Source organism: Streptomyces sp. NPDC028308 (assembly GCF_055565855.1).
Genome location: NZ_JBVHTO010000005.1, coordinates 165,349 through 396,034, shown reverse-complemented (window position 1 = coordinate 396,034; position 230,686 = coordinate 165,349). Strand labels below are relative to the sequence as shown.

The 230,686-nt window shown below is 73.0% G+C and carries 158 protein-coding genes and 1 pseudogene (2 of these 159 running past the window's edge); 73 read left to right on the top strand and 86 right to left on the bottom strand.

The window, feature by feature from the left end; all coding sequences use genetic code 11:
• On the top strand, positions 1–603 hold the 3' portion of the coding sequence (locus ACZ4VA_RS14115; RefSeq protein ID WP_468081404.1) for an NADH:flavin oxidoreductase/NADH oxidase. It extends 405 nt beyond the left edge of the window; 603 of the gene's 1,008 nt are visible here — the last part of the coding sequence; its start codon lies off the left edge, out of view; it ends in the stop codon at positions 601–603.
• Between the two features lie 526 nt (positions 604–1,129).
• Entirely contained in the window at positions 1,130–3,181 is a 2,052-nt protein-coding gene (locus ACZ4VA_RS14110) for a HEAT repeat domain-containing protein (protein WP_468081402.1), read from the top strand.
• A gap of 54 nt (positions 3,182–3,235) precedes the next feature.
• Here ACZ4VA_RS14110 and ACZ4VA_RS14105 read toward each other — a convergent pair whose 3' ends face one another.
• Complete coding sequence (locus tag ACZ4VA_RS14105; RefSeq protein ID WP_356165874.1) at positions 3,236–3,817, bottom strand: Rv1733c family protein; 582 nt, start codon at positions 3,815–3,817, stop codon at positions 3,236–3,238.
• A 285-nt stretch (positions 3,818–4,102) separates the two neighbouring features.
• Here ACZ4VA_RS14105 and ACZ4VA_RS14100 point away from each other — a divergent pair, with 285 nt between their 5' ends.
• The 4 genes from ACZ4VA_RS14100 (at position 4,103) to ACZ4VA_RS14085 (ending at position 8,422) form a co-directional block, all read left to right on the top strand.
• Complete coding sequence (locus ACZ4VA_RS14100) at positions 4,103–5,188, top strand: WD40/YVTN/BNR-like repeat-containing protein (protein WP_389389426.1); 1,086 nt, start codon at positions 4,103–4,105, stop codon at positions 5,186–5,188.
• 462 nt (positions 5,189–5,650) lie between these two features.
• On the top strand, positions 5,651–6,328 hold the full coding sequence (locus tag ACZ4VA_RS14095) for a uracil-DNA glycosylase (protein ID WP_356165877.1): 678 nt from the start codon (positions 5,651–5,653) through the stop codon (positions 6,326–6,328).
• A gap of 53 nt (positions 6,329–6,381) precedes the next feature.
• The gene (locus tag ACZ4VA_RS14090) at positions 6,382–7,320 is read left to right on the top strand and encodes an N-acetylglucosamine kinase (RefSeq protein ID WP_355790874.1); all 939 of its coding nucleotides are present in this window, start codon (positions 6,382–6,384) and stop codon (positions 7,318–7,320) included.
• Between the two features lie 178 nt (positions 7,321–7,498).
• Positions 7,499–8,422, top strand: coding sequence for a sirohydrochlorin chelatase (locus ACZ4VA_RS14085; protein WP_356165880.1), 924 nt, complete (start codon positions 7,499–7,501; stop codon positions 8,420–8,422).
• Between the two features lie 137 nt (positions 8,423–8,559).
• Here ACZ4VA_RS14085 and ACZ4VA_RS14080 read toward each other — a convergent pair whose 3' ends face one another.
• A complete protein-coding gene (locus ACZ4VA_RS14080; RefSeq protein ID WP_356238507.1) occupies positions 8,560–9,600 on the bottom strand; it encodes a lactonase family protein in 1,041 nt (346 codons plus the stop codon).
• 1,696 nt (positions 9,601–11,296) lie between these two features.
• Complete coding sequence (locus tag ACZ4VA_RS14075) at positions 11,297–12,784, bottom strand: FUSC family protein (protein ID WP_356238778.1); 1,488 nt, start codon at positions 12,782–12,784, stop codon at positions 11,297–11,299.
• Between the two features lie 242 nt (positions 12,785–13,026).
• On the opposite strand from ACZ4VA_RS14075, the gene ACZ4VA_RS14070 reads away from it, so the two are divergent.
• From ACZ4VA_RS14070 to ACZ4VA_RS14060, 3 genes are all read left to right on the top strand, one after another.
• Complete coding sequence (locus tag ACZ4VA_RS14070) at positions 13,027–13,503, top strand: Lrp/AsnC family transcriptional regulator (RefSeq protein WP_355794237.1); 477 nt, start codon at positions 13,027–13,029, stop codon at positions 13,501–13,503.
• A gap of 145 nt (positions 13,504–13,648) precedes the next feature.
• The gene (locus tag ACZ4VA_RS14065) at positions 13,649–14,353 is read left to right on the top strand and encodes an HAD family hydrolase (protein WP_468081398.1); all 705 of its coding nucleotides are present in this window, start codon (positions 13,649–13,651) and stop codon (positions 14,351–14,353) included.
• Between the two features lie 458 nt (positions 14,354–14,811).
• Positions 14,812–15,294 (top strand): STAS domain-containing protein, encoded by a 483-nt coding sequence (locus ACZ4VA_RS14060; RefSeq protein ID WP_355794577.1) that lies wholly within the window; start codon positions 14,812–14,814, stop codon positions 15,292–15,294.
• Between the two features lie 38 nt (positions 15,295–15,332).
• On the opposite strand, the gene ACZ4VA_RS14055 is transcribed toward ACZ4VA_RS14060, so the two are convergent.
• Entirely contained in the window at positions 15,333–15,965 is a 633-nt protein-coding gene (locus ACZ4VA_RS14055) for a GNAT family N-acetyltransferase (protein WP_468081395.1), read from the bottom strand.
• 87 nt (positions 15,966–16,052) lie between these two features.
• Entirely contained in the window at positions 16,053–16,715 is a 663-nt protein-coding gene (locus tag ACZ4VA_RS14050) for a TetR/AcrR family transcriptional regulator (RefSeq protein WP_389389176.1), read from the bottom strand.
• A gap of 74 nt (positions 16,716–16,789) precedes the next feature.
• On the opposite strand from ACZ4VA_RS14050, the gene ACZ4VA_RS14045 reads away from it, so the two are divergent.
• Positions 16,790–19,936, top strand: a complete 3,147-nt coding sequence (locus ACZ4VA_RS14045; RefSeq protein ID WP_468081392.1) for an acetyl-CoA carboxylase family protein — start codon at positions 16,790–16,792, stop codon at positions 19,934–19,936.
• A 400-nt stretch (positions 19,937–20,336) separates the two neighbouring features.
• Positions 20,337–21,359: an alcohol dehydrogenase catalytic domain-containing protein gene (locus ACZ4VA_RS14040; protein WP_468081390.1), complete on the top strand. Its 1,023-nt coding sequence runs from the start codon at positions 20,337–20,339 to the stop codon at positions 21,357–21,359.
• Positions 21,360–21,528: 169 nt separating this feature from the next.
• Here the strand turns inward: ACZ4VA_RS14040 and ACZ4VA_RS14035 are convergent.
• Together ACZ4VA_RS14035 and ACZ4VA_RS14030 are read right to left on the bottom strand one after the other, a co-directional pair.
• A pseudogene (locus ACZ4VA_RS14035) lies at positions 21,529–21,708 on the bottom strand (helix-turn-helix domain-containing protein); the annotation flags it as partial.
• 49 nt (positions 21,709–21,757) lie between these two features.
• Complete coding sequence (locus tag ACZ4VA_RS14030; protein ID WP_468081388.1) at positions 21,758–22,534, bottom strand: LysR substrate-binding domain-containing protein; 777 nt, start codon at positions 22,532–22,534, stop codon at positions 21,758–21,760.
• Positions 22,535–22,592: 58 nt separating this feature from the next.
• Here ACZ4VA_RS14030 and ACZ4VA_RS14025 point away from each other — a divergent pair, with 58 nt between their 5' ends.
• The gene (locus tag ACZ4VA_RS14025; protein ID WP_355784980.1) at positions 22,593–22,997 is read left to right on the top strand and encodes a DUF5997 family protein; all 405 of its coding nucleotides are present in this window, start codon (positions 22,593–22,595) and stop codon (positions 22,995–22,997) included.
• 36 nt (positions 22,998–23,033) lie between these two features.
• On the opposite strand, the gene ACZ4VA_RS14020 is transcribed toward ACZ4VA_RS14025, so the two are convergent.
• Entirely contained in the window at positions 23,034–23,228 is a 195-nt protein-coding gene (locus ACZ4VA_RS14020; protein WP_355784965.1) for a dihydrofolate reductase family protein, read from the bottom strand.
• Between the two features lie 186 nt (positions 23,229–23,414).
• Here ACZ4VA_RS14020 and ACZ4VA_RS14015 point away from each other — a divergent pair, with 186 nt between their 5' ends.
• Positions 23,415–23,858: a DUF6281 family protein gene (locus ACZ4VA_RS14015; RefSeq protein ID WP_468081386.1), complete on the top strand. Its 444-nt coding sequence runs from the start codon at positions 23,415–23,417 to the stop codon at positions 23,856–23,858.
• On the opposite strand, the gene ACZ4VA_RS14010 is transcribed toward ACZ4VA_RS14015, so the two are convergent.
• The 4 genes from ACZ4VA_RS14010 to ACZ4VA_RS13995 form a co-directional block, all read right to left on the bottom strand.
• Positions 23,833–24,669, bottom strand: a complete 837-nt coding sequence (locus ACZ4VA_RS14010) for a carbohydrate ABC transporter permease (RefSeq protein ID WP_355784971.1) — start codon at positions 24,667–24,669, stop codon at positions 23,833–23,835. The two genes, ACZ4VA_RS14015 and ACZ4VA_RS14010, sit on opposite strands and share 26 nt — an antisense overlap.
• Positions 24,666–25,664, bottom strand: coding sequence for a carbohydrate ABC transporter permease (locus tag ACZ4VA_RS14005; RefSeq protein WP_355784973.1), 999 nt, complete (start codon positions 25,662–25,664; stop codon positions 24,666–24,668). Before ACZ4VA_RS14005 ends, ACZ4VA_RS14010 begins: the two co-directional genes overlap by 4 nt.
• 2 nt (positions 25,665–25,666) lie before the next feature.
• On the bottom strand, positions 25,667–26,968 hold the full coding sequence (locus ACZ4VA_RS14000) for an ABC transporter substrate-binding protein (RefSeq protein ID WP_356238520.1): 1,302 nt from the start codon (positions 26,966–26,968) through the stop codon (positions 25,667–25,669).
• Between the two features lie 73 nt (positions 26,969–27,041).
• Complete coding sequence (locus ACZ4VA_RS13995; RefSeq protein WP_388904720.1) at positions 27,042–28,283, bottom strand: aminotransferase class V-fold PLP-dependent enzyme; 1,242 nt, start codon at positions 28,281–28,283, stop codon at positions 27,042–27,044.
• Positions 28,284–28,536: 253 nt separating this feature from the next.
• Here ACZ4VA_RS13995 and ACZ4VA_RS13990 point away from each other — a divergent pair, with 253 nt between their 5' ends.
• Complete coding sequence (locus ACZ4VA_RS13990; RefSeq protein WP_355794222.1) at positions 28,537–29,250, top strand: FadR/GntR family transcriptional regulator; 714 nt, start codon at positions 28,537–28,539, stop codon at positions 29,248–29,250.
• A 197-nt stretch (positions 29,251–29,447) separates the two neighbouring features.
• Positions 29,448–29,909 carry a hypothetical protein gene (locus ACZ4VA_RS13985; RefSeq protein ID WP_355794223.1) on the top strand — a complete coding sequence of 154 codons (462 nt, stop codon included), beginning with the start codon at positions 29,448–29,450 and terminating at the stop codon, positions 29,907–29,909.
• A gap of 283 nt (positions 29,910–30,192) precedes the next feature.
• On the opposite strand, the gene ACZ4VA_RS13980 is transcribed toward ACZ4VA_RS13985, so the two are convergent.
• On the bottom strand, positions 30,193–31,218 hold the full coding sequence (locus ACZ4VA_RS13980; protein ID WP_468081381.1) for an alcohol dehydrogenase: 1,026 nt from the start codon (positions 31,216–31,218) through the stop codon (positions 30,193–30,195).
• A 295-nt stretch (positions 31,219–31,513) separates the two neighbouring features.
• On the opposite strand from ACZ4VA_RS13980, the gene wrbA reads away from it, so the two are divergent.
• Entirely contained in the window at positions 31,514–32,125 is a 612-nt protein-coding gene (gene wrbA, locus ACZ4VA_RS13975) for an NAD(P)H:quinone oxidoreductase (RefSeq protein ID WP_356165919.1), read from the top strand.
• Positions 32,126–32,335: 210 nt separating this feature from the next.
• Here wrbA and ACZ4VA_RS13970 read toward each other — a convergent pair whose 3' ends face one another.
• Positions 32,336–32,956: a TetR family transcriptional regulator gene (locus tag ACZ4VA_RS13970; protein ID WP_468081379.1), complete on the bottom strand. Its 621-nt coding sequence runs from the start codon at positions 32,954–32,956 to the stop codon at positions 32,336–32,338.
• A gap of 154 nt (positions 32,957–33,110) precedes the next feature.
• Between ACZ4VA_RS13970 and ACZ4VA_RS13965 the strand changes: the two genes are divergently transcribed.
• Together ACZ4VA_RS13965 and ACZ4VA_RS13960 are read left to right on the top strand one after the other, a co-directional pair.
• Positions 33,111–33,404, top strand: coding sequence for an ArsR/SmtB family transcription factor (locus tag ACZ4VA_RS13965; RefSeq protein WP_355794915.1), 294 nt, complete (start codon positions 33,111–33,113; stop codon positions 33,402–33,404).
• The gene (locus ACZ4VA_RS13960; protein ID WP_356164410.1) at positions 33,401–33,787 is read left to right on the top strand and encodes a VOC family protein; all 387 of its coding nucleotides are present in this window, start codon (positions 33,401–33,403) and stop codon (positions 33,785–33,787) included. Before ACZ4VA_RS13965 ends, ACZ4VA_RS13960 begins: the two co-directional genes overlap by 4 nt.
• 35 nt (positions 33,788–33,822) lie before the next feature.
• On the opposite strand, the gene ACZ4VA_RS13955 is transcribed toward ACZ4VA_RS13960, so the two are convergent.
• Both ACZ4VA_RS13955 and ACZ4VA_RS13950 read right to left on the bottom strand, forming a co-directional pair.
• Positions 33,823–34,452 carry a GOLPH3/VPS74 family protein gene (locus ACZ4VA_RS13955; protein ID WP_468081376.1) on the bottom strand — a complete coding sequence of 210 codons (630 nt, stop codon included), beginning with the start codon at positions 34,450–34,452 and terminating at the stop codon, positions 33,823–33,825.
• Between the two features lie 150 nt (positions 34,453–34,602).
• Complete coding sequence (locus tag ACZ4VA_RS13950; RefSeq protein WP_468081374.1) at positions 34,603–34,905, bottom strand: muconolactone Delta-isomerase family protein; 303 nt, start codon at positions 34,903–34,905, stop codon at positions 34,603–34,605.
• Between the two features lie 148 nt (positions 34,906–35,053).
• Here ACZ4VA_RS13950 and ACZ4VA_RS13945 point away from each other — a divergent pair, with 148 nt between their 5' ends.
• The gene (locus tag ACZ4VA_RS13945; RefSeq protein ID WP_355793144.1) at positions 35,054–35,767 is read left to right on the top strand and encodes an SDR family NAD(P)-dependent oxidoreductase; all 714 of its coding nucleotides are present in this window, start codon (positions 35,054–35,056) and stop codon (positions 35,765–35,767) included.
• Between the two features lie 5 nt (positions 35,768–35,772).
• On the opposite strand, the gene ACZ4VA_RS13940 is transcribed toward ACZ4VA_RS13945, so the two are convergent.
• The 8 genes from ACZ4VA_RS13940 to ACZ4VA_RS13905 all read right to left on the bottom strand — a co-directional run bounded on the left by ACZ4VA_RS13940 (position 35,773) and on the right by ACZ4VA_RS13905 (position 81,582).
• Entirely contained in the window at positions 35,773–36,285 is a 513-nt protein-coding gene (locus tag ACZ4VA_RS13940; protein WP_356164416.1) for a GNAT family N-acetyltransferase, read from the bottom strand.
• Between the two features lie 238 nt (positions 36,286–36,523).
• On the bottom strand, positions 36,524–36,727 hold the full coding sequence (locus ACZ4VA_RS13935; protein WP_356164418.1) for an MbtH family protein: 204 nt from the start codon (positions 36,725–36,727) through the stop codon (positions 36,524–36,526).
• Between the two features lie 156 nt (positions 36,728–36,883).
• Positions 36,884–56,881 carry a non-ribosomal peptide synthase/polyketide synthase gene (locus tag ACZ4VA_RS13930; RefSeq protein ID WP_468081371.1) on the bottom strand — a complete coding sequence of 6,666 codons (19,998 nt, stop codon included), beginning with the start codon at positions 56,879–56,881 and terminating at the stop codon, positions 36,884–36,886.
• A gap of 14 nt (positions 56,882–56,895) precedes the next feature.
• Complete coding sequence (locus ACZ4VA_RS13925) at positions 56,896–75,606, bottom strand: non-ribosomal peptide synthetase (RefSeq protein ID WP_468081369.1); 18,711 nt, start codon at positions 75,604–75,606, stop codon at positions 56,896–56,898.
• Positions 75,607–75,744: 138 nt separating this feature from the next.
• A complete protein-coding gene (locus tag ACZ4VA_RS13920) occupies positions 75,745–77,094 on the bottom strand; it encodes a serine hydrolase domain-containing protein (protein ID WP_356164424.1) in 1,350 nt (449 codons plus the stop codon).
• Between the two features lie 92 nt (positions 77,095–77,186).
• A complete protein-coding gene (locus tag ACZ4VA_RS13915; protein ID WP_355793391.1) occupies positions 77,187–78,395 on the bottom strand; it encodes a cytochrome P450 in 1,209 nt (402 codons plus the stop codon).
• 1,160 nt (positions 78,396–79,555) lie between these two features.
• The gene (locus tag ACZ4VA_RS13910) at positions 79,556–80,341 is read right to left on the bottom strand and encodes a thioesterase II family protein (RefSeq protein ID WP_468081366.1); all 786 of its coding nucleotides are present in this window, start codon (positions 80,339–80,341) and stop codon (positions 79,556–79,558) included.
• Between the two features lie 257 nt (positions 80,342–80,598).
• On the bottom strand, positions 80,599–81,582 hold the full coding sequence (locus ACZ4VA_RS13905) for a LacI family DNA-binding transcriptional regulator (protein WP_355786317.1): 984 nt from the start codon (positions 81,580–81,582) through the stop codon (positions 80,599–80,601).
• 283 nt (positions 81,583–81,865) lie between these two features.
• On the opposite strand from ACZ4VA_RS13905, the gene ACZ4VA_RS13900 reads away from it, so the two are divergent.
• From ACZ4VA_RS13900 to ACZ4VA_RS13870, 7 genes are all read left to right on the top strand, one after another.
• Positions 81,866–82,792, top strand: a complete 927-nt coding sequence (locus ACZ4VA_RS13900) for a carbohydrate ABC transporter permease (protein WP_356164428.1) — start codon at positions 81,866–81,868, stop codon at positions 82,790–82,792.
• 5 nt (positions 82,793–82,797) lie between these two features.
• On the top strand, positions 82,798–83,751 hold the full coding sequence (locus tag ACZ4VA_RS13895) for a carbohydrate ABC transporter permease (protein ID WP_355789520.1): 954 nt from the start codon (positions 82,798–82,800) through the stop codon (positions 83,749–83,751).
• A gap of 83 nt (positions 83,752–83,834) precedes the next feature.
• Positions 83,835–85,175, top strand: coding sequence for an ABC transporter substrate-binding protein (locus ACZ4VA_RS13890; protein WP_356164430.1), 1,341 nt, complete (start codon positions 83,835–83,837; stop codon positions 85,173–85,175).
• A 98-nt stretch (positions 85,176–85,273) separates the two neighbouring features.
• Positions 85,274–87,334: a beta-galactosidase gene (locus ACZ4VA_RS13885; RefSeq protein ID WP_356238548.1), complete on the top strand. Its 2,061-nt coding sequence runs from the start codon at positions 85,274–85,276 to the stop codon at positions 87,332–87,334.
• A 103-nt stretch (positions 87,335–87,437) separates the two neighbouring features.
• The gene (locus ACZ4VA_RS13880; RefSeq protein ID WP_468081362.1) at positions 87,438–89,498 is read left to right on the top strand and encodes an RICIN domain-containing protein; all 2,061 of its coding nucleotides are present in this window, start codon (positions 87,438–87,440) and stop codon (positions 89,496–89,498) included.
• Between the two features lie 140 nt (positions 89,499–89,638).
• Positions 89,639–90,379, top strand: coding sequence for a class I SAM-dependent DNA methyltransferase (locus tag ACZ4VA_RS13875; protein ID WP_468081360.1), 741 nt, complete (start codon positions 89,639–89,641; stop codon positions 90,377–90,379).
• A 441-nt stretch (positions 90,380–90,820) separates the two neighbouring features.
• Entirely contained in the window at positions 90,821–91,762 is a 942-nt protein-coding gene (locus ACZ4VA_RS13870) for a glycosyl hydrolase (RefSeq protein WP_389389160.1), read from the top strand.
• Positions 91,763–91,923: 161 nt separating this feature from the next.
• Here the strand turns inward: ACZ4VA_RS13870 and ACZ4VA_RS13865 are convergent, their stop codons facing one another.
• Positions 91,924–92,346: a secondary thiamine-phosphate synthase enzyme YjbQ gene (locus ACZ4VA_RS13865; RefSeq protein WP_355779414.1), complete on the bottom strand. Its 423-nt coding sequence runs from the start codon at positions 92,344–92,346 to the stop codon at positions 91,924–91,926.
• Positions 92,347–92,450: 104 nt separating this feature from the next.
• Here ACZ4VA_RS13865 and ACZ4VA_RS13860 point away from each other — a divergent pair, with 104 nt between their 5' ends.
• From ACZ4VA_RS13860 to ACZ4VA_RS13835, 6 genes are all read left to right on the top strand, one after another.
• A complete protein-coding gene (locus tag ACZ4VA_RS13860; RefSeq protein WP_362127536.1) occupies positions 92,451–92,552 on the top strand; it encodes a putative leader peptide in 102 nt (33 codons plus the stop codon).
• A gap of 152 nt (positions 92,553–92,704) precedes the next feature.
• Positions 92,705–93,595 carry an ABC transporter permease gene (locus ACZ4VA_RS13855; RefSeq protein WP_468081356.1) on the top strand — a complete coding sequence of 297 codons (891 nt, stop codon included), beginning with the start codon at positions 92,705–92,707 and terminating at the stop codon, positions 93,593–93,595.
• Positions 93,568–94,329 (top strand): ABC transporter ATP-binding protein, encoded by a 762-nt coding sequence (locus ACZ4VA_RS13850; protein WP_468081354.1) that lies wholly within the window; start codon positions 93,568–93,570, stop codon positions 94,327–94,329. Before ACZ4VA_RS13855 ends, ACZ4VA_RS13850 begins: the two co-directional genes overlap by 28 nt.
• Before the next feature lie 74 nt (positions 94,330–94,403).
• Complete coding sequence (locus tag ACZ4VA_RS13845) at positions 94,404–95,435, top strand: ABC transporter substrate-binding protein (RefSeq protein ID WP_468081352.1); 1,032 nt, start codon at positions 94,404–94,406, stop codon at positions 95,433–95,435.
• Between the two features lie 2 nt (positions 95,436–95,437).
• Entirely contained in the window at positions 95,438–96,592 is a 1,155-nt protein-coding gene (locus ACZ4VA_RS13840) for an LLM class flavin-dependent oxidoreductase (protein WP_468081350.1), read from the top strand.
• A gap of 47 nt (positions 96,593–96,639) precedes the next feature.
• On the top strand, positions 96,640–97,728 hold the full coding sequence (locus ACZ4VA_RS13835; RefSeq protein ID WP_355779427.1) for an NAD(P)-binding domain-containing protein: 1,089 nt from the start codon (positions 96,640–96,642) through the stop codon (positions 97,726–97,728).
• A 47-nt stretch (positions 97,729–97,775) separates the two neighbouring features.
• On the opposite strand, the gene mltG is transcribed toward ACZ4VA_RS13835, so the two are convergent.
• Positions 97,776–98,612, bottom strand: coding sequence for an endolytic transglycosylase MltG (gene mltG / locus ACZ4VA_RS13830; RefSeq protein WP_355779430.1), 837 nt, complete (start codon positions 98,610–98,612; stop codon positions 97,776–97,778).
• 43 nt (positions 98,613–98,655) lie between these two features.
• The gene (locus ACZ4VA_RS13825) at positions 98,656–100,455 is read right to left on the bottom strand and encodes an ABC transporter ATP-binding protein (protein WP_356164443.1); all 1,800 of its coding nucleotides are present in this window, start codon (positions 100,453–100,455) and stop codon (positions 98,656–98,658) included.
• Between the two features lie 94 nt (positions 100,456–100,549).
• Here ACZ4VA_RS13825 and ACZ4VA_RS13820 point away from each other — a divergent pair, with 94 nt between their 5' ends.
• Positions 100,550–101,005, top strand: a complete 456-nt coding sequence (locus tag ACZ4VA_RS13820) for a MarR family winged helix-turn-helix transcriptional regulator (protein ID WP_356164445.1) — start codon at positions 100,550–100,552, stop codon at positions 101,003–101,005.
• A 222-nt stretch (positions 101,006–101,227) separates the two neighbouring features.
• On the opposite strand, the gene ACZ4VA_RS13815 is transcribed toward ACZ4VA_RS13820, so the two are convergent.
• Entirely contained in the window at positions 101,228–102,922 is a 1,695-nt protein-coding gene (locus tag ACZ4VA_RS13815; protein WP_468081346.1) for a peptide-N4-asparagine amidase, read from the bottom strand.
• Between the two features lie 109 nt (positions 102,923–103,031).
• The gene (locus ACZ4VA_RS13810; RefSeq protein ID WP_468081494.1) at positions 103,032–103,757 is read right to left on the bottom strand and encodes a hypothetical protein; all 726 of its coding nucleotides are present in this window, start codon (positions 103,755–103,757) and stop codon (positions 103,032–103,034) included.
• A 336-nt stretch (positions 103,758–104,093) separates the two neighbouring features.
• Here ACZ4VA_RS13810 and ACZ4VA_RS13805 point away from each other — a divergent pair, with 336 nt between their 5' ends.
• From ACZ4VA_RS13805 to ACZ4VA_RS13790, 4 genes are all read left to right on the top strand, one after another.
• On the top strand, positions 104,094–105,944 hold the full coding sequence (locus tag ACZ4VA_RS13805) for an ABC transporter transmembrane domain-containing protein (RefSeq protein WP_468081344.1): 1,851 nt from the start codon (positions 104,094–104,096) through the stop codon (positions 105,942–105,944).
• Positions 105,941–107,722 (top strand): ABC transporter ATP-binding protein, encoded by a 1,782-nt coding sequence (locus ACZ4VA_RS13800; RefSeq protein ID WP_468081342.1) that lies wholly within the window; start codon positions 105,941–105,943, stop codon positions 107,720–107,722. The genes ACZ4VA_RS13805 and ACZ4VA_RS13800 overlap by 4 nt, the downstream gene beginning before the upstream one ends.
• Positions 107,723–108,058: 336 nt before the next feature.
• Positions 108,059–108,529 carry a DUF5709 domain-containing protein gene (locus ACZ4VA_RS13795; protein ID WP_355792930.1) on the top strand — a complete coding sequence of 157 codons (471 nt, stop codon included), beginning with the start codon at positions 108,059–108,061 and terminating at the stop codon, positions 108,527–108,529.
• 42 nt (positions 108,530–108,571) lie between these two features.
• Positions 108,572–108,841 carry a type B 50S ribosomal protein L31 gene (locus tag ACZ4VA_RS13790; protein WP_355792928.1) on the top strand — a complete coding sequence of 90 codons (270 nt, stop codon included), beginning with the start codon at positions 108,572–108,574 and terminating at the stop codon, positions 108,839–108,841.
• A gap of 608 nt (positions 108,842–109,449) precedes the next feature.
• Here ACZ4VA_RS13790 and ACZ4VA_RS13785 read toward each other — a convergent pair.
• Complete coding sequence (locus tag ACZ4VA_RS13785; protein ID WP_356164456.1) at positions 109,450–110,244, bottom strand: metal-dependent hydrolase; 795 nt, start codon at positions 110,242–110,244, stop codon at positions 109,450–109,452.
• Between the two features lie 145 nt (positions 110,245–110,389).
• Here ACZ4VA_RS13785 and ACZ4VA_RS13780 point away from each other — a divergent pair, with 145 nt between their 5' ends.
• Together ACZ4VA_RS13780 and ACZ4VA_RS13775 are read left to right on the top strand one after the other, a co-directional pair.
• Positions 110,390–112,903, top strand: coding sequence for a DEAD/DEAH box helicase (locus ACZ4VA_RS13780; RefSeq protein WP_355779739.1), 2,514 nt, complete (start codon positions 110,390–110,392; stop codon positions 112,901–112,903).
• A gap of 19 nt (positions 112,904–112,922) precedes the next feature.
• Positions 112,923–113,789 carry an acyl-CoA thioesterase gene (locus ACZ4VA_RS13775; protein WP_468081338.1) on the top strand — a complete coding sequence of 289 codons (867 nt, stop codon included), beginning with the start codon at positions 112,923–112,925 and terminating at the stop codon, positions 113,787–113,789.
• A 79-nt stretch (positions 113,790–113,868) separates the two neighbouring features.
• Here ACZ4VA_RS13775 and ACZ4VA_RS13770 read toward each other — a convergent pair whose 3' ends face one another.
• The 7 genes from ACZ4VA_RS13770 to ACZ4VA_RS13740 form a co-directional block, all read right to left on the bottom strand.
• Positions 113,869–114,828, bottom strand: a complete 960-nt coding sequence (locus ACZ4VA_RS13770; RefSeq protein WP_356164458.1) for a DUF6397 family protein — start codon at positions 114,826–114,828, stop codon at positions 113,869–113,871.
• 123 nt (positions 114,829–114,951) lie between these two features.
• Entirely contained in the window at positions 114,952–115,365 is a 414-nt protein-coding gene (locus tag ACZ4VA_RS13765) for a roadblock/LC7 domain-containing protein (RefSeq protein ID WP_356164460.1), read from the bottom strand.
• Positions 115,366–115,475: 110 nt separating this feature from the next.
• Positions 115,476–116,081 carry a GTP-binding protein gene (locus ACZ4VA_RS13760; RefSeq protein ID WP_355779749.1) on the bottom strand — a complete coding sequence of 202 codons (606 nt, stop codon included), beginning with the start codon at positions 116,079–116,081 and terminating at the stop codon, positions 115,476–115,478.
• 196 nt (positions 116,082–116,277) lie between these two features.
• Positions 116,278–116,688 carry a DUF742 domain-containing protein gene (locus ACZ4VA_RS13755; RefSeq protein ID WP_355779751.1) on the bottom strand — a complete coding sequence of 137 codons (411 nt, stop codon included), beginning with the start codon at positions 116,686–116,688 and terminating at the stop codon, positions 116,278–116,280.
• Between the two features lie 18 nt (positions 116,689–116,706).
• Positions 116,707–117,144: a roadblock/LC7 domain-containing protein gene (locus ACZ4VA_RS13750; protein ID WP_356164463.1), complete on the bottom strand. Its 438-nt coding sequence runs from the start codon at positions 117,142–117,144 to the stop codon at positions 116,707–116,709.
• Entirely contained in the window at positions 117,141–119,672 is a 2,532-nt protein-coding gene (locus tag ACZ4VA_RS13745) for a sensor histidine kinase (protein WP_356164652.1), read from the bottom strand. Before ACZ4VA_RS13745 ends, ACZ4VA_RS13750 begins: the two co-directional genes overlap by 4 nt.
• 66 nt (positions 119,673–119,738) lie before the next feature.
• Entirely contained in the window at positions 119,739–120,512 is a 774-nt protein-coding gene (locus ACZ4VA_RS13740; RefSeq protein ID WP_356164465.1) for an MHYT domain-containing protein, read from the bottom strand.
• A 152-nt stretch (positions 120,513–120,664) separates the two neighbouring features.
• Between ACZ4VA_RS13740 and ACZ4VA_RS13735 the strand changes: the two genes are divergently transcribed.
• Positions 120,665–121,264 (top strand): class I SAM-dependent methyltransferase, encoded by a 600-nt coding sequence (locus ACZ4VA_RS13735; protein ID WP_356164467.1) that lies wholly within the window; start codon positions 120,665–120,667, stop codon positions 121,262–121,264.
• Positions 121,265–121,267: 3 nt separating this feature from the next.
• On the opposite strand, the gene ACZ4VA_RS13730 is transcribed toward ACZ4VA_RS13735, so the two are convergent.
• Positions 121,268–122,155 (bottom strand): oxygenase MpaB family protein, encoded by an 888-nt coding sequence (locus tag ACZ4VA_RS13730; protein WP_468081333.1) that lies wholly within the window; start codon positions 122,153–122,155, stop codon positions 121,268–121,270.
• A 148-nt stretch (positions 122,156–122,303) separates the two neighbouring features.
• On the opposite strand from ACZ4VA_RS13730, the gene ACZ4VA_RS13725 reads away from it, so the two are divergent.
• The 3 genes from ACZ4VA_RS13725 (at position 122,304) to ACZ4VA_RS13715 (ending at position 125,435) form a co-directional block, all read left to right on the top strand.
• Positions 122,304–122,609: a hypothetical protein gene (locus ACZ4VA_RS13725; RefSeq protein ID WP_388904787.1), complete on the top strand. Its 306-nt coding sequence runs from the start codon at positions 122,304–122,306 to the stop codon at positions 122,607–122,609.
• Positions 122,610–122,742: 133 nt separating this feature from the next.
• Positions 122,743–123,597 carry a hypothetical protein gene (locus ACZ4VA_RS13720; protein ID WP_468081331.1) on the top strand — a complete coding sequence of 285 codons (855 nt, stop codon included), beginning with the start codon at positions 122,743–122,745 and terminating at the stop codon, positions 123,595–123,597.
• Positions 123,598–124,046: 449 nt separating this feature from the next.
• Positions 124,047–125,435, top strand: a complete 1,389-nt coding sequence (locus ACZ4VA_RS13715) for a tannase/feruloyl esterase family alpha/beta hydrolase (protein WP_468081329.1) — start codon at positions 124,047–124,049, stop codon at positions 125,433–125,435.
• A gap of 4 nt (positions 125,436–125,439) precedes the next feature.
• Here the strand turns inward: ACZ4VA_RS13715 and ACZ4VA_RS13710 are convergent, their stop codons facing one another.
• Together ACZ4VA_RS13710 and ACZ4VA_RS13705 are read right to left on the bottom strand one after the other, a co-directional pair.
• The gene (locus ACZ4VA_RS13710) at positions 125,440–125,637 is read right to left on the bottom strand and encodes a hypothetical protein (protein ID WP_355782941.1); all 198 of its coding nucleotides are present in this window, start codon (positions 125,635–125,637) and stop codon (positions 125,440–125,442) included.
• Between the two features lie 132 nt (positions 125,638–125,769).
• Positions 125,770–126,825 (bottom strand): acyl-CoA desaturase, encoded by a 1,056-nt coding sequence (locus ACZ4VA_RS13705; RefSeq protein WP_468081327.1) that lies wholly within the window; start codon positions 126,823–126,825, stop codon positions 125,770–125,772.
• Between the two features lie 146 nt (positions 126,826–126,971).
• Between ACZ4VA_RS13705 and ACZ4VA_RS13700 the strand changes: the two genes are divergently transcribed.
• The 3 genes from ACZ4VA_RS13700 (at position 126,972) to ACZ4VA_RS13690 (ending at position 132,754) form a co-directional block, all read left to right on the top strand.
• Complete coding sequence (locus tag ACZ4VA_RS13700; protein ID WP_468081325.1) at positions 126,972–129,926, top strand: DEAD/DEAH box helicase; 2,955 nt, start codon at positions 126,972–126,974, stop codon at positions 129,924–129,926.
• Positions 129,923–131,185, top strand: a complete 1,263-nt coding sequence (locus ACZ4VA_RS13695) for an SWIM zinc finger family protein (RefSeq protein WP_388904756.1) — start codon at positions 129,923–129,925, stop codon at positions 131,183–131,185. The genes ACZ4VA_RS13700 and ACZ4VA_RS13695 overlap by 4 nt, the downstream gene beginning before the upstream one ends.
• Before the next feature lie 225 nt (positions 131,186–131,410).
• Complete coding sequence (locus ACZ4VA_RS13690) at positions 131,411–132,754, top strand: esterase-like activity of phytase family protein (RefSeq protein ID WP_468081322.1); 1,344 nt, start codon at positions 131,411–131,413, stop codon at positions 132,752–132,754.
• A gap of 148 nt (positions 132,755–132,902) precedes the next feature.
• Here ACZ4VA_RS13690 and ACZ4VA_RS13685 read toward each other — a convergent pair whose 3' ends face one another.
• Together ACZ4VA_RS13685 and xylA are read right to left on the bottom strand one after the other, a co-directional pair.
• Positions 132,903–133,532, bottom strand: coding sequence for a septum formation family protein (locus tag ACZ4VA_RS13685; protein WP_389389145.1), 630 nt, complete (start codon positions 133,530–133,532; stop codon positions 132,903–132,905).
• Between the two features lie 426 nt (positions 133,533–133,958).
• A complete protein-coding gene (gene xylA / locus ACZ4VA_RS13680) occupies positions 133,959–135,125 on the bottom strand; it encodes a xylose isomerase (RefSeq protein ID WP_355795027.1) in 1,167 nt (388 codons plus the stop codon).
• A 170-nt stretch (positions 135,126–135,295) separates the two neighbouring features.
• Between xylA and xylB the strand changes: the two genes are divergently transcribed.
• The 7 genes from xylB (at position 135,296) to exaC (ending at position 143,599) form a co-directional block, all read left to right on the top strand.
• A complete protein-coding gene (gene xylB, locus ACZ4VA_RS13675; protein ID WP_468081320.1) occupies positions 135,296–136,741 on the top strand; it encodes a xylulokinase in 1,446 nt (481 codons plus the stop codon).
• A 61-nt stretch (positions 136,742–136,802) separates the two neighbouring features.
• Complete coding sequence (locus tag ACZ4VA_RS13670) at positions 136,803–138,008, top strand: ROK family protein (RefSeq protein ID WP_468081318.1); 1,206 nt, start codon at positions 136,803–136,805, stop codon at positions 138,006–138,008.
• A 541-nt stretch (positions 138,009–138,549) separates the two neighbouring features.
• Positions 138,550–138,780, top strand: coding sequence for a hypothetical protein (locus tag ACZ4VA_RS13665; RefSeq protein ID WP_355787731.1), 231 nt, complete (start codon positions 138,550–138,552; stop codon positions 138,778–138,780).
• Positions 138,777–139,790, top strand: a complete 1,014-nt coding sequence (locus ACZ4VA_RS13660; RefSeq protein WP_356164487.1) for an acetamidase/formamidase family protein — start codon at positions 138,777–138,779, stop codon at positions 139,788–139,790. The genes ACZ4VA_RS13665 and ACZ4VA_RS13660 overlap by 4 nt, the downstream gene beginning before the upstream one ends.
• A 199-nt stretch (positions 139,791–139,989) precedes the next feature.
• Complete coding sequence (locus ACZ4VA_RS13655; RefSeq protein WP_468081315.1) at positions 139,990–140,589, top strand: N-acetylmuramoyl-L-alanine amidase; 600 nt, start codon at positions 139,990–139,992, stop codon at positions 140,587–140,589.
• Positions 140,590–140,720: 131 nt separating this feature from the next.
• Positions 140,721–142,019, top strand: a complete 1,299-nt coding sequence (locus ACZ4VA_RS13650) for a GAF domain-containing protein (protein WP_468081313.1) — start codon at positions 140,721–140,723, stop codon at positions 142,017–142,019.
• 56 nt (positions 142,020–142,075) lie between these two features.
• Positions 142,076–143,599, top strand: coding sequence for an acetaldehyde dehydrogenase ExaC (exaC, locus tag ACZ4VA_RS13645; protein ID WP_468081310.1), 1,524 nt, complete (start codon positions 142,076–142,078; stop codon positions 143,597–143,599).
• A gap of 108 nt (positions 143,600–143,707) precedes the next feature.
• Here the strand turns inward: exaC and ACZ4VA_RS13640 are convergent, their stop codons facing one another.
• The 4 genes from ACZ4VA_RS13640 to ACZ4VA_RS13625 form a co-directional block, all read right to left on the bottom strand.
• On the bottom strand, positions 143,708–143,917 hold the full coding sequence (locus tag ACZ4VA_RS13640; RefSeq protein WP_355790486.1) for a DUF6243 family protein: 210 nt from the start codon (positions 143,915–143,917) through the stop codon (positions 143,708–143,710).
• 611 nt (positions 143,918–144,528) lie between these two features.
• Complete coding sequence (locus ACZ4VA_RS13635; RefSeq protein ID WP_356238607.1) at positions 144,529–145,248, bottom strand: DUF4839 domain-containing protein; 720 nt, start codon at positions 145,246–145,248, stop codon at positions 144,529–144,531.
• 292 nt (positions 145,249–145,540) lie between these two features.
• Entirely contained in the window at positions 145,541–146,677 is a 1,137-nt protein-coding gene (locus ACZ4VA_RS13630) for an epoxide hydrolase family protein (RefSeq protein WP_356238610.1), read from the bottom strand.
• A gap of 133 nt (positions 146,678–146,810) precedes the next feature.
• Positions 146,811–147,419: a TetR/AcrR family transcriptional regulator gene (locus ACZ4VA_RS13625; RefSeq protein WP_356164499.1), complete on the bottom strand. Its 609-nt coding sequence runs from the start codon at positions 147,417–147,419 to the stop codon at positions 146,811–146,813.
• Positions 147,420–147,553: 134 nt separating this feature from the next.
• Between ACZ4VA_RS13625 and ACZ4VA_RS13620 the strand changes: the two genes are divergently transcribed.
• The gene (locus tag ACZ4VA_RS13620) at positions 147,554–147,934 is read left to right on the top strand and encodes a VOC family protein (RefSeq protein WP_356164501.1); all 381 of its coding nucleotides are present in this window, start codon (positions 147,554–147,556) and stop codon (positions 147,932–147,934) included.
• A 93-nt stretch (positions 147,935–148,027) separates the two neighbouring features.
• On the opposite strand, the gene ACZ4VA_RS13615 is transcribed toward ACZ4VA_RS13620, so the two are convergent.
• On the bottom strand, positions 148,028–149,230 hold the full coding sequence (locus ACZ4VA_RS13615) for an FAD-dependent oxidoreductase (RefSeq protein ID WP_356164503.1): 1,203 nt from the start codon (positions 149,228–149,230) through the stop codon (positions 148,028–148,030).
• Between the two features lie 458 nt (positions 149,231–149,688).
• On the opposite strand from ACZ4VA_RS13615, the gene ACZ4VA_RS13610 reads away from it, so the two are divergent.
• Entirely contained in the window at positions 149,689–150,198 is a 510-nt protein-coding gene (locus tag ACZ4VA_RS13610) for a helix-turn-helix domain-containing protein (protein WP_355795451.1), read from the top strand.
• Between the two features lie 212 nt (positions 150,199–150,410).
• Here ACZ4VA_RS13610 and ACZ4VA_RS13605 read toward each other — a convergent pair whose 3' ends face one another.
• The 4 genes from ACZ4VA_RS13605 to ACZ4VA_RS13590 form a co-directional block, all read right to left on the bottom strand.
• On the bottom strand, positions 150,411–151,136 hold the full coding sequence (locus ACZ4VA_RS13605; protein ID WP_356164505.1) for a tryptophan 2,3-dioxygenase family protein: 726 nt from the start codon (positions 151,134–151,136) through the stop codon (positions 150,411–150,413).
• Positions 151,136–152,377 carry a pyridoxal phosphate-dependent aminotransferase gene (locus ACZ4VA_RS13600; protein WP_355791240.1) on the bottom strand — a complete coding sequence of 414 codons (1,242 nt, stop codon included), beginning with the start codon at positions 152,375–152,377 and terminating at the stop codon, positions 151,136–151,138. The genes ACZ4VA_RS13605 and ACZ4VA_RS13600 overlap by 1 nt, the downstream gene beginning before the upstream one ends.
• Before the next feature lie 73 nt (positions 152,378–152,450).
• On the bottom strand, positions 152,451–153,209 hold the full coding sequence (locus ACZ4VA_RS13595) for an SDR family NAD(P)-dependent oxidoreductase (RefSeq protein WP_355791243.1): 759 nt from the start codon (positions 153,207–153,209) through the stop codon (positions 152,451–152,453).
• Positions 153,202–153,993, bottom strand: coding sequence for a thioesterase II family protein (locus ACZ4VA_RS13590; protein ID WP_468081304.1), 792 nt, complete (start codon positions 153,991–153,993; stop codon positions 153,202–153,204). The genes ACZ4VA_RS13595 and ACZ4VA_RS13590 overlap by 8 nt, the downstream gene beginning before the upstream one ends.
• Before the next feature lie 174 nt (positions 153,994–154,167).
• Between ACZ4VA_RS13590 and ACZ4VA_RS13585 the strand changes: the two genes are divergently transcribed.
• On the top strand, positions 154,168–155,409 hold the full coding sequence (locus ACZ4VA_RS13585) for a cytochrome P450 (protein WP_356238621.1): 1,242 nt from the start codon (positions 154,168–154,170) through the stop codon (positions 155,407–155,409).
• Positions 155,410–155,484: 75 nt separating this feature from the next.
• Here ACZ4VA_RS13585 and ACZ4VA_RS13580 read toward each other — a convergent pair whose 3' ends face one another.
• A complete protein-coding gene (locus ACZ4VA_RS13580; protein ID WP_468081301.1) occupies positions 155,485–157,497 on the bottom strand; it encodes an amino acid adenylation domain-containing protein in 2,013 nt (670 codons plus the stop codon).
• Positions 157,498–157,690: 193 nt separating this feature from the next.
• Between ACZ4VA_RS13580 and ACZ4VA_RS13575 the strand changes: the two genes are divergently transcribed.
• From ACZ4VA_RS13575 to ACZ4VA_RS13545, 7 genes are read left to right on the top strand one after another with little or no spacing between them, the layout of a single operon-like run.
• Entirely contained in the window at positions 157,691–158,995 is a 1,305-nt protein-coding gene (locus tag ACZ4VA_RS13575) for a condensation domain-containing protein (RefSeq protein WP_388904763.1), read from the top strand.
• Complete coding sequence (locus ACZ4VA_RS13570; RefSeq protein WP_468081299.1) at positions 158,985–165,596, top strand: amino acid adenylation domain-containing protein; 6,612 nt, start codon at positions 158,985–158,987, stop codon at positions 165,594–165,596. Before ACZ4VA_RS13575 ends, ACZ4VA_RS13570 begins: the two co-directional genes overlap by 11 nt.
• Positions 165,593–170,998 carry an amino acid adenylation domain-containing protein gene (locus tag ACZ4VA_RS13565; RefSeq protein WP_468081297.1) on the top strand — a complete coding sequence of 1,802 codons (5,406 nt, stop codon included), beginning with the start codon at positions 165,593–165,595 and terminating at the stop codon, positions 170,996–170,998. Before ACZ4VA_RS13570 ends, ACZ4VA_RS13565 begins: the two co-directional genes overlap by 4 nt.
• Entirely contained in the window at positions 170,995–172,134 is a 1,140-nt protein-coding gene (locus ACZ4VA_RS13560; protein WP_356164518.1) for a saccharopine dehydrogenase NADP-binding domain-containing protein, read from the top strand. Before ACZ4VA_RS13565 ends, ACZ4VA_RS13560 begins: the two co-directional genes overlap by 4 nt.
• Complete coding sequence (locus ACZ4VA_RS13555; RefSeq protein ID WP_468081294.1) at positions 172,131–173,207, top strand: Gfo/Idh/MocA family oxidoreductase; 1,077 nt, start codon at positions 172,131–172,133, stop codon at positions 173,205–173,207. Before ACZ4VA_RS13560 ends, ACZ4VA_RS13555 begins: the two co-directional genes overlap by 4 nt.
• Complete coding sequence (locus ACZ4VA_RS13550) at positions 173,204–173,980, top strand: thioesterase II family protein (protein ID WP_355789440.1); 777 nt, start codon at positions 173,204–173,206, stop codon at positions 173,978–173,980. The genes ACZ4VA_RS13555 and ACZ4VA_RS13550 overlap by 4 nt, the downstream gene beginning before the upstream one ends.
• The gene (locus tag ACZ4VA_RS13545; protein ID WP_356164524.1) at positions 173,977–174,615 is read left to right on the top strand and encodes an O-methyltransferase; all 639 of its coding nucleotides are present in this window, start codon (positions 173,977–173,979) and stop codon (positions 174,613–174,615) included. The genes ACZ4VA_RS13550 and ACZ4VA_RS13545 overlap by 4 nt, the downstream gene beginning before the upstream one ends.
• Before the next feature lie 113 nt (positions 174,616–174,728).
• Here the strand turns inward: ACZ4VA_RS13545 and ACZ4VA_RS13540 are convergent, their stop codons facing one another.
• A complete protein-coding gene (locus ACZ4VA_RS13540; protein ID WP_355793403.1) occupies positions 174,729–176,108 on the bottom strand; it encodes an FAD-binding oxidoreductase in 1,380 nt (459 codons plus the stop codon).
• 182 nt (positions 176,109–176,290) lie between these two features.
• Between ACZ4VA_RS13540 and ACZ4VA_RS13535 the strand changes: the two genes are divergently transcribed.
• Positions 176,291–176,623: a VOC family protein gene (locus ACZ4VA_RS13535; protein WP_355793407.1), complete on the top strand. Its 333-nt coding sequence runs from the start codon at positions 176,291–176,293 to the stop codon at positions 176,621–176,623.
• 5 nt (positions 176,624–176,628) lie between these two features.
• Positions 176,629–177,822: a class I SAM-dependent methyltransferase gene (locus ACZ4VA_RS13530; protein WP_468081290.1), complete on the top strand. Its 1,194-nt coding sequence runs from the start codon at positions 176,629–176,631 to the stop codon at positions 177,820–177,822.
• Between the two features lie 72 nt (positions 177,823–177,894).
• On the opposite strand, the gene ACZ4VA_RS13525 is transcribed toward ACZ4VA_RS13530, so the two are convergent.
• From ACZ4VA_RS13525 to ACZ4VA_RS13495, 7 genes are read right to left on the bottom strand one after another with little or no spacing between them, the layout of a single operon-like run.
• Positions 177,895–178,764, bottom strand: a complete 870-nt coding sequence (locus tag ACZ4VA_RS13525; protein WP_356164530.1) for an alpha/beta fold hydrolase — start codon at positions 178,762–178,764, stop codon at positions 177,895–177,897.
• A 21-nt stretch (positions 178,765–178,785) separates the two neighbouring features.
• Positions 178,786–180,150, bottom strand: a complete 1,365-nt coding sequence (locus tag ACZ4VA_RS13520; RefSeq protein WP_356164532.1) for an FAD-dependent oxidoreductase — start codon at positions 180,148–180,150, stop codon at positions 178,786–178,788.
• A 2-nt stretch (positions 180,151–180,152) separates the two neighbouring features.
• Complete coding sequence (locus tag ACZ4VA_RS13515) at positions 180,153–180,983, bottom strand: ABC transporter permease (protein WP_355793508.1); 831 nt, start codon at positions 180,981–180,983, stop codon at positions 180,153–180,155.
• A complete protein-coding gene (locus ACZ4VA_RS13510) occupies positions 180,980–181,795 on the bottom strand; it encodes an ABC transporter permease (RefSeq protein WP_356238646.1) in 816 nt (271 codons plus the stop codon). The genes ACZ4VA_RS13515 and ACZ4VA_RS13510 overlap by 4 nt, the downstream gene beginning before the upstream one ends.
• Entirely contained in the window at positions 181,792–182,730 is a 939-nt protein-coding gene (locus ACZ4VA_RS13505; RefSeq protein ID WP_468081286.1) for an ATP-binding cassette domain-containing protein, read from the bottom strand. Before ACZ4VA_RS13505 ends, ACZ4VA_RS13510 begins: the two co-directional genes overlap by 4 nt.
• Positions 182,731–182,771: 41 nt before the next feature.
• Complete coding sequence (locus ACZ4VA_RS13500) at positions 182,772–183,041, bottom strand: acyl carrier protein (RefSeq protein ID WP_355793514.1); 270 nt, start codon at positions 183,039–183,041, stop codon at positions 182,772–182,774.
• A gap of 24 nt (positions 183,042–183,065) precedes the next feature.
• The gene (locus ACZ4VA_RS13495; RefSeq protein ID WP_389389121.1) at positions 183,066–184,772 is read right to left on the bottom strand and encodes an AMP-binding protein; all 1,707 of its coding nucleotides are present in this window, start codon (positions 184,770–184,772) and stop codon (positions 183,066–183,068) included.
• Between the two features lie 150 nt (positions 184,773–184,922).
• Here ACZ4VA_RS13495 and ACZ4VA_RS13490 point away from each other — a divergent pair, with 150 nt between their 5' ends.
• Together ACZ4VA_RS13490 and ACZ4VA_RS13485 are read left to right on the top strand one after the other, a co-directional pair.
• Positions 184,923–186,530, top strand: a complete 1,608-nt coding sequence (locus tag ACZ4VA_RS13490) for a (2,3-dihydroxybenzoyl)adenylate synthase (protein WP_356238654.1) — start codon at positions 184,923–184,925, stop codon at positions 186,528–186,530.
• Positions 186,527–187,282, top strand: coding sequence for a 4'-phosphopantetheinyl transferase family protein (locus ACZ4VA_RS13485; RefSeq protein ID WP_356164543.1), 756 nt, complete (start codon positions 186,527–186,529; stop codon positions 187,280–187,282). The genes ACZ4VA_RS13490 and ACZ4VA_RS13485 overlap by 4 nt, the downstream gene beginning before the upstream one ends.
• On the opposite strand, the gene ACZ4VA_RS13480 is transcribed toward ACZ4VA_RS13485, so the two are convergent.
• Complete coding sequence (locus ACZ4VA_RS13480) at positions 187,237–188,451, bottom strand: cytochrome P450 (RefSeq protein WP_355782076.1); 1,215 nt, start codon at positions 188,449–188,451, stop codon at positions 187,237–187,239. The genes ACZ4VA_RS13485 and ACZ4VA_RS13480 overlap by 46 nt on opposite strands.
• A gap of 200 nt (positions 188,452–188,651) precedes the next feature.
• On the opposite strand from ACZ4VA_RS13480, the gene ACZ4VA_RS13475 reads away from it, so the two are divergent.
• Positions 188,652–189,869, top strand: a complete 1,218-nt coding sequence (locus ACZ4VA_RS13475) for a cytochrome P450 (RefSeq protein WP_388904767.1) — start codon at positions 188,652–188,654, stop codon at positions 189,867–189,869.
• Positions 189,870–189,881: 12 nt separating this feature from the next.
• Here the strand turns inward: ACZ4VA_RS13475 and ACZ4VA_RS13470 are convergent, their stop codons facing one another.
• Positions 189,882–192,302 (bottom strand): AfsR/SARP family transcriptional regulator, encoded by a 2,421-nt coding sequence (locus ACZ4VA_RS13470; RefSeq protein ID WP_468081283.1) that lies wholly within the window; start codon positions 192,300–192,302, stop codon positions 189,882–189,884.
• A 617-nt stretch (positions 192,303–192,919) separates the two neighbouring features.
• Between ACZ4VA_RS13470 and ACZ4VA_RS13465 the strand changes: the two genes are divergently transcribed.
• Complete coding sequence (locus tag ACZ4VA_RS13465; RefSeq protein ID WP_356238660.1) at positions 192,920–193,630, top strand: phosphatase PAP2 family protein; 711 nt, start codon at positions 192,920–192,922, stop codon at positions 193,628–193,630.
• An 83-nt stretch (positions 193,631–193,713) separates the two neighbouring features.
• Here the strand turns inward: ACZ4VA_RS13465 and ACZ4VA_RS13460 are convergent, their stop codons facing one another.
• The 24 genes from ACZ4VA_RS13460 to pflB all read right to left on the bottom strand — a co-directional run bounded on the left by ACZ4VA_RS13460 (position 193,714) and on the right by pflB (position 226,197).
• Positions 193,714–195,018 carry a glutamate-1-semialdehyde 2,1-aminomutase gene (locus tag ACZ4VA_RS13460; RefSeq protein ID WP_468081491.1) on the bottom strand — a complete coding sequence of 435 codons (1,305 nt, stop codon included), beginning with the start codon at positions 195,016–195,018 and terminating at the stop codon, positions 193,714–193,716.
• A 79-nt stretch (positions 195,019–195,097) separates the two neighbouring features.
• Positions 195,098–195,649, bottom strand: a complete 552-nt coding sequence (locus ACZ4VA_RS13455; RefSeq protein WP_355793901.1) for a dTDP-4-dehydrorhamnose 3,5-epimerase family protein — start codon at positions 195,647–195,649, stop codon at positions 195,098–195,100.
• Positions 195,646–196,878 (bottom strand): polysaccharide pyruvyl transferase family protein, encoded by a 1,233-nt coding sequence (locus ACZ4VA_RS13450; RefSeq protein WP_389389117.1) that lies wholly within the window; start codon positions 196,876–196,878, stop codon positions 195,646–195,648. Before ACZ4VA_RS13450 ends, ACZ4VA_RS13455 begins: the two co-directional genes overlap by 4 nt.
• Entirely contained in the window at positions 196,875–197,822 is a 948-nt protein-coding gene (locus tag ACZ4VA_RS13445) for a glycosyltransferase family 2 protein (RefSeq protein ID WP_356164553.1), read from the bottom strand. The genes ACZ4VA_RS13450 and ACZ4VA_RS13445 overlap by 4 nt, the downstream gene beginning before the upstream one ends.
• Positions 197,819–199,126 carry an MATE family efflux transporter gene (locus ACZ4VA_RS13440; protein WP_356164555.1) on the bottom strand — a complete coding sequence of 436 codons (1,308 nt, stop codon included), beginning with the start codon at positions 199,124–199,126 and terminating at the stop codon, positions 197,819–197,821. Before ACZ4VA_RS13440 ends, ACZ4VA_RS13445 begins: the two co-directional genes overlap by 4 nt.
• The gene (locus ACZ4VA_RS13435; RefSeq protein ID WP_468081279.1) at positions 199,123–200,397 is read right to left on the bottom strand and encodes a DUF4910 domain-containing protein; all 1,275 of its coding nucleotides are present in this window, start codon (positions 200,395–200,397) and stop codon (positions 199,123–199,125) included. Before ACZ4VA_RS13435 ends, ACZ4VA_RS13440 begins: the two co-directional genes overlap by 4 nt.
• Entirely contained in the window at positions 200,394–201,419 is a 1,026-nt protein-coding gene (locus tag ACZ4VA_RS13430; protein ID WP_355783273.1) for an NAD-dependent epimerase/dehydratase family protein, read from the bottom strand. Before ACZ4VA_RS13430 ends, ACZ4VA_RS13435 begins: the two co-directional genes overlap by 4 nt.
• Positions 201,420–201,422: 3 nt before the next feature.
• Positions 201,423–202,070: a PIG-L deacetylase family protein gene (locus tag ACZ4VA_RS13425; protein ID WP_355783276.1), complete on the bottom strand. Its 648-nt coding sequence runs from the start codon at positions 202,068–202,070 to the stop codon at positions 201,423–201,425.
• A complete protein-coding gene (locus ACZ4VA_RS13420) occupies positions 202,067–202,876 on the bottom strand; it encodes a glycosyltransferase family protein (protein ID WP_355783279.1) in 810 nt (269 codons plus the stop codon). Before ACZ4VA_RS13420 ends, ACZ4VA_RS13425 begins: the two co-directional genes overlap by 4 nt.
• Complete coding sequence (locus tag ACZ4VA_RS13415; RefSeq protein WP_468081275.1) at positions 202,873–204,108, bottom strand: methyltransferase domain-containing protein; 1,236 nt, start codon at positions 204,106–204,108, stop codon at positions 202,873–202,875. Before ACZ4VA_RS13415 ends, ACZ4VA_RS13420 begins: the two co-directional genes overlap by 4 nt.
• Entirely contained in the window at positions 204,105–205,346 is a 1,242-nt protein-coding gene (locus tag ACZ4VA_RS13410; protein WP_468081273.1) for a glycosyltransferase family 4 protein, read from the bottom strand. The genes ACZ4VA_RS13415 and ACZ4VA_RS13410 overlap by 4 nt, the downstream gene beginning before the upstream one ends.
• Positions 205,347–205,348: 2 nt before the next feature.
• Positions 205,349–206,641, bottom strand: a complete 1,293-nt coding sequence (locus tag ACZ4VA_RS13405; RefSeq protein ID WP_356238673.1) for an O-antigen ligase domain-containing protein — start codon at positions 206,639–206,641, stop codon at positions 205,349–205,351.
• 1 nt (position 206,642) lies between these two features.
• Positions 206,643–208,178 (bottom strand): right-handed parallel beta-helix repeat-containing protein, encoded by a 1,536-nt coding sequence (locus ACZ4VA_RS13400; protein WP_468081270.1) that lies wholly within the window; start codon positions 208,176–208,178, stop codon positions 206,643–206,645.
• Between the two features lie 8 nt (positions 208,179–208,186).
• Complete coding sequence (locus tag ACZ4VA_RS13395) at positions 208,187–210,145, bottom strand: heparinase II/III family protein (protein WP_468081268.1); 1,959 nt, start codon at positions 210,143–210,145, stop codon at positions 208,187–208,189.
• Positions 210,142–212,325 carry a bi-domain-containing oxidoreductase gene (locus ACZ4VA_RS13390; RefSeq protein WP_468081266.1) on the bottom strand — a complete coding sequence of 728 codons (2,184 nt, stop codon included), beginning with the start codon at positions 212,323–212,325 and terminating at the stop codon, positions 210,142–210,144. The genes ACZ4VA_RS13395 and ACZ4VA_RS13390 overlap by 4 nt, the downstream gene beginning before the upstream one ends.
• A 29-nt stretch (positions 212,326–212,354) precedes the next feature.
• Complete coding sequence (gene asnB / locus ACZ4VA_RS13385) at positions 212,355–214,289, bottom strand: asparagine synthase (glutamine-hydrolyzing) (protein WP_388904772.1); 1,935 nt, start codon at positions 214,287–214,289, stop codon at positions 212,355–212,357.
• A gap of 3 nt (positions 214,290–214,292) precedes the next feature.
• A complete protein-coding gene (locus ACZ4VA_RS13380; RefSeq protein WP_356164570.1) occupies positions 214,293–215,813 on the bottom strand; it encodes a Wzz/FepE/Etk N-terminal domain-containing protein in 1,521 nt (506 codons plus the stop codon).
• On the bottom strand, positions 215,810–217,174 hold the full coding sequence (locus tag ACZ4VA_RS13375; RefSeq protein WP_468081263.1) for a Wzz/FepE/Etk N-terminal domain-containing protein: 1,365 nt from the start codon (positions 217,172–217,174) through the stop codon (positions 215,810–215,812). The genes ACZ4VA_RS13380 and ACZ4VA_RS13375 overlap by 4 nt, the downstream gene beginning before the upstream one ends.
• Positions 217,171–218,430: a glycosyltransferase family 4 protein gene (locus ACZ4VA_RS13370; RefSeq protein WP_356164574.1), complete on the bottom strand. Its 1,260-nt coding sequence runs from the start codon at positions 218,428–218,430 to the stop codon at positions 217,171–217,173. Before ACZ4VA_RS13370 ends, ACZ4VA_RS13375 begins: the two co-directional genes overlap by 4 nt.
• On the bottom strand, positions 218,420–219,736 hold the full coding sequence (locus ACZ4VA_RS13365; RefSeq protein ID WP_355786888.1) for a nucleotide sugar dehydrogenase: 1,317 nt from the start codon (positions 219,734–219,736) through the stop codon (positions 218,420–218,422). Before ACZ4VA_RS13365 ends, ACZ4VA_RS13370 begins: the two co-directional genes overlap by 11 nt.
• Before the next feature lie 73 nt (positions 219,737–219,809).
• Positions 219,810–221,288 (bottom strand): sugar transferase, encoded by a 1,479-nt coding sequence (locus tag ACZ4VA_RS13360; protein WP_355786886.1) that lies wholly within the window; start codon positions 221,286–221,288, stop codon positions 219,810–219,812.
• Positions 221,289–222,311: 1,023 nt separating this feature from the next.
• A complete protein-coding gene (locus ACZ4VA_RS13355) occupies positions 222,312–223,004 on the bottom strand; it encodes a response regulator transcription factor (RefSeq protein WP_355786883.1) in 693 nt (230 codons plus the stop codon).
• A gap of 188 nt (positions 223,005–223,192) precedes the next feature.
• Positions 223,193–223,933 carry a pyruvate formate-lyase-activating protein gene (gene pflA, locus ACZ4VA_RS13350; protein ID WP_356164659.1) on the bottom strand — a complete coding sequence of 247 codons (741 nt, stop codon included), beginning with the start codon at positions 223,931–223,933 and terminating at the stop codon, positions 223,193–223,195.
• Between the two features lie 5 nt (positions 223,934–223,938).
• The gene (gene pflB, locus ACZ4VA_RS13345; protein WP_468081259.1) at positions 223,939–226,197 is read right to left on the bottom strand and encodes a formate C-acetyltransferase; all 2,259 of its coding nucleotides are present in this window, start codon (positions 226,195–226,197) and stop codon (positions 223,939–223,941) included.
• A 286-nt stretch (positions 226,198–226,483) separates the two neighbouring features.
• On the opposite strand from pflB, the gene ppdK reads away from it, so the two are divergent.
• From ppdK to ACZ4VA_RS13325, 4 genes are all read left to right on the top strand, one after another.
• Entirely contained in the window at positions 226,484–229,180 is a 2,697-nt protein-coding gene (ppdK, locus tag ACZ4VA_RS13340) for a pyruvate, phosphate dikinase (RefSeq protein WP_468081257.1), read from the top strand.
• Positions 229,181–229,272: 92 nt separating this feature from the next.
• Positions 229,273–229,770, top strand: coding sequence for a winged helix-turn-helix transcriptional regulator (locus tag ACZ4VA_RS13335; protein WP_452920040.1), 498 nt, complete (start codon positions 229,273–229,275; stop codon positions 229,768–229,770).
• A 116-nt stretch (positions 229,771–229,886) separates the two neighbouring features.
• Positions 229,887–230,420 carry an SRPBCC family protein gene (locus ACZ4VA_RS13330; protein WP_355790345.1) on the top strand — a complete coding sequence of 178 codons (534 nt, stop codon included), beginning with the start codon at positions 229,887–229,889 and terminating at the stop codon, positions 230,418–230,420.
• A protein-coding gene (locus ACZ4VA_RS13325) for an LLM class flavin-dependent oxidoreductase (RefSeq protein ID WP_355790342.1) crosses the window boundary here: on the top strand, positions 230,420–230,686 show its beginning. 795 nt of this gene lie beyond the right edge of the window; only the first 267 of its 1,062 coding nucleotides appear in the window; it begins with the start codon at positions 230,420–230,422; the stop codon falls past the right edge of the window. The genes ACZ4VA_RS13330 and ACZ4VA_RS13325 overlap by 1 nt, the downstream gene beginning before the upstream one ends.

The following is a 230,686-nucleotide window of genomic DNA, read 5'->3' as shown; positions in this document are numbered from 1 at the left end:
CCGAGCGCGCTCGCCTTCGACGAGCGGCACCCCGTACCCACCGAGCTGACCGTCGACGAGATCCACGGCGCCCACGGCTACCTGATCAACGAGTTCCTCTCCCCGCACTCCAACCACCGCACCGACGCCTACGGCGGCTCGTACGAGAACCGCACCCGGTTCGCCCTGGAGGTCGTGGACGCCGTGCGGGAGGTGTGGCCGGACGACAAGCCGCTGTTCTTCCGCATCTCCGCCACCGACTGGCTCGATGACGGCGGTTGGACCGCGGACGACACCGTCCGCTTCGCCACGCAGCTCCACGAGCACGGCGTGGACCTCCTCGACGTGTCGACGGGCGGCAACGCCTCCGGAGTCCGCATTCCGGTCGGTCCCGGCTACCAGGTGCCCTTCGCCGCCCGCGTGAAGGCCGAGACGCCGATGCCCGTCGCGGCCGTGGGTCTGATCACGGACGTCGAGCAGGCCGAGAAGATCCTCGCCAACGAGGAGGCCGACGCCGTGCTGCTGGGCCGGGAGCTGCTGCGCAACCCGTCCTTCGCCCGGCTCGCGGCCCGCGAACTCGGCGCCGAGGTTCACGTGCCCGACCAGTACCACCGCTCCGTCTGACGGACCGACGCGGCGGGTGACCTCGGACCGCCGAGGTCACCCGCCGCGTCCGTGCCGCCGGTCCCGACGGCGCCCCGGCCCCGCACCCGCCCCACGGGTGTGCGCTCGTGCGTGTATCGGCCAACATCACGCCGTCCTGTGCGGCTCCTTTCGCGTGCCCGGTCGTCACCGCGCCGTGAACCCCCCTCGCCCCCAGACGGCACCTCGTCCGGCAGGCGTGCGACCTCCCGCATAGGCGCCTCACCAGCACGTTCACCCTTCGCCACCGACCTGCGACACCCTCGTGCAGCGGCTTGGCGGCCTCCTTCCCCGCCGTGGCGACGGGGTCGTGAAGCCGTCCTCGGTGTGTCTGCCTCGTGTCCACCGCCTGCCGCGACGCGCGTCGGGGTGCCGGGCGGGCCGCGGGGCGCCGCGCGACGACGGCTCGATCCCGATGCACCGGCCAACCGACTCGGCTTCCCGGACGTGACTGTCAGTGCTGTGGTGCACACTCTCGATCAATCGCCGACCGTCCGGGAGGGACGCCGTGTTCAGGGGGATCGACGAGGTCGACTGGGCCTCGATGGACCATGCGTACGGAAGCGCCGAGGACGTACCCGCACTGCTGCGCGGGCTGGCCTCCCCGCAGCCCGAGGAGCGCGAGAGGTCGCTCGACGGGATGTACGGGGCGGTGCACCACCAGGGCGACGTGTACGACTCGACGCTCGCCTGCATCCCCTTCCTCTTCGCGCTGATCGCCTCCGAGGACGTCCCGGACCGGGGCGGGCTCGTCGAGCTGCTGGCCAGCATCGGCGGCGGAACCGTGGATCCGCAGGACGGCGACGAGGAGTACGCCGCCTCCGACGACAACTGCGCGATGGCCCGCGCGGCTGTCAGGTCGGGCGCGGCCGTGTTCGCCTCGCTCGTCACGGACCGGGACCCGGAGGTGCGGCGGGCGGCGCCGACGGCCCTGGTCCGCTTCCTCGGCGAACCGGCGCGCGTACTCGACCTGTTGCGCGAGCGCCTCGCCGAGGAGACGGACGACCGGGTCCGCCTGGCGCTGGCCGAGGGGCTGGGGTTGTTCGCCCGGCTGTATCCCGCCTCCGCCTCCCCCGCCGTGGACTGCCTCGTGCGCATCGGTGCGGCGGCCGGCGAACCGGGGCTGCGACTCGCCGCACTCGGCCAGCTGGCGAGCTGCGCGCCCGAGCACCTGCCCGCCGATCTGGTGCCCACGGTCGTCGAGTTGCTGCGGGAGAGGTCGCGGCAGCTCCGAGCGCCGGACGAGCCCGAGCGGCCCGAGACGGACACACTCATCGGCCACCTCCGGCGGCTGCGTCCGGCCGACGAGGAGGGCTCCCAGCTCCTGCGGACGCTGCACACCGCGCTCGGCGGGCGCGTCGGGGACCGGATCGCCCTGCTGGAAGGCCAGTTGACGAGCCCGGACGCCACCGACCGGTGCAACGCCGTATGGATGTCCGCCGTGCTGTTCCGCGAATGGCGGGCGTCCTTCGACGAACCGGTCACCCTCATCGGGGAACAACTTCGCGCGGACGACGAGCGGTTGCGCGACGCCGCGGTGTCCGTCCTGGAGGACCTCTTCACCCTGGCCGTCCCGGCCGCCGACGACCTCGCGGAGCTCGCCGCGGCCCGTCCCGAATCCCGGGTGCGGCACTGGGAGCGGGGCGCGCCCTCCCTCGGCGGACCTCTCAAAGCCCTGGCCAGGACGGGCGATGCACGGGCCGTCCCCCTCCTGGCCGAGGTGCTGGAACTGCCCGAGGTACCCAAGGACATCGGATACGTGATCCCGTACGCGGGGCCGGCCGTCACCGCCCTGGCCCCCCTGTTGCGGGCCCGGCTCGCCGACGTTCCCGTCGACTCCCCCGAGACGTACGATCGCGCGGCGCCGCTGCTCACGGCGCTGGCCGCCCTCGGAGACGGCGCCGCCGCACCGGACGTACTGCGGCTGGTGCACCTGGCACCGGGCGGCCTGCGCAACAGGGACCCGCTCCTGGCAGGTGCCGCCCACGCTCTGGGCGAGCTCGGGAACCCGGACGCGATACCGGCGCTGCGTACGCTGCTGCACACCGACTGCGCGGTGACCGCGGCGGCGTCCCTCTGGTCGCTGGAGCGGGACCCCGATGCCGTACTCCCGGTGCTGACAGGGGAGTTGACCAGTGAGCGGGCCCACAGACGACGGGCGGCGGCCGAGGCGCTGGGCCGCCTGGGCAGGCCGGCCCGCTCCGCCTCGTCCGCCCTGCTTCGCATGCTCGGTTCCGACGACGTGTGGGAGCGGACGACCGCGGCCTGCGCGCTGTGGCGGGTCACCGGAGACGCGGAGGCAGTCCTCCCGGTGTTCCGCGCGGCATGGCTGGAGAACGCGTACACACGCGGCACCATCGCGAGCTGCCTCGCCGAACTGGGCTCGGCCGGAGCGCCCTTGCACGACCTCCCGCACGCCGAACTCACCAACCCGCGACGGCACAGGGCACGCTCCGGGGGCTTCGGCAGCCACGACATCCTGGAGGACGAACAGCTGCTGCGGGCCTGTCGGGAGGCGGTGGAAGACGGACGACAGGGGGCGCGCCAGGACGGCGCTTGAGGCTGCCGGTGGGCACGGACTCGCCGGGGAGGGTCCCGGCCGGGGCCGTCGTGCTCAGCTCGTCTTGCGGCCCCACAGCGGCCCGAAGCGTGCCCACTCCTCGTCCCACTGGGCCATCCGGCGCCGCTCCAGCCGGCCCCGGACCAGCTGCCCGGAGGCGAACGGCACCGCCGCCGCGCCCACCCCGGCCAGGGTGCCGACCAGGGACGCGCGCAGCCGCGCCTGCGCCGCGGAGACGGGCTGGGCGACCAGGCGGCCACCCCGGTCGATCCACACCGTGACGGGGGTGCCCGCCGCGCTGCCGGACTCGACCCGAGCCTGCCCGGCGTGCGCCGAGCCGTTCGCCCTCCAGCGGACGTCCGCCCACACCCGGTCGGCGCCGGAGGAGCTCGCGGCGGTCTTGATCCGCGGCGCGTCCTCGGTGACCGTCGCCGTGACGGGCCGCCACTCCACGCGCTCGCGGGCGAGGCCGTTCTCGACGGACCGCGCCACGGCCAGCCCCGTGAACACCCCGCACAGCACCGTGACGACCGAGGCGACGAGCAGGATCCAGGCCTCCAGCGTGTCACTGGGCCGGCGCAGCGGGTTGCGCCGCCAGCGCCACAACCACACCTTCGGACCACGGAATGCCGTCATCGGGGCATCCTCCTCATGGAGTCAGGGACATGACGGACCGCCGTCCCATACGGGTGCCGTCTCGTCGATGCTCATACAGATGCTCCAACTCCCGGACCTCATGCCTGCCTCCGCCCCTGTATCGCGGACACGTCGGCCCGAGCGGACCGGCGGGCGTCTCCACGAGTGCCTCGCGCCCCTCGACACCACGTTCCGACCTGCGGTGATGCCCGTCCAGAGGTGACTGTCAGTGCCGGGGTGCAGACTGACCGGTGCTGGGACAACGACGTCGCGGAGGTGGTCGGCATGGCCGACGTACTGCTCACGGTAGGTACACGGAAGGGTCTCTTCGTCGGACGCCGCCGGGGCGGCGTCTGGGAGTTCGACGAGAGTCCCTACTTCAACGCACAGGCCGTCTACTCGGTCGCCATCGACACCCGCGGGCCGACGCCCAGGCTGCTGGCCGGAGGGGACAGCGCGCACTGGGGCCCGTCCGTCTTCCACTCCGACGACCTCGGCCGCTCGTGGACCGAGCCCGCCCAGCCTGCCGTCAAGTTCCCCAAGGACACCGGGGCTTCGCTGGAGCGGGTCTGGCAGCTGCACCCCGCGGCCGCCGAGCCGGACGTGGTCTACGCGGGCACGGAACCGGCCGCGCTGTACCGCTCCGAGGACCGGGGGGAGACCTTCGAGCTCGTACGTCCGCTGTGGGAGCACCCGACCCGATCGAAGTGGGTGCCGGGAGGCGGCGGTGAAGGACTGCACACCATCCTCACGGACGCGCGCGACCCGCAGGCCGTGACGGTCGCCGTCTCCACGGCGGGGGTGTTCCGCACGACCGACGGCCGCGCGAGCTGGGAGCCGTCCAACTCCGGTGTCTCGGCGGTGTTCCTGCCGGATCCGAACCCGGAGTTCGGCCAGTGCGTGCACAAGGTGGCGCGGGACGCGGCGAACCCCGACCGGTTGTACCTGCAGAACCACTGGGGTGTTTACAGAAGCGACGACGCGGGATCGCACTGGACGGACATCGGCGCGGGGCTGCCGTCGACGTTCGGGTTCGCGGTGGCCGCCCATCCGCACCGCGGGGACACGGCGTACGTCTTCCCGATCAACGCCGACGCGGACCGGGTCCCGGCGGACCGGCGCTGCCGGGTCTTCCGCACGGCGGACGCGGGCAAGAACTGGGAGCCCCTGGTGGCCGGCCTCCCCGACGGGGACCACTACGGCACGGTACTGCGCGACGCCCTGTGCACCGACGACGCGGACCCGGCGGGTGTGTACTTCGGCAATCGCAACGGCGAGGTGTTCGCCTCCTCCGACGACGGCGACAGCTGGCAGCAGTTGGCGGCGCATCTGCCGGACGTGCTGTGTGTCCGGGCGGCGGTGGTGGACTGAGCTGCCGCCGGCCCGCCCTCCCGGACGGTGCCCGCGGCTGTGCATCCCGTCCGGCGGTGTACCGGTGCGCCGGGATGGTCGGCACGCGGGCGCGGAGAGGCGGGGGGGGACGTGGGCGTGGGCGCGGAGAGACGGGAGGGGCGGGACGTGGACGGGGTCGCGGAGGGATGTGCGGGCCGGGACGTGGGCGGCGGTCACGGAAGGCGGGACGGTCAGGACCTGGGCAGGGGGCACGGAGAGACGGGGGAAGGCCGGGATGTGGGCGGGGGGCGCGGCGGGGCGGCCGGGATGCGGGCGGGGTCATGAAAGGCGCGTGGGCGGACCGGTTCCGCGCGCTCGTCGTGCGGTCTCGCGACCCGTCTCGCCGTCCGGCGGTCGGCTTCGGTCGTCTCCGGTCGTCCTGCGGCCGTCCCACGGTGACCGGTTGATCGCCGCCGCCTGTACGGCAGTAGGGTGACGCCCGTGGCACCACGACCGTTGCATGAAATCGTCGAAGCGGGCTGGGCGAAGGCCCTGGAACCCGTCGCCGGGCGGATCGCCGAGATGGGTGACTTCCTGCGCGCGGAGATCGCCTCGGGACGCACCTACCTCCCGGCGGGACCGAACGTCCTGCGCGCCTTCCAGCAGCCCTTCGACGAGGTCCGCGTCCTCATCGTCGGGCAGGACCCCTATCCCACTCCGGGACACGCGGTGGGGCTGTCCTTCTCGGTCGCGCCGGAGGTACGGCCGCTGCCCGGCAGTCTGATCAACATCTTCCGTGAACTCACCACCGACCTCGGGGTCCCGCAGCCGTCGAACGGCGACCTCACGCCCTGGACGCAGCAGGGAGTCCTGCTCCTCAACAGGGCGCTCACCACGGCGCCCCGGAGTCCCGCGGCCCACCGGGGCAAGGGCTGGGAGGAGGTCACCGAACAGGCGATACGCGCGCTGACGGCCCGTGGACGGCCGCTGGTGTCGATCCTGTGGGGCCGGGACGCCCGCAATCTGCGTCCGCTCCTAGGGGACCTCCCCTCGATCGAGTCCGCGCATCCCTCCCCCATGTCCGCGGACCGCGGCTTCTTCGGCTCGCGCCCCTTCAGCCGCGCCAACGACCTCCTGAGCCGGCAGGGCGCGCAGCCCGTGGACTGGCGACTGCCGTGAGCCGCCCCGGCCCCGTGTCCGGAGTGCTGGCCGTGGATTCGGGCGGCTCCGGGATGCGGGCCGTGCTCGGTGCCCCGGCCGACGCCGGCACCGGCTTGCCGGGACCGCTGACGTCCGCGGAACCGGTGCGCACCGGCCCGCGAGGCATCGACGCGGATCACCTGCTGGAGCAACTGCTGCCGATGGCGCGGCGGCTGATGGCGGACTCCGGCGTCGCGGAGCTGGGGGCGGTCGCCCTCGGCGCGGCGGGGTTCGCCACCCTGGGGGACGATCTGCGGGCCCGGCTGCCGTCCGCCCTGGAACGTGAACTGGGCGTGCGGCGCGTGGTGTTGGCGGCCGACGCCGTCACCGCGTACACGGGAGCGCTCGGCCGACGGCCGGGCGCGGTGATCGCCGCCGGCACGGGCATGATCGCCGTCGGGACGGACCTGAAGAGCTGGCGCCGGGCGGACGGCTGGGGTCATCTGCTGGGCGACTGCGGGGGCGGAGCCTGGATCGGGCGGGCCGGACTGGAGGCCGCGCTGCGAGCCTTCGACGGTCGGCGCGGAGGTTCGGCGACGCTGCTGGCACGCGTCGAGGAACGGTTCGGGCCGGTGCCGGAGCTGCCGGGCAGGCTGTACTCGCGAACCGACCGGCCCGCGGTGCTGGCCTCCTTCGCTCCCGAGGTGGCGTCGGCCGCGGGCGCCGATCCGGTGGCGGCGGAGATCCTGCGGGCGGCGGCCCGGCACATGGCCGAGTCCGCGGCCGCGGTCTGCCCGGAGACGGAGGAGGCGCAAGTCGCGCTCACCGGCGGCCTGTTCAAGATGGGGGACCCGCTCCTCGTACCGCTGCGGGAGGAGCTGGCGGCGCAACTGCCGCACGCCCGCCCGGTACCGGCCGCGGGGGACCCCCTGCACGGCGCCATGATCATCGCGATCGACCTCGTCCGCGGCGACCTCGCGCTCGCGCCGGACGAGCGTCTGCTGCACGTGGTGTCCGAGACGGCCGGTTGACGCTCTTCGCCCGATGTGCGAGGTCTGGATTCCGTGGTGGTTGTGGCGGCCTCGTCAAGACGGGCCGTAGTGATCATTTCTGATCTGTACGTAACTCATGCGACAAAAGCGGACGGATACCGCTCACCTGCACCCTCCCCGAACAGGGGAGCCCAGGAAGCCAGTAACATGCGGCGCCATGAGCTCCCCCACTGGGCCCGCGTCCGGCCTGCCAGTACGAATGCCGCGACCCCGCCAGCCCGGGCGGCACCGCCGCCCGGAACCGCTGGCGGCTCCCGAGGGCGCGCCCGCGCTCGTCCTCGCGCTGCCGGGCACTCCCAGTGCCGCCACGCGCAGCCTCGCCGAGGAGGTCGTGAGCATCGCCCGCTCCGAGCTCCCCGGCCTCGACGCCCGGATCGGGTACCTGGACGGCGACGACGCCGAGTTCCCCACCCTGCAGTCCGTTCTCGGCCGTGCCGCCGAGGAGCGCACGGCCCGATTCGAGCAGGCGCGCGCCGCCGGGGCGGACGTGGCCGAGCCCGACGGCCCGGTGGCCGTCGTGGTGCCGCTGCTCGCGGGCCCCGACAACGCGCTGCTGCGCCGCATCCGCCAGGCCGTCATGGAGAGCCGCGTCGCGGCCGACCTGACCGACGTGCTCGGCCCGCACCCGCTGCTCGCCGAGGCGCTGCACGTGCGCCTGTCCGAGGCTGGTCTGGCGCGCGCCGACCGTGCCCGGCTGTTCACCGTGGCGACCGCGGCGGACGGCATCATCCTCGCGTCGGTGGGCGGCGAGGAGGCCGTGCAGGCGGCCGGGATCACCGGCATGCTGCTGGCCGCCCGTCTCGCGGTGCCGGTCATGGCCGCGGCGCTCGACGAGGAGGGCTCCATCGCGGCGATCGCCGAGCAGCTGCGCTCCTCCGGTTCCCAGCAGCTGGCGCTCGCGCCGTACCTGATCGGCCCCGAGCTGGACCCGGGGCTGCTCGACGCGGCCGCCAAGGAGGCGGGCTGCTCCGCCGCCGAGGCGCTCGGCCCGTACCCGGCGATCGGCAAGCTCGCCCTGGCCAAGTACACGACTGCGCTGGGCATCGCCCCGCAGCAGTCGCAGGGCGCGCCGGCCCGCTAGAGCTGTCCGGCCGGTCCAGCGGACTCGCGCGACCGCCGGCAGGAATCACCCGCACATCGGACGCCGAAAGGGCCCGTTTCCACGAAACGGGCCCTTCGCCGTGCGCCGGGCCGGGCGGCCGACCGGGAGAGGGCGGGTCAGCCGAACACCACGCAGGACGCCGCGGGCGCCTCGATCGAGCCGCTCTTGCGGAGCATCCCGGTGGCGGGGTCGACCGCGAACCAGGTCACGTCCCCGGAGCGCTCGTTGGCGACGTACAGGAAGCGCCCCGAGGGGTGCAGGGCGATCGCCCGCGGCCAGGTGCCGCCGCACGGCACCGTGGCGACCAGGCGCAGTTCCTCCCCGTCGAGCGCGAGCACGGAGAGGACGTTTTCGCCCCGGGTGGCGATCCAGACGAACCGCCCGTCGGGCGAGACGGCGATGCCGGACGGGAACGCGTCGCCGTCCGGGGAGCTGGGCAGCACGGAGGTCTCGCCGAAGGGCCGCAGCGTGCCCTCGGCGGCGTCCCAGCGGCAGACGGTGACGGTGGGCGCGAGTTCGTTCACGACGTAGGCGTGCTCGCCGCGCGGGTGGAAGGCCAGGTGGCGGGGTCCGGAGCCGGGCCGAAGCGCCGTCTCGCGGTGCAGGGCGAGGGTTCCGCCGTCCAGCGCGCACACCCGCACCGAGTCCGTGCCGAGGTCCACGCTCACGGCCCAGCGGCCGCTGGGGTCGGGCTGCACCTGGTGGGCGTGCGGTCCCTGCTGGCGCGGGGTGTGGGGGCCGGAGCCGGTGTGCGTGAACACGCCGGAGGGGGCGTCGGCGAGCCTCCCGTCGGCGCGGACGGGTACGGCGGTGACGCTGCCCGAACCGTAGTTGGCGGTCAGGACGTGGCCGTCGAGGAGACTGAGGTAGGTGGGTCCGCTGCCGCCGACCGGCACGGGCGGCCCGGTGAGTTCGGGCTTGTCGCCCGTCACGCGGAAGGCGGCCACCGCGCCGTCGGAGGTCTCGCTGACGGTGTAGAGCGTGCCGCCGTCGGGTGACAGGGCGAGGTACGACGGATCGGGTACGCCGTCCACGGCGCTCAGAACCGTCAGCGTGCCGCTCTGTTCGTCCATGGCCGCGGTGAGGACACCGTGGCCACCCGCCGCCGTGAACGACCCGATGAACGCCCGTGGTTGCCGCCTGACGCCGTCTGTCACTGCCGTCCCCTCTCGCCTTCTGCGCTGTCCGGGGCGACGGTAGCAGCAGGGGTCCATCGGTCTAGACCAAGCTGGGGCCAGCCGTCCGAGGCCCCCTGCGACGACGGCCGGAAGCGCCTGCGCTCGGCCGCCGGGCCGCCGGGTGGTCCGGCCGCAAGGGGGATCCCGCACGCGGGGGCCGGCGGAGCGACCGCGCGTCCGGCGGAGAGGCCGACGGCGACTGAGGTCGGGCGGGCGAGAGGCCGGCGGAGCGACTGCGCGTACGGCGAGCGCGACCGACCGCCGCTCCCGGGGCACCGGCCCCGCTCCGTGACCCGTGCGCCGGTCGCCGGTCGCCGGTCGCCGGTCGCCGGTCAGGGCGTACGCCGCCGGAGCCGACCGAGCCGCCGGCCGAGGAATCACCCGGTGGGTGAGCAGCGACGGGGATCGCGCGGGCGAGGGTGGCGGCGACCGCGCGTCCGGCGACCGCGCCCGACCGGCCGTTCCCGGCACCCGTGTCACCTGCCCCCGGCCCCCGGCCCCCGGCCCCCGGCCCAGCGAGCCCTACGCCGTACGCCGGTCCCCGTCCACCGCCTGGGGCGTCCGGCGACGGAGAGGACCAAGCGTCCCGCCGAGGGGGCCCGGCTGGGTCAGCGGCGACAGGGATTTCGCGTGCGCGGGTTGGCGGAGCGACCGTGCGTCCGGCCGAAGGGCCGCCGGGTAGCTACGGGAATCGCGCGGGCGAGCGCTGGCGGCGGCGACCGCGCCCGACCGCCGTTCCCGGCAGCCGTGTCACCGGCCCCCGCCCAGCGAGCCGTACGCCGTACGCCGGTCCTCGTCCACCGCCAGGGGCGTCCGCCGACGGAGACGACCAGGCGTCCCGCCGAGGGGCCCCGGCTGGGTCAGCGGTGGGGATCCCGCGCGCGAGGGTTGGCTGAGCGACCGCGTGTCCGGCCGAAGGGCCGCCGGGTAGCTCCGTGGCTACGGGGATCGCGCGGGCGAGGGTCGGCGGAGCAGCCGCGCGTCCGGCCAGCGCCACCGACCGACGTTCCCGAGGCACCAGCCCCGCCCCGTGAGCCGTACGCCGGTCGCCGTACACGGTTAGGGCGAATGCCGACGGAGGCAACCGCACGTCCAGCCGAGGGGCCCCGGCTGGGTCAGCGGCGGGGGTCCCGCGCGCACGGGCCGACGGGGGCGACCAGGCGTCCGGCGACTGTGACTGCAACCGACCGTCGTACCCGAGGCACCCGGGCCACTAGCCACGCCCCACGAGCCGAACGCCAGTCCCCGTCCACGGTCAGGGCGTACGCCGACCGAGGCGCCACGCGTCCGGCCGAGGGGCCGCACGACAAGGTCGGCGGCGACGGAGATCCCGCTGCGAGCGCCGGCGGCGGCGACCGAGCGTCCGGCGACTGCGACCGACCGCCGTTCCCGGCGCCCCTGGCACCGGTCCCCCGCCCCCCCCCGAGCTGAACGTCGGTCGCCGATCGCCGTCCACGGCCAGGGCGTACGGCGGCCGGAGGTGTTCGTACGGCTGTGTCCGCCGGCTCGCGCCTCGCCGTGCCTGCGGCCTCGGCGGGTCGCGGAACGGCCGGAGGTGTCAGGACCGCCGTGCCGCCGGTCGCGCGCCCCCGCCTCGGCGGGCCGCGGAACGGCCGGAGGTGTCAGGACGGCCGTGCCGCCGGTCGCGCGCCCCGGCGGGCCGTCGAGCGGCCTCTCAGGCGCCGAGGAGCCGCGAACCCCGCAGCGGTCCCGCCAGGGCCGCGAGCGCCCGCTCCAGGCCGTGCAGGTGGGCCAGGGCCTGCTCGGCGCCCGGGTGGTGGCCCGGCGCTGCCGGATGGACCGGCACGGCGCCCTCGGGCACGGCGCCGACCAGTGTCGCCATCGCCGCCTCGACGCGCCCGCAGGCGGCGCTCAGGCGCGCGTCGTGCGAGGCGTCCGGGTCGGCGGCGACGGCGGCGAGCCCCCGCGCCTCGCGGGCGCAGTCGTCGAGCAGCGCGAGGATCTCGCGGGCCCGCGCCTTCCGCACCCGCAGCGGATTGAGCGGATGGACCAGCGGCGCGAGGGCCGCCCGCACCCGCCCCAGGAGGGCTTCGAGCTCCGCGACCCGGGGCGCGGGGTCCGCGGCGGCGTCACCGGCCAGCCGTCGCGCCGCCGTCGCGGTGCAGGCGTGCACCGCGTGCAGGGCGCGTTCCACCCAGCGGTCGGTGACCGCGTGCGTGGTGATCGGCAGGATCAGCGCGACGGCGAGCGCGGCGCCGAGGGCCCCGACACCGGTCTCGGCGAACCGCAGGGCCAGCAGTCCCGGGTGCAGGACACCGAGGAGCCCGTACAGCAGGCCGGCCATGACGGTGACGAAGAACATCATCCAGCTGTACGAGGGCGCCGCCGTGTAGAAGATGCCGAAGACGCAGACGGCCACGAGTGCCGCGGTGGGCGCCGGGGCGCCGTCCAGGGGGACGGCGATCAGCAGCCCGGCGCCGATGCCGGTGACCGTGCCGACGACGCGCCGGAAGCCGCGCACCAGGGTCTCGCCGCGCGACGCCGTGTTCACGAAGATCCACCAGGCGGTGCCGACGGCCCAGTACCAGCGCTCGTGCGAGAGGACCGGTCCGGCGGCGACGGCGAAGGCGCAGGCGGCGGTCGCCTGGAAGGCCTGGCGGGTGGCCGGGCGGTCGAGGCCCCGCCCGTCCAGCGGTGCGGGCGCGGGAGGCGGCGGGGTGCGCCGTTCGATGCACCACGCGCCGAAGCGGACCGCCGAGGAGGCGGCCAGGGACAGCGCGACGGCGGCGTACAGCTGCGGCAGCTGGCCGGGCAGGGCGTGCAGGAACTGCGTGGTGAAGAACATCATGAACGCGAAGATCCCGAGCGCGTGGCCGCGCGGTCCCCAGCGGCGGGCGTACACGCCGCAGAAGACCACCGCGAGCCAGGTCGCGTCGCGCAGCGCGGGCACCCCGTGCAGCGCCGTCGCGACCGCCAGGACGGGGAAGCCGACGACGGGCAGCAGGGCGGTGGTGACCGCCTGGCCGCGCACCGTCGCGTCTCCCACGGTGAACAGCGCGAGGAGTGCCGCGAGCCCGCCCGTGATCGAGGCCGGCAGCGACAGTCCCGCCAGTTCCGACACGGTCACGGCGAGGCCGATGCCGAGCACCGCCCGCAGCGAGACCCGCAGCCGGAACAGTCCCGGATCCGGAGCCCTGAACATCTTCTTCACGTGCGGCAGCCGCCCCCACTTCTCGTCGACACAGCCGTCGGGGATTCCCCTCGGGACATGGGAATGGCGCCGCGGGCACGGATCCGGCTTCATTGCCTGTCCTGCGCTGCGCGGCGCCATCGATAGGCCCTAGGAAAGCATCAGGACGGCATTGGCTCAACCGGCTCACCGTTCACAGGGCCATTGGTACAGTCGGCAGGGATCACCCGTGACACCAGGAAGGCCAACGGACCATGGCCGTGGACGAACTCGACACCCGCATCCTGCGGCTGCTCCTCGAACAGCCGCGCACCAGCGTGCGGGAGTACGCGCGCATCCTGGGCGTCGCCCGTGGCACGCTCCAGGCCCGCCTCGACCGGCTGGAGCGCGACGGGGTGATCACCGGCACGGCCCCCGCGCTGTCCCCCGCCGCGCTCGGCCACCCCGTGCTCGCCTTCGTGCACGTCGAGGTGACGCAGGGCAATCTCGACGACGTGGGGGACGCCCTGGCCGCCGTCCCGGAGATCGTCGAGGCGTTCTCGATCACGGGCGGCGGTGATCTGCTGACCCGGGTGGTGGCGCGGGACAACGCGCACCTGGAGGACGTCATCCAGTCCCTGATCAGCCTGCCGGGCGTCGTCCGGACGCGTACCGAGGTGGTGCTGCGCGAGCGCGTCCCCCACCGGTTGCTGCCGCTGGTCGAGTCGATGGGCCGGGCGGCGAGGAGCTGACCCCGCGAGCCGGGCGCCCGCCCGCTCTTCCGGCCTCGGCGCACGGCTCCGCGCTCCCGGCTCCGCCGCACGGTCCCGCGCTCCCGGCTCCACGCACACGCCCCGGCCGCGCCACGACAAGAACGCTCTTGGCATCCTGGAGGCCATGAGCACTCTCGCCGGCACCGCGGTCGTCTTCGACCTCGACGGAACGCTCGTGGACAGCGAGCCCAACTACTTCGAGGCGGGCCGGCGGACGCTCGCCGGACACGGCGTCACGGACTTCACCTGGGCGGACCACGAGCGGTACGTCGGGATCAGTACCCGGGAGACACTGCGGATCTGGAAGGAGCGCTACGCCCTCGAAGCCCCCCTCGACGTCCTGCTCGCGGACAAGAACGGCCGCTATCTGGAGCTGGCTCGCGCCGCCACGCACGTGTATCCCGAGATGCGGAGGTTCGTGGAACTGCTCGCCCACGACGGCGTCCCGATGGCCGTGGCGTCGGGTTCCTCGCCGGAGGCCATCGAGGCGATCCTCGCGGGCACGGGCCTGGACCAGTGGCTGACCACCGTCGTCTCGGCCGAGGAGGTGGCACACGGCAAGCCCGCCCCCGACATCTTCCTGGAGGCGGCCCGCCGGCTGGGGGTGGCCCCCGCCGACTGCGTGGTCCTGGAGGACGCGGCCCCCGGCGCCGCCGCCGCGCACGCGGCGGGCATGCGCTGCGTCGCCGTCCCCTACCTCGCCGCCCAGGCCGACGACCCGGCGTTCGCGACCGCCGCGCTGCTGCTGCGCGGCGGCCAGGCCGAGTTCACCGCGCGAGCGGCCCACGACTGGCTCCTCCGCTCCGCCCGTTCGTCCCGAACTCCCTGATCGTGCCCTACTCCTGACGGTCCGACAAAAAGGGCTGCCAGACTCTCCGATGGCCCGCGAACCCCCCTGGACCGCGGCCGGAATCGGCGATCCTGTCCGGTTCGCGTGCACACCGCGCTAAGGTCCACATCCAGGCCGTGTGACAGGCACCGGCCTGTGCGGGACCGTGCGACGTAGGGGACTTGGCAGCGCGCGGGACGCACGCGGGCCCGGTGCGGCGACGGTGCGCGCGAGGGGTCGAGGGCGGACGGGAACCGCCCGAGGGGCCCTGGCATCCGGAATGCGGGGCACACGCACCCGTACGGGTGACGCTCGGGCGGCATCCGGACCGCGGGGCGGCCCAGCGTGGGAGGCCTGAGGAGAAGCGTCCGGGCCGCCCGCCGGACCCGGACGAGCACGGACGTGCAGGGGAGCTCTGGTAGTAGTGGCTCACCGCACGAGGGCTGGATGGAGGTGCGATGTCCACACAGACCCACCGTCTGACCATCACCGAGATCACCAGTTGCGACGACTGCGCGGTCCTGCGGGTCAGCGGCGAACTCGACCAGAGTTGTGAGGGGCTCTTCCTGGGCACGCTCGGCGCCAGCGTGGACGCGGGGCACCGGCATCTGGTGCTGGACGTGACCGCGCTCGTCTTCTGCGACTCGCGGGGGCTGAACAGCCTGCTGGCCGTCCGCTGGCTGCTGGAGCGCAGGCAGGGCAAACTCCTGCTGGCCGGAGCGGGGCGCCGGCTGTCCGAACTGCTGGCGCAGACCGGCAGTTCGGACCTGCTGCCCAACCGGCTGACGGTCGGTCAGGCCCTGCTGGAGTTGCCCGCGGAGCACCGGCCCGTCTGGCCGCCGGCGCCTCCCAGGCCGGAGGACCACGCCGTGCACGGCCGCGCCGAGGCCCCGCACCTCCCTCCGTCACGGCAGCGGCCTCCGGACAGCGGCGGTGAGTGACGGCCCACGGGGACGACCGGGGCACCGGTAGCGGGCGCTCACAGCCGGTCGAGTCGTCCCGTCGTACGCCCGAGGTAGGTGACCGGGCCGGGGTCCGGCACGTCGATCTCGTGGAAGCCCAGCCGGTCGTAGAAGGCCCTGGCCCGCGTGTTGGCCGTGACCATCACCAGGTGGACGGCCGGCACCCCCTTCTCCCCCAGGGCCGCCAGCAGCGTCCTCATCAGCTCACGCCCGTGGCCGCGGCCCTGCCATGCGGGGAGCAGGTCGATGTGCAGGTGGGCCGGATACGCGGCCACCTCGGGGACGACCATCCGCTCGGGGTCGTGCAGCAGCGCGACGATCGCCTCGTCCGCGTTCGCGGGCTGTCCGGACGGCCGCGGATAGCGATCTGCGACCCGGGGCAGCCACTTCGCGCGGAAGACCTCGGCGAAACGGGCGGTGTCCGCGGCGCCGACGACATAGCCCACCGCCTGCCCCCGCCCGTCGTCCAGCACGAAGGCCAGCTCCGGCTCCAGCTTGACGTACGGGAGGGCGAAGGTGGTGGGGAAGATCCCGGGATCCTCGTAATGGGGCCTGCTGTCACCGCCGTTGTGGGCGGTGAGCACGCAGATGTCCTCGACGGCCGCCCGGTCCTGCGGGCGGTACGGACGTACGACGGGAGTTGAAGTCACCCCAGCATCCTGCAGAGTTGGGAGCGCTCCCACAACCGCCTTTCACCGACGTCCTTCCCGGCGGAGACTCCGGGCCCGGTCAGGGGCTCAAGTGCCCTGTCCGGCATGGTCCTTCACGGCTGGAACCACTCCGAGCAGGTGCAGGTACATGGCCGTGACGTCGCGGACCGCGTCGTCGTGGGCGCCGGGGTCCGCCGCGGTCAGGCGGGCGAACTCGACGCACATGCCGCCGACCGCGCGGGCGACGGAGAGCGGTTCGGCGACCGGCGCGGCCCTGCCCTCGGCGGCCACACGGCGGATGTAGCGGGCGTGGCGGTGCACCGGCCGCTCGCAGATCTCCTGCCACAACTCGCGCACCCCCGGGTCGGTGCGGGCCTGCTGCGCCAGCAGTCCGAGCAGGGGCAGATGGCGGGCGTAGGCGGCGATGAAGGCGGCGACGGACGCCTCGGCGACGGCGCGCAGGTCGTCGGTGCCGACGTCCGGCACGTCCTGTGCGGCGAGGAAGGCGTCCCGGACCCGTGCCGCGAGGACGCGGAAGATCTCCTCCTTGGACGCGAAGTACACGTAGAAGCCGGCGCGCGAGACCTCGGCCTCGGCGGTGATGTCGCCCACCGTGGCGGCGCCGTGGCCGAGCCGCGCGAAGACGGTCTCGGCGGCGTCCAGGAGCCTGCCGCGGGCCGGGGCGTCGCTGCGGTCACGGGCGGTGCGGGTCGCCCAGGTCCGCCGCCCAGCCTGTTCGTCGCCTGTCACGCCGCGAGCATATTGACGTTGACGTCAATGTCAATGAGCATGGCCGCGCCGACCACGGTTTCCCGGAGGGGCTCATGGGTTCTGCCGCCGTACTCGTCGCCAACCGCGGGGAGATCGCCGTACGTGTCCTGCGCGCCGCCGCCGAGGCGGGGCTGCGCACCGTCGCGGTGTACGCCCCGGACGACGACCTGCACGTCCGCCACGCCGACGAGGCGGTGCCGCTCGGCGGGTCCGGCTACCTGGACGCGGACGCCGTGCTGGCCGCGGCGCGGGGCTGCGACTTCCTGCACCCGGGGTACGGATTCCTCAGCGAGGACGCCGAGTTCGCGGCCCGGTGCCTGGCGAGCGGAGTCCGTTTCGTCGGCCCCTCCCCCGAGGTGCTGGCGCTCTTCGGCGACAAGGCCCGCGCACGCGCGCTCGCCCTGGAGCAGGGGGTGCCGGTGCTGGAGGGGACCCGCGGCGGCACGAGCCTGGAGGAGGCGCGGGAGTTCCTCGCGGGCGGCCCGGTCATGGTGAAGGCGGTGGGCGGGGGCGGCGGCCGCGGGATGCGGGTGGTGCGCTCACCCGGAGAGCTGGCAGAGGCGTGGGAGCGCTGCCGTTCGGAGGCCCAACAGGGTGTTGGCAGGGCCGAGTTGTACGTGGAGCGGCTGCTGGAGGGTGCCCGGCACATCGAGGTGCAGGTCGTCGGCGACACGGCCGGCGCCGTCACCCATCTGTGGGACCGGGACTGCAGCGCCCAGCGCCGCCACCAGAAGCTGATCGAGATCGCGCCGGCTCCCGGACTGCCGCCGCGGGTGCGCGACGCGCTGCTGTCCTGCGCCCTGCGGATGGCCCGGGCGACCGGCTACACCGGACTGGGTACCTTCGAATTCCTGGTCCGCGGTGAGGAGTTCCGCTTCATCGAGGCCAACCCCCGTCTCCAGGTGGAGCACACGGTCACCGAGGAGGTGACCGGGGTCGACCTGGTCGCCGTCCAGCTGCGCCTGGCCGCGGGCGAGACGCTGGAGGCGCTCGGGCTGGCGGGAGAGCCCCGGGCACCGCGCGGCCACGCCGTGCAGGCGCGGGTGAACGCCGAGGTGACGACGGCGGACGGCACCGTACGGCCGTCGGCGGGCCGGCTCGCGCGCTTCGACGTGCCGACCGGGCCCGGGGTCCGGGTCGACACCGCCGCGCGGGCCGGCGCCGAAGTGGGGGTCCGCTACGACTCGTTGCTGGCCAAGGTGATCGTGTCGTCGCCGCACGGGGTCGCCGCCGCCTGCGAGCGGGCCCGGCGGGCGCTGGACGAGTTCACGGTCGAGGGCGTGCGGACGGGGATCCCGCTGCTGCGCGCGGTCCTGGACCGGCCGGAGTTCTGGGCGCACACCGGCTTCGTCGAGCAGCACCTGGCCGAGCTGGCCCCTGAGGACGCCGCCCCGGCATCCGTCGAGGGGACCGCCGTCGCCCCCATGAGCGGCACGGTCGTGGCCGTCGACGTGTCCCCGGGCGACCGGGTCGCGGCGGGCGGGCAACTGGTCGTGCTGGAGGCCATGAAGATGGAGCACGTCGTCCGGGCGACGGCCCCCGGGGTCGTCCGTGCCGTGCACGCGCGCGTCGGCGACACGGTGCGGGAAGGGCGGCCCCTGGTCGAGCTGGACGAGGCGAGCGACGCGTCCGCCGGGGCCGGGGCGGTAGAGGCGGTCGACCTGGACGCCGTACGGGCCGATCTGGCCGAGGCGCGCGGCCGCCACGCCTTCGGACTGGACGAGCACCGGCCGGACGCCGTCGCCAGGCGCCGGGCGCTCGGGCGCCGTACCGCCCGCGAGAACATCGAGGACCTCTGCGACACGGGCAGCTTCACGGAGTTCGGCGCCCTGGCGATCGCCGCGCAGCGCGGGCGGCGCTCGCTGGACGACCTGATCCGCTCCACTCCGGCCGACGGCATGGTCACCGGCACCGGGCGGGTCGACGGAGCGCCCTGCGTGGTGATGTCGTACGACTACACGGTCCTCGCGGGCACCCAGGGGCACCAGAACCACCGCAAGACCGACCGCATGCTGGGCATCGCGCAGGAGCGGCGGCTGCCCGTGGTGCTGTTCGCCGAGGGCGGGGGTGGCCGGCCCGGTGACACGGACACCACCGCCGTCGCCGGCCTGAACGTCACGACGTTCCACCGGATGGGCCGCCTCAGCGGCACGGTCCCGCTGGTCGGCATCGCCTCGGGGCGGTGCTTCGCGGGCAACGCGGCCCTGCTCGGCTGCTGCGACGTCGTGATCGCCACGCCGGAGGCCACCATCGGCATGGGCGGTCCCGCGATGATCGAGGGCGGCGGCCTCGGGGTCTACCGGCCCGAGGAGGTCGGACCGCTGTCGGTCCAGGAGCCCAACGGGGTCGTCGACATCGCCGTGTCCGACGAGGCGGAGGCGGTCCGCGTGGCTCGCCGCTACCTCGGGTACTTCCAGGGCGCGACGGAGGACTGGGAGGCGCCGGACCGCAGGCTGCTGCGCCATGTCGTGCCGGAGAACCGCCGACGCGCCTACGACGTGCGGGCGGCCGTGACGGCGCTCGCGGACACCGGTTCGGTGCTGGAGCTGCGGCCGGCCTTCGGCGTGGGCGTACTGACCTCGCTCGTCCGGATCGAGGGCCGTCCCGTGGGACTCCTCGCGAGCAACCCGGCCCATCTGGGCGGCGCCGTCGACCGGGACGCGGCGGACAAGGCCGCCCGCTTCCTCCAGCTCTGCGACGCGTTCGGCCTCCCGGTCGTCTCGCTCTGCGACACCCCCGGTTTCATGGTCGGCCCGGACGCCGAACGGACCGCGACGGTACGGCATTTCGCGCGCCTCTTCGTGACGGGCGCGAACCTGCGCGTGCCGCTCGTCTGCCTCGTCCTGCGCAAGGCGTACGGGCTCGGCGCGATGGCCATGATGGGCGGTTCCACCCGCGCCCCGCTGGCCACCGCCGCCTGGCCGAGCGGCGAGTTCGGGGGCATGGGCCTGGAGGGCGCGGTCCGGCTCGGCTACCGCAAGGAACTGGAGGCGATCGAGGACCCCGAGGAGCGCGCCCGCGCCTTCGAGGCACGCGTCGCCGAACTCTACGAGCACGGCAAGGCGGTCAACGCGGCCGCCGCGCTGGAGATCGACGCGGTGATCGACCCGGCGGACTCCCGGGAGTGGATCCTCGCGGCCCTCGACGGCCACGAGCAGGCCCGCCCCGGGGAGGGCCGGGGTTTCGTCGACACGTGGTGAGGCCGCCGGCGGGGAGGCGGAGCCGCGTAGGTGCGGTGAGGCCGCCGGGAGTCCTCCGGTGACGAGCTGACCGGAGTCGGAGTGCCGCTGACGAGCAGCGAAGCAGGCGCCAAGTAGACGGCGCACGCACTCGTCGGCACGCCTGCCGCCGTGGCCTGGGTTGCGAAAGGCGAGGCGTGGAGATCGTCACCTGGTGACCATCAGGTGACCGCTGCCCGCCGGGCGATTTGTCGGATCCCAGGGAACGATGGGAGAGCGTCACCACGAGCGCCCAGCCGCCGACATCGCGCGGAGCATCCGAATCGCAACGGCGCAGGGCCGCAACTGACTGATCACTTCCGCCCGGAGTCCCAGCTCCGCCCTCACATCCCCGGCGGACGAACAGAGCAAGGAGCTCGGCATGAGCCGATCAACAGCAGCCGGCGGCGCCGCACAGGCGACGATGCGGGCCGTCGTCGTCACCCGGCCCGGCGGCCTGGACGCACTCCGGATCGAGGATGTGCCGGTCCCCGTCCGCAACCCCGGCTGGGTGCGGATCAAGGTGAAGGCGTTCGGCGTCAACGAGTCCGAAGTCACCACCCGCAAGGGAGAGTCGGACGCGGAGGTCACCTACCCGCGCGTTCCCGGCATCGAGGGCGTCGGCGTGGTCGACGAGGCAGACGAGGACAGCGGGCTGCGGCCGGGGCAGCAGGTGGCGACGATGATGGGCGGCATGGGGCGCTCCTACGACGGCGCGTACGCCCAGTACGTCACCGTCCCGGCGGCGCAGGTCATCCCGTTCGAGACCACCCTGCCGTGGGACGTGGTCGGCGCACTGCCCGAGATGTTCCAGACCGCCTACGGATCCCTGACCCGCGGGCTGGGCCTCAAGGCCGGGCAGACGCTGCTGATCCGCGGCGGCACCTCCACGGTCGGGCTGAGCGCGGCCACGATCGCGAAGGACCTCGGAGCGACCGTGCTGTCCACCACCCGCAGTCCCGGCCGGGCCGGGGAACTGCGGGCGGCGGGCGTCGACCATCCCCTCGTCGACGACGGCACCCTCGCCGGCCAGGTGCGCGAGCTGATGCCGGACGGCGTGGACGCCGCACTGGAACTGGTGGGCTGCTCGGTCCTCGCGGACACCCTGCGCACCGTCCGCATACACGGCACGGTCTGCTTCACCGGAGCCTTGGCGGGCCAGTGGTCCATCCCCGACTTCACCCCGTTCATGATCCCGGGCGGGGTGCGCCTCACCTCCTACGGCGGTGAGGCCGCCGACCTCCCGGCCGACGTCCTCGCACACCAGCTCCAGGCCATCGCCGCAGGACGCCTCAAGGTCCCGGTCGCGAAGGTCTACCACGGCCTGGAACAGGTCCGGGACGCCCAGGCCGACCTCGAGTCCGGCACCACGCCGGGCAAGCACCTCGTCGTCCTGGACGACTGAGACCTGGGCGACTGCGATCCGGTCGTGTGAGGCGACAAGCGGCAAGGTCGCCGCACACATCGACTCGATCTCCAGGAACCCGCACATCGTCCGCGACGAGTACCTCAACACCTACGTCCGCGACGAGGGCGGCGACGATCGGCAACCGCACCGCCTCCGCCGCGTTTCGTCACGCGCCGCTCCTCGCCTCGCGGGCGGCGAAGGCGGCCGGGGTGAGCCCGGTGCGATCGCGGAAGAAGCGGCCGAAGTTCGCGGGGTCGCTGAAGCCGAGGTGAGCGGCCACGGCCCGGGCATCCCATCCGGCGCTGTCCAGCAGGCGCCTGGCTTCGAGCAGGGGGCGTTCGTGGACCCACGCCCAGCGCTCGTGCCGTCGACGGCACGGGCGCCCGACCCGTCGGCTACGAGCGGCGGCGGGGTTTCCCGCGCTTCGCGCCCTTGCCCGCGCCGCCGGATCCGCTCCGGGGATTCTTGCCGCCCTGCTTGCCGGGTGCGGGCTTGCGGCGGGCGTCGCCCTTCGGGGGCTGCTTCCGCTTGGACTGGGCCGGCGCCGCGGCCGGGGCCGTGGGACGCCCGCGGGAGCTGTTGACCGTCCGCCCGCGGACGATGCCGATGAAGTCCTCCACCTGGTCGGTGGTCCGCTCCTCCGGCCAGGACAGCGCGACGCGTGACTCGGGGGCGTCCGAGACCGGCCGGTAGGTGAGGTCCTTGCGGTGGTGCAGGCGGGCGAGGGACTGCGGGACGACGACGACCCCCACGCCCGCCGCGACCAGCTCCACGGCGTCCGCGGTCGAGGCGGGACGCTCGATCGCGGGCCGCCCCGGCAGCTTCTGCCAGTCCAGGACGTCGTCCAGGGGGTGCAGCACGAGCTCGTCGGCGAGGTCCTCCACGGACACCTCGTCGACCGCCGTCACGACGTGGTCCCTCGGGACCACGACGACCGTCGTCTCGGCGTAGAGGGGGATCGCGCTCAGGTCCGTACCGTCGACCGGGAGCCGGACGAGGCCGGCGTCCGCGCCGCCGTCGCGCAACAGGCCGCTCGCCTCCGCGGCGGGCACCGCGACGAGGGTGAGCGGGACGTCCGGCAGGCGCTCGTTCCAGATCCGCACCCACTTGGCGGGTGTCACTCCCGGGACATACGCGAGCCGGAACGAGGGGGATGCTTCCGAGCCTGTCACCTGGCCAGGCTACCGGGCGTGGTCAGAGGTGGCGCACATGCTCGATACCCTTGACACCATGACGTCGCAGCAGACCACCCAGACCATGAAGCCCGCCACGGCGGCGAAGAAGCTGGGTGTGTACCTCCAGGCCACGCCCGCCGAGTTCCAGGAGGGTGTCGTCTCGCGCACCGAGCTGAGCGCGCTGCAGACCGACCCGCCCGAGTGGCTGCAGGAGCTGCGCCGCAACGGCCCGCACCCCCGCCCGGTGGTCGCGGCGAAGCTCGGCATCTCGATCGCGGGGCTCGCGCGCGGCGGGGTCACCGAGGCGCTCACCACCGAGCAGATCGAGGCGCTCAAGGACGAGAACCCGTCCTGGCTCCGGCGGGAGCGCGCCACCCAGGCCGAGGTCCGCAAGGAGACCGTGCGTCTGAAGGAGAAGAAGGCGGAGCGGGCGAACGAGTCCGGCGACACCCGCTCCTGACCCCCTCCCCCGTCCCTGCCGTACGGAGGGACGGAGTCACCTCCCCCGGCGCGGGAGCCTCGGGTCAGCGCCTGACCGGTGCGGGACGACGGCCAGGTGCAGTTCGTCGATCAGACCGACCCGCAGGTACCGCTGCACCGTGGCCGCTCCCCCGCCGGCACGTACGTCCCTGCTGCCCGCCGCCTCGAACGCCCGCTTCAGCACCCTGTCGACGGGCTCGTCAGTGACCACTCTCACCCCTGCGTCGAACGAGGGCACACCGGATCGACACCCGCCACGGGAGTCCTCCGGCCGAACGAAGACGGCACCCTCTCCGTCGTAGTGGTGAAGGCCCGGGACGGGGGCGCGGCAAGGCCCGGCCCCGGCCTTCGGCATTCACCCGAGCGGGAGCCGAGGGGCTGCCGGAGGAGGTCTCCGATGAGAACGGTGCTGCACGCGAGCCGGTGCGGAGGCGTGTGGGCGGCGGTCGCGGCGGCCGTCGCTGCGTCCGCCGTGGCCTGCACGGACGTCGGTGCTGGTGGCGGTGAGGCCGCGTCGTCCTGCGCCTTCGTGGTCGAGTACGAGGGCCGGACGTACCAGGACGTGGCCGACATCCCGTTCACGGTCGGGGACGCGCTCGGTGAGGCGGTCGTGCCGGCGTGCGACGACACCCCGAGCGACGGGGACGACGGCGTGCCGAGGTCCGCGACGACCGCCTACGCCGTGGCGGAACTGGACCCCGCCATCGCCGTCGCCGTGGGAGACGCACCCGGCGACGTCCGCCTCGTCGCCGTCCACCGGGACGGTGAACTCCCTTCCTCGGTGGGGGAATTGATCGGCGGCCCCGGCACCTCGCCTATCCCTTCACCGCGCCCGAGGTGAGTCCCTGGACGATGTGCCGGCTGGCGAAGGCGAACAGGAGCATCGTCGGCAGGATGGTGAGGACCGCCGCCGCCGACATCGAGCCCCAGTCGATGTTGAAGCTGGAGATGAACCCGTTCAGGGCCGTGGGGACCGTCTTGTTGCTGTCGCTGTTCATCAGCGTCACCGACAGGAACAGCTCGTTCCAGCAGTTCACGAAGTTGAAGATGAAGGCGGCCACGATCCCGGGCCGCATCACCGGCAGCAGCACCCGGAACAGCGCTCCGAACCGGGAGAGGCCGTCGATCATGGCGGCCTCCTCCAGGGCGTCCGGGATGTTCTCGAAGAAGCCGCGGAGCATCACCGTGCAGAACGGGATGCAGACGGCGATGTAGACCAGGATCAGCCCGAGCCGGTTGTCGACCATGTTCAGGTCGGTCATCAGCAGGTACAGCGGTCCCAGCGCGATGAAGGTGGGGATCATCTGCGTGACCAGGGCCGCCATCAGCAGCGCGGACTTGGTGCGGAACTCGAAGCGGGCCAGGACGTACGCCGACAGCATCGAGATCGCGGTGGCGACCGCGCCCGCGACGGTCGCGACGACGAGGCTGTTGGTGAGGTAGACGCCGAAGTCGGCCTTGTCGAACAGCCCTCGGTAGTTCTCCAGCGAGAAGTGCTCGGGCCAGTAGGAGATGGGGAAGGCGAAGATGTCGCCGGGTGCCTTGAGCGAGGTGACGGTGATCCAGTAGAGCGGGAAGACGGTGAAGACCACCCACAGGCCCAGAAAGGTGAACTTGGCGGCCCGTCCGGCCGTGGACTCCTTGCCGATCACGGCTTCACCTCTCGCTTCTCACGGGTGGCCAGGAGGAAGAAGACGGCGAACACCAGCAGCGTCGCGACCACGATCAGGCCGAGCGCGGAGGCCTTGCCGTAGTCGCCCTGCTGCGTGATCTTGATCATCCAGGTGGTCACGATGTGCGTCTCGTTGTTGGGTCCGCCGCCGGTCATCCCGAAGATCAGGTCCGGGAAGTTGAAGATCCAGATGACCCTCAGCAGCACGGTCAGCGCGAGCGTGACCCGGATGTACGGGATGGTGATCTGGAACAGCGTCCGCACCTTGCCCGCGCCGTCGAGCGCCGAGGCCTCGTACAGCTCGTCGGGGATGGACTGCAGCGCGGCCAGGATCATGATCGTGAAGAACGTGACCCCGTACCAGACGTTGGCGACCACGACGGCGAACATCGCCGTCTGCGGGTCGGCCAGCCAGGCGACCGGCTCGTCGATCAGCCCCGCCTTCTGCAGCAGGTCGTTGACCACCCCGAACTCGCTGTTGAACAGCCAGCGGAACAGGATCCCGATGAGGAAGCCGGAGATCGCCCACGGGAAGAACACCAGTGCCTGGTAGAGGCCGCGGAAGGGGAACTTGCGGCGCAGCCACAGGGCGAGGGCGAAGCCGATCACCAGTTGCGGCACGATCGACCCGAAGACCCACACGGCGGTGTTGCCGAGGACGGTGCCCCAGGCGGGGTCGGCGAAGACGTCGTGGAAGTTCTCCAGACCCACCCAGGAGGTGTCGGTGAGGTCCGACAGGTTCCAGTGGCGGAAGGCCATCTGGCTGCCGGCCACCATCGGGTAGTACGTGAAGACCGCCACGAAGACCGCGGCCGGGGCCATGAAGGCGGCGATGAGCAGTCCCCGGCGGGACGTGAACTCCGGCTTGCGGCGGCCCCGTGCGGCACCGCGGGCGGGCGGGGCGCCCCCGTCACCGGAGGGGCCCGCCGTCTTCGTCACTTTCGTCGTACTCGTCGCTCCGGACGCGGTCGGCATGGCTACTTCTCCTGCTGCCGCTTCTCGGTCCAGTACGCGTCCCAGCCGGCCAGCAGTTCCTTCGGCGTCGTCTTGCCGAGGACGAGCTTCTGGATGTCGGCGTCCGCCTTCTGCTGCCACTCGGTCCACCACGCGACGCCGCGCGGCTGGCTGACGTTGAGGTACTTCTCCGGGTGCTCCGTCATCGTGACGTAGCTGGACCAGGGGCCGGTCTTGTAGAACGTGTCCTCGGTGGCCGACTTGAGGATCGGCACCAGGCTGTTCTTCTTGGTGAAGGCCGTCGACGCCTTGCCCTCGGACAGGAACTCGACGAGCTTGAGCGCCTGGGACTTGTGCTTGCTGCCGCTCGCGACGCCCCAGCCGGCGGTGGCGAGGGGCTGTACGGTCTTGCCGCTGGGGCCCGCGACCAGCGGGGCGGTGTCCCACTGGTCCGCGGAGATCGCCTTGGACTCCGAGACGGTGGCGATCACCTCGGGGTCCTGGAGCAGGAAGGCCGTGGAGCCGTTGGAGAAGCCCTCCACCATCTCCGGGTAGCCCCAGGAGACGGACGACTTCGGCGAGGCCCGCTTGAAGAGCTCGAGGTAGGTCTCCATGGCGTCGAGGGCCTCGGGCGCGGAGAAGATCGTGCTGCCGTCCTTCAGCTTGAAGCCGTCGGAGGGGTCGATCCTGTCGGCGACGTACGCCTCGATGGCGGCGGTGGCGTTGCTGTTGGCGTTGGCTCCTCCGCGGAAGGCGTACCCGTAGCGGCGCTTGGCGGGGTCGTGCACGGCCGAGGCCTGCTTGAGCAGTTCCTCCCAGGTGGCCGGCGGTGCCGAGAACCCGGCGTCCTTGATCAGGTCGGTGCGGTAGAAGAGGCTCAGCCCGTAGAAGCCGTAGGGGACGAAGTACGTCTTGCCCTTGGTGTCCTGGGACGCCTTGACGGCGTTCTCGGTCATGGCGTCCCAGCCCTTCCAGCCGGTCAGTCCCTTCTTCATGTCGTACAGCCAGCCGTTGTTCGACCACGGGCCCACCGTGATGTCCCGCACCTCAAGGGTGTCGACACCGCTGCCGGACTGGAGCATCTGCTGGATCTTCTGGTCGGCCTGCTCGGTGGGCGGCGAGATCAGGTTGACCTTGATCTTGGGGTTCTGCTTCTCGAAGTCCGCTATGAGGTCCTTCAGCAGGCTCGTGCGCGCGGGGTTCGTCAGGCTCTCGACCATGTTGAGGGTCACCGTGCCGCTGTCGCCGCCGCCCATGGCGGAACAGCCGGTCAGGACCATCGTGGCGGCCGTGCCGAGGGCCAGGACTGCCGTCCTTCTCTTCATCGTGCCGACCTCTTCCTTGGATCTGCCGCACTCACGGCGGCTTCGGGGGACGGGGGTTGTCGGTGGCGCGGTGTCACGGGGTGTCGGAACGGGCCCGTGCGGCGCGGGCCCACTCGCCGAGGACGGGGACACAGGTCTCGGCGAAGTACTCGTAGTCGGCGGGGGTGTTGTAGACGTGCGCGGACAGCCGCAGGTAGCCGACGCCGTCGAAGCTGGTGAAGGCCGTCTCCACGCCCAGCTCGTCGGCGGCCCGGTCGCGCAGGGCGTCGGCCTCGACGCGGCTCGCGGCCAGACCGGCCGGCAGGCGCACCAGGCGCATGCCGGGGACGGGCATGCCGACGTCGACCGTGCCGGGCTCCCCGGTCAGTTCGGCGAGGGCGCCGCCGATGACGTGCTCCGCGTAGCCGGCGAGGTCCTCCATGTACCGCCGGGCGGTGTCCCAGCCCCAGGTGCGCTCGACGAAGTCCAGCGCGGCCGGCGCCGCGAGATAGCCGGTGGCGTCGACCGTCCCCTGCTGGTCGAAGCGGTCGGGGTACGGATCGGCGGCGGCCCACGAGTCGATCAGCGGGTACAGCCGCTCGCGCAGCTCGCCGCGGGCCACCAGTGCGGCGGTCCCTCGCGGCGCGCAACCCCACTTGTGCAGGTTGCCGACCCAGAAATCGCAGGTCAGGCCGTCGAGAGGGGCGGCGATGAGGCCGGGTGCGTGGGCCGCGTCCACGAGCGTCGGGATGCCGAGCCGCCGGGCGTGGGCGCCGACGCGTTCGACCGGCATGCGGCGGGCGGTCGCCGAGGTGATCTGGTCGAGGACGACGAGTCCGGTGGCGTCGCTCAGCTCCGCCGCCACGGCCTCGTACGCCTCCTCCTCGCCGGCGCCCAGTGGCACCCGCGCGGTGCGGACCCGTCCGCCCCAGCGGCGCGCCAGCCGCTGCGCCCCCATGGTCACGGCCCCGTAGCCGTGGTCGGTGACGACGATCTCCCCGCCGGGGCGGTCCGGGAGGCCGGCGTAGACGACGCTGACCCCGGCGCTCGCGTTGGGGACCAGGGCGAGGTCGTCCGCGTCGACCCGCAGGAAGCGGGCGAGTTCGACCCGGGTGTCGGCGATCCGCTGCGGCAGCGCCGGGAACCAGACCACCGGGGACCGGTCCATCTCCGCGCGCAGCTCGTTCTGCAGTTCCTGTGCCACCAGCGGGACCGCCCCGAACGAGCCGTGGTTCAGGTGCTTCATGGCCGGGTCGAGCGACCACGCCCGGTCGGCGGGCCGGCCGTCCGCCAGCAGCAGGGGGCGCGGGGCGGTGGTGACCTCGGTCTCGCTCACATGACTCCTCGTCCGCCAGGACCCGAAGGCCGCACGGCACACGGGAGCGCCGCGCAAGACATCGGACCGTCACCTGGACACGTATGATGACTCGGCATCCTGCACGGCATTTTCCGGCCATGCAAGGGTCCTGCAGAAGAAGTCATCAGATGAGTCGCCGTCGATACACCCAGGACATCTGATGACTCGGGAGGACTCGCTAGAGTGCACCGAGGGCTCGGCGGTGCCGCCGGCCCGTCAGGGGAGGAGTCGGATGTCCGCAGTCGACAGGGCGTTCCACGGGCTACGGCACATGATCGCGACGGGCCGTCTGGTCGCGGGTGAGCGCATCCCGCCCGAGGCCGACCTCTGCGAGGAACTGGGCGTCTCCCGCGGCTCGTTGCGCGAGGCCGTACGGATGCTCGCGGCCCTCGGCGTGATCGAGCCACGGCACGGCTCCGGCACCTACGTCTCCCCGCTCCGCCCCGAGGACGTCATCGGCAGCCTCTCGCTGACCCTCGAACTCCTGCCGCTGTCGGGCCTGTTGGAGGTGTACGAGATCCGGCGGGTCCTGGAGGCGCACGTCGCCGCGAAGGCGGCCGCGCGCCGCACGCCCGAGACGGTGCGGACGCTGTTCTCGCTCATCGACGCGATGGAGGCCACCGACGACCCCACCGAGGCCTCGGAGCTCGACCACCGCTTCCACGCCGAGATCGCCCGGGCCGCGGGCAATCCCGCGCTCGCCTCCCTGCTCTCGGTCTTCCGTGCCCGCTCCCGCAAGTACCAGGTCTTCACCCTCCCCGAGGGCCCCGAGCTGCGGCGCAAGAGCGATGAGGACCACCGCGTCATGGCCACCACGATCGCCGACCGGGACCCGGGCGCGGCGGCCGGCGCCGCGGAGGCACACGTCGCCCAGACGGAGCGGTGGCTGCGCGCCTTCATGCCGCCGCTCGAGGAGCAGGACCGGTCCGAGGACCCGCCCGCCTGACCCCTTTCCGGCCACCGGGACGGAACGCGTTGGGCCGTGCGAGTGGTGCATCTCCGGGCAGGGCCGTAGCGTCGGAATCGAAGATTCCGCCCGGCACGGAGACGCGCTCGGCGGGGTCCCGGCCCCGGTGAGCTCGGCGGGGCGACGGGCGAGGACGCGCGGCCGGTGGGCCCCGCGACGAGGTGCCGGGAGCGGACATGGCCAAGAACGTATTCAGGGCGGCGGTCATGTTCGGCGCCGCGGCGGCGCTGGCGACGGCCACGGCAGCCGCCTCACCCGCGGCGGCACCCCGGTCCGCGGACACCGCCGGACAGCGGGTGAGCAGGACGGTCCTCGTGGACTGCTTCGAGCGGTCGCAGGTCCGCCCGGCCGATTTCATCCTGGCCTGCGGCGACGGGAACAGTCGGCTGACCTCGCTGCACTGGACGCGGTGGGACGCGAAGCGCGCGGTGGCCACGGGCTTCAACGTGGTGAACGACTGCAAGCCGTACTGCGCCGCGGGCACCTTCCGCTCGTACGCCGTCACCGTGCGGCTCGACCACCCCCAGACATGGAAGAAGCAGCCCCAGCTCTCCCACTACACCCGGATGAGCCTGACGTACACCGACGGCAGGCCGGACGGATACGCCCGGACGGTGCACCAGCCGCTCTGGAACTGACCGGTCCACGCCTCACCCACGCTTGGACCCGCCACGTCACCCTCCGGGAGGGTGACGTGGCGTCGTCGCGCGTTCCGGATACCGAGCGGATCCGTCCGCCGGCGACGACAGCCACCGACCACGCCCGACCAACCGACCGACCGGCCGCAGACGACAGCGATCCGTGAGGAGCGCGCGCGTCCCCGCCTGGGCCACGCACGCCGACCGCGCTCCCGCCAACGTGAGACGGACCGCGCGTACCGACGCGCGGCCCGTCTCACGTTCCAGTGCCGGGGGGTGTCCGTCAGCCGTAGGTGAGCACCATCCGGAAGCGGGCACCGCCGGAGAGCATCTTCTGGTACGCCTCGTCGGCCTGGTCGAGCGGCACGGTCTCGATCACCGGCCGGATCCCGTGCAGGGCGCTGAACTCCATGGTGTCCTGCACGTCCTGCGCGGTCCCCGAGGGATGCCCGCGGACGACACGGCCGCTCAGGAGCAGCTGGAGCGGGCTGATCGCCAGGGGCTCGGGGCTGGCACCGATGGCCACCAGCTCGCCACGGGGCGCCAGCCCGTCCACCGTCGCCGCGATGGCGTCGGAGCTGCCCGCGGTGGCCAGGACGGCCTTGGCGCCGCCGAGCGCCTGCAGGGCGTCCGCGACGGGAGTGCCCTCCGTGCTGTCGATGTAGTGGTGGGCCCCCAACTGCCGGGCGAAGTCGCCCTTGTCGGCGCCCCGGGCGATCGCCACGGTCTCGAAGCCCATGGCGACGGCGTACTGCACGCCCAGGTGACCGAGGCCGCCGATGCCGAGCACGGCGACCAGATCGCCCGGCTCGGCCGCACTGCGCCGCAGGCCGTTGTACGTGGTCACGCCCGCGCAGGCCATCGGGCCGGCGTCGCTCGCCGTCAGCGCCTCGGGGATGCGGGCCAGCGCGTCGATCGGCGCGACCATCATCTCGCCGAAGCCGCCGTCGTAGGCCCACCCGGGGATCTTGAGGTTCTCGCACACGATGAAGTCGCCCTGGCGGCAGGGCTTGCAGTAACCGCAGCTGCCGCCGAACCAGCCCACCGTCACCCGGTCGCCGACCTTCCAGCCCTTGTCCTGCGCCCCCTCCCCCAGCTCGTCGATGTGCCCGGCGATCTCGTGTCCGGGGACGAGCGGGAAGCGGACGCCGGGCATGCCGGCCGACACGAAGAAGGCGTCGCTGTGGCAGATCCCGCAGGCCTCCACGGCGACGCGCACGTGCCCGGGGCCCGGCTGCGGAAGTTCCCGCTCGACGATCTCGAACGTGCCGTTGGCGACGGGCACCTGGGCGACTCGATAGGTACTCATGCTGTCTCTCCGGAACAGGTGTGAGGGCCCCTAGACCAGCAGACCAGCTCCACGCCGATCGTGCGCGCCGGGCAGGCACGGGCCCGGGGACGGTCATCCCCCCTCGTCCCGGCCGGTCACTCCCCTGGCGGGTGACCGAGCACGGCGAAGCGAGGTCGCCCCGGGTGTTCCGGACGTCACATCAGAGACCTTTGACAAGAGGCGACCGCCCACCTACCTTCTAGATAGTCGACCGGTCACCTAGTACTGGATCGCTTCCACCGTCACCCACCACACGGAATCGGAGATCGCCACCATGGCCACTCCCGTCAACCTCGCGATCGTCTACTACTCCTCCACCGGCACCATCACCGAGATCGCCAAGGAGCTGCGTGACGCCGCCCTCAAGGCCGGTGCCGAGGTCCGCCTGGTGAAGGCCGCCGAGCTGGCCCCCGCGGAGGCGATCCAGTCGAACCCGGCCTGGGCCGCCAATCACGAGGCCACCGCGGGCATTCCCGTCGCGACCCCCGAGGACATCGAGTGGGCCGACGCCGTCCTGTTCGGCTCCGCGACCCGGTTCGGCAACCTCTCCGCCCAGCTCAAGCAGTTCATCGACACCCTCGGCGGCCTGTGGGCGCAGGGCAAGCTGGCCGACAAGGTCTACAGCGGCTTCACCTCCTCCGCGACCGCGCACGCCGGCCAGGAGACCACGCTGCAGGCGCTCTACACCTCGGTGCACCACTTCGGCGGGATCGTGGTCGCGCCCGGTTTCACGGACCCGGTCAAGTTCGCGGACGGCAACCCCTACGGCACCTCGCACGTCGACGCCCAGGGGACCAACCCGGTCGACGACACCACCCGCGCCGCGGCGCGTCACCAGGCCGAGCGCGTGGTGAAGATCGCCTCGCGCCTCAAGGCAGCGGCCTGACCTCACCGGAGCACCGGCGCGGTCGGGCGGAGGACGCCCGGACAGCAGGAAGAGGCGTTCCCGGCTTCGCCCCGTCCGGACCCGCACATCGGCACAGCACGGCGAAGCGGCCGTCACCGACCAGGTGACGGCCGCTTCGCCGTGCTGTGCGCGGACCGTCGTACGTCCGCCGTACTCACCGGGTGGCGAGCGCGGCGGGCGTCGCCCCCTTCAGCCGGTCGCCCCGGCCAGTTCCGGGTCGCGGGCTCCGAGGATGGCGAGGCAGTTGCGCCACAGGACCGTGAGGCGCTGGGTGTCGTTGTACAGCTTGGCGAAGAGGACCTGCCCCTCCAGCTGGGCGACGACGGACCTGGCGGCCTCGCGGGTGTCGTCGACGGTGACCTCGCCCCGGGAGACGGCCTCCGTCACGACCTCCTCCACCATGTCGACCTGCGCGTCGAAGATCTCCTGCAGGCGGGCGCGGATGGAATCGGTCTGGTTGCTCATCTCCAGGGTGAGGTTCCCGAACATGCACCCCGAGACCGTGCCACAGCTCTGCTGGCCCGCGCGCTGGCCGGCCTCGGTCTCCTCGAACAGCCGGCGCAGCCGCTGGAGCGGGTCGGCGTCGCCCCGCAGGACGCGCTCCCAGTCTCCGCGCTGGACGGCCCAGTGCTCGTCCAGGACGGCGAGCGCGAGAGCTTCCTTGGACTCGAAGAAGTAGTAGAAACTGCCCTTGGGCACGCCGGCGGCCTTGCAGATCTCCGCGGTGCCCAGAGCCGAGTAGCCCCGCTGCTCGATGAGCGACTGGGCTGCGGTGAGGATCTTCTCCCTGGCATTGCTGGTACGTCCCATGCCACCAGTATACGACCGATCGACTATACGCGAGTGGACCAGTCACCTACGGATCCGGACCCACCGGCCTCGGATCCGGCCGCATGGATGCGGGCTCATGCCTGTCGAGCCGCCGCCTTGATAGGCAAGCGGTCACTTGCCTATCGTCTCGGTCATGGCGGAGGATGTCTTCAAGGCCCTGGCCGACCCCACGCGTCGGCGCATCCTCGACGAGCTGGTGGAGCGGGACGGCCAGACACTGTTCGAGATCTGCACCCGGCTGCTCACCAAGCACGGTCTGGGGCTGTCCCGCCAGGCGGTCAGTCAGCACCTGGCCGTACTGGAGGCGGCGGACCTGGTCCGGTCCCGGCGCCAGGGCCGCTACAAGTTCCACGACCTGAACACCGAACCCCTGGAGCTCATCGTGACGCGATGGCTCAGGCCCGAGGCACCGGAGAGCACCCCATGAGGATTCACCTGTCCAGCGTCTTCGTCGACGACCAGGACAAGGCCCTGCGCTTCTACACGGAGGTGCTGGGCTTCATCAAGAAGACCGAGGTCCCGCTGGGCGACGACCGGTGGCTCACGGTGGTGTCGCCGGAGGACCCGGACGGTACGGAACTGCTCCTGGAGCCCTCGGGCCACCCCGCGGTGGGGCCGTACAAGGACGCGCTGGTGCAGGACGGGATCCCGGCCACCTCGTTCGCGGTGGACGACGTGCACGCGGAGTTCGCGCGGCTGCGCGGGCTCGGGGTGCGCTTCACCCAGGAGCCGCTGGAGATGGGGCCGGTCACCACCGCGGTGCTCGACGACACCTGCGGCAACCTGATCCAGATCGTGCACAGCAAGTAGGGGCGGGCGCCCGCACCGGGACGAGCGCGGCGGCGTCAGACGCCGCCGCGCCAGACGTTGTCGAAGGCCGCGTCCTCGATCGCCCGGCGCTGCCGGACCGCCTCCAGCTCCATCACCGCGTCGTTGACGGCGGCCAGGACCGTCGCCACGCCGTCGTCGGTGATGTCCAAGGTGTCCTCCTCGGACTCGTCCCAGGGTTCGCCGTCCATTCCGGCGGCTTCCGCGAGGGCGACCAGGACGGGTTCACGGGCCGCCCAACGGGCTTCGGCGCGGGTGCGCGCGGGCGACTCGGCGAGCACCGCGGGGCCCGCGCTCGGGCGGAGCGACGCCAGGCGGCGGTGCGGCCGGGTGAGCTGCCCCTCGGCCTCGAAGGCGGCCTCGTAGGCGGCGGCGAGGCCGCGACCCCTGCGCCACAACCAGTCCTCCACCGACTCGTACGGCTCCTGGCGGACCAGCGACGACGCGGCCTCCCGAAGCAGGGGATCGTCGCCCGCGACGGGTTGCTCCCCCGGCAGGACGCGGACGCCGTCCAGGCCGACGGCTCCCCTGCGCAGGAGATCGAGGAGTTCGGCCCCGGCGAGCGTCAGCGACAGCCCGCCCTGGTCCACGGCGCGACCCGGCCCCATGTCCATCGCGACGATCAACAGGTCCCGTGGTGTGGTCATCTCGGCATCCCCTCAGAGGTAGCACCCACCGTACGACGCCGAGGTGGCGCGCCGCCTGTCGTACGACCGGGGCCGGGCTGGCCGGTGCCTCCCGTCCGCCCGGCTCGTCGCGGCGGCGCCGGGGCCGCGACGAGCCGGGCGGGCCCGGGGTCATGCGGCCGCGTCGGCCTTGCCCGGGTCGTTCGGGTGGGAGCCGAGCGCGGTGACAGTGGCCCGCATCCAGGGGCGCAGCGGCAGCGTGCCGAGCACCTCGCGGTGGAGTTCGGCCTCGTCCTCGGCCCGCCACACGCCGATGCTGCGCAGTTCGCCGACGGGCCGCCACAGGCGCACCAGGTGCCCGCCGGCCGCCAGCTCCCGGGCCCGGACCGCCTCGGCGGCGCGACGCCGGTCCACCTCGGCGGGGTCGGTTCCTTCGGGGACGGTGGTGACCAGCTCGACCAGGAACTCACGCATGGTCCTTCTCCTTCGGTGAGGTGTCCCGCCGGCGAGGCGGAACGGTGTGGGACGACTCTCGTTGACAATAGTAGACCGGTCGCTTAGTTTTACATGACCGGTCGGCTAGCGATCGGTGGAAGCACCAACCCGACAGGAGAGAACCGTCATGAGCGCTCAGGGTCAGAAGGTCGCCGTCGTCACCGGAGCCTCGCAGGGCATCGGAGCCGGTCTGGTCGCCGCCTACCGCAAGCTCGGGTACGGCGTCGTCGCCACGTCGCGCACCATCGCCGAGTCGCAGGACGCGGACATCGTGACCGTGCAGGGCGACATCGCCGATCCGGCGACCGCCGAACGCGTCATCGCCGCGGGTCTGGAGCGGTTCGGCCGGATCGACACCCTGGTCAACAACGCCGGCATCTTCGTCGCCAAGCCGTTCACCGAGTACACCCAGGACGACTACGACGCGGTCCTCGGGGTGAACGTCGCCGGCTTCTTCCGGATCACCCAGCTCGCGATCGAGGACATGCTGAAGCACGGCGGCGGCCACGTCGTGCAGATCAGCACGAGCCTGGTCGAGCACCCCAACTCCGCCGTGCCGTCCGTGCTGGCCTCACTGACCAAGGGCGGACTCCAGGCGGCCACCAAGGCGCTGGCGATCGAGTACGCGGGCCGCGGCATCCGCAGCAACGCCGTCGCCCTCGGCACGATCAAGACCCCGATGCACCCCGAGGAGACCCACGAGGTTCTCGCCTCGCTGCACCCGGTCGGGCGCATGGGCGAGGTAGGCGACATCGTCGACGCGGTGCTGTACCTGGAGAACGCCCCGTTCGTCACCGGCGAGATCCTGGCCGTCGACGGCGGGCAGAGCGCCGGTCACTGACCCGCTCAGGACGGATCGGTCGTCGAGATCACCAGCATCTTCGTGACCGAGCCGTCGTCCCCGACCACGTCGCGGACGTGCCGGAAGCCCATACGGCGGGCGAGCGCCAGACTGGCGGTGTTCCCCTCGCCCACCATGCCGTAGGCCTCTTTCAGACCCAGGTGGCCGGCGGCGTGCCGCAGCAGACCCCGGACCACCTCGGTGCCCAGCCCCTGGCCCCAGTACTCCGGGGCCAGCGCGGTGATGAGTTCGTACCCGTCGACGTTGCCGGTCTTCTTCACCTCCGCGTGGCCGGCGAACGCGCCCTGGAACCACAGGCCCCAGACGTCGAACAGCTCCTTGGGGTACACGTCGGTCAGGATCGTGCGGAAGAGGGTGCGCAGGTCGGCCTCCGGGACCTGCTCCTGGCCCATCCAGCGGCAGACCTCCTCGTCGCGCAGGAGGGCGACGAAGGCGTCCTCGTCCTCGGGGCGGTAGGGCCTGAACTCCAGCCGTTCGGTGTGCAGGGTCGGCGTCATCGTCGTACTCCTCTGGGTGACGCGGGGTGGGACGGCGGCGCCGCGGAGGGGCGCGGCGCGCGGGAGGTGCGGGGATTCCGCGGGGCGGGCGGGGCCCGTCCGGGGGCGGGGGCCTCTCCTGCGCCCCCGCCCCGGACCGGTGGGCCCCGCGCAGCCGACGTGCCTTGCGGCCGCGGTCACCGGAGCCGGGAACGGGCGTGACCGTCCCGGCGTCCGGAGCGCGCAGGCCGGACGGGGCTCAGGAGCCCGCGCGCTCCATCCGCTCGCGGAGGCTGCGCGGGCGCATGTCGGTCCAGACCTCGTCGACGTACGCGGAGCACTCGGCCTCGGTGCCCTCCTTGCCGACCGGCTGCCAGCCGGCCGGCACCTCGACGTCGACCGGCCACAGCGAGTACTGCTCCTCGTCGTTGCGCAGCACCTGGTAGCGGGTGTTCTCGTCCATGTCACGCTCTCTTGTCGTCGGTACGGTGACCGCGGCCCGCCGGCTGGCGGGCCGCTCCTGTTCACGGCCGGTCGTGGGACGCGGCACGGGGCCCTCGCGGCGGTGCCCTGCGTCCGCCGCCCGTTCCGGCCGCCGCCCCCGCGCGGTGCGCGGGCCTCACCGGCTGTCCCGCGCGTGCCGGGCGATGTGGCGCAGCGCCTCGGCGAACTCCTCGGCGACCTCGCGCACGGTCGCCGTGTCGTGGAGACCGGTCCGGTGGTGCCAGGTGAAGGCGAGGCGCCCGTGCTGCACCGCCCCCACCACTTCGAGGGGGTGGGAGCCGCTGTCCCGGGGGTCGTGGTCCTGGCCGAAGGAACCGTGCTCGGCGCGTACGAGGCCGCTGCCGGAGTCGGCCGGGCGGGCGTCCCACTGGCCGAGGTAGTTGAAGACCACCTGCCCGTGCGCCGCCGATCCGAGCCGCTCGCGCACCTCGGGTGAGCCGTAGGTGCGCAGGGCGCCGAAGCCCAGTCCGTTCCCGGGCACCGCGCGCAGCTGGCGGCGCACCGACTTGACCAGGGCCCGCCAGTCCCGGGCGGGACCGAGGTCGTCCGGTTCGTCCACCCTGAGGGCGACCGGGTGGACGGTGGTGAACCAGCCGACCGTGCGGGACAGGTCGACCCCGTCGAGGACGTCCTCGCGGCCGTGCCCCTCCAGGTCCAGGCGGACCCGGTCGCGGCCGGTCCAGCGGGCGAGGGCCAGGGCCAGGGCGGAGAGCAGGACGTCGTTGACGTGGGTGCGGTAGGCGGTGGGCGCGGCCCGCAGCAGCGCCGTGGTGTCCTCCTCGTCCAGCTCCACGGTGAGGACGCGCTTCTCGCCCGCGTCGGCTCCGGGAGTGCCGGCGACCGGCAGCTGCTCCGCCGTCACCGCCTCTTCCCAGTACGGGAGTTCGTGGTCGAGGCCGCCGTCGGCGACGTGCGCGGCGAGGGCGCGGGCCCAGTCCCGGAAGGAGGTGCTGCGCTCCCCCAGTGCGACGGGCTCCCCTTGTGCCGCCTGCCGGTAGGCCGCTTCCAGGTCGTCGCGCAGGATCCGCCAGGACACGGCGTCCACGACGAGGTGGTGGGCGACCAGGAGGAGGAACGCGGGACGGTCGCCGCCGGTGAACAGCGCGGCCCGCAGCAGGGGTCCGTGGGCGAGGTCGAAACCGGCGTGCAGTTCGTCGGCCGCCTCGCCCATGGCCTCGTCCGCCTCAGCGGAGGTCAGTCCCGTCAGGTCGTGGCAGAGGAGGAGGCCGCTGCCGCCGTCGGTGGGCGGCGGGTTGAACTGGCGCCAGCCGTCGTCCTCCCGGGTGAAGCGCATGCGCACGGCGTCGTGGTGTTCCAGGAGTGCGTCCAGGGCCGTGCCGAGGGCCACCGGGTCGGGGGTGCCGTCCAGTTCCAGCAGCACCGACTGGTTGAAGTGGTGGTGGCTGTGGCGCGGGGTGGTCAGGAACCACTCCTGGATGGGGGTGAGCGGCACCTCGCCGGTCACCGGGCCGTCCTCGGAGCGCTGCGGCGCGACGCCGACGACGGTGGCGAGCTCGGCGACCGTCTGGTGGGTGAACAGATCGCGGGTGGCCAGGTGCAGGCCCTCACGGCGCAGCCGCGACACCACCTGCATGGTGAGGATCGAGTCGCCGCCCAGGTGGAAGAAGTTGTCGTCGGCGCCGACCTCGTCCACACCGAGCACGTCCTCCCAGACGCGGGCGACGAGACGCTCGGTGTCGGTGCGCGGGGCGGTGCGCGGGCCGCCGGCGGCGGTGTGCCCGGGCTCGGGTGCGGGCAGCGCACGCCGGTCGAGCTTGCCGTTCGGGGTGAGCGGCAGCTCCGCCAGCGGGACGAACACCGACGGGACCATGTGCGGCGGAAGCAGCCCGGTGAGGTGCTCTCGCAGTTCGGCCAGGGGCAGCCGGTCCGGGGTGTCCCGGGCGGGGACGACGTACGCGACGAGCCGTCCGTGCCCCGCGCCCCGGTCGTCGCCGGTGCCCTCGCCGCGGACCACGACGACCGCGTCGCGCACCAGGGGGCTGCGGCGCAAGGCGCTCTCGATCTCGCCCGGTTCGATGCGGAAGCCGCGCAGCTTGATCTGCTCGTCGGCGCGTCCGGCAAAGCGGAGACGGCCGTCGGCTCCCCAGCGCACCAGGTCGCCGGTGCGGTACATCCGCTCCCCCGGTGCGCCGAAGGGGTCGGCGGTGAACCGCTGGGCGGTCAGGCCGGGGCGGTTCAGGTAGCCGCGGGCGAGCCCGGGGCCCGCCACGTACAGTTCGCCGGTCACGCCGGGCGGCACGGGGCGGCGGGCGGCGTCCAGGACGTAGACGCGGGTGGCGCCGGCCGGGCGGCCGATCGGCGGGGCGGCGGCCTCCGGGGTCAGGGGGCCGGTCCAGGTGGCGACGACCGTGGCCTCCGTCGGCCCGTACGAGTTGATCATCCGCCGGCCGGGGGCCCATCGCTGGACGAGGTCCGCCGGGCAGGCCTCGGCGCCGACGATCAGGGTCCGCAGGTGCGGCAGCGCGGCGGACGTCTCGGGCGGCACGGTGGCGAGGGCCGCCGGGGGGATCAGGGTGTGGGTGATGGCGCGTTCCGCGAGGACGGCGGCCAGCCGCTCGCCGACGAGCGGGCCCTCCTCACCGGTCACCAGGGCGGCGCCGGTGAGCAGGGACACGCACAGCTCCAGCACGGAGGCGTCGAAGCTGGGCGAGGCGAACTGCAGGACGCGGTCGCCCGGGCCCGCCGCGTAGCGCTCGGCGGCGGCCGCGGCGAAGCCGGCCAGTCCGCGGTGCGTCACGACCACGCCCTTCGGGGTGCCGGTGGACCCGGAGGTGTAGATCACGTAGGCGGGGTGGTCGGGGGTCAGCGCGGCGGTGCGGTCCGCGTCGGTGGGCGCGCTCTCCGGTCCCGCGTCGGCCCAGACGTCGGCGGGGTCGTCCAGGACGAGGGAGGCGCCCGCGTCGCGTGTCATGAACTCCCGCCGCTGCCGGGGGTAGGCCGGGTCCACGGGCAGGAAGGCGGCGCCGGTCTTGGCGACGGCGAGCTGGGCCACCACCGTCTCGGCGGCGTTGGGCAGGGCCAGGGCGACCACCCGCTCGGGTCCGGCGCCGCGCGCGATGAGGCGGTGCGCCAGCCGGTTGGCGGCGCGGTCCAGCTCGGCGTAGGTCAGCTGCCGGGTGCCGTCCGCGAGCGCCGGCGCGTCCGGCGTGCGGGCGGCCTGGCGTTGGAACAGCTCGGGCAGGGTCTCCGCGGGCACCGGCAGGGCCGTGCCGCGCCCCTGGTCCAGGAGGGCCTTCAGCTCCTCGTCGGACGCCAGCGGCAGCGCGCCCAGCGGCCGGTGCGGGTCGTCGGCGACGGCGGCGAGGAGCGTGCCGAGCTGGTCGGCCATGCGCTCGGCCGTGGCCGCGTCGAACAGGTCGGTGTTGTAGGTGAGCAGTCCGTGCAGCGCCCCCGACTCCGTCTCGGCGAACTCCAGGGTGAGGTCGAACGCCGCGTGGTGCAGCTCCTGTTCGACGTCCTGGACGTCGAGGCCGGGCAGGTCGAGGTCGGCCGCGGGTGTGTTCTGCAGGACGACCATGACCTGGAACAGCGGGGTGCGGCTGGTGTCGCGCGCCGGCTGCACCTCGTCCACGACCTGCTCGAACGGCACCTCCTGGTGCGCGAAGGCGTCCAGCACGGTCTGCCGTACGTCGGCGAGGAACTCCGGGAAAAGGCGGCCGGTGTCCACCCGGGAGCGCAGCACCAGGGTGTTGACGAAGAAGCCGATCAGGTTCTGGGTCTCCGGCCGGTCGCGGCCCGAGGTGACGGTGCCGACCGCGATGTCCCGCTGGCCGGACAGCCGCGCGAGGAACGTCTGCGCGGCGGCGACGAGTGTGGTGAAGAGGGTGGCGCCGCGGTCCCGGCCGACTCGGGCGAGGCGGCGGGCCGTCGCGGGCGGGAGCACCAGCCGGGCGGTCGCGCCGTTGCCGGTGCGCACCGCGGGTCGCGGCCGGTCGGTGGGCAGGTCCAGCGGTTCGGTGCCGGCCAGTTGCTCCTTCCAGTACGCGAGGTGCTCGCCGGTGCCCGCGCCGCTCGCGGTGCGCTGCCAGTGGGCGTAGTCGGCGTACTGCACCGGCAGCGGCGGCAGTTGGCCCGTGCCGGGGTCCCGTTCGGCCCGGTAGAGGTGGGCGAGGTCGCCCGCGAGCACGGAGGTCGACCAGCCGTCGGTGACGATGTGGTGCAGGGTCAGCGTCAGCACGTGGTCGTCGGCGCCGAGCCGTACCAGCCCGGCGCGCAGCAGCGGGCCCCGGCGCAGGTCGAACGGGCGGGTGCGGTCGTCCGTGAGGAGGTGCCGCAGGCTCCGGGAGCGTTCCTCCTCCGGCAGTGCGGACAGGTCGTGCAGCGGGAGCGGTACGTCCTGCGGCGGGTGGACGATCTGGACGCCGTGGCCGTCCACCGTGTCGAAGGTGGTCCGCAGCGACTCGTGCCGGGCCACCAGGGCGCGCAGGGCGGCGGTGAGGGCGGCGGTGTCGAGCGCGCCGCGCAGCCGCAGTGCCAGCGCGGTGACGTACTCGGCGCCGCCGGGCGCGAACTCCTCCAGGAAGAACAGGCGTTGCTGGGCGTACGACATCGGCGGCGGCACGTCGCGGGGCGCCGGGACGACGGCGGGTGCGAGGGCGTCGTCGGGGCGCTCCTCGGTGAGCAGGGCGGTGAGTGCGGCCGGGGTGGGCCGGGTGAAGACGGCACGCGGTGAGAGGTCGGTGCCGAAGGCCTCGGCGAGGCGGGAGGCGAGGCGGATGCTGAGGATCGAGTCGCCGCCCAGCTGGAAGAAGTCGTCGTGCACGCCGGGCGGTTCGGCGCCGAGGACCTCGGCGAAGATCTCGGCCGTGCGGCGTTCGGCCTCGGTGCGGGGTGCGACATGGGCGCCGTCCGCCGCCCGGGACTCCGGTGCGGGGGCCGGCAGCGCCGCGCGGTCCACCTTGCCGTTGGCGCTGAGCGGGAGGGCGGCCAGCGGGACGAACGCGGAGGGGACGAGGTAGTCGGGCAGGGTGCGGGCGGCGAACGCCCGCAGTTCCTCGGTGTCCTCGGCGGCGGGACCGACGACGTAGGCGACCAGGCGCCTGCTGCCGAGCCGGTCCTCGCGGGCGACGACGGCCACGTCGGCGACGCCGGGACGGGCCGCGAGCACGGCCTCGACCTCGCCGGGTTCGACCCGGAATCCGCGGATCTTCACCTGGTCGTCGGCGCGGCCCAGGAACTCGACGGTGCCGTCCACATGGCGGCGGGCCAGGTCTCCGGTGCGGTACATGCGGGTGCCGGGCGGCCCGTACGGGTCGGCGAGGAAGCGGGCGGCCGTGTCGCCGGGGCGGCCCAGGTAGCCGCGGGCCACGCCCTCGCCGGACACGAACAGCTCGCCCGCGCAGCCCGGCGGGACGGGGCGCAGCCGGCCGTCCAGGAGATGGACGCGCAGGTCGTCCAGGGGGTGCCCGATGGGCACGGTGCCGGGCACGTCCGCCGCGTCCGCGAGGGCGAAGGACGTCGCGAAGGTCGTGGTCTCCGTCGGTCCGTAGCCGTCCACGACGGTCAGTGCGGGGCACGCGTCCAGGACCCGCCGTACGGCCGCCGCGGGGACCACGTCGCCGCCGGTCCACACCTGGCGCAGGTCCGCGAAGCAGTCCGGCGCGTCCTGTGCCAGCAGCCGGAACAGGCCGGCCGTCAGCCACACCGCTGTCAGCCCGCCGTCCGCCGCCAGGCGCCGCAGCAGGGCCGCGTCCATGGGCCGGTCGGGGGCCACCACCACGCAGCCGCCGTTCAGCAGCGGCGCCCACACCTCGAACGTGGCGGCGTCGAAGGCCGGTGGCGAGTGCAGCAGCACCCGCTCGCAGACGCCGTCCCCGAAGCGGCTGTCGGTGGCCAGGGATGCCACGTCGCGGTGCCGGACCGCGACCGCCTTGGGCCGGCCGGTGGAGCCGGAGGTGAACATGACGTACGCCAGCCGGTCGGGGTCGGCCGCCGGCAGCACGGCCTCCGCCGAAGCCTCGGTGCGCGCCGCCGCGACGTCCCGCGCGGTCAGCCGGACGGCGGCGCCCGCCTGGGAGAGGAGGGCGCGGCGCCGCTCCTCGGGGGCACGGGTGTCCACCGGCAGGTAGGCGCCGCCCGCCTTGAGGACACCGAGCTGGGCGGCCACCAGCTCCGCCGAGCGGTCCATGAGCAGCGCCACCCGCTCCTCGGCCGCCAGACCGGCGGACCGCAGCCGCCGGGCCACGGCGTCCGACCAGTCGGCGAGCTGCCGGTAGCTGACGTGCCGGTCGCCGTCGTGCACCGCCGGCGCGTCGGGCGTGCGCCGGACCTGTTCGGCGAACAGGTCGACCGGGCTGCGGGGGGCGGTCTGCCGGGCGGTGGTGTTCCAGCGGTCCAGCAGTGCGCGGTCGTCGGCGGTGAGGAGGTCCAGGTCGTCCACGTCGCCCTCGGCGCCGTCGGCGAACCGGGTGAGCAGGGCGGCCAGCCGGGACGCGGCACGCTCGACCGTCGGGCGGTCGAACAGCGCGGCGTCGTAGGCCAGGTCGAAGCCGAGCCGGTCGCTGAGGTGGGCGCGGAGGCAGAGCGGGAAGGTGGTGGCGTCCTCGGCGCGCACCTCCTCGACGCGCACGCCCGTCCTGGCGGTGGCGGACTCGTCGACCGGATAGTTCTCGAAGACCACCATGCTGTCGAACAGGGCCTCGCCCTGCGGGACTTCACTGAGCGCCTGGATGCGGGGCAGCGCCAGGAAGTCGAAGCGCCTGGCCTCGCTCTGCTGGTCCTGGAGATCGCGCAGCCACGGCAGGACGCCTCCGGCGGGGACGCGGACGCGGGTCGGCACGGTGTTGATGAACATGCCCACCATGGAGTCCACGCCCGGCAGTTCGGCGGGGCGGCCCGAGACGGTGGTCCCGAACACGACGTCGCGGCGCCCGCCGTACCGGGCCAGCAGCAGCGCCCACATGCCCTGCACCACGGTGTTGACGGTCAGTCCGCCCCGGGCGGCCGTCTCCCGGAGCCGCCGGGAGAGCCGCTCGTCCAGTTCGTGGTGCACGGCGTCCGCCGCGCGCGCCCGGTGCGCCTCGGTGGGCGTGCGATCGTACGGCAGCGGGGTGCGCGCCGTGAAGCCGGCGAGGGCGTCGGCCCAGTGGCGGCCGGCCGCGTCCTCGTCCTGGTCGCGCAGCCAGCCGAGGAAGTCGGCGAAGGGCCGGCGCGGGGGCGGCGCGGTGTCGGCGCCGCCGGTGAGGGCGGCGTAGCGCTCGCACACCTCGGTGAGGAGCTGCCCGGTGCTCCAGCCGTCGAGGATCAGGTGGTGCGAGGACCACAGGAGCAGGACCTCGTCGCCGGGAAGGGCGGCCAGGGTGACGCGGGTGAGGGGGGCGGTGGTCAGTTCCATGCCGGATGCGCGGTCCTCGGCGAGCAACCGCTCCGTCGCGTCGGCCCGCTGACGTTCCGTCATGTCGCGCCAGTCCAGGTGGCGGACGGGCAGTTCGACGTGCTGGTGCACGACCTGCACGGGGTGCGGCAGGCCCTGCCAGTGCACGCTCGTGCGCAGGACGGGCGTGTGGTCGGTGACCTGCTGCCAGGCCGCGGCGAACGCCTGCGGGTCGGCCACCCCCGACAGCCGTACCGCGGTCCGGTCGAAGTAGGCGCCCGCCGTGTCGACCAGGCCGTGGAAGAGCATGCCGGACTGCAGCGGCGTCAGCGGCAGGACGTCCGCCACGTGCCGCCCGTCGCCGACGAGCCGGTCCAGCTGTTCCGCGGTGAGGCCGGCGAGCGGGAAGTCGGACGGGGTGCGGCCGCCCGCTTCGGGGCGGGCACAGTGCGCCACGATCTCGCGCAGCGCCCTGCACATGTCCTCGGCCAGCTCCCGCACGGTGCTCTCGTCGTAGACGGCCGTGGGGTAGGTCCAGCCGAGTTCCAGCCGGCCGTCCTGGACGACGCCCGTGATGTCCAGGAGGTAGGGGCGGGGTTCGTCCGGGTCGGTGTCGCGGCCGGCGGGCGGGAGTGCGGCCCGGTACAGGCCGCTGCCGCCGCCGGCGTCCCACTGCCCGTGGTAGTTGAACCCGACCTGCGGGGCCGGGGTGCCGGCCAGCGGGCTGCCGGGCAGCAGGTGGCGCAGCGCGCCGTGGCTGAGGCCGTGCAGCGGCACGGCGCGCAGCGTCTCCTTGACGGACTTGAGCACGTCGCCCCAGCCGGCGTCGCCGGGGACGGTCAGGGCGAGCGGGAACTCGGCGGTGAACCAGCCGACCGTGCGCGAGAGGTCCACGTCGTCGAAGAGGTCCTCGCGGCCGTGGCCCTCGACGCCGACCAGGACCGTGTCGCGTCCGCACCAATTGGCCAGCGTGCGGCCGAGGGCGCTGAGCAGGACGTCGTTGACCTGGGTGCGGTAGACGTCGGGGACGTGGCGCAGCATCGCGTCGGTCTCCTCCGTCTCCAGGGTGACGGTGACGGTGGCGGCGGTGCCGTGGGTGTTGGGGCCGGTCCGTCCCGGGGGCAGGCCGGCCGGGGCGGCGCAGGTGCGGGTCCAGTGAGCCAGGTCGGCGTCCAGGGCGCCGGAGCGGGTGTGCCGCTCCAGGAGGGCCGCCCAGTGGCCGTACGTGGTGCCCTCGTCGGGCAGTTCGACGGGGCGTCCGGCCGCGGCGGCGCGCTGCGCGGTCTCCAGGTCGGCGAGCAGGATGCGCCAGGAGACGCCGTCGACGACCAGGTGGTGGGCGGTGATCAGCAGCTGCGCGGGCCGGCCGGGGCCCCGGTCGAAGAGGAGGGCCCGTACGACCCTGCCCTCGGCGGGGTCGAGGGCGGACTGCGCCTCCTCCGCCGCGCGCTGCACCGCCGGCTCCAGTGCCTCCTCGTCCAGACGGGACACGTCGTGGATTGTGAGGACGCCCTCGGGCGCCTCGGGCAGTGCCTCCTGGCGCGGGCCGTCACCGGTGTTCAGGAACCGGGTGCGCAGGGCCGGGTGGTGACGTACGATCGCGTCGACTGCCTGACGGATCGTCAAAGCGTCTACTTCGGGGGCGAGTTCGAGCCGCTGGGTCATGGTGAAGCGCAGCGGGTCGCCGGGGGCACGGCCGTCGAGGTACCAGCGCTGGATGGGGGTGAGGGGCGCCTCGGCCGGTGCGGTCCCGGACGTCTTGGCCGGGCGTGGGTCCATGTCGCCCACGCGCAGGGCGAGTTCGGCGACGGTCTGGTGGCGGAAGACGTCCTTGGTGGTGAGCGCGAGGCCGGCGCGGCGGGCCCGGGAGACGATCTGGATGCTGAGGATCGAATCGCCGCCCAGGGAGAAGAAGTTGTCCCGGGCGCCCACCCGCTCGACGCCGAGGACCTCCGCCCAGATCGCGGCGAGGCGCTCCTCGGTGCCGGGGCGGGGTGCCACGTAGGGCGTCGTGCTGTCCGGCTGGTCCGGCGGGGCGGGCAGCGCGCGCCGGTCGGTCTTGCCGCTGCTGGTGCGCGGCATCCGCGCCAGCGGGACGAACGCCGCCGGCACCATGTGGTCCGGCAGGGTCCGCCGCAGCCTGACGCGCAGTTCGTCGGCGGGCGGGGTGCGGTCCCCGGCGGGCACGAGGTGCGCCACGAGCATCGGGCGCCCGCCGTGCTCGCGGGCGGTCACCGCGGCCTCGGCGATGTCCGGGTGGGCCAGCAGCGCGGCCTCGACCTCGCCGGGTTCGATGCGGAAGCCGCGGATCTTGATCTGTTCGTCGGCGCGCCCGAGGAACTCCAGGAGCCCGCCCGCGTCCCAGCGGGCACGGTCGCCGGTGCGGTACATCCGCTCCCCCGGTGCCCCGAAGGGGTCGGCCACGAAGCGCGCCGCGGTCAGACCGGGCCGGTTCAGGTAGCCGCGGGCCACCTGGGCGCCGGCGAGGTACAGCTCTCCGGGGGTGCCGGGCGGCACCGGCCGCAGCGAGCCGTCCAGGACGTAGGCGCGCAGGTTGCCGCCCGGGCGGCCGATGACGGGGCGCTCGGGCCGTTCGGCGCAGCGGCCGTAGACGGCGTCGACGGTGCACTCGGTGGGCCCGTACATGTTGTACGCGCTCACGCCGAGGTCGCCGTCCGCGGCGCACAGCTCCTGCCAGGCGGTGCCGTCGACCGCCTCGCCGCCCACGAGGAGCAGGCGCGGGTGGTGGCGGCCGGGGGCCAGGAGCCCGGCGGAGGTCAGCTCGCGCAGGAAGGACGGGGTCACGTTCACCAGGTCCAGGCGGCGTTCGGCGACGAGGGCGCAGAAGGCGTCCGGGTCCAGGCGGGTGTCCTCGTCGACGAGGTGCACTTCCTGTCCGAGGGCGAGGAGCAGCGGCCCTTCCCAGGAGGTGTCGAAGGAGAACGACGCGCTGAGCGCGGCCCGCAGGCGCCGCCCGCCCGTGGTGTGGGGTGCGACGAGTCCCGTGCGGTGGTCGTGGCAGAGGTTGACCAGCTGGCGGTGTTCCACGGCGACCCCCTTGGGGCGGCCGGTGGAGCCGGAGGTGTAGACGATGTACGCGGTGTTCTCCGGGCGCAGCGGCCACGGGCGGTCGGCGTCGGTGGGGGCGTGCGCGGGCAGCCGGTCCCAGGCCACGTCGCGCAGGGTGCCGGGCGTCACGACGGTGTGCGGCGCTGCGTCCGCGAGGAGGAACGCGACGCGCTCCTCGGGCAGTTCGGGGTCCAGGCACAGCAGGGTGCCGCCGGCCTTGAGGACGGCGAACAGGGTCACCAGCAGGTCCGAGGTGCGCGGCAGGCGGACGGCGACGACGCGTTCCGGGCCGACGCCCAGACCGATGAGGTGGTGGGCGAGCCGGTTCGCGCGCCCGTCGAGCGTGGCGAAGTCCAGCGTGCCGTCCCGGGCGACCAGTGCCGTGGCGTGCGGGAGCGCGGCCGCCTGCGCCTCGAACAGGGCGGGGAAGGTGGTGTCGGGCGTGTCGATGCGCGTGCCCTGCCACGCGTGGAGCACCTGGTGCCGTTCGTCGGCGGTGAGCAGCGGCAGCGCGCCGGTCTCCCGGCCGGGGTCCTCGGCGACGGCCTCCAGCAGCATTCGCAGCCGGGCGGCGAGGAGCCGGGCGGTGTCCGCCGTGAACAGGCCGGTGTTGTACTCCAGGTGGCCGGTGAGTCCGCCGTCGCCCTCCACGAAGTCGAAGGCGAGGTCGAAGGTGGCGTTGCGGACCGGCGGGGTGAGCGGCTCGACGTCCAGTCCGGGCAGGTCAGGGGTCGCGGCGCCCAGGTTGTGCAGCGCCACCATGACCTGGAACAGCGGGGTGCGGCTGGTGTCCCGTTCGGGCTGGAGGACGTCCACGAGCCGTTCGAAGGGCACGTCCTGGTGGGCGAACGCGTCCAGCACGGTGGCGCGCACCTGCTCCAGGAGCGCGCGGAACGACCGGCCGGGGCGCACCCGGTTGCGCAGCACCAGGGTGTTGACGAACATGCCGACCACGTCGTGGAGTTCGGGGCGGTCGCGGCCGGCGGTCACGGTGCCGACGGCGACGTCCTCCTGGTCCGCCCAGCGGGAGAGCAGGACCGTGCAGGCCGCCACCAGGGTCATGTAGAGGGTGGCGTCCGCCTCCTGGCCCGTCCGGCGCAGGCGTTCGGTCAGCTCGGCGGGCAGGACGAAGGTCACCAGGGCGCCGTCGCGGGTGCGTACGGCGGGGCGGGGCCGGTCGGTGGGCAGCTCCAGCGGGGCGAGTCCGTCCAAGGTCTCGCGCCAGTGGGCGAGTTGGCCCTCCGCCTCCTCGGTGCGGGCGCGCTGCCAGGCCGCGTGGTCGGCGTACCGCACGGGCAGGTCGGGCAGGTCGGGCCGGCGGCCTTCCAGCGCCGCCGCGTACAGCTCCCCGAAGTCCCGGCCGAGGACGGCGACGGACCAGCCGTCGGTGGCGATGTGGTGGACGGCGAGGAGGAGCGCGTGCTCGTCCTCGGCGAGGCGCGCCAGCCGGGCCCGCAGCAGGGGGCCCGCGGCCAGGTCGAAGGGAGTGGACGCCTCCTGTTCCACCAGGGCGTCCAGGGCCGCCCGCGCGCCGTCGGCGGGGACGCCGGTGAGGTCGTCCGGCGTGAGGTGGGCCGGGTGCGGCGGGTGCACGATCTGCCGGGGCCGGCCGTCCTCCTCGGCGAACGTGGTGCGCAGCGCCTCGTGCCGGGCCACCAGGCCGTCGAGGGCGGTGCGCAGGGCCGTCGCGTCGAGCCGGCCGCGCAGACGCAGCACCGACAGCGTCGTGTACTCGGTGCTGCCGGGCTCGAAGCGGTCGAGGAACCACAGGCGTTGCTGGGCGTACGACAGCGGCGCCGGGGCGTCCGGATCGGCGGCGGGTATGCCTTCGGCGGGCTTCGAGCCGTCCGCCGCGGGCTCGCCGAGGGCGGCGGCCAGGGCGGACAGCGTCGGGTGGGTGAACAGCAGCCGGGGCGAGACGTCCGCGCCGAACGCGGCGCGCAGCCGGGACGTCACCCGGACGGCGAGGATCGAGTCGCCGCCGAGGGCGAAGAAGTCGTCCTCGGCGCCCACCTCGTCCGCGTCCAGCACGTCCGCCCAGGCGGCGGCGACCGCGCGTTCGGCCGGGGTGCGGGGCGGGGTGCGGTCGGCGCCGGTGGCGAAGCCGTCGGGTCCCGGGGCGGGCAGCGCGCGCCGGTCGAGCTTGCCGTTCGCGGTCAGCGGCAGCGCCGCCATCGGCACGTAGGCGGCGGGCACCATGTGCGCGGGCAGCAGGCGGTCCAGGTGGGCACGGAGTTCGGCCGGGGACGGTACGGCGGCGTGCTCGCCGGTGCCGACGACGTGCGCGACCAGGCGGCGCGTCCCGGAGGTGTCCTCGTGCACGCCGACGGCGGCGGCGCCGACGCCCGGGTGGGAGTGCAGCGCGGCCTCGATCTCGCCGGGCTCGATGCGGTACCCGCGGATCTTGACCTGCTGGTCGGCGCGCCCCAGGTACTCCAGTGTGCCGTCGGCCCGCCGGCGGGCGCGGTCCCCGGTGCGGTACATGCGGCTGCCGGGCTCGCCGAACGGGTCGGCGGGGAAGCGGGCGGCGGTCAGGCCGGGCCGGTTCAGGTAGCCGCGGGCCAGGCCCTCCCCCGCCACGTACATCTCGCCGACGGCTCCGGGCGCCACCGGGGCGAGGTCGTCGTCGAGCACGTACACGCGCAGGTCGGGTATGCCCGTGCCGATGGGTCCCGCGGCGCCCGTGCCGGTGGTCGTGCGGTCCAGGGGGGCGTAGGTGACGTGCACGGTGGTCTCGGTGATGCCGTACATGTTGACCAGGCGCGGGGCGGTGTCGGGGTGGCGTCCGTACCAGCCGGAGAGCCGCTCGACGTCCAAGGCCTCGCCGCCGAAGACGACGGTGCGCAGGGCCAGGCGCGCGCCGACGTCCGGATGGTCGGCGTCGGCGCGGGCCAGCGACCAGAAGGCGGACGGAGTCTGGTTGAGGACGGTGACCCGCTCGTCGGCCAGCAGCCGCAGGAAGTCCTCCGGGGAGCGGGCGGTGTCGTCGGGGACGACGACGAGACGGCCGCCGTGCAGCAGGGCGCCCCACAGCTCCCAGACGGAGAAGTCGAAGGCGTAGGAGTGGAAGAGGGTCCACACGTCGTGCTCGTCGAAGCGGAACCACTGCCGGGTGCGGGTGAACAGCCGCACCACGTTGGCGTGCGGCACCACCACGCCCTTGGGCATCCCGGTGGACCCGGAGGTGTAGATGGCGTAGGCGGGGCTCTCCGGCAGCGGACGGTGAGCCGGGGTCGCACCGCCGTCGGGGCCGCCGGAGGGGCGCCGCTCCAGGTCGGCGGTGACCGCCGGGTCGTAGAGCGGCAGGACGGGCACGCCGGTGCCCGCGGCGAGGGCGGCCGCCTCCGTGGTGGTCACCAGGGTCACGGGGTCGGCGTCGCGCAGCAGGTGGGCGACGCGTTCGGCGGGCAGCCGGGGGTCGATCGGCAGGTAGGCCGCGCCGGTCTTGAGGACGGCGAGGACGGCGACGACCAGGTCGGTGGAGCGGGGCAGGGCGAGCGCGACGAACCGCTCGGGCCCGGCTCCCTGTCCGGCCAGGCGGTGGGCGAGGCGGCCGGCGGCCTCGTCGAGCGCGCGGTAGTCGAGGCGTTCCTCCCCGCAGGTGACGGCGACGGCGTCGGGGGTGCGGGCGGCCTGTGCCTCGAACAGGTCCACCAGGGTCTCTTCGGGGCGGCCGTGCTCGGTGCCGTTCCAGTCGTCCAGCATCAGCCGCCGTTCCCCGGCGGTGGTCCAGGCGAGGGTGCGCAGCGGCCGGTCGAGGTCGTCGGCGAAGCCGGTGAGCAGCAGGCACAGGCGGTCGGCGAGGGCGCGGACGGTCGCGGCGTCGAACAGTTCCGGGTCGTAGGCCAGGTCGAAGCCGAGCCGCTCTCCTTGGTAGGCGCGCAGTACGAGCGGGTAGTTGGTGGCGTCCCGTGACGTGACGTCCGCCAGGCGTACGCCCGAGCCGGCCGAACGGGCCTCGTCGAAGGGGTAGTTCTCGAAGGCGACCATGCTGTGGAAGAGCGGCGCGCCGGACGGAACGTCGCTGAGTGCCGTCAGCTCGGCCAGGGAGACCGCGGCGAAGCGCCGCGACTCGGCCTGCGCGTCCTGGAGTTCGCGCAGCCACGCGGCGGCCGTACGGCGGCCGTCGACGCGGACACGGGTGGGCAGGGTGTTGATGAACATGCCCACCATCGACTCGACGCCGGGCAGGTCGTCGGGGCGTCCGGACACGGTGGTGCCGAACACGACGTCCCGTTCCGCGGCGTACCGGGCCAGGAGCAGCGCCCACGCGCCCTGCACCAGCGTATTGACGGTGAGTCCGGCGTCCCGCGCGGTCCGGGCGAGGCGCGCGGAGACCTCGTCCGGGAGTCCGCCGGTGTGGACGTCCGCCGAGCGGGCCCGGTGCGCGTCGCGCAGCGGGCGGTCGGTGGGCAGGGGCGTCGGGGTGGCGAAGCCGCTCAGGGCGTCGCGCCAGTGGGCGCGGGCCGCGTCGTCGTCCTGGTCGGCCAGCCAGGCCACGTAGTCGCCGAAGGGGCGGCGCACGGGCGGGCTCGGTTCGCGTCCGGCGGTGAGAGCGGCGTACTCCTCGAAGACGTCGGTGAGCACCTGGGCGAGGCTCCAGCCGTCCAGGATGAGGTGGTGCGAGGTCCACAGCAGGTGCAGCCGGGCGTCGGGCAGCCGGACCAGGGTGAGCCGCATCAGGGGTGCCGAGCCGAGGTCGATGCCGCGTGCCAGGTCCTCGGAGCGGAGCCGGGCCAGGCGCTCGTCCCGCTCGCCGGGAGGTACGTCGCGCCAGTCGTGGTGGGTCACCGGCACGCGGACGTCCCGGTGCACGATCTGCAGCGGCCGTGGCACGCCCTCCCACACCACCGAGGTCCGCAGGGCGGGGGTGCGGTCGGTGACGTGCTGCCAGGCGAGGGCGAGGGCGTGCGGGTCGGCGACGCCCTCCAGCAGGAGGGCCGCCTGGTCCACGTACACGTCGTCGGGGCCGCCGACCAGCCGGTGGAAGAGCATGCCCTCCTGGAGCGGTGTGAGCGGCAGCAGGTCCTCCACGCGGCGGCCGTCGCCTGCCAACCGGTCCACGGCGGGCTGGTCCAGGCCCGCGAGCGGGAAGTCGGAGGGGGTGCGGCCGCCGGCGTCCGGGCGGGCGCAGTGCTCGGTGATCGCGGCCAGTGCCCGCACCATGCCCTCGGCGAGGTCCCGGACGGTGTCCTCGTCGTGCACCTGGTCGCTGTAGTGCCAGGTGATCTCCAGCTCCCCGTCGGCGACGACCGCCGAGACGTCCAGCAGGTGGTCGAGGGGCCGGTCCGGCGCCATGTCCCGGCCGGGTATCTCGGCGGCCGCCGGGGCGAACTCCCGCCCACCGGCCGCGTCCCACTGCCCGTGGTAGTTGAAGCACACCTGGGGCAGCGGCAGTTCGCGCAGGGCGGCGGCCGAGGGGTCGGGTGAGCCGAGGCGGGCGAGCGCCTCGTAGCTCAGTCCGCGCCGGGGCACGGCCCGCAGTCGTTCCTTCACGGCCTTCAGCGTGGCGGCCCAGTCCGGGTCGGCGGCCGGTCCGGCCGGGGTGAGGGTGACGGGGTACTGGCTGGTGAACCAGCCTACGGTCCGCGACACGTCGAGTGCGTCGCCCAGGTCCTCGCGGCCGTGTCCTTCCAGGGCGACGCTCACCCGCTCGGTGCCCGCCCAGTCGGCGAGGACCCGGCCCAGGGCGCTGAGCAGCACGTCGTTGACCTGGGTGCGGTACAGGCCGGGCACCCGGCGCAGCAGGGCCTCGGTCGTGGTGGCGTCCACGCGGGTGCGGACGGTGCGCACCGATCCGGCGAGCGGGGTCGCGGAGCGGTCGACGGGCAGCGGGACGCGCGGTTGGCGTGCCTCGGCCGTCCAGTACGCCAGGTCGTCGTCGAGGTCGCCGGAGCGCACCCGCCGGGACAGCCGCGAGGCCCATGCGGTGAACGGCTCGGTGGCGGGCTCCGGTTGGACCGGCTCGCCCGCCGCGGCCTGCCGGTAGGCCCGCTCCAGGTCGCCGAGGATGATGCGCCAGGAGACGCTGTCGACGCCGAGGTGATGGGCCGTCAGGAACAACTGGGGGCGTGCGCCGGACGGGAGGAGCAGCAGGGCGGCGCGCAGCAGGGCTCCGGTGGCCGGGTCCAGGGCCGCCCGGGCGGCGTCGGCGGCCTCGGCGACGGCGCCGGGGAGGACCGCGGCGTCGAGCGCGGTCAGGTCGTGGCGGGTGAGCAGCCCGGTGGCCGGACCGGCGCCCGGGTGCTGTCGCCAGGCGTCCCCGTCGCGGGTGAACCGGGTGCGCAGCGCGGGGTGGTGGGCGGCCACCGCTTCCAGGGCCCGGGTCAGGGCCGGCTCGTCGAGGTCGCGCGGGAGGTCGAGCAGCATCGACATGCTGAAGTGCTTCAGCGGTCCGTGCGTGGCGAAGAACCACTCCTGGACGGGGGTCAGCGGGGCGGGCCCCTCGTCCTGCGGCGCGCGGGGAGCCGGTACGGCGCCGGTCCGTCCGGACGCGGCGGCGGCCAGGTCGGCGACGGTCTGGTGGCGGAACACGTCGCGTGAGGTCAGGTGCACGCCGGCGGCGCGGGCCCGGGAGACGACCTGGATGCTGAGGATGGAGTCGCCGCCCAGCTCGAAGAAGTTGTCGTCGGCGCCGACCCGGGCCACGCCCAGCACGTCGGACCAGATGCCGGCCAGCGTCTCCTCGGCGGGGGTGCGGGGGGCGGTGAACTCCCTTTCGCGCGGGGCGTTTCCGAGGTCGGGGGCGGGCAGGGCGCGGCGGTCCAGCTTGCCGCTGGTGGTCAGCGGCAGCGCGTCGAGCACGGTGAACGAGGACGGCACCATGTGGTCGGGCAGGACCCGCCGGCAGGAGGCGCGCAGCTCGGAGGCAACGGGCCGCGCCGAGCCGGGGGCCGGTACGAGGTAGGCGGCCAGCCGGGTGTGGCCGTGCGCGTCGGTCACCGCGACGACCGCGGCGGCGGTGACGTCCGGCAGGTCCAGCAGGGCCGCCTCGACCTCGCCGGGCTCGATGCGGTGTCCGCGCACCTTGACCTGGTCGTCGGCACGCCCGAGGTAGTCGAGCCGCCCGTCGGAGGTCCAGCGGGCGAGGTCGCCGGTGCGGTACATCCGCCCGCCGGGCGGTCCGAACGGGTCGGCGGGGAAGCGCGCGGCGGTCAGTCCCGGGCGTCCGGCGTAGCCGCGGGCCACCTGCTCCCCCGCCAGATACAGTTCGCCGCCGACACCGGGCGGCACGGGCCGGAGCCGGTCGTCCAGGACGTAGGCCCGCACGTTGGGCAGCGGGCGGCCGACCAGGGGGCGGTCGCCGGCGTCGATCCGGCAGGCCAGGGCGTCGACCGTGCACTCGGTGGGGCCGTAGAAGTTGTACGCGGCGACGTCGCGGTGGGCGGCGAGTTCGCGCCACAGGGCGGGGCCGACGGCCTCGCCGCCGAGCATCAGCACCCGGGGGCGGTGCCGGGGGTCGGTGAGCAGTCCGGCGGGCAGCAGCTGGCGCAGATGGGAGGGTGTCAGGTCGAGGAAGTCGACGCGGTGCTCGACGACGTACTCGACGAGGGCGGCGGCGTCGAGCCGGGTCGCCTCGTCGACCAGGTGCAGCGGATGGCCGTCCGCCATCAGCAGCACGCCCTCCAGCGAGGTGTCGAAGGAGAACGACGCGGTCAGCGCCACCCGCAGCGGGCCGCCGCCCGCCTCGGCGACGAAGCCCTCGCGGTGGCCGGCCAGCAGGTTCGTCAGGGAGCGGTGCGGGACGGCGACGCCCTTGGGCCTGCCGGTGGAGCCCGAGGTGTAGATGACGTACGCGGTGTGGTCCGGGTCGAGCGGGGCCTGCCGGTCGGCGTCGGTGGGGTCGGTGGCGGGGGTCGTGCCGGGCACCGACCGCAGCGCGGTCTCGTCCAGCACCAGGGCCGGACGGGCGTCCTGGAGCAGGTACCGGACGCGCTCGTCGGGCAGGGCGAGGTCGACGGGCAGGTAGCCGGCGCCGGCCTTCCAGACGGCGAGGATCGCGGTGACCATGTCGGCGGTGCGCGGCAGGCGCAGGGCGACCAGCCGTTCGGGGCCCGCGCCCTGGGCGATCAGGTGGTGGGCGAGCCGGTTGGCGCGGGCGTTGAGCGTCGCGTAGTCGAGCCGGGTGTCCCCGGCGACCAGGGCGGTGGCGTGCGGGGTGCGGGCGGCCTGCCGCTGGAAGAGGTCCGGGTAGGCGGCCGGGGTGACCGGCAGCGCGGTGTCGTTCCAGTCCTCGGTCACCCGCCGTGTCTCGCGCGCGGAGAGCAGCGGGACGGTGCCGAGCGGCCGGTCGGGTTCCGCGGCGGCGGCCTCCAGCGTCCGCAGCAGCTGGTCCGCCATGCGCTCGGCGGTCGCCGCGTCGAAGAGGTCGGTGCGGTACTCCAGCAGGCAGCTCAGTCCGGCCCCGTCGGGCACGAACTCCACGCTCAGGTCGAAGGTGGCCGCCTGCCGCTCCACGCCGACGGGTGAGGTCTCCAGGCCGTGCGGCGCAGGCGCCTCGGGCGGGGCCGGGTGCAGCAGGACCATCACGTCGAAGAGCGGGTTGCGGCCCGCCTCGCGGAGGGCGCCCACCGCCTCGACCAGCCGCTCGAAGGGCGTGTCGCCGTGCGCGAAGGCGTCGTTCACGGTGCGGGCGGCGTCCGCCAGCAGAGCGCGGAAGGACCCCCTGGTGTCCACGGGGGTGCGCAGGGCGACGGTGTGGGCGAAGAAGCCGACGGTCCGTTCCAGGTCGGTGCGGGAGCGCCCGGGTGTCAAAGAGCCGACGGTGATGTCGTCCTGCCCCGACCAGCGGGCCAGCAGCGCCTGGCAGGCGGCGGTCAGGGCGGTGAACAGCGTGGTGTGCTGCTCGGCCGCGAGCTGCCGCAGCCGGTCCGTGACGTCCGCCGGGACGGGGACGGTGTGGACCGCGCCGGCGCCGGACTCCTCCCCGCGACGGGGGCGGTCCAGCGGCAGCGCGGGCGCCACGGAGCCGGCCAGCTGCTGCTTCCAGTAGGCGAGTTGACGCTCCAGGGTGGGTCCCAACAGGCGCTCGCGCTGCCATACGGCGAAGTCCGGGTATTGCGTGGCGACCGGCGGCAGGTCCACCTCCGCACCCCGCGCGAGGGCGTCGTAGGCGGTGCACAGCTCCTGGAGCACGACGCCCATGGACCAGCCGTCGGTGACGATGTGGTGGGCCGTCAGCATCAGTACGTGCGCGCTGTCCGACTCGCGCAGCAGCAGGGCGCGCAGCAGCGGGCCGTCGCTCAGGTCGAACGGGCGGGTGTACTCGGCGCGCAGCGCCGCGTCCAGGGTCCCGGCGCCGCCCGGCGCGGTGTCCGGCCGGACGTCGTGGACCGGCAGGGGTACCGGCCCCGCCGGGTGCACGGACTGCGCCGGGCGTCCGTCGATCTCCTGGAACGTGGTGCGCAGCGCCTCGTGCCGCTCCACCACGGTGTCCAGGGCGCGGGAGAGCGCGGCCCGGTCCAGCGGGCCGGTGAGCCGGAGCGCGACGGCGCTGTTGTAGCGGGCGTCGCCGGGCCGCAGCCGGTCCAGGAACCACAGCCGCTGCTGGGCGAAGGACAGCGGCAGCGGCCGGGTGCGGTCCGCGCGCGGTAGTGCCTGGCGGGCGGGCGCGCCCGGTGCCCCGCCGGCCCGTCCGGCGAGCCGGCGGCGCAGCGCCTCCTGGAGGTCCTCGGGCAGTGCCTCGGCGCGGTTTCGCTTCGAAGACGTCATGGTCGTTTCGGTCCTCACCGTTCTTCGTCGTGGTCGCTGTCGCCGCGCAGGGCGTCCTCGAGTTCGCTCAGCACCTGTTCCTCCACCAGGTCCGCCAGGCCGGCGACGGTGCGGGTGACCAGCACGTCGCGGGGTGTGAGGGCCACCCCGAAGGCGTCGTTGGCGCGGGAGGCGATGAGCAGGGCGCGCAGGGAGTCGCCGCCCAGGGCGAAGTAGTCGTCCTCCGCGCCGACGGCCGTGTGCAGGGTCTCCTCCCAGATGGCGGCCAGCGCCTCCTCCGTGGGGGTGCGCAGGGCGACGCGCCCGGGCGTCTCCTCCGTGCCCGGCTCGGGTGCGGGCAGGGCGGCGCGGTCGGTCTTGCCGTTCTCGGTGAGCGGGAAGCGGTCCAGCACCACGTACGCCGAGGGGACCATGTGCCCGGGGAGGGTGCGGGCGGCCGAGGCCCGCAGGTCGGCGGGCGTGGGCGGCTCGCAGCCGGGTGCGGCGAGCAGATGGGCCACGAGGCGCGGCAGCCCCGGTTCGTCCTCCCGGACGCTCACCACGGCGTCCAGCACGGCCGGATGGCGTGCCAGGGTCTGTTCGACCTCGCCCGCCTCGATGCGGTGGCCGCGCAGCTTGAGCTGGTGGTCCGTGCGGCCCAGGTAGTGCAGCTCACCGCGGGCGTCGCGGCGCACCAGGTCCCCGGTGCGGTACATCCGGGTGCCGGGCGGGCCGAACGGGTCGGCGGTGAACCGGGCCGCGGTCAGGCCGGGCCGGTTGAGGTAGCCGCGGGCCAGGGCCGGGCCGCCGAGCCACAGTTCGCCCGCGACGCCGTCGGGCACCGGGCGCAGCCGCGCGTCCAGGACGTAGGCCCGGGTGGACGGCAGGGCGCGGCCGATGGGGGGCGCGGCGCCGTCCGGCTCCAGCGGGGCCGACCAGGTGGCGACGACGGTGGCCTCGGTGGGCCCGTAGGAGTTGACCATCCGTTGGTGGGGTGCCCAGCGGGCGACCAGCTCGGCGCCGCAGGCGTCCGCTCCGACGGTGAGTGTGCGCAGGTCGGGCAGCGTGCCGGGGGTGCCCGGCGGCAGGGTGGCCAGCGCGGCCGGGGGCAGCAGGGTGTGGGTGATGCGTGCGTCGCGCAGGACGCCGGCGAGCTCGGCGCCGAGCAGCGGACCCGGGGGCGGTACGACGAGGCGGGCGCCGTTCGGCAGCGACATGCACAGTTCCAGGACCGAGGCGTCGAAGCTGGGGGTGGCGAAGGCCAGGACGCGGTCGCCGGGGCTCACCTGGTAGTGCTCGGCCTCGGCGGCGCTGAAGCCGGCCAGGCCCCGGTGGGTGACGACGACGCCCTTGGGGGTGCCGGTGGAGCCCGAGGTGTAGATGACGTACGCGGGGTCGTCGAGGTCGAGCGGGCGGGTGCGGTCGGCGTCGGTGGGCCGGTGGTCGGGCGTGCCGTCCGGTGGCGCCGCCAGCAGGGCGGTGACCTCCGGGGCGTCGAGGGTGAGGGCGGGTGCGGCGTCGCGCAGCATCAGCGCGACGCGTTCGGCGGGGTAGCCGGGGTCGACGGGCAGGAACGCCGCGCCGGTCTTGGCGACCGCGAGCTGGGCGAGGACCATCTCCGCGGAGCGCGGCAGGACGAGGGCGACGATGCCGCCCGGACCCGCGCCACGGGCGACGAGGCGGTGCGCCAGGCGGTTCGCCCGTGCCTCGACCTCCGCGAACGTCAGCTCCAGTCCCGGTGCGCTCAGCGCGGGCGCGGCCGGGTCGCGGTCCACGCCGGCCTCGACGAGGTCCGGCAGCGTGGCCGGGGTCGCCGGCGGCGACTGCGGGCGCGCGGGCGGGTCGAGCAGCCGTGCCCGTTCCTCGGGCGGCAGTACGTCGACGTCGTCGAGGCGGGCGGTGTCCGCGGACTCGGCCAGGGCGCGCAGCGTGTGGAGCAGCCGGGCGGCGAGGGCGCGTGCCGTGCTCTCCTCGAAGTACCGCGGGTCGTAGCCGAGTTCGACGCCCAGCTCGTCACCGGGCGAGATCACCACGGTGAGCGGGTAGTTGGTGGCCTCGCGCGCGTCGAGGTCGCGTACCCGCACTCCGTGGGCGCCCGCGGTGCCGTCGCCCACCGGGTAGTTCTCGAAGACCAGCAGGCTGTCGAACAACGAGGTCCCGCCGGGCACTCCGCTGAAGTCCTGGAGATCGGTCAGCGGGGTGTGGTCGAAGCGGCGGTCCTCGGCGCGGGCGGTCTGCATCTCGCGCAGCCACGCGTCGCAGGGCGCGTCGCCGTCGACGGTGACCCGGGCGGGCAGGGTGGTGATGAACAGCCCGGTGATCGTGTCGGCGCCGGGCAGGTCGGCGGGCCGCCCGGAGACGGTGGTGCCGAAGCACACCTCGCGTTCCCCGCTCCACCGCGACAGCAGGAGTGCCCAGGCGCCCTGCACCAGGGTGTTGAGGGTGAGGCGGTGGCGGCGGGCGACGTCCAGCAGCCGCCGCGTGCCGTCGGGTTCGAGCCGCTGCGACAGCCAGGTGCCGGAACGGGCCGCCGCGCCGCGCGCGGGCCGCCGGTCGTAGGGCAGGGGGGTGGGAGCGGTGAGGTCCGCGAGGGCCTTGCGCCAGTGGTTCTCGGCCTCGGCCGCGTCGCGGGCGGCGAGCCAGGCGGCGTAGTCCGCGAACGGCCTGCGCTCCGGGAGCCGCGGCTCCTCGCCCCGGGCGAGGGCGGCGTGGCAGGCCATGACGTCGGACAGCACGTGGAAGACGCTCCACCCGTCCAGCAGCACGTGGTGGAAGGTCCACACCACGCGCACCTCGTCGGGGCCGAGCCGGATGAGCGCGACGCGCAGCAGCGGAACGCAGTCCAGGGCGAGGCCGCGCGCCTTGTCCTCGGCCAGCAGCCGCTCCAGTTCCGCCTCGCGCCGGGCGGGCGGCCAGTGGCTCCAGTCGTGCTCGGTGACCGGCAGGGTGACGTCGCGGTGCACGGTCTGCAGCGGTACGGGCACCCCGTCGAGGACCACGGCGCTGCGCAGCACCGGGGTGCGGTCCACGACGTGCTGCCAGGCGGCCGCCAGGGCACGGACGTCGCGGACGCCGTCCACCACGAACGTGATCTGCTCGACGTACAGCCCCTCGCCGGGTTCGTCCATGGCGTGGACGACCATGCCGGTCTGGGTGGGCGTGAGCGGGTAGACGTCGACGATGTCGCGGCCGGTGCCCACCAGGCGGTCGACGCCCGCCTGGTCGAGCGGGGCCAGCGGGAAGTCGGCGGGGGTGCGGCCGCCGGCGTCGGGCCGGGCGCAGTGCCGCACGATGGCGCGCAGTTCGCCGGTCAGCTCGGCGGCGAGCCGGGCGACGGTGTCGCGCCGGTGCACCTCGCGCGAGTACGACCAGGTGAACTCCATTTTTCCGTCGGTGACTTGGCCCAGTACGTCGAGGAGGTGGGGCCGTCGCGCGGAGGCGTCCATGCCGCCCTCCAGTCCGCCGTAGGGGGCGTGCAGCAGGCCTCCCGGGGAGGTGGTGCGGTCCTGGCGGCCGAGGTAGTTGAAGCCGACCTGCGGCAGTCCGGGCAGTCGGTCGCCGGCCGTGGGGTGGAGGTGGCGCAGGGCTCCGTAGCCCAGTCCGCGGCGGGGCAGCGACCGCAGTCCCTCCTTGACGGCCTTGAGCGCGGTGCCGGTGTCGGCGTCCCGGGGGACGTCGAGGGCGACGGGGAACATGGTGGTGAACCAGCCGACGGTGCGGGCGAGGTCGACGTCGTCGAGCACGTCCTCCCGGCCGTGGCCCTCCAGCGCCACCGTCACCCGGTCGCGGCCCGTCCAGCGGGTCAGGACCCGGCCCAGAGCGCACAGCAGCACCTCGTCCACCCGGGTGCGGTAGACCTCGGGCACGTCCTGGAGCAGGCGCCGGGTCTCCTCGTCGTCCAGCCCGGCCGTCACGGTCTCCTCGCAGGCGACGGTGTTCGCCCCGGACAGGTCGGCCGGCAGGTCCGGATCGGCCTCCAGCGCCTGCCAGTGGACGAGTTCGTCGTCGAAGCCGCCGGCCGCGGTGTGTTCGGCGAGCCGCGTCGCCCACGCGCGGTAGGAGGTGGTCTTCGGGCCGAGCCGGGGCCGGTCACCGGCCGACAGGGCCCGGTACGCGTTCTCCAGGTCCTCCAGGATCACCCGCCACGAGACCGCGTCCACCACGAGGTGGTGGGCGCTCAGCAGCAGGACCGGCCGCCGGCCGTCGGCGGGGCGGCACAGCGCGCCCCGCAGCAGCGGACCGGCCGCCAGGTCGAACCCGCCGCCCAGCCGCCGGGCGTGCTCGCGCAGCGCCGCGTCGGTGTCGGCGCCGTCGGGCAGTTCGTGTGTCTCCAGCCACGCGGGGGTGCCGGGCGCCGTGCCGTACTGGCGCCAGCGCCCGTCGCCGGACCGCTCGAACCGCAGGCGCAGCGCGTCGTGGTGGTCGAGGACGGCGGTCAGGGCGTCCCGCAGCACCGTCTCGTCGGGGTCGTCGGCGAGGTGGAAGGAGACCGTCTGCGAGAAGTGCGCCGGATCGCCGGTGAGGGTGTCGAGCAGCCAGTGCTGCACCGGGGTGAGTGGCGCCTCGCCCACGACGGGTCCCTGCTCGGCGGTGGCGGCGCCGGCGGGCATCTCCTCGGCGGCCGCGGCCAGTTCGGCGACGGTCTGGTGGAGGAACAGGTGCCGCGGGGTCAGCGCGAGTCCGGCCCGGCGGGCGGCGGAGACGATCTGGATGCCGAGGATGGAGTCGCCGCCGAGCGCGAAGTAGTTGTCCCGCGCGCTCACTTCGGGCACGCCGAGCACCTCGGACCAGATCGCGGCGAGCGTCTTCTCGGTGGCGGTGCTCGGCGGGCGGGCGTCGACGGAGGCGGGGGCGGCCCACACGGGGTCGGGCAGCGCCCTGCGGTCCAGCTTGCCGGTGGCCCCGAGCGGCAGCTCGCCCAGTGGCACCACGGCCGCCGGGACCAGGTGGTCGGGGAGCGTGCGGGCGAGGAAGTCGCGCAGCGCGGCCGGTTCGGGGACCTCGGCGCCGGCCGGGACGGCGTAGCCCACCAGGCGCCGGTGGCCGTCGTGCTCCACGACCTTCGCGGCGGCCGCGGACACCAGCGGGTGCCGGGCCAGCGCCGCCTCCACCTCGCCGAGTTCGATGCGGAAGCCGCGCACCTTCACCTGGTCGTCCGTGCGGCCGAGGTACACGAGGTCACCGCGCGCGGTCCAGCGGACCAGGTCCCCGGTGCGGTACATGCGGCCGCCGGGCGGGCCGTACGGGTCTGCGAGGAAGCGGGACGCGGTCAGTCCGGGCCGTCCCAGGTAGCCGCGGGCCACCCCCGTCCCGGCGAGGTACAGCTCGCCGGGGGCTCCGGCCGGCACCGGGCGCAGGTGCGCGTCCAGGACGTAGGCGCGGGCGCCGCCGACGGGCCTGCCGATCGCCGGGACCCGGTCGGGTTCCGCCGGGTCGCAGGTCCAGGCCGTGGCGTAGACGGTGGCCTCGGTGGGGCCGTAGATGTTCATCACCCGGCAGCCGGGCACCGCCGTCCGCACCTGCTGGACGGTGTGGACGGGCAGGGCCTCGCCGGCGAGCACGACCGTGTCGGCCGTGACGTCGACGGTGTCCTCCGCCAGCAGCCGGCCGAGGGCGGAGGGGACGGCGCTGAGCAGTCCCGCGGTCCACGGCCGGTCGCGCTCGGCGAGCGCCAGCAGGTCGCGGACGACCTCGACGCAGCCGCCGGCGAGCAGCGGGGAGAGGATCTCGAACACGGACACGTCGAAGTTGAGCGAGGTCGAGGCCACGACGTGGGAGAGCCCGCGGCCGGTGAACTCGGCGGCGGCCCAGTCGGTCAGCGCCACCACAGACTCGTGGGCGACGACGACCCCCTTGGGGCGGCCCGTCGAGCCCGAGGTGTGGATGACGTACGCGGGGTGGCCGGGCAGCAGGGGCGTGCGCCGTTCGTCGTCGCGGACGTCGGCGGCGGACACGGCGGCCGTGGGCGCGCCGCTCGCGGGATCGTCGACAGAGATCCGCGTGAACGGGCCGTCGGGCAGCCGTCCCGATGTCTCGGCGCCGGTGACCACCGCGTCGGGGCGTACGTCGTCGAAGAGGAAGGCGATGCGCTCGGCCGGATATCCCGGATCGACGGGCAGGTAGGCCGCGCCGCTCTTGAGCACCGCGAGGAGGGCCACGATCAGGTCGGCGGTGCGCGGCAGGGCCAGCGCGACGAACCGCTCGGGGCCCGCGCCCGCCTCGATGAGCCGCCGGGCCAGCCGGTTGGCGCGTTCGTTGAGCTGCCGGTAACTGAGGCACTCGGCGCCCGCCAGCACGGCCGGGGCGTCGGGAGTGCGCGCCGCCTGCTCCTGGAACACCTCGGGCAGGGTCCGCCGCGGCGCCCGCACGAGCGGTCCGCCCAGGCGCTCGACGAGCCGGCGGCCCTGCTCGGGCGCGATCAGCGGCAGGTCGGCGAGGCGGCGGCCGGGGTCGGTGGCCATCTCCGTCAGAAGGGTGCGCAGGCTCGCGCCGAGCCCCTCCACCGTCGCGGGGTCGAATGCCTCGGGGTCGTAGTCGAGGGCCACGGCGAGGGTGTCACCGGGGGCGACCACCACGCTGAGCGGGTAGTTGGTCGGCTCCAGGTCGCGTTCCTGCTCCATGGCCAGCCCGTGCCGGGCCAGGGCGTCGCCGTCGAAGGGGTAGTTCTCGAAGACGACGATGCTGTCGAACAGCGTGGTCCCACCGGGCACCTCGCTCCAGGTCTGGAGCTGGGCGAGCGAGACGAAGTCGTGGCGCCGGGACTCCGACTGGGCGGCCTGGAGTTCGCGCAGCCACTCCAGTAGCGGCCGCCGTCCGTCGACGCGCGCCCGGGTGGGCAGCGTGTTGATGAACACGCCGACCATGGAGGTCACGCCGGGCAGCTCGGCCGGGCGGCCGGACACGGTCGTCCCGAACACCACGTCGTCGCCTCCGCCGTAGCGGGACAGCAGCAGCGCCCAGGCGCCCTGGAGCACGGTGTTGACGGTGAGCCCGGCGCGCTGCGCGGTCTCCCGCAGCCGTGCCGACACCTCCGCGTCGAGCGTCACCCGCACCGACCCCGAGGACGAGGCCGCGTGGGCCCCGGTGGGCCGCCGGTCGCGCGGCAGCTCGGTGGGGACGGTGAAGCCGGCCAGCGCCTCGCGCCAGTACACCTCCGCGCGTCCGGTGTCCTGCCGGGCCAGCCAGCCCAGGTAGTCGGCGAACGGCGCGCGGTCCGGGACCTCCGGGCGGCGGCCGGTCGCCAGTGCCGCGTACCGCTCGCACACCTCGTCGAACACCTGGGCGGCGCTCCAGCCGTCGAGCAGGATGTGGTGGAAGGTCCACACCATCCGCACCCGGTCGGGCGAGAGCCGGATCAGCACGAGCCGCATCAGGGGCGCGGCGGCCAGGTCGACGCCGGCCTGCCGGTCCTCCTCCAGCATCCGGTCGAGTTCGCGTTCGCACCGCTCGGCCGGCCATCCGGACCAGTCGTGGTGGGTGACGGGCACCTCGGCGCGGTGCTGCACGACCTGGAGCGGTACGGCCGTCTCCTGCCACACCAGCCGGGTGCGCAGCATCGGGTTGGCGTCGGCCGTCCGCTGCCACGCCTCGGCGAAGGCGTGCGCGTCGCGGACGCCGGAGAGCGTCAGCTGCACCTGGTTGACGTAGGTCCGGGCGTCCGCGTCCAGGAGGCTGTGGAACAGCATGCCCGCCTGCATCGGCGTCAGCGGGCAGAGGTCGGCGACGGTGCGGCCGTCGCCGACGACCCGGTCCACGGCGGCCTGGTCCACGTCGGCCAGCGGGAAGTCCGAGGGCGTGCGTCCGCCCGCGCCGGGGCCGGAGCAGTGCGCGACCAGGTCGCCGAGCGCCCGCAGCATGCCCTCCGCGAGTCCCTCCACCGTGTCCCGGTGGTGCACCGCGGCGCTGTAGTGCCAGGTCACCTCCAGCCGGTCGTCCTCGACCCGGGCGATCACGTCGAGCAGGTGCGGCCGGACCTGCTCGGGGGCCTCGGCGCCGTCCAGGCCGCCGGGCACGGAGCGCACGAGTACGCCCTCGTCGGCGGACCAGTCGAACCGGCCGAGGTAGTTGAAGCTGACGCCGGGCATCGGTCCCGCGGCGAGTGCCGCGTCCCGCTCGATCCAGCGCAGGGCGCCGTGGCCGAGGCCGCGTTCCGGCACGGCCCGCAGCTGTTCCTTGACGGATTTGAGGGCGGTGCCCCAGTCCCCGTCCGGCACGTCGAGGGCGACCGGGAAGAGCGTGGTGAACCAGCCGACCGTCCGGGACAGGTCGACGTCGTCGAAGAGCTGGTCCTCGCGGCCGTGGCCCTCCAGCTCGACGGCGACGGTGCTCCGTCCGGTCCATCCGGCCAGCACGCGGGCGAGCGCGGTCAGCAGGACGTCGTCGATGCGGGTGCGGTAGACGCCGGGCACCTTCCGCAGCAGGTCGTCGGTGCGCCGCCGGTCGAGCCGCACGGTCACCGAACGCACGTCGGCCATCGTGTTGCCGCCCTCGGCGTCCACCGGGAGCGGGGCCGCGCAGTGCCGCGCCACCGCCTCCCAGTGGGCCCGCTGCGCCGCGAAGCCGCCCGCCTCGGTGTGTGCGCGCAACCGCCGCGTCCACTCCCGTACGGACGTGGTGCGGGACGGAAGGCGCACCGGCTCCCCGGCGCGCGCCTGCCGGTAGGCGGTCTCCAGGTCCTCCAGGAGGACGCGCCAGGAGACCCCGTCCACGATCAGGTGGTGCGCGACGAGCAGGAGCCGGTCGGTGCGGGTACCGGTGTCCGTACCCGTGTCCGCGTCCGCGTCCGTGCGCGACCCGGTGCCCTGTACGCCGGTGAACAGGCGCGCGGTGAGGAGCGGACCGGTGTCCAGGCGGAAGCCGGCGTGCGCCTCGGCCGTGACGCGCTGCTCGGTCTCCCGGGCCGCCGCCGCGCCCGGACCGCCGAGGTCGCAGACCCGCAGCAGCTCCGGCACCTCGGCGTCCGGCGGGACGCAGGTCTGGTCCCAGGACCCGTCGTCACCGCGGGCGAAGCGGGAGCGCAGGGCGTCGTGGTGGGTCCACAGGGCGGTCAGCGCGCGGCGCAGCGCGTCCGGGTCGACGTCGGCCGTCTCGATCACGACGGACTGGTCGAAGAACTCCGGGCGGTGCGGCGTCGCGTCGAGGAACCAGTGCTGGACGGGCGTGAGCGCGACCTCCCCGCTCACCGGGCCGGTCCCGGCGACGGGCGCCGCGGTGCCGGTGGCCGCGGCGAGCGCGGCGACGGTGGGGTGCCGGAACAGGTCGCGGGGGGTCAGCGCGAGGCCCGCGGCGCGGGCGCGGGAGACGACCTGGATGCTGAGGATCGAATCGCCGCCCAGCATGAAGAAGTTGTCGTCGGCGCCGACGCGTTCGACTCCGAGCAGGTCGGCCCAGATCTCGGCGAGGATCCGCTCGGCCTCGGTGCGCGGCGCGCGGTAGGCGGCGTCGCCGGCCGCCGACCAGTCGGGTGCGGGCAGCCGCCGCCGGTCGACCTTGCCGTTGGCCGTCAGGGGCAGCTCCGCCACGGTGACGAAGGCGGCGGGCAGCATGTAGTCGGGCAGCCCGGCGGAGAGGTGGGCGCGCAGTTCGGTGGCCGTCGGCACGGCCGCCGACGGGGCGGGTACGAGGTGGGCGGCCAGCCGTTTGCGCCCGGCCTCCTCGTACACCGAGACGACCGCCTCGGCGACGCCCGGGTGGGCGGTGAGGCGGGCCTCGATCTCGGCGGGCTCGACACGGAAGCCGCGGATCTTGATCTGGTCGTCCGCGCGGCCCACGAAGTGCAGTTCGCCGTCGGCGCTCCACCGCACGATGTCGCCGGTGCGGTACATGCGGCTGCCGGGCGGCCCGAACGGGTCCGCGGGATAGCTTGCGGCGGTCGCGCCGGGCCGCCCCGCGTAACCGCGGGCCACTCCGGCGCCGGCGATGTACAACTCGCCCGGGATGCCGGGCGGTTGCGGCTGGAGCGCGTCGTCGAGGACGTAGACGCGGGTGTTGTCCAGGGGGCGACCGATGGGCAGCACCGGGGGCATCGGGTCGCCGACGCGGAAGACGCGGCGGGTGGCGAAGGTGGTGGTCTCGGTGGGTCCGTAGCCGTCGACGACGGTCAGGCCGGGGCAGGCGTCCAGGACACGGCGCACCACCGCGCCGGGTACGGCCTCGCCGCCGGTCCACACCTCGCGCGCGCCGCGCAGGCACGTGGGGTCCTCCTGCGCGAGGAGGCGGAACAGGCCGGCGGTGAGCCACAGGCACCGCACGTCCTGCTCGGTGATCGCCCGGCGTACGACGGCGGCGTCCAGGTCCGCGGGCGGTGCCAGGACGGCGGTCCCGCCGCGCAGCAGCGGGACCCACAGCTCGTAGGTGGACGCGTCGAAGGCGTGCGGGGAGTGCACGAGCACGCGGTCGTGCCCGGCGAAGGCGCGGTCCAGGGCCAGCGCGGCGACGTCCCGCTGACGCACCGCGACCCCCTTCGGCACGCCGGTGGAGCCGGAGGTGAACATCACGTACTGGACGTTGTCCGGGTGCACTTCGGCGCCGGGAGCGGGTGCGGCCCCGGGCGCGTCGCCGTCGGCGTGACCGGGTCCGTCCGCGGGTGCGGCGTCTCCCCCGGGCCGCCCGGCCGCGTCCAGGCGTACGACGTCTCCCCCGGTGTGCACGGTCCGGGCCGTGTCCTCCCAGGCCGCGTCGGTGAGCAGCAGGCGGGCGCCCGCCTCCGTGAGCATCCCGCGCAGTCGCTCCGCGGGCGCCCGGCCGTCCAGCGGGACGTACACACCTCCGGTGCGGGCGAGGGCGAGCTGGGCGAGGACCAGGGTGACCGAGCGGTCCATCAGGACGCCCACCGGGACCTCGGCGCGCACGCCGAGGGCGGTCAGGCGGGCGGCCAACGCGCCGGCCCGCTCGTCCAGTTCCCGGTACGTGAGGTGCTCGGCGCCGGCCTCCAGGGCGACGGCGTCGGGCGTGCGGCGCACCTGCGCGGCGAACAGGTCCGCGACCGTGGCGTCCGGTGCCCCGGTGGCCGTGTCGTTCCACGCGTGGACGACCTGTTCGCGGCGCTCGGGCGTGAGCAACGGCAGGCGGGCGGCGGGTCGTTGGGGTCCCTCGGCCATGCCCTGGAGCAGGACGGTGAGGTACTCGGCCAGCCGTTCCACGGTGCCGGTGTCGAACAGCTCCGGGTCGTAGCCGAGGCGCAGGCCGAGTTCCGCGCCGGGGTAGGCCACGAGGCTCAGCGGGTAGTTGGTGGTCTCGATGCCGTGCAGGTCGCTCAGCCGCAGGCCGTGCGCGGCGGCCAGGCCGTCGTCGACCGGGTAGTTCTCGAAGACCACGATGCTGTCGAACAGGGCGACCCGTTCCGGGAGTTCGGTGAACCCCCGCAGGCGGGTGAGCGGCATGTGGTCGAAGCGCCGGTCCTCGCTCTGGTCCTGCTGGAGGCGGCTCAGCCAGGCCAGGAGGGTCTCCTCGCGCGGTGCCGTGACGCGGGTGGGCAGCGTCGTGATGAACAGGCCGGTCATGGCCTCGGCGCCGGGCAGCTCCGGGGGCCGCCCGGAGACGGTCGTGCCGAAGACCACCTCGTCGCGGCCCGCCTGCCGGCTCAGCAGCAGCGCCCAGGCGCCCTGCACCAGGGTGTTGAGGGTCAGGCCCGCCGTCCTGGCCAGGTCCTCCAGGGCGCGGCTGGTGGCCGCGGGGACGTGCACGTGGACCGCCCGCGTGGACTCCGCGCGGTGGCTCTCGCGTGGTTCGCGGTCGTACGGCAGCGCGGTGGCCTCGGCCAGGCCGGACAGGCGGGTCCGCCAGTGCCGTTCGGCCTCGGCGGGGTCCTGTTCGGCCAGCCAGGCCACGTAGTCGCGGAACGGCCGGCGTTCGGGCAGGGCGGCGTCGGCGGCCGTGCCGGTGTCCCCGGCGGGCAGCGCGTGGCAGGCGAAGACGTCCGACAGGACCTGGAACAGGCTCCAGCCGTCCAGGATCAGGTGGTGGAAGGACCACACCACCCGCACGCTGTCGTCGGTGAGGCGGACGAGCACCAGGCGCTGGAGCGGGGCCCGCCCGAGGTCGATGCCGCGTTCACGGTCGCGGTCGAGCAACTCCCGCAGCCTGGAATCGCGTTCGGATGCCGGGACCTCTCGCCAGTCCTCGTGCGTGACCGGCACCGTCGCGTGGCGCCGGACCACCAGCAGCGGTTCGGGCACGTCCTGCCACACGACGTGGGCGCGCAGCACGGGGGTGCGGTCCCCGACCCGCTGCCAGGCCGCCGCGAGCGCGTCGGGGTCGGGTGTCCCGTCGAGGACGAAGGTCAGCTGCTGGAAGTAGGCGCCGCGCTCGTCCTGGGAGAGGCCGTGGAAGAGCATGCCGGCCTGCGTCGGGGTGAGCGGGTGGACGTCCTCCACGGCGCCGGGGTCGTCCCCGACGACGCGGTCCACGGCGTGCTGGTCGAGCCGTGCCAGCGGGAAGTCCGAGGGGGTGCGTCCGCCGGTGCCGGGCCGGGCGGCGTGCCGGGCGAGGCCCGCCAGCGCGTCGGCGAAACGCGCGGCGAGGTCCGCGACGGTCTCCTCCCGGTGCAGCTCCTCGGAGTAGAACCAGGTGAACTCCAACGCGTCGCGGTCCAGTTGTCCCACGACCTCCAACGGGTGCGGGCGGGCGGCCAGCGGGTCGGCGTCCAGTTCCAGGGGGCGGAACGGTGCCTGGTAGAGGCCGTCCGGCGGCCCGTCGGGCAGCCCGAACCTGCCCAGGTAGTTGAAGCTGATCTGCGCCGCGGGTGCCGTGGGCAGCGAACCGGGCGCGGCCAGGTGCCGCAGGACGCCGTGGCCGATGCCGTGCCGCGGGACCGCGCGGAGCTCTTCCTTCACGCCCTTGAGCACGGTGTCCCAGTCCGCGTCCCGGGGCACGGTCAGCGCGACGGGGTGGCGGGTGGTGAACCAGCCGACGGTACGGCTGGTGTCGACGTCGGCGAACAGTTCCTCGCGGCCGTGCCCCTCCACGTCCACGACCACCCGGTCGCGCCCGGTCCACGCGCACAGGGTGCGGCCCAGGGCGCTCAGCAGCACGTCGTTGGCCTGGGTGCGGTAGGTCTCCGGGAGGGTGCGCAGCAGGACCGCGGTGTCCTCGGGCGTGAGGCGCACGCTCACCGAGCGCGCCGTGGCGTAGGTGCCGGCGCCCTCCATGTCCGTGGGCAGGGCCGTCTCGTCGTCCGTGACCGGCCGGGCCCAGTACGCCTTCTCGTCGTCGAAGCCGCCGTCGGCGACGAGCGCGGCCAGGCGCCGGGACCAGTGCCGCAGCGCCGAGGACTTCTCGGGGAGTTCCGCCGCGCCGTCGCGGCCCTCGCGCCGGGCGCGGTAGGCCCGGTCGAGGTCCTCCAGCAGCACGCGCCAGGAGATGCCGTCGACGACCAGGTGGTGGACGGCCAGATGCAGGACCCGGGGCCGGCCGGCGCCCCGCTCGTGCAGCACGGCACGCAGCAGGGGGCCGTTGGCCAGGTCGAAGGGGCCCAGGTGCGGGGTGTCGGTGTCGGGGCCGGTGTGGTGCGCCAGGCCCAGCCGGGGGGTCTTCTCGTCGATGTGCCAGCGGACGCCCGTCTCGCCGGGGTCGGTGCGGAAGCGGGAGCGCAGCGCGTCGTGGTGGACGACCAGGTCGTTCAGGGCGCCCTCCAGCGCCGCCGTGTCGACGGCGGCGGGAAGTTCCACCGACAGCGTCTGCGCGAAGCGGCCCGCCCGTTCGCCCGCACTTTCGAAGAGCCAGTGCTGGATGGGTGTCAGCGGCGCGGCGCCGGTGGCGTCGACGGGGGCGGGTGCGGCGGGCGCCCGGACCCCGGCGTCGTCCGCGCACCGGGCCAGTGCGGCGACGGTCTGGTGGCGGTAGACGTCGCGCGAGGTCACCGTCAGTCCGGCCCGCCTGGCCTGCGCGACGACCTGGATGCTGAGGATGGAGTCGCCGCCGAGCGCGAAGAAGTTGTCGTCGGCTCCGACCCGTGCGACGTGCAGGACGTCCGCCCAGATCGCGGCCAGGGTGCGCTCGGTGGGCGTGCGGGGCGCGACGTGACGCGCGGTGTGCGCGGCGGGGCCCGGGTCGGGCAGCCGGGCGCGGTCCAGCTTGCCGTTGGGGTTGAGCGGGAGGGCGCCGAGCACCACGACCGCCGCGGGCACCATGTAGTCGGGCAGGAAGGCGCTGAGCGCGCGGCGTACCGCCTCCGGTTCCACGCGCGTTCCGGCGGCGGGCACGACGTAGCCGATCAGGCGCCGGTGGCCGTCGCTCTCCCGCGTGGTGGCGGCCGCCTCGGCCACCCCCTCGCAGGTGCGCAACGCCTCCTCCACCTCGCCGAGTTCGATGCGGAAGCCCCGTACCTTGACCTGCTGGTCGGTACGGCCGAGGTACTCCAGTTCACCGTCGGCGGTCCAGCGCACCAGGTCGCCGGTGCGGTACATCCGGTCGCCGGGCGCTCCGTAGGGGTCGGCGAGGAACCGGGCGGCGGTCAGGCCGGGGCGCCGCAGGTAGCCGCGCGCCAGACCGCCGCCGCCGAGGAACAACTCCCCCGTCACGCCGGGGGGTTGGGGACGCAGCAGCCGGTCCAGGACGTAGGCGCGGGTGCGGGCGACGGGCCTGCCGATCGGCGGGGCCTGGTCCGGCACGGCGTCGCCGGCGAACCACGCGGTGGCGTAGACGGTCGCCTCGGTCGGCCCGTAGATGTTGGCCACCTCGCCACCGGGCATGGCGCGCCGCAGGTCGCGCACGGTCTGCGCGGGCAGCGCCTCCCCGGCCAGTACGACGGTGTCGGCCTCTACGGCGACGGCGTCCTCGGTGAGCATCCGGGAGACCACCGACGGCACGCCGCTGACCAGTCCGGCGCGCCGCGGTCCCGCCGCGTCGGCGAGGGCGGGCAGGTCGGCGACCAGCTCCACGCTGCCGCCGGCCAGCAGCGGGCACAGCATCTCGAACACCGAGACGTCGAAGTTGAGCGAGGTGGACGCCACGACGTGGGCGAGCCCGCGGCTGCCGAACTCCCGCTCCGCCCAGGTGGCGAGGGCGGCCACGCTGCGCTGCGCGACCACGACTCCCTTGGGGCGGCCGGTCGAGCCCGAGGTGTAGATGACGTACGCGGGATGGTCGGGGTCCAGCGGCTGCGTCCGCTCGGCGTCGGTCACGTCCGCGTCGGACGGGCCCGGGGTACCAGCGGCCGCGCAGTCCTCCAGGACCAGCGGCTCGTACGCCTCGGGCAGCACGGCCGCCGTGTCCCGGGAGGCCACGACGAGGGCGGGGGCGGCGTCGTCGAGCATGAAGCGGATGCGTTCGGCCGGATAGCCCGGGTCCACCGGCAGGTAGCCCGCGCCCGACTTCAGGACCGCCCAGAGCACCGGCAGCAGGTCGGCGGTGCGCGGCAGGCAGAGCGCCACCAGTGTCTCCGGGCCGGCGCCGCGGGCGATGAGCAGCCGGGCGAGCCGGTTGGCACGCCGGTTGACCTCGGCGTAGTCGAGCCGCACCGGCCCGCAGACCACGGCGGTCCGGTCGGGGGTCTCGGCGACCTGCGCCTCGAAGAGCGTGGGCAGCGTGCTGTCGCCGTCGTCCTGTGCGCCGCGTGCCGGCGGGTTCCAGGTGTCGAGGAGGGTGCGCCGCTCCTCGTCGGAGAGGAGCGGCAGTTCGGCCAGTCTGCGGTGCGGGCCGTCCGCCATGCCTTCCAGGAGGCGGTGCAGGTGCCGGCTCATCCGGGCCACGGTGCGCGCCTCGAAGAGGTCGGTGTTGTACTCGACGGTCAGCTCGAAGTCGCCGTCGGCGCGCGGCGCGAACTCCAGGACCAGGTCGAAGCGGGCCGCCGGCCGCGGCAGCGGGTGCTCCTCGACGCGCAGCCCGCCCGCCTGTCCCGGGTGCGCCGGGGCGGTCTGCTGCACCACGAGCGCCTGTACGAGGGGCGTGCGGCTGGGGTCCCGGGGCGGGGCCAGTTCCTCCACCACCCGGTCGAAGGGCACCCCGTCGTGGGCGAAGGCGTCCAGCACGGTCGCGCGCACGCTCTCCACGAACCGGTCCACGGTGGCGTCGTCGTCCACCTCGCCGCGCAGCACCACGGTGTTGGCGAAGAAGCCGGTCACGTCCTCCAGGTCCCGGCGGCCGCGTCCGTTGGTGACGGTGCCGAACGCCACGTCCCGCTGCCCGGAGTACCGGGAGAACAGGACGGCCACCGCACCGGCGAACAGGGTGAACACGGTCGTGCCGCGGCCTCCCGCCAAGTTCCGCAGCCGGGCGACCAGTTCGGCGGGCAGGGTGTGCCGGTGCGCGGCTCCGGCGGTGGTGCGCACCGCGGGCCGCGGCCGGTCGGTGGGCAGTTCCAGCTGCTGCATCCCGGCCAGGTGCCGCTTCCAGTAGGCGAGGCTCTCGGCGTCGCCGTCCGCGAGGCGCCGTCCCCGCTCCCACGCGGCGAAGTCCGGGTACTGCACGCCGGGCGCGGGCAGTTCGTCGGTGGTGGCGGACACCTCGGCGTGGTAGAGCGCGGCCAGGTCGCGGGTGAGGACGCCGACCGACCAGCCGTCGGTGACGATGTGGTGCTGGGCCAGCAGCAGGAGGTGGTCGTCGTCGGTGCGGCGGACGAGCAGGGCGCGGGTCAGCGGGCCCGCCGACAGGTCGTAGGGGCGGCCCAGTTCCTCGGTCAGCAGGCGTTCGGTGGCCTCGTCACGGGCATCCGCCGGAACGTGCCCGAGGTCCGCCGTGCGCAGCGGCACCCCGGCTTCGGCGCTCACTCTCTGCACGGCCTGCCCGTCCACGGTGGTGAAGGTGGTGCGCAAGGAGTCGTGGCGGGCGGCGAGCCGGTCCAGGGCGCGGCGCAGCGCGGTGCCGTCCAGCGGTCCGCGCAGGCGCAGCGCCACGCCGGTGTTGTACTCGGTGCCGCCGGCGGTCAGGTCGTTCAGGAACCACAGGCGTCGCTGGGCACCGGACAGCGGCAGCGGGCGGTCGCGCGGGGCGGGCGGGATCGGGTCCGGCGGCGCGGCGGCGGCGGGGTCGCCGAGCAGCGGGGCCAGACCGGCGACGGTGCGGACGGTGAACACGTCCCGCACCGACAGCCGGACGCCCAGATCCTCCCTGATCCGGGAGAGCACGCGGGCGGCGAGGATCGAGTCGCCGCCCAGGTCGAAGAAGTCGTCCTCCACGCCGACGGCGTCGACGCCCAGCACGTCGGCCCAGACGGCGGCGAGCGCTCGCTCCTCGGGGGTGCGCGGCGCGACGAGGCCCTCGGCGGACGCGCTGCCGGGGGCGGGCAGGGCACGCCGGTCGATCTTGTGCTGCGGGGTGAGCGGCAGTTCGTCCAGGACGACGACGGCGGAGGGGACCATGTGGGCGGGCAGGGTGGCCGCGAGCGCCGCGCGCAGTCCGGCCGGCTGCGGGGCCTCGCGGGGGTCGGCGGGGGTGACGTAGCCGACGAGCCGTCGCCGCCCCGGCTCGTCCTCGCGCACCACTACGACGGCGTCCCGGACCAGGCTCTCGCGGGCGAGGGCCGCCTCGATCTCCCCCGGTTCGATGCGGAAGCCGCGTACCTTCACCTGCCGGTCGAGGCGGCCGAGGAACTCCAGCTCGCCGCCGGCGGTCCAGCGGGTGCGGTCGCCGGTGCGGTAGAGCCGGGAGCCGGGCGGCCCGAAGGGGTCGGCGACGAAGCGCGCGGCGGTCAGGCCCGGGCGGCCGAGGTAGCCGCGGGCCAACGCGTCGCCGCCGACGAAGAGTTCGCCGTCGGCGCCGGGCGGCACGGGCCGCATGGTCTCGTCCAGCACGTACGCCCGCAGGCCCGGCAGCGGGGCGCCGATGGTGGGGGTGCCGTCGCCGGCACGGAGCGCGCCGGTCCACGAGGTGACGATGGTCGCCTCGGTCGGCCCGTACGAGTTGATCATGCGCCGCCCCGGGGCCCAGCGGTCGACCAGGGCCGCCGGGCAGGCCTCGGCGCCCACGATCAGCGTGCGCAGACTCCGTCCCGCGCCGTCCGCCGCCGGGTCGGGCAGGGTGGCGAGCGCGGCGGGCGGGATCAGGGCGTGGGTGATGCGGTGCTCGTCCAGGACGGAGGCGAGTTCGTCGCCCAGCCACGGCCCGTGCGGCGGCACGACGAGGGTGGCGCCGGTCAGGAGCGAGATGAACAGCTCCAGGACGGAGGCGTCGAAGCTCGGCGAGGAGAACTGCAGGACCCGGTCGCCCGGACCCACGGCGTACCGCTCCGCCGCTGCGGCGGCGAAGCCCGCGATGCCCCGGTGGGTGACCGTCACACCCTTGGGCCTCCCGCTGGAACCGGACGTGTAGATCACGTAGGCGGCGTGATCGGCGTCCGCATCGGGGAGTTGCGACGCCGAGAGGCCCGGTGTGCCGGCCATGACGTCGCGAATCCGGTCCAGGTCGTCGAGGATCACGGCGGGCCGGGCGTCGGCCAGCATGAGGGCACGCCGTTCGGCCGGGTAGTCGGGGTCGACCGGCAGGAAGGCGGCGCCCGCCCGCGCCACGGCCAGCTCCGCCGCGACCAGTTCCGTGGAGCGGGGCAGTACGAGCGCGACCGACCGGTCGGGACCCGCTCCGAGCCCCCGGAGGTGGTCCGCCAACAGGTCTGCCCTCGCAGCCAGTTCGCGGTACGACCAGGTCCGCGGCCCGTCGGTCAGCGCGGGCGCCGACGGGGTGCGGGCGGCCTGCGCGGCGAACAGCTCACCGAGCGGCAGGGGCCGGGCCGCGTCGCCGCCGGCCTGGGCGGCCGTCTCGTCGGTCCGCGGTATGCGGGGCGCGGGCGTGGCCATGTCGTGCGGGTCCGTCATGGGGAGTCAGTCCTTATGGGCGGAGAACGAACGGGGACGCGCGGACGCGGACAGCCCGGAGAGACAGCTGGAGGACCCACTGAGCGGTGGGGGGTGGCTGTCCGCGCGTGCGGCGGTGACGGTGACGGCGGCCCGGGGTCAGGGGGTGCCGGTGCGGCGGGCCGTGCGCCCGGAGATCTGCACGCGCTCGATCGCGCCCGTGGCGGGGTCGCGGTGGAACCGCCCGCCGGGCTCGCGCCGGCCGGTCGCCGGATCGATCAGGTCGCACGCCAGGTCCGGATAGCAGGCCAGCGGGATCGGGCAGTCGCCGTCCACGGAGAGGGTCGGCATGCCGTCGCTTCCGACGTCGATCCGGTACTCGGTGCCGCCGTTGCGATAGGTGCCCGCGCACTCCGGCAGCGGTACGGGACGGTCGTGGCGCGGGCGCGCCGGGGCGGTGGGAACCCGCATCCCGGTGAGCCGGGCGAGGTCGACGGTCAGGTCCTGCCACATGGCGGTGGCGCCCTTGGCGTTGCCGGCGAAGGCGACGACGACGCCGCTCTCGGGCTCGGCCCGCAGATGGCACGAGGTGCCCTGGGCGTTCCCGTCGTGCCCGCACCAGCGGCGGCCGTCCCGCTGGAAGAGCGCCGGGCCGAGGCCCCAGCCGCTCGCCAGGACGCCGGGGTCGGCGGCGGGTTCCTGGCGGCGCATCTGCGCGGCGGCGGAGTGCGGCAGCACATCGGAGCGCCCGACGAGCGCCTTGCCCAGGGCGGCCAGGTCGAGGGCGCTCGCCTGGACGGCGCCGGCGGGCGCCTCCAGCGGTGCCAGGTTCTGGTGTGCCGTACGTATCCGGCCCGAGGCGGTGTTGACGGCGTGTCCGGCGGCGGCCGGGCGGTCGGCGCGGGCGTCGCCGAGGAAGCAGGGCTCGGTGCCCAGGGGGTCGAGGAGCAGGGCCCGGACGGCTTCCCGCCAGGTCATCCCCGTCACCTCTTCGAGCAGCCGTCCGGCGGCGACGTAGCCGGCGTTGGAGTAGGAGAACGCGGTCCCGGGCTCGAACAGCGCGTCCTCGGCGGTGCAGACCGCGGAAAGGTAACGCGCGGCGGTGGTGCCGGCGGCGGTGTCCGAGTCGGGCCCGGTGGGCAGACCGGCGGTGTGACTGAGCAGGTGACGTACGGTCACCCCCGGTAACGCGCGTAACTCCGGGAGGAAGGAGGCGGCCGGATCGTCCAGGGCGAGGTCGCCGTCGTCGGCCAGCAGCATCACGGCGGCGGCGGTGTACGCCTTGGTGACCGAGCCCAGCGGGACGGCCGTGTCGGGGGTGAACGGGGTGCCCGTGGCGGCGTCGGCCGTGCCGGTGTGCAGGCTCAGGACGTGCGTCCCGAAGTCCACGACCAGCTGGGCGCCCGGTACCCGGTGCGTGTGGGCGAGGTGCTCCAGGCGGTGCTGCAGAGCCTCGCGCACGGGGGACGGTCGGCGGTCGGTGACCAGAGCGGCGGTGGGGTACGGCATGAGAAGGGGACTCCTGATGACTGCGGCTCAGGGCAGATGACGGACCGGTCCGCGAGGTGGGCGGGGCCGGGCCGGGGGAGATCTGCGCAGGGCTAGGGGCGGGTGACTTCGACCGGCAGATGGCGTACGCCGACGATGACGGCCGGGTTCTGGAACGTGACGTCGTCGTAGGACGGGACGTCCAGCGTGCGGAAACGTTCAAGCAGCATGCGCAGCGCGATGCGCGCTTCCAGCCGGGCCAGCGGCGCGCCGAAGCAGAAGTGGATGCCGTGGCCGAACGTCAGGTGGGGATTGGGGCTGCGGCGCAGGTCGAGGACGTCCGGCGAGGCGAACCGGGCGGGATCCCGGTTGGCCGCGCCCAGGTTCACCATCACCAGCGAGTCGGTGGGGATCTCGTGTCCGCCGAGCACCACGGGCCTGGTGACACGGCGTCCCAGCTCGGGGAAGGGCGGAAGCCACCGCAGCACCTCCTCGATGGCGTCCGGCAGTCCGCCGGGGTCGGCGCGCAGCGCGGCGAGCGAGCCGGGATGCCGGTCGAAGGTGCCGACGGCGTTGCCCAGCAGGGCAGTTGTGGTGATGTGCCCGGCCACCAGCAGCAGGGCGACGAACCCGACGATCTCCTGGTCCGCCATGCGCACGCCGTCGACCTCGGCGGCGAGGAGCTTGCTGGTGAGGTCGTCGCCGGGGTGGGCGCGGCGGTTGCGGATGTGCTCCAGGATGTAGCCGTTCATCTCGCGCACGGTCGGCGCGATGGCTTCCAGCGCCCGTTCCAGGTCGGCCATGTCGGGCGTCTCGCCGAGCTGGTCGCCGCTGAACAGGGTGCTCGCCCAGTCCTGGAAGAGCGTGTGGTCCTCGGGGGGTACGCCGAGCAGTTCGGCGATCACGATGATGGGGAGGGGGTAGGCCAGGGTGTCGACCAGGTCGAACCGGTCACGGTCGTCGACCGTGTCCAGTAATCGCGCGCAGACGGCTTCGATACGCGCTTCCAGTCCCTGCACCACCCGGGGGGTGAACGCCTGGCTGACCAGGGCGCGGAGCTTGCGGTGCTCCGGCGGGTCCATGCCGACGAAGTTGCCCTGCCGGAAGGTGTCGAAGTCCTGCTGGGTGGGTGCGATCGGGGACATGTCCGAGGAGTACGTGGCCTGGTCCGCCAGGACGGCGGCGACACCCTGGTGGTCCACGACCTGCCACACGCCCTGCGCCTCGTCGTGGCGGACGGGGCCGGTCTCCCGTAACGACCGCCACCGGTCGGCCAGGACGTCCCAGACTAAGGAAGCCTCCGTCAGTTGCTTGCTTGTCACCTTTTCTCCCTTGAGATGTGGGCGTGCAGGCACAGCGAAATCACTGGTGGAGCGATGGTGTGCGGCGTGTCCGGGCCGCCGGACGCCGGCCGGTGAGCGGGCGTCGTACGGACCCGGCCGACGGGGACGAGGGCGCCGTGGCGAGCGCCCCGCTCAACGGCCGTCCGGCCGAACTCCCCCCGGTTGTACGCCGGTTGGCGCGCCCTTCACGGGCGGCACGCCGAGATCCCCCTGATTCCGGCAGCCTCCGCGCCGGCCCGTACGGTGGCCGTCCGCGAGGTCAGTGGAGTCGTTCGCGAAGGGTCAACACGCCCTCCGCACCGTACTTCGGCTCGTCGCCGGTGCGTGAACGGACGGTGGCACCTGCCTTGCGGGCCATGCCGACATCACAGCTCCCCCAGTGCATCTTCCCGCGCAGCCACTGCGCGGGGCTTGTCCCAGCTCACACGAACACGTGTGAGGCCCGCAGACTCCGGTCACCCGGGGCGGGATGCGTGGGTACGCACGCCGACAGATCCTGTTCGTTCCAGGCACGGTGCGTACTCCAGGACATCCTCGTCCCGGTCGAACTCGGCCCACAGTCTTCATGGCGAGTCATGTGATAGCAACCCCCAGAAGTTGAACGGAGAGTGCTGGTCACAGCCCGTCCGATGTGACCACCGAGTAGCTTTCCCGGGGCCTCATCCGCGTGCACGACGGTCCGCCCGGATCGCCGCTTCCGGCGGGTGCCCTGACCGCCCGTTCTCAAACGTGCGAGCACCCACCACACTCGGCCGTTCCCGCCGGGCGTACGCCGAGGGGCGCTCCCACCAGGGCCGCAACCCCTGGACGTGGCACGTCAGTTGACAGATCTCGCCACGCGCTCGGCTTCGGCGGCGGTTCCCCCGGCCCGTCCGGTCAGGCTCGGGGGCCTCCCCGCGAGGGCCTGGAGCGACAGATTCCGGCCGCCGGGCGCTCGTGGACGCCGCGCCCCGCGGCCGGGCGCACGGGGGCGCACGGTCACGCCCTGTGCGCGGGCACGTGCATCCGCCGGAGGCCGGTGCTCCCCGCACATGACACCGACGGGACCGGGGCACGACGACACACGGTCACCATCGGCCGCAGGGCGAACTCACCCGCAGGGCCTTCGACTTGAAGCCCCGGACCCCGAGCGACCGCCCTCAGCCGCCGGAGTCCCGACCGGTCCCCCACGGCGCGGACCGGGCACGGTCCGCCACGAGCCGGGCCACGGCCGCCCGGTGCTCCGACAGGAAGAAGTGGCCGCCGGGAAAGGACTCCTGCCGGAAGTCGCCGGAGGTGTGCCGCTTCCAGGCGGCGGCATCCTCGGGCGTCACCCGCGCGTCCTGCTCGCCGGTGAGGCAGAGCACCGGCACGGGCACCGTGGTGTGCACGGCGGGGCGGTACAGCTCGACGGCGCGGTAGTCGTTGCGGATGGCCGGAAGCAGCAGCTCCATCAGGTCCGGGCTGTGCACGATGCCGTCACCGGTCCCGCCGAGCGCGGCGAGATGGTCCATGACCTCCTGGTCCGAGCCGTGGTGCACGCCCTCACTCCGGTGCACCGACGGGGCCGAACGCCCGGAGACGACCAGATGGCGAGGTACCCCCGGGTGTGCGGCGGCCAGCCGGGCGGCGGTCTCGAACGCCACGGTCGCCCCCATGCTGTGGCCGAACAGTACGAGGGGCACGGGCGTCTCGGCGTAGCGCCGGAGCGACGGCACCACCTGGTCGGCGAGGCCCTCTACGGTGGGGACGAAGGGCTCGGCCAGCCGCTCCTGGCGCCCGGGGTACTGAACGGCCGAGAGGTCGAACTCGTCGGGGAAGTGCGGGGCGAACGGCGTGAAGAACGTGGCCGCGCCTCCGGCGTGCGGGAAGAACACCACGTGCGCCACCGGCTGCCGCCCCCTGCGCAGCTCCCGGATCCAGGGATCCCTGCTCGCCCTCACCACGACCCACCCCTCACCCCGACCGACAAGACACCGCCCCGGCACCCTGCACGCGGTTCCCGGCACCCAGCACCCAGCACCCAGCACCCGAGTTCACCTGACGCGCTCGACACCAGGCATCAACATCCGCATCACACAAGCCTCATGACTACCCGTCACAGCTCACCTCATGACCCACACCGGAAACACCGGCACGACGACGGGACAACCGCCGGGCGGAACGCGGATGTCTGCGACGCGGGGAGCCCCCCGGACGACCGCTAGCCGCGCGGCGCCGTACTGCCGCGCACCACGAGCTTCGTCGGGACGAGCGTGGTGCCGTGCTCCGCGCCCTCATGGCGCATCCGCCGCAGGACGCCCTCGACGCAGAGGCGGCCCACCTCCGCGAAGTCCTGGTGGACGGTGGTGAGGGGCGGCAGGAAGGAGCTCGCCTCCGGGATGTCGTCGAAGCCGATGACGCTGACGTCCTCGGGGATCCGGCGGCCCCGCTCGTGGAGCGCCCGCAGCAGGCCCAGCGCCATCTGGTCGTTGGCGGCGAACACCGCCGTGCACGCCTCGTCGTCGGCGAGCCGGAGTCCCGCCCGGTAGCCGGACTCCGCCGACCAGTCGCCCCGTACGACGGGCGGCACGAAGCGGCCGGCCTCGGTGAGCGCGGCCCGCCAGGCGTCGGCACGGCGCTGCGCGGCGAAGGACTCCTCGGGGCCGGCGAGGTGCCAGACCGAGGGGTGTCCGAGGTCCAGCAGGTGCCGGACGGCCGCCCGCGCTCCCCCGGCCTGGTCGGTGTCGACCACGGAGTAGCGGTCACCGGCGTCCGAGTCGGCGACGACGACCTGCACATGGGGCGGCAGGGAGATGGTCGCCGCGTCGAGGAGGTGCACCTCCATGATGGCGATGACCGCGTCGACGGCGAGTTCGCCGAGGCGGGAGAAGGCACCCCGCACCTCGTCCTGGGTGGGCACGGCGACGGGCAGGAGCGTGACGGCGTAGCCCTCTTGTGCGGCGGAGGTGGCGATGGCCTCCAGCGTCCGCATGTTGCCGGTGGTGGAGAGGTTGAAGGTGATCACGCCGATGGTGCGGAACTCGCCGCGCTTGAGGGCGCGGGCGGCGCTGTTGGGCCGGTAGCCCAGTTCCTTCATGGCGGCGAGCACCTGCCGCCGTGTCTCCTCGTTGACTCCGGAGTAGCCGTTGGAGACCCGCGAGACGGTCTGCGAGGACACCCCGGCGAGTCGGGCGACGTCCGCCATGGACGCACTCTGTGTACGACGCCCGGCTGGTTTCGCCCTGCGTTCGTGAGCCCGTTCCACCGGTGTTGAGGCGCTGTCCGCGGTGTCCACTCGTCTCCCTCGCTACCCGGGCCGCCGTATCGCGAAGCGACCCTTGACCACCGACATTGGGGCAGTGTAGACATGCCGCCATCAGATGTTTACGTAAACATAACAGCCCGGAGCACCGTCCGGACCTCCATGTTTACGTAAACATCGCGGCGGCGTGCGACGCCGGTTCCGAGATGGACGAGCGAGGAACGACATGACGACGCTTCAACCCCCCGCGGCCGTGCGCCGGCGCCCGGAGCGGCCCCCGGCGAAACCGGACCGCCGCTCCTGGGCGGGATGGGGGTTCATCGGCCCCTTCGCGGTGGTCTTCGCCTTCGTCTTCCTGGCGCCCATCGGCTATTCGATCTACCTCAGCCTCTTCCGGGACCAGCTCATCGGCGGCACGACCTTCGTCGGCCTGGACAACTACCAACAGGCGCTTCAGGACGACCAGTTCTGGTCCTCCCTGGTCCGGGTGTCGCTGTTCCTGCTGGTCCAGGTGCCGATCATGCTGGGGATCGCCCTGCTGGTGGCGCTGGCCCTGGACAGCGGGCGGCTCTACGGCACGGACTTCTTCCGCATCTCGATCTTCCTGCCCTACGCGGTGCCCGCCGTGGTCGCCACCCTCATGTGGGGCTTCATGTACGGCACCAAGTACGGGCTGGTGGGTGACATCAACGACGCGTTCGGCGTCACCCTGCCCGACCCGCTGTCGAGCGACCTGGTCCTCGCCTCCATCGGCAACATCGTCACCTGGGAGTTCGTCGGCTACAACATGCTGATCTTCTACTCAGCGCTGCGGGTCATCCCGAGCTCGCTCTACGAGGCCGCGGAGATCGACGGCGCCGGGCAGATCCGCGTCATCACCGCCATCAAACTCCCCGCGATCCGCGGCGCCCTGGTGATCGCGACGATCTTCTCGATCATCGGCAGCTTCCAGCTCTTCAACGAGCCGAACATCCTGCGGCCGCTGGCGCGGAACGCGATCACGACGGACTACACCCCGAACTTCTTCACGTACTCGCTGTCCTTCAACGGCCAGCAGCACAACTACTCCGCGGCGGTCGCCATCATCATGGGCCTGATCACGATGGTCATCGCCTATGTCGTGCAGCTTCGCGGCATGCGCAAGGGAGCGTGACCTCGATGAGCAGCACGAGCAGCCCAGCCACCGTCTCCCCGTCCGCGGCCGCCCCGCCGGACCGCCCGGTCAAGGCCGTGCCCCGTCTGCGCAAGCGCGCCGAGCACGTCCCCGGACGGCCCCGGCGCAGCCTCCCGCTGACCGTGCTCACCGGACTGATCCTGGTCTACACCGTGGTGCCCCTGGTGTGGCTGCTGATCAGCGCCACCAAGACGCAGCAGGGGCTCGCCGACTCCTCCGGCCTGTGGTTCGCCGACGACTTCGCGCTCTGGGACAACATCCGCCAGACGTTCACCTACAACGACGGCATCTTCGGCCGCTGGCTCCTCAACACCCTGCTGTACGTCGTGCTCGGCGCCGGCGGTGCCACCTTCCTGGCGATCATCGGCGGCTACGCGCTGGCCAAGTTCGACTTCCCCGGCAAGCGCGGCGTCTTCGCCGTGGTCATCGGCGCCGTCGCCGTGCCCGGTACCGCTCTGGCGGTGCCGACCTTCCTGATGTTCAGCAAGATGGGGCTGACCGACACCCCGTGGGCGGTGATCATCCCCTCGCTGGTCTCGCCCTTCGGCCTCTACCTGATGTGGGTCTTCGCCACCGAGGCCATCCCCGTCGAACTGCTGGAGGCGGCCCGCATCGACGGAGCGGGCGAGGCGCGCACCTTCTTCCGCGTCGCCCTGCCGCTGCTGGCCCCGGGCATCGTGACCGTCCTGCTGTTCACCACGGTCGCGACCTGGAACAACTACTTCCTGCCGCTGATCATGCTCAAGGACCCCGACTGGTATCCCCTGACCCTCGGCCTGAGCGCCTGGAACTCCCAGGCCGAGACGATCGGCGGCGACGTGATCTTCAACCTCGTGATCACCGGTTCGCTGCTCACCATCGTGCCGCTGATCGCGGCGTTCCTCCTGCTGCAGAAGTACTGGCAGTCCGGCCTCGCCGCCGGAAGCGTCAAGGAATGACCCGCTCCCGGGCCACCACGCCGGCCGGTCCCGGCTCCTCCACCCACCGCCCGTCCCTCCCACGAAGAAGTGGAAGCACCTCCATGCGCAGAACGACCAGCCGCCTGATGCGCGGCCTCGCCGTCCTCTCCGTCCTCGCCCTGGGCGCCACCGCCTGCGGAGGCTCCGACGACGACAGCTCCGGTCAGAAGCCGGTCTCCGCCGACGACGTCCAGGCGGCCCTCAAGAAGGGCGGCAAGGTCACGGTCTGGGCCTGGGAGCCCACGCTCAAGACGGTCGCCGCCGACTTCGAGAAGAAGTACCCCAAGGTCGAGATCAACCTGGTCGGCGAGCGGTCGGGCGACAAGCACTACACCGCGCTGTCGAACGCGATCTCGGCCGAGAAGGGCGTTCCCGACGTCGCGCAGGTCGAGTACTTCGCGCTGGGCCAGTACTCCCTCACCAAGGGCCTGTCCGACCTGGCCCCCTTCGGCGCGGACAAGCTCGCCGACAAGTACACCCCGGGCCCGTGGAACGCCGTGAGCGACGGTGACAAGGTCTACGGCCTGCCCATGGACTCCGGCCCCATGGCGCTCTACTACAACAAGAAGATCTTCGACAAGTACAAGATCGACGTGCCGACCACCTGGGACGAGTACGTCGAGGCGGCCCGCAAGCTGCACAAGGCCGACCCGAAGGTCTACATCGCCAACGACGCCGGCGACGCGGGCTTCACCACCAGCATGCTGTGGCAGGCCGGTTCGCGCCCCTACAAGGTCGACGGCACCAAGGTGAAGGTCGACTTCTCCGACGCGGGCGCCAAGAAGTACACCGACACCTGGCAGAAGCTGATCGACGAGAAGCTCCTCGCGCCGATCAACGGCTGGACCGACGACTGGTACAAGGGCCTGGGCGACGGCACCATAGCCACCCTCGCCAGCGGCGCCTGGATGCCCGCCAACTTCGTCACCGGCGTGCCGAACGCCTCCGGTGACTGGCGCGCCGCGCCGATGCCGGCCTGGACGAAGGGCGACAAGGCGAGCGCGGAGAACGGCGGCAGCTCCCTGGCCCTGCCCACGCTCGGCAAGAACAAGGAACTCGCCTACGCCTTCGTCGAGTACGCCAACTCCGGTGCCGGTGTGCAGAGCCGGGTCAAGGAGGGCGCCTTCCCGGCGACCAAGGCCGAGCTGGAGTCCGAGGAGTTCCGCAACACCGAGTTCGAGTACTTCGGCGGCCAGAAGGCCAACGAGATCTTCGCGGACTCCGCCGCCAACGTCGCCGACGACTGGTCGTACCTGCCCTTCCAGCAGTACGCCAACTCGATCTTCAACGACACCGTCGGCAAGGCCTACGTCGGCAGCACGAAGCTCGCCGACGGCTTGAAGTCCTGGCAGGACGCCTCCGTCAAGTACGGCAAGGAGCAGGGCTTCACCGTCGAGAACTGACGGTACGTCACCGAGCTTTCTGAGCACACCGTTTCACGTCGCCGTCCGGGGTGGCCGATCCACTCCCCCGCCCCGGGCGGCACACCGGAAGGACCACCATGATCTCCACCCTCCTGTCCCGGCTGCAGCACGGGCCGGACGGTGACCCCACCCCGCGCCTCGCGTACGGCGCCGACTACAACCCCGAGCAGTGGCCGCGCGAGGTGTGGGCCGAGGACGTCCGGCTGATGCGCGAGGCCGGCGTCAACATCGTCTCCGTGGGGATCTTCTCCTGGGCCCGCATCCAGCCCGCCCCGGACGAGTGGGACTTCGCCTGGCTCGACGAGATCATGGACCTGCTGCACGCGGGCGGCATCGGGGTCGACCTGGCCACCGCAACCGCCTCCCCGCCGCCCTGGCTCACCACGGCCCACCCGGAGATCCTTCCCGTCACCGCCTCGGGCGAGACGCTGTGGCCGGGGGCGCGGCAGCACTGGCGCCCCACCTCCCCCGTCTTCCGCGAGCACGCGCTGCGCCTGGTGCGCGCGATGGCCGAACGGTACGCGGACCATCCGGCGCTGGTGGCCTGGCACGTCTCCAACGAGCTGGGCTGCCACAACGTCTACGACTACTCCGACGACGCCGCCCGCGCCTTCCGCGTCTGGCTGCGCGCCCGCTACAGCACGCTCGACGCGCTCAACCACGCCTGGGGAACGGCCTTCTGGTCCCAGCGCTACAGCGACTGGGAGCAGATCCTGCCGCCCCGGCTGGCCGCCTCGCACCCGAACCCGACCCAGCAACTGGACTTCAAGCGCTTCTCCTCCGACGCGCTGAAGGAGTACCTGCGCGCGGAACGCGACGTGCTGCGCGAGCTCACCCCGGACGTTCCGGTCACCACGAACTTCATGGTGATGGGCGGCACGAAGGGCATGAACTACGCCGACTGGGCGGCCGAGATCGACTTCGTCTCCAACGACCACTACGTCGTGCCCGGCCCGCAGGACCGCGACGAGCTGTCCTTCTCCGCCAACCTCGTCAGCGGCATCTCCGCCGGCCGTCCGTGGTTCCTCATGGAGCACTCCACCAGCGCCGTCAACTGGCAGCCGATCAACGTGGCGAAGCGGCCCGGCGAGCTGGCCCGCGACTCGCTGGTGCACGTCGCGCACGGCGCCGACGCCGTCTGCTTCTTCCAGTGGCGCCAGTCGGCGGCCGGCGCCGAGAAGTACCACTCGGCGATGGTCCCGCACGCCGGACCCGACAGCGAGCTGTTCCGCGCGGTCACCGCACTCGGCAGCACCCTGCGGACGCTGGCCCCCGTCGCCGGCACCGAACGCGAGCCCGCCCACGTCGGAATCGTCTTCGACTGGGAGTCGTGGTGGGCGAGCGAGCAGGACTCCCACCCGACCTCCCGCCTGGACTACCGCCAGGAGGCCCTCGACTGGTACTCGGCGCTGCTCGCGCTCGGCGTCCGGGCCGACGTCGTCACCGCGCAGGCCGAACTCGACCGCTACGACCTGCTGATCGCCCCCGTGCTGCACATGGTCCCGACCGCGCTGGCCAAGGACCTGACCCGGTACGTCGAGCAGGGCGGCCACCTGGTCACCACGTACTTCTCCGGTGTCGTCGACGAGAACGACCACGTCTGGCTCGGCGGCTACCCGGGGGCGCTGCGCGAGCTGCTCGGCATCCGCGTCGAGGAGTTCGGCCCGCTGCTGGACGGCGACACCGTCGAACTGGACCTGGACGGCGCCCCGACCGGCAGCCTGTGGACCGACCGGATCACCGTCACCGACCCCGACGTGGACGTCCTGGGCCGCTACCGCAGCGGTGCACACACGGGACTGCCCGCCGTCACGCGCCGCACGGTGGGCCGGGGCTCGGCCGCGTACGTGTCCACCCGGCTCGGCGCGGACGGACTCGCCGGGCTGCTCCCCCGGCTGCTCACCCCGGCCGGTGTCACCTCCGAACTGCCCGACGCAGCACGGGGAGACGTCGAACTGACGGTGCGCCGCGGCTCCGGCGCCCGCTACCTGTTCCTGGTCAACCGGACCGACGCGCCGGTGCCGTTGGCCGGACTCGACGGGGAACTCCTGATCGGCCGGAAGGACGCCGACGGCGCGCTCGTCCTGCCGCCCCGGGACGTCGCCGTACTGCGCCAGCCCGACCTCCGACACCCCTGAGTCGAGCCTGATCCACGCCTGATTCGAGGGGGCACACCGTCGTGCCCCGCCCGCGGGGCACGACGGACCACCGCAGCGACCACAGACGAGTTGGGAGCACACGTTGGCACGCCGTACCCGTACACGACGGCTTCTGGGACCCCTCGGGGTCACCGCTCTGGCCCTCGGGGCGACCCTGGTCACCGCACCACCGACGCACGCGCGGGCGGAGACGGCGGCGTCGGCCGTCACCGTCTCGCCCGACCCCTCGTACCAGGCGCAGCGCTTCGAGGGCTGGGGCACCAGCCTTGTCTGGTTCGCCAACGCCACCGGCGACTACCCACCCGAGATACGCGAGCGGCTCGCCGACCTCCTCTTCGGCGACGACGGCCTCGCCCTCAACATCGCCCGCTACAACATTGGCGGCGGCAACGCCCCCGACGTGAAGGACTATCTCCGCGCGGGCGGCGCCGTCGAGGGCTGGTGGAAGGCCCCGGCGGGCACGACCCGTGAGGACACCGACTGGTGGCACGCCACGGACGCCGCCGACTGGAACCCGGACGCCGACGCCACGCAGCGCTGGTGGGTGGACCGCATCAAGGACGACATCGACCACTGGGAGACGTTCAGCAACTCGCCCCCCTGGTTCATGACCCGCAGCGGATACGTCTCCGGCGGCTTCGACGCCAACCAGGACCAGCTCAAGGACGACTCCGTCGACGACTTCGCGGCCTATCTGGCGGGCGCGACCGAGCGGCTGGAGAAGGCGCACGGCATCGAGGTCGACACCCTGGATCCCTTCAACGAGCCCAACACGGGGTACTGGAGTACGCGTCTGGGCGCCGACGGACAGCCGGTCGGCGGCCGTCAGGAAGGCGCTCACATCGGCCCGGAGCTCCAGCAGAAGGTGATCAAGGCGCTGGCCCCCGCACTGAGGAAGGCGAGGACCGGCACCGAGATCTCCGCCATGGACGAGACCAACCCGAGCCTCTTCGCGCAGAACTGGAACACCTACCCCGGCGAAGTACGCGACCTCGTGGGCCAGATGAACGTCCACACCTACGGAACCGGCGGCCGCACCAGCGTGCGCGACCTGGCCAAGACGGCCGGCAAACCGCTGTGGATGAGCGAGGTCGAGGGCGACTGGGGCGACGGTCAGAGCTTCACCGACATGCGGCCCGGACTCGGCCTCGCCCAGCAGATGGTCGACGACCTGCGCGAACTGGAGCCGCGGGCCTGGGTGTTCTGGCAGCCCGTCGAGGACTTGGACAACATGGAGCCGGGCGGCGAGTCGGCGAAGGGCGGCAACTGGGGCAGTATCCAGGTCCCGTTCAGCTGCACGTCCGCGGACACCCTGGCCAGTTGCCCGGTGCGCACGAACACGAAGTTCGACACCGCGCGCAACTTCACCCACTACATCAAGCCCGGTGACCGCCTGATCGGCACCGACGACACGGCGAGCGCGGCGGCCGTCTCCCGCAAGCGCGACGCCGCGACGGTCGTCCACGTCAACAGGACCCTCGACGCCCGCGCGGTGACGATCGACCTGTCCAAGTTCGGCCACATCGCGCGCGGCGCGACGGTGACGCCGGTCGTGACGAGCGCCGAGGGCAAGCTCGACCGGGGGGCTCCCGTCCGGGTCACCGGCGGTCGGGCCACCCTGACCGTGCCCGCCCAGTCCGTGACGTCCTTCCTGGTCAAGGGCGTGTCCGGCGCCGCCGAGGACGCGGCGCTCGCGCAGAAGGGCCACACCTACCGGCTGACCGGCGTGCAGAGCGGCAAGGCCCTCACCGTCGCGGACGACGGCACCGGGCTCGTCATCAGGTCCGCGGGCACGGAGGCGGGCGGCGACGGGCAGCGGTGGCAGCTCCGCCGCACCGGCCACGACAGCGGAAACCTCCAGCGGTACGTGCTGACCGACCCCGCGCAGGGACGGCGGGTGGCCGTGCGGGACGGCGCGCCCGTCCTGGAGGCGGACCACGGCCGTACGGACAGGGCCGCCCAGTGGATCGCGTCGACGACCGGCGACGGCTCCTGGACCCTGGTCAACGCCGCCGACGGCCGGCTGCTCGAAGTGGGCGGCCAGGCCACCTCGGAGGGCGCGGCCGTCACGGTCTGGACCCCGAACTCCGGTGCCAACCAACGGTGGACGATGTCCGACGTGACCGGCCGCACCGGTTCCTAGACCGGACGGCCCGACCCCCACGTAGGCCTCCGCCCGCTTCGGACAGGGGCGGAGGCATACGCCGTGGTCCCGGCGCCGGCCGGTGGCCGGGGGGTTATTCGGTCGACAGCGACGCGAGGCGGCGGGCAGGCTGACCGACCGTGACGAGCAGCGAAGTATGGAACCGGGCGACCGCCGAACGCTACGACGCCGAGGAGGGCGAGAGGACCTCGGCCGCCTTCCTCGCCCCGACACTCGACTTCCTCGCCGGGCTGGCGGGTGAGGGACGGGCGCTGGAGTTCGCGATCGGGACCGGGCGCGTGGGCGTCCCCCTGTGCGAGCGGGGAGTCCCGGTGGCGGGCGTCGAACTGTCCGAGCACATGCTGGCCGTGCCGCGGCGCAAGGCCGACGAGGACACCCTGCCGGTCGCCCTCGGGGACATGACCTCGACCCGCGTGCCCGGCGAGTTCACCCTGGTCTACCTCGTCTACAACACCATCTCGAACCTGCTCACCCAGGACGAGCAGGTCGAGTGCTTCCACAATGCCGCGCGCCACCTCGCGCCGGGGGGCCGTTTCGTCATCGAGCTGGGGGTGCCGCCCCTGCGGTTCCTGCCGCCCGGGCAGACCGCGGTGCCCTTCGACGTCTCGGACGGGCACCTGGGCTTCGACACCTTCGACCTGGTCGAGCAGATCCTCGTCTCGCACCACCTGACCCGGGACGGCGACGACGGCCGCTATCGCCGCGGCGCGTCCCGGCACCGGTACGCCTGGCCGGCGGAGCTGGACCTGATGGCCCGGATCGCGGGACTCACCCTGGAACGCCGTCTCGCGGACTGGAACGGCGCGCCGTTCACCCAGGACTCGCCCCAGCACATCTCGGTGTGGCGCAAGCCGTCGTGAAGCCGTCCGAACCGCGGGCGGGCCGGCCGTACGGCGATGCCCGTCGCGGGCGCTGTGACATGCGTCATGCCGCATACGGCTCCAACGATGCCGGATAGCAGTCAGCCCTCTCCGGCATACCGGATCAATTGCCCTATAACGGACAATCTATTCACGCCGTGAAACCGATGCTCGGATTTCCGGACATTCCTGCTCTCGCAGCGGTCGACATCCGTGCCCTGACGGTTCGACAGAAGCAACGGCGCCTGCCCGATACCGGGGACACCACGCCGATGACGCCCTGGCAAGACTCCCTACTTCTACGAATCCACGTAGTAGGGATCTTTCATTGCCTGCACACGTGGACCTTCCGAGAATGACTGGGCCACCGGGGAGCCGGGGGCTCATACAGCCGCGGCGCCGAAGCACCGGCCCTGCACCGGCCGGTCAAGAAGGACGGGAATGAAACGAAAACTGGCGACGGTACTGGCCATGGCGGCAATTATCCTCACGTCCATGACCATGCCGTCAGAGGGTGCCATCACGTCCTCCCGTCTGGGCGTATACGTCGGCCCAGGGAAAACCGCTGAGGTGGACAACACCCAGACGTGGCTCGACCGGTCGCAGGTGGACGCGACCGACTACCTGGATCCGTCCGAGAACACGCTGTGGAATGGGTACGCGACCAAGTACTGGGGCGACTGGAAGAAAGCCAGGGCCGACCGGCGGTTCGTGCTCGGTCTGCCGATGCTGCCCAAGGGCGGAAACTTCACAGCAGGCCTCAGTGGCACGTACGACAGCCAGTTCCGGGACCTCGCCGACCTGATGATCAAGAACGGTCTGGGCAACTCCGTCGTTCGCCTCGGATACGAGGGCAACAACAGGAACATCGGACCTTGGCAGGGAACTGACGACCCGGCAGCCTATCGGGCGATGTTCCGTCGGGTGGTCACCCTGATGCGTGCCCGTACCGGAGCGGATTTCCAGTTCGACTACAACATGGCCGTGGGCCCCGCGGGCAAGGTCACGTCTTTCGAGACGCTTTACCCCGGCGACAGCTACGTCGATATCGTGGGGCTGAACATCTACGACGTGTGGTGGCAGCACCCGGGCGCTACACCTGCTCAGCGATGGAACCACACGCTCACCACCGCCATGGGCGTGAACGAGTTCAAAACGTTCGCCGCCGCGCACAACAAGGCGAAGTCGTATCCGGAATGGGGCCTTTACCGAAAGGGCGACGCCTACGCGGGGGGAGGGGACTCGCCCTACTTCATCGACCGGATGGCCGAGCTGGTCCAGGACTCGAAGTACCAGGCGTACTTCGACCTCGACTGGGGCGGCGGGACACTCGACGAATTCCCCAACGGCAAGACGCAGTACAAGCTCCGCTTCGGCGGCTGAGAACTGTCGCGACGGGCCCCGATGGAGACATGCCGTCGGGGCCCGTCGGCTGCCACGAAGTCCGGCAGGCCTCACGCGAAGGACGCGGCCAGACCATCGCCCAGCGCGCCCTGAGACCCCGCTCGCAGTCCCAGGCCCACGTCACAGGCCCGCAGCAGCCACTATCCGAGGAACGACAACCGCACCTTCCGCTCCGGGTTGTCCTTGTTGGTGTCCACCAGGCACACCGACTGCCAGGTCCCGAGCTCCAGCCGGCCGGCGATCACCGGCAGGGTGGCGTGCGGCGGGACGACGGCCGGGAGGACGTGGTCGCGGCCGTGGCCGGGGCTGCCGTGGCGGTGCTGCCAGCGGTCGTCGGCGGGAAGCAGCGTGTGCAGGGCGGCGAGGAGGTCGTCGTCGCTGCCGGCCCCGGTCTCGATGATCGCCACTCCGGCGGTGGCGTGCGGGACGAACACGTTCAGCAGGCCGTCGCGCCCTGCCGCCGCCTCGTTCAGGAATGCCTCGCAGTCGCGGGTGAGATCGACGACGTTCTCGGACGTGCCGGAGGCGATGTTCAGGACACGCGTGGTGAAGGCTTCGGACATGACCCCATCCTGACCCATAAGCCGGGTTTCACACGCGACCCGGCGCGCTCGCGGTGATACGCGGAGTCCATTCCGCGAGACGCCATTGACCGTGCACATGCCGCATGGCTACTTTCTGCCGCATGTTGCGTTCAGCCCTGCTCACCACGCGCGGTCACATCGACCTGCTGCGGGTGGCCTCCGCCGCGTGTCGCCGCGGCTGCTGACGCCCTCTCACCCCGCTCGTCCAGCGTGCCCCTACGCGCCGCCCAGCACTCGCACGTCCGGTCACCCGTCTGCCCGTTGACGGGCTGACCCGCCGGCGCGGCGGCGCCCACGCGCATCCCTCTTCGGTCGCTCTCCCTCCCGTGGAGCACTCATGAGCATCAGCCATGCCCCGCCGGACTCGACAGAGTCCGACATATCGGTAATCTCCAAGACCGATGCCGTCGCCGGACAGGCGTCGCCCGAACTCGAACCCATCGTCCCCGCCTCCAGCCGGCGCGCCCGCGTCCCCCGCTGGCTGCGCCGCACCTCCGGTCCGCTGCTGCTGCTCGGCCTGTGGCAACTCCTCAGCGTGACAGGGGTGTTGACCGCCGACATCCTCGCCTCACCCGGCACCATCGCCCGCGTCGGCCGGGACCTGATCACGGACGGCTCGCTGCCGAACGCGATGGGCGTCTCCCTCCAGCGCGTCGCGGTGGGACTGCCCCTCGGCACCGTCGTCGGCACCGGACTCGCCCTGGTCTCGGGGCTGTTCCGGATCGGCGAGGACCTGGTCGACGCCAGCGTCCAGATGCTGCGGACGGTCCCGTTCGTCGGACTCATCCCGCTGTTCATCATCTGGTTCGGCATCGGCGAGGCCCCGAAGGTCGCGATCATCACCCTCGGCGTGTCCTTCCCGCTCTACCTCAACGTGTACGCGGGCATCCGCGGCGTCGACTCCCAGCTCATCGAGGCCGGTGAATCCCTCGGGCTGTCCCGGTGGGGGCTGGTCCGCCACGTCGTCCTACCCGGGGCGCTCCCCGGCGCCATGACGGGCCTGCGCTACTCGCTCGGCATCGCCTGGCTGGCGCTCGTCTTCGCCGAGCAGATCAACGCCGACGCCGGAATCGGGTTCCTCATGGTCCAGGCCCGGGACTTCCTGCGCACCGACGTGATCGTGGTCTGCCTGATCGTCTACGCCTTCCTCGGCCTGCTCGCCGACTTCGTCGTCCGTTCCCTCGAAAGGCTGCTGCTGCAATGGCGACCGACGTTCACCGGCCGGTGACCACCGAGAAGACCGCGCGCGTACCGGCACCAGCGGTACGCGTGGACGGCCTGACCCGTTCCTTCGACGGCCGCGCCGTCATCGACCACCTGCAACTGGACGTCCAGCCGGGCGAGTTCGTGGCGCTGCTCGGCCGCAGCGGCTGCGGCAAGTCCACCCTGCTGCGCATCCTCGCCGGACTCGACCGGGACATCGAGGGCACCGTGCTGGTACCGCGCCGCAAGGCAGTCGCGTTCCAGGCGCCCCGGTTGATGCCGTGGAAGAAGGTGTGGCGCAACGTGCTCCTGGGCCTGCCCGGCAAGCCCGAACGGGCCGTCGCCGAACGGGCGTTGACCGAGGTCGGTCTCACCCACCGCTCGGACGCCTGGCCCAAGACGCTGTCCGGCGGTGAGGCCCAACGTGCCTCCCTGGCACGCGCGTTGGTCCGGGAACCCGACCTGCTCCTGCTCGACGAGCCCTTCGGCGCCCTCGACGCCCTCACCCGCATCAAGGCCCAGCGGCTCGTCGGCCGGCTGTGGCAGCACCGCGGCTGCGCAGTCCTGCTCGTCACCCACGACGTCGAGGAGGCGGTGCTGCTCGCCGACCGCGTCCTGGTCATGGACGAGGGGGTCATCGCGTACGAGACCCGCGTCGACCTGGACCGCCCGCGCGACATCACCGACCCACGGTTCGCCGAACTCCGCGCCGAACTCCTGGAACGGCTGGGCGTCGACACCGCCGCCGAAGCCGCCTGACCCCTTCCACCCCGGCGCCGCGCGTGCAGCGGACCGGACCCACCCTCACCTGAACCGACCGAACGGAAATCGCCATGCGCCGACGCCTCGCCCCCGCCACTCTGCTCCTCCCCCTCGCTCTCCTGCTCGCCGCCTGCGGCGGGAACTCGGCGGCCGACACCTCGACGGGTGGCGGGACCGACGGCAAGGGCTCGCTCACGCTCAACGTCGGTGACCAGAAGGGCGGTTCGGAAGCCGTGCTGCGGGCCGCCGGAGAACTGAAGGACCTCGACTACAAGATCAAATGGTCGACGTTCACGTCCGGGCCACCCCTGCTGGAGGCGGTCAACGCCAAGGCCGTCGACATCGGCGGCGTCGGCAACACCCCGCCCGTCTTCGCGGCCGGCGCGGGCTCGAAGATCAAGGTGGTGGCCGCCTGGCACGGCACGTCCAGGGGCGACACCATCCTCGTACCGGAGAAGTCGTCGCTGAAGAGGCCCGCGGAGCTGAAGGGCAAGTCGGTCGCAGTGGCGCAGGGCTCGTCCGCCCACTACCAACTGGTCGCCTCGCTGCGGAAGGCCGGGCTCGGTCTGAGCGACGTCGAGGTGAAGTACCTGCAGCCCGCCGACGCCCTCGCCGCCTTCACCAGCGGCAAGGTGGACGCCTGGGCGGTCTGGGACCCGTACACCTCGCAGGTGCTGAAAGCCGGGCAGGGGCGCGTCCTGACCGACGGCGACGGCGTGGTGAACGGGCTCACCTTCCAGGTGGCCGCGCCCGGCGCCCTCGCGGACAAGAAGAAGGAAGCGGCCGTCAAGGACTACCTGGAGCGGCTGCGGCGCGCCCAGGACTGGGTCTACGACCACCCCGAGGCCTGGGCGAAGGTGTGGGCGAAGGACACCGGGCTGCCGTACGAGGTGGCGCTGGCGTCGGTGAAGCGCACCAACGCCTCGCGCCTCCCGGTGGCCGTCGACGACAAGCTCGTCGCCTCCGAGCAGGAGATCGTCGACGCCTTCGCCGGCCTGAAGCTGATCCCGCGCAAGGTCGACTTCGGCGACTTCGTCGACACCCGCTTCAACGGCGACCTGCCCGCCTCGACCACCGCCCCGCGCGCGCCGAAGGAGTCCTGACGGTGACCGTCCATCTCAACTGGTTCCTGCCGACCGGCGGTGACGGCCGCACCCTCGTGGACCGGCACGCCTACGCCTCCAACCCCGTCGACCGCGTCCGTCCGGTCAGCGGTGTGCGCCCGCCCGACATCGAGTACCTCGCCCAGATCGCCAAGGCCGCCGAGCAGTTGGGATTCGAGGCGGTCCTCACCCCGACCGGCACCTGGTGCGAGGACGCCTGGCTGACGACGGTGGCGCTCGCCCAGCACACCGAGCGGCTCAAATTCCTGGTGGCGTTCCGGCCGGGCGTCATCTCCCCCACCCTCGCGGCGCAGATGGCGGCCACCTACCAGCGCGTCACCCGCGAGCGGCTGCTCCTGAACGTGGTCACCGGCGGCGACTCCGCCGAGCAGCGCCGCTTCGGTGACCATCTCGACCACGACCGCCGCTACAGCCGCACGGACGAGTTCCTGTCCGTCGTGCGCGGGGTGTGGAGCGGACAGCCGTACGACTTCGACGGCACCCACTACCAGGTGGAGGGCGGGCTGACGGCGCTGCCGCCGGACCCGCTGCCGGAGATCTTCTTCGGCGGCTCCTCGCCCGCCGCGGGTCCCGTCGCCGCCCGGCACGCGGACGTGTACCTGACCTGGGGCGAGCCTCCCGCCCAGGTCAAGGAGAAGATCGACTGGATCCGCTCGCTCGCCGAGCGCGAGGGGCGCACCGTCCGCTTCGGCATCCGTCTGCACACCATCTCGCGGGACTCGGCCGCCGAGGCCTGGTCGACGGCGGACCGGCTGCTCGGCGACCTGGACGCGGAGACGATCGCCGCCGCCCAGGCCGCGCTCGGGCGCAGCGAGTCGGTGGGCCAGCAGCGCATGCTCGCACTGCACGGCGGCTCACGCGACGGACTGGAGATCTCCCCGAACCTGTGGGCGGGCGTGGGCCTGGTGCGCGGCGGCGCCGGGACGGCCCTGGTCGGCAGTCACGCCGAGGTCGCCGACCGGATCGAGGAGTACCACGCGCTCGGCATCGAGCACTTCGTGCTCTCCGGCTACCCGCACCTGGAGGAGGCGTACTGGTTCGGCGAGGGGGTGATCCCGGACCTGGCGGCCCGCGGACTGCTGCCGGGCGCGGCCGTGGGCGGTGGCGTGCCGCTGCTGGTCGCCGGGGGCCGCTGAGGCCGCCGACCGGGAAGAAACCGGACCCCGGTCCGGTTGGCAGGGTCGTGGAGAGCACCGGGGCAGCAGTACGCGAGGTCGACGTGGTCGTCATCGGCGCTGGACAGGCGGGCCTGTCCAGCGCCCATCACCTGCGGCGCACCGGATTCGAACCGGAGCGTGACTTCGTGGTGCTGGACCACGCGCCGCAGCCGGGCGGGGCCTGGCAGTTCCGCTGGCCGTCGCTGACGTACGGCAAGGTGCACGGGATGCACAGCCTGCCGGGCCTGGAGCTGACGGACGCGGACCCCGCACGCCCCTCGTCCGAGGTCATCGCCGAGTACTTCGCCGCGTACGAGCGCACCTTCGACCTGCGGGTGCGCCGGCCGGTCGATGTGAGCGGGGTCCGTGCGGGCGAGGGCGGCCGGCTGCTCGTCGAGACCTCGGACGGTACGTGGTCGACGCGGGCGCTGATCAACGCGACGGGCACCTGGGACCGGCCGTTCTGGCCGCGCTATCCGGGCCAGGAGACCTTCCGGGGCCGTCAGCTACACACCGCGCAATACCCGGGTCCCGAGAAGTTCGCCGGATCGCGGGTCGTGGTGGTGGGCGGGGGCGCGTCCGGCACTCAGCACCTGATGGAGATCGCCCCGTACGCGGCCGAGACGACCTGGGTGACCCGGCGGCCGCCCGTCTTCCGCGAGGGTCCGTTCAGCGAGGACGTGGGACGGGCGGCGGTGGCGCTCGTGGAGGAGCGGGTCCGCCGGGGCCTGCCGCCGGGGAGCGTGGTGTCCGTGACGGGCCTGCCTCTGAACGACGCGATCCGGCAGGCCCTGGCGGACGGGGTCCTGGACCGGCTTCCCATGTTCGACCGGATCACCCCGGACGGCGTGGCATGGGACGACGGACGGCATGTGGACGCCGACGTCATCCTGTGGGCGACCGGGTTCCGGGCGGCGATCGATCACCTGGCTCCGCTGCGGTTGCGTGAGCCGGGCGGCGGCATCCGCGTCGACGGCACCCGTGCGGTCGCCGACCCGCGCGTCCACCTGGTGGGCTACGGCCCCTCGGCCAGCACGATCGGCGCCAACCGGGCGGGCCGCTCGGCGGTCAGGGACATCAGGCGGCTGCTCGCGGAGGTCCCGGCCACCGCGTGACGCCCCGTCGGTCCCCGGCTCGGGCGTTCGTGACGCGCGCCCGCCGGTCAGCGGGAGGGCGCGACACTCTTCCGGTTCCGGTTGAACTCGGCGACGTTCCTCTGATGCTCCTCGTAGACCGCCGTGAAGCGCGTGTCGCCCGGCTTGACGGTGACGAAGTACAGCCAGTCCCCCGGGGTCGGGTTGATCGCCGCGCGCATCGCCTCCTCGCCGGGGTTGGCGATCGGCGTCGGAGGCAGTCCCATGCGCTGGTAGGAGTTGTACGGGTTGTCGAGCTTGGTGTCCTTCTCACTGGTCGTCAGGGTGCTGCGGTTGAGCGCGTAGTTGATGGTGGAGTCCATCTGCAGCGGCATGCCCCGCTCCAGCCGGTTGAAGATGACGCGGGCCACCTTGCCCATGTCGTCCTTGGTGGCCGCCTCGGCCTGGATGATGCTCGCGATCGTCACGGCCTGGTAGACGTTCATCGCGTTGCGCTGCGCGCCCGCGGTGATCTGGCCGCCGTTGAACTTCTTGTTCGCGGTGGCGACCATGAACTTGAGCAGCGACTCCGGGGTGGACTTCTCGTCGAGCGGATACGTGGCGGGGAACAGGTAGCCCTCAGGGTTGCCCTCGGCGTCGTTCGGCAGCTTCAGGTCGGCCTTGCGCAGGGACTTCTTGGTGCTGCCCGCCGGCAGACGCAGCGCCTTGTCCACCGCGTCGTAGACCTGGCCCGCCCGCCAGCCCTCCGGGATCAGCAGGGACGTCGGGCGCTCGTCCTCGTCGTCCATGGTCAGCAGCGGCACCGCCACGGCGGTGGCCGCGACGACGGCTCCGGTCGCGATCAGGGCGATCCGGCCCCGACGCGTCAGTCGAATCGTGCTCCGTGGCGGAGTGTTGGTCTGCATGCGGGCACGGTAACCCGCAAAAGCGCGCAAACCCGACATATCTTCATCTTGTCGGCTCCAGTTGAGCGTCTCGGCGGACGAGGGCGGCGTACCGGCCGTCGCGCTCCAGCAGTTCCTCGTGCGTCCCGCGCTCGGCCGCCCGGCCGGAGTCCAGGACCACGATCTGGTCGGCGCCCCGGACGGTGGACAGCCGGTGCGCGATGGTGATCGTGGTCCGGTCGGCCGACAGCGCGTCGATGGCTTCCTGGACAGCGCGCTCCGTGCGAGTGTCCAGGGCGCTCGTCGCCTCGTCGAGAATGAGCACGGGCGGGTCGCGCAGGATCGTGCGCGCGATGGCCAGCCGCTGCTTCTCACCTCCGGAGAACCGGTGTCCGCGCTCGCCGACCACGGTGTCGTAGCCGTCGGGCAGCGAGGCGATGTGCTCGTGGATCTGGGCCGCCCGGGCCGCCGCGTGCAGTTCCTCGTCGGTGGCGTCCGGCTTGGCGAAGCGCAGGTTGTCGGCGACCGAGGCGTGGAAGAGGTACGTCTCCTGCGAGACGACGCCGACCGCGCGCGCGAGGGTGTCGAAGTCCAGGTCGCGCACGTCGACGCCGTCGAGCGTGACGCGCCCGCCCGTGACGTCGTAGAGCCGGGGCACCAGATAACTGAGCGTGGACTTGCCCGAACCGGTCGGACCGACGACCGCGAGACTGCCGCCCGCGGGGACCGTGATGTCGATGCCCTCCAGGACCGGGCCGCCCTTGCCGTCGTAGCGGAACTCGACGTCCTCGAAGCGGATCTCGCCCTTGACCTGGTCGAGGTGGACCGGCTCCACCGGCTCGGTGATGTCGATCGGCAGGTCGAGGTATTCGAAGATGCGCTGGAAGAGCGCGAGCGAGGTCTGGATCTGGACGCCGGTGGACAACAGGCTCACGGTCGGCCGGAACAGGCCCTGCTGGAGCGAGACGAAGGCGACGAGCGTGCCGATGGAGATGTCCGGACCGCCGAACTGGAGGGCCATCCCGGCCGTCCAGTAGATGACGGCGGGCATGGCGGCCATGACGATGGTGATGACGGCCATGCGCCAGCGGCCCGCCATGTTCGACTTCACCTCGAGGTCGACCAGGCTCTCGGACTCGTCGGCGAAGGACCTCGTGAGCGAGTCGGCCCGGCCCATCGTGCGGCCGAGGAGGATGCCGCTGACGGACAGCGACTCGGTGACGGTGGCGGCCATCGTGGCCATCTGCTTCTGGCGCTGCGTCGCGATCTTCTTGCGCTCGCGGCCGACCCGGCGGCTGATCCACACGAAGACCGGCAGCAGGAGCAGGGAGACGACGGTGAGCCGCCAGTCGAGCGCGACCATCGCGACGATCGTGGCGACGACGCTGGTGAGGTTGGAGACCAGCGAGGTGGCGGTGGAGGTGACCGTCGCCTGCATACCGCCGATGTCGTTGGCGATGCGGGACTGGACCTCCCCCGTGCGGGTGCGGGTGAAGAAGGCGAGCGACATGTGCTGGAGCCGCCCGTAGACGGCGGTGCGCAGGTCGTGCATGACGCGCTGGCCGACCGTCGTGGAGATCAGGGTCTGCAGCACGCCGAAGACGCTGGTGACGACCGCGCTGAGGATCATGCCGAGAGCGAGGAGGCTCAGCAGTCCGGTGCGGCCCTCGGGGATCGCGACGTCCAGGATCTCCCGGAGCAGGAAGGGCGTGGCGACGGAGACCAGGGAGGCGGCGCCGACCAGCAGGCCGACGACGGCCAGCCGGCCGCGATAGGGCCGGAACAGCTTCAGGATGCGGCGCACCTGCCGCGGCTGCTCGGACTCGGCGGGTGACGGTGTCCAGGTGGGGTGATCGGGACGCATGGGCTCCTACGGAGGGTGAGATGAGGACGACTGACGGAGCATAGCTCATTGTTACCTATACTCACAATGAACGGGGTCCTGATATTGTTCCCACATGACCACCCCCGATGCCGACGGCCTGCTCGCCGAGCAGTTGCTGCGGCTGACCCGCCGCGTGCACCGCATCCAGAAGCGCCATCTGGAGCAGCGCGCCCTGGGCATCACTCCGGCCCAGTCGCGGCTCCTGCGCACCCTGGCCCACTACGGCTCGCCTCCCCGCATGGCCGACCTGGCCGAGCGCCTGGAGGTGGTGCCGCGTGCCGTGACCACCCTGGTCGACGGCCTGGAGGCGAACGGGAAGGTGCGGCGGGTGCCCGATCCCACCAACCGCCGGGTGATCCGGATCGAGGTCACGGACGAAGGGCGCATGGCACTGCGTGAGCTGCGCGGCGCCCGCCGGTCGGCCGCGGAGGAGATCCTGGCCCCGCTGACGGACGAGCAGCGCGAGGTGCTGGGCGGGTTGCTGGACACCCTGGTCGACGGCACGCCCGGCGCGGAGCGGCCCTGCTGATCGCGTACGGCCTGTCACTCTCCTAAGCCGGCCGTCACGGCATCTGGGCATCCCGGCCGACGTCCCTGTCCTGGCCGTCGTCCGGGTGTCGGGGTGCGGGTCGGGGGCGGGCGGTTACAGGGTCACGTCGCCCCGCCGGCCGGCGCGAGAGCCTTCCGCCCACGCCCGGGACGGGCCGGCCGCCCGGTGGATGTCACCGGGCGGCGCGACGCGGTCGGTGGGTCAGCAGCGGCTCCGGTCCTCAACGAGCGTCCCCTGCACGGTGACCAGGCTGCGGTCGTGACACCGTGCCGAGCCGTACAGCCGGTACCGCTCCTTCGTCGTGGCGACCGCGTGCCGCTGGTCGCGCGGGACGTTCGCGGTGTACGTGCCGTCGCCCGTGTAGGTGTCGTCCGACCGGGACCACGCGGTACGCCGACCCCCGCGCGACTCGTCCACCGCAACCCGGTCTCCAAGGGTCAGGACCGTCCGTAGCCGGTCGCCTTCGCCGAGCGTCGTGGTGCCGTCCATCGTGTACGTGCGGTGGGTCCGCGTGACCGACGCGGGTCCGCGCCCGTCGACGGTGACCTTCTCCTCGTCCGTCCAGGTGGCCGTGAGCGCGTCCGTGTTCTCGCCGTCGGTCCAGCGGTGCACGGAGGTGTTGGCCAGGGTGCGGCCGACGGTCGTCGTGACCCGGCCGTGCGAGGTGTCCACGTATCCGGCGACGGTCAGCCGGTGGCCGCCCTCGGTGTCGAGACGCTGCTCCGAACCGGGCGTGTGGACCGAGGAGTTGGCCATGTCGCCCGCCGCGACCTCGGTGAGCGCGCCGGACACGTGGGCCCGCTTCGCGTCCTGCCACACCAGTACGTCGACCGGGGTGCTCCAGCCGCTCTGCCCCTCGGGGACGCCGGCCACCGAGACGTCCACCCGGTGCGGTCGGCCGTCGTTGAGGAGCCCGGCGAACGGAGTCAGGTCGTACTCGATCGGCTTGATGTCGAAGGCGCGCGGTCCCGGTATCACGTACCAGAGGAAGGGGTTGGACCAGCCGCCGGTCCACACGGTCGGGAACGGAGCCGCGATCCCGGCGAGCCGGCCGTCCACCTCGATCCGCACCTCGCGGTACGGGCCGTCGGCCGCCTTGCAGGAGTACGGCGCCGCGTCGGGCACCGTCAGGTACCAGTACTCCTCACAGCCGCCGCCCGAGCCGGTGGCGTACACCTCGGCGACGATCCGCTCGCTGTTGCGGGGCGTGGTGAGCATGCCGTTCTCGAGGGTCAGGACCCGGTCCGGAACGGATGCGGGGCGGGCGGAGGCGGCGGAACCCGCGAGCGCGCCGGAAGCGGCCGGCCGCGCGGACTTCTCGGCCGCGTAGAAGGTCAGCGTGACGTCGACGTCGATGACCCCGGTGTACGTGTCGTCGACCACGTTGCCGATGAGCATCTCCACGTCGCCCGCGTGCCGGAACGTGTCGCTGTAGCGCGTCACGTCCTTCTCGACGGACCACTCGATGCCGTCGGGCGAGGGTTCCGGGGTCGAGGTGCGGAAGATCTCGACCCCGCCCACGTGCAGATAGCCGAGACGGTCGAACTGCCGCCCCTTGACCTTGCCTTCGAGCCTCAGCACGACCTTGCTCCAGCTGTCACCGCAGCCCGTCACCGGCGTGTAGGTGCCGCGATACGGCGTGAAGTCACGGAACTGCGCCTTGGCGACGGTGACCCGGCAGGACTTGGTGGCGGGCTTCGTGACGGGCGGGGCGGCGGTCAGCGGATCGTGCCAGTCGGTGCCGAACTCGGCGGGCGGCTCGACGGATCCGGCTGCCGCCGCGGGACGGGCGGCGCCGTCGGCCGCGGGGACGGCCGGAGCGGGGGTCGCTCCAAGAAGGGTGCCCGCCGTGAGGATCACTCCGGCGAGCATGGACATGATGACCGGTCTTCTCATGTGCGGTGTTCTACGGGGGAGGCGGCCCCGCCCGCAACGAGAACCGAGGACTTGTCCGAGTACCCCTTCTTCTCCCCCGGCGTCCCTGCGTCCTGATCCGCCGCCTGGACTACGCCTTCAGGTCCGCCTTGTCCCCCATCACCACCACGGGGTGCTGATCCGGGTCGAGAGTGCGCAGCAGGTACCGCATCCCGGACTTGGACAGACTCACACAGGCCGACGTGCCGCTCCCGTGGTCCATGTGCAGCCAGATGCTGCCGCCCTTGGACTGGCCCTCGGGCCGCGTCGGGTCGCTCGGTGAGGTGCCCTTGACGCGGTTGTAGTCGATGGCGATGACGTAGTCGAAGTCGTGCCAGTGCGACTCGGCCCAGTAGTGCGGCGCCTGGAAGGAGGCGGACCGGGTGTACGGAAGCCGGGCACCCGGGTCGGCGAGCACCCCGCCCGCGTCGCTGAGGGTGAACACGCCGACGGGGCTTCGCTTGTCGCCCTCGTGGTGGTCCGTGGTCCAGCCCTTCTTGCCGTTGTGCCCCTTCCACGCGCGGGTCCGGTCCCACGTGGAACCGTGCTTCGTGTAGAGGACGACAGTGGAGTCGGCCGAGTCCTTGCTCTCGCCGTAGACCGCGACGACCTGGCGGGAGCCGGCGGGGATCTTCTCCTGCAGTCGGTCCCCGACGCCGGGGATGCGCTTCAGGTCGACGGTGCGTGCCTCGGCCCGGCCGGCCTTGCCCCCGGAGGCGCCGTCGCCCTCCGCCCCGCCGTCGGCGCCCGAACCGCCGCATGCCGAGAGGGACATCAGGAGAACACCGCAGGCCGCCACAGCGACCCCCGCACGCATCGAACCGTTCGCACCGCCTGTTTGCATGCGGTCCATCGTCGCACCACGATCCCGACCGCCGCCTGCGGCCCCCTCACTTCCCGGTCAAACAGGGGCGGTCCGGGCCGATTCTTTGCCCCGCGGTGAAAAACCGTTTGCTTCCGACCACGCTCCGACGCGAACCTTTCACGGTTTGTTGCCGGCTTTTCGCGTGCGGTCCACGCCGGCCGCCGCGCGGTCCGGCACCGGCCGCGGCTACCGGTGCCGCAGGTCGTGGACCGGTTCGGACCCGGTCCGCCGGCCCGTCAGCCCTTGCCCACGCGACCGTCCACCCCTGACACGAGCCTCTGGGACGTCATGCAGATTCAAGACCTTCCGTTTCCCGACCCGGGAGTGCCGGACGCACGCTCGGGTCCCAGATTCCTGTGGTGGCTCGGCCGCAATCAGCTGGGCGGACAGTTCAAGGCCCTCCTCTGGGGTCTGCTGCACTTCGTCGCGGTCTCGGGACTGCCCTTCTGCGTCGGTCTCGCGGTCCAGGCCGTCGTCGACCGCTCCGGCACCCGGCTGGCCGTCTCCGGCGGGCTGATGGTCCTGTGCGGCGTGGCCATCGCGCTGGGCGACACGATGCTGCACCGCGCCGCGGTCACCAACTGGATCATCGCGGCGGCGCGCGTCCAGCAGCTGCTGGCCCGCAAGACGGCCCAGCTGGGCTCGGCGCTCACCCAGCGCGTCGCGGCCGGCGAGGTGGTCGCCGTCTCCACCGGCGACGTCGAGAAGATCGGCTGGTTCGTCGAGGCCCTGTCACGGTTCGCGGCTGCCGCCCTCACGGTGGTGCTGGTCTGCGTCGGTCTCGTCGTCTACCAGCCCGCCCTCGGTGTCGTCGTCGCCGTCGGCGTGCCGGTGCTGGCCCTCGCCGTGCTGCCTCTCCTGCCGCCCGTCACCCGTCGCGCCGATCACCAGCGCGAGAAGGCGGGACGCGCCACCGAACTGGCCTCCGACACGGTCGCCGGACTGCGGGTGCTGCGCGGCATCGGCGGCGAGGAACTCTTCCTCGACCGCTACCGCCGGGCCTCCCAGGACGTCCGGCGGGCCGCCGTGCGCAGCGCCAGGATGTGGGCGCTGATCTCGGCCATCCAGGTACTGCTGCCGGGTCTGCTGCTCATCGCGGTCGTCTGGCACGGGGTGCATCTGGCCCGCGACGGCCGGATCACGGTCGGCGAACTCGTCACGGTGTACAGCGCGGTCATGCTCCTCACCTATCCTCTGCGGCACTTCGAGGAGATCGCCATGGCGTACTCCTTCTCCCGGCCCTCAGCCAAGCGAGCCGCCCGCGTGCTGGCCCTGGAGCGGATCACCGACACCGCCGGGACGCGCGACGGCGACGTCCCGGGCGGAGATCTGTACGACCCGGCGACCGGTCTGCTCGCACCCTCCGGACGCTTCACGGCCGTGGTCTGCGGCGACCCCGACGCGGCGGGCGTCCTGGCCGAACGGCTCGGCGGCCACGCGTCGGGCGAGGAGACCACCGTCTCCGTACTGCTCGGCGGGGTGCCGCTGGACGAGTTGCCCCTCGACTCCGCCCGGACGGCCGTCCTGGTCCAGGACAAGGACCCGGTACTCCTGTCGGGATCGCTGCGCGACCTGCTCGACGTGCCGTCGTCCGGCGGGGTGAGCGCCGCCGACGCGCTCGCGGCGGCCCAGTGCGGCGACGTCCTGGACGCGCTCGCCCAGAGCTCGGTGAACGCGCAGGACCCCATGGACGCGCGGATCACCGAGCGCGGCCGGTCCCTGTCGGGCGGCCAGCGCCAGCGCCTCGCCCTGGCCCGGTCGCTGATCACGGACCCCGAGGTCCTGGTCCTGGACGAGCCCACGTCCGCGGTGGACTCGCACACCGAGGCCCGCGTCGCCGACGGTGTCCGCTCCCTGCGCGCGGGCCGTACGACGGTCGTGTTCACCTCCTCGCCCCTTCTCCTGGACCGGGCCGACCGGGTCGCGCTGGTGGACGGCGGCGAGGTCGTCGCGGTCGGCGTGCACCGCGAACTGGTGCACAGCGAGCCCCGGTACCGCGCCGTGGTGACCCGGGAGACCGACGACGAGACCGCCCCCGGCGGCACTCCCGGGACCGGCGCCGTACCCGGGATCGGCTCACTGGAAGCACACGGCATCGACGCGATCGACACCTTGGAAGAGATCGAGGAGACCGCATGATCGGCGTGGCGCCACCGGCGTACGACCCGGCGGCCCCGACGACGGCGAACACGCTGCCCGTCGGAGCCCCCGCGACCGTCCGCGCCTACGTGGCCGAACTCTTCCGCCGGCACCGCCGGGCCTTCCTGCTGCTCGTCACGGTGAACACCATCGCCGTCGTGGCCTCGATGGCCGGGCCCTACCTGTTGGGCTCGGTCGTCGAGAAGGTCTCGGACCACGCACGGGAACTCCACCTGGAACGCACCGCCGCCCTGTTCGTCCTCGCCCTCGTCGTCCAGGCCGTGTTCGTGCACCAGGTGCGCCTGCGAGGAGCCGTGCTGGGCGAGCGGATGCTGGCCGATCTGCGCGAGGACTTCCTCGTGCGGTCGGTGGGACTGCCCCCGGGCGTCCTGGAACGCGCGGGCACGGGCGACCTGCTGTCCCGGATCACCACGGACATCGACCGCCTGGCCAACGCGATGCGCGAAGCCGTGCCCCAGCTCGCCATCGGCGTGGTGTGGGTCGCGCTGCTGCTCGGCGGACTCGCCGTGACCGCGCCGCCGCTCGCGCCCGCGGTGCTCCTCGCCGTCCCCCTCCTGGTGTTCGGCTGCCGCTGGTACTTCAAGCGGGCGCCCGCCGCCTACCGCTCGGAGGCCGCCGGCTACGCCGCCGTCGCGGCCGTCCTCGCCGAGACCGTGGACGCCGGCCGCACCATCGAGGCCCACCGGCTCGGTGGGCGCCGCATCGACCTGTCCGACCGCCGGGTCAGGGAATGGACCGCCTGGGAGCGCTACACCCTGTGGCTGCGCTCGGTGCTGTTCCCGGTCATCAACATCACCCATGTCACGGTCCTCTGCTCGGTCCTGATGATCGGCGGTGTCTTCGTCCTCCAGGGCTGGATCGGGGTCGGCCAGCTCACGACGGGTGCGCTCATCGCCCAGATGCTCGTCGACCCGGTCGGGCTGATCCTGCGGTGGTACGACGAGCTCCAGGTCGCCCAGGTGTCGCTGGCCCGGCTGGTCGGCGTACGGGACATCGAGCCCGACGAGGGCGATCCGGCGGTCGTCCCCGACGGGCGCGACGTCCACGCGGACCGCGTCCACTTCGGCTACCGCCCCGGCGTCGACGTCCTGCGCGAGGTCTCCCTCCAGGTCGCTCCGGGCACCCGGCTCGCCCTGGTCGGCCCGTCCGGCGCCGGGAAGTCCACGCTCGGCCGACTCCTCGCCGGGATCTACGCACCCCGGGACGGCAGCATCACCCTGGGCGGCGCCGAACTGTCCCGCATGCCCGCCGAGCAGGTGCGCTCCCACGTCGCCCTGGTCAACCAGGAACACCACGTCTTCGTCGGCTCCCTGCGGGACAACCTGTTGCTCGCCCGTACCGGTGCCGACGACGCCGAGCTCTGGGCTGCCCTCGGCGCGGTCGACGCGGACGGATGGGCACGGGCACTGGACGACGGCCTGGACACCGAGGTCGGCTCCGGCGGGCTCGCGCTCACCCCGGCGCAGGCACAGCAGATCGCGCTCGCCCGGCTGGTGCTGGCGGACCCGCACACGCTGGTCCTGGACGAGGCCACCTCGCTCCTCGACCCGCGCGCGGCCCGTCACCTGGAACGGTCCCTGGCCCGTGTCCTCGAGGGCCGCACCGTCGTCGCCATCGCCCACCGGCTGCACACCGCCCACGACGCCGACGTCATCGCCGTCGTCGAGAACGGCCGCATCAGCGAGCTGGGCAGCCACGACCAGTTGGTCACCGCGAACGGCGCCTACGCGGCCCTCTGGCGGTCCTGGCACGGGTGAGCCGGGAGCTCGGAGGAGTCGGGCCCAGGGGTGGAGCGGCAGGAGTTCCCGGGCGGCCGCCTCCCCGGTCGGCACCTGCCGGAGCCGGTGCGTCCCGGTGGCGCGGCGCTCCGGCGGGCGGCCGACCCCGCCTTCCCACCGCCCGGCCGAAGCCCGCGACCGAGTACGTCCCGTTGCGCGGTGTCGAATGTGGGTGGAAGGCTGGAAACTGGCACCGGCTCGGGGAGTGCCCCTGAACCACCCGGTTCGCGAGGGGCGCGGTCTGTGCCGTGCGGTCCCCGCCTCCGCCGTGAGGTACGGCGGTACCGGATCCGCCCCCACCACCTGGAGGTACCCGTGGACAGCGCCGACGGATGGGGAGACGACGTCTACCAGCCCGACGGATCCGAGGTGCAGGACGACGCGGGGCTGCTCGACGCCGAGGACACCCTGGAGAGCGACGGCGTGGACGACCCTCTGGACCGGGGCTGGTCGCCGCCCGAACGGCCCTGGGCGGTCGAGCACTCCGGAGTCACCGCCGAGGAACGCCGGCTCGGCGAGACCCTCGACCAGCGCCTCGCCGAGGAGCTGCCCGACCTCGCGGTGGACGACGGCGACGGGATCGGGGACTCCGACGACACCGACGGCGAGCCACTGGACAACGAGGTGGGCGCCGCCCGCTCCGGCCGCCTGGTCGCACCCGACGAGGGTGCGCACGAGGACGAGGAGAGCGGGCTGATCGCCACCGACGTGGGGATCGACGGCGCCGCGGCCTCGGCCGAGGAGGCCGCGATGCACGTGGTCGACGAGGAGACCCTGCCCGGCTGAGACCCCCGTCCCTGCCCCATCCGCCCCAAGCAAGGAGCAGCCATGCAGCAGGACAAGCAGCCCGACTACCACCCCGTCGTCTTCCGCGACCGCGCCGCCGGTTACGCCTTCCTCACCCGGTCCACGGCGAACAGCGACCAGACCATCGACTGGGACGACGGGAAGACCTACCCGGTCGTGGACGTGGAGATCTCCTCGGAGAGCCACCCCTTCTACACCGGCAAGGCTCGGACGGTGGACACGGAGGGCCGCGTGGCCGCGTTCGAGCGCCGGTACGGAAGCGCCGCGTCCGGCCTGGACGACGCGGGCTGAGACTCCCCTGAGCGGGGCCCGGCCGACGGGATCGGTGCCACGACAGGGCCGGAACTTGCGGCCCTGGCGTCGGACGGGCCGGGCAGAGCGTCCGACCTGGACGCCACGACTCGGCGAGCTTGCCGCCGGCCCCACGGGCCCGTCTCCCCGGTCGGGTCGGCACGAACGTGTGACCGGGGCGGCCGGGCCCTCCGCACGGCAGAGCCCGCACAGGTGCGGGGGCGGTTTTCCAGGTCCGCCCCCGGGGCGTCGCATCTCCGATGCCGCGTGCGGTACCGCAGGTGCACCGCCGCAGCAGGGCCTTACCCAGCGCGAGGGCGACACCGCAGGGCGGACCTCACTGCGGAGCCTCTCCGGCCTCGGAGCCGGCCGCGTCAGCCCGACTCGGCGGCGGCCCCTGTCCCAGCGCGGGGCCGGCCACCCGAGTGCCACTCCGCAGCCGAGCGCTTCCGAGCCTGGGGCCGCCCGCGTGAGCCCGGACCCGCCACGACCCCCGTCCCAGCGCAGGGCCGGCCGCGCAAGTGAAACCCGACGGCCGAGCCCATCCGGAGGCAGAGCCCGCACTGCATGTCCGGAGAGTACGCACGGCCGGTCCGCGCGGACGTGGCTCAGATGAAGTTCAGCGCCGCCGCGCAGCCCACCCCGCCGAGCAGCATGAACGCGGGCATCAGCACCTTCAGCTCGACCCAGCTGCCGGCCCGGAACCGCATGACCTTCGGCGGTCCGATCGGGTACCAGCGCTTGCGGCCGATCGGGATGGGCCACAGGATCGGGCAGCCCGAGACCGTCAGCGCGTCCCCGATGTCGTGCACCAGCGCGCCAAGGACGATGGGCAGCCCCAGCCACAGGTACTCCTGGCCGGGCGCGGTGAACAGCCAGTCGGCGCCGTTGCCCGGCTTGTCCAGGACTCCCGCCAGGATCCAGGCACTGGTCGCGGCCAGCAGCCAGACCAGGACGTCGCTGCTGGACCCGCGGGCCGCCCGCCACAGCAGACCCTCGATGGCCAGCACCAGGTGCACGAACAGGATCGCCAGAACCGTCCAGCGCCCCCCGGTGATCGCGGCCACCGAGGTCCCCGCGCCGATCGTCACGGCCCAGAGCCAGGTGTGCGTCAGTGTGCGGTGGCCGCCGGAGCGACGCGGGTCGCCCTGCTTGCGAGTCGACTTGTAGACGGCGTAGGACAGCTTGTCGACGATCTCGCACAGGCCCCGCGAGATGGGTCCGAAGGCCCGCGAGATGGTGGCCGCCTTGTGGTCCAGGTCGGGTGCGAGCGCGGCACCGGCGCAGATCAGGGCGCCGACCAGGAGGACCGGCCAGGGCATGGTGTGACCGGCCGCTGCCGCCGCCGCCCCGACGCCCAGCCAGGCCGCGGCCCCCGACAGTGAGTGTGCTGGTCCCATCATGGCCGTACCCCGCCCCATTCCTGCAGTGTCGCTGTCGAGTTGTTCGCACGCGCTGACGCTTCGTCGGCGCCACAGCGTAACGTTCGCGATCTTCGTACGGGCATCCGATTCCCTCATCAGGCCCGATCACAGGCAAGATGGGGGCGTGACCCTTATCGATCAGCTGCCGCAGACCGCCGACCCGGACGCCCTCTACGAAGCCTTCGAGTCGTGGGCCGGGGAACGCGGCCTCACGCTCTACCCTCACCAGGAGGAGGCGCTGATCGAGGTGGTCTCGGGTGCGAACGTGATCGTCTCGACGCCCACCGGTTCGGGCAAGAGCATGATCGCGGCGGCGGCGCACTTCGCGGCGCTGGCCCGGGACGAGGTCACCTTCTACACGGCTCCGATCAAGGCGCTCGTCTCGGAGAAGTTCTTCGAGCTGTGCAAGATCTTCGGCACCGAGAACGTCGGCATGCTCACCGGCGACGCCTCCGTGAACGCGGACGCCCCCGTGATCTGCTGCACCGCCGAGGTGCTGGCCTCCATCGCGCTGCGTGACGGCAAGCACGCCGACGTCGGCCAGGTCGTGATGGACGAGTTCCACTTCTACGCGGAGGGCGACCGCGGCTGGGCCTGGCAGATCCCGATCCTGGAACTTCCGCAGGCCCAGTTCATCCTGATGTCGGCGACCCTCGGTGACGTCTCGATGTTCGAGAAGGACCTCACCCGGCGCACCGGCCGCCCCACCGCGGTGGTCCGCTCGGCGACCCGTCCCGTACCGCTCTCCTACGAGTACGTGCTGACCCCTCTGACGGAGACGCTCACCGAGCTGCTGGCGACCAAGCAGGCTCCCGTCTACATCGTGCACTTCACCCAGGCGCAGGCCGTGGAGCGGGCTCAGGCCCTGATGAGCATCAACATGTGCACGCGGGAGGAGAAGGACCAGATCGCCGAGCTGATCGGCAACTTCCGCTTCACCACGAAGTTCGGCCGCAACCTCTCCCGGTACGTCCGGCACGGCATCGGCGTGCACCACGCCGGCATGCTGCCCAAGTACCGCCGCCTCGTGGAGAAGCTGGCCCAGGCCGGTCTGCTGAAGGTCATCTGCGGCACGGACACGCTCGGGGTCGGCGTCAACGTCCCCATCCGCACCGTGCTGTTCACCGCGCTGGCCAAGTACGACGGCACCCGGGTGCGGACCCTGCGCGCCCGTGAGTTCCACCAGATCGCGGGGCGTGCCGGCCGGGCCGGGTTCGACACGGCGGGCTTCGTCGTGGCGCAGGCGCCCGAGCACGTCATCGAGAACGAGAAGGCTCTCGCCAAGGCGGGCGACGACCCCAAGAAGCGCCGCAAGGTGGTCCGCAAGAAGGCGCCGGAGGGCTTCGTCGGCTGGACGGAGAACACCTTCGAGAAGCTCATCTCCTCCGAGCCCGAGCCCCTCACCTCCCGCTTCCGGGTGACACACACGATGCTGCTGTCGGTGATCGCCCGCCCCGGGAACGCCTTCGAGGCGATGCGGCATCTGCTGGAGGACAACCACGAGCCGCGCAAGCAGCAGCTGCGGCACATCCGGCGGGCCATCGCCATCTACCGCTCGCTGCTGGACGGCGGCGTCGTGGAGAAGCTCGACGAGCCGGACGCCGAGGGCCGCATCGTGCGCCTCACCGTGGACCTGCAGCAGGACTTCGCCCTCAACCAGCCCCTGTCGACGTTCGCCCTCGCCTCCTTCGAACTGCTCGACCCGGAGTCCCCGTCGTACGCCCTCGACATGGTGTCCGTCGTGGAGTCCACGCTGGACGATCCCCGGCAGATCCTCGCGGCCCAGCAGAACAAGGCACGCGGTGAGGCCGTGGCGGCGATGAAGTCGGACGGCGTCGAGTACGAGGAGCGCATGGAGCGGCTCCAGGACGTGTCCTACCCCAAGCCGTTGGAGGAGCTGCTCTTCCACGCGTACGACACCTACCGCAAGAGCCACCCCTGGGTCGGCGACCATCCGCTGTCGCCGAAGTCCGTCATCCGCGACATGTACGAACGGGCCATGACCTTCACCGAGTTCGTCTCCTTCTACGAACTCGCGCGCACCGAGGGGATCGTGCTGCGCTACCTCGCCAGCGCTTACAAGGCCCTTGACCACACCGTCCCGGACGACCTCAAGTCCGAGGACCTGGAGGACCTGATCGCCTGGCTCGGCGAGATGGTGCGCCAGGTCGACTCCAGCCTGCTCGACGAGTGGGAGCAGCTCGCGAACCCCGAGGTGATGACGGCCGAGGAGGCGCAGGAGAAGGCGGACCAGGTCAAACCCGTCACCTCGAACGCGCGGGCCTTCCGCGTCCTCGTCCGCAACGCCATGTTCCGGCGGGTCGAGCTGGCCGCCCTGGACCAGCTCACGGAGCTCGGCGAGATGGACGCCGAATCCGGCTGGGACGCGGACGCCTGGGGCGAGGCCATGGACAAGTACTGGGACGAGTACGACGACCTGGGCACCGGTCCCGACGCCCGCGGCCCCAAGCTGCTGCAGATCACGGAGGAGCCGCAGCACGGCCTGTGGCGAGTCCGGCAGACCTTCGCCGACCCGAACGGCGACCACGACTGGGGCATCAGCGCGGAGGTGGACCTCGCGGCGTCCGACGCGGAGGGCCGCGCCATCGTCCGGGTCACCGACGTCGGCCAGCTCTGAGCACAGGAGAATCCCTCTCATGACGAACCCAGCCGAGAGCCTCGTCGCCCTGCTCGACCTGGAGCAGATCGAGGTGAACATCTTCCGCGGGCGGAGCCCGCAGGAGTCCTTGCAGCGGGTCTTCGGGGGCCAGGTGGCGGGCCAGGCGCTGGTCGCCGCCGGGCGTACCACCGAGGGCGACCGGCCGGTGCACTCGCTGCACGCGTACTTCCTGCGTCCGGGCCGTCCCGGCGTGCCGATCGTGTACCAGGTGGAGCGGGTCCGCGACGGCCGGTCGTTCACCACCCGGCGGGTCACGGCCGTGCAGCAGGGCCGCACGATCTTCAATCTGACCGCCTCCTTTCACAAGCCTGAGGAAGGGAGCTTCGAGCACCAGCTGCCGCCGGCCCGCAAGGTGCCGGACCCCGAGTCCCTGCCGACGGTGACGCAGGAGATCGAGGAGCACCTCGGGGCGCTGCCCGACACCCTGGAGCGCATGGCGCGGCGCCAGCCGTTCGACATCCGGTACGTCGACCGGCTGCGGTGGACCGCCGAGGAGACCAAGGACGCGGAGCCCCGCAGCGCCGTGTGGATGCGTGCGGTCGGACCTCTCGGGGACGATCCGCTCGTCCACACCTGCGCGCTGACCTATGCGAGCGACATGACCCTCCTGGACGCGGTACGCATCCCGGTGGAACCGCTCTGGGGTCCCCGCGGCTTCGACATGGCCTCCCTCGACCACGCGATGTGGTTCCACCGTCCGTTCCGTGCCGACGAGTGGTTCCTGTACGACCAGGAGTCACCGATCGCGACGGGCGGGCGCGGGCTGGCCCGCGGGCGCATCTACGACGTGGAGGGACGCCTGCTCGTATCCGTCGTGCAGGAAGGGCTCTTTCGCGCGCTGTGAGGACGCGAAAGTCCTTGCAGGACATCCGCGTCGCACGATGACGGGGTGACCCGGAACCGGGCGAAGCCGGCGCGGGCCGTCACGGGTTTCTGCGACGCAGCCACCCGAACACGCGTGATCGCTCGGACAGTTCACGTGGGCGCTCCGGCGCCCGGCCCGTGTGGTCGCCGACTGTCGCCCCGGAGGGCCGCGTGGCCGCCGGCGCCGAGTCCCTCGGCACCGGTCGCGGGGCGGGACGCGTCTCCCGGGCGTGAGTGATCGCCTGCGCCAGGTCGGCTTCGAGCCAGGCGATCTCGTCGGGGTCCTCCGCCGTCATGATCCTCGCGGTGACCTGTGCGGCCGGGGAGTCCGGCGTCGTCCGGTCGGCCCGGTCGGGACGCAGGCGGTTCAAGTAGGCGCGCTCGTAGGGGTCCTGCACGACGTGTGCGACGTGCGCCGGGTCGAGAAGCGACGCCACGATCGCCGCCTGCGCCCAGGGGTCCTCCGTACCGCGCAGCAGGAAGCCCCTGTGCCGTCCCCGCCAGTTCCGTGGGCGCAGGTCGAGCCCCTCGTCGAGTTGACCGCGCAGCCCCTCGGGGATCCGGCCGCTCAGCAGGCTGGCGCTTTCCGTCCCGGCGGCGAACTGGCTGAGTTCCTGGGCCAGGTAGAGCCAGACCACGGCCCTGTAGCGGTTGAGGTAGAACGTGACCGGCACGACCAGCCCCAGACGCGCGAGTCGGGTGAACCTGGCGGTCGTCACGCCCAGGAGTGCCGCGCCTTCCTTGGTGCCCACGGTCCTGACCCGCTCCTGCAGGGCTTCGGCCCAGCCCTCCGCCGCGCGGATGCGGTCGATCTCCGCCCGGGTCACCCGGCGGGCTCCCCCTCCCCCGTCGTCCGGGACGGTCCGGACGCAGCCGAGGTGTACTGCGAGGTCGAACTCGCGGCGTTTGAGGCCCAGTTCCCGAGCCGCGCGGCTCTGCGAGAGCGAGGGGAGGCGCTCCCCCGCGTCGAGCAAGGCGGCGTTGGCCGTGGCGGGCTGCGTGATGGTGGTGCCGGACATGCGGTTCTCCCCCGTGCGGTGCTCGCGCCGGTGTGCGCTCGCTTCGAGAAAAACCGTAGCCGGATCGCCGGATCGTGCGGGGAGCCTGTGGACAACCTGGCCCGAAATCGGTGTCTTCGCAGGTCAGAGGTCCAAGTTCGAGCTGTGCTCCGGCTGCCGGGCGGCGACGCGAAGATGCTCGCCGACGCGGTTCACGAGCAGTGTCATCTCGTAGGCGACCTGGCCGATGTCGGCCTCGGCGGCGCTGAACACGCACAGGCAGCTGCCGTCGCCGGCCGCGGTGACGAAGAGCACCGCGTCGTCGAACTCGATCATCGTCTGGCGCACCTGGCCCGCGCCGAAGTGGCGCCCCGATCCCCTGGCGAGACTGTGCAGGCCTGACGCGACGGCGGCGAGATGTTCGGCGTCCTCCCGCCGCAGCCCCGTGCTCGCGCCCGTCACCAGCCCGTCGTTCGACAGGACCAGGGCGTGCCGCACGTGATCGACACGCTCGGTCAGATCGTCCAGCAGCCAACCGAGTCCGGTGTTCTGCGCCATGTGCCGCTCTCCCCGTGTCGTCTCTCCTCCCGGCCGGAGGATCGGACAGGCCAGCCTTCCCCACAGCCGCCACACGGGCAAGCCGGAAGGACGGGCGAGCCGCCGCGGAGTCAGCCGACCGAGTCGAGAAGCCTCGCGGTGTGCACCCGCCCCGCGTGCTCGACGAGACGGATCAGCACCTCCTTGCCCGAGTCGCGGTCGCGGGCGTCGCAGAGCACCACCGGCGTACCGCTGTCGAGGTCCAGTGCGCGGCACACGTCCTCCGCGCCGTGGGCACGAGCCCCCGCGAAGCAGTTGACGGCCACCACGAACGGGATGTGCCGGTGCTCGAAGTAGTCCACGGCCGGGAAGCAGTCCTCCAGCCGACGGGTGTCCGCCAGGACGACGGCCCCCAGGGCGCCCTGCGACAACTCGTCCCAGAGGAACCAGAACCGGTCCTGTCCCGGGGTTCCGAAGAGGTAGAGCGAGAGTCCGGACCTGATGGTGATGCGTCCGAAGTCCATGGCGACGGTGGTCGTGACCTTGTGGTCGACGCCGTCGGTGTCGTCCACCGACTGGCCCGCCTCGCTCAGCAGTTCCTCGGTGCGCAGCGGTCTGATCTCACTGACCGCGCCGACCAGGGTGGTCTTGCCCACGCCGAACCCGCCGGCTACCAGGATCTTCAACGCCAGGGCGGCCGTCTCGCCCGCGGTGGCGTCGGAGTGCTCGGAGACCATCGATCACTTCTCTCGGGAGTGCCGGCAACGGTCGACGTCAGTACATCTGTGCGGACTCAGCATCATGACAACCGCAGCTCCTCTGCGAGGTGGTTGCTTCGCTATGGGACGTATCCGATCGAACCGGGTGTCTTGCGTGCCGGTTTGTGCGCACGGGGCCTGCCGCGACCGGTCACGGGCGGTCCGGTTCCGTGCGCTACAGCGCCTTCAGTCCCTCGATGACCTCCCGCAGGATGCGCTCGTCGGGCAACTGCGCGGGCGGGACCGGGAGACTGACCGTGACGCGTCCCGACTCCAGGAGGTCTCCCAGAAGCACCCGCACCACACCCACCGGCAGGTCGGCTCCGGCGGACAGTTCGGCGACCGACTGCGTCTCGGGGCGGCACAGTTCGATCAGGGTGCGGTGCTCCGGACCGAGCGCGCTGTCGTCGGCCCGGGGTGCGGCCGGGTCGAGCGTGACGAGTGCGATCAGGTCCAGGCGCACTCCGCTGGGGCCGGACGTCGTGCGGCCCCCTGTCATCGCGTAGGGGCGGACCAGGGGTCCGGCCTCGCTGTCGTACCACTGGCTGCCCGACTGCCGAGGGGTGCCTGGCGTGTCCTGGGTCATCTGCGCGTGCCGCCCCGGTCATCCGCCGACGGGCGGTCGCGCGGCGACGCGGGGGGCCGTGTACAGGTGCTCGCCGACTCGCTTGACCAACCGCGCCATCTCGTAGGCGACCAGACCGATGTCGGCGGTGACGGCGGTGAGGAGGGCGAGGCAGGAGCCGTCGCCGGCTGCGGCCACGAAGAGGAAACCCTCGTCCATCTCGACCATGGTCTGGCGCACGCCTCCGGCCCCGAAGTGGCGGCCGGCCCCCTTGGCCAGGCTGTGGAAGCCGGAGGCGACGGCGGCCAGGTGTTCCGCGTCCTCGCGTCGCAGGTCCGTCGACGAGCCCACCGCCAGTCCGTCATTGGACAGCACCACCGCGTGCCGCACTTCCGCGACGCGCAGCACCAGGTCGTCCAGCAACCAGTCCAGTTCACCCTTGTGCCGGCCGGCTCTCATGGTCGGATCCTCGATCATGCGGGGTCTCCTTCGCTGCTGTCCCTGTCCGCTGCGGCAGTCAGGTGGCTGCCGAGGCCGGGCGACCTGCCGCCGCCACGTGCCCAGCCGTCGCGGTACGCGGCCATCCGGTCCCGTACCTGCTCGGGGGTGCGTTCGTGTTCGCCCGCCCTGTCCGGCGTCCGCGCCGTCTCCTCGGGGCGCTGTTCGCGCAGTTGCGGGGCGAGGTTCGCCTGCCGCACCCGCCGCGGGAGGTCGTCGGACGCTTCGGGCTCGTCCGGGGGCCGGTGCAGGCGCAAGGTGGTGACTCCGGGGGGCGGGCTCTCGGACGAACCGTTCGTGCGACGTTCGGCGGCAGCGTGCACGGGCGCCGGAGCGGGCAGCTCGGTCGCCGAGTGGACGGGGTCCTCCTGCCGAGCGGTCACCACGCGCGCGTACTCGTGGTCCGCGGACTGTTCGCGGCCGGCGCCGAGGGAACGTTCCGCCGCCCCGCCCTGGAGCAGGTCCGTGGGCAGCAGGACGACCGCGGTCGTGCCGCCGTACGGCGAGGTGCGCAGGTGCACCTTGATGCCGTGGCGTGCCGCGAGCCTGCTGACCACGAACAGGCCGAGCCGGTCGCTGTCGAAGAGATCGAGTGCCTCGGACTGCTCGATACGGCGGTTGGCCTCGGCGAGTGTCTCCTTTCCCATGCCGAGGCCGCGGTCCTCCACCTCCACCGCGTAGCCGTTGCCCACCGGTTCCCCGGTGATCCGCACGCGCGTGTGGGGCGGTGAGAACTGCGCCGCGTTCTCCACGACCTCGGCCAGGAGGTGGGTGAGGTCGGCCACCGCGGCGCCGACGATCGCCGTCTCCGACAGTTGGCGCACCTCCACGCGCGCGTAGTCCTCCACCTCCGAGACGGCGGCGCGCACCACGTCGGTCAGTGAGACGGGCCGGCGCCAGGCCCGGCCGGGTGCGGCCCCGGAGAGGATGATCAGGCTCTCGGCGTGCCGCCGCATCCGGGTGGTGAGGTGATCGAGGCGGAACAGGTCGCTCAGCTCGTCGGGGTCGTCCGATCTGCGCTCCATGCTGTCGAGCAGGTTCAGCTGTCGGTGGACGAGCACCTGGCTGCGGCGAGCGAGATTGACGAAGACTCCGCTGATGCCGCTGGCGAGTTCGGCGCGTTCCACCGCGGCCCGCAGGGCGGCACGGTGCACGATGCCGAGTGCCTCGGCGACCTGCCCGGTCTCGTCCTCGGCCGGCGGCCCGCCAGGCGCCTCCGCACGGACGTCGATCTCCTCACCCGCGCGCAGTCGGCGCATGGCGTGCGGGAGTTTGCGCCGGGCGATCTCCAGGGCGTCGTTGCGGAGGCTGACGAGCTCGACCACGAGGCCACGCCCGATGCGTACGGAGATGACGAGCGAGGCGGCGACGGCGGCGAGGCCGAGCAGCACCGCCGCGCCTGCCGGGGTGAGCAGGCCGCGCCTGAACGGGTCCGCACGGTCCGCGACTCCGCGGCCCGCGTCGGACTCGATGGACCGCATTTCGTCCTGCACGCGTACGTGTGCCGCGTTCCAGCTTGTCACCGGTGCGGCGTCGATCCCCTTCGCGCCGGACCGGGCGACCAGCACCTTGTCCTCGGTGGCACGCAGGTCGGCGTAGGCGCCGCCCTGGGCGAGCCTCTGCCAGGCCGCCCGCTCGGAGCCGCTCAGGTCTGCGACGGCGGACTCGGTGAGCGCGCGGCGGGTGTCCACGGCTCCGGTGAACAGCCGCAGTCGCTCTCCGTCGAGCGTGCCCGCCAGCCGGGCACTGGACAGCACGGCGTCCTCCTGGGCCAGCGCCTCTCCCGCCTGGCTGAATTCGAGCAGCACGCGCGCGTCGGATCCCAGGCCCGCGTCCTGGACCCCGGTGAGCGCGCCGCCCACGGCGAAGGCCGTCGAGATGGTCTTCGTGTACCGCCCGTACACCTCGTCCCAGCCGGCACGGCGCTCCAGCAGCGCGCCGCGCAGGGACCGCAGTTCCTCGGCGCCCGCGACGAAGGTCTCCAGCCGCTCGGCCACGCCGGTGGGAAGGTCGGCGCCGTCGGCGACGGTGTTGCGGTCGCCCAGTCGCAGTTCCGCCACGGCTCGGTCGGTCCGGCCGGCCGACTTCTTGAGCGTGCTGGTCTGTTCGGCGGACGGGTCGGTGGCGTAGCGGACGGCGGCGGCGCGTTCGGACTGGAGCGCGGCGACGGCGGCGTCGACCGGGGCCCGGACCGTCGAGTCCACCCGCTGCAACTGCCGCAGGCGGGCCACGTCCTGAGCGGTCGTCACGGTGGCGTAGGCCCACAGGGCCAGTAGGGAGATCACGGGCACCATGAGCAGGCACACGATCTTCGCGCGGACGGTGCGGGGCCGCACGTGCCAGCGGTCCCGGCGGGCGGGCGGCGCCGCCGACGGCCCCTCGGTGACGGCGTCGTCGAGGTCGGAACGCTCGTCGGCCGGCGGGCCGGCGTGTGCGCGGCGCCCGCGTGCCTGCGGTTGTGGCGGCGGCTCGGCGCCGCCCCTGGGGGTCCTGCCGGGAGTACGCATGGCCTCCTCGCTCGGAAGTGGTTCGGAAGGTGCGGTCACGGACCCTCCTGGGCCGGTGGCCGTCCCCTAGGAGGCGACGGGCTCGACGGGACGCTGGGCCGACGCGGATGCCTCCCGCTCGTCGGCCGTGGGCGACAGGGCGACGAACGCCGAGGTCAGGAAGAGGTAGGACCCGAGGCCGACGGCCAGGGGGAAGATGAACTGCATCACCGTGGCCCCGGGCAGGACCTCACCGGAAGGGGTGACGCGCACGCTGACCGCGATCATCCCGGTGTAGTGCATGCTGCTCACCGCCCCTCCCATGACGAGGGACGCCGCCGCCACCGCCACCGGCGACTTGATGTTGAGCGCCGCCCACAGGGCCGCTGTCGCCGCCACCACGGCGATGACCACGGAGAGCCCCACGAGCACGGGGTCGTAGGTCACCGCGCCGTGCAGCCGCAGCGCCGCCATGCCCAGGTAGTGCATGCTCGCCACGCCCACCCCGGTGGTGAGTCCGCCCAGCACGAGCGCGCGGCCCCTGTCGCGGCCGTAGCCGACGGCGAAGACACCGGCGCCGACCACGACCATGGCGACGACGAGGCTGAGGATCGTCATCGGCACGTCGTAGCGGATCTCGGTCCCGCCGACACCGAAGCCGAGCATCGCCACGAAATGCATCGTCCAGATTCCGGTGCCGATCGCCGACGCGGCGGTGAGCAGCCAGTTCCGGCGTGAGCGTCCGGTCGCGCCCAGCGCGCGGACGGTGCAGCGCAGCCCGAGGGCGGCGCCGATGCAGGCCATCACGTACGACAGCACGGGGGTCAGCCAGCCGAAGGTGGCGTGGTCCAGGTGTCCCATGGCAGAGGGACGCTAGACCCGCCAGGGGCGCATGAAGGGGGCGCATTTCGAAAGGTGTTGCAATATGACGCGGAGAGGCCTCAGGACGACCGTATGGCGCTCGAACGTGTGCACCGCGTCGTCCTTCGTGTCGGTGAGGGATCATGCGCAGCATGAGCGACGACCACACACACGTCCAGGAATTCTTCACGGCGCGGGCGGCGGACTGGGACGCCCGCTTCCCCGACGACGGACCCGCCTACGCGGCCGCCGTGGCCGAGCTCGGGCTGCGCGAGGGCGGCCGGGTGCTCGACGCGGGATGCGGCACCGGGCGCGCGCTGCCCCCGCTCCGGGCGGCCGTGGGTGCGTCCGGAGTCGTCATCGGGGCCGATCTGACGCCCGCGATGCTGACGGCGGCCGTACGGGCCGGGCGGGACCGGGACGGATGCCTGCTGCTCGCCGACGTCACCGCTCTGCCCGTGCGCACGGAGTCCCTGGACGCCGTGTTCGGGGCCGGCCTGGTCTCGCATCTCCCGGATCCCGTCGAGAACCTGCGAGAACTGGCCCGAGTCGTGCGGCCCGGCGGGCTACTGGCGCTCTTCCACCCCATCGGGCGGGCGGCCCTCGCCGCGCGCCAGGGACGGCAGATCACCCCCGACGACCTGCGCGCCGAAGGCAACCTGCGCTCGCTGCTGGCCGGTTCGGGCTGGCGCATGACGTCGTACGTCGACGAGGACGCCCGGTTCCTGGCGCTGGCCGTACGCCCGCGATAGCTGTCAGGCAGTCCCCGAGTGGCGGACGGGGCAACCCCGGAGACCGGGGACCGGCCGGGTGCCGAGTTCCGCCACACGGTAGCCGTCCGGGTAGCTCTTGATCTCCCAGTTCTGCCGTGCGTAGTGCGGAGCGCGGCGCGGCGGCATCAGGCGGACCAAGCGGCCACGCGCGCGTACCGCGCGACGGACCAACGCGCGTGTGGCGCCGCTCGGCGGCTCGTACCGGAAGGCGCGCAGCAGGGAGTCGTCGAGCAGCGCCAGCGTGGCGGTGCGCAACGCGGGCGCCAGCGGGCGCGGGTACCAGGACGTCATGAGGTCGAGGGTCGCGTCGGAGACCCGGCGCGCGCTCTCGTCCCAGCCGAAGTGGGTCTCCTCGTACGCGTCGAGGCAGGACTCGAACTCCTCGTAGGTCTCCGGGATGTCCCTGATGCCCATGTGCCGCCCCAGGGTGCGGTAGTGGACGGTGGAGGCGATGACCTCGTGGCGCGACATCCTGCGCCACCCGTAGGCGTCGATCCACCGCTTGGGCATCACCACGAACGTGCACAGGACGTAGCGCATGTCCTCGTTGCCGATGTCGTAGCTCCGGTGCATCTGGTTGATCCGCCGAATCGCCGTACGGCCCTCGACGGCGTCGAAACCGTGCTCCACGACGGTGTCCAAAAGAAGCGCGGTGTCGTCGTAGCGTTTCTGCGCACGGTCCGTGAGCTCCGCCGTCTCGGCGAGCAGGCGCCCGATGGAGGGAACGGCGTAGGTGCGGTAGAGAGCCAGCTCCAGCGCGCGCGTGAAGTCCCAGGGGAACTCGTAGACCGCGCTCAAGCGGTAGATCTCCAGCGATTCCTCGTACGGATCCATGCGCCGGATCCGTTCGAGCCGCTCGTAGCGCTTCATCCGGGTCTCCCCCTTCTGCCACCGGGCCGCCAACTCTACGGTGAGTAGCAGCAGATGGACGATCAGCTACAGATCGACGAAGGCGGCCGGGCCGCCGTCCTCGAAGCCATGGTGCATCGCACCGGGGGAAGGTGGGCCGATGTCCGACTTGTTCGGCAGGATGCGCAGGCTCTGGAGCCAAGGCCCCTCGGAGCGCGACGAGAGCCGGGAAACGGGGAAACAGCGGCCCGCGAAGCGCGCGCACAATCTCTTCGAGGCGGCCGCGGCCTATGTGGCGGCCTGCGCCGACGACGACCAGGACCGGATCGACGAGGCCGCGGCCTGGGTGTCGCCGGAGGCGCTGTCGTTCGGGGTGAGCGAACTCGCCTGTCGCGCCGTCATCGCACTGGCGCGCGAACGGGACGAGTCGCCGCGGACGGTGGCACGGTCCCTCCTGGGGCTGCCGGCGGCCTGATCCCGAGCACCCGGCGGTCGATTCGCCCCTTTCCAGCCGGATAACTGCAGCTCCGGGTGCGCCTCCCCCTCGTGACAACCGGCTCACCACCGCATTAAGGTGCGCCGACGGATGAAGCGATGGGGAGGCTGGGATGGCCGGGACGGGCGAGAACGCCGTCGCCGCCGAGGACGACGACGCGCTCTACGTGCTGACCGCGGTGCTGCTGACGCCCGCGCAGTTCCCCAGCGTGCTGGGTGACGACTATCCGGAGGCATGCACGGCGCTCGATCTGGCACCGCTCGCCGACGGGTACGGCTTGGTGCTGGGTCAGGACTCCGACGGTGCGCGGTGGACGGTCGTGATCGACGACGTCTCACTGGTCGCGGTGGCCATCGCGTCATGGGACTGCGGCATCGAGTACGAACTGTCGCCCGACGAGCGCACCGTGGTGGCCGCGCTGCCCGGCTGGCCGCTCGCGGTCGCCGTGGCGGCTCCCGGTGTGCCGGCCCCGCACGATCCCGAGCCCGAGGTCGCCGAACGCCCTCCGCTGGCACCGCCGGACACCAGCGTCTGGGGCCCCGCCCAGCGTCGCCTCGGTGCCGACGAGATCGCCCTGCAGTGGGCTGTGTGGCGGGAGCAGATCCCCGAGGACCAGTTCGCGGACCCCGGAAGCGCAGAAGGAGCCGAGGGGGCCTCCATCGCCTCGGAGGAGGCGGACGGCGAGACGAAGACCGGGCCGCGCGACGGCATCCGCCGGGTACTGGCCGAGGCGCACGCCTACGTGGAGAAGGCGCCGCCGCTCGGCCGCGTCCGGTCCTCCTTCGCCCCGGGTGACGCGCGGACGCTGCGGGCCGACGGCCCCGGCTGGTCCATGGTCGCGCGGACCGACGACATCGCCTTCGTACTGCTGGACGAGGAACCCGGCGAGGTCCTGCCGATCGGCCGCGGTGCCCAGCTGCCCGGGCTCCTGGAGGCCCTCGACAAGATGGCGGTACGTCCGGCCTGACGGAGCCGCACGGGTGGGGCCGCAGGCGAGGGCCGTCCGAGCGCCAGCGCTCGCGCGCGGACCGCAGTGTGGCGGGGCTACATGGGGCCGCACTCCAGCATGACGTGACGGGAGTGGGGCGTGCCCGACGCCCGGCGTGCCCGGCTGGCATGCCCGACGTCCGACTCCACCGAAGCCCGCCCCGACCGGCGTAGGACGGTCGGATGTCGCCCCCGGCACCGGAGTTGGCGAGGGGCGCGAGCCGAGCAGCCTCGGCCCTCGCCAGGCCGCAGGGCGAGTCGTGGACTCAGTGTGGGGGTGGCGCACGCCGCAGCGCGGCGGTGCGCTGAAACGGGGTCGTGAACCCCCACACCCGCGACGCGTCCCATGTGGTCCGCACCCATGGTGGACGACCGGACGGGATCGCAGCATGGGGCAGCCCCAAGCTCCCGTCCCCCTGGAGGCCGGTCATGCGCCCGTCCCGCCGTGTTCCCCTGCTCGCCGCCACCGCCCTGGCACTGACCCTTACCGGGCCCGTCCCGGCGGGAGCCGCGGCGGCGGGCGCCGACCACTGCGAGCGGCAGGATGCCGTACGGGTGCCCGGTGCCGCGTTCCAGCAGAGCGCGTGTCTGGAAGACCTGACCACCGCCGGGCTCGCCGGCACGCCGTACACGGACATGGCCGACCAGGCGGGGCTCACCGCCAAGGGGACGACCAACCCATCCAGCGTGCCCGGGACACAGATCGACGGCTACTTTCCGGACAACTCGGGCTTCAACGCCACGCACGGCTGGCGCCACGACGCGCAGTTCGTGATCCGGCTGCCCGACCACTGGAACGGGGGCCTCGTCGTCACGGGCGCCCCGGGCACCCGCAAGCAGTACGCCACGGACACGGCCATCTCCGATCAGGTGCTGGCACAGGGGTACGCGTACGCGGCCACCGACAAGGGCAACAGCGGGCCCGACTTCTACCGCGACGGAAGTCGGCCGGGAGACGCCGTGGCCGAGTGGAACCGGCGGACCACCCAGCTCACGCGTGCCGCCAGGAAGGCGGTGGCCCAGCGCTACGGCCACGCACCCCGCCGCACGTACATGACCGGGATCTCCAACGGCGGCTACCTCACCCGATGGCAGCTGGAGAACCACGCCGAGCTGTACGACGGTGGGGTGGACTGGGAGGGCGCGCTGTGGACCGCCGAAGGGCCGAGCCTCCTCACCTCGCTGCCGACCGCGGTGGCCAGAACGCTCGGCGCGGCGGACGACGGCGACATGGAGGCGGTGGGCTTCTCGCCCCGCTCCGCCTTCCTGTGGCCGTACCACGAGAAGGCCTATTGGGGCGTCACGCAGAAGATCTACCGCGCCGAGTTCGACCCGGCCTATGACGCCGGATGCCCTGGAGCGTCCGCCGGGTCCACCGTGGAACAGATCCTGGCGCCGTGCCCGAGCGACGCCACGTACGACTACGCGTCCCGCCCGGCGTCCGTGCACCGGGCCGTCGCGCGCGTGGCTCTGACCGGACGGATCGGCCGGCCGCTGATCACCCTGCACGGCGATCTGGACGCGCTGCTGCCCAAGACCGCGGACTCCGACGTGTACGCGCGCATGGTCGACGACAGTGGCCGGGGGCAGCGGCACCGCTACTACTCCGTGGAGGACGGGACGCACGTCGACGGGCTGTACGACACGTATCCCGACCGCCTGCGGCCGATCCTGCCCTGCTACCGCTCCGCCTTCCACGCGCTGACCGTCTGGGTCGAGCGAGGAACGCGGCCCCCCGCTGACCACACCGTCGGCAGGCCAGCGAGCGGCGACGAGGTCAACTCCTGCTCGCTGGAGGAGACCGCATCGCCTCGGTAGCCCTTCAGCGGCCAAGCTCCTTGCGACCGGCACGGCGCAGCCTGCGCCGCTGTGAGGGGTCGAGCGTCAGGTAGGCGGCGGTGGGTATGCCCAGCACGATCAGGAAAGCGATCCACCAGGGCACACCCACCGCCGGAAGCAGGATCAGCAGGACGATCCCGATCCCCACTCCGCCTGCGACGACCTTCGCGTTCTTCGACATGTGTGTGTCGCCTCCTTCGCGGCCACCGGCCGCTCTCTGTCGTGAAAACGGATCGGCGCTCCGCGCGGTTCCGGAACGCGACCCCGAGAGACCCCTGAGTCGCGACCCCGACTCTCCCCTGAGATCCCCTCGCTACTCGACCCTGAGGGGTTCTCCGACCTCGTACATGTGGCGCAGCGCCTGCCGATAGGAGTCGACGAGCCCGGTCTCCGCGTAAGGGATACCCAACTCCGCGCAGTGGGCGCGCACCAGAGGCCGGGCCAGTCGGAGGTGCGGCCGGGGCATGCTCGGGAAGAGGTGGTGCTCGATCTGGTAGTTGAGGCCGCCGAGGAACCAGTCGGTCAGCGCTCCGCCGCGGATGTTCCGCGAGGTGAGCACCTGGCGGCGCAGATGGCCCCAGCGTTCGCCGTCCGGGTCGGGCATCTCCATGCCCTTGTGGTTGGGCGCGAAGGCGAGACCGAGGTGGAGGCCGAAGAGTGCCTGGTGCAGGGCGGCGAAGGCGAGGGCCTTGCCGAGGGACATGGTGGTGAGCAGCAGTGTCGCGTAGGCCGCGACGTGGGCGACGAGCAACAGGGCCTCGACCGCCCTCTCGCGCGGGGGCTGTCGACGCAGGTCCCGGAACCCGTGGATCTTGAGGGCGATGCCTTCGAGGAGGGTGAGCGGGAAGAAGAGCCAGGCCTGGTTGCGAGTGAGCCAGCGCCGGAAACCCGAGCGCTCGGCGGCCTGCGCGCTGGTGAACACCAGGACGTCCGCGACGACGTCCGGGTCCTTGTCCACGTGGTTGGGGTTGGCGTGATGGCGGGAGTGCTTGTCGTTCCACCAGGCGTAGCTCATGCCCAGGAGGAGATTGCCGTGGACGAGGCCGATCAGGCGGCCGACCGCCTTGTCGCCGGTGATCTGCGCGTGTCCCGCGTCGTGGCCTATGAAGGCCGACCGTGCGCAGAGCACGGCAAGGACCGGAGCCAGAAGCAGGACCCACCAGGAGGCACCGGCGAGGGCTATGCCGGTGACGACGCCCACCAGTGACAGGGCGTTGACGGCGATCGCGCGGGCGTACCAGCCGCGCCGGCGCTCCAGGAGGTGCCGGGCCCGGACGGTCCTCAGGAGGGGTGCGAAGTCGCTTCCAGCGGGCGGTCCGGGAACGGCCTCCGAAGGGTGCGTCTCGACGGCCGCGGCACTCAGGGGCATGTGGGTCTCCGGTCTCTCATGACATGCGCTGACCTTGTGAAACGTACGTATGCGCACCGCCCGGAGACCATGGCGCCACCACCCGGGTACACGGGGGGCCAGCACAGTGCCACCAGGGGGGTTGTCCACACCTCCGGGGGGTGCGCATGACCCGGGACACCCGGCCGCACCTTTCCGTTCTCGGGCGCGGGTGCTGTACCCTCGGCGACTCGACCCGACTAGTCAAATTTGAGGAACGCGCCATCGCCGAGCAGACACCCCCTGTCACCTCCCCCGCCGAGATCGCCGAACTGGCGCGCTGCCGTGCCGTGTTCGTCCCCGCCGACCCGGCACGTACCGGGCGGATCGCCTTCTGGACGCCCGGCGGCGAAGGGCCGCCCGTCGTCGAGTCCCGGTCGGCTGAGGACCTCGCGGTCGCCCTGCCCGGTGCCGAGGGGATCGAGCTGGTGACCGTGCCCGCCGTCCTGCTGCCGGTGCGTTCCGCCCTGCCGGTGCTCACACGCGCGCGTGCCGCCGCGCGGGCCCACCGGGCGACGGCGTTCTGGGGCGCGGCGGCCGTGTTCGCCCTGCAACTCGCGGCACGAGGGCTGCTGCTGCCCGGCCTGACCCCGGACGACCACGACGCGTGGCGTGCGGGCCCGCTCCGCGCGGAGGACCTGACGCGGATGCGCGATCTGGCTGCCGCCATGCCGCCGGAAGCCCACGCGGTGCCGTTGGACGAGCGGGAACCGCTGCGGCTGCCCGAGCCGGAGCTGCTGCTGCGCGCCTTCCTCGACGCCGTCGCCGACACCTTGCCCCGGTCCCCCGCGGCACGCATGGCGGCGGGCGGCCCGGCCTTCGCCGCCCCGGAACCGCGGCACGTGCCGGAGCAGCGCGCCTGGGCCGCGGACGTGGCCGCCGGACACGACGCCGGCGTGCGGGTCTCGTTGCGCATCGAGGTGCCGGGACTGGTGTCGACCACCTCGGACGGCGGCCGTCTGCCCTTCCGTGCCGTGCTGCAGGTGCACAGTGCCGACGACCCGGCGCTCGTCGCGGACGCCGCGGCGATCTGGGCCGGCTCCCAGGCGTTCGGCCCACGCGCGCGGATGGACACCCTGCTGGCACTGCGCCGCGCGGCCCGGTCCTGGGCCCCGCTGACACCCCTGCTGTCGGCGGCGGAGCCGGACGCCCTGGAGCTGGCCGACGAAGAGGTCACCGAACTCCTGGGTGAGGGCGCCCGGATGCTGGGCGCCGCCGGGGTCGAGGTGCACTGGCCGAAGGAACTGGCGCGCAAGCTCACCGCCCGGGCGGTCATCGGCCCCTCCGAGGACGAGGAAGGCGCTCGCCGGATGCGGGCCGACACGCCGTCCTTCCTGTCCGCGGACGCGTTGCTCAGCTTCAACTGGCGCTTCGCGCTGGGAGATCAGCAGCTCACCCGCCAGGAGCTGGACCGGCTGGCGGAGGCGAGCCGGCCGGTGGTGCGCCTGCGCGACCAGTGGGTTCTGGTGGATCCGGAGGAGGTCCGCCGTGCCCGGTCGCAGCAGGACCGCAAGCTCACGCCCGTCGACGCGCTCAGCGCCGCCCTGGCCGGTTCCACGGAGGTCGACGGCCGCCGGGTCGAGGTGCGGCCCACCGGCTGGTTGGCGACACTGCGGGAGCGGCTCGCGGACCCGGAGGCGCAGGACCCCGTCGGCCAGCCCGCCGCCCTCGCCGCGACGCTCCGGGACTACCAGGTCAGGGGTCTCAGCTGGCTCGCCCGGATGACCTCGCTGGGCCTCGGCGGCTGCCTGGCCGACGACATGGGGCTGGGCAAGACGATCACGCTGATCGCGCTGCACCTGCACCGGCAGAGCGACGAGTCCTCGGCCGGACCCACCCTCGTCGTCTGCCCGACGTCCCTGATGGGCAACTGGCAGCGCGAGATCGAGCGATTCGCGCCCGGGGTCCCCGTGCGGCGTTTCCACGGTTCCCGCCGCGACCTCGAAGACCTGGCCGACGGGGAGTTCGTGCTGACCACGTACGGCACGATGCGGCTCGACGCGCCGCGACTCGCCGGCGTGCCGTGGGGCATGGTCGTGGCGGACGAGGCGCAGCACGTGAAGAACCCGTACTCGGCCACGGCACGCGCGCTGCGCACCATCGGTGCACGCGCACGCGTGGCTCTCACCGGGACCCCGGTGGAGAACAACCTGTCGGAACTGTGGGCCATCCTCGACTGGACGACACCAGGACTCCTCGGTGGGCTCGGCGCCTTCCGCACCCGGTACGCGCACGCGGTGGAGGGCGGGCAGGACCCCGCGGCCGGCGAGCGGCTGGGGCGGCTCGTACGGCCGTTCCTGCTGCGGCGCCGGAAGTCGGACCCGGGCATCGCACCGGAGCTTCCGCCCAAGACCGAGACCGACCGTGCCGTGTCGCTCACCAAGGAGCAGACGGGGCTCTACGAGGCCGTGGTGCGCGAGACGCTGGCGGAGATCGCGGGCGCCGACAGCATGGCGCGGCGAGGTCTGATCGTGAAGCTGCTGACGGGGCTCAAGCAGATCTGCAACCACCCCGCCCAGTTCCTCAAGGAGGAGAGACCGACGATCGCGGGTCGGTCGGGAAAGCTGGAGCTGCTGGACGAACTGCTCGACACCATCCTCTCCGAGGGAGCGGGCGTTCTGGTCTTCACGCAGTACGTGCAAATGGCGCGTCTCATCGAGCGGCACCTGGCGGCGCGCGGTGTGCCGTCGCAGTTCCTGCACGGGGGTACGCCCGTCCAGGAACGGGAGCGGATGGTGCGGCGTTTCCAGGAGGGCGAGGTCCCCGTCTTCCTGCTGTCGCTGAAGGCGGCGGGCACGGGCCTGAACCTGACGAGAGCGGAACACGTCGTGCACTACGACCGCTGGTGGAATCCGGCCGTCGAGGCGCAGGCCACCGACCGCGCGTACCGCATCGGCCAGACGCGGCCCGTGCAGGTGCACCGGCTGATCGCCGAGGGGACCATCGAGGACCGGATCGCCGAGATGCTGGTCCGCAAAAGGGAGTTGGCCGACGCGGTGCTCGGCTCCGGCGAGTCGGTGCTGACCGAGCTGACGGACGCGCAACTGGCCGACCTGGTGGAGCTGCGAGGGGGCGCCCGATGACCGACCACGACATAGAGCGTACGTTCGAGGCGTTGCCGCCGGCCCAGGGGCGGGCCTTCGCGCGGACCTGGTGGGGGCGGGCCTGGCTCAAGGCCCTGGAGGACACGGCGCTCGACTCGGTCCAGCTGAAGGCCGGGCGCCGCCTCGCGCGCGCGGGTGCGGTCGGGGCGGTGTCCGTACGCCCGGGGCGCATCACGGCAGTCGTCCAGGACCGCGACCGCACCTCGCACCGCGCCGACGTCCTGTTGCCGGAGCTCTCCGAAGAGCAATGGGGCCGCTTCCTGGACATCGCCGTCGAACGCGCGGGACACGTCGCCGCTTTGCTCGACCGGGAGATGCCGCCGCACCTGGTGGAGGACGGTGCGGTGGCCGGCGTCGAACTCCTGCCGGGCGTCGGTGAGCTGGAACCGGAGTGCGACTGCGGCTCCTGGGACCACTGCGGGCACACGGCGGCCCTGTGCTACCAGCTGGCGCGACTCCTGGACGAGGACCCGTTCGTGCTGCTGCTCATACGAGGACGTGGCGAAGGCGCCCTGCTGGACGACCTCCAGGCACGCGCCACCAGACCCGCCGAGGACCGGTTTTCCCCGCGACAGCATTCTCCGGAGGGTGTGGACGCCGCCGAGGCGTACGCGACCGGCGACATCCTGCCGCCCCTCCCCGCCCTGCCCGAACCGCCCGAACAACCGGGTCAGCCGCCGTCCCTGGACACCGACACCCCGCCCGCACCCGGCGTGGAGCCCTCCGCCCTCGAATTCCTCGCCGCGCAGGCGGCCGAGGAGGCACGGGTGCTCCTCGTGGACGCGCTCGACCCCGAGCACGTACGACGCCCACCGGCCGACGAACTGACGCTCGCTCAGGACGCTGTGCGGCTGGCGGCGGGCACGCCGGACGAGCGGATCGCCGGCCGGCTCGCCGCCGGATCCGGGCGGGACAGGGACGGGCTGGCCCTCGCCGTCCGCGCCTGGAGCTACGGCGGCACGGCCGCACTGTCCGTGCTCGAGGACGAGTGGGCCGTGGACTCCGCGTCGCTGGCACGCGCGCGTACGGTCCTGGAGTTCGCATGGGAGGAAGGCGAACGGCCAGCTCTGCACCGCTCGGGCAACCGCTGGACGGTGAGCGGCACGCCCGCGCAGTTGCGGCTGGGCCGGGACGGCCGGTGGTGGCCGTATGCCGAGGACCGCGGCCGCTGGGTGCCCGCGGGCACGGCCACCACGGACCCGGCCACCGCCCTGGGGTCCGTGCTCGGCGACGACTGACAGGCGTGGCACACCGTACGCGCGCGCGTGCCTGCCTGACGGCCGTCGGCGCGCGCGTGGACGCGCCCCGGCATGCGTGAACACCCGTCCCACCTGCGACCTCCACGCGTTCTCCGCCGCGCGGTCAGCCACTCGTGTCGCGCCGTTCACCCGCCGGACGCGCCCTGTTGGGCAGGACAGCGGAATCTGGCCGCTGTCACCGAAAACAGTGCCCCAGGAGGCCCGATGTCCCCGCACGCCACCGGCCGACGCCGCGTCCACCGTTCCGTCGCCGCAGGAGTGCCGCTCGCCGTTCTGGCCGCCCTGACGGGCTCGGGCACCGCGAGCGCGCACGGCGACGCCGAGCAGCCGCGGGTGACCCGGACCGCGACGCTCGGAGACATTCCGCTGGGCACGTTCAGCAACGGGCTGCTGCCCGGCACGGTGTCCGACGACAGGGGTACGGATCTCGGAGGCATCGGCAGCGACATCTACCCGGCGGGCCGCGACAACGAGTTCTGGACCGTCACCGACCGGGGCCCCAACGGCCAGATCAAGGTCGACGGCAAGAAGCGCCGCACCTTCCCCGTGCCCGGCTTCGACCCCGCGATCGTCAAGATCCGCGTGGCCGGGGACACCGTACGGGTGCTCGACGCCATCGGGCTGACCACGGCCTCCGGCAAGCCCGTCACGGGGCTGCCCGACCAGGCCGGACGCGACGAGGCTCCGTACTCCTACGACGCTCGGACTCCCCTTGCGTACAACCCCAACGGCGTGGACACCGAGGGGATCGTGCGGGCCGCGGACGGCACGTTCTGGCTCGTCGACGAGTACGGGCCCTCCCTGCTCCACGTGTCGGCACACGGCCGCGTACTCACGCGGTACGTCCCCGAAGGGCTGAAGCTGACCGGCGCGGACTACCCGGTGGTCGAGGCGCTGCCGGCCGTCTTCCTGCACCGGAAGATCAACCGCGGTTTCGAAGGGCTCGCCCAACTCCCCGGCGGTGACCTCGTGATGGCGCTGCAGAGCCCGCTCTCCCTGCCGGACGGCGACGCTGGTGAGGCCTCCCGCACGACCCGTCTGGTGCGCTTCTCGCCGAAGAAGCGCACGGTCACCGCCGAGTACGCCTACCGCTTCGACCCGGTGGACGTCGTCGACCCGGGCGAGGACGACACGTCGGAGCTGAAGATCTCCTCGGTGGTCGCCGTCGGGGGCAACCGGCTGCTGGTCGAGGAGCGCACGGACAAGGCGGCGCGGCTCCAGTCGGTGGAACTCACCCGGGACGCCGACATCCTGGGGCGGGCCTGGGACGACGACACGGCCTCGCCGTCCCTGGAGCAGCTCGACGACCCGGCCGCCGCGGGTGTCCCGGTGCTGCGCAAGCACCTGGTCGTCGACCTCGGCAAGGTGGCCGGGGTGCCCGGCAAGATCGAGGGTGTCGCGCGCGTGCGGAACGACACGCTGGCGCTCATCAACGACAACGACTTCGGGATGACGGACGGTCCGGAGGCGTTCGACGCGCAGGGCCGTCTCGTGGACAGCGGGATCGAGACGACGGTCACGTACGTGCGGCTGCCGCGCCGTATCTGATTCCGGCGTCCCACTGGGGTGCCGTACGGAGGGACACGGTAGCGCGCCTGGACCTGTTGGGAACGTACGGCCCCGCGCGCGCCTGAACCTCGGCTGGGCAGCGTGCACGCGCGCGTAGGTGGTGCTGGTCGCCTACGCGCGCGTGCCCTCACGCCAGCGGCTTCGTCAGTTTGCGGCTGCCTCCGCCCGTGTCTGCGACGAGGCTGCAGGTGACGTTGTCGATGCCGACGTCGTACGTGGAGGTGTCCGGGTACTGCACGAGGGTCCCGCGCACGGTTCCGGCGGGCTGTTCGGCCGTCTCGCGCCGCAGCGTCTTCTCGCACAGCGCCGAAGCGGCCTCGCTGCGGGCGGTGTCCGAGGCGTAGGTGCCTTCCAGTTCGACGACGCGCACGACCTCGGCGTCGTGGGGCTCACGGCACGACTGCCTGGCCGCCTGGCCCGGCCGACTGCTGTCGACGTCGAAACAGTCGCCCTTCTTGAGCATGTAGTACGGGATCTCGTCGCCCGCCGGGACCGCGAAGAGCGATTCGAGGTCGCTCGGAAGGGCGCTGGGGAGCCCGCTGGGAAAGTCCGTCGGGAAGTTGCTCGGCAGACCCGACGGCAGTCTCGACGGAAGCTCCGTGGGCAGCTTCGAGGGGATGCTCAGGGACGGGGCGGGCGAACGACCCGTCCTCGTGTCGCTGTCGGTGGGTGACTTGTCGTCCGACGAGTCACCGCCCTGAGTGACCACCAGGAGTACGGCGGCGAGAACGCCCACGGCCACCACCACGGCGATCACGAGGAAGAGGGTGTTACGGCGCGGCCCCGGACCTCCGGGCGGTCCTGCAGGCGGCGGGGGCGGCATGCCCTCACCGCCGCCCTGCCCGGACGACCAGTTGCCGTCGTCCGGAGGCGGGCCGTAGCCTCCGCCGGCGTATCCGCCTCCTCCGGGCAGCGTCCCGTAGCCGTCCGGAGGGGGACCGTAGCCCCCGGACGGCGGACCGAATCCACCGTGGTCCGGGGGCGGCGTGCCCCCTGGCGGCTGGGGCGGTAAGGGTGGCGTGGCCATACCGCCAAGCGTCGCCCCGTGCCGGCGAGTGCGCGACCCCCGCGCGGGAGTTGATACGGACTCATGCCACGGAAGGCACGGTTCCGGAGCATTCCCGGCGCGGGCGGCGAGCAGGAGCGGCTGGAGACGCCAATCGGTTCGTCCTCAGGGGCTCGATCAGCCCCGGGCCCCCAGCAGGTGGTCCATGGCCAGCTGGTCCAGCCGCTCGAAGGCCATGCCGCGCGCGGCGGCCTCCTCCACGTCGAAGTCCTCGAACGCCGACCGGTCGTCGAGGAGAGCCGTCAGACCGTCCGCCGCCGTGGGCTGCGCCAGCTCGTCCAGTCGCGAGGCCCGCAGCGCCTCCTGGACCTCGGGGTCGGCCCGGAAAGCGGCCGCCCGGTCGCGCAGGACGAGGTAGTTGCGCATGCAGCCCGCAGCGGACGCCCACACGCCGTCGAAGTCCTCGGTCCGCGGCGGCTTGAAGTCGAAGTGCCTCGGCCCCTCGTAGCCGGCGGTCTCCAGGAGGTCCACGAGCCAGAAGGCGGACCGCAGGTCGCCCGCGCCGAAGCGCAGGTCCTGGTCGTACTTGATGCCCGACTGGCCGTTCAGGTCGATGTGGAAGAGCTTGCCCGCCCACAGTGCCTGGGCGATGCCGTGCGGGAAGTTCAGGCCGGCCATCTGCTCGTGGCCCACCTCCGGGTTGACGCCGTACAGCTCGGGGCGCTCCAGGCGCTCGATGAAGGCGAGGGCGTGGCCGACCGTGGGGAGCAGGATGTCGCCGCGCGGCTCGTTCGGCTTGGGCTCGATCGCGAAGCGCAGGTCGTAGCCCTGGGAGGTCACGTACTCGCCCAGGAGATCGAAGGCCTCCTTCATGCGGTCGAGGGCGACGCGCACGTCCTTGGCCGCGCCCGACTCCGCGCCCTCCCGGCCGCCCCAGGCGACGTAGGTCTGGGCACCGAGTTCGACCGCGAGGTCGACGTTGCGGATCGTCTTGCGCAGGGCGTAGCGGCGTACGTCCCGGTCGTTGGCCGTGAAGGCGCCGTCCTTGAACACGGGGTGCGTGAACAGGTTGGTGGTGGCCATCGGCACCTTCAGGCCGGTCGCGTCGAGAGCCTGGCGGAAGCGCTTGATGTGGGACTCGCGCTCGGTGTCCGAGGACCCGAAGGGGATCAGGTCGTCGTCGTGGAAGGTGACTCCGTAGGCGCCCAGCTCGGCCAGGCGCTGCACCGACTCGACCGGGTCGAGGGCACGCCGCGTGGCGTCGCCGAACGGGTCCCTCCCCTGCCAGCCGACGGTCCACAGGCCGAAGGTGAACCTGTCATCGGGGGTGGGCTGGTAGTTCATGCCGCGGCTCCTTGCTCTGTTTCGCTCCGACTATTTCGTCATGGCACTTAACAAATTAGTATGCGGAGGCATCTCTGGGAAGAGACGAATCACGAAACCCGGTCACAGTGGTCCCGGGACACGCCGTCACCAGGACAGATCCCGCGGAGCCGCGGAAGAGGGAGAGCCCGATGTCAGCAGCCGAGGGTCCGCTGGTCGTGGGGGTGGACACATCCACCCAGTCCACCAAAGCCCTGGTCGTCGACGCATCCACCGGACAGGTGGTGGCGAGCGGACAGGCGCCGCACACCGTCTCCTCCGGAGCGGGCCGCGAGAGCGACCCGCGCCAGTGGTGGGACGCCCTCAGGGAGGCCCTCCACCAGTGCGGGGACGCGGCGCACGAGGCCGCGGCGGTGTCGATCGGCGGACAGCAGCACGGCCTGGTCACCCTGGACGCCGCGGGCGACCCGGTGCGCCCGGCGCTCCTGTGGAACGACGTGCGCTCTGCGCCCCAGGCCCGCCGGCTGATCGAGGAGCTCGGCGGACCCAAGGCGTGGGCCGAACGGTGCGGCAGCGTGCCCGGGCCCTCCTTCACGGTGACGAAGTGGACGTGGCTCGCCGAGCACGAGCCGGAGGCCCTCCGCGCCACCGCGGCCGTGCGTCTGCCCCACGACTACCTCACCGAGCGCCTCACCGGAGAGGGCACGACGGACCGCGGTGACGTCTCCGGCACGGGCTGGTGGGCGTCCGCGACGGAGTCGTACGACGCGGAGGTCCTCGCGCACATCGGCCTCGACCCCGCCCTGCTCCCCCGCGTCGTGCGCCCCGGCGAGGTGGCGGGCACCGTCCGCGACACCGCCGACCTGCCGTTCTCCAAGGGCACCCTCGTCGCGGCCGGCACCGGCGACAACGCGGCCGCCGCGCTCGGACTCGGCCTGCGCCCCGGCACGGCCGTGCTCAGCCTCGGCACGTCAGGCACGGTCTACGCCGTCTCCACGCACCGTCCCGCCGACCCGACCGGCACCGTGGCCGGCTTCGCCGACGCGCGCGGAGACTGGCTCCCGCTGGCCTGCACCCTGAACTGCACGCTCGCCGTCGACCGCATCGCCGCGCTGCTCGGACTGGACCGCGAAGCTGTGGAGCCTGGCGCGGGCGTTACCCTGCTGCCCTACCTGGACGGCGAGCGGACACCCGACCTGCCGCACGCCGCGGGCCTGCTGCACGGGCTCCGGCACGACACGACGGGCGGCCAGCTGCTGCAAGCCGCTTACGACGGCGCCGTCCACTCCCTCCTCGGCGCACTGGACCTCGTACTCGACCCGGAAGCCGACCGGTCGGCGCCCTTGCTGCTCATCGGCGGAGGCGCGCGGGGCAAGGCGTGGCAGGAGACCGTACGCCGCCTGTCGGGACGGCCCGTCCAGGTGCCCGAGGCCAGAGAGCTGGTCGCACTGGGCGCCGCCGCACAGGCCGCCGGACTGCTGACCGGCGAGGACCCGGCGGCGGTGGCCCGGCGCTGGGACACCGCCCGCGGTCCCGTGCTCGACGCCGTGGAACGGGACGAGGCGACGCTCGCCAGGATCGCCGGGGTACTCTCCGACGCGGCCCCGCTGCTGGAGCGGGTACCGGACAAGCGCTGACGAGGGTCGGCCTGACCAGGGCAGCCCCGCGGGGACCGGCCGGACGAGGACTGACGGAGGCATGACCGCACCGCTGCACGAAGCCCACCCGTCCGGCCGCCGGCTGCCCGACACCCAGCAGGGCATGCGCCGCCGCAACCTCGCGCGCGTGATGCACACCGTCAGCGCCGAGGGGCCGCTGTCCCGGGCGGCAGTCGCCTCGCGCATCGGTCTGACCCGCGCGGCCGTGTCGACGCTGGTGGACGAGCTGATCCGCTCCGGGCTCCTGGAGGAACTCGGTCCGGAACGCCCCGGGCGCGTCGGACGCCCCGGCTCCGCACTGGCCGTGAGCGGTCGCGGTCCCGCAGGGATCGGGGCGGAGATCGGCGTGGGCCATCTCGCGGTCTGCGCGGTCGACCTCCGGGGCGACATACGGGTGCGGGCCGTGCGGCACGGCGCGAACCGCGGCCGGTCGCCCGAGTCGGTCACCGGGGAACTGACCGGGCTGGTACGCCAGGTGGTCGCCGACGCCGAACGGGAAGGCCTGTGGCCCGCCGGGCTCGCGGTCGCCGTGCCGGGACTGGTCGCCCGTGACGCCCGCACCGTCGTCCGCGCCCCCAACCTCGACTGGCACGGCATCGACCTCGGCGCACTGCTCCCCGGCGAACTGCCACTGACGGTCGACAACGAGGCCAACTTCGGCGCGCTGGCCGAACTCTGGCTGGGCGACGGAACTCCGCAGGACTTCCTGCACGTGTCGGCGGAGATCGGCATCGGCGGGGCCGTGGTCGTGGACGGACGGCTCCTGCGCGGGACGCGCGGATTCGCCGGCGAGCTCGGACACGTGCCGGTCCGCCCCGAGGGCCCCGAGTGCGTGTGCGGCGGGCGCGGCTGCCTGGAGCAGTACGCCGGCGAGGACGCCGTACTGCGCGCGGCGGGCCTCGAACCGGTCGAGGACCGCGTCGGGCTGCTGGCGGGACGGGCCGCCGCCGACGACGACGAGGCCGTACGGCGTGCGCTGCGCCGAGCCGGAACCGCGCTCGGCATCGCCCTGACCGGTGCGGTCAATCTGATCGACCCCGAAACCGTCGTGCTCGGCGGCGCCCTGGCCCGTCTGGCTCCCTGGCTGCTGCCTTCGCTGGAGGGCGAGTTGAGGCGCCGGACGACCGGTCCCGCCTGTGCGGTGACCGTCTCCCGGCTCGGCCCCGAGGGGCCGCTGCTGGGCGCCGCGCATTCGGTGGTGCGGGGGGTGCTGGACGACCCGGCGGCGGTGGCGGGGCGTTCTTGACGGCGGGGCAGCGGGTGTCGTCGTGTGTGGGTGCGGCGAGCCTGTGCGGTCTTGAATAGGTAGCCCAAGGACTGGGTGCTGTGGTTGGCGTGGGGGCCGGTGAGACGCCGCTGTCGGGACCGCGGGCAGAGATGCCGCTGTCGGCACCGCCCGACTCCACTTCGCCCGGCCCGTCTCTCGGCGCTGTGACGGCACGGAGTTGTGCGGGATCCAGGTCCGGTCGGGGGACCTCGCGGTAGTCCATTCCCCCTTGTGGGTGAGGAAGTTGTCCACAGTCTCGGAGTTGTCCACCGCCGGGCGCCTTGCTCTTCCTGCCCAACCGGCAGGCGCCGTACCGTGATTCACGCGAGGCGCAGCCGTCCTGCCGACGGCTGAGTGTCCGAGCGGATCGGGGGTTCACATGTCAGGGGAGACGCCACTCGGCGCCAGGCGGCGGGTCATCGGGGCGCGCGGGGTCTTACGAGTACGGCGGCCGCTGCCTCTGCTGCCGCCAGTCGTCGTCCTTGTCCACGTCGTTGCCTTCGTCCTTGCCATCGTCCAAGTGCCGCTCGACACTGCGCCGGCGATCTTCGACTTCGTGTCCGAGACGGCCGCGCCCGTGTCGTACGTGGGTCCGGGCGCCGACGTCTGGATGATTGCCGGTGTGGTGATGTCCGTGCTCCTCGTACGGAGTGGGCCGCCGCACATATCCGGGACAGCCCGGGTCCACCTCGACCACGACGCACCGTCCGACTCCCCCGGCCTGACAGCGAACGGAGACGTGCAGCCATGAGCGACCCCCGGATCCTGACGGTCCGGCCCCGGCCGGACGAGTACGCGTGGACGTTCGGCGGCGCACCTCCCGTGGCACGCATCGCACCCGGCACCGTCCTCGACCTGTACACGGAGGACTGCTTCGCGGGCCAGGTGCGGTCCGAGAAGGACCTGGTGTCCGAGGTGTGCGAGTTCCCGTTCCTGAACCCGCAGACGGGGCCCTTCCACGTGGAGGGCGCGGAGCCGGGCGACACCGTCGCGGTGCACTTCGTCTCGATCGAGCCGGCCCGGGACTGGGCGGCGTCGACGACGGTCCCGCTCTTCGGCGCACTCACCTCCACACACACCACGGCCACGCTCCAGCCTCCGCTGCCCGAGACGGTCTGGATCTGGCAGCTCGACCGGGAGCGGCGCACGGCCCTGTTCAGCGCGCGCGACAGCGACATCGAGATCGAGCTGCCGATGGACCCGATGCACGGCACCGTGGGCGTGGCTCCCGCCAACCTCGAAGTACGGTCCGCACTGGTCCCGGACGCCCATGGCGGGAACATGGACACCCCCGAGATGCGAGCGGGCGTGACCTGCTTCCTCGGGGTGAACGTCGAGGGCGCGCTGCTCAGTCTCGGCGACGGACACGCCCGCCAGGGCGAGGGCGAGACGTGTGGAGTCGCCGTGGAGTGCGCCATGAACACGGTGGTGATCGTCGAGTTGCTGAAAGGTGTGGCCACACCGTGGCCGCGCATCGAGTCGGACACGCACATCATCTCGACCGGTTCGGCCCGCCCGCTGGAGGACGCGTTCCGGATATCCCAGCTCGACCTGGTCCAGTGGCTGGTGCGCGACTACGGCTTCAGCGAGCTGGACGCCTACCAGTTCGCGACCCAGGCGGTCGAGTCGCCGCTCGCGAACGTCTGCGACACCAACTACACGTGCGTCGCCAAGCTGCGCAAGCAGTGGCTGCCCCAGCGTGAGACGCATCGCGGACTGCACGCGCGACTGCGGGAGACGGCCGCCACGCTTCGTGGCTGACCCTGGCCTGCGGGCGGGCTCCACCTCCGGCGCCGACAGAGTCACCGTTCCTCGGTACGACGCACGGCAGTCCACCCGCTGCTCCCCTGCTACCCCACTCCCCCGACCTCCTGAGCCCTCAAATCCCCAGCCACCGAACCTTTGAGCCCTTGAGCCCCCGAACCCCGAGCACCATCCCCCACCTGGAAGGAACGCATCGATGGAGCGAGCCAGACCGTTCCTCAGTCGGCGAAGGCTGCTGGGAGCCGCAGCCCTCGCCGCGGTCCCCTACGCCTTATCGCCCGGCACCCGGGCAGGAGCCCAGGCGCAGGCCGTCGACTACCCGGCGGCCGAATGGGTGCCGGCGAGCACCTCCAACTACACGGCGTCCAACCGCCCCACCAGCTATCGGCTCAACTACGTGATCATCCACGTCACGCAGGAGACGTACCCGGACACTCTGTCCATCTTCCAGAACCCGCAGAAGAAGGTGTCCGCGCACTACGTCGTCCGGTCGTCCGACGGGCACGTAGCACAGTGCGTCCGAGAGCGCGACGTGGCCTGGCACGCGGGCAACTGGGACTACAACACGCGCAGTATCGGCATCGAGCACGAGGGCTGGGTGGATCAGCCCTCCTACTTCACCGACGCGATGTACGAACAGTCGGCGAAGCTGACCGCGGCCGTCTGCGACAAGTACGGGATCCCGAAGGACCGGGCGCACATCCTCGGTCACTACCAGGTACCGGGCAGCGACCACACCGATCCGGGCCCGAACTGGGACTGGATCCGCTACATAAGGCTCGTGAACTTCACCTGACCGCGCGCTCCCCACCGGCACGGGCCGGGGCGACCGAGCCGCGGCCCGTCACGAGGACGGTCACGAAGCTTGTCGGGGCGCGCACCGGGAGTGACGATGTCCTCAGCCGCGTCGCGTTCCGGGAGGCCGAGTTGACTGATCCATGGGTGGCCCTGGAACAGGGTGCCGACCCCGTCGAGCGGGTGCGGGCGCTGCGCCGCGCCCACGAGACGTTCACGGAGGCGGGGACGGTGCCCCGGCCGGTGCGCTCCGTGGTCGCCGACTCGTGGCGGCGTTCGGCGCGGGCCGGGGTGGGTCCCGACGGTACGGCGTGCGTGGAACTCACCGACGGCGACCTCGGGGCGTACAGGGCGGAGCATCCGCTGGCGCGGGTGATGCCGTTGATCCGGGAGTTGATGGGGACGTTCGCGGCGGACGGCGAGCATCTGCTGGCGGTGTGCGACGCGCAGGGACGTCTGCTGTGGGTGGAGGGCCATCCGTCGACGCGCAGGGAGGCGGGCCGGATGAATTTCGTGCCCGGCGCCCGGTGGGCGGAGACCGCGGTAGGGACGAACGCCCCGGGCACGGCCGTCGCGGTGGACCGGCCCGTGCAGGTCTTCGCCGCCGAGCACTTCATCCGTCGGGTGCAGCCTTGGACGTGTGCAGCGGCGCCAGTGCACGATCCGCGCACCGGACGGGTGCTCGGCGCGGTGGACATCACCGGCGGTGACGGGCTCGCGCATCCGCACAGTCTGGGCTTCGTCCAGGCGGTGGCACGTGCGGCGGAGTCCCACTTGGCCCTGCTGGCGCCGGTGCGGGCCACCGCCGACACGCTCGAACTGACCGTGCTCGGCCGGGACGAAGCGCTGTTGGTCCTGCCGGGCGGCCGGAGGATCAGGCTGAGCCGCCGGCACAGCGAGATCCTGGTCCTGCTCTCCCGGCATCCGGAGGGGCTGACGGGGGACGAACTGCTCTGCGCGCTGTACGAGGACGAGTCGGTTCCGCCGGTGACGTTGCGTGCCGAGCTTGCCCGGCTGCGCCGTCTGCTGGGGCCGGGGGTGCTGGCATCCCGGCCCTACCGGCTGACGATGCCGGTCGAGTCCGATGTCGCCGTGGTCGAGCGGCGGCTGGGCACGGGGGCGGTCGCGGCGGCGGTGGGCGCGTACAGGGGTCCGCTGCTGCCCGCCTCGCAGGCTCCGGCGGTGGCGCGCGTGAGGCGACGGCTCGCCGACGGGCTGCGTGCCGCGCTGGTCGCCTGCCACGATCCCGACCTGCTGGCGGACTGGGCTCACGCGCCATGGGGCGAGGACGATCTCGACGTGTGGCGGGCGCTGGCGGCGGTGCGGCCGACTGCCGCGGTGCGGTCGCGTCTGGCCCAGCTGGACGCCGAGTTGTCCGTGGTGGGGCGCGCGGTGGCACGCGCAACGTGGTTGCAACGTTCCGGTTCCTAGCCTCGCGGCGAGAGCTGCCCGACGGCGGGCAGCGCTTCTCCGGGAGGCAGACCAGCATGACCCGTTACGCGGCGCCCGGCACCGACGGCGCGATCGTCTCCTACGAGGCGCGTTACGACCACTTCATCGGGGGCGAGTACGTGCCGCCGGCGCGCGGGCAGTACTTCGAGAACCCGAGTCCGGTGAACGGGCAGCCGTTCACGGAGGTCGCCCGGGGCACCGCGGAGGACGTGGAGCGCGCCCTGGACGCGGCGCACGCGGCCGCTCCGGCCTGGGGGCGTACGTCGGCGACCGAGCGTTCCGGCATCCTGCTCAAGATCGCCGACCGCATGGAGGCGAACCTGGAGAAGCTGGCGGTCGCCGAGAGCTGGGAGAACGGCAAGCCGGTGCGGGAGACGCTCGCCGCCGACATCCCGCTGGCGATCGACCACTTCCGCTACTTCGCGGGGGCGGTCCGGGCCCAGGAGGGTTCGCTCAGCGAGGTCGACGACGACACGGTCGCGTACCACTTCCATGAGCCGCTCGGCGTGGTCGCCCAGATCATTCCGTGGAACTTCCCGATCCTGATGGCGGTCTGGAAGCTCGCCCCGGCCCTCGCGGCGGGCAACGCGGTCGTCATCAAGCCGGCCGAGCAGACCCCCGCGTCCATCCACTACTGGCTGAGCCTGGTCTCCGACCTGCTGCCGCCGGGGGTCGTGAACGTCGTCAACGGGTTCGGGGTGGAGGCCGGCAAGCCGCTGGCGTCCAGTGCGCGGGTCGCGAAGGTGGCGTTCACCGGTGAGACCACGACGGGGCGGCTGATCATGCAGTACGCCTCGGAGAACATCAAGCCGGTCACGCTGGAGCTGGGCGGCAAGTCGCCGAACCTCTTCTTCGACGACGTGTGGGACAAGGACGACGACTTCCGCGACAAGGCGCTCGAAGGCTTCACGATGTTCGCGCTGAACCAGGGCGAGGTGTGCACCTGTCCGTCGAGGGCGCTCATCCAGCGCGGCCACTACGGGGAGTTCCTGGAGGCGGCCGTCGCGCGCACCGGGCTCATCAAGCCCGGTCACCCGCTCGACACGGACACGATGATCGGTGCGCAGGCGTCCAACGACCAGCTGGAGAAGATCCTCTCCTACTTCGACATCGGCCGGCAGGAGGGGGCCAAGGTCCTCACGGGCGGTGAGCGCGTGGAGTACGACGGGGAGCTCAAGGGCGGGTACTACGTCCAGCCGACGATCTTCGAGGGCGACAACCGGATGCGGATCTTCCAGGAGGAGATCTTCGGTCCGGTCGTGTCGGTCACGTCGTTCGGCGACTTCGACGACGCCATCAAGACGGCGAACGACACGCTGTACGGGCTCGGGGCCGGGGTGTGGACCCGGGACGTCAACACCGCCTATCGCGCGGGCCGTTCGATCCAGGCGGGCCGCGTCTGGACGAACTGCTACCACGCGTATCCCGCACACGCGGCGTTCGGCGGCTACAAGCAGTCCGGCATCGGGCGCGAGAACCACAAGATGATGCTGGAGCACTACCAGCAGACGAAGAATCTTCTGGTGTCGTACTCGCCGAAGAAGCTCGGGTTCTTCTAGGGATACAAGGAAGGGTGGCCGGTCGCGCCCCGTACGGCAGATGGGCCCGGACCGCGAGTCGCGGTCCGGGCCCTGCCACGCGCGGTGCCGCCCCGTGGCGGCGGCGCCTCAGCTCTTCGCGGTGTCGTCGCCCGTCTGCCCGGCGCCCTCGGCCGTACCCGTCTTCTCGCGCATCTTGCGCAGCAGCTCCGCCTTCTGGTCGGCGGCGCTCTGGCGGTCGAGGTTGCGGTGCGGACCGTTGTTCTGCCGCTCGGCGCGGGACAGCTTCTTGCGCTGGCCGCCGCCCATGCCGACGGGGTTGTTGATGTTCTTGCTCACGGGTTCTCCCGGAATGTTGTGAAGTGATCTACGGATTCATCGGTGGGGGACGGGCGCGGCCACGTCGCAGGACGTCGGCAGGGGCCCGTCACGCTCTCACTCGTAAATCGGCGTCTGGAAGAACATGGTCAAGACGTTACCTGGTCCCGTCGGCTTCGCATACCAAGCGTTTCGCCGTCCCGGCGTCGGCCGGGCCTTTGGTGGGCGCCCAGAGCAGCCGCTTCGTTCCAGTGCCAGCCGGGGCTCCTCAGCGCCGTCCCTGTCACGCCCCTGTCACGCTGAAGCGGAGCGAAGGACGTGACGATCTAAGTCAACGGCCACGTGCGAACGGCCGACGAGGTTGCCGATGTGGTCGATGTGGTCGATGATCTTCGGCTCCGCCCCCTTCGCCGCGTGCAGAGCGGCGCGATTGGCCTGCTGACCAAGCCACGCGTGGAGGTCTATGGGTGTCGATGTCGACCCCGTCGGCGGCGAGGAGGTAGGTGACGGCGTGGGCCGTTAAGACCTTCTAGGCGTGCTGGAACTCCATGACCTCGGCAAAATCGCTTGTAGCGAGCAGGCACTGAGAGCCGCGGACCGTTCCTCCATCAGGCAGAAGCTGCCCACTTCAGCTACCGCTTCTCAGTCGAGACCGGGGCAAGCTGGAAGAGGCACTGGATCGTGTTGAAGTCAACCACCTCGGCGACGAAGCGGAACTTGTCGCCCACTGCAACGGTGGCAGGAACCTGCTTGCCCGTCAGGTTCAGGTTGCCCGTGTTGACGTCCTCGTATTTGAAGTTCGGGCCGTCCGTCGTCCGTGGTCCCTTGTCGCCCGGGCCGAGAAGGAAGTCATAGCGGGTCCGGTCATCCCCGTGCGATGCCATGTGCCTGATTGACCCTCCGAAGGCCACCCTCCGGCCCTTGTACTTGGTTGCGAAGTTCACGTTCGCCTCGTCGCAGGGGTCCGCCTTCAACAACGCTGCGAACTCCGGATTGTTCTGCGCCGTGATCACCTCAGCGGCAGCCGGCTTGCCTGCGGTCGGCGCAGCGGCGGCAGGCTTCTCACTCGTGGCCGTCGAACTGGCTGACGGACCCTCCTCCTTGTCTCCGTCGCTGAGCGCAACGCCGGTGCCGATGATGGCGGCCAGGACCACGAGGACGGCAGCACCCGCCCCGATCAGACGCCATGGCACGGGCTTCTTCGGCCGACGGAAGTTGAGGGTGGTGCGCAGTCTGCCCGGTAGCTGGTCCACGAGCTCCCAACCGTCCTTCTGCATCTTCGAGATCACCAAACCGTCGGTCCCCCGAACCGTCTGCACGGTCTTGTACTCGTACTTGATCTCATCGGCCATACGGGTCCCCGCCCCCTGAACAAACGAACTGATCACCCCAACTGGGCGCGAGCATAGGTGACTCCGCCAGAAGGTCGACGTGACGCACTGGCGGCTCATCACCGACCTGTCGCGACAAACTCGACCAAGAGCACCCGGAACGCCCTCAGGCAGCTCGGGTCGACTGGGCGGGACCGGCGCAGGCCGCTCAGACCACCTCGGATCAAACTCCCGACTTCCGCGTCCTGAGGCGTCACGGCCGTCGGGATGGCGTCGGCCCGGCGCGCGTTCGGGCGCGGTACCGGGGCCCTGGTCAGCGGTGGTTTCGGAGGAACTCTGTGATGTCCTGGGCGAGGAGGGCGGGTTCCTCGTGGGCGGGGAAGTGGCCGCCTCGGGGCATGTGGGTGTAGCGGGTGATGTTGTAGGTGCGCTCGGCCCAGCTCCGGGGCGGTCGGCTCAGGTCGGCGGGGAACAGGGCGAGGGCCGTGGGCGTGTCCACGCGCCGCACGCGCCGGGTCAGGTCGTGGGCGTACTCGTAGTAGGGCCGGAACGAGGTGGAGATCGTGCCGGTGAACCAGTAGAGCGACACCTGGGTGAGGAGGAAGTCGTCACTGAAGCGTGTGGACAGGTCACCCCCGTTGTCGCTCCACGCCCGGTACTTCTCCATGATCCAGGCCAGCAGACCGGCCGGTGAGTCGTTCAGCGCGGGGGCGAGGGTGAGGGGCCGGGTGCTCTGCTGGTGCAGGTAGCCGCCTTCCTGTGCCTGCCAGGCGGTGACGGAGGCGAGGTGGGCCTCCTCCTCGGCGGTGAGTCCGGCCGGGTCGGGGTCGGCGGGGCCCGCGACGGCGAGCAGGTGGATGCCGACGACCGCCTCGGGGTGGGCTTCGGCGAGGCGTGAGGTGATGCCGGCGCCGAGGTCTCCGCCATGGGCCGCGTAGTGCCGGAAGCCGAGGTGGTCGTGCATCAGCCGGTGCCAGAGGTGGTGGGTCTGCTCGGCTTCGGAGAGCGTGGGCCGCTGCGGTGAGAAGGCGAAGCCGGGCAGCGACGGCACGATCACGGTGAAGGCGTCCTCGGGCGCGCCGCCGTAGCGTGAAGGGGTGGCCAACCGTTCGGCGAGGGCGGTGAGTTCGAGGAAGGTGCTGGGCCAGCCGTGCGTGAGCAGGAGGGGCAGCGCGGCCGGGTGTTCGCCGTCGTAGCGGAGGTAGTGCACGGGGGTGCCGTCGAGGTCGGCGAAGTGGGACGGCAGCGCGTTGACGGCGGCCTCGTGGATCCGCCAGTCGTAGCCGGAGGCCCAGTAGGTGACGAGGCGGTCGAGTTCCGCGTCGTCGGCGCCGGCCTCCCAGCCCTCGACCGGCCAGGGTTCGCTACGTCTCGTGGCACGCAACCGGGCCCGCAGGTCGTCCAGTTCGGCGTCACTGACCTTGATGACGGGGGTGTCGGTCGGCGCCACGGTGTTCTCCTCGTGTGCTGGGTGTGCGGGTGCGGCGGGGTGCGTCTGCCGCTTCTGTGGGTGCCGGCGGAGATACGCCGGGCTCAGGGCGCCTTCGCCGTCTCACGTGAACGCCCCGCTCCCGTACCGGCGTTCATGTGCCCGGTGCGGTCTCCGGGCCGAGGGTCTGCGTGATGGCCGCCCGGGTCTCCTCGCGCGGCACCGCATCCGTCGACAGCAGCGCGTGCATGATCAGGCCTTCGAGGAGAGCGTCCAGCCGGGCTGCGGTCTCCGGCCCGGTGAAGCGGGCCAGGACGGCGCGGCCTGACCCGGTCCACTGCTGCGTGAGCGCGCGCAGGGCGGGATCCCGTAGGGCCGCCAGATGCAGCTCGAAGCCGAGGACCGCGCTGCGGTGCCGGGACGGTCCGCCCTGGACCACGTCCACCAGGACGTCGATCAGGTCCTCGCGCGATGTCGCGTCGGTGAAGAGGGCTTCGTACTCGGCGGACCGCTGTTCGACGTACCGGGCGAACGCCTCGGCCCGCAGCCCGGCCAGACTCGCGAAGTGATAGGTGACCGACCCCAGCGGCACGTCCGCTCGGGAGGCGACCTTGCGGTGTGTGAGTCCGGCCGCCCCCTCGCCGACCAGCACCTCCAGCGCGGCGTCCAGGATCCGCTCCCTGCGCCGCGGATCGTGCCGCCGAGTCCGTCGCCCGCCGTGACCCGCACTCTCGCGCACGTCGGGCGTTCCGGTTCCATCCATAAGAACAAACGTACACTACGTAAGGAACAAAGGTTCTTATCGAGGAGGCGAGGGCTCGGCGAGCGTTCGCGGCGCGTGGCAGGAAGTGACCGAATCAGCACTGCCGGCTCGCGCCGGGGCCATAGAGTCGGCCCATGAGTCTGACGCCACGGTTAATCGTCCCGGACCCCGACACGGCCGCGGCCTTCTACCAGAAGGCCATGGGCGCCGAAGAGGTGTTCCGCGCCCAGGACGACAGCGGACGCGTGATGGTCGTCGTCCTCCGGATCGGAGGCTCTCCGCTGTCCCTGTCCCCGGCGGTGCCGGAGTGGGGCTGGCTCTCCCCCGACGACGTCGGTGGTTCCCCGGTGCTGCTGGAGGCCGAGTTCACCGATCAGGACGCCGTCGCCGAGCGGATGGTCGCCGGTGGCGGCACCGTGGTCGTCCCCGTCGAGAACCGCCCGTACGGCAAGCGGGAGGGACGCCTGCGCGACCCCTTCGGCCACCTCTGGATCGTCACCGGCGAACTGCGCTGAGGTCCCCGCCCCGACCCTCGGCGGCCGGGCAGCACAGGGCCTCCCGCCCCGCGCGTCTCCGTACATCGCGCGGGGCGGGAGGCCCTGTGCGTGTCAGTTTCGGTCCCCCTGCACGGGCCACCGCGAAGGCCGGTAGGAGTAGGCCTCGGAGCCCTTGCGCACGCCCTGCTTGATGGCCACCGGCAGCATCAGGTCCCGTATCACCCGGGCGAGCCGGCGGTTCGGAGTCATCACCGCGCCCGTCTGCCGGGCCTGCTTCGCCAGCGCGGCGATCCGGTCGCGCCGTGAATCCTCGAACACGGTGAACGCCCGTTGCGCGCTGGGGTGTTCGTGCAGCGCCAGGGCCAGTTCGTAGGCGTCCTCCATGCCGAGCGCGGCGCCCGCCCCCAGGTGCGGGGCCACCGCGTGAGCGGCGTCGCCGAGCACCGCGGCGCTGCCCCGGTGCCAGGTGCCCAGGGGCGGCACCTCGTAGACCGGCCACCGGCCGACCGGTCCCGTCGAGGCGGTCAGGATGCGGCGGACCACCCCGGGGTCCGGGCGGTGCCGCTCGGCCAGCGCGGCCACCCATTGCGCGTCGTCGGTCTCGGCGAGTTCGGCGAAGGTGCGTTCGCGGGGCTCCGGGTGGTTCTCGAACCACCACACATCGCCGGGAGCCATCACCTGGTAGCCGAAGAAGCCGCGCAAGCCGAACACCATGTGGAACGTGCCGTCGACGGGCAGTTCCCCGGCGCTGATGCGCGACCTGCCCCCGGAGCCGACCACCTCGGTGTAGGCCGCCCGCGGCGCGTCGGGGAGCAGCAGCCGGCGTGTGGTGGAGTGCACCCCGTCGCAGCCGAGCACGATGTCGGCCTCCGCCCGCGTACCGTCCTCGAAGCCGAGCCGCCAGGCGTCACCCCCGATGTCGTCAAGTGCGACGAGACGCTTGGCGGAGTGCAGTTTCGCTCCGGCGCCGGTCGCGGCCTCGCGCAGGGCGGCGCTGAGTTCGCCCCTCATGATGTTGGTGGTGCGCTCCGGATTCTCCGCGAGCACCCGGCCCTTGTGGTTGGCGAAGGTGATGGAGCCGGCGGCGGTGCCCTGCTCCAGGACCCGGTCGGCCAGGCCGAGTCGCTCCAGCACGGCGCGGCCGTTCGGAGCGAGGTTGAGGAACGAGCCGACGTCCTGGGCCCGGCGCAGATAGGCCTCGTACAGGTCCACCTCGAAGCCCAGCCGCACCAGGCAGAGCGACAGGAGAGGTCCGGTGATCCCGGCGCCGACGACGGCCGCCCGTCGGCGTGGCGTGCTGTTCTCGTTCTTCATCACATGCTCCTGATCATGACCGTGGTCAGAGGTTTCACAGGATCGACTTCCGTAGGGGGTGTCTTGCCGATCACCGGGGCGTGCCACGCGTCCATGTCGGGTTCCTTTCGCCCTCCCTCCCTGGATACGAGGGGTTTTCGGTCCCTCGGGGCGAAGGGATCCGGCCCCCGGAACGCGGGTTTGCGGCCGGTGCCGCTCCGGTCCCGGTGGAGGAGGAACCGACCCGGAATCGACCTGGAATCGAGAACCGGCAGGATCGGACGGGCGGGGGCCGGTGACGACGAACGTCGGGAGCCGGCATCGAGGTCACGGCGCAGGACACCGTCTCGTACGCGTACCGGCCGGATCCGCCGGCTTGAACTACGGCGGCGGCGACGGGCGCGCGAGCACGCTCCGCCGACGGCACCGGCCCCCCCGGCAGCAACTTCCGGTTGTCACGAGAAACGGGGGTCACGACCATGACCACGCTCGTCCACAAACAAGAAGTCCGCTTCCTTCGCTGGCCGGTGCAGCGCCACGAGCGGGATCAGCTGCGCGAGGCCGGACTGCCGTGCCTGCTGGTGCTGGAGGGCCAGACGGCGCCGCCGAGCGACATCTCCCCCACCGAGGACTGGGTGCGTCCTCCGGTGGCCCGGCTCGATCTGGCGGCTCGCGTCCACACCCTGCAGCGGCGCACCGGGACCGACTTCGTGCCCGCGCTGGATCCGACCGGAGTGCTCTACTACGGCGGGCAGTCGGTGCCGATGTCGGAGGCGCAGAGCGAGATGATGCGATGTTTCCTCGCCTGTTTCGGTCACCTCGTCCGGCGGGACCGGCTCAAGGAGGCGCTGAGCCGGATCAACAACGAAGCGGTCACCAGCAACGCGATAGACCTGCACATCATGCGGCTGCGGCAGCGGCTGGACGGCGTCCGCCTGAGCCTGCGCACCGTGTGGGGCCGGGGCTACATCCTGGAGGCCGCTTCCTGAACCACCCCCACTGAAGCGAAGTGTCCGGCCCCTGGCTCGTGGGGCCGGACACTTTCGCGCGGGCGGACAGGTCGCGTTCGCGTGGGCGGACCGGTCGCGACGGCGTCCAGGCTTGCCGCCAACCGGCTTTGCACAGGCGCCGGTTGACCACCGCGTCGGCCAAGTGAGCCGTCACGGGGCCGAGTCGGTTTTTCGGGGGGCCGGGGTGCCCGCTACGGCAGGCGGCTGGTCTGCTTCTGGCGGCGCTCGTGCATCTTGCCCCGCAGTTCGTGGAGTTCGGTGAACGGCATCGTGGCCCGGTCCATCAGATACGCCGCTCCCGATGTGCCGGCGGTGCCCCGCTGCTCCCCGATCATCTTGGTCACCAGGCCTATGTGCCCGATCTTCCACTGGAAGTAGCCGCTGCCGACCTGCAGCATGGCTTCGACAACCCGGTGCAGTGAGCCCGCCTCGACGCCCGCTTCGACGATCTCCTCCAGGTCGACGCCGATGTGGTCGAGGCCGGTGCGGAAGGCCGGGAACAGCGACCCCGGCCGCCGGGCGTCGCCCAGGACCCCTTCGAGCCGGTGGGATTGGCTGGACTGTGCCCCGCTGGCCGTGCCGAGGTACTGCCGGAAGTGCGCGAAGTCCTCCAGCGGCAGCCGTTCGAGCGCCACCAGTTGCTCGCGCAGCAGGCGCAGCAACTCACCGGCCCGGTAGAGCAGGTCGACCGAACGCTCGATGCCGCCGGCCGACATCGTCAGGAAGTGCCCCTCCACGGCGGCCAGATCACCGAGGATCTGCTTGAGCCACAGTTCGCAGGTCTGGTGGCTCACGATGAAGAACTGCTCGGACCGCACCGTCGTGAGGTCGGCGCCCTCCTCGGCCGAGCGCGGCTCCTGGAGGGTGAGCAGCTCGTCCAGCCTCAGGTAGGAGGCATAGGTCGGCTCCGTCCGCATCACTGTCCCCTCTTCTCACGGACCAGGCCGACCATGCGTTCCACCCCGGTGACGAGCCGCTCGCGGTCGACGCAGAACGCGATGCGGACCAGGCCGGACGCGACACCGCCGGGTTTCAGGGGCCGCATCGAGCCGTCGTGGCCGAACTCCGGCCGTGCGGAGAAGCCGCTGCCGGGGACCACCACGACGTCGTGTCTGAGCATGAGTTCGGTGCTGAACTCCTCGCCGGTCAGGCCGGTGGAGGAAATGTCGGCCATGGCGTACCAGCCGCCGCCGGGCAGGCCCGGCAGCAGTCCTTCGTCGACCAGGAGGGACAGCGCCGCGTCGCGGTTTCCCCGTACGTAGTCGTGGTTGGCGGCGAGCGCGCCGGACGCGTCCAGGGCGGCCAGTCCTGCGTACTGGACGGGCGCGGAGGGCGCGATGATGTTCGACTCCTGCACCATGCGCATGGCGGTGGCGACCTCGGGCCGCGACACCGCGACGTAGCCGAGCCGGTAGCCGGTCATGGCCGGCCCCTTGGAGAAGGTGAAGACGCTGTTGACGATGCGTTCCGGGGCGGGGCGGGCACGCTCCAGGGCTGCTATCGACAGGTGGGGGCCGTCGAAGGCGAAGTCCTCGTACGCCTCGTCGCTGATGATCTGCCAGCCGTGCTCGTCGGCGATCTCGTAGAGGGCCCGTTGCAGGGGGCGGCCGGCGACCGCGCCGGCGGGGTTCGACGGGGTGTTCAGCAGCAGCACCCGCGTCGCGGGGGTGGCCACTCGCCGGATCGACTCGGGGTCGGGCGCGAAGTGCTCGTCCAGCTCGTAGAACACCGGGCGGAAACCGGCGAGCAGGGCCTGCTGCAGGTGTACGGGCCAGTGGATCTCCGGCAGGAGGATCTCCGCCCCCGACTCGGCGAGGCAGCGCATCAGGGCGCTGAGTCCCTGGCACGAACCCGGGGTGACGAAGAGGCGGGAAGGCTCGGTGTCCACGGAGTTGACGGTGTCGAGCTTGTCCACGAGACGCTCCCGGAGCTCCATGAGCCCCTGCACGTCGATGTAGCGGGCCCGCCCGTCCAGAGCCGCGGCGGCGAATTCCTTGGCCACGGAGTCCGGCGGGCCGAAGGCCGGCTCACCCACGTTCAGCTTGATCAGCCCGGGGTGCTCCCGCTCGCGCTCGTTGGCGATCCGGAAGGACTCGTACAGCCAGGACGAGGGGATCGCCGAGGCCCGGGCGAACCACGGTGGAGCTGTCTGCGTCATCTGATTCATGCCTTTCCGCTGGTGGCAGGACCGGCCGGGACGGGCCGGCGGGGTGGTGCTCCTGGGTCCCGGCTCATGCCGCGCGTCCGCCGTCCACGGACACCAGGGATCCGGTGACCCAGGACGAGGTCTCGGGATCGACGAGGTGGCACACCCAGGCCGCCACCTCCGAGGCCAGACCGAACCTCCCCAAGGGGGTTCCGGCGACGATTCCCTCGCGCAGGGCGTCCGCGCCGTCACCCGCCGCCAGGTCCCACAGGCCCGTGTCGACCGGGCCGGGCAGGACCGCGTTCACCCGGACCTCGGGCGCCAGTTCCACGGCCAGCGAGCGGGTCAGGGAGTTCAGCGCGGCCTTGCTCGCCCCGTAGTAGGACCTCGCGGGCATCGCGAGGACACCGCCCACGGAGGAGACGTTGACCACGCAGCCCCGGTGGGCGCGCAGTTCGGGCAGCAGGGCCCGGATGAGCAGGGCGGGGGCCACCAGGTTGGTGTCGACCATCCCCCGCAGGTCCGCCTCGGTGGCGTCTTCCAGACGGTCGAAGACCGCGTGACCCGCGTTGTTGACCAGGGCGTCGACGCCGCCGAGGACGTCGCGGGCCCGTTCCGCGATCCGTGCGGCGGCGCCGGGGGCCGTGACGTCCGCGACGAACGGCACGGCCCGTCCCGCTCCGTCGGCCTGTGCCTTCGCCGTCACCTCTTCCAGCCGGTCGGCACGTCGCCCGACGGCGAGGACGTCGGCCCCGAGACCGGCCGCACGGGCCACCACGGCGGCCCCGATGCCCGAGCCGCCCCCGGTGACGACGAGCCGCAGGCCACCCCATGGACTACTCATGCGCCGTACGCCCTCCCTTCACGTGTGCCGGGACCCTCCGCGCCAGGTCGGCCAGCAGGAGCGCGGGCTGCTCGTAGGCGTGGAAGTGCCCTCCGGCCCAGATGCCGACGCAGGTGTCACCCGTGGTCAGCCGTCCCCAGTGGCGGCCGGCCCGGACCGGCACCAGCGGATCGTCCCGGGCCATGCAGGCATGGATGTCGCAGGTCAGCGAAACCCCGTCCGGGCAGCCGAGATAGCGCTCGTGCGCGGCGATGTCGGCGCGCAGCGCGGGGAGCATCAGGTCGCGCACCTCGGCCTCGTCCGCGAGCACGGGGTCGATGCCGCCCAGAGCGACCAGTCGCGCCCACAACTCCTCGTCGGGCAGCAGGTGTTCGTCGCGAGGGTTCCGCAGCGGGTCGCCGGGGGCCCAGGCCGAGGACGCCACGAGCAGGACGACGCGGAGTCCGGCCCCGGGGCAGCGGCGGGCCACCTCGCAGGCGACGGCCGAGCCGAAGCTGTGGCCGAAGAGCACCAGGTCCGCGGGCGGCAGTCCGGCGAGGTCCGCGACGATCTCGTCGGCGATCGGGCCGACCCCCTCGCTCGGCGGTTCGGCCAGCCGGTCGCCGTGTCCGGGGTACTGCGCCGCGCACAGTTCCACGGCGGTGCCGGGGAACGCGGCGGGCAGCGGGCCGCGCCAGCCGGCGAAGCTCTCGGCGCGGCCGCCGGAGTGCGGCAGGGCGAGAAGCCGCAGCCCGGGATGTGGCTGGCCCCTCAGAGTACGAACGGATCCGCGGTGCACGCCCATGGCCGACCTCCCGTTAGCCGCCTCGGACTTGAGAATGGCACGCACCCGCGGGGCCGCCGCCGAATCCTTCATGGTTCATTCAGCGCCACCTCGGAGGCGGTGACCGAAGGGGAGGATCGCGGCGACAGTCCCTCCTCGTGCGGGCCCGGCGTCCGGGCCGAAAGGAGTCTCCCGGTGGTCTCCTCCGGCAACGCCGCCGTCCCCGGCACCTCGTACGACGACACCTCGGGTGCCGCCCTCGACCTCGCCGATCCGGCCACCTTCGTCGAGCACGATCCGCACGCCTACTGGGCGCGGATGCGCCGCAGCGAACCGGTGCGCTGGCACCCGCCGGTCGGCGGCCGGCCGGGCTTCTGGGCCGTGGCCGGGTACCGGGACGTCCAGGACTGCTACAAGGACGCCGCCCGGCTCAGCTCGGCCAGGGGCACGGTGCTCGATGTCCTGCTGCGTGGCGGCGACTCGGCGGGCGGCCGGATGCTGGCGGTGATGGACCGCCCCCGCCACCGCGAGCTGCGCCAGGTGATGCTGCGCGCCTTCTCCCCCCGTGTGCTCAAGCGTGTGGAGGACGCCGTGCGGGAGCGGGCGGACGCCCTGGTCGCCGCCGTGGTCGGCGCGGGTGAGGCGGACGCCGGGCGGGACATCGCCGAGCACCTGCCGCTCAACACGGTGTGCGACCTCCTGGAGCTGCCCGCCGCGGACCGGCCCCGGCTGCTCGACTGGAACAAGCGCGCCCTCTCCTCCGACAGCGCCGAGGAGGACCTCTTCGACGCCCTGGAGGCACGCAACGAGATCCTGTCCTACTTCGTGGACGTGGTACGTGAGCGCCGGCGCCGTCCCGGCGACGACGTGATCAGCATGATCGCCGCCGCCCGCGTCGGGGAGGAGCCGATGACGGAGGACGACGTCGCCCTGAACTGCTACAGCCTGATCCTGGGCGGCGACGAGTCCACCCGGGTGACCACGATCGGCGCGCTGCACGCACTGGGCACGTACGGCGAGCAGTGGCGGCGGCTGCGCGAGGGCGAGGCGGAGGTGAGGACCGCGGTGGAGGAGGTGCTGCGCTGGGTGACCCCGGCCATGCACTTCGCCCGCACCGCCACCACCGGCCTGCGGATCGGCTCGGCCGAGGTGTCCGCGGGCGACATCGTCACCCTGTGGAACATCTCGGCCAACAACGACCCGGCCGTCTTCGCCGACCCGCGCCGCTTCGACGTCGGACGGCGGCACAATCCGCACCTCGCCCTCGGACACGGCCCCCACTTCTGCCTCGGGGCGTTCCTGGGCCGGCTGGAGCTCTCGGCGGTGCTGGACTCCCTGGTCCGCCGGGTGCGCCGGATCGAGATCCTGGAGGAGCCGCCCCGCGTCTACTCCAACTTCCTTTTCGGGCACAGCGCCCTGCGGCTGCGCCTGGACTGAACCGCCGCCGGGACTCCTCCGGGCGCCCGGTTGCCCCGGCGCCGGGGGCCGGTGGGGCGACGGGAACGTGCCCGCTCAGCGGGTGGAGAGCAGGTCGCCCAGCTCCGCCATCGTGGGCCGCTCGAAGATGGCCCGCACCGGCAGGGTCATCCCCCAGTCGTCGCGGACGGCCTTGGCGAGCCGCACCGCGAGCACCGAGTGCCCGCCACGGTCGAAGAAGTTGTCGCCCGGCTCGACCGTCGGCACCTCCAGGACCCTCGCGGCCAGTTCGCAGAGCGCGGACACCGGGTCGGCTCGGCCGGCCGGTTCCACGGCACCGGAGCCCGTGCCGGCCACCGTCCCGGCGTCGCGGCCCCGGGCGGCCGGTGACGGCGAGGCGGCGGGCCCGGCCGCCCGCTGCTCCAGGGCACGCCTGTCGATCTTGCCGTTGCTGGTCATCGGCAGGGCCGCCACCACCTCGACGCGGGAGGGCACCATGTGCGCCGGCAGGCGTTCGGCGAGCCGCCCGCGCAGTCCCTCGGCGAAGTCACCCGCGGGGTCGGCGCCGGGCACCACGAAGGCGACCAGGCGGGCCGAGTCGACCTCACCGGTGACCACCACCGCGCTCAGCCGCACCCCGGCGCAGTCCTCCAATGCCGCCTCCACCTCGCCCAGTTCCACCCGGAAGCCGCGCAGCTTGACCTGCCGGTCGGCACGGCCGGTGAAGTACAGCAGACCGTCCTCGCCCAGGTGACCGAGGTCGCCGGACCGGTACATCCGGCCGCCGGGACCGCCGTACGGGTCCGCGACGAAGCGCTCCGCGGTCAGCGCGGGCCGGTGCAGATAGCCGAGGGCCTCGCCCTCGCCGACCAGGTAGAGCTCGCCGTCCTCGCCGGGCGGGCAGGGCCGCAGGTCGGCGTCGAGCACCCGGACCTCGTTGCCGGGCCACGGTTCCCCGATGCTGACCGGCTCGCCGGGCCGCACCGGGCCCGCCATGGTCACGCCCACCGTCATCTCCGTGGGCCCGTACCCGTTGAACATGCGCCGGCCCGGCGCCCAGCGCGCCACCAGCGCCTGCGTGCAGGAGTCCCCGGTCGAGAGCACCACCCCGCCGGGGAGCACGCCGTCGGGATCGGTGGCGGTGAGCGCGACCGGGGGCAGCACGGCGTGACTGACCCGGCGGTCGATCAGCGTGCGGCGCAGGTCCTCGCCGGGCAGCACCCCGCGGTCGTCGGTGAGCACCAGGGTGGCGCCCGCCAGCAGCGCGAGGGTGAGGTCCCAGAAGCCGGCGTCGAAGTTGAAGGAGGCCCACTGCAGCACCCGGTCGCCGGGCCCGGTGCCGATCCAGTGCCGCTGCGCCGCCACCAGCGCGGCCATCCCGGCGTGCGGGATCACCACGCCCTTGGGGGTCCCGGTGGAACCCGAGGTGTAGATGACGTACACGGTGTCCTCGGCGCGCAGCGGCCGCCGGCGCTCCTCGTCGGTGACCGGCCCGGCCGGACGGGAGACGGGGTCCGGGGCGGCGAGGTCGATCGTCCGCAGGCCGGTGACGTCCACCGGCGGCGGACCGGTGTGCAGCAGGACCCGCAGCCCCGAGTCGGTCACCATGTGGCGCAGCAGCGCGGTCGGGTAGCCGGGGTCGAGGGGTACGTAGCCGGCGCCGCAGGCCGCCACCGCGAGCGCCGCCACGACCTGCCGGACCCCGCGCGGGACCGCTATGCCGACGAGGTCGCCGGGGCCGAGGCCGGCCGCGATCAGCCGCCTCGCCAGCCGGTTCACTGCCGCCGCCAGTGCGCCGTAGTCCAGGGGGCCGGTCTCGCTCTCCACCGCCGGCAGGTGCCGGTGCGCCGCCGCGACCCGGTCGAAGAGGGCGGGCAGGGTGCCCGTGACGGGTCCGGTGCCGGAGCCCGCCCGCGCGGGGTTCGCCGGGCGTACGTCGGGCCAGACGCGTTCGACGTACGCGCTCGCCCTGGCCCGGGAGGTCGCCGGCCGCTCCACCCGCCAGCCGGCGGGGGACGGCAGCCGGGCCGGCCACAGCGACCGCTGGCCGCGGGCGTTGCACAGGACCAGGTAGCTCTCGTCGGGGTCTTCGAAGGGGTTGGCTGGCATCGGGCGACCTCCCGTTGGACGGTGCCGCTGGACGGGACCGGACGCCCTGCGAGGGCGCCGCGCGCGACACAGGTGCCCTCACCCTGACCCGGGAGAGCGACCGGCCCGAGAGGCGAGAAAGGAACGTGAAGGTCCTCTCAGCTTTCTTTCAGGTCCGGCTGCCGGGGCCGCGCCCGTCGTTACGTTGCCGGACGTGACAGTCACCGAGATCCGTCCGTCCGTGGGCCAGACGCTGCTGTGGTTCCTCGACCGCTACCGCGGCGAGGAGGGCGCGCTCAACTGCCCGGTGCTGTGCCGGCTGCGCGGCGGGCTCGACCGCGACAGACTCCGTCAGGCGATCGACCACGTGACGGCCCGGCACGAGGCGCTGCGCACCACCTTCACCGGCGGCGGCCGCCGGCTCAAGGCGCTGGTGCACCCGCTCGTGTCGCCGGAGATCCGCGAGGTGGACCTCAGCGGCGAGCCGGATCCCGGGGTTGCCGCGGACCGGGCGGTGGCACGGGAGCTGGGCACCCGGATCGACGCGACCGAGAGCGCGCTGCGGATCACCCTGTGGCGGCTCGCCGCGGACCATCACGTGCTCTGTCTCAACATGCACCACATGGTCACCGACTCCTGGTCGTGCAACGTGATCTTCGAGGACCTGTGTGCCGCTCTGGACGGCAGGCCGACGGCCGAGGCAGCGGCGTACTCGCGTTTCGCCGAGGAGCAGCGCGAGACCCTGGCCGGGCCCTCGGGCAAACGGCTCAGCGCCTTCTGGGCCGAACGCCTGAAGGACGTGACGCTGCCCCCGCTGCCCATCCGGGAGGCCACCGCGGGCGCGCCGCGTGACACCAGGCTCGTGCAGCACGTCCTCGACGCGCCGACGGTCTCCGCGCTCGACGCCCTGGCCAAACGGGAGCGGTCCACGATGTTCGTGGCCCTGCTCACCGCCTACTACCGTGCCCTGCGGTCGGCCGGCGGCTCCGACGACCTGGCGGTGGCGACCCTGTTCGCCAACCGCGGCGCCGAGCACCGCCGCACGGTGGGTTTCCTCGCCAACATGGTCCTGCTGCGGACCCGGCTCACCGGCACCGACTTCACCGAGCACCTGCGGGCCACGCACCGCACGGTCATGGAGGCGTTCGTGCACCAGGCGCTGCCGTTCCAGATGCTTCCGATCAACCTCGGCGGCACGAGCCGGCGGCTGGACGACGTGGTCTTCCAGATGATGGCCGACCCCGTGTACTCGACCCGGGCCGGCGGTCTGGACATCGACGTCCTGGTCCCGGACGGCGTCGCCACCCGCTTCGAGCTGGAGCTGGTCGCCGTGCCCGACCGGGACACGGTGCGGGTGCTGCTCTTCTACAACCCGGACCGTTTCGCACCGGAGTTCGCCGAGTCCCTGCTGGCCGAGTACGTCGACGTCTGCACCACCGCCGCCCGCGGCGCGGCGCCCCACACCGACCAGACCGGGACCCGGTCCCGGCCGCGCACGGGAGGCCACGATGACCAGTGAGGCGACCACCGGACGCGCACTGTCCGCCGAGGAGATCCGCGACGCCGTGGCCGCGCGCCTGGAGCTTCCCGCCACGGAGGTCGGCTTCGAGGAGGACCTCGTCACCCTCGGCCTGGACTCGCTCGGGATGATGAACCTGGCGGCGTCCTGGCAGGAGGACGGGGTCGAGGTGTCCTTCGGCGACCTGGTGGAGGAACCCACCGTCCGCGCCTGGGCCGCCCTCCTGTCCGGCACCGACGACCCGGCGGCCCGGCGGGCGGAGTCCGGCGGTGACCCGGCCGTGGAATCCGGGGAGTTCCCGCTGGCTCCGATGCAGCACGCCTACTGGTCGGGCCGGCAGCCCGGGATGCCGCTGGCGACCGGATCGCACTTCTACTTCGAGTTCGACGTCACCGCCGACGTCGAGCGCTGGGACGGCGCGGTGGCCGCGCTGCGCCGCAGGCACCCCATGCTGCGTGCGGCCGTCGGTGGCGACGGAGGCCAGCGGATCCTGCCCGAGTGCCGGGGACTGGACGAGGTCGTCGACCTGCGCGGTCCCGAACGGGACGAACCGGACCGCCGGTTGGCCCGGCTGCGCGACCGGCTGTCCCATCAGACGCTGCCCGTCGGGCGCGGGGGCGGCCTCGACGTGCGGCTGGCGCTGCTCGCGGACGGCAGGGCCCGGCTCTTCCTCGACATCGACATGATCGTCTGCGACGCGTCGAGCTTCCGTGTCGTCATCGGCGACCTGGCCCGCCAGTACCGGGATCCGGACGCCGTGTCGCCGCCGCCGGCCCTCACCTTCCCCGAGTACCGCCGGCTCGTCGCCGAGGCCGCCCGGGAGCCCCGCGCGGCCGACGTCTCCTACTGGCGCGACCGCGCCGAGGACCTGCCCGAGGCACCGCGGCTCCCGCTGGCGAGCGCCCCGGAGCGGATCGAGCGGGTGCACACCGTGCGGCGCCACGCCTGGCTGGCGCCCGAGACCTACCAGCGGTTCGCCCAGCACGCGCGCAGCAGCGGACTGACCGTGTCGATGGCGGTCGCCGCCGTCTACGCCGACGTCCTCGCCGCGTGGAGCGAGGGCACGGAGTTCCTGCTCAACCTGCCCGTCCTGAACCGGCTCCCGGTGCACCCCGAAGTCGGCTCCGTGGTCGGGGACTTCACGGACCTGCTGCTCCTCCGGGTGGCGCCCGACGCGCGCCGCCCGTTCGTCGAGCGCGCCCGCGCGGTCCAGGAGCAGTACCGCCGCGACGCCACGCACGCGGCGTACGGCGGCACTTCGGTCCTGCGCGACCTGGCCCGGACCGCCGCGGGCGCCAACCGGCGGGCCGGCGTGGTGTTCACGAGCGCGCTCAGCCTGGGCGAACTCTTCGACGAGGCGACCCGCGCGGTGCTGGGCGCCCCGGTGTGGATGAGTTCGCAGACCTCGGGCGTGTGGATCGACCTCCAGCTCATCGAGCAGGAGGGCGGCATGCTGATCAACTGGGAGACGACGGAGAACCTCTTCGAGGCCGGGGTCCCCGAGGCGATGTTCGAGACCTTCGTCAACCGGGTCAGGCTGCTCGCCTCGCAGCCGAGCGCGTGGTGGGAGAGCCTGCCGGTACGGCCGCCCTCTCCGCAGCTCCAGGCACGCCGGCAGGCCAACGACACCCGCGCCGAGCTGCCCCGCAGAGCCCTGCACGAGGAGTTCTTCCGGCGGGCGGCCGAGCGGGGGGACGCCCCGGCGGCGGTCTGGGGCGACGGCGAGCAGCTGACGTACGCCGAACTCGGCGAGCGGGCGCGGCGGTTGGCGCATGTCCTGCGCGCCGCGGGCGTCACCGCCGGTGACCGGGTGGTGCTGACCCTGCCGAAGGGGGTCGAGCAGGTGGTCGCGGTGCTGGCGGTGCACGCGCTGGGCGCGGCCTACGTGCCGGTGGGCAGGGACCAGCCGCAGGCACGCCGGGACGTGGTCGCCTCCCGGGCGGGAGCACGCTGCGTGGTCACCGACGGCCGGGACGGCGCCGGCACCGACGACCGGGTCCCGCACATCGACGTGCGGTGCGGCACCGACCCCGAAGTACCGCTGCTGGAAGGGCTGGTGGACGTCTCGCCGGACGATCCGGCCTACGTGATCTTCACCTCCGGCTCGACCGGGGAGCCCAAGGGCGTGGAGCTGACGCACGCGGCGGCCCTCAACACGGTGGCCGCGCTGAACGAGCGCTACGGGCTGGGCCCGGACGACCGCACCCTGTGCCTGTCGGCGCTCGACTTCGACCTGTCGGTGTACGACGTCTTCGGCCCCCTCAACTGCGGCGGCGCCCTGGTACTGGTCGGCGACGAGGAGCGGCGCTCCCCCGAGCTGTGGCTGGGCCGGGCCGTGCGCGACGGCGCCACCGTCCTGAACTGTGTGCCCGCCCTGCTCGACATGGGTCTCACCACGGCGCAGTCGCGGCCCGAGTCGTCCACCTGGCCGTTCCGCCTGCATCTCCTGGGCGGTGACTGGGTCGGTCTCGACCTGCCCGGCAGGGTGCGCGCGCTGCGCCCCGACAGTGTGTTCGTGGCGCTGGGCGGCACCACCGAGACCGCGATCCACTCGACCGTCCAGGAGGTCACGGAGGTCGATCCCTCCTGGGCGTCGATCCCCTACAACGTGCCCCTGCCCAACCAGTGCTGCCGGGTCGTCGACGACCACGGGCGGGACTGCCCCGACTGGGTCGCGGGCGAGCTGTGGATCGGCGGCGCGGGTGTGGCCCGGGGCTACGTGGGTGACCCGGAGCTGACCGCGGCGAAGTTCGTGGAGGCCGACGGCGGGCGCTGGTACCGCACCGGTGACCGTGCCCGCTACCGGCCGGGGGCGGTGATCGAGTTCCTCGGCCGGGCCGACCTCCAGGTCAAGCTGAACGGGTACCGGATCGAGCTCGGCGAGGTCGAGCGTGCCCTGGGCCGGCATCCCGGTGTGCGCGACGCCGTGGTCACCCAGGTCGCCGGACACACCGGCGCGTTGTACGCCCTGGTGACCCCGGCCGGTGTCGACACCGAGGAGGTGCTCGCCCACGCCGGCCGGCACGTGCCCGCGTACATGGTGCCCGCCCGCGCCGTCGCCACCGACGAGCTGCCGCTGAGCCGCAACGGCAAGGTCGACCGCGCCGAGGTCCGGCGGCTGCTGGCCGGGGCGCTGGGCGAGCGGACGTCCGGCGGCGCGGACGCGGCACCCCGGGGCGCGGCGGAGGAGGCCGTCGCCGCGCTGTGGGCGGATCTGCCCGGCGGCCCGGAGATCGGCAGGGACACCAACTTCTTCCACATCGGCGGTGACAGCCTGCAGGCCACCCGCCTGCTCGCCGCGCTGCGCCGGGAGGGGTACGACGCGAGGCTGGGCGACCTGTTCACCCGGCCGACGGTCAGCGGTTTCGCCGCGACCCTGGCCCCGTTGGAGGGCGGCGCGGCCGAGGCCCCCCGGACGGTCCCGGCCGACCCGGCCCACCGGTACGAGCCCTTCCCGCTCACCGACGTGCAGCGCGCCTACTGGCTGGGCCGCGACCCCGACTTCACCCTCGGCGGCGTCGCGTCCTACTGGTACTGGGAGTTCGAGAGCGACCGGGTCGACCTGGAGCGGCTGGAGCGGGCCTGGAACCGGCTGGTGCGGCGGCACGAGATGATGCGCGCCGTGCTGGACGGCGAGGGCGGCCAGCGGATCCTGCCCGAGGTCCCGTACTACCGCTTCGCGGTCACCCGCACCACCGCCGCCGACCACGAGAAGGCGGTCAGCGAACTGGCGGGCATGGAGCAGCAGGTGCTCGACGTGACCTCCTGGCCGCTGTTCGACGTACGGGCCGTGCGGCGCGAGGACGGGCACACGGTGTTCGGCGTCGGCTTCGACTACGTGGTGCTCGACGCGCTGTCGATCATGACCATCTTCACCGAGCTGTCGGCGCTGTACGCCGACCCCGCTCTGGAACTCCCCGCGCTCGACCTTTCGTTCCGCGACTACCTGCTCGCCCGGCGCACCGACCCGGCGGCCAGGGCACGGGACGAGGAGTACTGGCTGGACGCGATCGAGGAGCTGCCGGCCGCGCCCGCGCTGCCGCTGGCCGTCGCCCCCGAGCACATCGGCCGGCCGCGCTTCGTGCGCGAGGAGTTCCGGCTCGACCCGCCGACCTGGGAGCGGCTGCGCCGGCGGACCGCCGAACAGGGGCTGACGGCCTCGACGGTGGTGGCGGCGACCTTCGCGGAGGTGCTGGCCGCGTGGAGCGCCGAGACCTCGCTGACGCTCAACCTGACGGTGTTCGACCGGCGCGACGAGCACCCCCATATCGGCCAGGTGGTCGGCGACTTCACCTCGCTGCTGCTGCTCGGTCACCACAGCCGCCCCGGCGAGAGCTGGGCCGACACGGTGCGGCGGCTGCAGGGACAGGTCTGGGAGGGCATCGAGCACAACAACGTCTCCACCACCTGGGTGCTCCAGCAGCTCGCCCGGCGCACCGGCGGCGGACAGACGCTGATGCCGGTGGTGTTCACCTCCACCCTCGGGGTCAGCGCGGGCTTCAAGGACCTCGAATTCGGCTTCGGCGAGCTGCGGCGGGGTCTGTCGCAGAGCCCGCAGGTCGCGCTGGACTGCCAGGTGGTCGAGCGCGACGGCGGCCTCGCCGTCAACTGGGACCACGTCGAGGGGCTCCACAGCCCGCAGGTCGTCCCGGCCGCCCTGGAGGCGATGCGCCGCCTCCTGGTGGAACTGGCCGACAGCGACTGGTCCCGCCCCGCCCCGCCGATCCGGCTCCCCGAGAGCCAGGCGAAGATCCGCTCCGAGGTCAACGACACGGCCGCCCCCTTCCCCGCCCGTACGCTGCACGAGCCCGTCTTCGACGTCGCCCGCCGCCGGCCCGACGCCGTCGCGGTCCGCTCGGCGACCGGCGAGGAACTGACCTACGCCGAACTGGCCGCCCGCGCGCTGCGCGTCGCCGGATGCCTCGCCTCACTCGGGGTGCGGCCCGGGGAGACGGTGGTCGTGTCGCTGCCGAAGGGACCCGACCAGGTCGTCGCGGTGCTGGGCGTGCTCGCGGCCGGCTGCGCCTACGTACCCGTCGGCGTCGGCCAGCCCGCCGCCCGCCGCAACCGGATCGTGCGTTCCGCGGGCGCCCGCCTGGCCCTGGTCGGGCCGGGACAGGACTCCGGCGCGGACTGGGACGAAGCCGTGCGGCTCGTGCCGGTGGCCGAGGCCGTGGGGGCGGAACCGGCGGCGGGGCCGGCGGCGGCCGATCCCGCGCAGCTCGCCTACGTGATCTACACCTCGGGCTCGACCGGCGAGCCCAAGGGCGTGGAGATCAGCCACGCGGCGGCCGCCAACACCATCGACGACGTGAACACCCGCCACGGTGTGGGGCCCGGCGACGTGACACTGCAGGTCTCCGCCCTCGACTTCGACCTGTCCGTCTACGACCTGTTCGGACTGCTCGCGGTGGGCGGCACCGTGGTGACCCTCACCGAGGACCTCCGCCGCGAGGCGACCGCCTGGGCCGCCCTCGCCACCGAGCACGGCGTCACCGTGTGGAACACGGTTCCGACGCTGCTCGACATGCTGCTGGTGGCCTGCGAGTCGGGCACCGGCCTGCCGCGGCTGCGCGTGGCGATCGTCTCGGGCGACTGGGTCGGGCTGGACCTGCCGGACCGGCTGAGGGCGGTGGCGCCGGACGCCCTGCTCGTCGCCATGGGCGGCGCCACCGAGGCCTCCATCTGGTCGAACGCCTTCGAGGTGGAGACCGTCGACCCCGCCTGGGTGTCGATACCGTACGGCCGCCCGCTCGCCAACCAGCGCTTCCGGGTGGTCGACGAACACGGCCGGGACCGGCCCGACTTCGTGCCGGGCGAGCTGTGGATCGGGGGCGCCGGAGTGGCGCTCGGCTACCGCGGGGACCCCGAGCGGACCGCGGCCTCCTTCGTGGTGGCCGACGGCGAGCGGTGGTACCGCACCGGCGATCTGGGCCGTTACCACCCCTCCGGCATCCTGGAGTTCCTCGGCCGCCGCGACCACCAGGTGAAGGTGCGCGGGCACCGGATCGAACTCGGCGAGATCGAGGCCGGGTTGCGGGAGCTGTCCGGCGTCGCGAGCGCCGTCGCGTGGGTCGACAGCGGCGCGGGGGCACGCCGGCTGGCCGCCGTCGTCACCCCGGAGCCGGGCGCCGGCCCTGCTCTGAGCCAGGCGGACCTGCCGGCCGCGCTCGCCGCGCGCCTGCCGGCCCACATGATCCCCGAGCACATCGCCGTGGCGGACCGGCTGCCCCTGACCGCCAACGCCAAGGTCGACCGCGCCGCACTCGCCCTCGCGTACGGCCCGGGCCGCGCGGTGCGGGCTGCGCCGTCCGACGACCGGCCGCGGGGCGAGACCGAACGCGTGGTGGCCGAGGTGTGGGCCGAGTTGCTGGAGGCGCCCGAAGTGGGCCGTTCGGCCGACTTCTTCGGCCTCGGCGGCGACAGTCTCGTCGCCACCCGCGTCGTCCAGCAGTTCTCCCGGCGCTTCGGCGTCGAGCTCTCCCTGCGGCAGCTCTTCAACCATCCGACCGTCGCCGCGATCGCCGCCGTCGTCGACGACGAGATCGCCGGCAGCCACCGGCACGAAGCGTCCGTCCGACTGGAAGAAGGTGTCCTGTGACCGCCGCCGACATCATCAGCGAACTCGAACAGGCCGGCCTGCACCTGTGGGAGGACGAGGGCAGGCTCCGCTTCCGGGGTCCGGAGGGGGCGATGACCCCCGAGCGCCGGAAGCTCGTGGCCGGCCGCCGCGAGGACGTGCTGCGGGAGCTGCGCGAGCGCCGCCCGCAGCAGGTCCGGCCCGACCCCGCCGCGGCCCACGAGCCGTTCCCGCTGACCGAGGTCCAGTCGGCGTACCTTCTCGGCCGCCGGGGCGCCTTCGAGTACGGCTCGGTGCCCTGCCACGCCTACGGCGAGCTGGAGTTCCCCGCGCTCGACCGGGACCGGCTGCGACGTGCCTGGCGCCGGGTGGTGGACCGGCACGAGATGCTGCGCGTGGTCATCGACTACGACGGCTACCAGCGGGTCCTGAAGGACCCGCCCGCCCCCGTGATCGCCTGGCACGACGCGACGGGCCTGGCGGGCCCGGCGGGCGAGGAGGCGCTCGGCGAGGTCCGCGGCCGGCTCTCCGCCGAGTCCAAGGACGTCACCGAGTGCCCGCTGTACACCCTGGAGGTCACCGAGCTGGCGGACCGCGCCGTCCTGCACTTCTCCATCGACTTCCTGATCGCCGACTACGTCAGCATCTACCTGCTGCTGGACGAGTTCGGCACCTTCTACGAGGACCCGGCAGCCGACCTCCCGGCGCCGGCGGTCTCGTTCCGCGACTACCTGCGGGCGGAACGCGCCGTGCGGCAGGGCCCGGCCTACGAGCGGGACCGCGACTACTGGACGGCGCGGCTGGACGACCTGCCGCCGGCGCCCGAACTGCCCCTGGTCGACCGGCCCAGCCGGCAGGGCCCGGCCGGCTTCACCCGCCGCGAACTGCGCCTGGAGCCGGCCGTCTGGTCCGCGCTGAAGGCCCGCGCCGGGGAACACGGGGTCTCGGCGTCGACGGCCGTGATGGCCGCGTACGCCGAGGTCGTCGGCCGTTGGAGCCGCCACCCCCGTTTCACCCTCGACGTGACGGTGCTCAGCCGGCTGCCCCTGCACCCGGACGTGGGCCGCGTCGTGGGCGACTTCACCTCCGTCGAACTGCTGGCCGTCGACGGCGGCCGCGCGGACACCTTCGCCGAGCGCGCCCGCAGGGCAGGCGAGCAGCTCTTCGAGGATCTCGACCACCGGCTGTTCTCCGGCGTGGAGGTACTGCGCGAGCTGACCCGCCGCCGCGGCCGGCAGGGCTCGATGATGCCCGTCGTGTTCACCAGCGCCATCGGGCTCTCCGACGGATCGGCTCCGGAGGGCATGATGCGGTCGCAGATCCGCAACGGCATCAGCCAGACGCCGCAGGTCTGGGTGGACTGCCAGGCGATGGAGGCCGCGGGCTCGCTGCTGGTCAACTGGGACGTGCGGGACGACACCGTGCCCGGCCCGGTGCTCGACGACATGTTCGCCGCGTTCCGCGGCCTGCTGCACCGGCTCGCCGAGGACAACGGCGCGTGGGACGGCGACCCGCTCACGCTCCCCGAGCACCAGGCGCGGCGCCGGGCGGCTGTCAACGACACCGCGCGGCCGGTCCGCGAGGCCCTGTTGCACCAGGCGCTGCTGGACCAGGCGCGCCGCCGACCGCACGCGACGGCCGTGATCGACCACGGCGGGAGCGTGGACTACGCCACGCTGACCGGCCGCGCCGCCGCCGTGGCCGCGGCGCTCGCCGAGCACGGCCACACACCGCAGCAGCGCGTCGCCGTGGTGCTGGAGAAGGGCTGGGAGCAGATCGCGGCCGCGCTCGGGGTGCTGCTGGCCGGTGGCACGTACGTGCCGATCGAGGCGGGCCAGCCCGACGCCAGGCGCGACAGGATCCTCCGGTCCGCCGGCATCGGCCTGGTGGTCGGCCACAGCGCGGTCGCGGCCGGACTGCCCGCGGGGATCGCGCGCGTCGACGTGGACCGGCTGCCCGAGTCGTCCGCCGGCCTTCCCGAGGCGGTACCGGTCTCCCCGGGGGACTCGGCGTACGTCATCTTCACCTCCGGCTCGACCGGCGAACCCAAGGGGGTGGAGGTCAGCCACCGGGCCGCGGTGAACACCCTGGACGACGTCTGCCGCAGGTTCGGCATCGGTACGCACGACGTCGCCCTGGGGCTCTCCAGCCTCGGCTTCGACCTGTCGGTCTTCGACATCTTCGGCGTCCTCGGCCGGGGCGGCACCCTGGTGCTTCCCGACCCTGCGCGCCGCAGCGACCCCTCGCACTGGGGCGAGCTGATCACCGGGCACGGCGTGACCGTGCTGAACACCGTGCCCGCCCAGATGATGCTGCTGGAGGAGTACCTGCGCGGCGAGGGCCGCGAGTGCCCCGGCGTCCGGCTCGGGATGATGTCGGGCGACTGGATACCCGTGACGCTTCCCGACGCCGTCCGCGCCCGCCTCCCCCGGGTGGAGCTGTACAGCCTCGGCGGCGCCACCGAGGCGGCGATCTGGTCGATCGTCCATCCGATCGGCGAGGTCGACCCGGCGGCGCCGAGCATCCCGTACGGCACCCCGCTGGAGAACCAGCGCTTCCACGTGCTCGACTCCGCGCTGCGGCCCAGCCCGGACCTCGTCGTCGGCGACCTCCACATCGCCGGCGCCGGCCTCGCCGAGGGGTACCTCCACGACCCGGAGAAGACCGCGGCGAGCTTCTTCGAGCTGCCGGACGGCGAGCGCGTCTACCGCACCGGCGACCTCGCCCGCTATCTGCCCGACGGCACGCTGGAGTTCATCGGCCGCGCCGACCGGCAGGTCAAGATCCGCGGCCACCGCATCGAACTCGCCGAGGTGGAGTCCGCCCTGGCCGCCGACCCGCAGGTCGACGCGGCGGCCGTCACCACCGAGGGCGAGCGCAACGACCGCAGGCTGGTCGCCTTCGTCTCGCCGTCGACCGCCGACCCGGCCGGCCACGCGGTCGACGCCGGGCTGCGGCCCGAGGTGCTGGCGGGCGCCGACGAGATCCGCGACGGAGTGGACACCGCGAAGGTCGTGGAGTTCGCGGCCGTCCTCGACGACGCGGCGCTGCGCCGCATGGTCGACGTGCTGCGCGGGGAGGGCCTGTGGCCCGACGCCGCCGCACGCCACAGCACCTCCGAGATCATGCGGCTGGCCCGGGTGGCGCCCAAGCACGAGCGGCTGGTGCGCCGCTGGCTCGCCGCGTGCGTGGAGAACGGCTACCTGGACAGGGCCGCGGACGGCACCTTCGGCTGCCTGCGCCTGGTGACCCCCGAGGACGTCGAGGATGCCTGGGCCGAGGTCGACCGGCTGCTCCCGGAGGCCAACGACCGCCCGGAGCTGGTGAATTACTTCAAGCTCGCCGCCGCTCACCTGCCGGAGCTGATGCGGGACGAGCGGGACCCGCTGCGGATGCTCTTCCCCGAGGGGGACCTGAGCATCCACGAGGCCGCCTACATGGAGGGCTTCCTCTCCCGCTACCTCAACCGGCTGGCCACCGGAACCGTGCTGGGGGTCGCCCGGCGCAACACCACCGGACGGCCGCTGCGCGTGCTGGAGGTCGGGGCCGGGGTCGGCGGCACCAGCGTCGACACCATTCCGGCGCTGGACGGTGAGAACGTGCGTTACACCTTCAGCGACGTGTCCCAGTTCTTCCTGAACAAGGCCGGTGAGCGGTTCGCGGACCATCCTTGGGTCGACTACGCCCTGTTCGACTTCAACGAGCCCTTCCGCGAGCAGGGCGTGAAGCCGAACTCGGTGGACGTGATCCTGTGCGGCAACGTCATGCACTACGCGAAGGACGCCCGCGCGGTGCTGCGCCGGATGCGCGAGGCGCTGGTGCCGGGCGGGTGGCTGGTCTTCATCGAGACGACCCGCGACAACTACCAGATCCTCACCTCGATGGAGTTCCTCTTCGACGCCACCGCCGGGGACTTCCAGGACGTACGGCACGGCAAGGACCAGACGTTCATCGGCCGCCGGCAGTGGTACGACCTGCTGGCGGAGGCCGGAGCCGAACTGGAGCTGTGCGTACCGGAGTCCGAGGACGAGCTGGCCCGGATCGGCATGCACGTCTTCGCGGCCCGCTTCAAGACCGACCGCGAACCCCTCGACACCGAGGTGCTCACGCGGCGGCTCGCCGAACGGCTCCCGGCGGAGATGATCCCGTCGCGTTTCGAGGTGCTGGACGCGCTGCCGCTCACCGCCAACGGCAAGGTCGACCGCGCCGCCCTCTCCCGGTGGGCCGAGCAGCACCGTACGGCCGGTGCGGCGGCCTCGCCGGACGGCGGGCAGGAGGCCGGTGAACTGGAGTCGCGCGTCGCCGAGGTGTACGCGGAGGTGCTGCGCGAGCCGGAGGTCCCGCTGGAGACCAACTTCTACGCCCTGGGCGGGGATTCGCTGCTCGCCGCCCAGCTCGTCACCGCGCTGCGCGACCAGGTTCCGGCCGCGGCCGACGTCTTCTTCGACGAGTTGCTCCGCGAGCTGCTCGGCGGTGCCTCGGTGCGCGAGCTGTCCGCCTTCCTCCAGCAGGGCGAGGGACCGGCCGAGGAGACCACGGCGGACGCCGAACTCGCCCTGTCCGGGGCGGCGGACGCGCTCGGCAACCCGGTGCACGTCCTCGTCGGCGACGGTCTGGGGGGCCAGGCCGAGCGGCTGGCCGCGGGTCTCGGCGCACTCGACCCGGTGATCGTCGTGCCCCCGGTCCGGGTGGCCGAGGGTCAGCGGCTGGACGACCTGGCCCAGGACGTGGTGGCGCGGGTGCGCGCACTGAGCCCGGGCCCGTTCCACCTGGTCGGCGCGCACAGCGGGGGCGTACTGGCGCTGGCCGTCGCCCAGCAACTCGTCGAACTGGGCGCCCCGGTGTGCGGGCTGACGCTGCTGAGCAGCTACCCGCTCCCGGCCACGGTCCGCGACGACGTGCTCGAAGAGGCGCTGTTCTGCCTGGACCGAGGGCTGGACCCGGCCGCCCTGGGATACCCGGACGTCGCCGGGATCGGCCGGACGCTGGCCGTGCTCGCCCCCGCCGGTGACATCCCGCCGGGCGCGCCCGCCGCGCTGGCGGAGCGGGCCGAGCCCGGACTGCGGGCGGCGGGCACGGCGGCGGCCGACCGCGCCGCGATCCCGCGCGAGAAGCGGCTCGCCCAGATCGCGGAGGCGCTCGGCCGCGGCGCGGACGAGATCGCCGAACGGCTCGTACGCGGCCGTGCGCTCGCGCGCTGCGTCGCCGACCACGACCCGGGGGTCTTCACGGGGGAGGCCCGCCTGCTGGTCCACGAGGAGGAGTCCCCCGTCTGGCCCGCCATGGCCGCCGACATGACCGAGCTGTGGGAGTCGGTGTGCGTGGGAGGGCTCCGGCGGCAGACGGTGCCGGGCGACCACTTCACCTGCCGTGAGCTGGTCACCCCCGGCGTGATCGACCTGCCCGAGGAGGAGAACGCGTGAGCGAGCACAGCATCCCGGAGGTCGCGGTCGTCGGCGCCTACGGTGCCGTCGGCGCCGCCGCCGTACGGGCGATCGCGGACCGTCGGCCCGGCACGGCCGTCCGGCTCGGCGGACGCGACCGGGCGCAGGCCGAGTCCCTGCTGCACAAGTCCGGCCTGCGTGGCGCGGCCGTCGAGGTCGACCTGTACGACGGCAGGTCGCTGGCGGAGTTCTGCCGCGGCGCCCGGGTGGTCCTCAACTGCGCGGGCCCCTCCTACCAGGTCCTCGACCGGGTGGCCTGGGCGGCGGCGGCCGCCGGTGCCGACTACGTCGACCCGGGCGGCGACGAGCCGCTGCTGGAGGCGCTGACGCGGCCGGGCACCTTCACCGGCACGGCCGTGATCACCGCCGGGATGCAGCCCGGGCTGACCGGCCTGCTCCCCCGTCACCTGTGCGCCGGCATGAGCGACCCGCGGCACCTCACGGCGTACGTCGGCACGATGGACCGGCTGACCCCGGCCGGCGCCGCCGACTACCTGCTCTCCATGGGCGGCGCCTACGGCGAGGCCCGCGGCGCGATCAGGGGCGGTGTCCGGGTCGAGCGCGAGCTGGAGCCTCGGACCGGTGTCGAACTGCCCTACGCGGACAACCGGGTCGACGTCTATCCCTACCTCAGCTTCGAGTCGGCGCGGCTCCCCGAGGCCACCGGGCTGACGGAGATCGACTGGTACAACGTCTTCGACGGCGGCGCCCACATGATGAACTGCCTGAGCCGGCTCCAGGGCGCGATGCGCGGTGAGTCCGCGCTCGCCGAGGCGGCCGGGGAACTCACCCGCGCGGCGGCTCTCGACCTGTTCGGCAGGAGCCCCTTCCAGCTGATGCTCTTCGAGGTCACGGGCACCGACGCCGGGCGTCCCGCCACCCGCGGCCTGGCCCTGCGCGCCGGCGACACCTACGCCCTGACCGGGCTCGCCAGTGCCCTGGCCGTGCTCGCGGTGCTCGGCGGCGAGGTCGCCCCGGGGGTGCACTTCGGCTCCGACGTGCTCGACGCCGGGACGGTGCTCGCCGCCCTGCGCGCCGAACCCGCGGTCACGGTGCTCGACATCGTTGACCGGCCGATCCTCGCGGCCCGCGCGACGGAGGAAGGGGAGCTGTGACCCGCCCCCGTGTCCTGGTGGCCGGCACCGGTTTCGGCCGGGCCTATCTCGCGGCCTTCGAGCGGCCGGACCTCGACTTCGAATTGGCCGGGATCCTGGCGTCCGGGAGTGCCCGCAGCAAGGCCTGCGCCGAGCACTACGGCGTACCGCTGTGGTCGACGGTCGACGAGGTGCCCGACGACGTGGACCTGGCCTGCGTGGTCATCGGCGGGGTGATGAACGGCGGCCCCGGCCCGGGGATCTCGCAGGCCCTGATGCGCCGCGGGATCCACGTGCTGCAGGAACATCCGCTGCACCCCGACGAACTGGTCGCGTGCCTGCGCGCCGCGACCGAGTCCGGTGTGGTGTTCCGGCTGAACACCCACTATCCGCACGTGGAACCGGTGCGCCGCTTCATCGCCGCCGCCCGCGCTCTGGTGGCCCGGCAGCGGCCGCTCTTCCTCGACGTGACCTGCGCCTTCCAGGTGCTCTACACGGTCTTCGACATCCTGGGCCAGGCACTGGGCGCGATCCGTCCGCACGGCGTCGACGGAGTGCTCGCGGGCGCGGAGGGCGATCCGTACCGGAGCCTGACCGGCCGGTTCGCCGGCGTCCCGATGTCCTTCCGGCTGCAGAACGAACTGGTGCCCGCCGATCCGGACAACTACAGCCACCTGTTCCACCGCATCACCCTGGGCGCGGAGGGCGGCCACCTCACCCTGGTCAACACGCACGGCCCGGTGGAGTGGAGCATGCGCCCGCACATGCCGGGCGACATGAAGGAGCTGGTGCGCTTCGCCGACTCGAACGCCCCTCATCTGCGGGTGCCGAGCGTGCAGCACCTGGGGCCCGCGGAGGGCGCCCCGTACACCGAGGTGCTGCGCGACCTGTGGCCGCAGGCCACGGCGCGGGCCATGCGGGCGGTCTGGGACGACGTGCGGTCGGGTGCCGACAGCCGGGGGCACGTGCAGTACCACATCGCCCTGGCGAAGCTGGCGATGCGGGTGACCGAGGCGTGCGGGCCGGTGCGGCTGCACCACCCCCAGGCGCCCGAACTCCTCTCCACCGCCGACCTGCTGGAGGCCAGGACATGAACACCGACGTCCCGAATCCGTGGCTGCGCGGCTACTTCCCGCGGCCCGGCGCCCGGCGGCGGGTGGTGTTCTTCCCGCACGGGGGCGGCGCGGCGACCTTCTACCGGCCGCTCGCGCGCGAACTCCCCGACGTGGCCGAGGGGTTGGTGGTGCAGTATCCGGGGCGGGAGGACCGTATCGGCGACCCCTGCTGCACCGACATGCCCGGCCTGGTGGAGCCGTTGGCCAAGGCGCTGGCCGAACTGGACGACAAGCCCGTGTGGTTCTTCGGGCACAGCATGGGCGCCTCCGTCGCACACGAGGTCACCCGCCTCCTCGGTGCGGCCGGCGGGACCCTCCCGGAGCGGCTGGTCGTTTCCGGTCGCCCCGGCCCGGCCCGGCAGCGGCCCGACGACAAGTACCTTGACGACGAACGGCTGTGGGCCGACGTGTGCGTGCTCGGCGGCACCGACGAACGCCTGCTCCGGATGCCGGGCGTGCGCGAGATGACGCTGCCGGTGCTCCGGGCGGACTACCGGCTGCTGGGCACCTACCGGGCGCGGGCCGGCCGGGATCTCTCGGTGCCGGTGAGCGTCTGTTACGGCGCCGAGGACCCGGAGGTCGACGCGGAGGGCGCGGCGGCCTGGGCGGCGGTCACCTCCGCCGACACCGAACTGGTCCGGTTTCCCGGCGACCACTTCTACCTGCGCGGCGCCGGCCGGGCGGAGCTGGCTGACTGGCTGACCGAGCGGCTGTGCCGGCACGCCGGGCACACGGGAAGGAACCGAGGATGATCGTACGACCCGTCGTGGAGAAGTACGCCGAGGAGGCCTCCTCCCCCGCGCCCCCCTGGCTGGCCGGGCTGGTCGCCGACACGGAGGCCGGGACCGAGCTGCCGGCCATGATGGTGGGCAGCCTGGAGGGCGAGTTCCTGGCCGCCCTGGTGTTCGCCCTGCGGCCCCGGCGCATCCTGGAGATCGGCACCTTCACCGGCTACTCCGCGCTGTGCATGGCCGAGGCGATGCCGGCCGACGCCGAACTGCACACCTGCGAACTGAGCCCGCTGCACGCCTCCATCGCGCGCAAGCACTTCGGGGCCTCGCCCTGGGCCGGGCGCATCCATCTGATCGAGGGCCCGGCCCTGCCGGCGGTGCGGGACCTCCCGGGACCCTTCGACCTGGTCTTCATCGACGCGGACAAGCCCGGCTATGTCGACTACTACGAGGCGGTGCTGCCCAAGCTGTCGCCGCACGGGCTGATCCTGGCCGACAACGTGCTCCAGTTCGGCGGTGTCGCGAACGAGCGTGACCAGCAGCCCGACACCGTCGCCATGCGCGCGTTCAACGCCCACGTCGCCGCGGACCCCCGGGTACGGCAGAGCGTGCTGACCGTGCGCGAGGGCGTCACCGTGATCCGCCTGGCCGGCTGACCGGCACCGCGCACGGCGACGGCGCCCGGACCTCACGGGGAGGTCCGGGCGCCGTCGTGCGCCGGGCCGGCGGCCCCGGGGGACGGGCACCCGCCCGGGACCGCCGGCGGCCTTCAGCTCGCGGGCTTGATGTTGTTGTTGGTGTGGAAGAAGTTGTCGGGGTCGTAGGCGGCCTTGATCCGGGTCAGCCGCTCGTAGTTGGAGCCGTAGGCGTCCTCGATCCGCTCCGCGGAGTCGGCCCCGAGGTGGTTGGCGTAGACCGCGCCGGTGGTGTACGGCAGCAGTTCCGCGTAGACCTTCTCGGTCCACTCGACCGCCTCCTGGTCCTTGGCCGGGTCGGTCCAGGAGGTGAGGATGCTGGTCAGGTAGCCCTCGCGGTGCAGGAACGGGGTCTGCGCCGCGGGCACGTTCGACATCACTCCGCCCATCAGGCCACCGCCGACCAGGCTCCGTTCGGAGGGGGCGTTGACGAACCCGTCGGCCAGGATTTGCAGCGGCTCGTCGCGCAGTTCCGGCAGGAGGAAGGAACGCGGGTAGTACCGGTGGCCGGCGACGGTGTTCTCGTCGAGCATCCGCTGCACCGCCACGTAGGGCATCGCCCCGCAGTGGTCCAGCAGCGCGCCGGTGCCCAGCCCGCGCATCTGCCCGATGAGGCTCTCGGTGGAGTCGTCGGGAGCCGCGTGCACGAAGCCCAGGCCGATCGCCGGCTCGCCGCCCGGGGCGGTGAGGAAGGCGAAGGAGGTGGTCAGCTCGTCGGGGGCGCTCCGGTTGAACTCGTCGAGCCGCCGGGCCACTTGGACCGTCTGGTCGATGGGGAAGGCGAGCAGGCCCGCCATGCAGTCGCCCTGCGGGTGGAGGTCGAACTCGAAGCGGGTGGCCACGCCGAAGTTGCCGCCGCCCCCGCGGATCGCCCAGAAGAGGTCGGGGTGGTCCTGCTCGGTGGTGGTCACCAGTCGACCGTCGGCGAGCACGAGGTCGGCGGAGACCAGGTTGTCCACGAGCAGGCCGCGGTAGCGGGCGAGCCAGCCGAGGCCGCCGCCGAGGGTGAGACCGCCGATGCCGATGTACGACTCCTGGGAGCCGGTGACGGCCAGGCCGAAGCTGGTCGTCTCGGCGTCCACGTCGCCCTGTTCGAGTCCCGGCTGGACGGTCAGCCGGCGCTTCGCGGGGTCCACCCGGATGCCGCGCAGCCGCGAGGTGTCCAGCAGCAGTCCGCCCTCGACGGTGCCGGTGCCGGCGAAGCAGTGCCCGCCGCCCTTGATCGCCAGCTCGATGCCGTTCTCGCGCGCGAAGTCGACCACCTTGACGACGTCGGAGGCGCCGTCGACCTGCACGATCGCCCCGGGGTTCTTCTGGAAGTAGCCGTTCCAGATCTGCTTGCGCTCGTCGTAGTCGGCGTCCTGTGCGGTGATGGTCCGGCCCCTGATCGCCTCACTCAGCTCCGCGAGCTTGGATTCCGGGATGGCCTTACCGGTCGCGGTGACGAGTCCCACGTCAGTCCTCCTCATGCGGTTGGCGGGTTCGGCCGGCGCGTCGGGCTCGTGCGAGGGGGCCGATGGAGACCGAACGTACGGCCGCGGGACAGCGCCCGACGCGGGGGTGAAAGAGGGTGGAAAGGCGCCTCGGCGCGCGGGGAGTGCTGGTTACGCTGGCGCACATGTCTGCACTCCGCGCGATGCCGCTGCTCACGGTCAGTGATCTCGAATCCGCAGTAGCCGCCCACATCAGGGTCACCGGGATGGAGGTGATCATGAATCACGGCTGGATCGCCACCCTCGCCCCGCCCACGGACCACTCCGTGCAGGTCAGCCTGATCACCAAGGACCCCACCGGGCCGGTGAACCCCTCGGCCTCCATCGAGGTGGAGGACCTGGACGCGGCACTGGCGGGAGCCCGCGCCGCCGGCCTGGAGATCGTGTACGGCCCGGCGGACGAGGAGTGGGGCGTCCGCCGCTTCTTCTACCGGGACGCCGACGGCAACGTCGTCAACGTCCTCGCCCACCTCTGACCGCCGTGTCCCCCGCATTCCGTCACACCCCTCCCGGAGCCCGCTCCGCGGCTCCCCGTTCCGGTTCCGGCACGCTGCCCGGACAGCGGGGCGGGCCCGCCGACGAATCCTCCGAGTCCGCGCAGGCCTTCTCCGTACGCCTCTTCGGCGCCGGGCTCGCCTCGGCCGAACTGATGACCTGCTTCCTGGGCCTGGAACTGGGGCTGTACGCGGCACTGCGCCGCACCGGCCCCGCCACGGCCGCGCGGGTGGCCGAGGAGAGCGGTCTCGACCCCCGGATGGTCCGGGAGTGGCTGGAACAGCAGACCTGCGCCGGTGTCCTGACCGTCGACGCGCCCGGAGCCGCACCGGAGGCACGGCGGTTCACCCTGCCTCCGGCCCACGCCGAGGCCCTGCTCGACGCCGAAAGCCCGAACTGGATCGCACCGCTGGTGGTGATGCCCGTCGGCGGCATGGCCGCCGTGCTGCCGCAGCTGGTGGAGGCCTACCGCGAGCGCCGAGGACTGCCCTACGCGGCCTACGGGGACGCCCTGCGCGGTGGCCAGGCGGGCCTGAACCGCGGGGTCTTCGAGCACCATCTGCCGGGCTGGATCAGCCGGCATCTGCCCGACGTCGACGCCCGGTTGCGCGTGCCCGGAAGCAGCATCGCCGACGTGGCCTGCGGCTCCGGACTGTCCACCCTGGCGCTGGCCCGGATGTTCCCCGACGCGCTGGTGCACGGGATCGACCTGGACGAGGCGTCGATCCGGGACGCCGAGGCGAACCTCGCCGCGGCCGGTCCCGGAGAGCAGCTGTCCGAGCGGGTGCGCTTCAGCACCGGTGACGCCGGCGGAGCCGAACCGGCCGGGCACACCCTGGTCTGCGTGTTCGACGCGCTGCACGACATGTCCGCACCCGTCGACGTGCTCCGGGCCTGCCGCCGGCTGCTGGCTCCCGGCGGGACGGTGCTGCTGATGGAGCCGTCCGTCGGAGAGCGGTTCACGCCGGCCGCCCCGGACAGCGAACGCTTCCACTACGCCGTCAGCGTGCTGCACTGCCTGCCGGTCGGGATGAGCCGGACACCGAGCGCGGCCACCGGCACGGTGATGCGCCCGGACACCGTGCGCGCGTACGCCGCCGAGGCGGGCCTGGAGACCCGGGTGATCGACGTGGGGCACCCGTTCCACCGGCTGTACCGGCTCACGCCGCGCCCGCGGTGAACGACCGGTGGCGTCCGTACGGTTCCCGGCGCCGGACAAGGAGACCGGGAACCGTACGGACGCGACCGGCGGTCAGGGCTCCTGGGGCCCGTCCTCGGAGGGCCGGCGCGAGCCGCGCGGGACGCCGACCTTGCCCGAGCGCAGGTAGTCGGCGACCAGCGCGTTGACCTCGGTGGGCTTCTCCAGCAGGGAGGCGTGGCCGCAGTTGCGGATCTCGGTGTACTCGGCGGTGGGGATCAGGTCCGCCAGCTCCCGCGACAGGTGCCGGGGCGCGACGATGTCGTGCTCCATCCCGACGACGAGCAACGGCACGCGGACCCGGGCCACTTCCTCGTCGGAGGGCCGGAAGGCGGTGCTCGCCTCGGCATGGCCGATGGCGCCGTGACCGCCCGACTCCGCGAGGCCCGCCAGTCCGTCGAGATAGGGCGCGATGAACTGGTCGCGATTGAGCGCGCGCGGCCCGAAGAGGTACATCGCGCGGAAGGTGCCCTCCAGCAGGGCCGGGACCTTGTGGCCGTTCTTGAGCCGGTCCACCGCCTCGGCCTGGATGGCCTGTTGCAGCTTGCCGGGCTTCCACGGCACCCCGATGAGCGCGGCCCGCTCGATCAGGTCGGGGCGCTTCATCGCGAGCTCCAGCAGGATCATCGCGCCCACCGAGTAGCCGATGTAGGTGCAAGGGCCGAGCTCCAGGGCCTCGTTGAGCGCGGCGAGGTCCTGTCCGAGCAGTTCCACCGTGTACGGCGGAGGGGTCTCCTCCGAGGGATGCACTCCGCGCAGGTCGAAGGTGACGACCCGGTAGCCGGCCTTCGTCAGCTGCGGCACCTGCATGGTCTCGAACAGGGACGCCTGGTGCTGGCCGGGCACGAGCACGACCACCGGCCCGTCCTCGGGCCCGTAGAAGTCGTAGCTCAGCGTGACGTCCGTGGGCAGGGTGACTTTCATGGTGTTCCCTTCTGTGGGCGCTCAGCCGGTGAGCAGGCGCTCGAAGTCCTGACGACTGGGTCCGACGCGGTCGCGGCTCAGGTCGGGGTGTTCGCGCACGAACGCGAGCACGCGGCGGGCCACCTTGCGGTCCCTCATCAGCTCCGCGGGGGTGAGCAGCATGTGGTAGACGCGCTCGGCGGCGACGCGGACGTGCTCGTCGTCCTCGCGCAGGACGGCCAGGGCGGTGAGGACGCGGGAGGTCAGCGAGTCGTCGTGCGAACCGCCGGCGAGTTCGGCGAGGCGGGCGGCGTCGGTGGCGACCTGCTGCTCGAACCACTGCCCCAGGCACCGGTCGGTGGACGCGTGGGTCTCCAGGGCCCAGGCGGCCGGCTCCTGTCCAAGCCGGCCGAGTTGGTCGGCGACGGTCCGGGCGTGGGCCAGGCCGAGCGAGACGCCGCGGCCGAAGGTGGGGTTGGTCTGGGCGCACGCGTCGCCCACCAGGGCGTAGCCGGTGACCAGTGGGGCGCCGCCAGCCGTCAGCGACCGGTAGCGGTTCTCCAGGCCGGCCATCGGCAGGGGGTCGCCGACCGGGGTCGCCCCGTCGAGCCAGTCCCGCACCGGAGCCACGCTGGCCAGGAAGCGGAGGTAGACCGCGCGGTCGAGCAGTCTCCTTCGCGCGGGGTCGTGGGAGGACACCGTCGTGGACAGGTGGAAGCGGCCGTTGTCACCGGGGAAGGCCAGCACCGTGGCGAAGTCGAGTTCGTGCACCACCGGCGCCCGCAGGGACGGGAACCGCCCGCCCTCCCTCAGCGCGAACTCCTGGGCGATGTAGGAGAAGCCGCACGCCTGGGCCCGCTCGCGGGGAGGGGCGCCTCCGATCGCGGTCAGCCAGGCCGCCGCGGCGGATCTGCGGCCGGTCGCGTCCAGCACCACGTCGGCGGTCACCTCACCGGTCTCCGCGAGGCGGACGCCGTCCACGTGGGGGATGCCGTCCGGCGCCCCGGCACAGAGCAGGCCGGTGGCCCGGTCACGCAACAGCGTGACCGCCGGATCGGCGGCGGCCCGACGCCTGAGGGCGGCCTCGAAGACGAGCCGCCGGCACAGCAGGCCGAGATCGCCGTTCCCCGTCTCCAGCGTCACGGGCACCGCGCCGCGGCCGGTCAGGTCCGCCAGCACCTCGGGGCACTCCTCGCGCAGCACGCCGATGCCGAGCCCCAGCAGGGCGTGCCCCTGGCGGGCGTGCGGCACACCGCGCCGTTCCCAGCCGGCCACCTCGGCGTGCGCACCGCCCTCCGGTGGCGGGCCGTCCCGCTCGACGAGCGTCACCCGGTGGCCGCGGCGGGCGGCGAACGCCGCGAGGCCGAGGCCGGCCACCCCGGCGCCCAGCACGACGATGTCCGCCACGGTCAGCCCCGCTTCACGAGCGTCGCGAAGCGGCGGGTGGCGACGACGGTGCACACGGCCGTGACGCCGAGGGCCCAGGCCGCGGTACCGAGCACCGGCACCGTCAGCGCCCCCTCCCGGGCCAGGGACGCCAGTGCGTCGGAGGCCAGCGAGACCGGGTTGGCGCTCACCGCGGGCCGGATCCAGTGAGGGAAGGCCTCCAGGGGCACGTAACCGCTGGACATCAGGGTCAGCACGAGGGTGGGCATCTGCACGTAGCGCACGATGATGCCCGGGTGCTGGGCGACGAGCGCGACGGCGACGGCCAGCGCGCTGCACATCATCCCGAACAGCGCCACGATCCCGAAGAAGCCGAGGACGGCGAGCGGTCCTCGGGAGAACCGGAAGCCGACGGTGTGGGCGATCAGGGTCACCAGTACGGCGACCCCCATGATCCGTACGAAGTCCCCGCCGATCCGGCCGAACACGTAGGCGCGCATGTCCAGCGGCATCGCGCGCAGCCGGTTGAACACCCCGCTGCGGATGTCGCTCCACAGGGCGATCGCGGTGGTGAGGATCGAGGAGAACGCCGTGGTGAGCACGATCAGCGGAGCCAGCCGCTGCACGTAGTCGACGTCCTGGGTGTCGCGTACGAGCACGTTGAACGCGGCCAGCAGCATGAAGAGCTGAAGCAGCGGAAACGCGACGGTGACGATGAGCATCATCCGGTTGCGGACGAACTGGCGGACCACCCGGCCGGCGATGACGGCGCAGGCGACGGTGAGGGTGGCCGGCTCGGGTGAGGGGGACGGCGGCGCGGTGGGTGCGACCGGCCCCGGCGACTGCACGGTCATCGGACGGCCACCTTCCTGAACGCGGCGGTCGTGGTCCACGAGAAGAGGGCGAGCAGGGCCACCAGCCAGGCGAGTCCGGGCAGGACGGCACCCCAGGTCGGCTCGGTGGTCGAGAGGGCGCGCAGCGCGTCGATCACCCCGGACACGGGCGAGGCCGAGACGATCGGCTGGAGCCAGCCGGGGAAGAGGTCGGCCTCGACGAAGCCGGTGGAGAGCACCAGCAGGGGCAGGTACGGCAGGTGCAGCACCGCGCTGAGCGCCTCCAGGTTGCGCAGGCGCAGCGCGATGGTGGCCGTGGCCAGCGACAGTGCCACGGTGAACGCCACGGCGAACACGACGAACGCCAGCGCGGCGAGCACACCCTGGTCGAAGCGGAAGCCGGCCAGGTGCCCGGCGAGCGCGATCACGACGGTCGACAGCAGGCCCTGGAGCGCCACCACGCCCAGGTGCGCCAGACTCATCGCGCGCATGTCGACCGGGCTGGTGAGCAGGCGGGTGAAGACGCCGCTGGAGCGGTCGGCGGCCAGTTCGGTGGCGCTGCCGATGGCCACGAACATCAGCGCCTGCACCAGCACGGTGGGGGTCACGAACCGGCCGAAGCCGATGCCCTGTTCGTCCAGCATCCGCGCGAAGGTGCAGTAGAAGATGGCGAAGAAGAGGAGCGGTTGCACCACGGTGGCGATCAGGCCGGCGCGCGAGAACGAGCGGGTGCGCAGCCGGTCGAAGAGCACGTGGAAGTCGTGCTGCCAGCCGGCCGGGCGGCCCGGGACGGGTGCGGCGGGCACGCCCGTGACGTCGGACGCGGTGCTCATCGGGTGGCCTCCCGCTCCAGCGGCTCGGTGAGCGCGAAGAACACCTCGTCGAGGGTCGGCCGCGTGACCTCGATGTCGGCGATCCGCAGTCCCGTGCCGTCGAGCCGGCCGATCACGGCGGCGACCTCCTCCGGGTGGGACATCGGTACGGTGACCTTGTCGCCCTCGGCCACCGCACCGGGCAGGTCGCGCAGTGCGTGGCGGACCACGTCGGGGTCGGCGCCGCCGGTCAGGGTGAGCCGGCACATGATGCCGCCGACGTCGCGCTTGAGTTCGTCCGAGGAGCCGTCCGCGAGCACCCGGCCCTTGTCGATGACGACGATGCGGTCGGCGAGCTGGTCGGCCTCGTCCAGGTACTGGGTGGTGAGCAGGACGGCCACCCCGCGGCGGGCCTCGGCCCTGACCATGTCCCACAGGAGCTTGCGGCTGCGCGGGTCGAGGCCCGTGGTCGGTTCGTCGAGCACCAGCACCGGCCGGGGGACCACGAGACTGACCGCGAGGTCGAGGCGCCGGCGCATGCCGCCGGAGAGGTATCCCACCGGGGTGTGGGCGGCCTCCGCCAGCTCGAAGCGCTCCAGCATCTCCCCCGCCCGCCCTTGCGCCTCGCCGCGGCTCAGTCCCAGCAGCCGGCCGAAGAACACCAGGTTCTCGCGTGGGCTGATCTGCTCGTCCAGGGCGGCGAACTGCCCGGTGACGGCGATGTTGGCGCGCACCAGGGAGGGTTCGGTCTCCGGGTCGTGGCCGAGGACGCGGACGCTGCCGCCGTCGGGCTGGAGCAGCGTGGTCAGGCAGTTGATCAGGGTGGTCTTGCCGGCGCCGTTCGGGCCGAGCAGGCCCACCACGGTCCCGGCCGGTATCCGCAAGCACACCCGGTCCAGTGCGGTCTGGTCACCGAATCGCTTGGTGAGGTCCGAGAGGGAGATCGCCTCGGTCATCGTGGCTCCTTCGTGGCGTCGTGCTCGGTCGGTGGGCGCGGTCACGACGGTGTCCTGACCTCCACCTGGCTCAGGACGTAGGCGAGGACCTGTTCCGTGGTCTGAATGGAGCGGCCCGTCTTCTCGTCGATGGGCGGCAGGTCGAAGTCGTCCTCGATCGCGAAGGCCATCTCCAGCAGGGCGAGGGAGTGGAAACCGAGGTCCTCGACCAGCCGCATGTCCTTGCCCGCTTCGAACCGCTCCCGTTCGGGGGCGAGTTGCTCGATGATCGCGAGCACGGTCTCGCGCACCTCTTCACTGGAGTAGGGCATGGGGTCTCCTGTTCTCCGGCCCGGTCAGGCGGGGGTGTCGGTCGTGGCGGGCACCTGGTCGAGGAGGTGCTCCCGGCGGAGGTGCTGCCACAGCTGCGGGCGGCGGCTCTTGCCGCTGCTGGTGCGCGGGATCGCGCCGCGCGGCACCCGGGCCACGCGTCGGCGGGTGCCGGGGCAGGCGGCGGCGAGCACGTCCTCGGCCACCTCCGCGGCGCGCGGGCCGAGGTCCTCCAGTACGGCCACGGCGTGCGCTCGGCCGCCGGCCTCGCCCAGCACGACACAGACCCGGCTGAGGTCGAGTCCGGCCTGTCCGAGCATCAGCTCGACGTCCTCGGCGAAGAGGGAGCGGGCGTGGACCTTGACGCTGTCGCCGAGCCGTCCCAGCACGTAGAACTCGCCGCCCAGCTCGAAGGCGACGTCGCGGGTGAGGAGCCGGCCGTCCTCGAAGGCGGTGCCCCGGCCGGGGGCCGCCGCGAGGTAGCCGTCGGCCAGTGAGGTGCCGGTGACCACCAGTTCGCCGGCGTGGCCCTCGGGCAGCGGCCGCCCGTCGTCGTCGACCACCTGAACCGACAGGCCCTCCAGGGCACTTCCGCAGCTGATCACCTGCACGCTGTCGCCGGTGCCTTCGTGCTCCGGGGTCTCGGCGAGCAGCCGGACCCTCGCTCCCACCCGCAGGTCGTCCCGGTGCACGCGGACCGCGCGCGGGGTCCGGTCGACCGGGACTCCCGTGACGGCGAGCGTGCTCTCGGCGAGGCCGTAGGCGGTGGTGAGGGCGGTGGGTGCCAGCCCGTGGGGCCGCATCAGTTCGGTGAAGCGGTCCACGACCGCGGGGTCGACGCGTTCGGCCGCGACGATCACGGCCCGGGTGCGGGACAGGTCCGCGCCCGCCAGGTCGGCGTGGCCGATCTTGTCCACGATCCGCCGCAGTCCGAACGCCGGGGTGGCGGTGATCGTGGCGGGCTGGGCGACCCGGTTGGCGTCGAAACGCGTGACGTAGGCCATCGGGTGCCGGAGGAAGGTCTCGGGCCTGCACACGGCCAGCCGGTTGTTGCCCGAGACCGGCACCACCAGGCAGCCGATCAGTCCCATGTCGTGGTGCATCGGCAGCCACGAGCACCAGGAGTCGTCGGGGCCGGCCTGCTCCCAGGCTCGGATCGCGGCGGTGTTCGCGTCGAGTGCGGCGTGGCTGATCCGCACCCCGCGGGGCCGTCCGGAGCTGCCCGACGTGAACTGGACCAGGGCGCGTTCGTCCGTGGCGCGACGGCCGGGCGCGGCCTCGGCGAGCTCTTCCAGGAGCAGCACCCGGGTGCGCGGCCCGGCCTCGGCGAGTACCTCCACGAGGTGGTCGCGGTGGGCGGCCTCCACCACCACCGCGCCGGCGTCCACGGCGGCGACGACGGCACGGGTGTGCGCGCGGCCGGCCTCCCCGGACACCCGGGTGGGCGGCGCCAGCACGCTCACCACGCAGCCGGCGGCCTGCACGCCGTAGAAGGCGGCGATCAGGTCGGGCCCGGTGGAGCAGAGCAGCGGCACGACCGCCCCGCGCGGCACGCCCTCCGCGATCAGCCCTCCCGAGATCCGGAGGGCCGCCGCGGCGATGTCCGGGTAGGGCCGGTAGGTGTGGGAGACCTCGTCGAACATCTCGACCCCGGTGTCGTGGCGGGGCGCGTCGAGCCAGCCGAGCGTGCGGGGCACGTCCGTGCGGGCTCGGAGCGTGGGGGGTCGGCTCATCTGCCACTCCTTCGTGGGGCGCCCCTGGGGGCCGGCGTCTCCTCGGCGACGCTGGTGACACTAGGAGCGATCGCGGGGAGGGCCGTCGTCTCTTTCACGGCTCTGTTCGTCCCGGGCGTCCCGGCCGGGCGGGCCGGAACACTGGCGCCCATGGATGAGTTCACGCCGTGGAGCGACGAGGACGCCGCCCGCTACCGGGCCGCCGGGATCTGGCGGGGGGTCCCGCTGGGCGACGCGCTGACCGCCGCGGCCGGGACCACTCCCGACCGGACGGCCGCCGTGGACCGCAGGCGCCGGGTGACCCACGGTCAAGTGCGCGCCGAGGCGGACGAGATCGCCCGCGGGCTCCTGGCCCGGGGGGTGAACCCCGGGGACCGGGTCATGGTCCAGCTGCCGAACGTCGTGGAGTTCCTCACCGTGACGGTCGGGATGTTCCGCGCCGGCATCATCCCGGTGTTCGCGCTGCCCGGGCACCGCACGAACGAGGTGCGGCACCTGATCGAGGCGTCCGGCGCGGTCGGCTACGTCACCACGGACCGCTTCCAGGGCTTCGACTACCGCACCCTCGCCCGCCACGCGGCGGCCCTCCCCGGGGTGCGGACGGTGGTCGTGGCCGGCGACGGTGAGGAGTTCACCCCGCTGGAGCGGATTCGCGCCCAGGGCGCCGGAGCCGGACCGCTCCCCCGCGTCGATCCGTCCGGTGTCGCGTTCCTGCTGCTCAGCGGTGGCAGTACGGGCAAGCCCAAGCTGATCCCGCGTACGCACGACGACTACGTCTTCAACATCGCCGCCTGCGCCGAGGCCCTGGAGTTCGGTGCCGACAGCGTCTACCTGGCCGCGAACCCGGCGGCGCACAACGCCGCGCTGGGATGCCCGGGCGTGCTCGGCGCGCTGCTGGTGGGCGGCAAGGCCGTCCTGGCCGCGAGCCCCTCCCCCGACGAGGTGTTCCCGCTGATCGGCAAGGAGGGGGTCACCCACACCACGGTGGTGCCCGCTCTCGCGGCACTGTGGTCCCGTGCCGCCGCTGTCCGCCCGGTGGACATGAAGTCGGTGGTACTTCAGGTGGGCAGTTCCAAGTTCGACGAGCAGGCCGCGGGCCGCACGCAGTCCGCGCTCGGCTGCCGGATCTCCAACTGGTTCGGCATCGGCGAGGGGCTGCTCACCTACACCCGCCTCGACGATCCGGACGAGGTGGTGCACGCGACCGAGGGCCGGCCGCTGTCCGAACTCGACGAACTGCGCCTGGTCGACGAGGAGTTGCGCGAGGTGCCGGCCGGCGCGGTGGGCGAGCTGGTGACTCGCGGGCCGTACACGATCAAGGGCTACTGGAACGCGCCCGAGGCGAACGCGACCTCGTTCACGCCGGACGGCTTCTTCCGCACCGGCGATCTGGCCAGGCTCACGCCCGAGGGCAACCTGGTCGTCGTCGGCCGCGCCAAGGACGTGATCAACCGGGGCGGCGAGAAGGTGTCGGCGGACGAGGTGGAGGGGCACCTGCGCGGGCACGAGGCCATCGAGGACGCCGCGGTGGTGGCCCGCCCGGACCCCGAACTCGGCGAGGCCGTGCTGGCGTTCGTGGTACCGGGCGGCGGCGCCGGGCGGGCGCCTTCGCTGGTGGAGATCAAGCGGTATCTGGCCGGCCGGGGGCTGGCCGCGTTCAAGCTGCCCGACGAGGTCCGCGAGCTGCCGGTGCTGCCGCGGACCCCGGTCGGGAAGATCGACAAGGTCGCGCTGCGGGCCGCGGTGGCGGCCGGTTGATCCGCGCGCTGCTGCCGGCCGGCACGGCGGCCCGGTCGAGCGGCGGCGAGCTGACCGGCCCCGGCCTCTTCGAGCCCGAACTGCGGCAGGTGGCGGGCGCGTCGGCGCGACGGCGGGCCGAGTACGCGACCGTGCGGCGGCTGGCGCGCGCCTGCCTGGCCGAGCTGGGCGAAGCACCCGTACCGCTGGCGCGCGGTGCCGGCGGGGCGCCCCGTTGGCCGGCCGGGACGGTCGGCTCCCTGACGCACTGCCCCGGCTACCGGGCGGCGGCGGTGGCGCGGACCCGTGACGCCGACGGGCTGGGCATCGACGCGGAACCGCGCGCCCCGCTGCCCGCCCGGGTGCTGGCCCAGGTGGCCTCGGCGGCCGAGCGGGCCCACCTGGACGCGCTGGCGGCGGCGGAGCCGGACGTGCCGTGGTGCCGGCTCCTCTTCAGTGCCAAGGAGTCGTACTACAAGGTCTGGTATCCCGCGATGGGGTGCTGGCTGGGCTTCGACGACGCCGAGGCCGTCCTCGAAGGCGGCCGGCACCGCGGGTGGTTCACGGTGCGGCCGGTGGCGGGCGGTGCCCGGCGGGTGCGCCGGACCGACGCGGACTTCGACGCCGCCACCACCGGCTTCCCGGCTCTGCGGGGGCGCTGGGCGGCCGGTCCCGGCGTCGTGGTGACCGCGATCGCCGCACCGGTGGGCTCGCTGCCCCGCCCGGGTCAGGCGGGGCGCACCGCGACCGGCATGCCGCGGTGGGCCCAGTAGGGGAACCGGAAGCCGCCCTCGCTGGGCTCCCACAGGCCCTCACCGGCGGACTCGATGTCCGCGAAGCGGGTGACCAGCCGCTCGAAGACCACCGCGCCCTCGACCCGCGCCAGCGCCGCGCCGAGGCACAGGTGCACCCCGCCGCCGAAGCTCAGGTGCGCGTTCGGCGACCTGGTCAGGTCGGCGCGGGCCGGGTCGCGGAACACCCGCTCGTCGTGGTTGGCGGAGGCCAGCAGCAGCACCACCACCCGCCCCTTGCGGATCGTCAGGCCGGCGACCTCGACGGGCTCGACGGCCATCCGGGTGGTCGCGTGGATCGGCGCGTCGTAGCGCAGGAACTCCTCCACCGCACTGCCGACGATGCCCGGGTCGGCGCGCAACTGCCGCTGCGTGTGCGGCTGCCGGAGGAAAAGGTCGCCGCCGGTGGCGATCGCGTTGGTCGTCGTCTCGAAGCCGGCGTAGTAGACGAACAGCGCGTTGTCGATGATCTCCTCGTCGGTCAGCGGCTCCTCGCCCTCCCTGACCGCGGTGATCATCCGCGACAGCAGGTCCTCGCCCGGCCGGCGCCTGCGCTCGCGCAGGAGTCCGACCATGTACTCCCGCAGCTCGACCACGGCACTGTGCGCCTCTCGGCGCTTGTCCTCCGGGATGAAGACCGCGAACGCCTGGGCCAGCGAGGTGGACAGGCGGGCGATGTCGGCACGGTCGGGGCGGGGGATGTCGAGCAGCTCGCTCATCACCATCATCGGTACGGGCACGGCCAGGTCCCGGACGAGGTCGAAGCGGCCCTCGTCCGCGAACCGGTCCAGCAGCCCGTCCACGAGCCGGCCGACGGGTTCGCGCATGCCGCGGACCATCGCGGGGCTCAGCGACTTGACCAGCAGCCGGCGCAGCCGCGTGTGGTCGGGCCGGTCACGGTCGACGACGATGCGCCGCAGGTAGTCGTTGGCCGGTCCCGCGCCCACCGACATCTCCTGGTACTCCTCGGGGAACTCCCGGCCCAGCCGCGGGTCGCGCAGCAGCGCGGAGACCTCCTCGTACCGAGGGAAGACCCACTGCCCCGGGCCGCCTCGGCAGACCGGGCCGTGGTCGCGCAGGCGGCGGTAGACCGGATAGGGGTCACGCATCGCCCGTGCGTCGTCCAGCAGGAAGCGCGGCATGTTCAGCACGCTCTTCAACGCTGCGTCACCTCCCGGCACCCGCGGGTGCTCGGCCGTGTGGTCAGGTCGTTCCCCGGCCCGCCCAGTGTGGGAGCCCGGCGGGTGGCGGCGGGCGGCCGTGAAGGACTGACGACAGGTTCCCGCGACCCCGCCGCGGAGCTGGCAGGCTCACGGGACACCACGCGCCAGCCACAGGAGGTGCCGGCCGCATGCGCACGCTGCCCGCCAGGTTCGACTCCCGCGACCCCGCCGTGGTCGCGGACCCCTACCGGGTGTACGCCGATCTGCGCGCCGCCGGCCGGCTGGCCCGCGGCGCCGCCGGCCAGTGGGTCGTCTCGCACCACCGGGACGTCAGCCTGCTGCTCAAGGACCGCCGGCTCGGGCACGAATACCCGCCCGAGTACCACGAGTTCTCCACCGGCGCCGGACCCGCCAACGACTTCCTGAAGCGGATCGTGCTGGACCAGGACGCACCCGCGCACACCTTCCTGCGCGGGATCATGCAGCGTTCGTTCAGCCCGAAGCTGATGCGCCGGCTGGAGGACTACGTCGCCACCCAGGTGGACCGGCTGATGGCCGAGGCCCGGGAACGCGCGGGCCCCGGCGGGGTGCTCGACGTGGTCGGCGACCTGGCCTTCCCGCTGCCGGTCACCGTGGTGTGCGAGCTGATCGGCATCCCGGACGTGGACCGGGCCGCGGTGCGGCCGTACGCCGTGGAGCTGGCCAAGGCGTTCGCCCTCTACGTCCCCCCGGAGGAGCGGGCGTCGGCGCACGAGGCGGTCACCTGGCTCCGGTCCTACGTCTCGGCCCTGGTGGACGAACGGGCCCGGCGTCCCACCGACGATCTGGTGAGCAACCTGCTGGCCGCCCGGCGCACCCATCCCGGCTTCGACCGCGAGACGCTGGTGGACAACGTGGTCTTCCTGTTCTTCGCGGGCTTCGAGACCACCACCAACCTGATCTCCACGATCTTCTCGGCGCTGCTGCGGCACCCGGGGCAGCTCACCCTGCTGCGGGCCCGTCCGGAGCTGGCGGTCCCTGCCGTGGAGGAGTTCCTGCGCTACGACGCGCCGATCCAGGCCACCGCCCGCTACGTGCGGGAGCCGGTGGAGATCGACGGCCGGACCGTGCGCGCCGGCCGCATCCTGGTGCTGCTCCTCGGCTCCGCCAACCACGATCCGGCCCGGTTCGCCCGCCCCGGGGAGCTCGACATCACCCGCGACCCCAACCCGCACGTGAGCTTCGGCGGCGGTGTCCACCACTGCCTGGGTGCGGCGCTGGCGCAGGTGGAAGGGCGTGCGGTGCTGCGGTGGCTGGCGCACGCACCGGCCACCCCGGTCGCGGCGGGCGCGGTCGAGCGGCGTCCCAGCGTCACCTTCCGCGCGTACCGCAGCATCCCCGTCAGGCTTCAGCCCGCTCCGCGGTGACCGGCGGCGCCTTCACCGCGACCCCGCCCGGCCCGCGGCACGCCCCGGCCGCACCGCGCCCGCGGAGTGCGGCACGGGGCTCCCCCACCGGGGCCTGCGGGACACGGTGATGTTCAGCGCCTCGCTCGCCAGGGTCCTGCTCTGCTCGATCAGCCCGGTCCGCCGGCACGCGGCGGCGAGGCCGAGCAGCGCCGCCCGGAACATCTCGGACTCCTTCGGCGGCCGTGCCGCGTCGCCGTACGCCGCGCCCTGGTCGAAGGCCTGGCAGCCGTCCGGCGCCAGGACGAACCGCAGGTTGTGCGCGAGTTGCGCGGCCGGCACGAAGAACCCCTCGTGCCGGGCCGTGCACAGTGCCGCCAGCATCGCGGGTGACTCTCTCTCGCAGATCTCCGTCGCCTCCTCCCGGCTCTCGATCTCGGGGAGGTACGGGACGGTGTCCACGCGGGCGTCGGTCTCCGGGTCCTTGCGGCCGAGGAGCGTGCAACTGCGGTTGCTGACCGCCAGGTGGTAGTCCAGCAGCCGGCGGAGCGCCGAGCGCCGCCTGTCGCTGCGCAGCAGCCACTTGACCTCGCCCATGCCCGCCGTGACACCGGCCACGAGTCCGTGCAGGGAGTAGCGGCCGAGACGGGGCTGCTCCAGGAGGTTGACGTCGAGCAGGCTCTCCAGGAGGAGTTCGGCCTCGGGCGGGCTGGTGCCGAGCAGGGCGGCCGCCTCGTACGCGTCCAGGCTCGCGTCCGGCAGCAGCGTCAGCACGCCCAGCGCGTCCCGTTGCGCGTCGGTCAGGGTCTCGAAGGAGAGCTGGAGCACCGAACGGACACTGCGGTCACCCGCCTTCAGTTCGGCGGGACGCCGCTGCATGTCGTCCAGGCGCTCCACCAGGTGGGACAGATTCCAGGTGGGGCGGCTGCGCAGTTTGGCTGCGGCCAGCCGCAGCGCCAGCGGGAGTCCGCCGCAGTGCGCGACGAGCCGCCGGGTGGCCTCCGGGTCCAGGCCGTCCCCCAGCAGCCGCTCGACGAGCGTCCTGGAGTCCGCGTCGCTCATCCGGGAGACCGGGCAGGGTTCGGTGCCGTCGAGGCCGTAGAGACGGCGCCGGCTGGTGATCAGGGCGAGGGAGCCGTTGCCTGGTGGCAGCAGCGACACGATCTGCGCCTCGCTCGCCGCGTTGTCGAGCACCAGCAGCACCTTGGACTCGGCCAGCAGGGCACGCCACATGGCCACCTGGGTGTCGAGGTCCGCGGGGATGCGCGCCGCCTCGGTGCCCAGCGAGCGGAGCAGCACGTGCAGGACCTCGGCCGGCTCACGGGGCCCCTCCCCCGGGCTGAACCCGTGCAGGTCGACGTAGAACTGGCCGTCCGGATAGTCCTGGGCCAGCCGGTGCGCCGTGTGCAGGGCGAGTGCCGTCTTGCCGATGCCGCCCATGCCGTCGACGCAGATCAGCAGCGGCCCGGAACCCCGCGAGCCCTCCCTGGCGGTCCGCAGCAGGGCGTCGACCTCCTGGCGGCGGCCGACGAAGTCGGTGAGACCGTGGGGCAGGGTGCAGGTGGGGCGGATACGTGCCCCGCGGGAGGGCGCCACCGCCGGGTGTCTACCCGCGTCACTCCTCGACGCGGAGTCCTGCCCCCGATATCCGGGGGGAGCGCCGGCCCGCAGGTAGGCCAGCGCGTCCCCGCGCAGGACCGCCTTGTGCACCTGTGCCAGCGAGTGGTCGGGATCGATCCCGAGCTCGTCGCGGAGCAGGGTGCGGATCTCGGCGTACTCGGCGAGCGCGTCGGCCTGCCTCCCCGAGAGGGACAGCGCGAGCATGAGCTGCGCCCGCAGGTCCTCCGCCAGCGGGTGCTGGGCCACCAGGTCCCGGAGATCCCCTATGACCAGCGCGGGCGGCGACGAGCGCAGCTGAAGGGTGATCAACTCCTTCTGCACCGCCAGCCGTCGCTCCTCCACTACGCGCGCGGCCGCGCGGATCGATCCGTTGTCCAGCTCGTCGGCGTCGACGACGTCCGCCGCGACCTGCCCGCGGAACAGGGCGAGGGCCGCCTGCAGTTCGCCGATCACCTGGGCCTCGTCCGCTCCGCCCTCCGTCAACTTGCGGACCCGCAGGCGCCGTTGGTTGAACTCCACCAGGTCGGACTCGGCTGCGCCCACGTCGAGCCGGTAGTTCGGGCCGTCGGTGAGGAGGTAGTCGCCCGCGCCGGGGATCGCCTGCCGGAGCTGGGCCACCGCCTTGCGCACCTGGTTCGAGGCGGTGGCCGGGCAGCAGGTGCCCCAGACCGCCCGGGCGAGCCGGGGGGTGCTGAGCACCTCGCCCGGGGACAGCATCAGCACGGTGAGCACACGGCGCGCCACGGTGCTCGGCAGCCGGGCGGCGGCATCCCCGCACCGCACCGCGACGGGCCCCAGCACCTGAAAGCGCAGGCCCTCTTCCCCTCGCGTCATGCGGCGGGCTCGCAGGCCGCGGGTATGCGCGTACACGGTGCTCCGGCCACGAGGACGGGCCCGCGGCATCGGCGGTCGACCGATGAGCGTGAGCCGTCTCGTGCGGACACCGGCGTGGCAAGTGATCCGCCGGCGCGTGACCCCGAGTGCGGGGCCGGTAAGACCCGCGTTCCGGTCACGGTACAAGCGGACTTCAGGCCGTCCATCCATTCCCCCTTGGACCGAGCATGGGCTGAAGCTGAAGCCGTGGTGTTCGTCCGCCGGCCCGTGGCACCGGGCCCCTGATCCCGGACACGGCTGTAAACCTGGGCCTTCCGGCGGGACTTCGCGGTTTGAGCCGGAGTGCGGCCGGTGTGTACTTTGCCCCGTCATGTGGACATCCGCAACCGCGTGGACCTGTCCGTCATGTGGACTGTTGCCCCGCACAGTCCGGGGGATGCGTCGCCTTCCCGTTCCGTACGGCCCGGGAGGCCGCGTTCTCCCGGAGCGTCAACGGCGGAACGGGGCGCGGGTTAGGGTCGCCGGGAGGTGGGCCGGACGACACGGGGGGACGCGTTGGATCACCTGACAGGAGGGACCGGAACACCGGCCCGGCCGGGCCGGTACCCGGTGGGCGCGTGAAGGGCCGGCCGGCGCCCGCGGTGCTGCCGCTCTCGCTGCGCTCCTGGCTCGGACCGGTCGCGTGCCTCGCCGTGCTGGTGGTCGCCGGCATCGGGGTCCTGTATGCCGGTCACGGCGAACCGGGCGCGGTGGACCGGTGGTTCGTGGAGCCCACGGCGGACAGCGTGGGGCCGCCCTGGCGGCGCGTCGCCCTGGCCGCGGACTTCCTCGGCGAGCCCGCCGGAGCGGCGGCGCTGGTCGTGGTCGTCGTGGCGGGCTGTCTGCTGCTCCGGCGTCCTCGCGCGGCGGTGCTCGCCGTCGCCGCCTCCGGTGCGGCCGTGGTCACGGCGACGCTGCTCAAGCACCTGGTGGGGCGCACCATCCACGGCGACGACAACCTCTCCTACCCGAGCGGGCACACCGCCTTCCTCACCGCGCTGGCCCTGGTGGTGGCGCTCCTCGCGGCCGGCCGGCCCGGCCTCGGCAGGAGGGCGGGCGCGTCACTCGTGCTCGCCGTGGCGCTGGTCGCCGGCGCCGCCATGGGGTGGGCGCAGGTCGCCCTCGGCGCCCACTACCCGACCGACGTCCTCGGCGGCTGGTGCACCGCGCTGGCGGTGGTGCCGACGACCGCGTGGCTCGTCGACCGGGTGGCCGACGGCCCCGGCGGCCAGGCGGACGCCCGGGTGGACGACCGCCCGGCCCGCTCCGGCCCGCGAGCACCTCACTGACGAGGCCCCCGGACTCCCCAGCGCCCACTGTCTGACGTAACGTCAAATAGGCAGCAGCTCGCCGTGACTGACGTTACGTCAGGTCAGGCCCGACGGCGGAACACGGGCTTCACGGGCCGTCCGGTCAGCCAGGGGGTGGGGTCACCGGCGTCCAGTGCCTTCCGGTACACCGCGCACGCCTGGGCCACCACGTCGACGGTGTGATCGATGTCGTCGTCGTCGAGCGCGCTGCTCACCACGAAGGACGGGGCCAGCACCCCGCCCGCGAGGAGCCGGTGCAGGAACAGCGTGCGGTACGGCTGCGACGGCCGCCCCTTCTCGTCGAGCGTGGCGAAGACCAGGTTGCTGGCCCGGCCCCGGACGAGGACGTGGTCGCCGACGCCCATGCCGGCCGCGGCTTCGCGGACGCCGGCGGCCAGCCGCTCGCCGAGGGCGTGCAGCCGCGCGGTGACGCCCTCCTCGGTGTAGGTGGCCTGCACGGCCATCGCGGCCGCCAGGGAGTGCGTCTCCGCCCCGTGCGTGGTGGACAGCAGGAACACCCGGTCCTGCTCGTGACGCAGCCCGCCCAGCTCCATCAGGTCGCGGCGCCCGGCCAGCGCGGAGACGGCGAACCCGTTGCCCAGCGCCTTGCCGAAGGTGGAGAGGTCCGGGACCACGCCGTACAGGCCCTGGGCGCCCGCCTCCGACCAGCGGAGGCCGGTGATCATCTCGTCGAAGACCAGGACGCATCCGTGCCGGTCGGCCAGTTCGCGCAGTCCGGCGAGGTAGCCGGGCGGCGGCTCGCGGTGACCGGCGGGTTCGAGGATCAGGCAGGCGACCTCGTCGCGGTGCCGGGTGAGCAGTTCCTCCGTGGCGGCCAGGTCCCCGTAGGGGAACGCCACGGTGAGGTCCGTGATCGCCTCCGGGATACCGGCGGACATCGGCGTGGTGCCGATGAACCAGTCGTCGACCGAGAAGAACGGGTGGTCGCCGCAGATGGCCACCTTGGGCCGGCCGGTGACGGCGCGCGCGAGGCGTACCGCCGCGGTGGTGACGTCGGAGCCGTTCTTCGCGAACTTGACCATCTCCGCCGTCGGCACGGTGGCCAGGAAGCGCTCCGCCGCCTCCGCCTCGACGATGGACGGGCGGACGAAGTTGCTGCCGCGGTCGAGTTCCCGTCGCACCGCCTCCAGCACGCGGGGATGGGCGTGACCGAGGCTGACCGACCGCAGACCGGAGCCGTACTCGATGTACCGGTTGCCGTCGACGTCCCACACGTGGGCGCCGCGGCCGTGGCTGATGACGGGGGCCAGGTTCTCCGGGTACTGGTCGTCGCCCTTGGCGTAGGTGTGCGCGCCGCCCGGGATCAGGGCGTGCAGCCGCTCGTTCGCCGCCTGCGAGCGGGGCAGCGCGAACTCGGCTGTCCCTCGAGCCCGTTCGGTCTCCGCGGTCGCGGCGGTCGCGCTCTTCTCGGTGTCCACGCCGGTCTCACTTCTCTCTCTGCTTCAGGACCTCGGCGAGGCTCGGCGCCTCCTGGTCCCGCTTGGACATGGACGTGGCCGGCAGCGGCCAGGGGATGGCGAGTTCGGGGTCGTCGAAGGCGATCGTCACGTCCTCCGCCGGATCGTGCGGGCGGTCGATCCGGTACGTGACGTCGGCCGGTTCGGTCAGCGCCTGGAAGCCGTGGGCGCATCCGGCCGGGATGTAGAGGGTCGTGGGTGTGTCGCCCGACAGCTCGAAGAACTCCCGGTTGCGGTAGGTCGGCGAGTCCGGCCGCAGGTCCACGACCACGTCGAAGATCCGTCCGTAGGAGCAGCGCACCAGCTTGGCCTCGCCGGCGCCGGAGCGCAGGTGCAGTCCGCGCAGGACGCCCCGGACCGAGCGGGACACGCTGTCCTGGATGAAGGCGTCCGGATCGAGCCCCACGGAGCGGACCACGTCGGCGTCGAAGGTGCGGCAGAAGAAGCCGCGCTCGTCGGCGTGGGGCGTCGACTCGAACAGGAACGCGCCGGCGATGGCCGGGACTTCGGTCGCCTTCACGAGGCCTCCCGCAGGACGTGGGTGTGGTCGGCCGCCGGGAACAGGGCCGCGGTCAAGTCGGTGAACTGGTCGTCCAGTTGGCGGGACACCAGCAGGTTGCGCTCGGCGAGGGTCCGCCGCAGCTGTGCCGACCTGCCCTCCAGGTCCCGGAACTGGCCGAGCAGGCGGTCGGCGTCGATCTCGCGCGCCGGGTGGCAGTACGCGTCGAGTCCCATCCGGGCCATCAGCGCGTCGCTCTTCGCCGCGTAGCTGAGGGCGAGGGTCGGTGTGCCGGCCCTCAGCGCGCAGACCAGGTTGTGGTAGCGGGTGGCCACCACGGTGTCGGCAGCCGCCGTCTCCTTCATCAGGTCGGCCAGGGAGGTGGCCTCGGCGGCGGTGACCAGCGGCGAGCCGACCGCGTCGACGATCGCTGCGGCCACCGGGGCGTCGCAGTCGTCGCCGGTGAGCAGCCGCACCGGCCGGCCCTCCTCGACCAGGGCGCGGACGAAGCGGGTCGTCCCGTCGAGATAGCGGCGGTGGATCTCCTCGGCCCGCGCCCGGTCGTCGTTGCCGCCGTGGAAGTCCATGACGCCGACGCAGACCGGCCCGGGAGCGCCCGACGGCGTGCTCGGCGAGGGCGCCGGGAGGGCGAAGGCGAGATCCGGGTGGACCTTGTCGCGCGCGGTGTCCACGCCCATGGCCCGCAGCGCGTCGCGGGACAGGGTGTCGCGGTACGAGCGGTACGCGGCCAGCCGCGCCGACCAGCGCACCAGGGCCCGGGTGGCGCGGTCGCCGATCGGGGCGGCGCCGACGCCGACCAGCGCCACCCGGGTCCCGAACAGCCGGCCCGAGGCGCACAGCAGGAACAGCGAGTACGGGAAGCCCCACGGCCGCAGCGGCAGCGTGGCCTCCAGGACGCCCATGCCGGGCACGATCACCACGTCGTGCCGGCGCACCCAGGCGGCGGTGCGGAAGACGTCGACGAGCTTGCCCAGGCCCTTGCCCGCGACGGCGCCCAGGCGTGACGCGGTGCGGTACTCCCCGCGGTACCAGTGCAGCCGCGTCGCGGGAATCCGGTACCGGGCGGCCACCTCCTCGGGCCCTCCGCACAGCGCGTCCACGAGCGCCTCCGGGTGCCGGGCACGCAGGTAGCCGAGCACGGCCTCCAGCGAGCCGTCGTTGCCGAGGTTGCCGGAGCCGAGCAGGCCGAACACCCCTACGCGCACCGGGGTCTCGCCGGGGACGGTCACGCCTGCCTCCCCTCGCGGCCGGCGACGAGGGCGTCCACGGAGACGGTGAGGCGGGCCGGGTCGACCCGTGCGCGGTCCTCGACGCGCTCGCCGGCGCCCGGCCGGAACCGGCTGGTCATCCACGAGGCCAGGTGGCGGTAGCACGCGCGGCGGTCGGCCGGGGACAGCGGCGCCCGCCGGATCGCCGAGACGAAGCCCCAGACGTACTCGGCGAGCAGCCGGGGCGTCGGGTGCAGCGGGCCCGCCCGGCGCGGGTCCAGGTTGACGCAGCGGGAGCGCTTGGAGGGGTTCGCCCGCTCGGCGCGGGTCGGGTGGTCGCGGCGGAAGTACAGCAGCTCGGGCACCTGGTGGAAGGGCCCGTGCAGGGTGATCTCGGCTACGAAGGTGCGGTCCGCGTGGTGGTAGCTGTCGTGCGGCTTCACCCGGCGCAGCACGTCGGCCCGCATCACCCCGTAGAAGTCGTCGCCGCCCGGCTCGAAGAGCAGGCTGCGGAAGCGCTCCGGCGCGTGCGGGGAGTCGGTGGCGAGGCCGTACTCGTAGGGGACCTTCACCTGGCCGTCGCCGTCGATGACCGCCTGTCCGCTGTGCGCGAGGACGACGTCCGGGCGCTCGTCCAGCGCCTGGACGCAGCGCAGCAGCAGGTCCCGTGCGTACAGGTCGTCGTGCGAGGCCCACTTGAACAGCTCGCCGCGGCACTCGGTGAAGACGTAGTTGTGGTTCGGGGCGGCGCCGATGTTGCGGGGCAGCCGGATGTACCGGATGCGGGAGTCCTTCGCGGCGTACCGGCGGCAGATGTCCTCGGTCCCGTCGGTCGACGCGTTGTCGGAGATGACCAGTTCGAAGTCCTCGTAGGTCTGGCCGAGCAGCGCGTCGAGGGACTCGGCGAGGTACTCCTCGCCGTTGTACACGGGCAGGCCGATGCTCAGCCTGGGTTGGGCGCTCATGAAGTCCTCACTTCGGGAACGGAGTTGTGGTGGCGCTCGCGCAGGGCGGACCGCAGGTGCAGCCACCACACGGCCGAGCCGCAGACGGTCGCGGCGGCGACACCCCAGGCGGAGCCGGCCGTGCCGGCCAGGGCCGCCCCGCCGAGCCCGCCGGCGACGTAACAGGCGGAGCCGATCAGCTGGCTGCGCAGACTGCGCCGGGCGGCGCCGAGGGCTCGCAGCCCGGCCGCCGCGCCGGTGCCGAGGCCGGCGCCCGCGACGCCGAGCGTGACCGGCACGATCAGCTCCGAGGCGGAGCCCCAGACACCGCCGAGCACGAACTCGCCCGCCCGGTCCGGCACCAGCAGCAGGGCGCCGCCCCAGAGCAGCGCGGCGGCGGCCTGCCCGCCGCCGAGCAGCAGGCAGAACGCGGCGAGGCGGTGCGGGGCCCGCCGCAGCACCCGGGCCGCCTCCGCGACGGTGACGAGCGACAGCCCCATCAGCAGGGCGAGGAACGGGCCGAGCAGCAGCTCCGCCCCCCGGATCACCCCCACCGCGCCGACACCGACGACGGCGCCGAGCCCGTACGCCCTCAGCTGGCTCGCGCCGCTGTTGCTGACGTTCTCGACCAGGTACCGGTAGCCGAGGTCGCGGTGGTCGCGCAGCCAGTCGCGTGCTCCGGTCAGGCCGGGCCGGATGCCGGACTGGAAGCAGCCGTAGACCGCGGCCACCGCGGCGCACGCGCCCCAGGCGAGCACGAACGCGCCGACGCTGCCCACGCGGGCGGCCACCACCATGGCGGGGACGAGCGCGACCCCCCACACGAGGTCGTTGACGAACGCCTTCCGGCCGGTGCCCGCGGCGAAGAACGCGAACCGCCAGGCGTCCTGGAGCAGCAGCCCCGGCAGGACCACGCCGAGGCAGGCGAACGCGGACCCGACGCGCCCGCCGACGGCGAGCCCGGTCACCAGGGACAGCACGCCGAGGACGGTGCCGACGCCGAGCGCGATGCCCGACGACCGGGCCACGGCCTCGCGCCAGGACGCGTGCGGCACGCCGCTGAAGCGCACCACGAGCGGGTCGGTGGCCAGGCCGCGCGAGACGTTGAGCACCACGCCGTAGGTGACCCAGGCGAGGCTGAACACGCCGAACGCGGTCAGCCCCAGCGAGCGGGCCACGTAGATGCCCACCGCGAAGTTGGTCATGCTGGATGCCGCCTGGTCGGCCAGCCCCCAGGACAGCCGGCCGACGAGGGCACGCCGGGCGGATCCGGCCGGCGTCTTCGTCGTCGGCGGATCCGCCCCCTCGGTGGTCATCGGGGTCATGCCTTGATCAGCCCGGCGCCGTGCAGGGCGTCGGCCGCGCCGGCGACCGTGTCGAACGGCAGCCCGGACCGCTCGGCCACGTCCAGCAGACCGTGCTCCCCGTCGGAGAGGCTCAGTACCCAGAGCATGGCCAGCTGGGCCTGCTTGGCGTCGCTGCGCCCGCCGAGCGAGTCGTACAGCCCGCGCCGCCCCAGCTGTGGTTCGCCGTACGGGCTGAGGTTGAGGTAGCGCCGGTTGGCGTCCAGCACGGCGAAGGTCTCGCGGCAGACGGCGAGGGTGTCCGCCATCGCCTCCGGGGAGACGAAGTCCGGGTTGTCCGCCGAGGTGTGGTACTCGGGGTACCCGGCGTAGGGGGTCCGGCTGAGCGAGCCCACGCCGAGGTCGAACCCGGGCGAGCAGTACTGCCGCTCGTCGTAGCCGTAGGGGGTGAACTCGGTGATGTGGTGCGGGCGTTCGGAGGCGGTGAGCACGTGCCGCATGACACGGTCGATCTCCGCGTCGCCGCGTCTGCTCTGCTTGTACGTCAGCCGGCCCGAGTCGCCCGCGCAGGCCAGCACCAGGCCGTGCTTGACCCGGTCGATCCGCTCCCTGTTGCGGGCCAGCCAGGTGATCGCCCCGATGGTGCCGGGCGCGAAGACGAACCGGTAGGTGTAGTACGGCGTCCGCTCGGCCAGCGCCCGGGCCAGATAGGTCGCCACCGCGATGCCGGCCAGGTTGTCGTTGGCCAGCGACGGGTGGCAGACGTGGCAGGAGACGATCACCTCGTCGGTGACCTGCCCGGGGATCACGTGCTCGGCGTAGGTGAGGTGGCCGTCCTCCAGGGTGGAGTCGACGCGCACCTCGTAGTCGCCGTCCGGCATGGCGTCCAGGGTCTCCTGGGACAGGCAGAACCCCCACTCCGGCTGGTAGTAGCTGGTGCGGTACGGCACCCACGTGGGGTGGTCCGGCAGTGTGTGCAGGTGCTTGCGCAGCTCGGTCAGCGGCATGGTCGCCGACACGGGCACGCTGTAGCCCAGCACGTGCAGGCTGGACGCGGCGAAGTCGACGACCCGGCGGCCCTCGGCGTCGGCGATGTACGCGTCCCGGATGTTCCACTCCTGCGGCACGGTCCAGTCGAGGACCTGCGTCCCGGTCGGCACCTCGTGCACCCGCAGCGGCAGGTACTCGCCGACGACGTCCAGGGTGGCGCGCACGCCGTCGCCGGTGATGCTCCGGCACAGCGGGTACAGCCGCTTCACCAGCGCGTGCATCTCCTCGCCGGCCGTGGTCATCGGCGCCACCGCAGGGTGTCGTCGACGGCACCGGCCTCGGTCGCCGCGCGCAGCACGGCCAGCCGGGTGAAGCGCCGCTCGAAGTCCTCCCGCGTCAGCCCGTGTTCGCGGTAGGCGTCGGCAAGTTCGAGGGCGCCCTGCTTCACCGTCCACTCGCAGTCGAAGCCGGGCACCGCGGCACGGAACCGCGAGAAGTCCACCCGGTACGAGCGCGGATCGGCACCGTTCTCGCCGGTGATCACCACCTTCGAACCGGGCACCGCGGCGGCGACCTGCTCGGCGATCTCGGCGACCGTGACGTTGTTGACCTCGCTGCCGATGTTGAACGCCCGGTCGTGCACCGCCTCCCGCGGGGCGGTGAGCGCCGCCGTGAAGGCCCGCGCGATGTCGGCGGCGTGGACCAGCGGGCGCCAGGGGGTGCCGTCGGAGAGCACGAGGACCTCGCCGGACAGCAGGGCGTGGCCCACCAGGTTGTTCAGCACGATGTCGGCGCGCAGCCGGGGCGAGTAGCCGAACGCGGTGGCGTTGCGCATGTACACGGGACTGAAGTCGCCGTCGGCCAGGGCGTGCAGGTCGTCCTCGACCCGCACCTTGGACTCCGCGTACGGCGTCACCGGGCGCAGCGGGGCGTCCTCGGCCACGAGGTCCCCGCCACCGGCGGCACCGTAGACGGAGCAGGTCGACGCGTACAGGAAGCGCCGCACTCCGGCGTCGCGCGCCAGCCGGGCGAGCCGTACGGACGCGTGGTGGTTGATGTCGTAGGTGAGTTCCGGCGCGAGCGAGCCCAGCGGGTCGTTGGACAGCGCGGCCAGGTGGATCACCGCGTCCACCCCGGCGACGTGCTCGGCCGTGACGTCGCGCAGGTCCACGCGCGGCCCCGCGGGGTCGGCGGGCGCCGGGCCGAGGACGCAGTCGGCGAACAGTCCGGCGTCGAGGCCGACGACCTCGTGTCCGGCGGCCGCGAGCACCGGGGCCATCACGGTGCCGAGGTAGCCCTGGTGTCCGGTCAGCAGTACGCGCAAGGTTCAATCCCCCAGGTCGAGAGTGAGTTTGGTGACGGTGAACGCCTCGGCGTAGCGGGCGTGGCATTCGATGCCGCGGATCCGTGCGAGGCCGAGGAAGGCCTCCCGGTCGTACCAGGGCCGGTGCCGCTGCGAGGGGTAGTGCTCCTGTAGCAGCCGCACCTTCTGTTCGGCGATCTCAGGCGACAGCGGCTGGTACGCCGACGGGCGGCCGAGGTCGCCGTCCCATTTGACGATCTCGTAGCCGAGCACGAGGTGGTCGCGGTAGGCGGTGGTCATCAGCCGCGCCAGGCCGCGGTGGTCCTGGTGCGCGTCGTCGGTGCGCGGGGCCAGCACCAGGTCGGGCTCGGTGTCCGCGCGCAGGTCCTCGACCGCGTCCTTGGCCTCCTCCCAGTGCGCGGGCAGCCGGCCGTCCGGCAGCTTGTGCACGGTCAGCCGCAGGTCGGCGCCCGGGCAGAAGGCGGCGAGCGCGGCCTGTTCCTCCTGCTCGCGCTCGGTGCCGCCGCCGGAGAGCACCAGGGCGTCGACGCGCAGGCCCGGCCGCGCGAGGCACATGGTCAGCAGGGTGGCGCCGGCGCCGATGGCGATGTCGTCGCAGTGCGCCCCGACCGCGACGATCCGGTCCAGGCGCCCCGCGCCGAGCCGTATCACGCGGTCCCCACGCGGGCACCGGTCGCCGCGCCGTCCCGCTCCCAGACGGCCCAGGGGCGCTCGCCCCGGGCGTACGCCTCGTCGAGCGCGGCGCGTTCCTTCACGGTGTCGGTGGGCTTCCAGAAGCCGCGGTGCCGGTGGGCCACCAGCCGTCCCTGCTTGGCCAGTCGGCCGCATCCGTCGGCGACCAGGTCCCCGTTCTCCGGGATGTGGTCGAAGATCTCCTGGCGGAGCACGAAGTAGCCGCCGTTCTCCCACAGCGGCAGTTCGCTCACCGCGGTGATGCCCCCCACGAGTCCGTCCTCGCCCAGCTCAACGCAGTGGAACGAGGACTGCGGCGGCACCACCATCATCGAGGCGCCCGCGTCGCGCCCGGCGAACCGGTCGATCATCTCCGGCAGCGGGGCGTCGGTGAGCACGTCGGCGTAGTTCGCGAGGAACATCTCGTCGCCGTCCAGGTGGTGCCGTACCCGGCGCAGCCGCTCACCGATGGGCGACTCGATGCCGGTCTGCGCGAACGTGATCGTCCAGTCCGAGATGTCGGTGGACAGCAGCTCGGTCCGTCCGCCGCGCAGCACGAAGTCGTTGGACGTCGTCTCCTCGTAGTTGAGGAAGAAGTTCTTGATGTGGTGGGCGCCGTACCCGAGGCACAGGATGAACTCCGTGTGCCCGAAGTACGCGTAGTAGCGCATGACGTGCCAGATCAGCGGCCGGGGGCCGACCATCGCCATCGGCTTGGGGACGTCGTCGGAGGTGCCGTTGCGCATCCGCATCCCGTAACCGCCGCAGAACAGGACGACCTTCATCGCGTGACCTCGACAATGCTCAGTTCCGGGATGGGGAAGACCAGCCGGCCGCCCCACTCGTGCACGAAGGACAGCTGCTCCACCAGTTCGGCCCGCAGGTTCCAGGGCAGGACGAGCACGTAGTCCGGCCGGTCGGCGGCTATCCGCTCGGGCGGCAGGATCGGGATGCGGGTGCCGGGGGTGAACCGGCCGTGCTTGTAGGGGTTGCGGTCGACCGTGTACGCGAGCAGGTCGGGCCGGACGCCGCAGTGGTTGAGCAGGGTGTTGCCCTTGCCCGGGGCGCCGTAGCCGACGACCGTCTCACCGCGTTCGGCCGCCTCGACGAGGAACCGCAGCAGGTCCCGGCGGACCTTGGCCACCCGGGTGGAGAACTCGGTGTACCCGGACAGCTCCTGAAGTCCGGCGGCCTTCTCGCGGTCCAGTACGTCGGCGACCCGCGCGGACGGTTCGCCCGCCACCTCGGCCGGCCGGGCCCACAGGCGGATGGAGCCGCCGTGCGTGGGCAGCAACTCGACGTCCACGAGGGCGAGTCCGCCACTGGCGAGCGCCCGGATCGCGGACGCGACCGTGTAGTACTGGAAGTGCTCGTGGTAGATCGTGTCGTACTGGTTCTCCTCGATGAGGGTCAGCAGGTGCTGCACCTCGATGGAGACCCAGCCGTCGTCGGCGACGAGGGCGCGCAGTCCCTCGGTGAACCCGACCACGTCCGGGATGTGCGCGTACACGTTGTTCGCCACGACCAGGTCCGCCGGACCGTGCTCGGCGCGGACGGCCCTGCCGGTGTCCGGGCTCAGGAACTCCGTGAGGGTGGGCACTCCGGCGTCCCGTGCCGCGGCTCCGACGTTCACCGACGGTTCGACGCCCAGGCAGCGGATCCCCCGGTCCACCACGTGCTTCAGCAGGTAGCCGTCGTTGCTCGCGACCTCGACCACGAAGGCGTCGGGGCCGAGGCCCACCCGCTCCGCGGCGGCGTCGACGAACGTGCGCGCGTGCTCCACCCAGGAGGTGGAGAACGAGGAGAAGTACGCGTACTCCTTGAACGTCTCCTCCGGTGTGATCAGCGGCGGGATCTGCGCGAGCCAGCACGCGGTGCAGACCCGCAGGTGCAGCGGGTACGTCGTCTCCGGCCGGTCCAGCGCGTCCGCGGCGAGAAAGCTCTCGCACGGCGGGGTCGCCCCCAGGTCGACGACGCTCGCCAGCGTCGCCGAGCCGCAGAGTCGGCATCGTGTCATCTGTTGTCCCCATCCCCCCTGTTCGCGCGGGTGTCCCCGGCGCGAGCCTGTGCTGACCGACCCGCGATCGCGGTGCGGTACTCCTCCTCCAGGCGCCTCAGCCCGACCGCCGGGCTGAAGTCCCGTACGTAGCGCCGCCGGGCCGCCCGCCCCATCTCCCGGCCGTCGTCGGGGCCGGCCGCGATCCGGCGCAGGCAGGCCGCGAGCGAGGCGGCCTCGCCCGGCCGGTGCAGCAGCCCGGTCACCCCGTCCTCGACGAGTTCCACGAAGGCGCCGTGACCGGCGGCGACGGTCGGTACGCCCGCCGCCATCGCCTCCACGACCACCAGGCCGAACGCCTCCAGCCACGTCGAGGGCGCCACCACGGCGACCGAGCGGGCGACGGCCTTGCGGCTCTCCGCGGTGTCGAGCAGCCCGGCGTAGCGCACGTCGTCCCGGCCCGCCGCCCAGTCGGTCACCTCCCGCTCCAGGGGCCCGGTGCCGGCGATCACGAGCGGCAGGCCCAGCCCGCCGTCGGCGGCGATCGCGTCCCAGGCCGCCATGAGCAGCCGTACGCCCTTCGCCTCCGCGAGCCGGCCGAGGTAGAGCAGGTGCTCGCCGGCGCCGGTGCGCACCTCGCCCGGCTCGGGCACGAAGTTGTGCTTGACCGCCAGCCGTTCGGGCGGCATGCCTCCCCGGGCCAGGACCTCGCGCTGGGCGGCGGAGATGCACAGGAACCGGTCCACGCCGGACCACCACCGGCGCCGGTTCGCCGACAGGCTGACCGCGAGCGGCACCGTCGCCAGCCGGGAGCCGCGGTAGCAGCCGTGCCGGACGGCGGGCAGCGGCGTCGACCCGACGCACTCGGTGCAGGGCCGGCCGTCCCGCTGGAGTGTGCCGGGAGGGCAGATCTGGGTGTAGTTGTGCAGCGTGGCGACGACGGGCACGTCCGCGGCGGCGCAGGCGGCGAGCACCGCGGGCGACAGGAGCGGGAAGACGTTGTGGACGTGGACCACGTCCGGCCGCTCGGCGCGCAGCCGGGCGGCGAGTTCCCGCCGGACCGCCGGGTTCCACGGCACGCGCAGCGGCACCCCCGCCTTGGCGAGCAGGGACATCGCGGCGATGTCGTCGCTGCGGCGCTCGAACACCTCGACCCGGTGGCCGGCCGCGCGCAGCAGCTCCGTCTCCTGGCCGACGACCTTGTTCTCCCCGCTCGGCTGCGCCGAGGCGTAGTGGTTGTGCACCACGAGGACGTGCATGCTCAGCTCACCTCCGGTCCGCGGGCCCAGCGCGGGACGTGTCGTCGCGGGACCGCGGGCGGCGGCAGCGGTGGGTCCGCCGGTGCCGCCAGCAGGGAGGCGGCCACCGCGAGGTGCAGCAGATACGGCGAGGCGTCGCCGAGTCCGGCCTCGGTGTACGAGGCGATCGCGCAGTAGCTGATCAGGAAGATCGCGCAGGCCCGCGACAGCGACGGCGGCCGCAGCAGCGCGACTCCGCCCAGCACGGCGATGACCGACCCGACCAGCGCGATGCCGGTCAGCCCCTGTTCGTGGTAGACGGCCAGCCAGCTGTTGTCGATCGGCAGCCCGCCGAACGACTTGTCGCCGAGGCCCATCCCGAACAGCTTCTCCCCCGTACTCCGGGGCGCCGCCAGCAGGGCGTCCCAGACCTTCGCCCGGCCGGTCAGGTTGGAGAAGTTCTCCTGGCTCTGGCCGCGCAGGAACCACGACCGCAGCGCGCCGGCGAACCCCACGGCGGCGACCACGGCGCACAGCACCGCCCAGGTGAAGAAGCGGCGGGCGGCGGCGCTGGTCAGGACGAGCGAGCCGATCGCCAGGGTCAGCCCGATGATCAGGCCGAGCGTGGCCGTACGGGTGTGGGTCAGCGCGAGCAGGACGAGGGACGGCACGATGACCACCGCCGCGCTCACCCGGTCCGTCCTGCGCCCGAGCACGAGCAGCACGGTGAGTCCGATGATGACCGCGGCGTACTGCCCGATCTGCGGCGGGGTGAGCGGCCACAGCGCGCCGACGAGCCGCCCGCCGTACAGCTCGGGCAGGGCCGCGCCGGGTGAGATGAGCAGGCCGGCGGCCACCGAGCCGAGCACCGCGAAGTACATCCGGATGTGGTGCCGGACGAACGTGGTGCCGCCGTCCCACCAGCGGCTGAGCAGCCACAGCGTGCCGACGAAGAGGGCCAGTCGGCCGCAGCGGAACAGCGCGCCGAACCCGGAGTTGAGGTTCGCGCTGGAGATCAGGCTGGGCACCAGCAGGAGGGTGAGCAGGAGCACGAATGCGCTGGGGCGGATGCGCAGCCGCAGGTTCACCACGAGCGCCAGCGCGAACGCGGCGACGAGCGCGCCCATGGTGACCATCTGGATGAGGGAGCGGGGCAGCGGCACGATGGTCTTCGCGCCGGCCGAGCCGAGGGTGTTGAGGATCAGCAGGCCCCAGACGATCCCGACGACCCTGGCCGTGGCCGTACTTGTGGCGGCGGGGGCGGTGTCCGTGTCGAGTCCGCCCGCCTGCCTGTCGTGCCGCAGGTCCGCGTCCATGTCAGCCACCGCCCCGCGGATCGAGGGTGCTGCCCTTGTCCTGCCGGTAGGGCGTGCCCTGCCACTGGCCGAAGTCGAGGACCCGGCTCGGGTCGTGGGCGACGAACTTCCACGGTCCGACGTAGACGTTGTCGTGCCAGCGGTTGTGCTGGCCGGTGGTGATCGCCTCGGCGACCCGCTCGCCCTGGTACGGCGACCAGTCCGGGTAGGTGCCGTAGTTGGCCAGCACCGCCATCAGGCCGCACTTGGCCGTGCACTTGACGACGGACTTGTCGAGCGTGAAGCGGTTGTGGTGGATGTCGACCCGCTGGGTCTTCCACCGGCAGTCGTCGTACAGCGGGGCCTTGGCGATCGCCGGGTCAGCGCACCGGTCGGTGCCCTTCACCAGCAGGGTGCAGTCACCGGAGGAGGTGTTGGCCGGGCTGTTGCAGAACCGGTCGGCGTTCTCCCACAGGGTGATGCCGGACCAGTTGTCCTCCAGCACGTTGCGGTAGACCTCGATCCTGTCGGTGCGGGCGCGGACCCTCGGTTCGCCGCCGGACTCGGACAGATAGACCGTCGCGAACGGGAAGGTGTCGCCGCGTTCGGCGGCCTTGCGGCCCTCGACCCAGTTGTTCCGCCGGATCGTGTTGTTGCGGATGACCGCGTTGTAGCTGATCTCGTAGATCAGCGCGGCACCGTCGTTGGCCTCGAACACGTTGTTCTCGATGCGGAAGTCGTTGTTGTTGGTGTCCGCCCACAACCCCGTACCGCGGTTGTCGTGCACCCAGTTGCCCCGTATGTCGGCGCGGTCGACCGCCCAGAACTTCACGCCTCCGGTGCAGCCGCAGCCCTTCTGCCGCCGTTCCCAGTCGCCGGTGTTGTTGCCCACGATCTCGTTGTCCTCGACCACGAGGCCGCGCAGCGGGCCGCCGGACTTGTACGCGTTCATGCCGTACTGGCCGTTCTCGCGCAGGCAGTTGGCGCGGACCTGCTGGCGCGCGCCGGCCATCAGTCCGGCGCCGGAGTTGTACTGGATCGTCGCGTGCTCGATCACCCATCCGTCCGCCGAGTCGTGGTTGACCACGCCCTCGTCGCGCGGCGCGACGAAGTGCTGCACCGTCAGGTGGCCGACGGTGACGTCGGGGGCGGTGCCGCCGAACGCGTACTGGTTCTTCTTCCGCCCGTCGAGGACAGCGCCCGGCGCACCGAGGTAGCGGTCGCCCTTCTTGGGAATGACCTGGGCGAAGCGGTCAGGGTCGAGCCGGTGCCTGCCCGGGCGGAGCCAGAACGTGGTGTTCGGGGGGCTGCTCTTCGTCTTCGCCGCCAGGTCGCCGACCACCTTCGGGTCGACGGTCACCGCGCCCGCCGGTGCCTTGTCCGGGCCCGGCGCGGGCTTCGCGCACACCCGGGCCACGGACCGGGCCGCGGGCGTGGACGGCGCGGCCTTCGGCGGTTCGGCCGCGGCGCCCGGCGTGCTCTCGCAGCCGGTCATCGCCAGCAGGACCAGGGCCAGCGGTGCCACCGCCGCCTTCCAGTGCCGCCTCTTGATGTCCACGCGCCCCCCTAGCCGTGGAACCTGAGCACGGTGGTGAAGCCGTCCGTGCTGTCGGTGAAGCCGGTGCCGATGAGTGTGGTGGCGGGTTCCCTGCGGCCGAAGCCCGCGGAGTACCAGCCGAGCGGTGGGTCGCTCTCGCCGCGGTGCGCCCGCCAGTCGAGCTGTGCGGGCAGGTCGAGCACCGCGGAGCGGCCCTCGCCGTCCCGGATCCAGGTGAGCGCCGCCCGGTTCCCCACCAGGTCGGCGGCGACGGCCGGACCGAGGTGGAACGCGAGCTGCACGGCCCGGCGCGGGCCGCTCACCTCGTCGACGATGCTCAACTCCCGGCTCTCGGCCGTCAGTTCCACCCGGCGGCGGTGCACGGAGGGCCGGTAGCCGTCGTGCTCGGCGCTCCAGCGGGCCACGCCCGCGTCGGAGGTGTCCGCGACCAGGACGCGGCTTCGGGCGTGCCGGGTCCACAGGAAGGGACCGCCGGAGACGGACTGGTCCTCGCCGTCCAGGCGCAGGGTGTTGTGGCCGAGGGTCGACCGGAAGTACCGCCGCCACTCGGGCTGCCCGTGGTAGCAGTACGTCCCCGGGTCGGCGAGCACGTCGACCCCGTCGTGCCGGACCTCGACGGACAGCGCGTCCGCGTGGGCGTGCGCGGCGATGGACAGGAAGCCGTGCGGGCCGCCGTCGCACCGGCACCAGATCCCGTCCGGTCCGCGCAGGACGGTCAGGCCGGCGTCGGCGAAGTGGGCGGGCCGGTCCGCCGGGCGGGTCACGGCGGGCGCCGTTCCCTTCTTCCCGTACGGACGGACGAGCGCGGCCAGCAGCGGGGTGCGGACGTCTGTACCGGTCACCTCGGGCCACCAGTCGAGCCGCCCGAACACGGCGTCCCCGGTGGCGAGCAGCGAGGCCCAGCGGTCGGTGCCCGGGCCGTCCAGGACCAGGCCGTGCCCGTCGTCCGCGTCGCCCTGGCGCGGCGGGCGCAGTCTGCCGTCGACGACGGCCGCGAGCGCGTCGGTCATCCGCAGCAGCACCAGGCGGACGGTCGCGGGCACCGGCACTCCGGCGGCGTCCGCCTCGGCCACGGCGGCGAGGCCCAGTTCCAGGACGAGTCCGTGGTACTCGGTGGCCAGTTCGCGGTTGAGGCCGGAGCCGAAGGTGTTGCCGCGCAGGTGCCGCTCCAGCGAGCGCAGCGCGCCGGCCCGCCAGCGCGCCGAGGACGGGAACCACGCGAACGCGCAGGCTCCCGCGAGCTGTCCGGCGGCCTCGGCGACGACGTGGTTGTTCGCCGAGGACCCCCGGCTGGGGAAGGCGGCCAGCCAGCGCTGGTGGTGCCAGATCTGGTCGCGGGCCACCGGGTTGTCCTCGAACAGCGCGGGCGCGCCGGGCCAGCCGTCGAGCAGCCGGCGGACCCACACCCAGGACAGCAGCCGGATGCCCAGCTCGATGCCGCTGATCCAGTGCACCCCGCGCAGCGGCGGGTTGGCCGCCCACCACGACCGCAGGTGCTCGGCCACGCGCTCGGCGTACCGCTCGTCCCCGGTGATCGCGTAGGCGGCGGCGAGCACGGTGAGGTGCTGGTGCCGGGAGGGCTCCCAGATCTGCTTGATGTCCCCGACCGCGTCCTCGCTGCGGTAGGGCACGTCGAAGGCGTAGCCCTCGGGGGCCCGGCGCCCGGTCTTCGGGTCCCAGCACCAGTCCGGGTCGGTCATGTCGTCGCGTGGCACGCCGAAGTACTCGGCGTGCCCGTCCATCAGCCGGTCGGCTCCGGCGACGAGACGCTTCGCGGCGTCCGGGGGTATCGCGGCGATCGTCCCGGCGGGCAGTACGGCGGTGAACCGGGCGCCGGTCACAGTCGGACAGTCGGCCCGCGCCGTCCGCCACCGCCGCCTGCGCACCGCGTCGCCCGCTCGGCCGCCGATCTCCCGCGGTCCCATCCGGGACAGCCGCCGCAGGTACCAGCCCGCGCTCATCGTCATCGTGTTCTCGCCAGCGTCACCGGGGCGCCGCCGGCCAGGCCGGCCTGCACGGCGAGGGTGGCCGCCGTGGTGGCGACCAGCGACTCCAGCGGCACCGGCATCGGGCCGCCGGTCCGCACGGCCCTGACGAACGCGGCCAGTTCGGCGGACTGGCCCTTGTCCCGGGCCTTGGGCAGCCGCGAACTGACCCACCGCTTGCGGCCGTAGACCGAGGCGCGGACGAAGTCGTCGAGGCGCAGCACCTTGCCGTCGGCGACGAGGTCGAGCGTCTCCTTGGGGAAGCCGGGGGCGCCGGTGGTGACGTAGCTGAGGGTGGCGGTGGAGCCGTCCGGGTAGCCGAGGACGATCTGGAGGTCCTCGTTGCCGGGTGCGGCGACCGCGTACACCGAGACGGGGTCGGCTCCGAGCAGCCAGCTCGCCGTGTCGATGAAGTGGCCGCCCTCCCCGGCGAACCGCGAGCCCTCCGTGCCCTGTTGGAGGTACCAGCTGCCGTGCTGGAGCCGGCCCGCGTTGACCAGGTAGCGCAGGCTCGCCGGGCCGGTGCGGGCGCCGAAGCGCTTCCTGGCCTCGGTCAGCAGCGGCGAGAACCGGCGGTTGAAGCCCACCTGAAGGCGGTCGTTGCCGGATTCCTCCACCGCCGCGAGCACTCCGGCGAGTTCGTCCTCGGTGAGCGCGAGCGGCTTCTCCACGAACACCGTCTTGCCGGCGAGGAGCGCCTTGCGGGTCAGTTCGGCGTGCGAGCTGTGCCGGGTGACCACGAACACCGCGTCGATGGAGGAGTCCCCGAGCACGGCGTCGAGGTCGGTGGTGGCCTCGGCGAAGCCGAACTTGCGCTGCGCGTTGGCCGCGGACAGCGCCGTCGTGGTGACGACCGTCTGGAGGGTGACGCCCTCACGCTGTGCCAGGTGCGGCAGCAGCATCGACGTGGCGTAGTTGCCCGCGCCGACGAACGCCAGCCGCACCGGCGCGGTGGCGGACCGGGCGGGGGTCCGCGCGGTGCCGCCGCCTCTCTTGACCTCGGGCACGGCCACGGCCGGCGCGACCGCCTCCACCGCCTGCTCCGGGTACCGGAACAGCACGGCCACGGCCTTCAACTCGCCGTCCTTGAGGCGCTGGTAGGTCTCCACCGCGTCGTCGAAGTCGGCGACGTGCGAGACCAGCGGCTCCACGTCGACGCTGCCGCGGGCGAGGAGGTCGAGGAAGCACGCCAGGTTGCGGCGCTCGGTCCAGCGGACGTAGCCGATCGGGTAGTCCCGCCCGTCGAGCTCGTACTCCGGGTCGTAGCGCCCGGGGCCGTAGCTGCGGGAGAACCGGACGTCGAGCTCTTTCTCGTAGTACGCGTTCCACGGCAGGTCCAGGCGGCACTTGCCGATGTCGACGACCCGGCCGCGGTCCCGGCAGAGCCGGGCGGCCAGCTCGACGGGCTGGTTGCTGCCGCCGCCCGCGGCCAGGTACACCTGGTCCACGCCGTGTCCCGCGGTGAGTTCGGCGACGGCGGACTCCACGGCCGCGGACGCGGGGTCGCCGCAGGCCACGGCGCCCAGGCGCTCGGCGAGTTCGCAGCGCGCCGGGTCGGGGTCGGCGCCCACGACGCGGACGCCCGAGGCGGTGAGCAGCTGCACCACCAGCTGGCCGATCAGCCCGAGGCCGATGACCAGTGCCACCTCGCCGAGCTGGGGTTCGCCCTGGCGGACGCCCTGCATCGCGATCGACCCGACGGTGCCGAACGCCGCGTGCCGCGGGGCGAGACCGTCCGGGAGCGGGGTGTAGAGGTTCTTCGGCACCCAGTTCAACTCGGCGTGCAGGGCGTGCTCGTTGCCGGCGCAGGCCACCAGGTCGCCGACCTTCACGTCGTCGGTCCCGTCGCCGACCTGCTCGACCACCCCGCACAGCGAGTAGCCCAGCGGCGTGTAGGAGTCCAGCTTGCCCATCACCTTGCGGTACGTGGCGGGTACTCCGTTGGTGGCCACGCTCTGCATGACCTTGGCCACCTGGTCCGGCCGGGAGCGGGCCTTGCCCAGCATCGACATGCCCGCCTCGGAGACCTTCATGAGTTCGGTCCCGGTGGATATCAGCGAGTAGGCGGTGCGCACCAGCACCCCGCCCGGCTTGCACCCAGGCACCGGCACGTCGAGCACGGCCAGCTCGCCGCTCTTGTAGTTCTGCACTACCTGTTTCACGCGAAGTCCCCTTGTTTCTGAGCCGTCTTCTAAGCCGTGTGCTGCGTGCTCCGGCCGGACCCGGAGGTCGCGCCGCGGTACCAGTGCTCCAGGGTCAGCACGTGCCACAGGTGCTTGGAGAAGTCCCGCTGCCCGGCGGCGTCCTCGGCGACCATCCGCGCCAGCGCGTCGCGGCGCAGGATCCCCGAGTTGACCAGCACCCCGTCGTGCACCACCTCGCGCACCAGCGGTGCCAGGTCCCGGCTCATCCAGGCCCGCAGCGGTGCGCTGAACAGGCCCTTGGGCCGGTACACGATCTCCCGTGGCAGGACCGAGGTGGCCGCCTCCTTGAGGACGGCCTTGCCCTGGCGTCCGACGATCTTGCGGTCGCCGGGCACCGCGAACGCCGCCTCGACCACTTCGACGTCCACGTACGGCACCCGTACCTCGGTCGACGCGGCCATGCTCGACCGGTCCGTGTACGCGAGGTTCAGGCCCGGCAGGAACATCCGGGCGTCGGCCAGGCACATGCGGTTGACGAAGTCGTCCAGCTCGTTGTCCCGGTAGACGTCCGCGTGCTCGGTCAGCACGTCGTCGACCGTCCCGGCCAGGTCGGGATCGACGAGGGCGAGCAGCTCGTCCTGGTCGTACATGGTGTAGCTGCGTCGGAACGCGGTCTCCTCCGGCAGGTCGGCGAAGGAGAGGAAGCGCTTCGCGAACCGCACCGAGCGGTAGCCCCGGCGGGCCGTGGCCACCGGCAGCCGGTCCACCACGCCGGACAGTCCGCGGCGCAGGGGCCGCGGGACGCGCTGGTAGCGCAGCGCGAGCAGGTTGGCGAGGTGCTTGCGGTACCCGGCGAACAGCTCGTCGGCGCCCATCCCGGAGAGCATCACCTTCACCCCGGCGTCCCGGGCCGCGGAGCAGATCAGGAACGTGTTGATCGCCGCCGGGTCGCCGATCGGCTCGTCCAGGTGGTACGTCATCTCCGGCAGCAGGTCGAGGACGTTCGGGGCGATCTCGATCTCGTGCAGGTCGACGCCGAACCGCTCGGCCACCTGCCGGGCGTAGCGCAGGTCGTCGGGCATCGCCTCGAACTTCTGGTCCTCGGCGCGGAATCCGATGGTGTAGGCCGAGATCCCGGGCTGCTGCCGGGCCGCCAGCGCGGTGAGGTAGCTGGAGTCGAGGCCGCCGGAGAGGAAGGTCGCGACGGGTACGTCGGAGAGCATGTGCCGCCGGGTCGAGTCCTCGATGACGGCGGCCAGGTCCGGCAGCTCGCCGCTGCGGGCCCGCTCCCGCCCCTCGGCGGCGACGTCCTTCAGGTGCCAGTAACGGCCGCGCTCCACCCGGCCGTCGGGGCGGCACCTCAGCCAGCTTCCCGGCGGCAGCTTCTCCGCCTCGCGGAACGCGCACCGGGAGTCCGGCACCCAGTAGTACAGCAGCGAGGCCACCAGGGCCGCGTGGTCCACCTCCAGGTTTCCGCCGGTCGCGGCGGCCAGCGCCTTGAGCTCGGAGGCGAAGACCAGGCCCGTACCGCGCCGGAGCAGGAACAGGGGCTTGATGCCGAGCTGGTCGCGGGCGAGGACCAGTTCTCCGGTCCGCTCGTCGAAGATCCCGAAGGCGAACATGCCGCGCAGCCGGGGCAGGCAGTCCGTGCCCCAGCGCCGCCAGGCCTCCAGCAGCACCTCGGTGTCGGAGGTGCCGCGGAAGCGCACCCCGGCGGCGGTCAGCTCGGCCCGCAGCTCGGGCGCGTTGTACAGCTCGCCGTTGTAGGTGAGGGCGAGGCCGTCGGAGACCATCGGCTGGGCGCCGGTCTCGGACAGGTCGATGATGGCCAGCCGGCGGTGCCCGAGGTGCACTTCGCCGTCGCCGACGGGGTGGCCGTACCGGCCCGCGCCGTCCGGGCCGCGGTGGGCGAGGGTGTCGGTGAGCCGGTCGGTGACGACCTTGCCCTCCGGCCACCGGTAGGTGCCTGCGATGCCACACATGTGCTACCGCGCCTCCTGGTCGTTTTCCGGGACCCGTGCGGCCCACAGCGGCAGCCGCTCCGTCCGCCGCCGCCCCTCCCCGTTCGGCCGGTCCGGCCGCTCGCCGCGGCCGCGCAGCGCGGTGTGCAGGCCGTCCCAGAGCGTGCCGTCGGTGCGGTCACGCGGATCGGGGTCGATCAGCACCACCCCGATCACCGGGATGCGCTGGTCCGCGAGCTGCCGTGCCACGGTGTGCAGCCATGCGGCGCTGCCGTGCCCGGCGCGTACGACGAGCACGGTCTGGGTGCCGAGGTGGCGCAGGTCGGTCCACGCCGTGCCGGGCGCCACGGAGCCGACGCCGAGCAGGCGTTCCTGGGGCGGCACGGTCTCGGCGCGCTCGGCGCCGACCACGGTGGGGTCGCCCGGTTTCGGGCGGCGGCCCGCCAGCTGCCGGCCCGGCAGGGCGTCGACGACGACCACCGGTCCCTCGGGCGCCAGGGCGGCTGCGAGGTCCAGGGCGAGGGTGCTCGTCGGGCGTGCGGCGCCCAGTTCGAGCAGGGAGACCGGTTCCGTCGAGCCGCGCACGGCCCGGGCGAGGGTCGCGGTGAGCCGTTCGCGGGCCGTCCGGGTCCGCCGGCGCCGCCACAGCGGGCTCTGGCGGCGGGGCAGCTCCGCGATGACCGAGGCGCCGAGGTTCGCCGCGACGTCCCGGCGCAGTACGGGGCGGTCCGCCACCACCGCGCCGACGGCGGCGAGCACGAGCCCGATGACCAGCCCGAGGACCAGGCCGATCACGGCGTCGGTGACCACGGCCTTGGGCAGGGAGTGCCGCAGTGCGCGCGGGGCGTCCACGATCTGCGTACCGGCGATGATCTTGGGTGTGCCGGTGCGGGCCTCCGCGGAGCGCTGGTCGAAGTCGGCGATCCGGGAGTTCAGTTCGGCCCGGCGGGCGAAGAGCGACTCGATGCTCGCCGACGCCTTCGGGTCGCTCTCCGGCGACTGGTCGCCGATCGCCTTGTTCACCTGGGCGAGTTCGTCCCGCATGCGGTCGCTCTGTTCGAGCAGGGCCGCGGCCTCGGCCTTCGCGGACTCCCGCATCCGCCGCACGTGGTCCGCGACGAACGCGTCGGCCAGTGCCTTGGCACGGGCCACGGCCTCCGCGTCACTGTCGCCCGTCACCTCGATCTGCAGCAGGTTGTTGGTCAGGCCGGTAGCCCGGTAGTCCCGCATGAAGTCCGCGGGGTCCTCCCGGGAGCCGAGGGTGTCCAGGGCCTTGCCCGCGATGCGGGTGGTCCCGAGCACCTCGACGTCGGTGCGGATCAGCGTTCCGGTGTCGTTCGGCTGGTCCTGCTGGTGCGCGACGAGCACCTTGGTCACCGCGGTCGGGGGCGGCGGCAGCAGGATCGCGACCGCGGCGCCGACGAGCAGCCCGAGCAGGGCCAGGGAGGACCACAGGCGGCGGCGTCTGCGTACCGCCACCACCAGCGCCTGGAGGTCCAGGAGCGGGGCGGAGGCCGGCGGGTCAGCGGCGTTGCGTGTCGTCACAACGAGCCTCCCGTCGCGTTGCCCCGCACCGCGAAATTGCGCGTGGGGTGGTCCGGTGACGGGTCGGCGGGCCGTGCCACGGGGGCCAGGACCGTGTCGGCGACGACGGCGCCGACGAGTTCGTGCCCGCCGTCCGCGCACGCCCCGGCGATGCCGGCGAGCTCGTCCGCGGTCCAGTTGCCGGCGCCGAGGACGACCAGGGCTCCGGACTCGGTGTCACGGTCCGGGACCATCGGCCGGTCCACGGAGACCTCCACCACGCGCAGCAGCGGATCGCCGCCGGCCTCGGCGGCGAGCTGTCCCGCCGCCCGGCGGGCGATCTCGTCGCCTTCCGGTACGACGGCCAGCAGCCGCCGGGGGGTGGGCACCTGGCTCCGCAGGCGGGCGCACACCCGCCGGTAGCGGATCAGGCGGCCTGCCTCGTCGCCCGACCTGAGCGGCGTCGGCGCGTCCCACCGGGTGTCCAGGCCGAGGAGCCGGCGGATACGGGCCCGGGCGCCGTGGTCGTCCGGCCCGCGCGTGCTTCCTTCGTCCGGTACGTCGACGGTGCCCAGCAGCGCCGAGCCCAGCGCCGCGGAGATCTCCGCCTCGGAGCGCAGCCGCCGGTTCACCCGGGCGGCGGCGAGATGCCCGACGACCGAGAGCAGGAAGAACAGCACCGCTCCCCCGACGACGAGCTGCGTCCGCGTCGGTGGTGTCTCGCCGGTCGGCCGGGCCGCCGGGCCCATGACGACCATGCCGGCCTTGTTGGACGCCGGGTCGGCCTGGTCCAGCTTCGTCATGGCCTCTTCCAGCGAGGTGCGCAGTTTCTCGAGGGTGGTGCGGGCCTGCACGCTCTCCACGTTCTGGCCCGGGTCGGCCGCCTTGGCCAGGTCGGTGATGCGGCGGTTGGTCTCCTCGACCTGCTGCCGCAGCGCCTCGGCCTCCGTGGCCGCCTGGTCGTTGCCGCCGCCGGCGATCCGGGTGGCGAATCCGACGAACTGCCGGGCCACCTCGTCGGAGAGCCGCTGTGCGTGCTTCGGGGTGTCCGCGGTGCCCGAGATCGTGATGATGTTCCCGTCGGCGGCCTTGGCGCTCACCCGGTCCCGCAGCTCGTCGCCCTTGAGGCCGGTCCAGCCGAGAGTGGCGGCCGCGCGGTCGACCACCGTGGAACTGGTCGCGACGTCGACCTGGGTCAGCAGTTCGCGTTCCTCCCACTGGCCCGGCAGCAGGACCGACGCGGAGGCGGTGTAGCGCGGCGGGAACACCAGTGAGGTGCCGTAGCCGACGAGCGCACCCACGACGGCGAGGACGGCGAGGAGCCGCCGACGCCGACGGAGTATCCGCCCGATGGTGACCAGGCGGATCGTGTCATCACTCAACGGCGCGGCCTCTTCCCTGTCCGGAGCGTGCCGCCCGCCCGCGCCGGGGCGCGGTCACGGCAGGCGGCGGTGTAGGCGGCGAGCAGCGACGCCTGCGAGTTCCGCCAGGAGAGCCGGCCGTCGATCCGCTCCTTGCCGATCTCGCCCATCCGGGCCCGCTTCTCCGGGTCGTCCAGCAGCAGCGTGATGAGCTTGGCGAATTCGGCCTCGTCGTCGGCGGAGGCGTAGAGGGCGGCGTCACCGGCGGAGACCCGCGCCTCCCGGAGGTCGAAGGAGACGATGGGCCGGCCCATCGCCATGTACTCCAGGACCTTGTTCATGGTCGACACGTCGTTGAGCGGGTTGCACGGGTCGGGGGAAAGGCACACGTCCGCGGTGGACAGGTAGCGCACCAGGTCGGCGTCCGGTATCCGCCCGGTGAACTGCACCTGGTCGGACAGCCCGAGCTCGCGGGACAGCTCCACCATCGCGTCGAAGGCGTCGCCCGATCCGACGAACACCGCGTGCCAGTCGGTCCGTCCGAGTTCGTCGCGCAGCTTGGCGAGGGCTCGCAGGGCGTAGTCGACACCGTCCTGGGGACCCATGACACCGAGGTAGCACAGCAGATGGGGCTTCCCGCGCTTCAACTCCGGTTCGGCGGGCACCGGTCGGAAGCGGTCGGTCTGCGGCGCGCTGCGCACCACGAAGACGTCCTCGGGGCGCTTGCCACCACGGCGCACCGCGACGTCGCGGTAGCTCTCGTTGGTGGCGAGCACCACGTCCGCGGCCCGGTAGGTCATCCGTTCCAGCGCGCACACCCCGCGGTAGAGCAGGTCCTCGCCGCGGTCGAAGCGGGAGAGGTACAGCTCCGGCACCAGGTCGTGCTGGTCGAAGACGAACCGCGCGCCGCGCCGCTTCAGCCACAGCGCGGGCAGGAACAGCAGGTCGGGCGGGTTGCAGGCGTGGACGACGTCGACCGGGCCGACCTTGCGGGCCAGCCGGGCCGTGTGCCACAGCGCCGTTCCGTACTCCCGCAGGTAGCCGGCCGGTCCTCCGGTGGCCGCCCGCAGCGGGTAGCGGTGGATGCGCACGCCGTCGATGACGGCCTCGGGCTCGGTGTCACGCTTGCTGCCCCGGGGACAGATGACGTGCACCTCCCAGCCGGCGTCGCGCAGCGTCGTGCACTCCTGCCACACCCGCCGGTCGAACGGCACCGAGAGGTTCTCCACGAGGATCAGCGCGCGCTTGCGTCCGCCGCTGACTGCTTCACCAGGCAAGGCCCATGTACCCCGGTTCGGTCCGGCGCGCTTCGGCGTCGGGAAGGCGGATGAGGTCGATGATCGCCGGGCCGTCCCCGTGGGGCAGCGCGGACAGCACGGCCGGGTCGCTGGTCCCCACCAGGCACACCTCGGCGTGTTCGAGCACCTCGTCGACCGAGTCGGCGAGCAGCTGCGCGAGGTGCGGCAGCCGGGTCTCGATGTACTCGCGGTTGGCGCCCATCAGCCGGGACAGGCTCACGTTGGCGTCGTGGATGCGCAGGTCGTAGCCCTTGCCGAAGAGCCGCTCCGCCAGCTCGACGAGCGGGCTCTCGCGCAGGTCGTCGGTGCCGGGTTTGAAGGACAGCCCGAACAGGCCCACCCGCCGTTTCCCGGTGCGCTCGACCAGCTCCACCGCCCGCTGGAGATGGTCGGCGTTGGAGGGCAGCACGTGGGAGAGGATCGGTACCGAGACGTCGGCCCGCCGCGCCGCGTGGACCAGGCTGCGCAGGTCCTTGGGCAGGCAGGAGCCGCCGAAGGCGAAGCCGGGCCGCAGGTAGGCGGGGCTGACGTTCAGTTTGCGGTCGGCCAGGAACACGTCCATGACCTGGTGCGAGTCCACCCCGAGTGCCCTGCATATCGCGCCCAGTTCGTTCGCGAAGCCGATCTTGAGTCCGTGGAACGCGTTGTCCGCGTACTTGATCGCCTCGGCGGTGGGCACCGGTACCCGGAACACCTCGCCGGGCAGGCCCTCGTACAGTGCCGCGACCATGTCGCCGCCGGCCGCGTCGAGTTGGCCGATGACGGTCTTGGGCGGGTCGAAGAAGTCCCGCACGCTGCTGCCCTCGCGGAGGAACTCCGGGTTGACCGCGACCCCGAGGTCCACGCCGGCGGTGCCGCCCACGTACTTCTCCAGGATCGGCACCAGCAGGTTCAGGCAGGTGCCGGGGAGCATGGTGCTGCGGAACACCACGGTGTGGCGTCCGCCCCGCTCGGCCAGCGCGGCGCCGATCTCCTCGGTGACCCGCTCCAGATAGGTGGTGCACAGGCTGCCGTTGGGCTCCGAGGGTGTGCCCACGCAGACGAGCGACACCTCGCTGCCCTCGATCGCCTCGCGGACGTCGCGGGTGGCGCGCAGCGCTCCGCTGCCCACGACCTCGGCGGTGAGCTCACCGATCCGCTCCTCGACCACCGGGGCCTTGCCGTCGTTGACCATGTCGACCTTGGCCTGGTTGACGTCCACCCCGATGACCTGGTGTCCCATGCTGGCCAGGCACGCGGCCGACACGCAGCCCACGTAACCGAGCCCGAAAACGCTGACTTTCATGACGCGTCCCTCCCCCTGGGCAGGCCCTTGTGGCCTGCGGTCCGCGCGCCTGCCGAACGACGGCTCCCGCGCATCAGTACGCCCCCTGTCCGTGGAGCACCGCACGCAGCGTCTTCCACAAGATCACCGTGTCGAGGGCGAGCGACCAGTCCTCCACGTACCGCAGGTCGAGGCGCACCGCCTCCTCCCACGGCAGGTCACTGCGTCCGCTGATCTGCCACAGGCCGGTGAGCCCGGGCTTGACCAGCAGCCGCCGCCGGATGTCCGGGCCGTAGGCGGCGGACTCCTCCGGCAGCGGAGGCCGGGGACCGACGAGCGACATCGATCCGGTGAGTACGTTGAACAGCTGCGGGAGTTCGTCGAGCGAGTACCGGCGCAGCACCGCTCCCACCCGGGTCACCCGCGGGTCCCGGCGGAGCTTGAACAGCAGGCCGGCGCCCTCGTTGAGGTCGGCCAGCTCTCCGCGTGCCCCGTGGGCGCCGGTGACCATGGTGCGGAACTTGAGGATGGTGAACTCGCGGCCGTCCTTGCCGACCCGGCGCTGCCGGTAGAACGCCCCGCCTCGGCTGTCCAGCAGGACGAGCAGTCCGACGAGGACCATCAGCGGCGCGAACAGCACGATCAGGAACGCCGCGCCCAGCCGGTCGACGACCTCCTTGACCGCCCTTCGTCCGCCGGTGAAGGTCGGCATGCTGACCCGCAGCAGCGGGATCCCGAGCACCGCGTCGACGTGCAGCCGCGGTCCGGCCACCTCCATCAGCACCGGGGCGACGACCATGTCGGCGTCGCTGCCCTCCAGGTTCCAGGCCAGCCGCTGCAGCCGGTCCGGTGACCAGTGCGGGTCCGGTGTGACCGCGACGACGCGGTACCCGTCCCGCCGGACGTGGCCGGCGACTTCGGCCAGCCGGCCGACGATCGGCACTCCGTCCAGATGGTCGCCGTCGACCTCGAGGCCGTCCGTCGTGCACACCGCGTCCACGCGCCAGCCCAGGTGCGGGAATCTGCGGGTGCGGTCGATCAGGTCGCGCACGGTGGCGGGGCTTCCGGCGGCGAGCACCGGTCGCAGGCAGCGCCCCTCGTTGCGCTGCTTGTGCAGTCGCAGGCGGAGCACGTACCGCGCGGTCATGGTGACGAGGGCGATCGCGGGGATCGCGACGAAGATCCAGAGCTTGATGTTGCGTGAGGTGAGGGCTATCCCGCCGAGCGCGAGGACGACGGTGGCCGCGAACAGTGAACGTCCGAGGCGGCGGAACTCCTCGGCGCCCTGACCGAGGACGACCGGGGCCCACGCCCGGCTCACCGCGAGCGCTCCCAGCACCAGCAGTTCGGTGCCGAAGGCGAGGATGCCCCATTTCTCATGCCAGTTGGCCGCGTCGCGGGCACCGAAGAAGTTGCCGATCGCCGCCACCACCAGAGCGGTGGCCACGGTGTCGCTGGTGATGACGGTACGGCGGTAGCGCTGCTCCCAGTCGTTCGCGGGCTGGGTGATTGCCCCGTTCGTCAGACGCCCGTGCGTCGTCGGAAATGGGCCGACTAGTCCCCCCTGCGGCACAGAAACCCCCCGGTTCCCAGTTGTTCGACGTGCTCGCCCAACACTGTTACCTCCCCCCGGGAGGCCCCCGCCTCCCGAACTGTTCCTCCCCCGGGAGGCCCCCGCCTCCCGCACAGTTCCCACCTCGGGAGGCCCCCGCCTCCCGCGCTTCACATCCCGGTTACGTCAGTGCTGCATGAGCGATCCCCGTAGTGGGCAACGGACTTGAAGGCGTTGCGGACAGCCGAGGTGCCTTGAGAATTCGCAGACCACACGGGTGTCCCCCTCACCCGCCGGCCCCTTCCGGGGGCCGAGAATCTTCACCCACACATCCAGCGCCGGCTACACGACCGGCCGCCGTTTTCATGGCGCCGACCCATAGATCATTATTTGTCGCGTCGTGTCCCAGCATGCGAAGCACGGTCAATCTAGACCATCAGAACCCGCGTGCGGAGAGGGATGTGCGCAATTTGTACGCAACATTTGAAGCCGTTTCCACGAATCGGCCACCGCCCGCGAAGGCCTCGCCGGCACAAACACCTCCTGACCTGTGACGAAGGAGATCCAGACGGTCACCGCACCCCGACCGGAGCGCCCGGCGGACTGACCGAAAAGCGAACTCACCACAGGAGGTGGGGTGTTGGTGAGGCGGCGCCATGCGTAAGATCCGGAACGGCCGCCGCGTCCGGGCGGCCGCGTTCGACCTGCGCGTCCATGCCCGCACGCCGCGGAAGCGGTCCCGTGCGGCACCGGTTCGGATCGAATACCGGGCACGGGTACGGCTGTTCCGCGGAGCGGGTCGGTCAGCCGGTCGCCGTCGGGCGCCTTCGGAGGACCCTGGGCCCATGATGTCGTGGCGCACGGGATCGGACTGCGTCCGGGCGTCCCGTGGGACGCGGACAGCCGCCGCGACCACCGGAAACGGGGCTTCCGCCGGTACGGGGACGCGGCTCGGGTCCAGAGGGAACCGGCAGCCGATCGTTCGGACCTTCGGGGCCGGGGCGGGAGAGGCCGGTGGGCCCCTCCGCGCCTCGCCGGACGGCCTCAGCGTCCCTGGTGGCGCAACCGGTCCTGGGCCTGGGTGGCGATGACCGCCGCCTGGATGCGGCGCTCCACACCCAGCTTCGCCAGCAGCCGGGAGATGTGGTTCTTCACCGTCTTCTCGGCGAGGTACAGCCGCTGGCCGATCTGGCGGTTGGTCAGGCCCTCTCCGATCAGGGCCAGGATTTCCCGCTCCCGGTCGGTCAGCCCCGGAAGGGCGTCCGGCTCCTTCTCCTGCTGCTCGCCTCCCCGCAGCCTGGCCATGAGCCGGGCGGTGGCGCTCGGGTCGAGCAGCGACTGGCCACGGGCCACGGTCCGTACCGCGGAGACCAGGTCCGAGCCCTGGATCTGCTTCAGGACGTACCCGGAGGCACCGGCCATGATCGAGTCCAGCAGTGCCTCCTCGTCGTCGAACGAGGTCAGCATCAGGCACGCCAGGTCGGGCATGGTCGAGCGCAGCTCACGGCACACGGTCACGCCGTCCCCGTCGGGCAGGCGCACATCGAGGACGGCGACGTCCGGGCGCAGCGCGGGGACCCGCACCAGGGCCTGCTCGACCGTGGCCGCCTCGCCGACCACCGTGATGTCCGGCTCGTCGTCCAGCAGATCGTGCACGCCCCGCCGGACGACCTCGTGGTCGTCCAGGAGGAAGACCCGGATGGGGTCCCCGGTGCCGGCCCGCTCGCTGTCCACCATCAGTCACTCCTCGTGATGCCCTGTGCTGTCTCCAGGCCGATCCTTCCCTGTCGGCGGGCCGGAAGGCCAGGGCCACTGGTCCCTGGTTCCGGCCTCCGTGTCGCATGTGCTCATTGTCGGACGCCGCGGGCGACCGCGCGCGGCCCGATGACGCCGCCGGGCCCCCTGAGGTCCTGGAGGCGGCCCGCTCAGTGGGCGGCGAGTCCGTGGGCGCGGAACACACCACGGACCCGGTCCACCAGCTCCGCGTCCGGGACGGGCGTCTCCCGCAGCGGGAACGGGAGACCGAGGGCGTCGTACTTGGCGGCGCCGAGCTTGTGGAAGGGGAGGATGTCGACCCGCTCGACGCTCGTGAGGCCCGCGAGGAAACCGGCGAGTCCCTCGACGGCCTCCGGATCGTCCGTCCAGCCGGGCACCAGGACGTACCTGATCCACACGCGCTTGCCGAGCCGGTCCAGCCGCGTGGCGAAGTTCAGGGTGGGCGCGAGTTCGCCGCCCGTCAGCTTGCGGTACGTCGTGACGTCGAAGGACTTGATATCCAGCAGCACCAGATCGGTGTCGGCGAGGAGCCGGTCTCCGGCGCGGGCGCCGAGGAAACCGGAGGTGTCGAGCGCGGTGTGCAGTCCGGCCTCCTTGCAGCGGCGGAGGACGGCACCCGTCAGGGCGGGCTGGAGCAGGGGCTCCCCGCCGGTGACGGTGACCCCGCCGCCCGCCGTGGTGATGAACGCCCGGTACTTCTCGATCTCGGCCATCACCTCGTCGACGGTGGCCTCCCGTCCGTCGCGCATGTGCCAGGTGTCCGGGTTGGCGCAGTACAGGCAGCGCAGCGGGCAGCCGCTGACGAAGAGGACGAACCGGGTCCCGGGACCGTCCACGCCGGTGGACAGGTCCCAGGAGTGGATCCGGCCGGTGGCCGGTCCCGCGGTCATGGCGTTCACAGCGATCCGTGGAAGGTGCGGCTGATGACGTCGAGCTGCTGTTCGCGGGTCAGCCGGACGAAGTTGACGGCGTAGCCCGAGACCCGGATGGTCAACTCCGGGTATTTGTCGGGGTGTTCCATGGCGTCCTCGAGGACGGTTCGGTCCAGCACGTTCACGTTCATGTGGAAGCCGCCGGACGCCGTGTAGGCGTCGAGGATGCCGGCGAGGTGGCCGGCGCGCTCCTCCGGGACGTGCCCCAGCCCCTCCGGAGTGATCGTGGTGGTCAGCGAGATGCCGTCCCGGGCCTGCTCGTACGGCAGTTTCGCCACCGACAGCGCCGAGGCGGCCACCCCGTGCCGGTCGCGGCCGTTCATCGGGTTGGCCCCGGGCGCGAAGGGCATGCCGGCCCGCCGTCCGTCCGGTGTGTTGCCGGTGTGCTTGCCGTACACCACGTTGGAGGTGATGGTCAGCACCGACTGGGTGTGCTCGGCGTCCCGGTACGTGGGGTGCTCGCGCACCTTCGCCATGAAGGACTCCACCAGGCCGACGGCGAGGGCGTCGGCGCGGTCGTCGTTGTTGCCGTACGCGGGGAACTCGCCCTCGGTCGTGAAGTCGACGGCCAGTCCCGTGGCGTCCCGGATCACCCTGACCCGGGCATGCTTCACGGCGGACAGGCTGTCGGCGGCGACGGAGAGCCCGGCGATGCCGCAGGCCATGAAGCGGTGGACCGGGTGGTCGTGCAGGGCCATCTCGACGCGCTCGTAGGCGTACTTGTCGTGCATGTAGTGGATGACGTCGAGCGCGTCCACGTAGGTCCGTGCCAGCCAGTCGAGGACGCGGTCGTACGCGGCCGACAGTTCCTCGTAGTCGAGGTACTCGCCGGTCAGCGCCGGCATCTCCGGGGTGACCTGCTCGCCGGTCATCTCGTCCCGGCCTCCGTTGATCGCGTACAGGAGCGCCTTGGCGAGGTTGACTCGGGCCCCGAAGAACTGCATCTGCCTGCCCACCGCCATCGCCGAGACGCAGCAGGCGATCGCGGTGTCGTCGCCGGTGCGCGGGCGCAGCAGTTCGTCGGACTCGTACTGCACGGCGCTGGTGTCGATGGACACCTGGGCGCAGAACTCCTTGAAGGCGGGCGGGAGTCGCGGCGACCACAGCACCGTGAGGTTCGGCTCGGGTGCCGGGCCGAGGTTGTAGAGCGTACGCAGGAAGCGGAAGGAGGTGCGGGTGACCAGCGGGCGGCCGTCCGCGCCGATGCCGCCGATGGACTCCGTCACCCACGTGGGGTCGCCGGAGAACAGGGCGTCGTACTCGGGGGTGCGCAGGAACCGCACGATCCGCAGCTTGATCACGAAGTCGTCGACGAGTTCCTGGGCGCGGGTCTCGTCGAGCGTGCCCTCGTCCAGGTCCCGCTGGAGGTAGACGTCCAGGAAGGTGGAGGTGCGGCCCAGCGACATCGCGGCGCCGTTCTGCTCCTTCACGGCGGCCAGGTAGCCGAGGTAAAGCCACTGGACGGCCTCGTGCGCGGTCGCCGCGGGCCGGGAGACGTCGCAGCCGTAGGTCGCCGCCATCCGGGTCAGCTCGCCCAACGCCCGTATCTGCTCCGCCAGTTCCTCACGGTCGCGGATGACGTGCTCGGTGGACGGCCGGGCGTCCAGCAGGGTGCGCTCGGCACGCTTGGCCTCGATCAGCCGGTCGGTGCCGTAGAGGGCGACGCGCCGGTAGTCGCCGATGATCCGGCCGCGTCCGTAGGCGTCGGGCAGCCCGGTGATGATGCCGACCCTGCGGGCGGTGCGCATCGCGGGCGTGTAGGCGTCGAAGACACCGTCGTTGTGGGTCTTGCGGTAGGTGCCGAACACCTTCGACACGAACGGGTCGGCCTCGTAGCCGTACGCCCTCAGCCCGTTCTCCACCATGCGCAGTCCGCCGTTGGGCATGATCGCCCGCTTCAGCGGGGCGTCGGTCTGCAGGCCGACGATCAGCTCGCGGTCGCGGTCGATGTAGCCGGGGGCGTGCGAGGTGATCGTGGACGGGGTGGCGGTGTCCACGTCGAGGACGCCCCTGCGCCGCTCCTCGGGGAAGAGGGCGCTTACCTTCTCCCAGACGGCGCGCGTACGGTCCGTGGGGCCGGCCAGGAAGGACGCGTCGCCCTCGTACGGCGTGTAATTGGCCTGGATGAAGTCGCGCACGTCGACGCCCTCACGCCACCCGGTCCCGGCGAACCGCCGCCAGGCGTCGGTGGTCCGGGGTCCGGCTGTCACCGTCGCGGTCATCACGGGTCCTCTCGTCGCACGGCCTTCTCCCTGTCGATGTTCGTCGTGCGGGGCGCCGGTGAGCAGTGCCGGACAGGGCACCGGGGCGGTCCGTCCGGCCTCGCGTCCCGGGACCTTCGGGCCCCGCGCGCTTACCCCTGGGGCGGCGCTCACGGCGGCTCCGGCACCCTCGCCGCGGTCACCGGGGCCGACCGGCCTCCGGGACGGGACCGCCGGCACCTCGCGGGAAACGCCCCGCGGTCGGACGCTGGAAGCAGCACGCCCGACAGCTGAGGAGCACAGCGTCATGGCTCGTTACGTGTACGACTTCACGGAGGGCAGCCGTGCCATGGCCGGGCTGCTCGGCGGCAAGGGATCCAATCTGGCGGAGATGACCCGCCTCGGACTGCCGGTGCCTCCCGGCTTCACCGTGACCACCGAGGCCTGCCGGGCCTTCCTGGACACCGGAGGTGAGCCTTCGGGCATGTGGGAGGAGATCTCTGAACACCTGTCCGCCGTCGAGGCCGCCGCGGGCCGGCTGCTCGGGCAGCCGGACGACCCGCTGCTGCTGTCCGTCCGCTCCGGAGCGCGGTTCTCCATGCCCGGCATGATGGAGACGATCCTCGACATCGGGCTGAACGACGAGTCCGTGCTCGGGCTGGCGAAGGTCTCCGGCAGCGACCGCTTCGCCTGGGACTCCTACCGGCGGCTCCTGCAGATGTTCGGCAGCACGGTCATGGGGGTCGAGCCCTCGCACTTCGAGCGGGCCATAGCGCTGCTCAAGGACCTGCGCGGCGCCCCGGACGACGTGCACCTGGACGCCGAGGACCTCGCCGGACTCGTGGAGACCTACAAGAACCTGATCCACCTGGAGACCGGCGAGTACTTCCCGCAGTCCCCCGCCGAGCAGCTGCGCCGGGCGGTCCTGGCCGTCTTCGAGTCCTGGAACGGGGAGCGCGCCCGCCTCTACCGGCGCCGCGAGCACATACCCGACGACCTCGGCACCGCCGTCACCGTGCAGTGCATGGTCTTCGGCAACCTCGGCCCCGACTCCGGCAGCGGCGTCGCCTTCACCCGTGACCCGGCCACCGGCCGCCCCGGCCTGTACGGCGACTACCTGCCGAACGCCCAGGGCGAGGACGTCGTCGCCGGCATCCGCAACACGGTGCAGCTGGCCGACCTGGAACGCCTGGACCCGCGCTCCTACGACCGTCTGCGCACGCACATGCGCACCCTGGAGCGGCACTACCGCGACCTGTGCGACATCGAGTTCACCATCGAGCGCGGCACCCTGTGGATGCTCCAGACCCGGGTCGGCAAGCGGACCGCCGAAGCCGCCTTCGCCATCGCGGCGGAACTGGCCGACGAGGGGCTCATCAGCCCCGACGAGGGCCTCTCCCGGGTGAGCGGCGAGGGCCTGGCCCGGCTGATGTTCCCGCGCTTCGACGCCTCCGCGACCGGTGATCCGCTCGCGCACGGCATCCCGGCCTCGCCCGGTGCCGCGGTCGGCGTGGCGGTCTTCGACTCCGCCGAGGCCGTACGGCGCGCCGCGGCCGGCGAGCGGACCGTCCTCGTCCGGCACGAGACGACACCCGACGACCTGCCCGGCATGATCGCCGCCCAGGCGGTGCTGACCAGCCGCGGCGGCAAGACCAGTCACGCGGCGGTCGTGGCCCGCGGCATGGGCAAGGTCTGCGTGTGCGGCGCCGAGGAGCTCGCGGTGGACACCGAGGCGCGGCGCTTCACCGCCCCGGACGGCACCGTCGTCACGGAGGGCACGCTCATCTCGGTCGACGGCACGGCCGGGGCCGTGTACGCGGGGCCGGTCCCGCTGGTCGACTCGGCCGTCATGCGGCTGCTGGAGGCCGGTGACACCGACGAGGCGTCCGACGGGGTGGTCGAGGCGGTGGCCCGCGCGCTGGAGAGGGCCGACGCCGTCCGGCGGCTGCAGGTGCGCGCCAACGCCGACACCCCGGAGGACGCCACCCGGGCCCGCCGGTTCGGGGCCCAGGGCATCGGCCTGTGCCGCACCGAGCACATGTTCCTCGGGGAGCGCCGCAAGCTGGTGGAGGAGATGATCCTGGCCGGTACGGACACCGGCCGGGACCGGGCTCTTGCGGCTCTGCTGCCGCTCCAGCGGGCGGACTTCGCGGGGATCCTGGAGGCGATGGACGGGCTGCCGGTCACGATCCGGCTGCTGGACCCGCCGCTGCACGAGTTCCTGCCCGACCGCACCGAGCTGGCCGTGCGTGTCGCGGCCGCCGAGGCCCGCGGCGGGCGGCCGGACGAGCACGACGCCGAACTGCTGGACGCTGTGAACCGCATGCACGAGGAGAACCCGATGCTGGGGCTGCGCGGAGTGCGCCTCGGCCTGGTGGTCCCCGGTCTGGTCGCGATGCAGGTCCGGGCGATCGGCGAGGCGGTCGTGGAACGCGTCCGGGCCGGCGGTTCCCCGAGGGCGGAAATCATGGTGCCGCTCGTCGGGGACGTGCGCGAACTGCGGATCGTGCGCGAGGAGGTGGGCCGCGTTCTCGCCGAGGTCTCCCGGACGTCGGGGGTCCCCGTGGACTGTCCCGTCGGGACGATGATCGAGCTGCCCCGGGCGGCGCTCACGGCGGGCCGGATCGCCGAGGAGGCGGAGTTCTTCTCCTTCGGCACCAACGACCTGACCCAGACCACCTGGGGCTTCTCCCGCGACGACGTCGAGGCGGCCTTCTTCTCCGCCTACCTCGACAAGGGGATCTTCCCCACCTCGCCGTTCGAGACCCTCGACCGGGACGGCGTGGGTCGGCTGGTCGGGATCGCCGTCGCCGAGGGCCGTGCCGCCCGCCCCGGTCTGAAGATCGGCGTGTGCGGGGAGCACGGCGGCGACCCCGACTCGGTGCACTTCTTCCACGCCGCGGGCCTCGACTACGTCTCCTGCTCGCCGTTCCGGGTCCCGGTCGCCCGCCTGGAGGCCGGACGCGCCGCGCTGGAGGGGGCGGACGACAGCGACAGCAGGTGAGAGGAGTCGGCCGACAGCCCACCCGGCATGTTTCCGCGCACCCCGTCTCACCTGCTGGGTCTCACCACGAGACGAACCGTATGCTGACGGACATGAGGCGGACTTCCTTTGCTCAGTGGCCCTGCTCGATCGCGCGGACCATGGATCTGCTCGGGGACTGGTGGACGCCCCTGGTGCTGCGTGAGGCGTTCTACGGAATCCGGCGCTTCGACGCGTTCCAGGAGTCGCTGGGGATCGCCCGCAACACCCTCACGGACCGGCTGCGGCGGCTGGTGGACGAGGGCCTGATGGAGAAGCGCCCGTACCAGACCGAGCCGGTGCGCCACGACTACGTCCTCACCGAGAAGGGCCGCGACTTCTACGGCGTACTGCTCGTGATGAACCGGTGGGGGGACCGCTGGCTGGCCGAGGAGGCGGGTCCGCCGGTGGTCCTCCACCACGACACCTGCGGGCAGGACAGCCACGCCGAGGTGGTGTGCGCCGGCTGCGGCGAGCCGATGACGGCCGTCGACACGCACCCCCGGATGGGACCGGGCTACCCGCCGCACCTGGCCGAACGACCGGACGTGCGGGAGCGGTTCGCGGGCTGACGCGAGCGGCCCTCGCCTCGGCGCTCACCCTTGACAGGTGAGTCTATCTACGCAACTTTACTGGTCAAGCCCCTTTCTTCGCGGGGATCATCGGATGGACCGGAGGCGGCAACTCGATGGAGTGGACAGGCGCGCGCTACGCGGACGGGCCCACGGCCGAGGTGGAGACCTGGATCTGCGCCCCACCGGAGCACGTGTGGGGGCTGGTGTCCGACATCGAGCTGATGCCGCGCCTCAGTTCCGAGCTCCAGTCGGTGCACTGGCTGGGCGGCGCAGACGGACCCGCCCTCGGCGCCCGGTTCGTCGGGCACAGCAGGCACGAGGCGCTGGGCGAGTGGTCCACCACCTCGCAGATCGTCGAGTACGAGCCGCCGCGGGTGCTCGCCTGGGCGGTCGAGGACCCGGAACGCCCCACGGCCCTCTGGCGGTTCACGGCGGAGCCGCGTGACGGCGGCACCCTGCTCCGGCAATGGATGCGGATGGGACCGGGCCGTTCGGGACTCTCGCTCGCCATCGACCGCATGCCGGAGAAGGAACAGAAGATCGTCTTCGTGCGCATGCGGGAGTTCGAGGCCGCCATGGCCGGCACCGTCGCGGCCGTCAAGGAACTGGCCGAGAGGGCCGCCGACTCGGGGAAGGCGGACGCCTGATGCGTACGTCGACCACGATCGAGGCCTCCGGCGGCGACTGGCGGGAGACGGTCGCCTTCGTCACCGAGGCCGAGAAGCTGGGCCTGGACATCTGCTGGGTCGCCGAGGCCTGGGGCTCCGAGGCACCGTCACCGCTCGGCTATCTCGCCGCGAGGACCGACCGCATGCTGCTGGGTTCCGGCATCATCCAGCTCGGCACCCGCACCCCGGTGGCCATCGCCCGCGCCGCGATCACGCTGTCGCGGATCTCCGAGGGGCGCTTCCTC

Coding starts and splice junctions, on each gene's coding strand:
- ACZ4VA_RS14105 (WP_356165874.1), bottom strand. CDS start 3,817: ATGACGGCATTCCGTGGTCCGAAGGTGTGGTTGTGGCGCTGGCGGCGC.
- ACZ4VA_RS14100 (WP_389389426.1), top strand. CDS start 4,103: ATGGCCGACGTACTGCTCACGGTAGGTACACGGAAGGGTCTCTTCGTC.
- ACZ4VA_RS14090 (WP_355790874.1), top strand. CDS start 6,382: ATGCGGGCCGTGCTCGGTGCCCCGGCCGACGCCGGCACCGGCTTGCCG.
- ACZ4VA_RS14085 (WP_356165880.1), top strand. CDS start 7,499: ATGAGCTCCCCCACTGGGCCCGCGTCCGGCCTGCCAGTACGAATGCCG.
- ACZ4VA_RS14075 (WP_356238778.1), bottom strand. CDS start 12,784: ATGTTCAGGGCTCCGGATCCGGGACTGTTCCGGCTGCGGGTCTCGCTG.
- ACZ4VA_RS14070 (WP_355794237.1), top strand. CDS start 13,027: ATGGCCGTGGACGAACTCGACACCCGCATCCTGCGGCTGCTCCTCGAA.
- ACZ4VA_RS14065 (WP_468081398.1), top strand. CDS start 13,649: ATGAGCACTCTCGCCGGCACCGCGGTCGTCTTCGACCTCGACGGAACG.
- ACZ4VA_RS14060 (WP_355794577.1), top strand. CDS start 14,812: ATGTCCACACAGACCCACCGTCTGACCATCACCGAGATCACCAGTTGC.
- ACZ4VA_RS14045 (WP_468081392.1), top strand. CDS start 16,790: ATGGGTTCTGCCGCCGTACTCGTCGCCAACCGCGGGGAGATCGCCGTA.
- ACZ4VA_RS14040 (WP_468081390.1), top strand. CDS start 20,337: ATGAGCCGATCAACAGCAGCCGGCGGCGCCGCACAGGCGACGATGCGG.
- ACZ4VA_RS14025 (WP_355784980.1), top strand. CDS start 22,593: ATGACGTCGCAGCAGACCACCCAGACCATGAAGCCCGCCACGGCGGCG.
- ACZ4VA_RS14015 (WP_468081386.1), top strand. CDS start 23,415: ATGAGAACGGTGCTGCACGCGAGCCGGTGCGGAGGCGTGTGGGCGGCG.
- ACZ4VA_RS14005 (WP_355784973.1), bottom strand. CDS start 25,664: ATGCCGACCGCGTCCGGAGCGACGAGTACGACGAAAGTGACGAAGACG.
- ACZ4VA_RS14000 (WP_356238520.1), bottom strand. CDS start 26,968: ATGAAGAGAAGGACGGCAGTCCTGGCCCTCGGCACGGCCGCCACGATG.
- ACZ4VA_RS13990 (WP_355794222.1), top strand. CDS start 28,537: ATGTCCGCAGTCGACAGGGCGTTCCACGGGCTACGGCACATGATCGCG.
- ACZ4VA_RS13985 (WP_355794223.1), top strand. CDS start 29,448: ATGGCCAAGAACGTATTCAGGGCGGCGGTCATGTTCGGCGCCGCGGCG.
- ACZ4VA_RS13980 (WP_468081381.1), bottom strand. CDS start 31,218: ATGAGTACCTATCGAGTCGCCCAGGTGCCCGTCGCCAACGGCACGTTC.
- wrbA (WP_356165919.1), top strand. CDS start 31,514: ATGGCCACTCCCGTCAACCTCGCGATCGTCTACTACTCCTCCACCGGC.
- ACZ4VA_RS13970 (WP_468081379.1), bottom strand. CDS start 32,956: ATGGGACGTACCAGCAATGCCAGGGAGAAGATCCTCACCGCAGCCCAG.
- ACZ4VA_RS13965 (WP_355794915.1), top strand. CDS start 33,111: ATGGCGGAGGATGTCTTCAAGGCCCTGGCCGACCCCACGCGTCGGCGC.
- ACZ4VA_RS13960 (WP_356164410.1), top strand. CDS start 33,401: ATGAGGATTCACCTGTCCAGCGTCTTCGTCGACGACCAGGACAAGGCC.
- ACZ4VA_RS13955 (WP_468081376.1), bottom strand. CDS start 34,452: ATGACCACACCACGGGACCTGTTGATCGTCGCGATGGACATGGGGCCG.
- ACZ4VA_RS13950 (WP_468081374.1), bottom strand. CDS start 34,905: ATGCGTGAGTTCCTGGTCGAGCTGGTCACCACCGTCCCCGAAGGAACC.
- ACZ4VA_RS13945 (WP_355793144.1), top strand. CDS start 35,054: ATGAGCGCTCAGGGTCAGAAGGTCGCCGTCGTCACCGGAGCCTCGCAG.
- ACZ4VA_RS13940 (WP_356164416.1), bottom strand. CDS start 36,285: ATGACGCCGACCCTGCACACCGAACGGCTGGAGTTCAGGCCCTACCGC.
- ACZ4VA_RS13935 (WP_356164418.1), bottom strand. CDS start 36,727: ATGGACGAGAACACCCGCTACCAGGTGCTGCGCAACGACGAGGAGCAG.
- ACZ4VA_RS13930 (WP_468081371.1), bottom strand. CDS start 56,881: ATGACGTCTTCGAAGCGAAACCGCGCCGAGGCACTGCCCGAGGACCTC.
- ACZ4VA_RS13925 (WP_468081369.1), bottom strand. CDS start 75,606: ATGACGGACCCGCACGACATGGCCACGCCCGCGCCCCGCATACCGCGG.
- ACZ4VA_RS13920 (WP_356164424.1), bottom strand. CDS start 77,094: ATGCCGTACCCCACCGCCGCTCTGGTCACCGACCGCCGACCGTCCCCC.
- ACZ4VA_RS13905 (WP_355786317.1), bottom strand. CDS start 81,582: ATGGCGGACGTCGCCCGACTCGCCGGGGTGTCCTCGCAGACCGTCTCG.
- ACZ4VA_RS13900 (WP_356164428.1), top strand. CDS start 81,866: ATGACGACGCTTCAACCCCCCGCGGCCGTGCGCCGGCGCCCGGAGCGG.
- ACZ4VA_RS13895 (WP_355789520.1), top strand. CDS start 82,798: ATGAGCAGCACGAGCAGCCCAGCCACCGTCTCCCCGTCCGCGGCCGCC.
- ACZ4VA_RS13890 (WP_356164430.1), top strand. CDS start 83,835: ATGCGCAGAACGACCAGCCGCCTGATGCGCGGCCTCGCCGTCCTCTCC.
- ACZ4VA_RS13885 (WP_356238548.1), top strand. CDS start 85,274: ATGATCTCCACCCTCCTGTCCCGGCTGCAGCACGGGCCGGACGGTGAC.
- ACZ4VA_RS13870 (WP_389389160.1), top strand. CDS start 90,821: ATGAAACGAAAACTGGCGACGGTACTGGCCATGGCGGCAATTATCCTC.
- ACZ4VA_RS13865 (WP_355779414.1), bottom strand. CDS start 92,346: ATGTCCGAAGCCTTCACCACGCGTGTCCTGAACATCGCCTCCGGCACG.
- ACZ4VA_RS13860 (WP_362127536.1), top strand. CDS start 92,451: ATGGCTACTTTCTGCCGCATGTTGCGTTCAGCCCTGCTCACCACGCGC.
- ACZ4VA_RS13855 (WP_468081356.1), top strand. CDS start 92,705: ATGAGCATCAGCCATGCCCCGCCGGACTCGACAGAGTCCGACATATCG.
- ACZ4VA_RS13850 (WP_468081354.1), top strand. CDS start 93,568: ATGGCGACCGACGTTCACCGGCCGGTGACCACCGAGAAGACCGCGCGC.
- ACZ4VA_RS13845 (WP_468081352.1), top strand. CDS start 94,404: ATGCGCCGACGCCTCGCCCCCGCCACTCTGCTCCTCCCCCTCGCTCTC.
- mltG (WP_355779430.1), bottom strand. CDS start 98,612: ATGCAGACCAACACTCCGCCACGGAGCACGATTCGACTGACGCGTCGG.
- ACZ4VA_RS13825 (WP_356164443.1), bottom strand. CDS start 100,455: ATGCGTCCCGATCACCCCACCTGGACACCGTCACCCGCCGAGTCCGAG.
- ACZ4VA_RS13820 (WP_356164445.1), top strand. CDS start 100,550: ATGACCACCCCCGATGCCGACGGCCTGCTCGCCGAGCAGTTGCTGCGG.
- ACZ4VA_RS13815 (WP_468081346.1), bottom strand. CDS start 102,922: ATGAGAAGACCGGTCATCATGTCCATGCTCGCCGGAGTGATCCTCACG.
- ACZ4VA_RS13810 (WP_468081494.1), bottom strand. CDS start 103,757: ATGCGTGCGGGGGTCGCTGTGGCGGCCTGCGGTGTTCTCCTGATGTCC.
- ACZ4VA_RS13805 (WP_468081344.1), top strand. CDS start 104,094: ATGCAGATTCAAGACCTTCCGTTTCCCGACCCGGGAGTGCCGGACGCA.
- ACZ4VA_RS13800 (WP_468081342.1), top strand. CDS start 105,941: ATGATCGGCGTGGCGCCACCGGCGTACGACCCGGCGGCCCCGACGACG.
- ACZ4VA_RS13790 (WP_355792928.1), top strand. CDS start 108,572: ATGCAGCAGGACAAGCAGCCCGACTACCACCCCGTCGTCTTCCGCGAC.
- ACZ4VA_RS13785 (WP_356164456.1), bottom strand. CDS start 110,244: ATGATGGGACCAGCACACTCACTGTCGGGGGCCGCGGCCTGGCTGGGC.
- ACZ4VA_RS13775 (WP_468081338.1), top strand. CDS start 112,923: ATGACGAACCCAGCCGAGAGCCTCGTCGCCCTGCTCGACCTGGAGCAG.
- ACZ4VA_RS13770 (WP_356164458.1), bottom strand. CDS start 114,828: ATGTCCGGCACCACCATCACGCAGCCCGCCACGGCCAACGCCGCCTTG.
- ACZ4VA_RS13765 (WP_356164460.1), bottom strand. CDS start 115,365: ATGGCGCAGAACACCGGACTCGGTTGGCTGCTGGACGATCTGACCGAG.
- ACZ4VA_RS13760 (WP_355779749.1), bottom strand. CDS start 116,081: ATGGTCTCCGAGCACTCCGACGCCACCGCGGGCGAGACGGCCGCCCTG.
- ACZ4VA_RS13755 (WP_355779751.1), bottom strand. CDS start 116,688: ATGACCCAGGACACGCCAGGCACCCCTCGGCAGTCGGGCAGCCAGTGG.
- ACZ4VA_RS13750 (WP_356164463.1), bottom strand. CDS start 117,144: ATGATCGAGGATCCGACCATGAGAGCCGGCCGGCACAAGGGTGAACTG.
- ACZ4VA_RS13745 (WP_356164652.1), bottom strand. CDS start 119,672: ATGCGTACTCCCGGCAGGACCCCCAGGGGCGGCGCCGAGCCGCCGCCA.
- ACZ4VA_RS13740 (WP_356164465.1), bottom strand. CDS start 120,512: ATGGGACACCTGGACCACGCCACCTTCGGCTGGCTGACCCCCGTGCTG.
- ACZ4VA_RS13735 (WP_356164467.1), top strand. CDS start 120,665: ATGAGCGACGACCACACACACGTCCAGGAATTCTTCACGGCGCGGGCG.
- ACZ4VA_RS13730 (WP_468081333.1), bottom strand. CDS start 122,155: ATGAAGCGCTACGAGCGGCTCGAACGGATCCGGCGCATGGATCCGTAC.
- ACZ4VA_RS13720 (WP_468081331.1), top strand. CDS start 122,743: ATGGCCGGGACGGGCGAGAACGCCGTCGCCGCCGAGGACGACGACGCG.
- ACZ4VA_RS13715 (WP_468081329.1), top strand. CDS start 124,047: ATGCGCCCGTCCCGCCGTGTTCCCCTGCTCGCCGCCACCGCCCTGGCA.
- ACZ4VA_RS13710 (WP_355782941.1), bottom strand. CDS start 125,637: ATGTCGAAGAACGCGAAGGTCGTCGCAGGCGGAGTGGGGATCGGGATC.
- ACZ4VA_RS13705 (WP_468081327.1), bottom strand. CDS start 126,825: ATGCCCCTGAGTGCCGCGGCCGTCGAGACGCACCCTTCGGAGGCCGTT.
- ACZ4VA_RS13700 (WP_468081325.1), top strand. CDS start 126,972: ATGACCCGGGACACCCGGCCGCACCTTTCCGTTCTCGGGCGCGGGTGC.
- ACZ4VA_RS13695 (WP_388904756.1), top strand. CDS start 129,923: ATGACCGACCACGACATAGAGCGTACGTTCGAGGCGTTGCCGCCGGCC.
- ACZ4VA_RS13690 (WP_468081322.1), top strand. CDS start 131,411: ATGTCCCCGCACGCCACCGGCCGACGCCGCGTCCACCGTTCCGTCGCC.
- xylA (WP_355795027.1), bottom strand. CDS start 135,125: ATGAACTACCAGCCCACCCCCGATGACAGGTTCACCTTCGGCCTGTGG.
- xylB (WP_468081320.1), top strand. CDS start 135,296: ATGTCAGCAGCCGAGGGTCCGCTGGTCGTGGGGGTGGACACATCCACC.
- ACZ4VA_RS13670 (WP_468081318.1), top strand. CDS start 136,803: ATGACCGCACCGCTGCACGAAGCCCACCCGTCCGGCCGCCGGCTGCCC.
- ACZ4VA_RS13660 (WP_356164487.1), top strand. CDS start 138,777: ATGAGCGACCCCCGGATCCTGACGGTCCGGCCCCGGCCGGACGAGTAC.
- ACZ4VA_RS13655 (WP_468081315.1), top strand. CDS start 139,990: ATGGAGCGAGCCAGACCGTTCCTCAGTCGGCGAAGGCTGCTGGGAGCC.
- exaC (WP_468081310.1), top strand. CDS start 142,076: ATGACCCGTTACGCGGCGCCCGGCACCGACGGCGCGATCGTCTCCTAC.
- ACZ4VA_RS13635 (WP_356238607.1), bottom strand. CDS start 145,248: ATGGCCGATGAGATCAAGTACGAGTACAAGACCGTGCAGACGGTTCGG.
- ACZ4VA_RS13625 (WP_356164499.1), bottom strand. CDS start 147,419: ATGGATGGAACCGGAACGCCCGACGTGCGCGAGAGTGCGGGTCACGGC.
- ACZ4VA_RS13620 (WP_356164501.1), top strand. CDS start 147,554: ATGAGTCTGACGCCACGGTTAATCGTCCCGGACCCCGACACGGCCGCG.
- ACZ4VA_RS13615 (WP_356164503.1), bottom strand. CDS start 149,230: ATGAAGAACGAGAACAGCACGCCACGCCGACGGGCGGCCGTCGTCGGC.
- ACZ4VA_RS13610 (WP_355795451.1), top strand. CDS start 149,689: ATGACCACGCTCGTCCACAAACAAGAAGTCCGCTTCCTTCGCTGGCCG.
- ACZ4VA_RS13605 (WP_356164505.1), bottom strand. CDS start 151,136: ATGCGGACGGAGCCGACCTATGCCTCCTACCTGAGGCTGGACGAGCTG.
- ACZ4VA_RS13600 (WP_355791240.1), bottom strand. CDS start 152,377: ATGACGCAGACAGCTCCACCGTGGTTCGCCCGGGCCTCGGCGATCCCC.
- ACZ4VA_RS13595 (WP_355791243.1), bottom strand. CDS start 153,209: ATGAGTAGTCCATGGGGTGGCCTGCGGCTCGTCGTCACCGGGGGCGGC.
- ACZ4VA_RS13590 (WP_468081304.1), bottom strand. CDS start 153,993: ATGGGCGTGCACCGCGGATCCGTTCGTACTCTGAGGGGCCAGCCACAT.
- ACZ4VA_RS13580 (WP_468081301.1), bottom strand. CDS start 157,497: ATGCCAGCCAACCCCTTCGAAGACCCCGACGAGAGCTACCTGGTCCTG.
- ACZ4VA_RS13570 (WP_468081299.1), top strand. CDS start 158,985: ATGACCAGTGAGGCGACCACCGGACGCGCACTGTCCGCCGAGGAGATC.
- ACZ4VA_RS13550 (WP_355789440.1), top strand. CDS start 173,204: ATGAACACCGACGTCCCGAATCCGTGGCTGCGCGGCTACTTCCCGCGG.
- ACZ4VA_RS13545 (WP_356164524.1), top strand. CDS start 173,977: ATGATCGTACGACCCGTCGTGGAGAAGTACGCCGAGGAGGCCTCCTCC.
- ACZ4VA_RS13535 (WP_355793407.1), top strand. CDS start 176,291: ATGCCGCTGCTCACGGTCAGTGATCTCGAATCCGCAGTAGCCGCCCAC.
- ACZ4VA_RS13525 (WP_356164530.1), bottom strand. CDS start 178,764: ATGAAAGTCACCCTGCCCACGGACGTCACGCTGAGCTACGACTTCTAC.
- ACZ4VA_RS13515 (WP_355793508.1), bottom strand. CDS start 180,983: ATGACCGTGCAGTCGCCGGGGCCGGTCGCACCCACCGCGCCGCCGTCC.
- ACZ4VA_RS13510 (WP_356238646.1), bottom strand. CDS start 181,795: ATGAGCACCGCGTCCGACGTCACGGGCGTGCCCGCCGCACCCGTCCCG.
- ACZ4VA_RS13505 (WP_468081286.1), bottom strand. CDS start 182,730: ATGACCGAGGCGATCTCCCTCTCGGACCTCACCAAGCGATTCGGTGAC.
- ACZ4VA_RS13500 (WP_355793514.1), bottom strand. CDS start 183,041: ATGCCCTACTCCAGTGAAGAGGTGCGCGAGACCGTGCTCGCGATCATC.
- ACZ4VA_RS13495 (WP_389389121.1), bottom strand. CDS start 184,772: ATGAGCCGACCCCCCACGCTCCGAGCCCGCACGGACGTGCCCCGCACG.
- ACZ4VA_RS13490 (WP_356238654.1), top strand. CDS start 184,923: ATGGATGAGTTCACGCCGTGGAGCGACGAGGACGCCGCCCGCTACCGG.
- ACZ4VA_RS13475 (WP_388904767.1), top strand. CDS start 188,652: ATGCGCACGCTGCCCGCCAGGTTCGACTCCCGCGACCCCGCCGTGGTC.
- ACZ4VA_RS13470 (WP_468081283.1), bottom strand. CDS start 192,302: ATGACGCGAGGGGAAGAGGGCCTGCGCTTTCAGGTGCTGGGGCCCGTC.
- ACZ4VA_RS13445 (WP_356164553.1), bottom strand. CDS start 197,822: ATGAGCGCCCAACCCAGGCTGAGCATCGGCCTGCCCGTGTACAACGGC.
- ACZ4VA_RS13440 (WP_356164555.1), bottom strand. CDS start 199,126: ATGACCCCGATGACCACCGAGGGGGCGGATCCGCCGACGACGAAGACG.
- ACZ4VA_RS13435 (WP_468081279.1), bottom strand. CDS start 200,397: ATGACCACGGCCGGCGAGGAGATGCACGCGCTGGTGAAGCGGCTGTAC.
- ACZ4VA_RS13420 (WP_355783279.1), bottom strand. CDS start 202,876: ATGAAGGTCGTCCTGTTCTGCGGCGGTTACGGGATGCGGATGCGCAAC.
- ACZ4VA_RS13415 (WP_468081275.1), bottom strand. CDS start 204,108: ATGACACGATGCCGACTCTGCGGCTCGGCGACGCTGGCGAGCGTCGTC.
- ACZ4VA_RS13410 (WP_468081273.1), bottom strand. CDS start 205,346: ATGCACGTCCTCGTGGTGCACAACCACTACGCCTCGGCGCAGCCGAGC.
- ACZ4VA_RS13405 (WP_356238673.1), bottom strand. CDS start 206,641: ATGGACGCGGACCTGCGGCACGACAGGCAGGCGGGCGGACTCGACACG.
- ACZ4VA_RS13395 (WP_468081268.1), bottom strand. CDS start 210,145: ATGACGATGAGCGCGGGCTGGTACCTGCGGCGGCTGTCCCGGATGGGA.
- asnB (WP_388904772.1), bottom strand. CDS start 214,289: ATGTGTGGCATCGCAGGCACCTACCGGTGGCCGGAGGGCAAGGTCGTC.
- ACZ4VA_RS13365 (WP_355786888.1), bottom strand. CDS start 219,736: ATGAAAGTCAGCGTTTTCGGGCTCGGTTACGTGGGCTGCGTGTCGGCC.
- ACZ4VA_RS13355 (WP_355786883.1), bottom strand. CDS start 223,004: ATGGTGGACAGCGAGCGGGCCGGCACCGGGGACCCCATCCGGGTCTTC.
- pflA (WP_356164659.1), bottom strand. CDS start 223,933: ATGACCGCGGGACCGGCCACCGGCCGGATCCACTCCTGGGACCTGTCC.
- pflB (WP_468081259.1), bottom strand. CDS start 226,197: ATGACCGCGACGGTGACAGCCGGACCCCGGACCACCGACGCCTGGCGG.
- ppdK (WP_468081257.1), top strand. CDS start 226,484: ATGGCTCGTTACGTGTACGACTTCACGGAGGGCAGCCGTGCCATGGCC.
- ACZ4VA_RS13335 (WP_452920040.1), top strand. CDS start 229,273: ATGAGGCGGACTTCCTTTGCTCAGTGGCCCTGCTCGATCGCGCGGACC.
- ACZ4VA_RS13330 (WP_355790345.1), top strand. CDS start 229,887: ATGGAGTGGACAGGCGCGCGCTACGCGGACGGGCCCACGGCCGAGGTG.